The sequence below is a fragment of the Pseudomonas sp. FSL L8-0168 genome (assembly GCF_037976155.1).
Classification (GTDB): domain Bacteria; phylum Pseudomonadota; class Gammaproteobacteria; order Pseudomonadales; family Pseudomonadaceae; genus Aquipseudomonas; species Aquipseudomonas paracarnis.
In genome coordinates, this window is the sequence record NZ_CP150262.1 from 5,829,292 (window position 1) to 6,059,977 (window position 230,686).

Annotated in this window: 185 protein-coding genes, 2 tRNA genes, 1 pseudogene and 1 riboswitch (2 of these 189 running past the window's edge); of the genes and pseudogenes, 98 read left to right on the forward strand and 90 right to left on the reverse strand. The window is 61.4% G+C overall.

From position 1 onward, the window contains the following. From MHH62_RS26720 to MHH62_RS26775, 12 genes are all read right to left on the reverse strand, one after another. Positions 1–1,942 carry the 5' portion of an MMPL family transporter gene (locus MHH62_RS26720; protein ID WP_014716595.1) on the reverse strand. The gene continues 389 nt to the left of window position 1, outside the view, so the window shows 1,942 of its 2,331 coding nt (coding positions 1–1,942); the start codon lies at positions 1,940–1,942; the stop codon falls past the left edge of the window. Further along, entirely contained in the window at positions 1,914–2,564 is a 651-nt protein-coding gene (locus tag MHH62_RS26725) for an outer membrane lipoprotein carrier protein LolA (RefSeq protein WP_020301665.1), read from the reverse strand. The genes MHH62_RS26720 and MHH62_RS26725 overlap by 29 nt, the downstream gene beginning before the upstream one ends. A 29-nt stretch (positions 2,565–2,593) precedes the next feature. Then, positions 2,594–3,019 (reverse strand): acyl-CoA thioesterase, encoded by a 426-nt coding sequence (locus MHH62_RS26730; protein ID WP_003187940.1) that lies wholly within the window; start codon positions 3,017–3,019, stop codon positions 2,594–2,596. Then, positions 3,012–4,553, reverse strand: a complete 1,542-nt coding sequence (locus tag MHH62_RS26735; RefSeq protein ID WP_020301664.1) for an aromatic amino acid ammonia-lyase — start codon at positions 4,551–4,553, stop codon at positions 3,012–3,014. The genes MHH62_RS26730 and MHH62_RS26735 overlap by 8 nt, the downstream gene beginning before the upstream one ends. Beyond that, positions 4,537–5,472: a glycosyl transferase gene (locus MHH62_RS26740; protein ID WP_014716599.1), complete on the reverse strand. Its 936-nt coding sequence runs from the start codon at positions 5,470–5,472 to the stop codon at positions 4,537–4,539. The genes MHH62_RS26735 and MHH62_RS26740 overlap by 17 nt, the downstream gene beginning before the upstream one ends. Beyond that, positions 5,469–6,203, reverse strand: coding sequence for a glycosyltransferase family 2 protein (locus MHH62_RS26745; protein WP_014716600.1), 735 nt, complete (start codon positions 6,201–6,203; stop codon positions 5,469–5,471). Before MHH62_RS26745 ends, MHH62_RS26740 begins: the two co-directional genes overlap by 4 nt. A gap of 149 nt (positions 6,204–6,352) precedes the next feature. Next, entirely contained in the window at positions 6,353–8,023 is a 1,671-nt protein-coding gene (locus MHH62_RS26750; RefSeq protein WP_106111097.1) for an acyl-CoA synthetase family protein, read from the reverse strand. Beyond that, a complete protein-coding gene (locus MHH62_RS26755) occupies positions 8,020–8,565 on the reverse strand; it encodes a hypothetical protein (protein WP_336826780.1) in 546 nt (181 codons plus the stop codon). Before MHH62_RS26755 ends, MHH62_RS26750 begins: the two co-directional genes overlap by 4 nt. Further along, positions 8,562–8,816: an acyl carrier protein gene (locus tag MHH62_RS26760; RefSeq protein WP_003187949.1), complete on the reverse strand. Its 255-nt coding sequence runs from the start codon at positions 8,814–8,816 to the stop codon at positions 8,562–8,564. The genes MHH62_RS26755 and MHH62_RS26760 overlap by 4 nt, the downstream gene beginning before the upstream one ends. A 9-nt stretch (positions 8,817–8,825) precedes the next feature. Next, complete coding sequence (locus tag MHH62_RS26765) at positions 8,826–9,095, reverse strand: phosphopantetheine-binding protein (RefSeq protein ID WP_032904077.1); 270 nt, start codon at positions 9,093–9,095, stop codon at positions 8,826–8,828. Next, a complete protein-coding gene (locus tag MHH62_RS26770; RefSeq protein WP_133634080.1) occupies positions 9,073–9,885 on the reverse strand; it encodes a lysophospholipid acyltransferase family protein in 813 nt (270 codons plus the stop codon). Before MHH62_RS26770 ends, MHH62_RS26765 begins: the two co-directional genes overlap by 23 nt. Beyond that, entirely contained in the window at positions 9,861–10,580 is a 720-nt protein-coding gene (locus tag MHH62_RS26775; protein WP_014716605.1) for a beta-ketoacyl synthase chain length factor, read from the reverse strand. The genes MHH62_RS26770 and MHH62_RS26775 overlap by 25 nt, the downstream gene beginning before the upstream one ends. A 316-nt stretch (positions 10,581–10,896) precedes the next feature. On the opposite strand from MHH62_RS26775, the gene MHH62_RS26780 reads away from it, so the two are divergent. Further along, positions 10,897–11,667 (forward strand): ParA family protein, encoded by a 771-nt coding sequence (locus tag MHH62_RS26780; protein ID WP_020301660.1) that lies wholly within the window; start codon positions 10,897–10,899, stop codon positions 11,665–11,667. 485 nt (positions 11,668–12,152) lie between these two features. Beyond that, positions 12,153–12,371, forward strand: a complete 219-nt coding sequence (locus tag MHH62_RS26785) for a DUF6124 family protein (protein WP_014716607.1) — start codon at positions 12,153–12,155, stop codon at positions 12,369–12,371. Between the two features lie 132 nt (positions 12,372–12,503). Here MHH62_RS26785 and trxC read toward each other — a convergent pair whose 3' ends face one another. Continuing rightward, entirely contained in the window at positions 12,504–12,938 is a 435-nt protein-coding gene (gene trxC, locus MHH62_RS26790) for a thioredoxin TrxC (protein WP_339232158.1), read from the reverse strand. Positions 12,939–13,155: 217 nt separating this feature from the next. Here trxC and MHH62_RS26795 point away from each other — a divergent pair, with 217 nt between their 5' ends. Next, a complete protein-coding gene (locus MHH62_RS26795; RefSeq protein ID WP_003187960.1) occupies positions 13,156–13,452 on the forward strand; it encodes a type II toxin-antitoxin system HigB family toxin in 297 nt (98 codons plus the stop codon). Beyond that, positions 13,449–13,850 carry a transcriptional regulator gene (locus tag MHH62_RS26800; RefSeq protein WP_019818320.1) on the forward strand — a complete coding sequence of 134 codons (402 nt, stop codon included), beginning with the start codon at positions 13,449–13,451 and terminating at the stop codon, positions 13,848–13,850. The genes MHH62_RS26795 and MHH62_RS26800 overlap by 4 nt, the downstream gene beginning before the upstream one ends. A 4-nt stretch (positions 13,851–13,854) precedes the next feature. Here the strand turns inward: MHH62_RS26800 and MHH62_RS26805 are convergent, their stop codons facing one another. The 4 genes from MHH62_RS26805 to MHH62_RS26820 all read right to left on the reverse strand — a co-directional run bounded on the left by MHH62_RS26805 (position 13,855) and on the right by MHH62_RS26820 (position 22,409). After that, a complete protein-coding gene (locus MHH62_RS26805; protein WP_020301658.1) occupies positions 13,855–15,318 on the reverse strand; it encodes a YdiU family protein in 1,464 nt (487 codons plus the stop codon). A 48-nt stretch (positions 15,319–15,366) separates the two neighbouring features. Continuing rightward, entirely contained in the window at positions 15,367–18,750 is a 3,384-nt protein-coding gene (gene mscK, locus MHH62_RS26810) for a mechanosensitive channel MscK (RefSeq protein ID WP_014716611.1), read from the reverse strand. A gap of 49 nt (positions 18,751–18,799) precedes the next feature. Next, positions 18,800–20,542: a potassium/proton antiporter gene (locus MHH62_RS26815; protein ID WP_014716612.1), complete on the reverse strand. Its 1,743-nt coding sequence runs from the start codon at positions 20,540–20,542 to the stop codon at positions 18,800–18,802. 241 nt (positions 20,543–20,783) lie between these two features. Beyond that, positions 20,784–22,409 (reverse strand): methyl-accepting chemotaxis protein, encoded by a 1,626-nt coding sequence (locus MHH62_RS26820; RefSeq protein ID WP_032904071.1) that lies wholly within the window; start codon positions 22,407–22,409, stop codon positions 20,784–20,786. 277 nt (positions 22,410–22,686) lie between these two features. Between MHH62_RS26820 and MHH62_RS26825 the strand changes: the two genes are divergently transcribed. Both MHH62_RS26825 and MHH62_RS26830 read left to right on the forward strand, forming a co-directional pair. Next, positions 22,687–22,917, forward strand: a complete 231-nt coding sequence (locus tag MHH62_RS26825) for a hypothetical protein (protein ID WP_003187970.1) — start codon at positions 22,687–22,689, stop codon at positions 22,915–22,917. After that, a complete protein-coding gene (locus tag MHH62_RS26830) occupies positions 22,914–23,207 on the forward strand; it encodes a cell division protein ZapA (protein WP_003187971.1) in 294 nt (97 codons plus the stop codon). The genes MHH62_RS26825 and MHH62_RS26830 overlap by 4 nt, the downstream gene beginning before the upstream one ends. A gap of 3 nt (positions 23,208–23,210) precedes the next feature. Here the strand turns inward: MHH62_RS26830 and MHH62_RS26835 are convergent, their stop codons facing one another. Together MHH62_RS26835 and putA are read right to left on the reverse strand one after the other, a co-directional pair. Beyond that, on the reverse strand, positions 23,211–25,013 hold the full coding sequence (locus MHH62_RS26835; protein WP_103451922.1) for an acyl-CoA dehydrogenase: 1,803 nt from the start codon (positions 25,011–25,013) through the stop codon (positions 23,211–23,213). Between the two features lie 241 nt (positions 25,014–25,254). Next, a complete protein-coding gene (putA, locus tag MHH62_RS26840) occupies positions 25,255–29,208 on the reverse strand; it encodes a trifunctional transcriptional regulator/proline dehydrogenase/L-glutamate gamma-semialdehyde dehydrogenase (RefSeq protein WP_339232159.1) in 3,954 nt (1,317 codons plus the stop codon). A gap of 461 nt (positions 29,209–29,669) precedes the next feature. Here putA and putP point away from each other — a divergent pair, with 461 nt between their 5' ends. The 4 genes from putP (at position 29,670) to rlmJ (ending at position 35,051) form a co-directional block, all read left to right on the forward strand. After that, complete coding sequence (putP, locus tag MHH62_RS26845) at positions 29,670–31,154, forward strand: sodium/proline symporter PutP (RefSeq protein ID WP_014716616.1); 1,485 nt, start codon at positions 29,670–29,672, stop codon at positions 31,152–31,154. Positions 31,155–31,370: 216 nt separating this feature from the next. Next, positions 31,371–33,392: a type VI secretion system tip protein TssI/VgrG gene (tssI, locus tag MHH62_RS26850; RefSeq protein WP_198833508.1), complete on the forward strand. Its 2,022-nt coding sequence runs from the start codon at positions 31,371–31,373 to the stop codon at positions 33,390–33,392. Continuing rightward, complete coding sequence (locus MHH62_RS26855; RefSeq protein ID WP_130175239.1) at positions 33,392–34,117, forward strand: DUF4123 domain-containing protein; 726 nt, start codon at positions 33,392–33,394, stop codon at positions 34,115–34,117. Before tssI ends, MHH62_RS26855 begins: the two co-directional genes overlap by 1 nt. 97 nt (positions 34,118–34,214) lie before the next feature. Beyond that, positions 34,215–35,051 carry a 23S rRNA (adenine(2030)-N(6))-methyltransferase RlmJ gene (gene rlmJ / locus MHH62_RS26860; protein ID WP_014716619.1) on the forward strand — a complete coding sequence of 279 codons (837 nt, stop codon included), beginning with the start codon at positions 34,215–34,217 and terminating at the stop codon, positions 35,049–35,051. Positions 35,052–35,188: 137 nt separating this feature from the next. Here the strand turns inward: rlmJ and msrA are convergent, their stop codons facing one another. From msrA to aceE, 4 genes are all read right to left on the reverse strand, one after another. Further along, entirely contained in the window at positions 35,189–35,836 is a 648-nt protein-coding gene (msrA, locus tag MHH62_RS26865; RefSeq protein WP_014716620.1) for a peptide-methionine (S)-S-oxide reductase MsrA, read from the reverse strand. 72 nt (positions 35,837–35,908) lie between these two features. After that, a complete protein-coding gene (locus tag MHH62_RS26870) occupies positions 35,909–38,602 on the reverse strand; it encodes an EAL domain-containing protein (protein WP_020301653.1) in 2,694 nt (897 codons plus the stop codon). 416 nt (positions 38,603–39,018) lie between these two features. Then, positions 39,019–40,665 (reverse strand): dihydrolipoyllysine-residue acetyltransferase, encoded by a 1,647-nt coding sequence (gene aceF, locus MHH62_RS26875; RefSeq protein ID WP_014716622.1) that lies wholly within the window; start codon positions 40,663–40,665, stop codon positions 39,019–39,021. Between the two features lie 11 nt (positions 40,666–40,676). After that, positions 40,677–43,322, reverse strand: a complete 2,646-nt coding sequence (aceE, locus tag MHH62_RS26880; RefSeq protein ID WP_014716623.1) for a pyruvate dehydrogenase (acetyl-transferring), homodimeric type — start codon at positions 43,320–43,322, stop codon at positions 40,677–40,679. A gap of 383 nt (positions 43,323–43,705) precedes the next feature. Here aceE and glnE point away from each other — a divergent pair, with 383 nt between their 5' ends. The 8 genes from glnE (at position 43,706) to MHH62_RS26920 (ending at position 53,825) form a co-directional block, all read left to right on the forward strand. After that, entirely contained in the window at positions 43,706–46,645 is a 2,940-nt protein-coding gene (gene glnE / locus MHH62_RS26885) for a bifunctional [glutamate--ammonia ligase]-adenylyl-L-tyrosine phosphorylase/[glutamate--ammonia-ligase] adenylyltransferase (RefSeq protein ID WP_103452303.1), read from the forward strand. A gap of 221 nt (positions 46,646–46,866) precedes the next feature. Then, positions 46,867–47,901, forward strand: coding sequence for a lipopolysaccharide heptosyltransferase II (gene waaF / locus MHH62_RS26890; protein WP_339232160.1), 1,035 nt, complete (start codon positions 46,867–46,869; stop codon positions 47,899–47,901). A 1-nt stretch (position 47,902) separates the two neighbouring features. Further along, positions 47,903–48,964, forward strand: a complete 1,062-nt coding sequence (gene waaC, locus MHH62_RS26895; protein ID WP_014716626.1) for a lipopolysaccharide heptosyltransferase I — start codon at positions 47,903–47,905, stop codon at positions 48,962–48,964. Further along, a complete protein-coding gene (locus MHH62_RS26900) occupies positions 48,964–50,088 on the forward strand; it encodes a glycosyltransferase family 4 protein (protein ID WP_014716627.1) in 1,125 nt (374 codons plus the stop codon). Before waaC ends, MHH62_RS26900 begins: the two co-directional genes overlap by 1 nt. After that, the gene (gene rfaP / locus MHH62_RS26905) at positions 50,085–50,891 is read left to right on the forward strand and encodes a lipopolysaccharide core heptose(I) kinase RfaP (RefSeq protein ID WP_014716628.1); all 807 of its coding nucleotides are present in this window, start codon (positions 50,085–50,087) and stop codon (positions 50,889–50,891) included. The genes MHH62_RS26900 and rfaP overlap by 4 nt, the downstream gene beginning before the upstream one ends. After that, positions 50,891–51,625: a lipopolysaccharide kinase InaA family protein gene (locus MHH62_RS26910; RefSeq protein WP_003187993.1), complete on the forward strand. Its 735-nt coding sequence runs from the start codon at positions 50,891–50,893 to the stop codon at positions 51,623–51,625. The genes rfaP and MHH62_RS26910 overlap by 1 nt, the downstream gene beginning before the upstream one ends. Then, complete coding sequence (locus MHH62_RS26915) at positions 51,622–52,374, forward strand: lipopolysaccharide kinase InaA family protein (protein ID WP_339232161.1); 753 nt, start codon at positions 51,622–51,624, stop codon at positions 52,372–52,374. Before MHH62_RS26910 ends, MHH62_RS26915 begins: the two co-directional genes overlap by 4 nt. After that, positions 52,374–53,825 carry a lipopolysaccharide kinase InaA family protein gene (locus MHH62_RS26920; protein WP_275967985.1) on the forward strand — a complete coding sequence of 484 codons (1,452 nt, stop codon included), beginning with the start codon at positions 52,374–52,376 and terminating at the stop codon, positions 53,823–53,825. The genes MHH62_RS26915 and MHH62_RS26920 overlap by 1 nt, the downstream gene beginning before the upstream one ends. Before the next feature lie 98 nt (positions 53,826–53,923). On the opposite strand, the gene MHH62_RS26925 is transcribed toward MHH62_RS26920, so the two are convergent. Continuing rightward, complete coding sequence (locus tag MHH62_RS26925) at positions 53,924–56,011, reverse strand: TonB-dependent receptor (protein ID WP_032904061.1); 2,088 nt, start codon at positions 56,009–56,011, stop codon at positions 53,924–53,926. 189 nt (positions 56,012–56,200) lie between these two features. Here MHH62_RS26925 and MHH62_RS26930 point away from each other — a divergent pair, with 189 nt between their 5' ends. The 7 genes from MHH62_RS26930 (at position 56,201) to MHH62_RS26960 (ending at position 63,255) form a co-directional block, all read left to right on the forward strand. After that, entirely contained in the window at positions 56,201–56,527 is a 327-nt protein-coding gene (locus MHH62_RS26930) for a YceK/YidQ family lipoprotein (protein WP_020301647.1), read from the forward strand. 56 nt (positions 56,528–56,583) lie between these two features. After that, positions 56,584–56,940: a YceK/YidQ family lipoprotein gene (locus tag MHH62_RS26935; protein ID WP_014716633.1), complete on the forward strand. Its 357-nt coding sequence runs from the start codon at positions 56,584–56,586 to the stop codon at positions 56,938–56,940. Positions 56,941–57,082: 142 nt separating this feature from the next. Further along, complete coding sequence (locus MHH62_RS26940) at positions 57,083–58,840, forward strand: carbamoyltransferase (protein WP_014716634.1); 1,758 nt, start codon at positions 57,083–57,085, stop codon at positions 58,838–58,840. Continuing rightward, positions 58,841–59,737, forward strand: a complete 897-nt coding sequence (locus tag MHH62_RS26945; RefSeq protein WP_014716635.1) for a GNAT family N-acetyltransferase — start codon at positions 58,841–58,843, stop codon at positions 59,735–59,737. Next, positions 59,734–61,140: a PIG-L family deacetylase gene (locus MHH62_RS26950; protein ID WP_339232162.1), complete on the forward strand. Its 1,407-nt coding sequence runs from the start codon at positions 59,734–59,736 to the stop codon at positions 61,138–61,140. Before MHH62_RS26945 ends, MHH62_RS26950 begins: the two co-directional genes overlap by 4 nt. 85 nt (positions 61,141–61,225) lie before the next feature. Next, on the forward strand, positions 61,226–62,374 hold the full coding sequence (locus MHH62_RS26955; RefSeq protein ID WP_014716637.1) for a glycosyltransferase family 4 protein: 1,149 nt from the start codon (positions 61,226–61,228) through the stop codon (positions 62,372–62,374). After that, positions 62,371–63,255: a glycosyltransferase gene (locus MHH62_RS26960; RefSeq protein WP_019818309.1), complete on the forward strand. Its 885-nt coding sequence runs from the start codon at positions 62,371–62,373 to the stop codon at positions 63,253–63,255. Before MHH62_RS26955 ends, MHH62_RS26960 begins: the two co-directional genes overlap by 4 nt. A 48-nt stretch (positions 63,256–63,303) precedes the next feature. Here the strand turns inward: MHH62_RS26960 and MHH62_RS26965 are convergent, their stop codons facing one another. After that, the gene (locus MHH62_RS26965; RefSeq protein ID WP_201913775.1) at positions 63,304–65,145 is read right to left on the reverse strand and encodes a bifunctional O-antigen ligase/aminoglycoside phosphotransferase family protein; all 1,842 of its coding nucleotides are present in this window, start codon (positions 65,143–65,145) and stop codon (positions 63,304–63,306) included. Between the two features lie 158 nt (positions 65,146–65,303). On the opposite strand from MHH62_RS26965, the gene msbA reads away from it, so the two are divergent. Both msbA and hldE read left to right on the forward strand, forming a co-directional pair. Next, positions 65,304–67,109 carry a lipid A export permease/ATP-binding protein MsbA gene (gene msbA / locus MHH62_RS26970; protein WP_014716640.1) on the forward strand — a complete coding sequence of 602 codons (1,806 nt, stop codon included), beginning with the start codon at positions 65,304–65,306 and terminating at the stop codon, positions 67,107–67,109. Positions 67,110–67,266: 157 nt separating this feature from the next. Then, on the forward strand, positions 67,267–68,691 hold the full coding sequence (gene hldE / locus MHH62_RS26975; protein WP_038448616.1) for a bifunctional D-glycero-beta-D-manno-heptose-7-phosphate kinase/D-glycero-beta-D-manno-heptose 1-phosphate adenylyltransferase HldE: 1,425 nt from the start codon (positions 67,267–67,269) through the stop codon (positions 68,689–68,691). Positions 68,692–68,718: 27 nt separating this feature from the next. Here the strand turns inward: hldE and MHH62_RS26980 are convergent, their stop codons facing one another. From MHH62_RS26980 to MHH62_RS26995, 4 genes are read right to left on the reverse strand one after another with little or no spacing between them, the layout of a single operon-like run. Then, the gene (locus MHH62_RS26980; RefSeq protein WP_003188010.1) at positions 68,719–69,678 is read right to left on the reverse strand and encodes a hypothetical protein; all 960 of its coding nucleotides are present in this window, start codon (positions 69,676–69,678) and stop codon (positions 68,719–68,721) included. 41 nt (positions 69,679–69,719) lie between these two features. Further along, positions 69,720–70,532 (reverse strand): aldo/keto reductase, encoded by an 813-nt coding sequence (locus tag MHH62_RS26985; protein ID WP_060767941.1) that lies wholly within the window; start codon positions 70,530–70,532, stop codon positions 69,720–69,722. Next, positions 70,529–71,704 (reverse strand): FAD-dependent oxidoreductase, encoded by a 1,176-nt coding sequence (locus tag MHH62_RS26990; RefSeq protein WP_073451901.1) that lies wholly within the window; start codon positions 71,702–71,704, stop codon positions 70,529–70,531. The genes MHH62_RS26985 and MHH62_RS26990 overlap by 4 nt, the downstream gene beginning before the upstream one ends. Before the next feature lie 55 nt (positions 71,705–71,759). Beyond that, complete coding sequence (locus tag MHH62_RS26995) at positions 71,760–72,095, reverse strand: multidrug efflux SMR transporter (RefSeq protein WP_003188013.1); 336 nt, start codon at positions 72,093–72,095, stop codon at positions 71,760–71,762. Between the two features lie 103 nt (positions 72,096–72,198). Between MHH62_RS26995 and MHH62_RS27000 the strand changes: the two genes are divergently transcribed. Together MHH62_RS27000 and waaA are read left to right on the forward strand one after the other, a co-directional pair. Continuing rightward, positions 72,199–73,089: a LysR family transcriptional regulator gene (locus tag MHH62_RS27000; protein WP_014716644.1), complete on the forward strand. Its 891-nt coding sequence runs from the start codon at positions 72,199–72,201 to the stop codon at positions 73,087–73,089. A 23-nt stretch (positions 73,090–73,112) separates the two neighbouring features. Continuing rightward, positions 73,113–74,390, forward strand: a complete 1,278-nt coding sequence (gene waaA, locus MHH62_RS27005; RefSeq protein WP_014716645.1) for a lipid IV(A) 3-deoxy-D-manno-octulosonic acid transferase — start codon at positions 73,113–73,115, stop codon at positions 74,388–74,390. A gap of 103 nt (positions 74,391–74,493) precedes the next feature. On the opposite strand, the gene MHH62_RS27010 is transcribed toward waaA, so the two are convergent. Then, positions 74,494–75,933 carry a TolC family outer membrane protein gene (locus tag MHH62_RS27010; protein ID WP_014716646.1) on the reverse strand — a complete coding sequence of 480 codons (1,440 nt, stop codon included), beginning with the start codon at positions 75,931–75,933 and terminating at the stop codon, positions 74,494–74,496. Between the two features lie 196 nt (positions 75,934–76,129). After that, positions 76,130–76,235: riboswitch (TPP riboswitch) on the forward strand. 149 nt (positions 76,236–76,384) lie between these two features. On the opposite strand from MHH62_RS27010, the gene thiC reads away from it, so the two are divergent. Beyond that, entirely contained in the window at positions 76,385–78,274 is a 1,890-nt protein-coding gene (thiC, locus tag MHH62_RS27015; protein WP_014716647.1) for a phosphomethylpyrimidine synthase ThiC, read from the forward strand. Between the two features lie 167 nt (positions 78,275–78,441). Here the strand turns inward: thiC and MHH62_RS27020 are convergent, their stop codons facing one another. Next, the gene (locus MHH62_RS27020; protein WP_014716648.1) at positions 78,442–79,188 is read right to left on the reverse strand and encodes an RsiV family protein; all 747 of its coding nucleotides are present in this window, start codon (positions 79,186–79,188) and stop codon (positions 78,442–78,444) included. 193 nt (positions 79,189–79,381) lie between these two features. Here MHH62_RS27020 and MHH62_RS27025 point away from each other — a divergent pair, with 193 nt between their 5' ends. From MHH62_RS27025 to MHH62_RS27060, 8 genes are all read left to right on the forward strand, one after another. Further along, positions 79,382–79,999 carry an NUDIX domain-containing protein gene (locus MHH62_RS27025; protein ID WP_032893869.1) on the forward strand — a complete coding sequence of 206 codons (618 nt, stop codon included), beginning with the start codon at positions 79,382–79,384 and terminating at the stop codon, positions 79,997–79,999. Further along, a complete protein-coding gene (locus tag MHH62_RS27030) occupies positions 79,990–80,439 on the forward strand; it encodes a DUF1249 domain-containing protein (RefSeq protein WP_003188022.1) in 450 nt (149 codons plus the stop codon). The genes MHH62_RS27025 and MHH62_RS27030 overlap by 10 nt, the downstream gene beginning before the upstream one ends. Before the next feature lie 97 nt (positions 80,440–80,536). After that, positions 80,537–81,349, forward strand: coding sequence for a 3',5'-cyclic-AMP phosphodiesterase (gene cpdA / locus MHH62_RS27035; RefSeq protein WP_072434855.1), 813 nt, complete (start codon positions 80,537–80,539; stop codon positions 81,347–81,349). Positions 81,350–81,527: 178 nt separating this feature from the next. After that, positions 81,528–82,136 carry a YqiA/YcfP family alpha/beta fold hydrolase gene (locus MHH62_RS27040; protein WP_014716651.1) on the forward strand — a complete coding sequence of 203 codons (609 nt, stop codon included), beginning with the start codon at positions 81,528–81,530 and terminating at the stop codon, positions 82,134–82,136. 46 nt (positions 82,137–82,182) lie between these two features. Continuing rightward, a complete protein-coding gene (gene parE / locus MHH62_RS27045; RefSeq protein WP_003188026.1) occupies positions 82,183–84,087 on the forward strand; it encodes a DNA topoisomerase IV subunit B in 1,905 nt (634 codons plus the stop codon). Continuing rightward, positions 84,087–85,082, forward strand: a complete 996-nt coding sequence (locus MHH62_RS27050; RefSeq protein WP_020301637.1) for an esterase-like activity of phytase family protein — start codon at positions 84,087–84,089, stop codon at positions 85,080–85,082. The genes parE and MHH62_RS27050 overlap by 1 nt, the downstream gene beginning before the upstream one ends. Positions 85,083–85,152: 70 nt before the next feature. Beyond that, a complete protein-coding gene (gene parC, locus MHH62_RS27055) occupies positions 85,153–87,417 on the forward strand; it encodes a DNA topoisomerase IV subunit A (RefSeq protein WP_020301636.1) in 2,265 nt (754 codons plus the stop codon). A gap of 173 nt (positions 87,418–87,590) precedes the next feature. Next, complete coding sequence (locus MHH62_RS27060) at positions 87,591–88,304, forward strand: ABC-type transport auxiliary lipoprotein family protein (protein WP_032873461.1); 714 nt, start codon at positions 87,591–87,593, stop codon at positions 88,302–88,304. 220 nt (positions 88,305–88,524) lie between these two features. On the opposite strand, the gene MHH62_RS27065 is transcribed toward MHH62_RS27060, so the two are convergent. Then, a complete protein-coding gene (locus MHH62_RS27065) occupies positions 88,525–90,057 on the reverse strand; it encodes a HAMP domain-containing protein (RefSeq protein ID WP_014716655.1) in 1,533 nt (510 codons plus the stop codon). A gap of 133 nt (positions 90,058–90,190) precedes the next feature. On the opposite strand from MHH62_RS27065, the gene serB reads away from it, so the two are divergent. Continuing rightward, positions 90,191–91,405 (forward strand): phosphoserine phosphatase SerB, encoded by a 1,215-nt coding sequence (gene serB / locus MHH62_RS27070; protein ID WP_003188034.1) that lies wholly within the window; start codon positions 90,191–90,193, stop codon positions 91,403–91,405. Positions 91,406–91,539: 134 nt separating this feature from the next. On the opposite strand, the gene asd is transcribed toward serB, so the two are convergent. From asd to MHH62_RS27085, 3 genes are read right to left on the reverse strand one after another with little or no spacing between them, the layout of a single operon-like run. Further along, complete coding sequence (asd, locus tag MHH62_RS27075; RefSeq protein ID WP_102666004.1) at positions 91,540–92,400, reverse strand: archaetidylserine decarboxylase; 861 nt, start codon at positions 92,398–92,400, stop codon at positions 91,540–91,542. Positions 92,401–92,415: 15 nt separating this feature from the next. Next, positions 92,416–93,231 (reverse strand): rhodanese-like domain-containing protein, encoded by an 816-nt coding sequence (locus MHH62_RS27080; protein ID WP_339232165.1) that lies wholly within the window; start codon positions 93,229–93,231, stop codon positions 92,416–92,418. 57 nt (positions 93,232–93,288) lie between these two features. Then, a complete protein-coding gene (locus MHH62_RS27085) occupies positions 93,289–94,824 on the reverse strand; it encodes an HDOD domain-containing protein (RefSeq protein WP_339232167.1) in 1,536 nt (511 codons plus the stop codon). A 166-nt stretch (positions 94,825–94,990) separates the two neighbouring features. Here MHH62_RS27085 and motA point away from each other — a divergent pair, with 166 nt between their 5' ends. Continuing rightward, positions 94,991–95,842 carry a flagellar motor stator protein MotA gene (motA, locus tag MHH62_RS27090; protein WP_003188041.1) on the forward strand — a complete coding sequence of 284 codons (852 nt, stop codon included), beginning with the start codon at positions 94,991–94,993 and terminating at the stop codon, positions 95,840–95,842. A gap of 3 nt (positions 95,843–95,845) precedes the next feature. After that, positions 95,846–96,865 (forward strand): flagellar motor protein MotB, encoded by a 1,020-nt coding sequence (motB, locus tag MHH62_RS27095; protein WP_014716660.1) that lies wholly within the window; start codon positions 95,846–95,848, stop codon positions 96,863–96,865. Between the two features lie 58 nt (positions 96,866–96,923). On the opposite strand, the gene MHH62_RS27100 is transcribed toward motB, so the two are convergent. Both MHH62_RS27100 and rsgA read right to left on the reverse strand, forming a co-directional pair. After that, positions 96,924–97,319 carry a type II toxin-antitoxin system PemK/MazF family toxin gene (locus tag MHH62_RS27100; RefSeq protein ID WP_014716661.1) on the reverse strand — a complete coding sequence of 132 codons (396 nt, stop codon included), beginning with the start codon at positions 97,317–97,319 and terminating at the stop codon, positions 96,924–96,926. A 286-nt stretch (positions 97,320–97,605) separates the two neighbouring features. Next, positions 97,606–98,637, reverse strand: coding sequence for a small ribosomal subunit biogenesis GTPase RsgA (gene rsgA / locus MHH62_RS27105; protein ID WP_003188044.1), 1,032 nt, complete (start codon positions 98,635–98,637; stop codon positions 97,606–97,608). A 108-nt stretch (positions 98,638–98,745) separates the two neighbouring features. Here rsgA and orn point away from each other — a divergent pair, with 108 nt between their 5' ends. Continuing rightward, positions 98,746–99,288: an oligoribonuclease gene (orn, locus tag MHH62_RS27110; RefSeq protein ID WP_003171343.1), complete on the forward strand. Its 543-nt coding sequence runs from the start codon at positions 98,746–98,748 to the stop codon at positions 99,286–99,288. Between the two features lie 182 nt (positions 99,289–99,470). Then, positions 99,471–100,088, forward strand: a complete 618-nt coding sequence (locus MHH62_RS27115; RefSeq protein WP_169913170.1) for a trimeric intracellular cation channel family protein — start codon at positions 99,471–99,473, stop codon at positions 100,086–100,088. On the opposite strand, the gene queG is transcribed toward MHH62_RS27115, so the two are convergent. After that, on the reverse strand, positions 100,085–101,149 hold the full coding sequence (queG, locus tag MHH62_RS27120; protein ID WP_020301632.1) for a tRNA epoxyqueuosine(34) reductase QueG: 1,065 nt from the start codon (positions 101,147–101,149) through the stop codon (positions 100,085–100,087). The genes MHH62_RS27115 and queG overlap by 4 nt on opposite strands. A 63-nt stretch (positions 101,150–101,212) precedes the next feature. Between queG and MHH62_RS27125 the strand changes: the two genes are divergently transcribed. From MHH62_RS27125 to MHH62_RS27180, 12 genes are all read left to right on the forward strand, one after another. Then, on the forward strand, positions 101,213–102,073 hold the full coding sequence (locus MHH62_RS27125) for an NAD(P)H-hydrate dehydratase (protein WP_339232168.1): 861 nt from the start codon (positions 101,213–101,215) through the stop codon (positions 102,071–102,073). Beyond that, a complete protein-coding gene (gene tsaE / locus MHH62_RS27130; RefSeq protein ID WP_014716665.1) occupies positions 102,061–102,531 on the forward strand; it encodes a tRNA (adenosine(37)-N6)-threonylcarbamoyltransferase complex ATPase subunit type 1 TsaE in 471 nt (156 codons plus the stop codon). Before MHH62_RS27125 ends, tsaE begins: the two co-directional genes overlap by 13 nt. Positions 102,532–102,546: 15 nt before the next feature. After that, entirely contained in the window at positions 102,547–103,968 is a 1,422-nt protein-coding gene (locus tag MHH62_RS27135) for an N-acetylmuramoyl-L-alanine amidase (protein ID WP_003188054.1), read from the forward strand. A 14-nt stretch (positions 103,969–103,982) separates the two neighbouring features. Then, positions 103,983–105,884 carry a DNA mismatch repair endonuclease MutL gene (mutL, locus tag MHH62_RS27140; protein WP_166406390.1) on the forward strand — a complete coding sequence of 634 codons (1,902 nt, stop codon included), beginning with the start codon at positions 103,983–103,985 and terminating at the stop codon, positions 105,882–105,884. Then, positions 105,884–106,855, forward strand: a complete 972-nt coding sequence (gene miaA, locus MHH62_RS27145; protein WP_032904044.1) for a tRNA (adenosine(37)-N6)-dimethylallyltransferase MiaA — start codon at positions 105,884–105,886, stop codon at positions 106,853–106,855. Before mutL ends, miaA begins: the two co-directional genes overlap by 1 nt. A 94-nt stretch (positions 106,856–106,949) precedes the next feature. Beyond that, positions 106,950–107,210 carry an RNA chaperone Hfq gene (gene hfq / locus MHH62_RS27150; RefSeq protein WP_003188059.1) on the forward strand — a complete coding sequence of 87 codons (261 nt, stop codon included), beginning with the start codon at positions 106,950–106,952 and terminating at the stop codon, positions 107,208–107,210. Positions 107,211–107,222: 12 nt separating this feature from the next. Then, positions 107,223–108,524, forward strand: coding sequence for a ribosome rescue GTPase HflX (gene hflX, locus MHH62_RS27155; protein ID WP_003188061.1), 1,302 nt, complete (start codon positions 107,223–107,225; stop codon positions 108,522–108,524). A gap of 96 nt (positions 108,525–108,620) precedes the next feature. Further along, entirely contained in the window at positions 108,621–109,796 is a 1,176-nt protein-coding gene (hflK, locus tag MHH62_RS27160) for an FtsH protease activity modulator HflK (RefSeq protein ID WP_003188062.1), read from the forward strand. Further along, positions 109,796–110,662, forward strand: coding sequence for a protease modulator HflC (gene hflC, locus MHH62_RS27165; RefSeq protein WP_003188064.1), 867 nt, complete (start codon positions 109,796–109,798; stop codon positions 110,660–110,662). The genes hflK and hflC overlap by 1 nt, the downstream gene beginning before the upstream one ends. 293 nt (positions 110,663–110,955) lie before the next feature. Continuing rightward, the gene (locus tag MHH62_RS27170; protein WP_014716668.1) at positions 110,956–112,143 is read left to right on the forward strand and encodes an ATP phosphoribosyltransferase regulatory subunit; all 1,188 of its coding nucleotides are present in this window, start codon (positions 110,956–110,958) and stop codon (positions 112,141–112,143) included. Between the two features lie 54 nt (positions 112,144–112,197). Continuing rightward, positions 112,198–113,487: an adenylosuccinate synthase gene (locus tag MHH62_RS27175; RefSeq protein WP_003188067.1), complete on the forward strand. Its 1,290-nt coding sequence runs from the start codon at positions 112,198–112,200 to the stop codon at positions 113,485–113,487. A gap of 139 nt (positions 113,488–113,626) precedes the next feature. Then, positions 113,627–115,561: a methyl-accepting chemotaxis protein gene (locus MHH62_RS27180; protein WP_014716670.1), complete on the forward strand. Its 1,935-nt coding sequence runs from the start codon at positions 113,627–113,629 to the stop codon at positions 115,559–115,561. Between the two features lie 107 nt (positions 115,562–115,668). On the opposite strand, the gene MHH62_RS27185 is transcribed toward MHH62_RS27180, so the two are convergent. From MHH62_RS27185 to MHH62_RS27200, 4 genes are all read right to left on the reverse strand, one after another. Next, complete coding sequence (locus MHH62_RS27185) at positions 115,669–117,222, reverse strand: iron ABC transporter permease (protein WP_020301627.1); 1,554 nt, start codon at positions 117,220–117,222, stop codon at positions 115,669–115,671. Beyond that, positions 117,222–118,247, reverse strand: coding sequence for an extracellular solute-binding protein (locus MHH62_RS27190; protein WP_339232170.1), 1,026 nt, complete (start codon positions 118,245–118,247; stop codon positions 117,222–117,224). Before MHH62_RS27190 ends, MHH62_RS27185 begins: the two co-directional genes overlap by 1 nt. A 144-nt stretch (positions 118,248–118,391) precedes the next feature. After that, a tRNA-Leu gene (locus tag MHH62_RS27195) sits at positions 118,392–118,478 on the reverse strand. A gap of 154 nt (positions 118,479–118,632) precedes the next feature. Then, a tRNA-Leu gene (locus MHH62_RS27200) sits at positions 118,633–118,719 on the reverse strand. 224 nt (positions 118,720–118,943) lie between these two features. On the opposite strand from MHH62_RS27200, the gene rnr reads away from it, so the two are divergent. The 15 genes and pseudogenes from rnr (at position 118,944) to MHH62_RS27275 (ending at position 138,854) form a co-directional block, all read left to right on the forward strand. Continuing rightward, entirely contained in the window at positions 118,944–121,571 is a 2,628-nt protein-coding gene (gene rnr, locus MHH62_RS27205; protein ID WP_339232172.1) for a ribonuclease R, read from the forward strand. Next, positions 121,568–122,329, forward strand: a complete 762-nt coding sequence (gene rlmB / locus MHH62_RS27210) for a 23S rRNA (guanosine(2251)-2'-O)-methyltransferase RlmB (protein ID WP_003188074.1) — start codon at positions 121,568–121,570, stop codon at positions 122,327–122,329. Before rnr ends, rlmB begins: the two co-directional genes overlap by 4 nt. A gap of 294 nt (positions 122,330–122,623) precedes the next feature. After that, positions 122,624–123,043 (forward strand): 30S ribosomal protein S6, encoded by a 420-nt coding sequence (gene rpsF / locus MHH62_RS27215; RefSeq protein ID WP_003188075.1) that lies wholly within the window; start codon positions 122,624–122,626, stop codon positions 123,041–123,043. 29 nt (positions 123,044–123,072) lie between these two features. After that, positions 123,073–123,303 (forward strand): 30S ribosomal protein S18, encoded by a 231-nt coding sequence (gene rpsR / locus MHH62_RS27220; protein WP_002551829.1) that lies wholly within the window; start codon positions 123,073–123,075, stop codon positions 123,301–123,303. Positions 123,304–123,339: 36 nt separating this feature from the next. Continuing rightward, positions 123,340–124,233 carry a hypothetical protein gene (locus MHH62_RS27225; protein ID WP_019818302.1) on the forward strand — a complete coding sequence of 298 codons (894 nt, stop codon included), beginning with the start codon at positions 123,340–123,342 and terminating at the stop codon, positions 124,231–124,233. 18 nt (positions 124,234–124,251) lie between these two features. Beyond that, a complete protein-coding gene (rplI, locus tag MHH62_RS27230; protein ID WP_003171376.1) occupies positions 124,252–124,698 on the forward strand; it encodes a 50S ribosomal protein L9 in 447 nt (148 codons plus the stop codon). A 110-nt stretch (positions 124,699–124,808) separates the two neighbouring features. Beyond that, positions 124,809–126,206, forward strand: a complete 1,398-nt coding sequence (dnaB, locus tag MHH62_RS27235) for a replicative DNA helicase (RefSeq protein WP_003188079.1) — start codon at positions 124,809–124,811, stop codon at positions 126,204–126,206. A gap of 184 nt (positions 126,207–126,390) precedes the next feature. Beyond that, positions 126,391–128,694 carry a YgiQ family radical SAM protein gene (locus tag MHH62_RS27240; protein ID WP_339232174.1) on the forward strand — a complete coding sequence of 768 codons (2,304 nt, stop codon included), beginning with the start codon at positions 126,391–126,393 and terminating at the stop codon, positions 128,692–128,694. A 201-nt stretch (positions 128,695–128,895) separates the two neighbouring features. Beyond that, positions 128,896–129,828 (forward strand): hypothetical protein, encoded by a 933-nt coding sequence (locus MHH62_RS27245; RefSeq protein WP_019818300.1) that lies wholly within the window; start codon positions 128,896–128,898, stop codon positions 129,826–129,828. After that, entirely contained in the window at positions 129,825–130,274 is a 450-nt protein-coding gene (locus MHH62_RS27250) for a hypothetical protein (RefSeq protein ID WP_014716677.1), read from the forward strand. Before MHH62_RS27245 ends, MHH62_RS27250 begins: the two co-directional genes overlap by 4 nt. Positions 130,275–130,439: 165 nt before the next feature. Continuing rightward, positions 130,440–131,360, forward strand: a pseudogene (locus tag MHH62_RS27255) (NAD synthetase). After that, positions 131,357–131,806 (forward strand): hypothetical protein, encoded by a 450-nt coding sequence (locus tag MHH62_RS27260; RefSeq protein WP_020301625.1) that lies wholly within the window; start codon positions 131,357–131,359, stop codon positions 131,804–131,806. Before MHH62_RS27255 ends, MHH62_RS27260 begins: the two are co-directional and overlap by 4 nt. 187 nt (positions 131,807–131,993) lie before the next feature. After that, positions 131,994–135,284: a transglutaminase family protein gene (locus tag MHH62_RS27265; RefSeq protein ID WP_020301624.1), complete on the forward strand. Its 3,291-nt coding sequence runs from the start codon at positions 131,994–131,996 to the stop codon at positions 135,282–135,284. A gap of 193 nt (positions 135,285–135,477) precedes the next feature. Further along, positions 135,478–137,964 carry a circularly permuted type 2 ATP-grasp protein gene (locus tag MHH62_RS27270; RefSeq protein WP_339232175.1) on the forward strand — a complete coding sequence of 829 codons (2,487 nt, stop codon included), beginning with the start codon at positions 135,478–135,480 and terminating at the stop codon, positions 137,962–137,964. Further along, entirely contained in the window at positions 137,964–138,854 is an 891-nt protein-coding gene (locus tag MHH62_RS27275) for a transglutaminase family protein (RefSeq protein WP_020301622.1), read from the forward strand. Before MHH62_RS27270 ends, MHH62_RS27275 begins: the two co-directional genes overlap by 1 nt. Positions 138,855–138,985: 131 nt before the next feature. On the opposite strand, the gene MHH62_RS27280 is transcribed toward MHH62_RS27275, so the two are convergent. Next, positions 138,986–139,168: a hypothetical protein gene (locus MHH62_RS27280; protein WP_038448658.1), complete on the reverse strand. Its 183-nt coding sequence runs from the start codon at positions 139,166–139,168 to the stop codon at positions 138,986–138,988. 333 nt (positions 139,169–139,501) lie between these two features. Between MHH62_RS27280 and azu the strand changes: the two genes are divergently transcribed. Beyond that, on the forward strand, positions 139,502–139,948 hold the full coding sequence (gene azu / locus MHH62_RS27285; RefSeq protein ID WP_014716684.1) for an azurin: 447 nt from the start codon (positions 139,502–139,504) through the stop codon (positions 139,946–139,948). 136 nt (positions 139,949–140,084) lie between these two features. Here azu and nadE read toward each other — a convergent pair whose 3' ends face one another. From nadE to MHH62_RS27300, 3 genes are all read right to left on the reverse strand, one after another. After that, positions 140,085–140,912 (reverse strand): ammonia-dependent NAD(+) synthetase, encoded by an 828-nt coding sequence (gene nadE / locus MHH62_RS27290; protein ID WP_014716685.1) that lies wholly within the window; start codon positions 140,910–140,912, stop codon positions 140,085–140,087. A gap of 3 nt (positions 140,913–140,915) precedes the next feature. Further along, on the reverse strand, positions 140,916–142,130 hold the full coding sequence (pncB, locus tag MHH62_RS27295) for a nicotinate phosphoribosyltransferase (RefSeq protein ID WP_003188094.1): 1,215 nt from the start codon (positions 142,128–142,130) through the stop codon (positions 140,916–140,918). A gap of 207 nt (positions 142,131–142,337) precedes the next feature. Further along, on the reverse strand, positions 142,338–143,228 hold the full coding sequence (locus tag MHH62_RS27300) for a LysR family transcriptional regulator (protein ID WP_014716686.1): 891 nt from the start codon (positions 143,226–143,228) through the stop codon (positions 142,338–142,340). Positions 143,229–143,381: 153 nt separating this feature from the next. On the opposite strand from MHH62_RS27300, the gene MHH62_RS27305 reads away from it, so the two are divergent. From MHH62_RS27305 to MHH62_RS27345, 9 genes are all read left to right on the forward strand, one after another. Beyond that, positions 143,382–144,872 carry an aldehyde dehydrogenase family protein gene (locus tag MHH62_RS27305; protein WP_003188096.1) on the forward strand — a complete coding sequence of 497 codons (1,491 nt, stop codon included), beginning with the start codon at positions 143,382–143,384 and terminating at the stop codon, positions 144,870–144,872. 144 nt (positions 144,873–145,016) lie between these two features. Beyond that, positions 145,017–146,300: an FAD-binding oxidoreductase gene (locus MHH62_RS27310; RefSeq protein ID WP_201913755.1), complete on the forward strand. Its 1,284-nt coding sequence runs from the start codon at positions 145,017–145,019 to the stop codon at positions 146,298–146,300. 374 nt (positions 146,301–146,674) lie between these two features. Continuing rightward, on the forward strand, positions 146,675–147,811 hold the full coding sequence (locus MHH62_RS27315) for a branched-chain amino acid ABC transporter substrate-binding protein (RefSeq protein ID WP_005784282.1): 1,137 nt from the start codon (positions 146,675–146,677) through the stop codon (positions 147,809–147,811). Positions 147,812–148,030: 219 nt separating this feature from the next. Beyond that, on the forward strand, positions 148,031–148,945 hold the full coding sequence (locus tag MHH62_RS27320; RefSeq protein WP_003188099.1) for a branched-chain amino acid ABC transporter permease: 915 nt from the start codon (positions 148,031–148,033) through the stop codon (positions 148,943–148,945). A 2-nt stretch (positions 148,946–148,947) separates the two neighbouring features. Beyond that, a complete protein-coding gene (livM, locus tag MHH62_RS27325; protein ID WP_014716688.1) occupies positions 148,948–150,225 on the forward strand; it encodes a high-affinity branched-chain amino acid ABC transporter permease LivM in 1,278 nt (425 codons plus the stop codon). Next, a complete protein-coding gene (locus MHH62_RS27330; RefSeq protein ID WP_003188102.1) occupies positions 150,222–151,097 on the forward strand; it encodes an ATP-binding cassette domain-containing protein in 876 nt (291 codons plus the stop codon). Before livM ends, MHH62_RS27330 begins: the two co-directional genes overlap by 4 nt. Next, on the forward strand, positions 151,094–151,810 hold the full coding sequence (locus MHH62_RS27335) for an ABC transporter ATP-binding protein (RefSeq protein WP_003188103.1): 717 nt from the start codon (positions 151,094–151,096) through the stop codon (positions 151,808–151,810). The genes MHH62_RS27330 and MHH62_RS27335 overlap by 4 nt, the downstream gene beginning before the upstream one ends. Before the next feature lie 822 nt (positions 151,811–152,632). Further along, a complete protein-coding gene (locus tag MHH62_RS27340; RefSeq protein WP_014716689.1) occupies positions 152,633–153,400 on the forward strand; it encodes an SDR family oxidoreductase in 768 nt (255 codons plus the stop codon). A 180-nt stretch (positions 153,401–153,580) separates the two neighbouring features. Beyond that, entirely contained in the window at positions 153,581–154,486 is a 906-nt protein-coding gene (locus MHH62_RS27345) for a cation diffusion facilitator family transporter (RefSeq protein ID WP_014716690.1), read from the forward strand. A 108-nt stretch (positions 154,487–154,594) separates the two neighbouring features. Here MHH62_RS27345 and MHH62_RS27350 read toward each other — a convergent pair whose 3' ends face one another. From MHH62_RS27350 to ureE, 5 genes are all read right to left on the reverse strand, one after another. Next, on the reverse strand, positions 154,595–155,704 hold the full coding sequence (locus tag MHH62_RS27350; protein ID WP_073453158.1) for an AGE family epimerase/isomerase: 1,110 nt from the start codon (positions 155,702–155,704) through the stop codon (positions 154,595–154,597). Positions 155,705–155,880: 176 nt separating this feature from the next. Next, positions 155,881–156,453 carry a HupE/UreJ family protein gene (locus tag MHH62_RS27355; RefSeq protein WP_014716692.1) on the reverse strand — a complete coding sequence of 191 codons (573 nt, stop codon included), beginning with the start codon at positions 156,451–156,453 and terminating at the stop codon, positions 155,881–155,883. A 22-nt stretch (positions 156,454–156,475) separates the two neighbouring features. Then, positions 156,476–157,090 carry an urease accessory protein UreG gene (gene ureG / locus MHH62_RS27360; RefSeq protein ID WP_014716693.1) on the reverse strand — a complete coding sequence of 205 codons (615 nt, stop codon included), beginning with the start codon at positions 157,088–157,090 and terminating at the stop codon, positions 156,476–156,478. A gap of 14 nt (positions 157,091–157,104) precedes the next feature. Next, positions 157,105–157,779: an urease accessory protein UreF gene (locus tag MHH62_RS27365; RefSeq protein WP_060767961.1), complete on the reverse strand. Its 675-nt coding sequence runs from the start codon at positions 157,777–157,779 to the stop codon at positions 157,105–157,107. Next, on the reverse strand, positions 157,776–158,276 hold the full coding sequence (ureE, locus tag MHH62_RS27370) for an urease accessory protein UreE (protein WP_060767962.1): 501 nt from the start codon (positions 158,274–158,276) through the stop codon (positions 157,776–157,778). Before ureE ends, MHH62_RS27365 begins: the two co-directional genes overlap by 4 nt. Positions 158,277–158,615: 339 nt before the next feature. Here ureE and MHH62_RS27375 point away from each other — a divergent pair, with 339 nt between their 5' ends. Further along, entirely contained in the window at positions 158,616–159,122 is a 507-nt protein-coding gene (locus MHH62_RS27375; RefSeq protein ID WP_014716696.1) for a C40 family peptidase, read from the forward strand. A gap of 5 nt (positions 159,123–159,127) precedes the next feature. On the opposite strand, the gene MHH62_RS27380 is transcribed toward MHH62_RS27375, so the two are convergent. After that, positions 159,128–159,760, reverse strand: a complete 633-nt coding sequence (locus MHH62_RS27380) for a TetR family transcriptional regulator (RefSeq protein ID WP_003188114.1) — start codon at positions 159,758–159,760, stop codon at positions 159,128–159,130. 151 nt (positions 159,761–159,911) lie between these two features. Next, entirely contained in the window at positions 159,912–160,232 is a 321-nt protein-coding gene (locus MHH62_RS27385) for a hypothetical protein (RefSeq protein ID WP_003188116.1), read from the reverse strand. Positions 160,233–160,589: 357 nt separating this feature from the next. Here MHH62_RS27385 and MHH62_RS27390 point away from each other — a divergent pair, with 357 nt between their 5' ends. Beyond that, complete coding sequence (locus MHH62_RS27390; RefSeq protein ID WP_339232178.1) at positions 160,590–162,656, forward strand: AsmA family protein; 2,067 nt, start codon at positions 160,590–160,592, stop codon at positions 162,654–162,656. A 113-nt stretch (positions 162,657–162,769) separates the two neighbouring features. Here MHH62_RS27390 and MHH62_RS27395 read toward each other — a convergent pair whose 3' ends face one another. Further along, positions 162,770–163,300, reverse strand: coding sequence for a ferritin-like domain-containing protein (locus tag MHH62_RS27395; RefSeq protein WP_014716698.1), 531 nt, complete (start codon positions 163,298–163,300; stop codon positions 162,770–162,772). Between the two features lie 97 nt (positions 163,301–163,397). Then, positions 163,398–164,288: a DMT family transporter gene (locus MHH62_RS27400; protein WP_032904034.1), complete on the reverse strand. Its 891-nt coding sequence runs from the start codon at positions 164,286–164,288 to the stop codon at positions 163,398–163,400. A 98-nt stretch (positions 164,289–164,386) separates the two neighbouring features. Here MHH62_RS27400 and MHH62_RS27405 point away from each other — a divergent pair, with 98 nt between their 5' ends. From MHH62_RS27405 to MHH62_RS27415, 3 genes are all read left to right on the forward strand, one after another. After that, positions 164,387–165,175: a helix-turn-helix transcriptional regulator gene (locus tag MHH62_RS27405; protein WP_003188122.1), complete on the forward strand. Its 789-nt coding sequence runs from the start codon at positions 164,387–164,389 to the stop codon at positions 165,173–165,175. A gap of 71 nt (positions 165,176–165,246) precedes the next feature. Then, a complete protein-coding gene (locus MHH62_RS27410) occupies positions 165,247–165,546 on the forward strand; it encodes a PsiF family protein (protein ID WP_014716700.1) in 300 nt (99 codons plus the stop codon). 194 nt (positions 165,547–165,740) lie between these two features. Next, positions 165,741–166,754 carry an AI-2E family transporter gene (locus tag MHH62_RS27415; protein WP_003188124.1) on the forward strand — a complete coding sequence of 338 codons (1,014 nt, stop codon included), beginning with the start codon at positions 165,741–165,743 and terminating at the stop codon, positions 166,752–166,754. A gap of 184 nt (positions 166,755–166,938) precedes the next feature. On the opposite strand, the gene MHH62_RS27420 is transcribed toward MHH62_RS27415, so the two are convergent. Continuing rightward, on the reverse strand, positions 166,939–168,207 hold the full coding sequence (locus MHH62_RS27420; protein ID WP_014716701.1) for an Hsp70 family protein: 1,269 nt from the start codon (positions 168,205–168,207) through the stop codon (positions 166,939–166,941). 168 nt (positions 168,208–168,375) lie between these two features. Here MHH62_RS27420 and MHH62_RS27425 point away from each other — a divergent pair, with 168 nt between their 5' ends. The 3 genes from MHH62_RS27425 (at position 168,376) to MHH62_RS27435 (ending at position 181,735) form a co-directional block, all read left to right on the forward strand. After that, positions 168,376–175,311, forward strand: coding sequence for a DUF6543 domain-containing protein (locus MHH62_RS27425; protein ID WP_339232180.1), 6,936 nt, complete (start codon positions 168,376–168,378; stop codon positions 175,309–175,311). Between the two features lie 230 nt (positions 175,312–175,541). Next, positions 175,542–176,480, forward strand: coding sequence for a DnaJ C-terminal domain-containing protein (locus MHH62_RS27430; protein ID WP_014716703.1), 939 nt, complete (start codon positions 175,542–175,544; stop codon positions 176,478–176,480). 83 nt (positions 176,481–176,563) lie between these two features. Then, positions 176,564–181,735: a DUF6543 domain-containing protein gene (locus MHH62_RS27435; protein ID WP_339232181.1), complete on the forward strand. Its 5,172-nt coding sequence runs from the start codon at positions 176,564–176,566 to the stop codon at positions 181,733–181,735. Here the strand turns inward: MHH62_RS27435 and ureC are convergent. The 20 genes from ureC to cbiE form a co-directional block, all read right to left on the reverse strand. Next, on the reverse strand, positions 181,732–183,432 hold the full coding sequence (gene ureC / locus MHH62_RS27440) for an urease subunit alpha (protein ID WP_020301612.1): 1,701 nt from the start codon (positions 183,430–183,432) through the stop codon (positions 181,732–181,734). The genes MHH62_RS27435 and ureC overlap by 4 nt on opposite strands. A 111-nt stretch (positions 183,433–183,543) precedes the next feature. Beyond that, on the reverse strand, positions 183,544–183,849 hold the full coding sequence (locus MHH62_RS27445; RefSeq protein WP_003188134.1) for an urease subunit beta: 306 nt from the start codon (positions 183,847–183,849) through the stop codon (positions 183,544–183,546). Next, entirely contained in the window at positions 183,846–184,379 is a 534-nt protein-coding gene (locus MHH62_RS27450) for a GNAT family N-acetyltransferase (RefSeq protein ID WP_020301611.1), read from the reverse strand. Before MHH62_RS27450 ends, MHH62_RS27445 begins: the two co-directional genes overlap by 4 nt. Positions 184,380–184,384: 5 nt before the next feature. Continuing rightward, positions 184,385–184,897, reverse strand: coding sequence for a GNAT family N-acetyltransferase (locus MHH62_RS27455; protein ID WP_198833758.1), 513 nt, complete (start codon positions 184,895–184,897; stop codon positions 184,385–184,387). Between the two features lie 9 nt (positions 184,898–184,906). Next, a complete protein-coding gene (ureA, locus tag MHH62_RS27460; protein ID WP_003171437.1) occupies positions 184,907–185,209 on the reverse strand; it encodes an urease subunit gamma in 303 nt (100 codons plus the stop codon). A 92-nt stretch (positions 185,210–185,301) separates the two neighbouring features. Further along, entirely contained in the window at positions 185,302–186,141 is an 840-nt protein-coding gene (locus MHH62_RS27465; RefSeq protein WP_014716708.1) for an urease accessory protein UreD, read from the reverse strand. 30 nt (positions 186,142–186,171) lie between these two features. After that, entirely contained in the window at positions 186,172–186,870 is a 699-nt protein-coding gene (gene urtE / locus MHH62_RS27470; protein ID WP_034134779.1) for an urea ABC transporter ATP-binding subunit UrtE, read from the reverse strand. Between the two features lie 140 nt (positions 186,871–187,010). Next, a complete protein-coding gene (gene urtD, locus MHH62_RS27475; protein ID WP_014716710.1) occupies positions 187,011–187,844 on the reverse strand; it encodes an urea ABC transporter ATP-binding protein UrtD in 834 nt (277 codons plus the stop codon). Continuing rightward, positions 187,841–188,908, reverse strand: coding sequence for an urea ABC transporter permease subunit UrtC (gene urtC / locus MHH62_RS27480; protein ID WP_020301610.1), 1,068 nt, complete (start codon positions 188,906–188,908; stop codon positions 187,841–187,843). Before urtC ends, urtD begins: the two co-directional genes overlap by 4 nt. Further along, entirely contained in the window at positions 188,908–190,410 is a 1,503-nt protein-coding gene (urtB, locus tag MHH62_RS27485; protein WP_020301609.1) for an urea ABC transporter permease subunit UrtB, read from the reverse strand. The genes urtC and urtB overlap by 1 nt, the downstream gene beginning before the upstream one ends. 164 nt (positions 190,411–190,574) lie before the next feature. Further along, on the reverse strand, positions 190,575–191,840 hold the full coding sequence (gene urtA / locus MHH62_RS27490; protein WP_003188149.1) for an urea ABC transporter substrate-binding protein: 1,266 nt from the start codon (positions 191,838–191,840) through the stop codon (positions 190,575–190,577). Between the two features lie 194 nt (positions 191,841–192,034). Beyond that, positions 192,035–193,396, reverse strand: coding sequence for a PepSY domain-containing protein (locus MHH62_RS27495; RefSeq protein WP_014716714.1), 1,362 nt, complete (start codon positions 193,394–193,396; stop codon positions 192,035–192,037). A 118-nt stretch (positions 193,397–193,514) separates the two neighbouring features. Further along, positions 193,515–195,575 carry a TonB-dependent copper receptor gene (locus MHH62_RS27500; protein WP_020301607.1) on the reverse strand — a complete coding sequence of 687 codons (2,061 nt, stop codon included), beginning with the start codon at positions 195,573–195,575 and terminating at the stop codon, positions 193,515–193,517. Between the two features lie 93 nt (positions 195,576–195,668). After that, positions 195,669–196,070 (reverse strand): DUF2946 domain-containing protein, encoded by a 402-nt coding sequence (locus tag MHH62_RS27505; RefSeq protein ID WP_032873444.1) that lies wholly within the window; start codon positions 196,068–196,070, stop codon positions 195,669–195,671. A 10-nt stretch (positions 196,071–196,080) separates the two neighbouring features. Continuing rightward, entirely contained in the window at positions 196,081–196,563 is a 483-nt protein-coding gene (locus MHH62_RS27510) for a copper chaperone PCu(A)C (protein WP_339232184.1), read from the reverse strand. A gap of 47 nt (positions 196,564–196,610) precedes the next feature. Continuing rightward, positions 196,611–197,003, reverse strand: a complete 393-nt coding sequence (locus MHH62_RS27515; protein ID WP_003188156.1) for a DUF2946 domain-containing protein — start codon at positions 197,001–197,003, stop codon at positions 196,611–196,613. Positions 197,004–197,471: 468 nt separating this feature from the next. Continuing rightward, entirely contained in the window at positions 197,472–197,795 is a 324-nt protein-coding gene (locus MHH62_RS27520; RefSeq protein ID WP_014716718.1) for a transcriptional regulator, read from the reverse strand. Between the two features lie 5 nt (positions 197,796–197,800). After that, positions 197,801–198,133 (reverse strand): type II toxin-antitoxin system RelE/ParE family toxin, encoded by a 333-nt coding sequence (locus tag MHH62_RS27525; RefSeq protein ID WP_019818285.1) that lies wholly within the window; start codon positions 198,131–198,133, stop codon positions 197,801–197,803. A gap of 56 nt (positions 198,134–198,189) precedes the next feature. Then, a complete protein-coding gene (locus MHH62_RS27530) occupies positions 198,190–198,915 on the reverse strand; it encodes a cobalt-precorrin-6A reductase (RefSeq protein WP_198833761.1) in 726 nt (241 codons plus the stop codon). Next, entirely contained in the window at positions 198,912–200,117 is a 1,206-nt protein-coding gene (gene cbiE / locus MHH62_RS27535) for a precorrin-6y C5,15-methyltransferase (decarboxylating) subunit CbiE (RefSeq protein WP_103451345.1), read from the reverse strand. Before cbiE ends, MHH62_RS27530 begins: the two co-directional genes overlap by 4 nt. Positions 200,118–200,155: 38 nt before the next feature. Between cbiE and cobG the strand changes: the two genes are divergently transcribed. From cobG to MHH62_RS27560, 5 genes are all read left to right on the forward strand, one after another. Next, positions 200,156–201,502 carry a precorrin-3B synthase gene (gene cobG / locus MHH62_RS27540; RefSeq protein WP_014716721.1) on the forward strand — a complete coding sequence of 449 codons (1,347 nt, stop codon included), beginning with the start codon at positions 200,156–200,158 and terminating at the stop codon, positions 201,500–201,502. Next, positions 201,495–202,121: a precorrin-8X methylmutase gene (locus MHH62_RS27545; RefSeq protein WP_014716722.1), complete on the forward strand. Its 627-nt coding sequence runs from the start codon at positions 201,495–201,497 to the stop codon at positions 202,119–202,121. The genes cobG and MHH62_RS27545 overlap by 8 nt, the downstream gene beginning before the upstream one ends. After that, the gene (locus MHH62_RS27550) at positions 202,121–202,852 is read left to right on the forward strand and encodes a precorrin-2 C(20)-methyltransferase (RefSeq protein WP_019818281.1); all 732 of its coding nucleotides are present in this window, start codon (positions 202,121–202,123) and stop codon (positions 202,850–202,852) included. Before MHH62_RS27545 ends, MHH62_RS27550 begins: the two co-directional genes overlap by 1 nt. Then, positions 202,852–204,489: a precorrin-3B C(17)-methyltransferase gene (gene cobJ, locus MHH62_RS27555; protein WP_020301602.1), complete on the forward strand. Its 1,638-nt coding sequence runs from the start codon at positions 202,852–202,854 to the stop codon at positions 204,487–204,489. The genes MHH62_RS27550 and cobJ overlap by 1 nt, the downstream gene beginning before the upstream one ends. Positions 204,490–204,725: 236 nt before the next feature. Continuing rightward, positions 204,726–205,505: a hypothetical protein gene (locus tag MHH62_RS27560; RefSeq protein WP_339232187.1), complete on the forward strand. Its 780-nt coding sequence runs from the start codon at positions 204,726–204,728 to the stop codon at positions 205,503–205,505. Here MHH62_RS27560 and MHH62_RS27565 read toward each other — a convergent pair. The 13 genes from MHH62_RS27565 to MHH62_RS27625 form a co-directional block, all read right to left on the reverse strand. After that, entirely contained in the window at positions 205,502–206,098 is a 597-nt protein-coding gene (locus MHH62_RS27565) for a MarC family protein (RefSeq protein WP_003171467.1), read from the reverse strand. The genes MHH62_RS27560 and MHH62_RS27565 overlap by 4 nt on opposite strands. Positions 206,099–206,298: 200 nt before the next feature. After that, complete coding sequence (locus tag MHH62_RS27570) at positions 206,299–209,073, reverse strand: hybrid sensor histidine kinase/response regulator (RefSeq protein ID WP_019818278.1); 2,775 nt, start codon at positions 209,071–209,073, stop codon at positions 206,299–206,301. Between the two features lie 116 nt (positions 209,074–209,189). Next, the gene (gene purD, locus MHH62_RS27575) at positions 209,190–210,482 is read right to left on the reverse strand and encodes a phosphoribosylamine--glycine ligase (RefSeq protein WP_014716727.1); all 1,293 of its coding nucleotides are present in this window, start codon (positions 210,480–210,482) and stop codon (positions 209,190–209,192) included. 125 nt (positions 210,483–210,607) lie between these two features. Continuing rightward, a complete protein-coding gene (purH, locus tag MHH62_RS27580; RefSeq protein WP_014716728.1) occupies positions 210,608–212,215 on the reverse strand; it encodes a bifunctional phosphoribosylaminoimidazolecarboxamide formyltransferase/IMP cyclohydrolase in 1,608 nt (535 codons plus the stop codon). Between the two features lie 82 nt (positions 212,216–212,297). Further along, positions 212,298–212,618 carry a DNA-binding transcriptional regulator Fis gene (gene fis / locus MHH62_RS27585; protein ID WP_002555375.1) on the reverse strand — a complete coding sequence of 107 codons (321 nt, stop codon included), beginning with the start codon at positions 212,616–212,618 and terminating at the stop codon, positions 212,298–212,300. Further along, complete coding sequence (dusB, locus tag MHH62_RS27590; protein ID WP_339232189.1) at positions 212,615–213,628, reverse strand: tRNA dihydrouridine synthase DusB; 1,014 nt, start codon at positions 213,626–213,628, stop codon at positions 212,615–212,617. The genes fis and dusB overlap by 4 nt, the downstream gene beginning before the upstream one ends. A gap of 185 nt (positions 213,629–213,813) precedes the next feature. Continuing rightward, positions 213,814–215,073, reverse strand: coding sequence for a DUF3426 domain-containing protein (locus MHH62_RS27595; protein ID WP_020301600.1), 1,260 nt, complete (start codon positions 215,071–215,073; stop codon positions 213,814–213,816). Between the two features lie 30 nt (positions 215,074–215,103). Beyond that, complete coding sequence (gene prmA / locus MHH62_RS27600) at positions 215,104–215,982, reverse strand: 50S ribosomal protein L11 methyltransferase (protein ID WP_014716730.1); 879 nt, start codon at positions 215,980–215,982, stop codon at positions 215,104–215,106. 186 nt (positions 215,983–216,168) lie between these two features. Next, positions 216,169–217,530, reverse strand: a complete 1,362-nt coding sequence (gene accC / locus MHH62_RS27605; protein WP_003188188.1) for an acetyl-CoA carboxylase biotin carboxylase subunit — start codon at positions 217,528–217,530, stop codon at positions 216,169–216,171. A gap of 17 nt (positions 217,531–217,547) precedes the next feature. After that, positions 217,548–218,012, reverse strand: coding sequence for an acetyl-CoA carboxylase biotin carboxyl carrier protein (gene accB, locus MHH62_RS27610; protein ID WP_014716731.1), 465 nt, complete (start codon positions 218,010–218,012; stop codon positions 217,548–217,550). A 24-nt stretch (positions 218,013–218,036) separates the two neighbouring features. Continuing rightward, the gene (aroQ, locus tag MHH62_RS27615) at positions 218,037–218,492 is read right to left on the reverse strand and encodes a type II 3-dehydroquinate dehydratase (RefSeq protein ID WP_014716732.1); all 456 of its coding nucleotides are present in this window, start codon (positions 218,490–218,492) and stop codon (positions 218,037–218,039) included. A gap of 296 nt (positions 218,493–218,788) precedes the next feature. Beyond that, positions 218,789–220,750 carry a methyl-accepting chemotaxis protein gene (locus MHH62_RS27620; protein WP_339232191.1) on the reverse strand — a complete coding sequence of 654 codons (1,962 nt, stop codon included), beginning with the start codon at positions 220,748–220,750 and terminating at the stop codon, positions 218,789–218,791. A 53-nt stretch (positions 220,751–220,803) separates the two neighbouring features. Continuing rightward, on the reverse strand, positions 220,804–222,474 hold the full coding sequence (locus tag MHH62_RS27625; RefSeq protein ID WP_019818274.1) for a PleD family two-component system response regulator: 1,671 nt from the start codon (positions 222,472–222,474) through the stop codon (positions 220,804–220,806). Positions 222,475–222,772: 298 nt separating this feature from the next. Here MHH62_RS27625 and MHH62_RS27630 point away from each other — a divergent pair, with 298 nt between their 5' ends. The 4 genes from MHH62_RS27630 to speA all read left to right on the forward strand — a co-directional run bounded on the left by MHH62_RS27630 (position 222,773) and on the right by speA (position 226,989). Then, the gene (locus MHH62_RS27630) at positions 222,773–223,840 is read left to right on the forward strand and encodes a DUF2333 family protein (protein ID WP_003188197.1); all 1,068 of its coding nucleotides are present in this window, start codon (positions 222,773–222,775) and stop codon (positions 223,838–223,840) included. Positions 223,841–223,842: 2 nt separating this feature from the next. Further along, complete coding sequence (locus MHH62_RS27635) at positions 223,843–224,379, forward strand: NUDIX hydrolase (protein ID WP_014716735.1); 537 nt, start codon at positions 223,843–223,845, stop codon at positions 224,377–224,379. Positions 224,380–224,561: 182 nt separating this feature from the next. Further along, positions 224,562–224,933 carry a translation initiation factor Sui1 gene (locus MHH62_RS27640; protein ID WP_003188201.1) on the forward strand — a complete coding sequence of 124 codons (372 nt, stop codon included), beginning with the start codon at positions 224,562–224,564 and terminating at the stop codon, positions 224,931–224,933. Positions 224,934–225,075: 142 nt separating this feature from the next. Beyond that, on the forward strand, positions 225,076–226,989 hold the full coding sequence (gene speA / locus MHH62_RS27645; protein WP_003188203.1) for an arginine decarboxylase: 1,914 nt from the start codon (positions 225,076–225,078) through the stop codon (positions 226,987–226,989). A 112-nt stretch (positions 226,990–227,101) separates the two neighbouring features. Here speA and MHH62_RS27650 read toward each other — a convergent pair whose 3' ends face one another. Further along, complete coding sequence (locus MHH62_RS27650; protein ID WP_339232192.1) at positions 227,102–228,445, reverse strand: MATE family efflux transporter; 1,344 nt, start codon at positions 228,443–228,445, stop codon at positions 227,102–227,104. Positions 228,446–228,752: 307 nt separating this feature from the next. On the opposite strand from MHH62_RS27650, the gene MHH62_RS27655 reads away from it, so the two are divergent. Further along, positions 228,753–230,686: the 5' portion of an alpha-2-macroglobulin gene (locus MHH62_RS27655; RefSeq protein WP_130175382.1), read on the forward strand. Its footprint extends 2,962 nt past the window's final position; only the first 1,934 of its 4,896 coding nucleotides appear in the window; it begins with the start codon at positions 228,753–228,755; the stop codon falls past the right edge of the window.

Below are 230,686 nucleotides of genomic sequence, written 5' to 3' on the forward strand. Positions count from 1 at the left end.
ACAGCAACTTCAATTCGGCAGCGCTGATCTGCGTGTCGGCAAATACGCGGTTCAAGTCGCCCAGGCGGTCGACCAGTTGCACACCGGGCAAGTCCAGCGCCTGCACCCGCAGCAGCGCCGGGTTGTTCAAGCCTTGCAGGCTGACCATGGCCGCTACGCCACCGTCCACCGGGCCCAGCCACAGCGTGCGCCACGGCTCGGCCAGCGGGCCTTGCAGTGCGGCGTCGATGTCTGCGGTAGGCAGCGCCTGCAATTGCGCCACTTCGGCTTGCAGGGCACTGAGGGGCACGCCGAGGTCCAGTAGCGGTTGCCAGTGTAGCGCCAGGTTGTTCAGCGCCTCGCGCAACTGTTGTTGTTCTGCGGGGAGGTTGACCAGTTGATTGAGCGCCAGGTAGCCCTGAAGCTTGTCCATCTGCACCAACTGGTCCAAGCGTTTGCCCAGGGCGGCCTGGCGTTCCAGCAACTGCTGCTGATTGTCCGCCCGCACCAGGAAAAACTGGCTGGTGGGCTGGAACCCGGTGATGCGCGCCACGGCCTGGGCTTCCTGCAGCAACTGCGGCGGCGCACCGATCCATTGGCGGATATCGTTTTTAGTGTTCAGTTGCCAGAGGCCCGCCGCGCAGAACAGCAGCACCCCCACCAGCAGTACCGAACTGGGCACGCGTTTGAGCAAGGCCGTGCGCAGCTGCCATAGGCTTTGGGCGACACGCAGCGGCCATTGCGCCGGGCGCAGTTCCACGCCCTTGAGCAGCGCGGGCAACAGGCACACGGCACACAAATAGGCACCGACCAAACCGGCAGCCGAAAACACCGCAATCTGGGTCAGCGCCGGGAACGGCGTCCAGGCCAGCGCCAGGTAGCCGATAGCGCTGGTGGCCAGGCTCAGGCTCAGCCCTGGCAGGGTCAGGCGCAACGCCGGCCAACTGCGCCACGGCTGCAGGCTCCAGCTTTTGGACAGGTAGTGCAGTGGGTAATCCACCGCCACGCCGATCAGGCTGGAACCCAGCACCAGGGTCATCACATGCATATGCCCAAACAGCGCCACACATGCCACCGCGCCAAACAGCATGCCCACCAGTACCGGCACGAACGCCAGCAGCACCCGCCAGCGTCGGAACGCCAGCAGCAGCAATAACAGGATGCCCAGGGTGGCGCCGCCGCCGACCCAGGTCATTTCCCGCGTGGCCTGCTGTTGCCCGTTGGCCGCATAGAGCAAACCGCTGGCGGCGAGCAGTTGCGCGCCGTGTGCGCTGGCTTGCTCGCGGCTGGCCTTCAGCAAGTCCGCCACTTGCAGCGGCAGCTTCATGTCGAAGGCGTTGCCGGTAGTGCGCGCTCGCAGTAGCACCCAACTCTTGCCGTCGGCATCGGCGATCAAGGCGCCGCTGCCGATGTCCATTTGCACCGCACCGTGTTGCGGCTGGCTGTTCTGGATGCGCCCGGTCAGGCCGAGCCAATCGTCCTGGCTTGACACCAGGCTGAAGCCGGTGAAGGGGTCGAACAGCGATTGCACGCGTTGCTGGATGAACGCCTCAGGCTGCTGGATCAGTTGTTCGCGGTCCTTGGACGAGAGCATCGACAAACGCCCACGCAGCAGTTGTTCGCGCAACGCTGGCAAGTCGGCTTGCAGGTTCCACTGCACCTTTTCAAACAGGCCGCTGGCCTGCCAACGCTCACCCAGTTGCTGCGCCACGGCCACCGCTTGCTGGCGGTCGGCATGCCCCACCAGTACCAGCATTTCGCGGTTGAGCGGCTCTTGCATGCGCTGTTCGGCTTGCAGTTCCAAGGCGTCCGGCGTGCTGCCGGGCACCAGTTCCATCAGGTTGGCCGACAACGGCGCGCCATCACGCCACTGCCAGCCTGCCAGGGCCAGCACGGCCACCAGCAAGGTCAGGAACAGGCGCGGCAGCAGGCGCTCACTGGGCAAAGTCGTGTTGCTCCGCATTGCTCAACGGCTGGTCGGCGGTATTGTCCTGCATGCGCAACAGCGTGCTGTCGCCTTGGGTTTCCAGCAGTTCAATGGTGCGCACCAGTGCGCCGCCGTCGATATTGATCTGGGTGAAGACTTGCTTGAGCAGCAGTGAGCGTGGGGTCAGCGTGAGCTTCCATTGTTGGGCCTCGCCTTGCAGTTGCAGGTCGAAGTCGCGCTGCAGGCCACTGCTGTCGCCCTGCAGTACTGCCAGGAACAAACGATTCTGTTCGGCGCCGGCACTCTTGTTTGGCAGTAGTTGCCAGCCATTGGCATCGCGGCGGGCAATGCCCTGGGCTGTAATGCGGTAGTCCTGTTGCAGCGGGGTTTTCAACAGCCACAGCAGGCCGTGATCCTTGGCGAGCACGAAGGTGCCTTTGCTCACCAGTGGCTGGGGCAGGGCACGCAGGTGTTTTTCCTGGATGAAGTTGCCGTGGATCACGGAGGGTTTGGCAAGCTGATCGCTCAACTGCTGGAGGTCGAAGGCGTGGGCGCTGAAGCTCAGCAACAACGCGATCAATGTGGGAGCGGGCTTGCCCGCGAAGAACCTGAGGGCGCTGCGCAGCGTCAGGCGACCTGCGTTATCGTTAACGTCCATCGCGGGCAAGCCCGCTCCCACAGGGGATCTCATTTCAAGGCTCTCTCTACGGCGTCGGTGAAGACTTTGGGCGAGGCCAGCTGCATTTCGCGGCTGGCGATTTCCACCGCTACTTGCACGGTGCTGGCGCGGGTCAAGCGTTCGCCGCTGGCCAGGTCGGTAATCAGGTAGTTCACCTTCAAACGGTTCTCCCATTCCACCAGGCTGGCGCGCACATTGATGGTCTGGCCGAAGGTCGCGCCGCGTACATAGCGTAGCTGCATGTCGATCACTGGCCAGGCGTAGCCGGCTTCGAGCATCGCCGTGTAGTTATGGCCGATCTTGTCCAGCAACGCACAGCGCGCCACTTCCAGGTACTTCACGTAGTGCCCGTGCCACACCACGTTCATGGTGTCGATGTCGAAAAACGGCACGAGGATTTCAGTGTCGCTGTGCAACACGCCGGGGCTACGCATGCAGCCTCCAGTGTTGCGCGGCGATGCGTTGCAGGCACAGGCGCAGTTCGCCTTCCAAGGCGCGGTCTTCGATGACCGGCGCAAAATCCTGGGCCAGTTCCGCGTGCATCGCGGCCAGTGCCGGTGGCAGTGGGCGGGCATCCTCGGCCTGGGCGCGCAGCCACACGCCCTGGTTGGCGGCGAGCAGGGTCGCGGCGGCCACCTGTTCGGTCAACTCCAGCACGCGGATCGCATCGCGGGCAGCGATGGTGCCCATGCTCACCTTGTCCTGGTTGTGGCACTCGGTAGAGCGTGAGAACACGCTGGCCGGCATGGTGTTTTTCAGCGCTTCGGCGGTCCAGGCGCTGGTGCCGATCTGCACGGCCTTGAAGCCATGGTTGATCATCGCGCGATCAGCCGGGGCGCCCGACAGGTTGCTCGGCAGGCCATGGTTGTAGCGCACATCCACCAACAGTGCGAGCTGGCGGTCGAGCAGGTCGGCAACGTTGGCGACCAGGGTCTTGAGGCTGTCCATGGCGAAGGCGATATGCCCGCCGTAGAAGTGCCCGCCATGCAGTACGCGTTCTTCTTCAGCGTCGATGATCGGGTTGTCGTTGGCGCTGTTGAGCTCGATTTCGATGAACGAGCGCAGCCAGCTCAAGCTATCGGCCAGCACGCCGAGTACGTGGGGTGCGCAGCGCAGCGAATAGCGATCCTGCAAGCGATGCAGCGGTGCGGTCGGTGCATCGATCGCCAGGTCGTGGCGCAGCCACGCAGCCACTTGCATCTGCCCTGGGTGCGGCTTGGCGGCGAAGAGGCGCTCGTCGAAGTGTTCCGGGTTGCCTTGCAGCGCCACCACATTGAGCGCGGTGATGCGCGTCGCCAGGTGCAGCAGGTAGTCGGCGCGGGCAAAGGCCAGGCAGGCCAGGCCAGTCATCACGGCGGTGCCGTTCATCAGTGCCAGGGCTTCCTTGGGGCGCAGGACCAACGGCTCCCAGCCCAGCTCGCGGTGAACGTCGGCCGCCGGACGGCGTTCACCACGGAATAGCACCTCGCGCTCGCCGGACAAGGTCGCGGCCACGTAGGACAGCGGCGTCAAATCACCACTGGCACCCACCGAGCCTTCTTCCGGGATCAGTGGCAGCACATCGTGTTCGAGGAAGGCGTGCAAGCGCTCCAGCAGCTCCACGCGTACGCCCGATACGCCATGGCACAGCGACTGCAAACGCGCCGCCAGCACGGCACGGGTGGCTTGGGCGTCGAGCAACGTGCCCAGGCCGCAACCGTGAAAGGTGTACAGATGACGCGGCAAGGCTTCGACGTGCTCCAGCGGCACCGCCACTACGCAGGAGTCGCCGTAGCCGGTGGTCACGCCGTAGATCACGCCTTCCTTGTCCAGCAGCGAGTCGAGGAACTGCGCGCCCTTGGCGATGCGTTGGCGGTACGCGGCATCGTCCTGCAGGCGAGTGGGTACCTGGCGGTTGGCCAGGGCCAGCACGTCTTCGATGCGCAGGGGGCGTTCACCAAAGGTGATGGGCTCAAGAGGCGTCGTCATCGGTCTTCCAGAAAGGGTAAAAGTTGAACCATTGTTGGGGCGCTTGCAGGCAGAACTGGCCCAAGCGTGCGGCGTAGCGGGCGGTCCACAGGGCGATGACCTGCTCGCGGGTACTGCGCTTCCACTCGATCAAATCGGCAAAGGGCTCGATAGTCAGGCGATAGCGGCCCTGGTGCTTAAGACACATCAGCAGATTGACCGGGCACTTGAGCAAGCCCGCCAGCAGCCATGGGCCTTGGGGAAATGCCGCCGTATGGCCGAGGAAGTCCACGCGCACCGTACGCCCGCCGTGCAGCGGGATGCGGTCGCCGGCAATCGCCAGCCACTCGCCATCGTCCAGGCGCTGGCTGAGCAGCAGCATGGTGGCCGGGTCCAGTTCGCTCACCTGAATCAGGCGCAAATGGGTCGCGCCGGCCTCGCCCAGCAGGCGGTTGAAACGCTCGGCGTGCTTGGTGTGCACCAGCACATTCATGGTGACCTGCTCACCAATCTCCGCGAGGGCGCGGCACACTTCCAGGTTACCCAGGTGCGCACCCACCAACATCTGCCCGCGCTCGCCACGCAGTTGACTGCGCAACTGCGCCGGGTCGTTGATCTCGATTTGCTCCAGGCGCAGCTTGCCGTTCCACACGTCCAGCTTGTCCAGCAGCGAATCGGCGAAGGCCATGAACTGGGCAAAGACGGTGCGGTGGCTCGGCAGCAAGTCATCGCGCCCGCTCCATTGCGCCAGCCGCTGCTGGTATTGCCACGCGCTGTGGCGTGCGGTGCGGCCGAACAGGAAGAAGTAAAAGACGATGCTGTAGAGCAACGGGCTCAATAGGCGACGGCCGAGGACTTTGACCGCGACCGCGGTGAATTTCATCAGCCAGAAGCTGCCGCGTTCCTCGCGGTCGGCCCAATGTTTGGTGCTGTCGTTCATGCTTGCCACCGTCGCCACAGGATCATCGGCGCACGCACGAGCATGCCGAAGAACAACCGTGTGTGCATGGCGCTGATGCGCAGGTTGTCACGCAACAAGCGAAAGTGCGACAGGCCGTCGGCGGGGTAGTGCACCTGGGTGGGCAGCCAGCGCATAGGCTGGTTGCGCCAGGCCAGGCGTACCAGGATGTCCGAGTCGAAATCCATGTGCGTGCCGATGTAGGCCGAGTCCATCAGCGCCAGGGTCGGCGCCAGCGGGTACACGCGAAAGCCGCACATCGAGTCGCGAATCTCAAGCGACAGGGTATTGATCCACACCCACACGTGGGTCAGGTAACGTGCGTACAGGCGACCCTTGGGCACGCTGTCGTCGTATTCGGGGTAGCCGCAGATAACGGCGTCGGGATGCTGGCGTGAGGTGTGGATAAAGGTCTCGACTTCGCGCAGGTCGTGCTGACCATCGGCGTCCACTTGCAGGGCGTGGGTGTAGCCCAGGCGCGCTGCCTCGCGAAAGCCGGCCATCACGGCGGCGCCCTTGCCCTGGTTGCTGGGCAGGGTCAGCAGGGTGACGTTGTCCAGCGTCGCCAGGTGCGCCAGCACGGCTGCGCAGGCGGCGCTGCTGCCATCGTCCACCAAGAGGCAGGGCAGGCCGCTTTTCAGCACACTGTGGACCACGGCCGGCACGGCGGCTTCGTGGTTGTACACCGGGATTAAAGCGCAGGGGTTATGCATGATGGGGGGCAACCGATACACCGCGCCGCCTGCATCGCAGGCAAGCCAGCTCCCACATTGGATTTGCTGTGCACACAAGATTGTTGGCCGACACTGATCCAGTGTGGGAGCGGGTTTGCCCGCGATTGAGCACGAAGTGCTCACCCGGCTTATGCATGCGCGGCCTCCAGCACGATCCGCCCGCTTGAGCACGCCGCAACCCCATTGCGATAGGCGAAGTACAGTTTGCTACGCTCCCGATCAAAGCGCAGGTGCAGTTCGATGTGATCGCCCGGGCGCACCAGTTGCTGGAACTTGAGCACTTCCATGCCGGCGAACCGGGTTGGCAGGTCGAGCAATTGCTGGCCCAGGTTGAACGCCCATTCCACCTGCACCACCCCCGGCAATACTGGGGTGACCGGGAAGTGCCCGCTGAAATAGGCCAGGTCCGGTGGGATGCTCAGTTGCAAGGTCCATTCACCTTCGGTTTCGACTTGCGCCAACACCTCTGGGCCCTTGGGGCGAGGCGCCAGCAACAAGGCTTCGACATCGGCCTGAGGCAGCTTGCCCTGGCTGTTCAGCGGCAGTTGGCGCAGCAAGCGCCAGCGGCGCGGCAAGGCCAGGGCCTCGCAATGTTGGCTCAAGTGCTGGCGCAAGGTTTGGGTGAGCGTGCGGCGGCCCTGGTTGCGCAGGGCATGCAAGCCATCGCTGCTGAGCACCACCAGCGCGCCGAGGGAGGCGCGGTTTTCCTGCACCACGCCCAAGCGGGTTTCGGCGACCCACGGGTGGGTCATCAACGCCTGTTCGAGCATCGGCAGGGAGATGCGTTTCTCTTCCAGCTTGACGATACGGTCCAGGCGGCCCAGCAACTCAAAACGGCCATCGGCATGGATGCGTGCAGCGTCGGCAGTCTGTTCGATGTGCCCTTCGGGCAGGTATTTTGATGCGATACGCAGAGCGCCGTCGGCATCCTGGCTCAGTTGTACATCGGCAAACGGCTGCCAGGGTTGCGCACCCTGGCGCCAGGCGATGCCGCCGGTTTCCGAGCTGCCGAGGATTTCCGTCGGCCATTGCTGTAAACGGTCGTAGAGGCTGCCGGCAGCTTCAATCGGCAATGCACCGCCGGAGGAAAACACTCGCGCAACCTGGCTCAGTGCCGGCCAGTCGAGGTTGTCGCCCATGCGCTTGAGCAACGCCGGGCTGGCCACCCAGGCAAATTGCCGGTGCTCTCGGCTGGCGCGCTGCATGTCTTCGGGGAACGCCAGTTGTTTGCGCACAAAGGTGCGACCTGCGCACAGCGGCCACAGCACGCGAAACAGCAAGCCGTAGATATGCTGGGTGGCGACACTGCCGATGATGCAGGCGTCCTTGAGGTCTTTGCCCCACAGGGCCTCCAGCGCCTCTACTTCATTGGCCAACTGGCGCAGGGACTTGTCGATGCGCTTGGGCTCGCCGCTGGAGCCGGAGGTGCACAGGCTCAGTTGGCAAGTGTCCAGGTCGAGGGCGGCGGCGCTCAAGGGCACTTGATACAGCGCGTCCAGGTCGCTGGCTTCGACCAGCCAGGCATCCACGGCAGTGGCCCAGCGTTGGCGCGTCTGGGGTTGCAGGTCGGCGGGCAGCAGCACGCTCGCGCCTGCGCGCCAGGCGCCCAGCAGCGCAATCGCCAGCAGCCCGGCGTCTTCCAGGTGCACGGCCAGGCGCCGGATACCCCGGGCTTGCAGGCCCGCCGCCAGGCTCAGCGACTGCTCCCACAGTTGCGCGTGGTTCATGAGGGGCTCGGTGGTCACCCCGCGATCTTGCAGTGGCTCAAGCAGCAAATGCTCAAGTTTCAACCCTTTCATACGCGGCCTCGAACCCTTTGTCGTACCAGCCATTCCACGGCAAACAACAGCCCCATCAGCCCGTAGGCGATCAGGCCGTTGTACAACGTCCACCAGCTCAGCGGCGCCCACAGGGTGAGCGCGGCGGCGAGCAGGCCATTACAGAGAAAAAACACACTCCACACCAGGGTGACCCGGCGGGTATACACCACCCCGTGGGGCGGCAGGTGCGGGTCGGTCATGCGTGCCAGGCGCTCGACCATCGGCGGGCCGTATTTCAGGCTCAGGCCGAACAGCGCCAGCATGAACCCGCTGACCAGGCTCGGGTACCAGCGCAGCCACTGCGGGTTATCGAACCATGCCAGTGCCAGGCAAAACACGATCACCACCACCGCCATCCAACGGCTGCCCGGGCGCCGCGCAGCGGTGAGCGCGCGCAACAGCCACAGGCTGCCCAGCAGCAAGCCGAACTGCCAGGGTGCAAAATGCTCGGTGCCGTAATACACGGCGAAGGGGTACAGCAGCCCCGCCAATAACAGGCCAAGGCCGATCAGCCGGCTCATGCGGCGGGCTGGACCAGACGGTACACCGCCTCTACCACGTCGTTCACCGTGCGTACCGCCTTGAACTCTTCGGCGGCGATTTTCTTGCCGGTCTGGCGCTTGATGTGGTCGATCAGGTCCACGGCGTCGATGCTGTCGATTTCCAGGTCCTGGTACAGGTTGGCGTCGAGGGTGACGCGTTCCGGGGGCAGTTCAAACAGTTCCACCAAGGCGTCGCGCAGGGTGTTGAAGATATCGTCACGAGTTTGCATGGTACGGTCTCAAGCTGCCTGTCGGGCCGTGACGAACGCCGCAAGGCTGGCCACGTTGGTGAAGTGATTGCGGGTGTCCTTGGCGTCGGCATCGATTTTGATGCCGTATTTTTTCTGGATCGCCAGGCCCAATTCCAGCGCATCGACCGAATCCAGGCCCAGGCCTTCGCCAAACAGGGTCTGGTCGCTGCCAATATCGTCGACGCTGATGTCTTCCAGGCCCAGGGCCTCGATGATCAGCGTCTTTATGTCGTGCTCAAGGCGGTGTTGGTCGCTCATCTTCGGCGAGCTCCTTAATGAAATAGTGATGCAGGTGATCGTTGAGCTTGCGTGAAGCCTGGGGCGCGGCGCCGAGCGCGGCGAACGCCTGTGGTTCTATATCGGCCCCCACGCGCAAACTGAAGTGAAATCGACGGTGGGGGATGCGATACCAGGGTTCGGCCTTGGTCAGGGTGGTGGGGCTGACCTTGATCACCACTGGCGTGATGATTGTCGCACCACGCAGCGCAATGGCCGCACCGCCGCGATGAAAGGCCGGCGCCGCGCCCGGCGTGGTGCGGGTGCCTTCGGGAAAGATGATCAGCGTCTGGCCGGCGCGCAGGGCGTCGGCTGCGGCATCGAGCATGTCGGCACTGCCGTCATTGCTGATATAGCCGGCATCGCGCACCGGGCTGCGGGTGAACGGGTTCTGGAACAGGCTCTGCTTGACCACGCAGTTGGTCTGGCGCATCAGGCCGATCAGGAACACCACGTCGATCAGCGACGGGTGGTTGGCGACGATCATCTGGCCAGGGCGGCCAAGCTTTTCGGCACCCTCGACGCGGTACGTGAGAATGCCCAGGCCCTTCATCAGGCGAATGAAAAACCAGAACAGGCAACTGATGGTGTGGCGTGCGCGCCGTTGATGCTGGCTGGCGTCGCCCGGCAGGCAACTGAGCAACGGAAATACCAGCAAACGCAGGCACAGCCCGCCGATGCCAAACAGGCAAAAGCTGAGGGCCGTGGCGAACAGGCGCCAATAATAGGCCTGCCGTGGCTTGTGGGTCAGGGCTTGCGTTGCCAGTTCCATACTCGGTTCTTCCAGGCATGTTGGCAGGCGCCCTGTTCGGTCAGCAGGGTGCGCAGCAGGTTCAGGGCGTGGGGCCACTGGGTTTGAGTGAGTTGGACAGTGCCGGTGGTGAGTTCCAGTTGCCACTCGTCGCCCGGCGTGAGCAACAGGCCGAGGGCGTAGGGGAAGGGCACATCCCTAATCCAGCTGGCGTAGGCGTGGGGCGGTTGTTCTTCGGTGATCACCAGCAATACGGCGGCGGCGCCTTCGTTGAGCAATGCGGCGGCTTCGAGCAGGCCGTGTTCGAGGCCATCGCCGGCGGCGGCGAGGGCGGTCATCTCGCTGGTTTCATTGCGCAGGATCGACCACAGGCCAATCACCGCGTTATGCACCGACAGGCTGAACTGAGTGGGCGACAGCGGCTGCTCGTTGGCCAGGTCACTGAGGATGTCCAGGGTGCGCGGGGTTTCGCCGTGGCGGGAAATAAACACCAGTGGCAGGTCTTCAAGGCCCTCGGCCAGCGGCCAGCCGACGCTGAACGCCATGCGCGCCAGCCGGCTCAGACGGCGGCGCTGCATGGCTGGCAAAAATGACACATCGGGGGACGCTTCGCTGACAGGCGGCAACACCGGGTCCCGGCACCAGGCGTACCAGTCGTCCGCACTCGCAAGGCCAGGAGCCCAGGCGCGCCATTGGGCGATGTTGAAGTTGATCACTGAGAAGTTATCCCGCCCCTGCGGGCTTCCATGTGCGGCCAATGGCCCCGGATTCCGGGACAGGGAGCAATGGCCGTATGGCGCGCATTATCCCGGTGCTGTGGGGTTCTAGCAAATAGTGGTGAAAGTTTGTTCACTAATGATCACAAATAAGTTGGAAGAATTTGCAGATTATCGGCGATCAAAGGCCGGACTCGATCGTTACGCGGTTTCCATTCATTTGTGAGCCAGACAGCGCGCAAGGATGAACGAGGTAGCTAACCGGCGCTTTTGCGCTCTACACTCGGGGGATTCATTGATACACGGAGGTTTTTCCATGCGGCGCGTGGTGTTCAATCAAAAAGGCGGTGTGGGCAAGTCCAGCATCGCCTGCAACCTGGCGGCGGTCAGCGCCAGCGAAGGTTATCGAACCCTGTTGGTGGACCTCGATGCACAGGCCAACTCAACCCAGTACCTCACCGGGCTGACGGGTGACGACATCCCCATGGGGATCGCGGATTTTTTCAAGCAGACGCTGTCTTCCGGGCCGTTTTCGAAGAAGAACAAGGTAGATATCTACGAAACGCCGTTCGACAACCTGCACGTGATCACCGCCACCGCCGAGCTGGCAGACCTGCAGCCCAAGCTCGAAGCCAAGCACAAAATCAACAAGCTGCGAAAGCTGCTGGATGAGCTGAGCGAGGATTACGACCGGATTTACCTGGATACGCCTCCGGCCTTGAACTTCTATGCGGTTTCGGCGCTGATTGCCGCTGATCGGGTGCTGATCCCCTTCGATTGCGACAGCTTCTCGCGCCAGGCGTTGTATGGCCTGCTAGCAGAGATCGAAGAATTGAAGGACGACCATAACGAAGGCCTGGAAGTGGAAGGCATCGTGGTCAACCAGTTCCAGGCCCGGGCGAGCCTGCCGCAGCAGATTCTCGATGAGTTGATTGCCGAAGGGCTGCCGGTACTGCCGGTGTACCTGGCCAGCTCCGTGCGTATGCGTGAGTCGCACCAGGAGAGCAAGCCGCTGATTCATCTGGACCCACGGCATAAGCTGACGCAGCAGTTTGTGGAGTTGCATAACTTACTTGAGAACGCCTGACCCCACAGGCAACACCGAACACTGTGGGAGCCGGGCTTGCCCGCGATGAGGGCGGCACATTGAGTCAATGTGTCGCTTGGAACACCGTTATCGCAGGCAAGCCAGCTCCCACAGTTTGGATTGCATGCCGGCAGGTCAGTTGGATTTGTCCCACCAGGTATGTAGGAAGGGTCTGGCAATTGGGCTTGTGCCTTGTAACCTTGCCTACAGCTACGCCAGAATCCGCCGGCTTGTGCGTCTGGATGGGCGTCTCTAAGGTTTGCCGGTCGCTGAATGTTCAGTGATCGGGTTTAGTAGCCCGACCGACCAAAGCATGTGCACCTGCTCCAAAAGCATGGCGTTTATCGCCTATCTGATGGTGGCTGTGCGCAGGGCACCTTCGGGTGCGCCGGTCTTTGCTTTGTTCCCCGGTCTACTAACCTGCGTACAGCTTCCACCCTTCGTTTAGTAGCGAAACGGTAGTGGCCCTATCAGGGAACAAATGCATGTCTATCCGTCTTTTCAATGTTTCACCCAACCTCCCCACCGAAACCCTCGTACTCAACAGCTACGAAACCTTCTCCTCGGTGCGCACCTTGCTGCTCAACCTGTCCAACGACCTCACCGGCGAACACCGCGACGTAGCGCTGGCCATCCACCAGTTAAGCGAACTGGGCGTCATGCTGGTCAGCCAGATGATGGACCGCGAAGCCCCGCTGACCTAACGCATGAAATGCATCTAATGTGGGAGCTGGCTTGCCTGCGATGGCATCACCTCGGTGTACCAGGCAGACCGAGTCGCCTGCATCGCAGGCAAGCCAGCTCCCACATTGACCGAGTTGATGGAGGGGGGATGTTTACACCCCCTGGCTACGCAACCAACTCATCAACTGCGGCAACGGAAATGCCCCACTCTGGCGCGCCACTTCGCGGCCGTTCTTGAACAGTATCAAACTGGGAATCGAGCGAATCCCCAACTGCGCCGACAGCTGCTGGTTAGCCTCGCTGTCCAGCTTCGCCAGCCGGCACTTGCCTTCCAACTGCCCGGCGGCCTGTTCGAATACCGGCGCAAACGACTTGCACGGCCCGCACCAGTCGGCCCACACATCGACCAGCAGCGGCAGGTCGCCCTTGATCTGGTTGGCATAGTCACCCTGTTTCAAATCAAAGGGTTTGTTCAGCAACACCGACTGCTTGCAGCGCCCGCACTTGGGCGCATCACCCAGGCGTTCGCCGGGGATGCGGTTGAGTCCGTTGCAATGTGGGCAGGGGATGACAAGAGGTTCGGACATCAGGGGCTCCTGGGGTTTGGCCAGTTGGGTATTTGGTGTCGAGACAGAGGTTTATCAAGGATATAGATACTTATTCGCTCACATTTTCGTCCTCGCCAGCGTGAACGGTGTGGCTAGGCTTTTTGTTGGGCGCCACCGGTCTGTTTGCGGCTATAGCAAATTGCGATAGTTCGAATTCAGGTTTAACCTTCATAGCAAGATGCGATAAGGACGTTGCATGCGAGTCATCAGTGAAAGCAGGATCTGGGAAGCAAAAGGAAAATGGCCGCGCTCTGCAACGGCTCTGGATCAGTGGTATCGCGTGATCAAGCGCAACGCCCCCAAGGACTTTGCCGCAATGAAAGCCATGTTTCCCGCCACCGACAAGGTAGGTGAATTTCACGTATTTGATATTGGCGGTAACAAGCTGAGGTTGATTGCGTCGGTGCAGTATCGAATGCAGCGCGTTTACATCAAACACCTGCTTGACCACCGTGATTATGAGAAAAACAAATGGAAGGAAAAAATCAGATGAGCGCACTTATGCGAGTGGCGGCAGAGCACTGGCAGTTCGTTTCGCCTGTGCTGCGCAAGCCGGAAAACGAGGCAGACTACGACGCATTGGTATGCGGTTTGGATGAGCTATTGAGCTTGGTGGGTGAAGACGAGGACAGCCCGCTGATGAGCCTGGTCGACATTCTGAGCGACTGGATCGAAGCTTATGATCGTGAGCATCGCCCAATGCCCGTCGCCAGCGGGGTCGATGTGCTGCGCTACATGATGCGCGAGCACAATCTTACCCAGAGTGACCTTCCTGGCGTTGGGGCGCAATCGGTTGTCTCGCAGATACTGAGCGGAAAACGCCAGCTCAACGTGCGCCAGATTCGTTGGCTTGCCGAGCGTTTCGGGGTGTCAGTGGAGACCTTTATCTAAGAGGTCAAGACGAACAACTAATCTCCAAATGCTTGCCCCAATCCGGCGGTCGTTGCGCGTACTGCTCCATCCCCGCTTGTTCCTCAAACGGTCTGGTCAGCACGTCATGCAGCCGCCGCACTTCGCTGTAGTCGCCTGATTCGGCGGCGGCGATGGCGTTTTGGGCCAGGTAGTTGCGCAGGATATATAGCGGGTTGACCGCGTGCATGCGCTCACGGCGCTGTTCCTGGGTGTAATCCCCGTCCCGCGCCACGCGGGCCTTGTACTGCTCGGCCCAGGCGTCGAACCCGGCCAGGTCGACAAAGTCATCACGTAGCCGCGCCACGGCCAGAGCAGCGGGTTCATCGCCCAGGTGGCGCAAGAACAGCGTGTAGTCCACGCCGCTGTTCTGCATCAGCTTGAGCAAGCGCTCCACCAACTGCTGGTCGGCGTCTTCGGCGGTGGTCAGGCCCAGGCGGCGGCGCATCAAGTCCAGGTAGTGCGCCTGGTACAGCGGCAGGTACAGGCCGAGGGCTTCTTTCAGTGCGTCAACGCTGATAAACGGCGTGAGCGCCTGGGCCAAGGCGCTGAGGTTCCATTGCCCGATCGGCACCTGGTTGCTGAAGGAGTAGCGGCCTTCATGATCGGAATGGTTGCAGATGAAGTGCGCGTCAAAATCATCGAGAAACGCGAAGGGCCCGAAGTCGAAGGTAATGCCCAGGATCGACATGTTGTCGGTGTTCATCACGCCGTGGCAAAAACCATAAGCCTGCCACTTGGCGATCATTTCGGCGTTGCGCTCGACGATCTCGCGGAACATCGCCAGGTAAGGCTCGGGTTGCTCGCGGCATTCGGGGTAGTGCAGGTTCAGCACGTGCTCGGCCAGTTCGGCCTGTTGCTCAGGCTTCTTGGTGTAATAGAAATATTCGAAGTGCCCGAAGCGAATATGGCTGTGGGCCAGGCGTAAAACCATCGCCCCGCGTTCCTGTTTCTCCCGCCATACCGGCGTGCTGGAGCCGATCACGCACAGGGCGCGGCTGGTGGGGATGCCCAGCGCATGCAGGGCTTCGGAGGCGAGGAATTCACGAATCGAAGAGCGCAACACCGCCCGCCCGTCGCCCATGCGCGAGTAAGGCGTCATCCCGGCGCCCTTGAGGTGCAAATCCCAATGCTCGCCGGCCTCGTTATAGACCTCGCCCAGCAGCAACCCGCGGCCATCGCCCAGTTGCGGCGTGTAGCCGCCGAATTGATGCCCGGAATACACCATCGCCCGTGGCTCGGCTTCGGCCCACAGTTTGTGGCCGCCAAACAGTTCGGCAAACACGGAGGTTTCGGCCACGGCCGGGTCGAGGTCGAGCAGCGCCATGGCGGCCTTGCTCGCTACCACCAGGCGCGGTTCGTCCAGGGGTTCGGGCAGAACGTGGGTTGAGAACGCATCGCCCAGGCGTGCGAAGCGATTGTCGAAGGTCAGTTCGTCGAGGGCTTTCACCGGCCATCTCCAGCAGAATGTCCGAGCATTCTGCTGGGGATAGGGCATTTAGTCGAGTTTGCTGGGTGGCGGCTCCGGCGCATCCACCACTTTGCCCGCAGGTGGCTCTGGGGCGTCGGGCTGGTCGACGGGCTGCACGATGGTCTTGCGCTCATCCTCGGCCGGCACCAGTTTGTATTCCTGGCCGTGGAGGTTTTTCAGGTAGATCTCCATCTGCCGGAACGAGATGTTGATGTGCTGTTTCTTGAACTCACGGTTGATAAAGCGGTTGACCTCGTCGAGCACCGGGTTGCGGTCGCCCAGGTCGCGCACGTGCATGCGCAGCTCGTGGTCCAGTGTGCTTTCGCCGAAGTTGAGGAAGTACACATGGGGTTCCGGTTCTTTCAGGACCCGAGGGTTTTCCCGAGCGGCTTTCAGTAACAGTTCCTTCACCAGGTCGAGGTCGGAGCCGTAGTCCACGCCGAGTTTGAGGGTCACCCGAGTGATGGTGTCGGTCAGCGACCAGTTGATCAACTGCCCGGTAATGAAGGTCTTGTTGGGGACAATGATGTCTTTATTGTCGAAGTCGGTAATGGTGGTGGCACGAATACGGATCTTGCTCACCGTACCCGACAGGTTGCCGATGGTAATGGTGTCGCCGATGCGCACCGGGCGTTCGAACAAAATCATGATGCCGGAGATGAAGTTGGCGAAGATCTCCTGCATGCCGAAACCCAGGCCCACCGACAGCGCGGCCACCAGCCATTGCAGCTTGTCCCAACTCACACCGAGGGTGGAAAGGGTGGTGACAAAACCCACGCCGGCAATGATGTAGGACAGCAAGGTGGTGGTGGCGTAGGCACTGCCTTGGGCCAGGTCGAGCTTGGACAGCACCAGCACTTCCAGCAGGCCGGGCAGGTTGCGCGCCAGAGCGAAGGTGATACCGATGATAATCGACGCCCCCAGCAGGTCGCCGATGCTGATGGGCACCATGCTGATATTCGCACCGGTACCGCTGGTGTATTCGTACAGCGTGACGTTGTCCAGGTAGGAAAATACCGAGATCAGGTCCGACCACACCCAATACAACGCCGCGATAAAGCCGCCGAGCAGGGCCAGGCGGATCAGGCGCATGGACTGTTCGTTGACCTGCTCGATGTCCAGGGTCGGCTCTTCGATCACCGCTTCGCCGTCACCGGCCTCCTTGGCTGCCTGGCGTTTGGCCAGGGCGCGGGCGTAGGCCAGGCGCCGTGCGGCAACACCCAGGCCGCGCACGAAGGTGGCTTCGATCACCAGCCAGAACATCAGCAGGTACAGGGTGTTGATCAGCCGGTCACTGAGTTTCAGCGCGGTGTAGTAATAGCCAAAGCACACGGCAATAAACAGCGCGATGGGCAGGGCGGTGAACACCACGCCGATTGCTTTGCGAAACAACGAGGCCTTTTCATGGGTTGGGCTGTTCAGCAGCAGGCGGCCCAGCAGCCAGGCCATCAGCCCGTAGCAGGTCAGCACCACGGCGATACCCAACACGTCGTCAGCCAGCGCGGCCGGTTGATGTTCGGCAATTGCGACCACGGCCACCAACGCCAGTACCACCAGCCCGAGCTTGCGTATCCAGCCTTGCAGGAATTCGACCTGCGGCCTCTCCCAGCGAAAGTGCAGCTCCGCCACGCCGCCCGGCGCGAGGATGCGGTAGGCGGTGTAGAACACCAGCCAGGCTTGGGCGATCTGCAGCAAGGCCGCGCCCAGGTTGGCGTTTTGCCCGCGGGCGTCGATCTGCAACGCGTAGCCGCACAGCGCCAGGCCCAGGGCCACGGGCATCGCCAGCAGGATGTTGATCAGGATGGCCTGCGGCGTATGCCACTGGCTGTCGCGCTTGAAGTGGCCGATGTCCTGGTGAACCTTTTTCAGGCGCACATACAGCGCATTGCGCCGCCACAGCAGCGCGCCGATCAGCAACAGCAACGGCAGGAACAGCAGCGGGCGTTGGGTCAGGCCGTCATACAGCTCGCTGACGCTGGACGCCCAGGGCAGGGTGGTGACCTGTTTGCTCAGATGCGCCGGTACGGTTTCCAGCCATTCGGTGTCCAGCGGCTTGTTGCTGGGGATCCAGAACATTTGCTCGTCGAGCGTGGCGCGCAGGGTGCTGGCGGTGCTAAGCAGTTGTTTCTGGTTCAGTTGCAGGGTGATGGACTCGTTGAGCAGTGCGCTCAGTTCGCGGCTCAGGCGTTCCAGCAGGTCGCTGCGGGTGATCGCCACTTCCAGCAGGGTGCGGCGCAGTTGCGGGGTGACTTCATCTGGCGGCTGGTTGGCCAGCAGGTTGTCCACATAGGCGCTGGGGGAGGTGATCAGCTCTCGCTGTTGGTTGACCTCGAACTGGTACAGGCGAATGTTGGCGATGTCGTCGGCCAGGTCTTTGTCCACGGTCAGACGCGGCAGGGCCTGCTTTTGTTTATAGAGAATCTTGGACAGCAGCAGGCTGCCCTTGAGCACGTTGATCTGCTCGTCCAGGGCCGAATCGCTTTGGGTCACGGTGTCCAGTTGCTGCTTGGTCTGCAGGTTTTTCTGGGTCAGGTCGTTGAGGCGGTCGGTGCTTTTGAGCAGGTAGTCGGACAGCTTCAGGTTGTCTGCGCTTTCCTTGGCCAGGATGCTGCTGCCGCCGGCTTTCTGCGCTTCGATGGACTGTTGGGTCACCGTCTGCTGGGACTGGGCCAAGCGTTTCTGGTTGATCAGGGTTTGCAGGTCCTGGATTTCCTGCTCCAGGCGTGCGGTTTTTTCCTGGATCAGGTCATGCTGGCTGTTGCCCAAATCTTGCAGCTGGCTGTTGCCGGCCAATTCCTGGCGGCGCAGGGGAATCAAGGCATTCAGGGCCGCCAGTTCGGCGTTGAGCTGGTTGCGCTGATCGCTGCTGAGGGGCTTGCCGTTGTCTTTGCCAAGCTTGAGCGTCGCGTTGATTTGCTGGATGCGCGTCTGGCTGCTGCTGATTTCGGTCTGAGCGCGCTCGGGGCGGGTCTGGGCGGCGATGGTCAGGCTGTTGGCGTCGGCCAGTTCTTTTTGCAGGTCGCCTTGCTGGGTGCTGCGTTGCACCAATAACTGCTCAAGCTGCGGCACCGGCAGGCTGGCGTAGCGTTGGGCCACCGGAATGATTTTGGTGGCCTTGAGGCGCGCCAGCTCACGCTGGTTCTCATTGGTCTGGCGCGGGGCCTCTTCCAGCTGGCGCTTGAGGTCGGCCAGGCGCTGCTCGTAGTCCTGCTGATTGCCCAGGTAGGTCAGGGTCTGTTGCAGGGTCGCCTGCAGCGCCTTCATGTCGGCGTCAGGCAGCTTGCGGTCGGGCAGTTTATCCAGGCTTTGCTGGACGGCTTCGGCGCTGGGCGGGTCGGCGGCGTATACGCTGCCAACACAAAGGGTCAGGCCCAGCAGGGCAGTGGCGAGAAAAGTACGCAGGGTTGGCATAGAGACCGGTCTTGCAAAGTGAAGAATCGGGGCGTCGTTGTCCCGCAGTTTAGAGGAAGAGTCCGGGGCCCGGGCGACTTCCTTCGGGGAATCTGACGCCGACTTTGCCAATCTTGTTCCCGTCCATGACGGCGACGGTCCAGATGGTGTTGTTCCACTCCACCTGGTCGCCGACTACCGGTGCACCGCCCACCTTCTGGGTGATGAAACGGCTCAGCGGCATGTCCGGGTCGATACCCTCAAGCTTGAGCCCGTACAAGGCGGAAACCGCGCCCAGCTGGGCGTCGCCTTCGAGGACGAAGTCGCCGAAGAAGCGCAAATCGAGGCCCCGTTGCGGTGCCTGGCTGAACAGTTTGCCCAGAGCCGGCAGGTTGTGTTCGTGGCCGATCACACAGAGCAAATCGTCGACTTCCAGCACCGTACTACCCGACGGATGGAGCAGTTGCTGGCCACGAAACAGCGCGGCGATGCGCGTGCCTTCGGGCATTTTCAGCTCGCGCAGGGCCGCGCCGATGCACCATTTCTCGGCGCCGAGGCGGTAGACGAACAGCTCCCACTCGCTGGTGACGTGCACTTCCAGGGCCGCGCGGGAGATCGGTGCCGGGTCTGGCGGTACGGTGACTTTGAGCAACTTGGCCACCCACGGCAGGCTGGTGCCCTGCACCAACAGCGAGACCAGCACGATAAAGAACGCCAGGTTGAAGTACAGCTGTGCATGGGGCAGACCGGCCATCAGCGGGAACACCGCGAGGATGATCGGTACCGCGCCGCGCAGGCCGACCCAGGCGATAAAGGCCTTTTCGCGCCCGTGGAACGCTTTGAATGGCAGCAGGCCAACCATCACCGACAGCGGCCGGGCAAACAGGATCATCCACAGCGCCAGGCCCAGGGCGGGCAGGGCGATGGGCAGCAAATCGTGAGGCGTGACCAGCAGGCCCAGCACCAAGAACATCCCGATCTGCGCCAGCCAAGCCATGCCGTCGAGCATATGCAAAATGCCATGGCGGCTGCGCACCGGGCGGTTGCCGATCACCAGCCCGCACAGGTACACGGCGAGGAAGCCGCTGCCGTGCAGGGCGTTGGTCAGGGCAAACACGAACAGGCCGCCGGCGATCACCAGGATCGGGTACAGGCCGTTGGCCAGGTTGATGCGGTTGACCAGTTGCAACATCAGCCAGCCGCCACCCAGGCCTACCAGGCCACCGATGCCGAATTCGCGGATCAGGTGCGTGAGCAGGCTCCAGTGCAGGCCGGTCTGGCCGCTGGCGAGCATGTCGATCAGGGTGACGGTGAGGAACACCGCCATCGGATCGTTACTGCCCGATTCGATTTCCAGGCTGGCGCTGACCCGCTCGTTGAGGCCCTTGCCGCCCAGCAGTGAGAACACCGCCGCGGCGTCCGTGGAGCCGACAATGGCACCAATCAGCAGGCCCTGGATGATATTGAGGTCGAACAGCCAGGCCGCAGCCATGCCGGTGAGGCCGGTGGTAATCAACACCCCCACCGTGGCCAGGGACAATGCCGGCCACAGCGCCACGCGGAAACTCGCCACCCGGGTGCGCAAACCGCCGTCGAGCAGGATCACGGCGAGGGCGAGGTTGCCCACCAGGTAGGCGGTCGGGTAGTTATCGAAAATGATGCCACCGCCATCGACCCCGGCGGTCATGCCCACGGCCAGGATAATCACCAGGATGGGGATCCCCAGGCGTGACGAAAGCGAACTCACCAGAATGCTCGCAGTCACCAGCAACGCGCCGATCAAGAACAGGCTGTTGATGGTCGTCGCATTCAAAGGCAGTACTCCAGGGCAGGGGAAGACAGGACGCAAACTGACCATGCAGTCTGCGTGCCAGGGATTCTAACCTGTTGAATTGCTGCGCTGTCAAAAAGCTTTTGTGGCTGCGCATCGATCAAATGTGGGAGCTGGCTTGCCTGCGATTGCGGTGTGCCAGGCGCCAGGGGCGTTAGCTGATAGATTGCTATCGCAGGCAAGCCAGCTCCCACAGGGTATGCGGTGTGAGCAAAGGCTTATTTCAGAGGCGGAACCTTCCGACCATCCCGTTCAGGTCCACCGCCAACCGCGACAATTCGCCGCTCGCCGCACTGGTCTGGCTGGCGCCGGTGGCCGATTGCACCGACAGGTCACGGATATTCACCAGGTTGCGGTCCACTTCCCGCGCCACCTGGGCCTGTTCTTCCGCCGCGCTGGCGATCACCAGGTTGCGCTCGTTGATCTCCACAATCGCCGTGTTGATGGTGTCCAGCGACAGGCCCGCGCCTCGGGCAATGTTGAGTGTCGATTCGGCCCGCTCGGTGCTGTTACGCATCGAATCCACTGCATGTTCGGTACCCGTCTGGATACTGCCGATCATGCGTTCGATCTCGCTGGTGGACTGCTGGGTGCGATGGGCAAGGGCCCGTACTTCATCGGCCACCACGGCGAAACCACGTCCGGCTTCGCCGGCGCGCGCAGCTTCAATCGCTGCGTTCAGGGCCAGCAGGTTGGTCTGGTCAGCCAGGCCACGGATCACGTCCAGCACTTTGCCGATATCCCGCGATTCATTGGCCAGATCGCCAATCAGGGACGCTGTGGCCTGCACATCGGTACTCATGCGTTCGATGGCGCTAACGGTTTCCTGCACCAGGTCGCGGCCGTCGCCGGCAGAGGTGGTGGCGTTGCGCGAGGCTTCGGAGGTGCTCACCGCGTTGCGTGCGACTTCTTCCACCGCGCTGGTCATCTCGTTGACGGCAGTGGCGGCCTGTTCGATTTCGTTATTCTGCTGGGTCAGGCCACGGGCGCTTTCGTCGGTGACCGCATTCAGCTCTTCAGCGGCAGACGCCAGCTGGGTAGCGGAGCCGGCGATACGTTGCAGGGTGTCGCGCAGTTTGTGTTGCATCTTGGCCATGGCCGCGAGCAGGCGTCCGGCTTCGTCGTTGCCGTCCACGGTGATCGGGCGCGTCAGATTGCCTTCGGCCACTTCTTCGGCGGCTTCTAGCGCCTGTGCGATGGGCAGGGTGATGCTGCGTGTCAGCAGCCAGGCGAACAGCAAGGTCAGCGCCGTGGCAACCACCAGCAGGCCTACTACCAGGTCAAAGGCCATGTCGTATTGGTCTTTGGCGCGCTGGTTGGTGGCGTTGGCGTCGTCGTTATTGATATCCAGCAAGCGGGTCAAGACCGCATTGACCTGCTCGGAGTTGTCCAGCAACTCGGTGTTGAGCAGGCTGCGCAGCTCGTTGACCTGATTGGCGCGAGACAGGCTCTTCATGCGCTCTTCAATCTGGCGGTACTGACCCAGCAAGCGCACGTACTCGTTGTAAGCGTTGCGCTCTTCGGTGCTGGTGATCAGTTTTTCGTAGATGTCCTGGGCTGTGCGAATCTGCTGATTGCGCAGTTCGAAGGCTTCCAGGGTCTTTTGCTGTACATCTGGCTCGCGGTTGGTCAGCAAGCGGTACGACAGCACGCGCAGGCGCAGGGTCAGTTGGGTGAATTCATCCAGGGCGCGAATGCTGGGCACGCTGGCCGAGGTGATGTCTTCGGTGGCTGCACGAATTTTGCTCATCTGGTTCAGGGCGAACACACCGAGCAACAACATCAAGGCGCCAATAAACGCGAAGCCAAGGAAGGCCCTCGGGGCGATATTCATATTACGAAGAGACATGCTGGAGTCCTGGGGGAGGCGCTATCCATGCGGCCATGAGACGAGGTGTGCCCGCCTTATCGGCCCTGCGACTAAAGTCTTAAGGGGGCGCGCGCTTTTGTCGCATCGGACCAGGGGTTGGGTGAGTTCAGGAACCAGATCGGGTAAATGCAGTCACTAAGGCTCGAAAGTGCGGCCCGGCCTTGCAACATCGGGCTGCGCGGCCGGGGATAACCCTGGCATCCGAGGTGAATTTTCTTTATCGTCACCGCCCTTTTTAAACGCCCGAGAAATCAAAATGTTAGAAGCATCCCTCAGCCAATTGGAACAACTGGTCAGCGACCTCGTACAGCAGAATCAAGAACTGCTGGGCAGCAACGAATCCCTCAAGGCCGAGCTGGCCCGCGCCAAGGACGAAAACGACAGCCTGCAACTGAACCTGATGGAACAGGAAGAAAAGCACGGCGCCACCGCCGCCCGCATCCAGGCGCTGGTTGAGCGTGTAAGTGCAGGGCCTGTCAGCGCATGAGTGAGGGCATAAAGGTCGTTTCGATTCTCGGAGAGGATTACTCGATCAAGGCACCGGCCGGCGAAGATCAGACCCTGATGCATGCCGTGACCATGCTCAAGGCCTCCCTGGCGGTTACCAAGAAAAAGTACCCGACCCTGATCGGTGACAAGCTATTGGTACTGGCCGCGCTGAACCTGTGCGCCGAGCAGATTGAAATGCAACAGGCGCACCAGCAGGAACTCGACCGTTACCAAGAGCAAGTCAGCGCCACGGTCGATGTGATTTCCAAGGTGATCGGTCAGCCCTGAGGGCTAGAACCATTCCTCTTGCATGCCCAGGCACGTATCGTCGCGTGCCTCCAGAATCGCCAGTTCATGATGGCAGCTCGGTACTTCCCAGGTCAGGAAGTACCGGGCGGCCTGGAGCTTGCCCTTGTAGAAGGCGGCATCGGCCACGTCACCCTTGGCCAGCCCTTCTTCGGCGCGGACTGCCTGTTCCAGCCAGCGCCAGCCAATCACCGTGTGCCCGAACACTTTCAAGTACAGCGCCGAGTTCGCCAGGCTGCTGTTGACCTTGCCTTGGGCGAGATCGGTCAGCAGGCCAATCGTGACGCTTTGCAGCCGGTTTACCAGTTGCTCCAGAGGCTCTCGCAGTGCCGTGAGTGAAGCGTGCTTTTGCGCCCGGGCTCCGGTTTCGGCGATCAGGCGAATCAACTGCTTTAAACCGGCGCCGCCGTTCTGCGCCAATTTGCGCCCGAGCAGGTCCAGGGACTGGATGCCGTGGGTGCCTTCATGGATGGGGTTCAGGCGGTTGTCGCGGTAGTACTGCTCCACCGGGTATTCGCGGGTGTAGCCGTGGCCGCCGAGAATCTGGATCGCCAGCTCGTTGGCCTTGAGGCAGAACTCCGACGGCCAGGATTTGACGATGGGCGTGAGCAGGTCGAGCAGTTCGTGGGCTTGCTTGCGCTCGGTGTCGGTTTGCAGGGTGGTGGTGTCGTCGAATAGCCGCGCCGCGTAGAGTCCGAGGTCAAAGGCGCCTTCCACATAGGCTTTCTGGGTCAGTAGCATGCGCTTGATGTCGGCGTGCTGGATGATCGCCACCGGTGCGGTGCTCGGGTCTTTACTATCAGGCAGGCGCCCCTGGGGCCGTTCGCGGGCGTAGTCCAGGGAGTAGAGGTAGCCGGCGTAACCGAGCATCACCGCGCCCATGCCCACGCCGATGCGTGCCTCGTTCATCATCTGGAACATGCAGCTCAGCCCCTGGTGCGGCTTGCCCACCAGATAGCCGACACAGTTGCCGTTATCGCCAAAGTTAAGCGCCGTGGACGTGGTGCCGCGCCAGCCCATCTTGTGGAACAGCCCTGCCAGCAGCACATCGTTGCGAGCGCCCAGGCTGCCGTCCTCGTTGACCAGGAACTTGGGCACGATAAACAGCGAAATGCCCTTCACGCCTGCGGGAGCGTCCGGCAATTTTGCCAGCACCATATGCACGATGTTTTCCGACAGCGAATGGTCGCCACCGGAGATAAAGATCTTGTTGCCCTTGAGCCGATAACTGCCGTCAGCCGCGGGTTCTGCACGGGTACGAATGTCCGACAGGGAAGAACCGGCATGGGGCTCGGTCAGGGCCATGGTGCCGAAGAAGCGCCCGTCGATCATTGGCTGCAGGAAGCGTTGTTTCTGCTCCTCGGTGCCGAAGCTTTCGATCAGGTTGGCGGCGCCCATGGTCAGGAACGGGTAGGACGTCGAGGCGGCGTTGGCCGATTGGAAGTGCGCGAAACAGGCCTGGGACAACAGGGTCGGCAGTTGCATGCCACCTGCTTCAAAGCTACGTGCTGCGTTGAGGAAGCCGGCCTCCAGGAAGGCGTCTACGGCGGGTTTGACTTCCGGGATCAGGATCGCTTGGCCGTTCTCATAACGCGGTTCGTTTTCGTCGTTCTTGCGGTTGTGGGGGGCGAAGTACTTTTCGGCGATGCTGCGCGCCGTGCTGATTGCAGCGTCGAAAGTTTCGCGGTTGTGCTCGGCAAACCGCTCACGCTGGGTCAGGCCCTCGGCATCGAGGACTTCGTACAGCTCGAAAGCCAGATTGCGGGAACTGAGTAGCGTCTCGGACATGGCGGATTACCTTTGAAGGAATTGGCCTGAGTCTAAGTGCGGGAATGGAGGGTGGGTAGCAAGATTGATCTAAGTGATAGAGGGGCAGAACGCTGGCGAGGCATCGAGATCGTTCCCACGCTCTGCGTGGGAGCGCCTCTTTTGACGCTCCGCGTCACGCTTCTGGACGCAGAGCGTCCTTAAGCTGCATTCCCACGCGGAGCGTGGGAACGATCAGCCGCGATCAGCCGCGGTGTGTCAGTTAGCCGATGGTCATCAGGCTGGCGTTACCACCCGCCGCGGCGGTGTTTACGCTCAACGCACGCTCGATCACCAGACGCTCCAGCGCAATCGCCGTTTCGCCTTGCGACAGGCCATGCACCCCGACAATCGCCCCACCGCGCTGCGCCACTTGCTGGCACACCGCACGCAGTTGGTCGGAATCACCGTGATGCAGCACGGCGTCAAACACCACGTCGTCCTTGGTCCAGTCAGCCACGCGCTTGATCTTCGCCTGAATCTCTTTAGGCAGACGTGGGAACAAGGCCTTGGTCAGCTCGGTTTCCGGCCATACCGCCGAACCACCGACGGCCAATACCGCCGCCAGTTGGGTCAGCAGGTCGCCTTCCACTTCGGCCAGGCACAGTACGTGCTCGCGCGGCAGGATGGCGTAGCTGTTGCGCTCGCCGGTCGGGCCGGCCAGTTGGCGGGTGATACCGCTTTGCGACTGGGCGGCGAATTGCGTGCACAGGGCGCTCAGTTCACTGAACTTATTGCCGTCGGCCCAGGTTTTCAGGGCGGTCAGCGATTGGCTCATGGCATCACGCAGGCGCACATCCGGCGCGGCCAACTTGTCGCCGCGTACGAAGGATTGCTCGATTGCATCGGTAGGACGAGTCGACAACAAGCGGTACAGGTACAGCGGGCCACCGGCTTTCGGGCCAGTGCCCGACAGGCCTTCGCCGCCGAACGGCTGCACGCCGACCACGGCGCCAACAATGTTGCGGTTGACGTAGACGTTACCGGCATTGACGTTGTCGATCACCTTGGCGATGGTCTCGTCGATGCGCGTGTGCACGCCCAGGGTCAGGCCGTAGCCGGAAGCGTTGATCTGGCCGATGAGCTGGTCGATCTCTTTGCGCTTGTAGCGCACTACGTGCAGCACCGGGCCGAAGATCTCGCGTTGCAGTTCGTCGAAGCTTTCCAGCTCGATCAGGGTCGGCATCACGAAGGTGCCGCGCTTGATCTCTTCACCGTCGGCAATCGCCACTTGGTAAACGTTGCGGCCTTTGTCACGCATGGCCTGGATGTGTTTCTCGATACCGGCCTTGGCTTCGGCGTCGATCACCGGGCCGATGTCGACCGACAGGCGTTCCGGGTTACCCAGGCGGCATTCAGCCATGGCGCCCTTGAGCATTTCGACCACACGGTCTGCCGAATCTTCCTGCAGGCACAGTACGCGCAGGGCCGAACAACGTTGACCGGCGCTGTCGAAGGCCGACGATACGACGTCGATCACCACTTGTTCGGTCAGCGCCGAGGAATCGACGATCATCGCGTTCTGGCCACCGGTTTCGGCGATCAGCGGAATCGGGCGACCCTGGGCATCCAGGCGACCGGCGACATTGCGTTGCAGCAGGCGCGCCACTTCGGTGGAACCGGTGAACATCACGCCTTTGACGCGATCATCACCCACCAGACGGGCACCGACGCTTTCGCCCTGGCCTGGCAGCAATTGCAGCACACCTTCCGGAATACCGGCTTCAAGCAGAATATGTACGGCCTGGGCAGCCACCAGCGGCGTCTGCTCGGCAGGCTTGGCCAGCACCGGGTTACCGGCAGCCAGCGCTGCAGCTACCTGGCCGCTGAAGATGGCGAGCGGGAAGTTCCACGGGCTGATGCACACCACCGGGCCCAATGGGCGGTGGGCGTCATTGGTAAAGTCGTTGCGCGCCTGCACCGCGTAGTAACGCAGGAAGTCCACGGCTTCACGCACTTCGGCGATGGCGTTGGCGAAGGTCTTGCCGGCTTCACGGGCCAGCAGGCCCATCAGCGGCTGGATCTCGCCTTCCATCAGGTCGGCGGCGCGCTCCAGGATGGCAGCACGTTCGGCGGGCGGGGTGGCCTGCCAGATCGGCGCGGCGCTGATGGCGCACTGGATGGCGTTGTCGACGTCTTCGACGGTGGCTTCCTGTACCTGGCCGACCACATCACGCAGGTCGGACGGGTTCAGCACCGGTTGTGCCGCTTCATTGCTGGCGGCGCAACCGAGCATCGGTGCGGCTTTCCAGTTGTTGTGAGCAGTGGCGAGCAGGGCGCAGGACAACGAGGCCAGGCGATGTTCGTTGGCCAGGTCGATACCGGCCGAGTTGGCGCGGTCGCTGCCGTACAGGTCACGCGGCAAAGGGATGCGCGGGTGTGGCAGGCCGAAACCGCCTTCCTGGGTTGCCATTTGCTCGATGCTGGCCACCGGGTCGGCTACCAGTTCCTGGATCGAGATGGACTGGTCAGCGATGCGGTTGACGAACGAGGTGTTGGCGCCGTTTTCCAGCAGGCGGCGTACGAGGTAGGCCAGCAGCGTTTCGTGGGTACCGACCGGCGCGTACACACGGCACGGACGGTTCAACTTACCTTCGGAAACCTTGCCTACAACCTGTTCGTACAGCGGTTCACCCATGCCGTGCAGGCACTGGAACTCGTACTGGCCGGGGTAATAGTTCTGACCGGCGATGTGGTAGATAGCCGACAGGGTGTGGGCGTTGTGCGTGGCGAACTGCGGGTAGATGACTTCCGGCACCGACAGCAGTTTGCGCGCGCAGGCAATGTAGGAAACGTCGGTGTACACCTTACGGGTGTACACCGGGTAGCCTTCCAGGCCTTCGACCTGGGCGCGCTTGATTTCGCTGTCCCAGTACGCGCCTTTTACCAGGCGGATCATCAGGCGATGGCGGCTGCGGCGGGCCAGGTCGATGACGTAGTCGATCACATACGGGCAACGCTTCTGGTACGCCTGGATCACAAAGCCGATGCCGTTCCAGCCAGTCAATTGCGGCTCGAAGCACAGGCGTTCGAGCAGGTCCAGGGACAGCTCCAGGCGGTCGGCTTCTTCGGCGTCGATGTTCAGGCCGATGTCATACTGCTTGGCCAGCAAGGTCAGCGACAGCAGGCGCGGGTACAACTCGTCCATCACACGCTCGTACTGCGCACGGCTGTAGCGCGGGTGCAGGGCGGAGAGCTTGATGGAGATGCCCGGGCCTTCATAGATCCCACGGCCATGGGAGGCTTTGCCGATGGAATGAATGGCTTGTTCGTACGAGGCCAGGTACTTCTGGGCGTCGTGTTCGGTGAGGGCGGCTTCACCGAGCATGTCGTAGGAATAGCGGAAGCCCTTGGCTTCGAACTTGCTCGCATTGGCCAGGGCTTCGGCGATGGTTTCGCCGGTGACGAACTGCTCGCCCATCAGGCGCATGGCCATGTCGACGCCCTTGCGGATCATCGGCTCGCCGCTCTTGCCGATGATGCGGCTCAGGGACGAGGTCAGGCCCGCTTCGTTGTGGGTCGACACCAGCTTGCCAGTCAGCAGCAGGCCCCAGGTGGCGGCGTTGACGAACAGCGAAGGGCTGTTGCCCAGGTGTGGCTGCCAGTTGCCGGTGCTGATCTTGTCGCGGATCAGCGCATCGCGGGTGCCTTTGTCCGGGATACGCAGCAGCGCTTCGGCCAGGCACATCAGCGCCACGCCTTCCTGGGACGACAGGGAGAATTCTTGCAGCAGGCCCTGAACAATACCGGCACGGCCGCCGGCACTCTTCTGATTGCGCAGTTTTTCGGCAATGCTCGCGGCCAGCTTGTTGGTGGCTTCGGCCATCGGCGCCGGCAGGCGCGCCTGTTCGATCAGCATCGGCACCACTTCCGGCTCGGGGCGCCGGTAAGCGGCGGTGATTGCGGCACGCAATACCGATTGCGGCAGGATGCTCTCGGCGAACTCAAGGAAGCACTGGTGGGCGTGGTCGGCCTGGACCTCGCCTGCATCATCGGCCTCCTTGCTGCTCAAGCCATTGAGCTCGGACAGGGTTGCACCACCCTCGAGTTTCTCCAGGTAATTGAAAATCGCCTGCTTGATCAGCCAGTGCGGCGTACGATCAATGGAGGTCGCGGCGGCCTTCAGGCGTTCGCGGGTCGGGTCGTCGAGTTTGACCCCAAGGGTGGTCGTTGCCATTTTTTTATCCTCATGGGTGCCACTACCGAGTGGCATCTGCTGGCGGCAAGATTAGCTTTGCCCATCCCGAGGTGCAACCGGGTGCAACCCTTTTGTTGGTTAAATGTTCGACGCTTGATCGGAAAAAAATAAACAGGCGACCGAATCCGCTCCGCGCTGGTGCATTTGCTTCTGAGATCGGCTGTTCTTGCTCCGAAAAGGAGCAAAAAAAGCGCGTTTGTCCTAAAACATACTTGGGTGCAACTTAATCGGCAGAAACTGGTTGCACCTTATTTGCTTTGTTGAATAGCATTCGCGCACCAAGGTGCAACCAACCCTCAGGGTGGGTTCATCGGCTGGCGGCTTTCCTGGGGAAACGCCAGTCATAAATGCGCGGCATGCAGGTTCGTCTATCCGGTTATCCACGGGTGGCCGTCCCCATGACCGTCGCTACATAAAAACAAAGCCAGGGCGTCACTCCTATGAGCGTTAGCAATCCAACCCTGATCACGTTCGTGATCTACATCGCAGCAATGGTGCTGATCGGCCTGATGGCCTATCGCTCCACCAACAACCTTTCCGATTACATCCTGGGCGGTCGCAGCCTCGGTAGCGTGGTGACAGCCTTGTCCGCCGGTGCTTCCGACATGAGTGGCTGGCTGTTGATGGGCTTGCCGGGCGCGATCTACATGTCCGGTCTGTCGGAAAGCTGGATTGCCATCGGCCTGATCGTCGGTGCCTACCTCAACTGGTTGTTCGTGGCCGGCCGCCTGCGGGTGCAGACCGAACACAACGGCGACGCCCTGACCCTGCCGGATTACTTCTCCAGCCGCTTCGAAGATAAGAGCGGCCTGCTGCGGATCATCTCCGCCGTGGTGATCCTGGTGTTCTTCACCATCTACTGCGCCTCCGGCATCGTCGCCGGCGCCCGCCTGTTCGAAAGCACCTTCGGCATGTCCTACGAGACCGCGCTGTGGGCCGGTGCTGCAGCGACCATTGCCTACACCTTCATCGGTGGTTTCCTGGCAGTCAGTTGGACCGACACCGTACAAGCCACGCTGATGATCTTCGCGCTGATCCTTACGCCGATCATCGTGCTGCTGGCCACCGGCGGCGTAGACACCACCTTCCTGGCCATTGAAGCCAAGGACCCGACCAGCTTCGACATGCTGAAAAACACCACCTTCATCGGCGTTATTTCGCTGATGGGCTGGGGCCTGGGCTACTTCGGCCAACCGCACATCCTTGCGCGTTTCATGGCGGCGGACTCGGTGAAATCGATCGCCAAGGCGCGTCGTATTTCCATGACCTGGATGATCCTGTGCCTGGGCGGCACCGTGGCAGTGGGCTTCTTCGGTATCGCTTACTTCTCGGCACACCCGGAAGTAGCAGGCCCGGTGACTGAAAACCCAGAGCGTGTGTTTATCGAACTGGCCAAAATCCTGTTCAACCCATGGGTTGCCGGTGTGTTGCTGTCGGCCATTCTGGCGGCTGTGATGAGCACCCTGAGCTGCCAATTGCTGGTGTGCTCCAGCGCCCTGACCGAAGACTTCTACAAGGCGTTCCTGCGCAAGGGCGCGTCCCAGCGTGAACTGGTATGGGTCGGTCGCCTGATGGTGCTGGTCGTGGCCTTGATCGCCATCGCCATGGCAGCCAACCCGGAAAACCGCGTACTGGGCCTGGTCAGCTACGCCTGGGCCGGTTTCGGTGCAGCCTTCGGCCCTGTGGTACTGATCTCGGTAATCTGGAAACACATGACCCGCAACGGCGCGCTGGCCGGCATCCTGGTCGGCGCAATCACCGTGATCGTGTGGAAGCACTTCGAATTGCTGGGCCTGTACGAAATCATCCCAGGCTTCATCTTCGCCAGCCTGGCGATCTACTTCGTGAGCAAGATGGGCGCACCGACGGTGGGTATGGTCGAGCGTTTTGACGCGGCGGAAAAAGATTACAACTTGAACAAGTAATTCGCTGGGCGTTTAACGCCTGCTGAGCGAACAAGAAAGGCCCACGTCCGAAGGACGCTGGGCCTTTTTTTGCTGGGCTGATTGGTGCAATAGCCGCCGATGCCCGTGGATTCCAGCGGTGCTCACGTAGGACCTTACTTATTTGCCGAGGCAGCGCTCGGCCAGGCGAACGGCTGGTGCAGAATCGGCCGCCCACCCTTCGCAGAGAAACACCGGATGTTCGCTCCTGCCAACCAACCCGCATTTACCCTGGCCCTGGATGGGTCGCCCAGTGACTTCAAGGTGTTCGCGTTCAACGGCACCGAGGCCATCAGCCAGCCTTACCGGTTTGAACTTGAGCTGGTCTGCGAGCAACCGGATATCGATCTGGAGGGCTTGCTGCATCGCCAGGTGTACTTGGGCTTCGATGATCAGGGGCATGGCGTTCATGGCCTGGTGTATCGGGTAGCCCAGGGCGACTCGGGCCGGCGCTTGACGCGTTACCAACTCAGTCTTGCGCCGCATCTGGCGTACCTGGCGCACAGCAGCCATCAGCGTATTTTTCAGCATAAGACGGTGCCGCAGATTGTTGCTCAGGTGCTGGCCGGGCAGGGGATTCACAGTGATCGCTTTGAGTTCCGGTTGAGCGGTGATTACCCGGAGCGTGAATATTGCGTGCAGTTCGGCGAGAGCGACCTGGCGTTCATTCAGCGCCTGTGTGCCGAACTGGGGATTCACTATCACTTCCAGCATTCCCCCGAAGGGCATCTGCTGGTGTTTGGCGATGACCAGACGGTGTTTGCCCAGATGGATCAGCCTACGCCTTACCGGCCAGGTTCGGGAATGGTGGCCGATACCCCTGGGATCAAGCGCTTCACCTTGCAATTGGCGACCCGGACCACGGCGTTGAACCTGCGCGATTACGACTTTCGCAAACCCCATGTCGAGCTGGAAAGCGCAGCCGTCGATGAGTCTTTGCCCAAGCTTGAAGCGCAGCACTACCCCGGCAATTTTTCCGACCGAGCCCATGGCCGATACCTTGCCCAGCGTGGCTTGGAGCGGCACCGCAGCGACTACCGCAGTGCCCATGGCCAGGGCGATGAGCCGACATTGGCCAGTGGCCGGTTTTTGCAGTTGCGCGAGCACCCCCGCGAGGACTGGAATGATTTGTGGCTGGTGACGCAGGTGCGCCATGAAGGCAAACAGCCTCAGGTGCTGGAGGAGGCGGTTACCGAGGAAGAAGGTGGGGAGCTGCACCAGGGGTATCGCAACGCATTTGTGGCCGCGCCATGGGAGGCGGTGTTTCGTCCGCCCTTGCCAGAGCAGCCGCGCCCGACGGTGTCGGGGTATCAAAGCGCGGTGGTTACCGGCCCGGTTGACAGTGAGGTCCACTGTGACGAGTACGGCCGGGTCAAGGTGCAACTGGCCTGGGATCGTGTCGGTGAGCACAACGACCATTCCAGTTGCTGGCTGCGGGTAGCCAGCGGCTGGGCCCATGACCGTTATGGCGTGGTGCTGATCCCCCGGGTCGGTATGGAGGTGCTGGTGGGGTTCGTCAATGGCGACATGGACATGCCGCTGGTGGTGGGGTGCCTGCCCAACGCCGCCACGCCAGTGCCCCTCGACCTGCCCGCAGACAAGACCCGCAGTCTCTGGCGTAGCCAGAGCAGCCCTGGCGGTGGTGGCTACAACGAACTGCGTATCGAGGACCGCAAGGGCGCTGAGGAAATCTACCTGCGCGCCCAGCGGGACTGGACCCAGCATGTGTTGCACGACCAGCAGGTACAGGTCGATAACCAGCGTCGCGTGCAGGTGGGCGGCGAGTCGCGCCATGAGCTGCGGGGCGAAGAGCAGCGCATCACCCACGGCAACCGTTTGACGCAGCTCAAGCAGGATGACCATCTGGTGGTTGGCGGTTCGCAGCACATGCGTGCCGGGCAGACCATTGCGTTGGGGGCCGGACAAAACATCATTATTGATGCGGGTGCCAGCGTGACGATCCAGGCGGGTGGGCAGTCGATCACGTTGTCAGCGGGCGGGATATTCAGCAGTGTGCCGATCCAGCTCGGCAGCGCGCCTGCTCCGACACCTGCACCGTTGATGCCTGGATTGAACGAGACTTTATTGACCGTGGTTCCCGCGCCGTTAAGCCGCGCACAAGTGGTCAGCCTGAAACGCAGCGCGCCGTTCTGCGAAGAATGCGAGCGCTGCAAGAACGGCCAGTGTGACATCGGCGCCCATGCACGGAGTGCGTCCTGATGCCCGCGCCCTTGACGCCCAATGCCTGGCTGGCGCACTACCCGTTGCAGCCAGATGAACAGCTGTACGCCGTGCTGGGCAATGCCAGCGACGCCAAGCCGCTCGCCACCTGGCAAGGCACGGCTGCGGGGAAGATGCCGCGACCGATCTGGGTGGGCACGGCCTACGCTGACTGGGAGGAGGTCATGCCCTACGTTGGCGTCGTTGAGCCGAGCAGTGCTTTTCTCGATTGGATAGCCACCACCCAAGCGTCGGACTGGGGCTGGCTGGCGGTCTCATCCAGCCCGCTGGAGGTGGTGATCGCGCATTTGAAGGGGTTGACCCAGGTGTACCTGCCGGAAAGCCAGCCGGTGTTTTTGCGCTTCTGGGACGGCGCGCACCTTTTGCCGATGTTGCAGTCATTAGGCGACGAGGCGGCGCGCGTGTTGCCGGTGTTCCAGCGCTACCTGGTCAACGGCCAACCGCTGTCGGTGGCGCCCAAATCAGTCACTGCGGCCCCAACCAGTCCGTGGTGGCAGGTACCGGCATCGTTGCTGATGCATATGGCCCAGCAGTCACCGCAGGTGCTGGTCGACAACCTGTTGCAATGGCTCCAGGAACAGCGCCCTGACCTCTACACCGCGTTTACGCCAGCGACCTTGCAGCACAAGGTCGCCTACTTCGTACGCAGGCCGCAAGTCAGCCATGGCGCATTGGCTGATTACCTTGCCTCGCAACTCAGTTGAGCCCCTGGCAATAGCGTGACATCCGTGCCGCCTGCCGTGCGGCCCTGCACCTTTGCGTCGGTAGGAGGTAAACTTCGCCCCCTGCGCAGGAGCAACCATGAATTATCGTCACGCCTTTCACGCCGGCAACCACGCCGATGTCTTCAAACACCTGACCTTGACCCGCCTCATCGCCCTGATGTCGCGCAAGGAACAGCCGTTCGCCTACCTCGACACTCACGCAGGCATTGGCTTGTACGACTTGCAGGGCGACCAGGCCAACCGCACCGGTGAGTACCTGGAAGGCATAGCCCGCCTGTGGGGCGCAAGCGACCTGCCTCCGCTCACCGCCGACTACATGCGCGTGCTGCACGAGATGAACCCGGATGGCCAGTTGCGCTACTACCCGGGCTCGCCGGAACTGGCGCGCCGCCTCACACGGCCCCAGGACCGTGTGCTGCTCAATGAGAAGCACCCGGAAGATGGCGTGCTGCTCAAGGACAACATGAAGGGTGATCGCCGCGTCAAAGTGCATCTGGGCGAGGGCTGGCATGTGCCACGGGCCTTGCTGCCGGTGCCGGAAAAGCGCGGGCTGATGCTGATCGACCCGCCGTTTGAAAAACTCGACGAAATGCAGCGTTGCGCGGCGTCCCTCAAGGAAGCCGTCAGCCGTATGCGCCAGACGGTCGCGGCGATCTGGTACCCGGTGAAAGACCAGCGCATGTTGCGCCGTTTCTACCAGGACCTGGCCGGTACCGGTGCGCCGAAGCTGCTGCGTGTGGAGTTGCTGGTGCATCCGCTGGACACGCCCAACACCCTCACCGGCTCGGGCCTGGCGATTGCCAACCCGCCGTGGGGCCTGGAAGAGGAATTGCGTGAGTTGCTGCCATGGTTGTCCAAGCAACTGGGCCAGACCCAGGGTGGCTGGCAGATGGATTGGCTGATCGCCGAATAACCGATCTCAATCCAAACGCAGGACCCAATGTGGGAGCGGGCTTGCTCGCGAAAGCGGAGTGTCAGTCACTGAATTTGCTGACTGATATACCGCTTTCGCGAGCAAGCCCGCTCCCACATTTTGGTTTGTGTAGCTTCCTAGATCGGGCAGGTCACGCCAGTGCCGCCGATCCCACAGTAACCCTGGGGATTCTTCGCCAGGTACTGCTGGTGATACGCCTCGGCGAAGTACACCGTCGGGGCCTCTTCGATTTCCGTGGTGATCTCACCCAGGCCGGCCTTGCTCAGCTCTTGCTGATAAGCCTCGGCACTGGCTTTGGCCGCCGCCAATTGCTCCGGCGTGGTGGCGTAGATCACCGAGCGGTACTGGCTGCCGATGTCGTTGCCCTGGCGCATGCCCTGGGTCGGGTTGTGCAGTTCCCAGAACATCTTCAACAGGTCTTCGTATTTCACCTTGGCCTGGTCATACACCACCAGCACCACTTCGCTATGGCCGGTCAGGCCCGAGCAGACTTCTTCGTAAGTCGGGTTAGGCGTGAAGCCGCCGGCGTAGCCGACCACGGTGCTGACCACGCCGTCGCGTTGCCAGAACTTGCGTTCCGCGCCCCAGAAGCAGCCCAGGCCGAAGATCGCAAAGCCGACGTCATCCAGGAACGGGCCCAGCAGTGGGTTGCCGTTGACGAAGTGCGTCTCGGGCAACTTCATCGGGGTTTCACGACCAGGCAACGCTTGTTCTTGAGTAGGCAGCACGTTTTTGTTCACCAGAATTTCCGAGCGCAAGACCATGATCAGTCCTCTCGTCAGGTTGAGTAACAGTAAATTGTCAGACAGCCAGTGTGCCCGAGTGTTACAGCGCTGTCAGGCGATTGGCCCGCGCGGGTAGCGTTTAAGCCTCTGCATCAGCTCGGCACCCGGGATCGGGCGGTCGAACAGGTAGCCCTGGCCCACGTCGCAACGGTGCCGGCGCAGGAACGCCAACTGCTCAGCGGTTTCGATGCCTTCGGCCACGACCTTGAGTTTGAGGTTGTGGGCCATGGCGATCACCGCCGAGGTGATTTCCATGTCGTCCTGGTTGTCCGGGATTTCATGGATAAAGCTGCGATCAATCTTAATGATGTCGATGGGGAATTTTTTCAAGTAGCTCAGCGACGAGTAACCGGTACCGAAGTCGTCCATCGCCAGGGTCAGGCCAAAGCTCTTGAGCTGGTCCAGTTGCAGGCGCGTATCTTCGGTGGCTTCCAGCAGCAAGCCTTCGGTCAGCTCCAGCTCCAGCAGGTTGGCCGGCAGCTGTTCCTCCTTGAGGATGGTGGCAATCGAGGCCACCAGGTCCGGGTCGGAGAATTGCTTGGGCGACAGGTTGATGGCCACCTGCAAGTTGCCCAGGCCTGCGGCCGTCAATTGGCGGCTCATGCGGCAGGCCTGGCGCGCGATCCATTTACCGATGGGGATGATCAGCCCGGTTTCTTCAGCCACGCTGATGAACTGGTCGGGGCGGATCATGCCTTTTTCCGGGTGGTTCCAGCGCAACAGTGCTTCCATGCCCAGCAGGCGACCGCTGCGCAGGCATAGCTTGGGCTGGTAGAACACGTCCAGCTCGTTCTGGGTCAGGGCACGGCGCAGATTGTTTTCCACGAACAGCTTGTAGCTGGCCTCGGCATTCAGGGCTTCGGTGAACACCTGCACCTGGTGTTTACCGTTGGCCTTGGCCTTGTGCAGGGCCAGGCCGGCGTTGCGCATCAAGGTCTGTGGGTCGCGACCATGCAGCGGCGCACAGGCCAGGCCCACGGAGCCGGTGACGCTGATCAATTGGTTGTCGACGAACATCGGCTTGTCGAGGGTGGTCAGCAACTGGCTGGCCACCTGCTGGCCGGTCTCAAGGTCGGCGTCGTCCAACAGCACCGCGAATTCGTTGCTGGCAAAACGCGCCAGGCTGCCGCCGCTGCTCAAGCTGTTGCGCAGGCGGCGCGCCAGGCTGATCAGCAACTTGTCGCCGGTCTGGTGGCCGAGGCTGTCGTTGATGCGCTTGAAGTTGTCGATGTCCACCAACAGCAGGCTGATCGGGCTGTCGCTGTCGCGGGCAAAGCGCTCGTCGAGGTTGCGAATGAACGCGGGGCGATTGCCCAGGTTGGTCAGGTTGTCGGTGTAGGCCAGGCGTTCGATGCGCTGCTGCGCCAGCTTGGTCTGGGTGATGTCTTCGTAGATGCCGATGTAGTGGGTCAACTCGCGGTTGTCGCCATACACTTTGGAAATCGACAGCTGGCCCCAGTAGGGTTCCAGGTTCTTGCGGCGGCTCTTGAACTCGCCTTGCCAGCTGTTGCTTTTGGCCAGGGCCGAGGGCGCGTCGAACAGCAATTCGCTGAGGTTCTCCAGGGCTGGCAGTTGGGCCAGGCGATGGCCGTGGACTTCTTCGGCGCTGTACTGGGTGATCGCGGTGAAGCTGGGGTTGACGTACTCCACCACGCCGTCGCAATTGACCAGCAAGAACGCGTTGGCGCTTTGCTCTACCGCGCGCTGGAACAGGTGCAAGGCGCTGGTGGCAGTGCGGCGGTTGTGGTTGTTGATGACCTGGGCGAACTGGTCTGCCAACTCGCCGGCGAACGCGATTTCATCGGACTGCCAGGCGCGCGGGCTGCCACCTTGTTCCAGGCACAGCACGCCGACCACCTGGCCGTCGACACGGATGCTGGCGTCGAGCATCGCGTGGATGTCCTTGGCGCGCAGGCTTTCAGCCATTTCCCGGGTGCGTGGGTCGCGCATGGCGTGGGTGGCGTCGATGGCGCGGCTGGAGTGCAGGGCTTCCAGGTAATCCGGGAAGCCGCTGGCATCGATGGCTTCAGGCAGGTGGTGTTGTTGATCGGCGCGGTGATAGGCGGAGATCGGTACCAAGTGATGGCCTTCGAGGTTCCAGATGCTGGCGCAGTCGATCTGGTAAATGTCGCAGGCGCTGCGCGTGATCAGTTCAGCGGCTTCTTGCAGGGAGTTTGGCGTGGTGTAGCGTTGGCGCGCCAGCAGCAGGATCAGTTCTTGCTGGGCGCGCACTCGCTCCAGATGCTGCAACTGTTCCTGCTGTGCTCGCTGATTGAGCTCCAGGGCAATTTGCAGGCGGCTGTTCTGGTTTTCCAGGTCGACCGTCGGGGCGGGTGCGCTGTTCTCGCTGAACAGCCCCTCGACCACCATCAGGTAGCCGCGCACCAGGTGGCGGTTGTGTTGTTTGTAGGCCTCGCCCATTTCCAGCACGCTCAGCGGGCCGTCATGGGTGTGCAGGGTATAGCGCACCAGATAATGGGGGCTGTGGGCCAGTTGTTGCTGGATCGCATCGTGCAACTGGTAGCGCGCCTGGGGTTCCATCAGGCTGGCGTAGGGCGTGCCGATCAAGGCGCAGAGTTCAACCGCCGGCAGGCCGAACTGGCGTTCGCAATTGGGATCGAGGTAGAGCAGGGCCCAGCTTGCCTCATTAAGCCGCTCGAAACGCAGCATACCGAGGCGCGAAGGCACCGGTAATTGCGTCACTACCTCGGCCGCCATACGGGCGACATCGGGTTGGCTTTTCATGGGGAAACTCGCTTGGGAAAATGCGCACTGCGCTGGGCTCACGCCCTCTTGACTGTCGACTGCGGCAAGGTTGCATCATGCAGGACGCAGTGACAAGAGAGGATGAAGGCTAAGTGCTATAAGCCTGTTATCGGCCGCGCGAGGGATTTCTGTAATTGGGGTGATCGGTGGTGCGTTGACGCAGGTAGGGTGCTTGCGTGTGGCGAGCAAGCTTGCTTGCGCTGGGCTGCGCAGCGGCCCCAAAATCTTGGGAGCGCTTCGCACTCCAGCGGGAGCAAGCTCCCTCGCCACAGCAAGCTCGCTCCTACAAAATACAGGCAAAAAAAGCCCCGCCAAGTGGCGGGGTTGAGGTACGAGCGTGGCGCTCGGAAATCGGTGTGGCAGGGGCCTTCCCGGTAACAGGAAGGCCCTGCGACTTACAGCAGGATGGTGCGGATGTCGTTCAGCAACTGGCTCAGGCGCTGGGTGAAGCGCGCAGCCGCGGCGCCGTTGATCACGCGGTGATCGTAGGACAGCGACAGTGGCAGCATCAGCTTGGGTTGGAACGCTTTACCGTCCCACACAGGCTGGATGGTGGCCTTGGACACACCCAGGATCGCCACTTCCGGCGCGTTGACGATTGGCGTGAAGCCAGTACCGCCAATGTGGCCGAGGCTGGAGATGGTGAAGCAGGCGCCCTGCATGTCGTCCGGGGTGAGCTTCTTGTCGCGGGCCTTGGCAGCCAGCGCAGCCGCTTCGCCAGCGAGCTGCAGCAGGCTCTTCTGGTCGACGTTCTTGATGACCGGTACCAGCAGGCCATCCGGGGTGTCGACCGCAAAGCCGATGTGCACGTACTTCTTGCGAATGATCGCCTTGCCGCTTGGCGCCAGCGAGCTGTTGAAGTCCGGCAGTTCCTTGAGCAGGTGTGCACAGGCCTTGAGCAGCAGTGGCAGTACGGTCAGCTTCACGCCGGCCTTCTCGGCCACGGCTTTCTGCGCAACGCGGAACGCTTCCAGGTCGGTGATATCGGCCTGGTCGAATTGGGTCACGTGCGGGATGTTCAACCAGCTGGCATGCAGGCCTGCCGCGCCGATTTGCATCAGGCGGGTCATCGGCACTTCTTCGGTTTCGCCGAAGCGGCTGAAGTCCACGGTACGGATCGGCGGAATGCCCGAACCACCGGTAGCGCCGCCGGCAGCCGGAGCTTCCTTGGCTTTTTGCATCATGGTTTTGACGTAAACCTGCACGTCTTCCTTCAGCACACGGCCGTGCGGGCCGCTGGCTGCAACAGCGCTCAGCTCGACGCCGAATTCACGGGCCAACTGACGCACGGCTGGGCCGGCGTGAACCTTGGCACCGCTTGGCGCAGGTGCAGCCGCCGCAGGGGCTGGCGCAGCTTCGGCTTTTGCGGCCGGCGCAGGGGCAGCAGCGGCAGGTGCCGCTTCAGCCTTGGCCGCCGGAGCAGCAGCCGGTGCTGGTGCGGCGGCTGGCGCAGCACCTTGTACTTTGAGCTTGAGGATGAAGTCACCGGTGCCGACTTCGTCTTCCAGCTTGACCGCGATGCTTTCCACTACGCCGGCAGCCGGCGACGGGATCTCCATGGAGGCCTTGTCGGACTCCAGGGTGATCAGCGACTGGTCGGCTTCGACGGTGTCGCCGACCTTGACCAGCAGCTCGATGATCTTGGCCTTGCCCGACGAGCCGATGTCCGGGACGTGAATGTCCTGGACGGTCGCGGCGGCAGGTGCGGCGGCCGGGGCTGGAGCAGCCTCGGCAGCGGCAGGCTTTTCAGCAGCAGGTGCAGGTGCAGCGGCGGCCGGAGCCGCGGCCGCAGGGGCTGCATCAGCAGCGCCTTCGATTTCCAGTTCCAGCAGTTCGTCGCCTTCTTTCAGGCGGTCGCCCAGCTTCACTTTCAGGCTCTTGACCACGCCGGCCTTGGGAGCAGGGATTTCCATGCTCGCTTTGTCCGACTCCAGGGTCAGGATGCTCTGGTCGGCTTCGACGGTGTCGCCGACCTTCACAAACAGCTCGATTACTTCACCTTCACCGCTGCCGATGTCAGGTACGCGAATGAGTTCGCTCACAAAAAATCTCCTCAGCAGTCCAGTGGGTTGCGTTTTTCCGGGTTGATCCCGAACTTGACGATAGCGTCAGCCACCACCTTAGGTTCGATCTCACCACGGTCAGCCAAGGCTTCCAGGGCTGCCAACACCACGAAGTGACGGTCGACTTCGAAGAAGTGACGCAGCTTCTTGCGGCTGTCACTGCGGCCGAAACCATCGGTGCCCAGGACTTTGAATTCCTTGGACGGGACCCACTGGCGAATTTGTTCAGCAAACAGTTTCATGTAGTCGGTAGAGGCAATGACTGGACCCTTACGGCCGGCCAGGCACTCTTCGACGTAGCTCTTGGCTGGCTTCTGGCCAGGGTGCAGACGGTTGCTGCGCTCCACGGCCAGGCCGTCGCGGCGCAGTTCGTTGAAGCTGGTGACGCTCCATACGTCGGCACCGACGTTGAACTCGTCGCGCAGGATCTTCGCCGCTTCACGCACTTCACGCAGGATGGTGCCGGAGCCCATCAGCTGTACGTGGTGCGCCGCTTCCTTGGTGTCTTCTTCGAGCAGGTACATGCCCTTGATGATGCCTTCTTCCACACCGGCCGGCATGGCTGGCTGCTGGTAGGACTCGTTCATCACGGTGATGTAGTAGAAAACGTCCTGCTGCTCTTCGGTCATCTTCTTCATGCCGTCCTGGATGATCACCGCCAGCTCATAGCCGTAAGTTGGATCAAAGGTGCGGCAGTTCGGGATGGTGGCAGCCAGGATGTGGCTGTGACCGTCTTCGTGTTGCAGGCCTTCGCCGTTCAGCGTGGTGCGGCCGGCGGTACCGCCGATCAGGAAGCCACGGGTACGGCTGTCGCCTGCTGCCCAGGCCAGGTCGCCGATACGCTGGAAGCCGAACATCGAGTAGAAGATGTAGAACGGCAGCATTGGCTGGTTGTGGCTGGAGTACGAAGTACCGGCAGCGATGAAGGAGCTCATGGCGCCCGCTTCGTTGATGCCTTCTTCGAGGATCTGGCCCTTCTTGTCTTCCTTGTAGAACATCACCTGGTCTTTATCGACTGGCTCGTAGAGCTGGCCGACGGAGGAGTAGATGCCCAACTGACGGAACATGCCTTCCATACCGAAGGTACGGGCTTCGTCCGGGATGATCGGGACGATGCGCGGGCCGATGTCCTTGTCCTTGACCAATTGCGCGAGGATACGCACGAAGGCCATGGTGGTGGAGATTTCACGGTCGCCCGAGCCGTCAAGGATAGCCTTGAGGGTGCTCAGGTCTGGCGTCGGCACGCTGAAGCTGTTGGCGCGGCGCTGTGGCACGAAACCGCCCAGTGCAGTGCGGCGCTCGCTCAGGTAGCGGGCTTCGGCGCTGTTTGGCTCTGGCTTGAAGAACGGCAGGTTCTCCAGCTCTTCGTCCTTGACCGGGATGTCGAAGCGGTCGCGGAACAACTTCAGGCTGTCGACATCGACTTTCTTGGTGTTGTGCGCGGTGTTCTTCGCTTCGCCGGCACCGGTGCCATAACCCTTGATGGTCTTGGCCAGGATGACGGTCGGTTGTTCTTTGTGGTTGACCGCTTCGTGGTACGCCGCGTAGACCTTGTACGGGTCGTGGCCGCCACGGTTGAGCTTCCAGATCTCGTCGTCGGACAGGTCGGCAACCATCGCCTTGAGTTCAGGCGTGTTGAAGAAATGCTCGCGAACGAACGCGCCGTCTTTGGCTTTGTAGTTCTGGTACTCGCCGTCGATGACTTCGTCCATGCGACGCTGCAGGATACCGTCGACGTCCTTGGCCAGCAGTGGGTCCCAGAAGCGGCCCCAGATGACTTTGGTCACGTTCCACTGAGCACCGCGGAACACGCCTTCGAGTTCCTGGATGATCTTGCCATTGCCGCGAACCGGGCCGTCGAGGCGCTGCAGGTTGCAGTTGATGACGAAGATCAGGTTGTCGAGCTTCTCGCGGCCGGCCAGGGAAATGGCACCCAGGGATTCCGGCTCGTCGCACTCGCCATCGCCGAGGAAGCACCAGACTTTCTGCTTGCCTTCAGGGATGAAGCCACGGGCTTCCAGGTACTTCATGAAGCGTGCCTGGTAGATCGCCTGGATTGGGCCCAGACCCATGGAAACGGTCGGGAATTGCCAGAAATCAGGCATCAGCCAAGGGTGCGGGTAGGACGACAGGCCCTGACCGTCGACTTCCTGGCGGAAGTTGTTCATTTGTTCTTCGCTGATGCGACCTTCCATGAACGCACGGGCGTAGACGCCTGGCGAGGTGTGGCCCTGGAAGTAGATCAGGTCGCCGCCGTGTTCGTCGGTCGGGGCCTGGAAGAAGTAGTTGAAGCCGATGTCATACAGGGTTGCGCTGGAAGCGAAGCTGGAGATGTGACCGCCCAGGTCCGAATCTTTCAAGTTCGTGCGCATTACCATCGCCATGGCGTTCCAACGTACCAGCGAGCGAATGCGGCGTTCCATGAACAGGTCGCCAGGCATGCGTGCTTCGTGGGTAACGGGGATGGTGTTGCGGTATGGCGTAGTGATGGCGTAAGGCAGTTGCGAGCCGCTGCGGGTCGCGAGTTCGCCCATACGGGTCATCAGGTAGTGAGCACGGTCTTCGCCTTCTTTGTCGAGAACCGATTCCAGGGCGTCCAGCCATTCCTGGGTTTCGACGGGATCGAGGTCTTGCATGGCTTGCTCCAGGGCGGAAAGGCTACCAGAATCGGTTGCCTGAAGTTTGCGACTGGCCTTGTGGGCAGACGACATAAATTCTTGGATGGCCGAAGGTTGCTTCGGCGTCCTGTAGTTTTACTACAAATCGTCGGCCATTTCAGCCTTTCGAATGTATATACGAGTAGTAAAACTACACAAGACTGAGCGTATGGCTCGGTCTTGCTGGTGAGCATAATCGTTATTGTTGGTCTATTGCGAACAAGAAAAGGTGAAACTTTGATGTTGCCTGCCAAGATTAATTTAATTTCAGCTATTTCTAACCTTTGTTCGACAGTCCTTCACCGAGCATGGCTCTTGCCTTCACAACTACACGCCATTTACACGCCGATCAAGGATAGACCATGAGCCTTCCAACGCTGGCCGAACTGCCGGCCATTCTGTTGCCTTACGCCAGCCGGGCCGAACAGTCATTTCGTGACGCGGTGGCCGCGCTGGACGACGATCATGGCCTTTCTGCGTGGACGCCGCAACGGTGGGCCGACTTCGCTCGCGTGTGCGCCGCCAGTGATTTCGTCATTGAACAGAGTGTTCGTGACCCTTTGATGTTGCTTGAACTGGCGGCCTGGGGCGAGCTGGACCGCGGCTTTGCGCCCGGCGAGCTGTGCAGCCAGATAGCCGGTGCCGTGCAACAGGCCGAAACAGAAGATGAACTGGGCCGTGCGCTACGCCGCCAACGCACGCGCCAGCAGGTGCGCATCATCTGGCGCGACCTCACACGGCAGGCTGATCTGGTGCAAACCTGTCGCGATCTGTCCGACATGGCCGACGCCTGCATCGACCAGGCCTATCAATGGCTGTACCAGCGCCACTGCGCCCAGTTCGGCACGCCGACCGGCGCACGCAGCGGCGAGGCACAGCACATGGTCATCCTCGGCATGGGCAAGCTCGGTGCAGTGGAGCTGAACCTGTCGTCGGATATCGACTTGATCTTCGCTTATCCCGAAGGTGGTGAAACGGTGGGCGTGAAGCGCGCCCTGGATAATCAGGAGTTCTTTATTCGCCTGGGTCAAAAACTGATCAAGGCCCTGGACCCGATGACCGTCGACGGTTTTGTCTTCCGCGTCGACATGCGCCTGCGTCCCTACGGTTCGGCCGGCGCCCTGGTGCTCAGCTTCAACGCGCTGGAGCAGTACTACCAGGACCAGGGCCGGGACTGGGAGCGCTACGCCATGATCAAGGCGCGGGTGGTGGCCGGGGACCAGGCGGCTGGCGCGCAACTGCTCGACATGCTGCGCCCGTTTGTCTATCGCCGTTATCTGGACTTCTCGGCCATCGAAGCGCTGCGCACCATGAAGCAACTGATCCAGCAGGAAGTGCGGCGCAAGGGCATGGCCGACAATATCAAGCTGGGCGCGGGCGGCATTCGTGAGGTGGAATTTATCGCCCAGGCATTCCAGCTGATCCATGGCGGCCGCGACCTCAGCCTGCAGCAACGCCCGCTGTTGAACGTGCTGGGCACGCTGGAAGGCCAGGGTTATTTGCCCGCAGCGGTGATCAGCGAGCTGCGCAGCGGTTACGAGTTCCTGCGCTACACCGAACATGCGATCCAGGCGATTGCCGACCGCCAGACGCAAATGCTGCCGGACAGCCCCGAAGACCAGGCACGCATTGCCTTTATGCTGGGCTTTAGTGACTGGGCCGCGTTCCATGAGCGCCTGATGTACTGGCGTGGCCGTGTGGACTGGCACTTTCGCCAAGTGATTGCCGACCCTGATGAAGAAGAGGGCGAAGAAAGCGAATTGGTGGTCGGCGGTGAATGGTTGCCACTGTGGGAGGAATCCCAGGATGACGATGCCGCGTGCCGCCAACTGAGTGAAGGCGGTTTCGCCGATGCCCCCAAGGCCCTCAAGGCCTTGGCCAACCTGCGCGCCAGCCCGCAGTTGCGCGCCATGCAGCGCCTGGGGCGTGAGCGCCTGGATGCGTTCATCCCACGCCTGCTGGCCCAGGCCGTTGAACATGCCAACCCAGACCTGGTGCTGGAGCGCGTGTTGCCGCTGGTGGAAGCCGTGGCCCGGCGTTCGGCCTACCTGGTGTTGCTGACCGAGAACCCCGACGCCCTGCGTCGCCTGCTGACATTGTGCGCAGCCAGCCCGTGGATCGCCGAACAGATCACCCGTTTCCCGCTGTTGCTGGATGAATTGCTCAACGAAGGCCGCTTGTTCAAGCCGCCGCTGGCGCCGGAACTGGCCGCTGAGTTGCGCGAGCGCCTCACGCGCATTCCCGAAGATGACCTTGAGCAGCAGATGGAGGCCTTGCGCCATTTCAAACTGGCGCACCGCCTGCGGGTGGCCGCTTCCGAAATCGCCGGCAGCCTGCCGTTGATGAAAGTCAGCGACTACCTCACCTGGCTGGCCGAAGCCATTCTTGAACAAGTGCTGGCCCTGGCCTGGCGCCAGACGGTCGCCCGCCACGGTTCGCCGCAGCGCCTGGACGGCACCCTGTGCGATCCTGGGTTCATCATTGTCGGTTATGGGAAAGTCGGCGGCATCGAACTGGGGCATGGTTCGGACCTGGACCTGGTGTTTATCCATGACGGCGACCCCCAGGCCGAGACGGACGGTGCCAAGCCGATCGATGGCGCGCAATTCTTTACACGCCTGGGCCAGCGCATCATTCACCTGCTGACCACCCAGACCAACTCCGGCCAGCTGTATGAAGTGGACATGCGCCTGCGACCTTCCGGCGCATCGGGCTTGTTGGTGAGTTCCCTGGGGGCGTTTGATCGCTATCAACAAAATGAAGCCTGGACCTGGGAACATCAGGCCCTGATCCGTGCGCGGGTACTGGTGGGCAGCCAGGATGTGGGCCAGGCGTTCGAGCAGGTACGGGCTAACGTGTTGGGGCGTGAGCGGGACTTGGAGAAGCTGCGCCAGGAGGTCAGCGAGATGCGTGCCAAGATGCGTGACAACCTGGGCACCAAGGCCACGACTGCCGGCAGGGGCGCCAATGCCTTCGAGGCCACGGCGCTGTTCGACCTCAAGCAGGACGCCGGAGGTATCGTCGATATTGAATTTATGGTGCAATACGCGGCTTTGGCGTGGTCTGCGCAACATCCATCGTTGCTGCGCTACACCGACAATATCCGCATTTTGGAGGGCCTGGAGCAGGTCGGGCTGATGCCCGCCGCCGATGCCCATTTGCTGCGTGAAGTGTACAAGGCTTATCGCTCAGCCGCGCACCGCCAGGCTTTGCAGAACGAGGCCGGTACGGTAGCCGGGGACCAGTTCGCCGACGAGCGGCGACAGGTGATGCGAATCTGGCAGGCGCTGGGCTTAAATTGAAACTCGACTGATTGGCGACGCCAATTTTCATATGGGATGCGGATTAAGGTGGGAGCCGGGCTTGCCCGCGATGCAGGCGCCTCGGTTTATCAGTGATGCCGAGGTGATGCGATCGCAGGCAAGCCAGCTCCCACATAAAGATGCTCCCTGGCGCACCGCGATCTACAGTTATTATCGAGGCGGGGAGGCATAGGCCTCCCCGCATCGTTTGTGGAAACTACATGAATATTCTGATCGTTGGGCCCAGTTGGGTCGGTGACATGGTGATGGCACAGACACTGTTTCAGTGCCTGCGCCTGCGCTATCCAGACTGCCAGATCGACGTGCTCGCCCCTGAGTGGAGCCGGCCGCTCCTCGAGCGCATGCCAGAGGTGCGTAAGGCCTTGAGCTTCCCGCTCGGCCACGGCGCCCTTGAGTTGGCGACCCGCCGACGTATCGGCAAGTCCATGGCGGGCCAGTACGACCAGGCGATCCTGCTGCCTAACTCGCTGAAGTCGGCGCTGGTGCCGTACTTTGCCGGTATCCCCAAGCGCACCGGCTGGCGCGGCGAGTTTCGCTATGTGCTGCTCAACGACGTGCGCACCCTGGATAAAGCCCGTTACCCGTTGATGATCGAACGCTTTATGGCTTTGGCCTACGAGCCGGGCACTGAACTGCCCAAGCCGTACCCGCGCCCCAGCTTGCAGATCGACCCGGTGACCCGCGACGCGGCGCTGGCCAAGTTCGGCCTGACCCTGGATCGGCCCGTATTGGCCTTGTGCCCGGGCGCCGAATTTGGCGAGTCCAAGCGCTGGCCGTCGGAGCATTACGCCAAAGTCGCCGAAACCAAGATCCGCGAAGGCTGGCAGGTGTGGTTGTTCGGCTCCAAGAACGATCATTCGGTGGGTGAAGACATTCGTCAGCGCCTGATTCCCGGTCTGCGTGAAGAGGCGGTGAACCTCAGTGGCGACACGTCCCTGGCCGAGGCCATCGACCTGTTGTCGTGCGCCGATTCGGTGGTGTCCAACGACTCCGGCCTGATGCATGTGGCGGCGGCGCTGAACCGTCCGCTGGTGGCCGTGTACGGCTCCACATCCCCAGGCTTCACTCCGCCGTTAGCCGACAAGGTCGAAGTGGTGCGCCTGGGCCTGGATTGCAGCCCGTGCTTTGACCGTACTTGCCGCTTCGGCCACTACAACTGCCTGCGCCAGTTGCTGCCCCAGCCGGTAACCGATGCCCTGCAGCGTTTGCAGGGCGACGTGGTCGAGGTTCATTGAGTTGCGGGTTCTGGTAATCAAGACCTCATCCCTGGGCGACGTGATCCATGCCTTGCCGGCCCTCACCGACGCAGCGCGGGCGATTCCCGGCATTCGGTTCGACTGGGTGGTGGAAGAAGGCTTTGCCGAAATCCCCACCTGGCACCCGGCGGTCGACAAGGTGATTCCGGTGGCGATTCGCCGCTGGCGCAAGAACCTCTGGCAAACCGTCAAGAGCGGTGAATGGCGGCGCTTCAAGCAGGCGGTGCAGTCGACCAAATATGACCTGGTGATCGACGCCCAGGGCTTGCTCAAAAGCGCCTGGCTGACGCGCTATGTGCGGGCGCCCATCGCTGGCTTCGACAAAGACTCTGCGCGTGAACCCCTGGCTGCGCGCTTTTATTCCCGGCGCCTGGCCGTGGCCCGTGGGCAGCATGCGGTGGAGCGCTTGCGCCAGCTGTTCGCCGTGGCCCTGGGCTACGACCTGCCCCAACGCCTGGGCGACTACGGCCTGAGCGTTGAAAAGCTGCTCGGCCTGCCGCCGAAAAAACCGTTCGTATTGCTGTTGCATGGCACCACTTGGGACACCAAGCACTGGCCCGAAGCCTATTGGCGCGAGCTGGCCGAACGCATGGGCCGCCTGGGCGTGGACGTAAAGCTGCCGTGGGGCAACGCCGCCGAAAAGGCGCGGGCCGAACGCCTGGCCCTCGGCCTGCCCAACACCGAAGTGTTGCCCAAGCTCAACCTGGCGGGCGTTGCCCGTGTCTTGGCGAGCGCCCGTGCCTGCGTGGCCGTCGACACCGGCCTTGGCCACTTGGCGGCGGCATTGGACGTGCCGACCATTTCCCTGTTTGGCCCCACCAACCCAGGCCTTACCGGTGCCTACGGCAAAGGCCAGATTCACTTGGCCAGCGACTGGCCGTGCGCGCCTTGCCTGCAAAAACAGTGCACTTATCAACCCACTGCCGACGACCTGCGGCGGTTCGACATCGCCCGCGAGTCGCCCCTGTGCTTCACGCGCTTGAACCCTGAGCGTGTTGCAAGCCGGCTGAGCACGTTGTTACTGGCCGAGGAGCAGCACTGATGCAACTGGCTTTTGTTCTGTACAAGTACTTCCCTTTCGGTGGCCTGCAGCGCGACTTCATGCGCATCGCCCTGGAATGCCAGCAGCGCGGCCACAGCATTCGGGTGTACACCCTGATCTGGGAAGGTGATATCCCGCCAGGCTTTGAGGTGCTGGTGGCGCCGGTCAAGGCCTTGGTCAACCACCGTCGCAACGAAAAGCTCTACGCCTGGATCCAGGCCGACCTGGCCAAGCGCCCAGTGGACCGCGTGGTGGGCTTCAACAAAATGCCGGGGCTGGACCTGTACTTTGCCGCCGACGGTGTGTTCGAGGACAAGGCCCAGACCCTGCGCAACCCGATGTATCGCTGGTTCGGGCGCTACAAGCACTTTGCCGAATACGAGCGCGCCGTGTTCGATAAAAACGCCAAGACGCAGATCATGGTGTTGTCTGAGCATCAGCAGCAGCTGTTTACCCAGTATTACGGCACCCAGGCCGAGCGTTTTCACCTGTTGCCACCGGGTATTGCCCGCGACCGCCGCGCCCCGCCGAACGCCGCCGAAATCCGCGCCGAGTTCCGCGCTGAATTTGGCTTGGCCGAGGATGATCTGCTGTTGGTGCAGATCGGTTCGGGGTTCAAGACCAAGGGCGTCGACCGCAGCCTCAAGGCGCTGGCCGCTCTGCCTTCGCGGCTGAAGAAACGCACCCGGCTATTTGTAATCGGCCAGGACGACCCCAAAGTATTCCAATTGCAGAGCGCGGCGCTGGGCCTGGGCGACCAGGTGCAGTTCTTCAAGGGCCGCAATGATATTCCGCGTTTCCTGCTGGGGGCGGACCTGTTGATTCACCCTGCGTACAACGAGGCGGCCGGCATGGTGCTGGTCGAAGCGGTGGTCGCCGGCCTCCCTGTACTGGTGAGCCAGGTGTGCGGCTATGCGTTCTACATCGACAAGGCCCAGAGCGGCCGGGTGTTGGACGAGCCGTTCGAGCAAACCCAGCTCAACCAGTATCTGGTCGATATGCTCGACGACCCACAAGCGCGTGCGACCTGGAGTCGCAATGGTCTGGCCTTCGCCGAGACGGCCGACCTCTTTAGCATGCCGCAGTACGCTGCGGACCTGATTCTGGCGGAGCCAAACCGATGAAGTTGATTCTAGCCGAACCCTTCAAGACCCTCTGGGCCGGACGCGATGCGTTCGCCGAGGTCGAGAAGCTGGAAGGCCAGGTGTTCCGCGAGCTGGCCGCTCGCCGTACGTTGCGTACGGTGGTCGAGGGCCAGCCTTATTTTGTGAAGATCCACCGTGGGATCGGCTGGGGCGAAATCCTCAAGAACCTGGTCACCGCCAAATTACCGGTGTTGGGCGCGGGCCAGGAGTGGGTGGCGATCCAGCGCTTGCAGGCGCTTGGCGTACCGACCATGACCGCCGTGGCGTTCGGTGAAAAAGGCAGCAACCCGGCCGACCAGCATTCGTTCATCATCACCCAGGAACTGACCCCCATCATCAGCCTGGAAGACCTGACCCTGGACTGGGTCAAGCAACCGCCCGTGCCGGCCATCAAGCATGCCTTGACCCTTGAGCTGGCGCGTACCGTGGGCGCGATGCACCGCGGCGGCGTCAACCACCGTGACTGCTACCTGTGCCATTTCCTGCTGCACACCGACCGGCCTATCAGCGTCGACAACCTCAAGCTGTCGGTGATCGACCTGCACCGTGCCCAGGTACGTGCGACGATCCCCGTGCGTTGGCGCAACAAAGACCTGGCCGGCCTGTATTACTCCGCGTTGGAGATCGGCTTGACCCAGCGCGACAAGCTGCGTTTTCTCAAGGCCTACTTCCAGCAGCCGCTGCGCCAGATCCTGGCAGAGCAAACCGCGCTGTTGTCTGCGCTGGAACGCATGGCAGCAAAGCTGTATGCGCGTAAACAGCGATATGGGGATGCGATCTGATGGCGGGTTGGAATCTGGAACCTGCCTACGCCGCCCTGGCGGATGACTTTGGAAGCCTGGACGCGGTGTTCGCCCTGCAAGGCGAGCGGCTGACCCGCGACCCGTTGTCGGAAGTGATCCGGGTGGAGCGTGGCGGGGTCAATTATTACGTCAAGCGCTACGTAGGTGCCGGCAAGGGCCTGCGTCGTTACCTGGGCAGGCCGCGGGTGAAGTCCGAATGGCAGAACCTCAAGCGCTTCGCCAAGTGGGGCATCCCTACCGCCGACGTGGTGGCCTGGGGCCTGGACCGTAAGGGCCTGGCCTATAACCGTGGCGCCATGATCACCCGCGAACTGCCCAAGACCGAAGATCTGTCGGTGCTGGCCGAGCGTCACGATGAGCGCCTCAAAGACCCCAGGTGGGTCGATGGCATCAGCCGCCAGCTCGCCGAATACACGCGCACCATGCACGATCACCGCTTCACCCATAACGACTTGAAGTGGCGCAATCTGCTGGTGGACGACCAACGCACCCTGTACCTGATCGACTGCCCCAACGGTGATTTCTGGCGCGGTTTCTGGCTCAAGTACCGCATCACCAAAGACCTGGCCTGCCTGGACAAAGTCGCCAAGTATCACTTGTCGGCCACCCAGCGCCTGCGCTTCTACCTGCAATATCGTCAGCGCGCGCACCTGACCGCGTCGGACAAACAGCGAATTCGCCATGTGGTGAAGTTTTTCGAGGGACGCGAATGAGTGACTTCCTGGCGGCCGAAGACCGCGCTCTGCTTGAGCGCAACGGCCTGGCGACCTTCGACGCGCTGTGGGCCAAGCAACTGGATGCAGTGGACGAGCCGAACACCAGCGGCGACGGTTGGAGCAGTGTGTATCGCCTGGAGCTTGAGGGGCAGGGTTACTACCTCAAGCGCCAGAGCAACTACCTCACGCGCACCTTGCACCGCCCGTTCGGCGAGCCGAGTTTTGCCCGCGAGTTTCGCAACATCAGCCTGTATCGAAAGCTCGGTATACCGGCCCTGCAAGCGGCGTTCTTCGGTGAACGCAAGGTCAAGGGCGAGCGCCTGGCGATGCTGCTCACCCGTGCGCTGGATGGCTGGAATGACCTGGACTCGTTGCTGGAGCAGTGGTCGCAATTGAGCGCAGCCCAGCACAGTGCGATCCTGTTGGCGTGCGGCAAGCTGGCGCGTCATCTGCACAGCGTCGGGCAAGTGCATGGCTGTTTTTACCCCAAGCATATTTTCCTGCAGCCTGCCGGTGAGGGTTATGCCGCGCAGTTGATCGACCTGGAGAAAACCCGCCCGCTGCTGTTTGGCTGGCGTGACCGGGTCAAGGACCTGGAACCGCTGCTGCGCCGCGCGCCGCAATGGTCGGACGCGCAGGTGCGCCAATTGCTGGCGGCGTACCTTGAGCAGCCCGAGGACGGTGCCCTGGTGTCCACTTGGCACCAGCGCCTGACCGCGCGCCGCAGCCACAAGGAGAACCGCTGATGCGTTTATCCGAGCTGAAATCGGCTGGGCGTACCCCCGGCCTGCCACTGACCCTCGACCTGGCGGATGCCGCCGGCCCTGGGCAATTGCAATTGCTGAGCCTTTTGCGGGTGTTGCCGGGGCAGCGCTATGTGGGCGCCGCCGTGTGGCGGGGTCGCCCGGTGTTGGCCAAGTTGTTGGTGGGCAACAAGGCGGCGCGGCATTTTCAGCGTGAGCTTACGGGGGTGCGCCTGTTGGCTGAGCAGGGCCTGACCACGCCGTTGCTGCTGGCCGATGGCTTGCAGGACGGCGAGGGCGGTTGGCTGCTGTTTGAATTTATCGAGGGGGCCCAAAGCCTGTCCGACGCTTGGCTCGCCGTCGAAAACCTGCCGCCGTTGGCGGACGAACAAACCGCTGTGCTCGCCGAAGCGCTGGGCGCGATTGCCCAGATGCATGCCAAGGGCCTGTGGCAAGAAGACCTGCACCTGGACAACCTGCTGCGCAAGGATGGCAAGCTGTATTTGATCGATGGCGCCGGTATTCGTGTCGAAGAGGCGGGCAAGCCGTTGTCGCGCAATCGAGTGCTGGAGAACCTCGGTGTGTTCTTCGCCCAACTGCCCAAGAACCTCGAGCCCTTTACCGAAGAGTTGCTGGTGTATTACTTGCTGGCCAACGGCGAACACGCCTTGCCAATGCAAGCCTTGGAAAAGCAGGTGCGTAAAGTCAGCGCCTGGCGTTTGAGAGACTACCTGGACAAGACCGGCCGCGAATGCACGCTGTTCAGCGTGGTGCGCGGCGCTTTTGGCTTGCGTGCGATCCGCCGCGAAGAAGAAGCCGCCATGGTGCCGGTGCTGGAGCAGGCCGATGCGTTGCTCGACCAGGGTCACCTGTACAAGACCGGTGGCGCGGCGAGCGTGGCCAAGGTCGACGTGGCTGGCCGGCCGCTGGTTATCAAACGCTACAACATCAAGGGCTTTGCCCATTGGCTCAAGCGCTTCTGGCGCCCGAGCCGCGCCTGGCACTCCTGGCGCGAAGGCAACCGCCTGGCCTTCCTGGGCTTCGCCACGCCCAAGCCGCTGGCGGTGCTGGAGAAACGGTTCCTGTGGTTGCGCAGCCGTGCCTACCTGGTCACCGAATACCTGCCTGGGCCAGACATCATCGAGCGCTTTGCGCCGTATGTTGAAAGCGGCGATGCGCCCGAGAGCGAATTGCAGGCGCTGGACCAGTTGTTTGCCGAGCTGATCCGCGAGCGTATCAGCCATGGGGATTTCAAGGGCCATAACCTGTTCTGGAGCGACGGGCGCTGGGCGATGATTGACCTGGATGCGATGTGCCAGCACGGTTCGCTGTCCAGCTTCGCCCCTGCGTATGCCAAAGACCGTGCGCGATTTATGCGTAACTGGCCGCAGGGCAGTGCGCTGTACCAGGTGATTGACCAGCGCTTGCCCAAAGAGGCGGGTGTCGGCAGTTAAATCTATCGCGGGCAAGCCCGCTCCCACACTTGATCTGTGAACGCGGTCAAAATGTGGGAGCGGGCTTGCCCGCGATGGCGCCCGTCCAGGCGCTGTATTCAGAACTGGTACTGCGCCCCAGCCCCCGCATACCAGGATCGTCCCGGCGCGGCTTCGTAATAGCGACCATTGCCGTCGCCCACAATTACCGACCCCACATACTGGCGATCCAGCAGGTTATCCAGGCGCAAGGTCTGGTGAAAGGTCCAGTGCTCTACCTTCTGCTCAAACCGTGCGCGCCAGTTGAAGACGCTGTAGGCCGGTGCGGCGTGTTGCTGGTTGGTGTCTTCTACGTAGACTTTGCTGCGGTACAGGCCCTCGATGGCGGTGCTGACCCAGTCCCGTGGTTTCCAGTTCAGTTCGGCGAACAGGGTAGTTTGTGGCACGCCGGGGAGGTAGTTGCCCTTGTCGATGGTGTTGGCGCCGCTGGCAAAGTCGCTGTCGTAGGTGGCGTGCAGGCGGGTGTAGGCGAGGCTGGTGCTCCAGTGCTCGCTCAGTTGGCTTTCAACGCCCAGTTCGAAGCCGCGGCGCAATGTGCGACCGGCGTTCTGGTAGCTGGTACGGCCGCCGATGGATTGCTGCACCACCAGTTCGTCCTCGGTGGTGATCTGGAAAACGGCGGCGTTGATCCGCGTGTTGTTCAGTTGCGCTTTCACACCCATTTCATATTGCGTACTTTCAGACGGCTTCAAGCCGAAGTTGAAGCCCTCGGCGTTGCCCGGTGCATAGGCCAGCTCGGCCTGGGTCGGGGTTTCAAAGCCTTTGCCTGCGCTGATGTAGCCATGCAGGTCGGGGGTGAACGCATACATCACGCTCATCGACGGTGTGTTTTTCTGGTAGGTCTTGTTGCCGCTGGCGTCGCCATTGCTGAGGAACTGGTCGTCAACGTCCATCTGCATCGTGCTGTGGCGTACGCCGGCTTGCAGGGTCCAGCGGTCGAGGGCCCAGTTGGCTTGGATATACGGGTCGAGGCTGCGAGCCGTGTCGATTTCGTCGCGGCGTAGTTGGCCTTTCACGCCCAGGGCATTGCCGCTGTAGTTCTGATAGCCATGGCGGCTGTCCTCGCTTTGGTCGAAGTCCAGGCCGGTAATGATCATCAGCTCGCCAGGCGCGCTTTCGATGGGCTGCATCCAGCGCACGCTGCCGCCGTAGAACTTTCGATCAAATTGCACCACGCCTCCGCCGCGTTCGTTGGCGGGCGTGCCCTTGGGGATCGACAGGTACTGAATCACACTACGGCGCCCAGTGTAGGCATTGACCTGCAAGGTGGCGCCACCGAAATACCGCTCGTAATTCATCCCCAATTGCTGATGATCGATACTTTTGCGCGTGTTGTAGTTCAGCGCATTGGCGCTTACCGAACGCGGGTCGGCCTTGTACGCCGCCCAGGTCTGCCCCAGTGGATCTTGCGTACCGTTCTGCTCCAGGCTGCTGTAGATCAGCGCCAGCTTGCTGTCGTCATCGGGCTGGAAATTGAGCTTGGCGAAGGTCTGGTCGCGGCGCGCGCTGCTGTGATCGCGGTAGCCGTTGGTGTCCATGCGCGAGGCGTCGAGCACAAACCCGGCGCCATTCGCCGCGCCCTCGGCGCTCAGGTGGTTCTTGTTCAGCCCGTCGCTGCCCACCAGGGTTTCGGCGCCGATGCGCGGCGGGCCCTCGCCGTCGCGGGAGAACATCTGGATCACGCCCCCGGCGTTGCTGCCATACAGCGTCGCCGCCGGGCCGCGCAGCACTTCGATGCGCTCGGCGGTGTCGAGGTTGAAGGTGGCGGCTTGACCCTGACCGTCCGGGGTACTGGCGGGAATGCCGTCGGCGACCAGCTTGATGCCGCGCACGCCGAATGCTGAACGGGCGCCGAAGCCTCGGGAAGAAATTTGCAGGTCCTGCGCATAGTTCTGGCGGTTCTGCACCACCAGGCCGGGCACGCGGGACAGGGCTTCGGAGGCGTTGATGCCGAGTTGGCCGTCACTGATCTGTTCGCGGCTGATGCCGTCCACGGAGTAGGGCAAATCAAACGTTGGGCTGGCGCTGCGCGAACCGGTGACCACGCTGGGGTCAAGTATCAGTGGCGAGTCCTCGCCTTGCGCTGTGGTGCTCAAGGCCAGCAGGCCAGGCAGCAAGAGGGAAAAGCGAGCGTGCGTTTTTTTCATGAGGCAGCCAGAGTCTCGGGCACGCATAGTGAAGGCGCGCAAAAAGTGCGCAAGTTTAAACAGTCAGGTAAGTTTTACCATTTCGGATTTTTCCCACGCAATGTGGCGGTGCTTCTCGCATGAATGAGCCAATCTCTCGGTGCTAGCGTGGCTGACCGTTTGCGAGGCTCGGATATGAAAAGAAAAAGAATGGCTGCGCTGGGTATAACTGTCGTTGCGCTGTTATTAAGCGGTTGTGGAACCGTTAATAGCGTCATGCGCAAAGAGGGCGACACGGCGCGTGAACTCAGGCTCGTAAAAACCTATTGCCAATCCATTCCCCGCGCTTACAGCGGCGTGGCGTTTGATTTCTGCATGCTGCACGCGGCCCCGGACCCCACCGGGTTCCTCATACCCTTCGTGCTCGTAGATATTGCGGTGTCCGCGGTTGCCGATACGGTGGTTTTGCCCTATACGATTTATCGACAATCGGCCGACGGTAATATCAGCATCTATTGGCGTCCAGGCCGTTCATAAGCCTATGGGTATAAAAGCACCTGCCCAGCCCATTTACTGGGCGAAAGGAGTAGTCCGTGAGTCGTGGTTTCAAAGTACTGCTGGTTTCAACCTTGTTAATGGCCTCCGGTTGCGGAACGATCAATACCGTCTTGCGTCCGGATGCCGTGGCCAGCCAGAATCTCAAGGAGTCGCGCAGTCACTGCGAAAACGTGCCGCGTATCTACAGTGGGGTGATCTACGGCTTTTGTACCCTCAATGGCGAGCCCGCACCGGACAAAAGCCTGAAGGACCAAAGCCTGCTGGATCGCCAAGGGAATGCCTTCCCGATCATCGCGATTGAATTTGTCGCCTCTGGTGTCATGGACACCCTGATGCTGCCTTACACGATCTACCGCCAGAACAAGGACGGCAGCATCGAGATCTTCCGCTAGCCCCTCTCGGCGCTTGCCGCTAACAGCTTCCCTCTGCTTTTAAGCTATAATCCCGCCCTTTAGCTGTTTCTCGCCCAGGCGAGAGGCACACTTTTTTCAGGCGCGATGCGCCTGCATGCAGACTAAAAGAGGCTAGACCCCAGTGGCATTGACGATTCTTGGCCTGTCCGGCGCCCTTAGCCATGATCCTTCCGCAGCCCTGTATATCGACGGCAAGCTGATTGCGGCCGCCGAAGAAGAGCGCTTCGTACGCGACAAACATGCAAAGAACCGCATGCCCTACGAGTCGGCGAAGTTCTGCCTGGAGCAGGCTGGCATCAAGCCTTCGGACGTTGACGTGGTGGCGATCCCGTTCGCCCCGATCAGCCTGTTCGGCGAGGCGCGCTGGCACTACGCCAAGCGTTACTGGTACGCCCCGGACCGCGCCCTCGACGCGATCTTGATGGGCAACCGTCGTTACAAACGCTATCGCAACAAGATCGTCTGGTGCCTGGAGCAACTGGGCTTCGATCCTAAGAAAATCAAGATCGAACCGGTTGAACACCACCTGGCTCACGCTTCCAGCGCCTACCACTGCTCGGGCTTCCAGGAAAAAACCGCGATCCTGGGCATCGATGGCAAGGGCGAGTACGCCACCACCTTCTTCGGCTACGGCGAAAACGGCAAGATCCACAAGATCAAGGAATTCTACGATCCGGACTCCCTCGGCGGCCTGTACGGCGCAATCACCGAGTTCCTCGGTTTCGAGATGCTCGACGGTGAGTTCAAGGTCATGGGCATGGCGCCGTACGGCGATGCCAGCAAGTACGATTTCTCGCGCCTGGCCTCCTTTGAAAACGGCGAGCTGGTGATCAACACCGACTACGCCAATGTCATCGGCCTGCGCCGCTACAAAGAGAAGGGCAAGGGTTTCTACTTCTCGCCGAAACTGATCGAGTGGCTGGGGCCGAAACGCGAAGGCGACATCGCCGACGAGCCGTACATCCACTACGCGGCCAGCATGCAGGCGCTGTTCGAGAAACTGGCCTTGCAGATGATCGACCACTACCTGGGCGACATCCTCAAGGACACCGGCAAGCTGGCCTTCGCCGGCGGCTGTGCGCTGAACGTCAAGCTGAACCAGAAGATCATTGCCCGTGACGACGTCAAAGAGCTGTTCGTACAGCCGGCTTCCGGCGATGCCGGCACCGCCGTCGGTGCGGCGGCCTACGTGTCCCATGCTCGTGGTGTACCGGTCGAGAAGATGGAACACGTCTACCTCGGCCCGTCCTACAGCAACGAAGACGTGATTGCCGCGTGCGCCAAGCACGAGAGCAAGCCGAACTGGCGCAAGATCGAGAACATGCCTAAGCGCATTGCCAAGATCATGGTCGACGGCAATCCGGTAGCCTGGTTCCAGGGCCGCATGGAGTTTGGCCCGCGTGCGTTGGGCGGTCGTTCGATCATCGGTTGCCCAAGTGCAACCGGCGTGGCGGATCGCATCAACCACCAGATCAAGTTCCGCGAGCGCTGGAGGCCTTTCTGCCCGTCGATGCTCGACACCGTGGCCCCACAGATGATCAAGGTCGATCACCCGGCGCCGTTCATGACCTTCACCTTTGAAGTCGCCGAAGAGTGGAAGACCCGTGTACCGGAAGTGGTGCACGAAGATGGTACTTCCCGTGCCCAGGTGCTCAAGCGCGAATACAACCCGCGCTACTACGACATGATGAAAGAGCTGGAAGTGCTGACCGGTAACGGCGTATCCCTGAACACCTCGCTCAACCGTCGTGGCGAAGCGATGATCTGCTCGCCGACCGACGCGCTGAACATGTTCTTCGGCTCGGACCTGCAGTACCTGATCATGGAAGACATCCTGGTGGTCAAGGACGGCGTGGACCCTTATGACGCCGTGGTTTAAATGCTGAACCGCTTCCAGGGCTGGCGTGAACGTGGCTGGGCGCCTGTCGAGGCCGAGGTTTACGCCCAGGCCTGGCAGCGTTACGGCGGCAGCGTGGCGACCCATCCCCAGGTGATCGAGCGGCTGGCCGGCCTGGCGCAGATACCCGTGCGCTACCTGGGCTGGGAGCAAGGGGGTGAGTTCAAGGGGGCGATCGCCACCTGGGGGCGCGACCTGGCGCTGTCCAAGGACGTGCTCAAGCGCAGCGGCAAGAAAGGCCTGTTTGACCTGGGCAACGCCGAGATCATCCTGCCGATTGCCGCCGATGCGCAGGTACCGTTACGGCACCGTGCGCGCTACCTCTCGGCGCTGAACGAGGGGCGCGTGAGCACCCTCAAGCCTCAGGCCGAGCAATTGGCCATGGCGCGTACGCCCGAAGACCTGTCGAAGAAGTTTCGCTATAACCAGCGGCGTGAACTGCGCCTGTTGGAAGAGGCGGGCGGCGTGGTACGGGCGGTCAGTGAGTTTTCCAGCGTAGAACTGGCGGCGATTTATTGCGACCTGTTCCAGCGTCGTTGGGGCTTCCCGGCGGCGGGCGCGGCGCGTCTGGCCGAGGTGCTGGAGTTGCTCAAGGAATTCCTGTTCGGCTCGGTGCTGTTTCTGAACGACGCGCCGATTGCAGTGCAATTGGTGTATCAGGTGCAGTCCAACGAGTGGTTCAGCGCCGAGTATGTCAACGGCGGCGTCGACCCTGAAACCCGTGCATTCAGCCCTGGCAGTGTGCTGAGTTTCCTCAATACCCAAAGTGCCTGGGAACAGGCGCGGGCGGCGAACAAGTCACTGCGCTTCTCCTTCGGGCGTTCCGACCGTGAATACAAGGAACGCTGGTGCAACCCGGTGCCGGTGTTCAGCGTATGAGCCGCAAACAGCAACTGCTCAAGCGCCATCGGCGTAACAAACGTATTGCGCTGCTGATCGGCGTGCTGGTGTTGGTCGCGACCGGCGTACTGGTTGCCTGGTGGTTGCCGGTGATCCTTGCGGTGCTGTTGTGGGCCGCCCATGAGGCCTGGTTTGCCGATCACCTGTTTTACTCGCCCAAAGACAGCTATGAGTACGCGTTCCCGGCCGGCAGCGAACAACCCGGCTTGCGCCTGGAGGCGGGCCGACTGTTGCTGGATGCGCCGTTGGCGGCGGAGGAAACCCTGATCGTCGGCATTGAGTTGAAAAGTACCTGGCTGGGGCGTTTCTTCGACCCTGCGGTAGACCTGTCGGGCCTGGCAAGCCCGGACCGGCAAACCTTCGAACGCGGCGTCGCTGGGCGGCGTTATCTGAACCTGACCGGCGCCGCCGAAGACTTGGCGGCGGGCAAGCTCCACTTGCGCGGGCGTTTTTGCCGGATCAAGGGGCAGCCGACGCTGTGGCGCTTTCGCCAGCCCGACTATCGCCAGCAACGTGTGATGGTGATCGCGCCCCATGCCGACGATGCCGAGCTGGCTGCGTTCAGCCTTTACAGCCAGGCGACTGAAAGCTGGATCGTCACGCTGACGGCCGGTGAAATCGAAGCCGAGCATTATCAGCACATGGGCCTGCCCAAGGCTGAAGCTGCGCGCCTCAAGGGCCGTTTGCGCGCCTGGGACAGCGTCGCCGTGCCCCGCTGGGCGGGCGTGCCCGAGGCGCAGTGCGTGCAATTGGGCTACTTTTGCATGCAGTTGCAAGCCATGCAGGTCGCGCCGGATCAGCCTCAAGCCTCGCGCGAAGCCGATTTGGCCGATACGCGGCTGTTTCGCCAGTTCAATGGTTTTGCCCTGCCTGGCGATGCTGATGGCGCGCCGACTTGGCACAACCTGATCGCCGATCTGCGGGCGCTGCTGCTCAAGGCGCGGCCCCAGGTCATCGTGTTGCCCACGCCGTTGCTGGACCCCCACGCCGACCATATCTGCGCCCATGCGGCAGTGCTGGAAGCCTTGCAGGGCCTGGCGTGGCAGCCCGACACATTGCTCGGCTACGCCAATCACCTGCATGATAACGACCGTTGGCCCATGGGCGATTCCGGCGCTGGCGTAGCATTGCCGCCGCGTTTCGATGGCGCTGTGGAGCTGGTGCCGTGCAGTTTCGCCCTCGCCTTGAGCCAGCAGCAGGACAAGGCCATGGCCCTGGGCATGATGCACGACCTGCAGCCGCCAGCGCCGTTCAAGCGTCGAGTGCGTAGGTGGTTGCAGCAACTGCTGGCGGGCCGTAGTCCATCGCCCTATGGCGAGAACGAATTCTTTCGCAAGGCCGTGCGCCGCCACGAGCTGTTGTGGGTCCTGAAGCAGGACTGAGAGCCGATTGAAGGCGGGCCGTTATGCGCCTGCCGCCCTTTTTACCGGGCTGCGTGCCCGTAGCCAGATCGCTGCATGGAGAGTTATGAAGCCTCGTTTCAAGGTTTTGCAGTTACAGCCGGACTACAACGTCAAGACCCATGACTTCGCGGACTTGGGTGAGCAAATCGTCAAATCCCTGCCGGCTGAGCGTTTCGAGGTGACCTCCGGATTTCTCAGTGGGCGCCCGCTGCCCGGCCAGCCCCTGAGCGTGGCCGAGCACTCCCACTATTTCGAGCTGCCGGAGAAGTCTCTCAAGGGTATTCGCTTTGGCGCCATGTGGCAGATCTACAAATACTGCCGTGAGCAGAAGTTCGACGTGGTCATCTGTAACCGGTTCAAGTCGGTGAACATGATGCTGTCGCTCAACCGCTGGTTGAAGATCCCGCTGTGCATCGGCATCTCCCACGGCTTTGGCGAGTACGCCCGTGGTTACCGTCGACGTCAGACCCAGCGCTGGGTCAGCCCGGCGTGGCGCTTTGTCGGTGTGTCCGAAGCGGTCAAGGACTACCTGGTAGACCTCAACTGCGGCTTCACCCGTGAGAACACCACCTACGTCACCAACGCGATCGACATTCCCCAGGCAGAGGCTTTGCAGCTGTCCCGTGAAGACGCACGCAAGGCCTTGGGCCTGCCCATGGATGCACGGATGATTGGTGCCCTGGGCCGCCTCGTGCCGATCAAGGGTCATACCCATCTGCTGCAAGCCTTCGCCACGCTCAAGGACAAATACCCTGAGGCGCAGGTGGGCATCATTGGTTCCGGCCGTGCCGAAGCCGACCTGCGCGCCGACATCGAGCGCCTGGGCCTGACCGGCCGTGCGCACTTGCTGGGTTTTCGCGAAGACGGCATGAAGTACGTGCGTGGCTTCGATATCTGGACCATGCCGTCGCTGTTCGAAGGTCTGGGCCTGGCCTTGCTGGAAGGCATGAGCGGCCATCTGCCGGTGATTGCCTCCAACGGCCCGGCGATGCTGCCGCTGGTGCAGGGCGCGGGCGGCTTGTCCCACGACCCGGGCAATGTCGAACAACTGGCTGCGGCCCTGGATACTTACCTGGCCTTGAGCGATGAACAATTGCGCGCCAAGGGGGAGGAGGTGTTCCGCTATCTGGAGGCCAACCACACCCTCGACGAGTTCAAGCACAAGTACCTGACCCTGATTGAAACCGGTTTGCGTGAAGTAGGTAGAGCATGAATCAGCCACAACCCCTGGTCTCGGTGATCATCGCTTCCTACAACCATGGCCAGTACATCGAGCAAAGTATTCTTAGTGTGCTGGGGCAGACCTACCCCAATATCGAGCTGTTGGTGGTCGACGACGGCTCCAAGGATGACAGCGTCGAACGCATCCAGCGCTTGCAGGCCGAGCACGGCTTTGATTTCCAGGTGCAGCAGAATCAAGGGCTCAGCGCCACCTTGAACGGTGCGATTGCTCGCGCCAAGGGCAGCCTGATCGCACCGTTCGGCTCGGATGACATCATGTTGCCGGACCGTATTGCCACCCAGGTGGCGTATATGGACGGCAAGCCGAAGGTGGGCATGTGTGCTGGCAATATCGAGCTGATCGACGGGGATGGCAACCTGCACCCGGAGAAGAAACAGCGTCGCGACGTGCCGTTTCGCTGTCTGGATTTCGACGACCTGTTCCTGGACCGCAAACCGTTTCCACCGGCGCCGACCATGCTGATACGTCGCGAAGTGCTGGAGGAGGTCGGTGGTTTCGACCCACAGATTCCCCTGGAAGACTTGCTGATCCAACTGAAGATCACGGCGGCGGGCTATACCATCGACGCCCTTGACGTGGTGATGGCCAAGTATCGCCAGCACGCTAACAACACGTACAAGAACCACCGCTACATGATCCAGAACATCCTCAAGACCTACGCGAAGTTCAGCGAGCACCCGGCCTATGACGCGGTTCGCTACAACTTCCTGAACTCGATGTTCCTCAAGACCGCCGACCGCGACCGCCCGTTGGCGCGGGAGATTCTCAAGCAGATCCCTATGAAGTTCTGGGGGCGCAAGACCTTGCGGGGGCTGGTGCGGTTGTATCTGGCGCCGCTCAAGAAGAGCTGAACCGGCACCGCACCCTGTAGGAGCGAGCAAGCTCGCTCCTACAGGTGTTTACAGGCTTTGGACCTGCTCGCGGATTTTCGCAGTGGCGGTTGGGCTTGCCACCGAGGCGTAACCTTTGAGCAGTTGTTCGAAGTGCGTTTCGAACAGCCAGCTGCGGTCCTGCGGATAACGCTGCATGTGGCGCAGGTTACGTTGGCGCAAGGCGTGACGCAGTGAAGACGGGTAGATGCGCAGGTCAGCCACGTCGATCAGGGCAAACTCACCGTCGTCCATCAACAACACGTTACCCAGGTGCAGCGAGCGGAAGTACACGCCGCGCTCGTGCAGTTGCGCCATGAACCGGCCAAAGCGCTCCACCAGTGACTCACGCAGACTGCTGTCCAGGCTTTGCAGCGCTTGGCGCAACGTCAGGCCGGGCAGTGGTGTGTAGGTCACGGCGCTGCTGGCATCGCTGAGGCGATAGAGCCCAAGGATGTGCGGCGTGGGAATGCCCAGGGTGCGCAGTTGCTCGCTGTTGCTGGCAAAGCGCTCGGAGTACGGGTTGAAACTGCCGGAGGTGTACCAGCGGCGTGGGCGGAACAGTTTGAGGAAACTGCCGTCCTCCAGGCGCAGGACTTTGGGCCCCAGGCCATCGGCTTCAATCACGTGGGCGTTGCTGCACAGCTGTTCAAACGCCGCGGGCTTGAGGTTCTGCACCTTCATGCGCAGCAGGCTGCGGTGGCGTTGGGCGAGGCTCAGGCCAGTGATAATTGCCAGGGGAATCCACAGCAGGAACCAGTGTTCCTTGGGGCGCGACAATATGCCGCCGCCTTCGGTCAGGCCTGCGCCGATGCCATAGGCCAGCAGGGACGATGCCAGGATGAACAGCGGCTGGGCGCGCTCCTTCAAACCTTTGTATAGGCCCCAGCCGAGCATGAAGGCCCAGGGGATAAAACCAATGATGCCGACGTAATAGAGCACGCCGAGGGCAAAGCTGTGGGGCTCGCGCAGTTGATAACCGTCCGCCAAGGTCAGGAACAACTCGGAGTCGTAACTATGGCCGATCCACGGGTGCTGGGCGATAAGCTGCAAAGACATGCTCCACAATTCCAAGCGGAACGAGCTGCCACGCATAATGATTGATTCAGGATAGAACAGCATCAGCCCGACGATGCCCAAGGCGGTGCCGGCGAGCAGTAGCATTGAGCGTCGATTGCGGCTGACAAAGCTCATCCAAAGTATGGCCAGCGTCAGCGCCACCAGCGGCGTGCGTGAGCCGGTCGCCAGCACCGCAGCGGTCATGATCGCCAGGGACGGTACGCTGAACCACAACACGTTGAGACGCTGGGTGGTCATGCAGACGTATAGCCAGTACACCGTGAAAAAGCCAAACAGGTGCGAGCTGAGCAGCGGGTTGTCGAGGGCGCCCAGACCACCGATCATGCGCATGCCAGGTTGATAGCCCTTGGCGAACGCCACCAGATTACCCAGGCTCACCACCAGCGCAATCACCGCAGCGCTGAAGAAGATCGGTTTGAACAATTCGTTACGGTAATGCAGCAGCAGACCGCAGCCACCAAACAGCATGAAGGTATTCAGCGGTCGCTTGAACAGGTCGGTATCGGAACTGGGCGCGGGGCTCCAGAGCAGACTGGTCAACGCCCAGGCGGAGAACGCCAGGAACGCGATCGCCAGGGGTTCGCGCAGCAGGTCCTTGAACTCCCGAGGACGCATGCACAACAGAAACAAGGTCGGTACGCTGAACAGGATGTAGACAATTCGGTGCAGTACATTGCGATTGCCGACAAAGAACAGTGCACTCAGGAGCAGCAACAAGCCAACAGGCAAAATCCATAGGACCAGGAAGTCGAAAACGCGATTTGAGCCATAGGTAAGGCGCTTGGAGTGCATACAGTAAAGCCATTCCAGAAAGAGAAAGCCGACCATCTTAAGCTAGTGGCTAAGTAATGTCGCCGGTAGGATCCAACCGGGCCGCGGCTTACGCCGGGTGCAAGTACAACAGAGAAGCTGTGCTAAAGTCAGCCTCCTTTTTCAAAACGCCGCGTGATATGACCGACTCCAGTCCGAGCGCAAGCCCTTCGAGCTTGAAAATATACTTCCGCCTGCTCAGTTACGTTAAGCCCTATATGGGCTTGTTCGCGTTGAGTATCCTTGGATTTCTGATTTTCGCGTCGACCCAACCGATGCTGGGTTACATCCTCAAGTACTTTGTCGACGGTCTTTCCAATCCGGAAGCTGTGCTGTTCCCGACCGTGCCCTTTTTGCGCGACCTGCAATTGCTGCAGGCGGTGCCGCTGCTGATCATCCTGATCGCGGCCTGGCAGGGCCTGGGTTCATTCCTGGGCAACTACCTGTTGGCCAAGGTCTCCCTGGGTTTGGTCCACGACCTGCGGGTGCAACTGTTCAACAACCTGCTGACGCTGCCCAACCGTTACTTCGATAACCACAACTCCGGGCACCTTATTTCCCGCATTACCTTCAACGTGACCATGGTCACGGGTGCCGCGACCGATGCCATCAAGGTGGTGATTCGCGAAGGCATGACGGTGATCTTCCTGTTCGCTTCTTTGCTGTACATGAACTGGCGCCTCACCTTGGTAATGATCGCGATCCTGCCGTTGATTGCCGTGATGGTCAGTACCGCCAGCAAGAAATTTCGCAAGCAGAGCAAGAAGATCCAGGTGGCCATGGGCGACGTGACCCACGTGGCCTCGGAGACCATCCAGGGCTACCGCGTGGTGCGCAGCTTCGGCGGCGAAGTCTACGAACAGAAGCGCTTTTTCAAGGCCAGCCAGAGCAACACCAACAAGCAACTGCGCATGACCCGCACCGGGGCGATCTACACCCCGGCGCTGCAATTGGTGATCTACTCCGCCATGGCCGTGCTGATGTTCCTGGTGCTGTACCTGCGTGGCGACGCCTCGGCGGGTGACATGGTGGCCTACATCACCCTGGCGGGCTTGCTGCCCAAGCCGATCCGCCAACTTTCGGAAGTCAGCTCGACCATCCAGAAAGGCGTGGCGGGCGCCGAAAGCATCTTCGAACAACTGGACGAGGACGTTGAGGTCGACCACGGCACTCTCGAACGCGACAAGGTCAGCGGTCGTCTGGAAGTGCGTCACCTGAACTTCACCTACCCTGGCACCGATCGCCATGTGCTCAAGGACATCAGCTTCACCGCCGAGCCTGGGCAGATGATTGCGCTGGTGGGGCGTTCGGGCAGTGGCAAGTCGACCCTGGCCAGCCTGATCCCGCGCTTCTACCACCATGAAAGCGGTGAAATTCTGCTCGATGGCATCGAGATCGAAGACTACAAGCTGCTCAACCTGCGCAAGCATATTGCCCAGGTCACCCAGCATGTGACCCTGTTCAGCGACACCGTGACCAACAACATTGCCTATGGCGACCTGGCCGGTGCGCCTCGCGCCGACGTCGAAGCGGCGGCGGCGGATGCCAATGCCAAGGACTTCATCGATCAGTTGCCCAAGGGCTTCGATACTCAGGTGGGTGAGAACGGTGTGCTGTTGTCGGGCGGCCAGCGCCAGCGCCTGGCGATTGCGCGCGCCTTGCTCAAGAATGCGCCGCTGCTGATTCTCGACGAGGCCACCTCCGCTCTCGACACCGAGTCCGAGCGGCATATTCAGGCGGCACTCGATAAGGTCATGCAAGGCCGCACGACTCTGGTGATCGCACACCGGCTGTCCACCATCGAGAAGGCTGACCTGATTCTGGTGATGGACGACGGGCGGATTGTCGAGCGTGGTACCCACGGCGAGTTGTTGGCGCAGAACGGCTATTACGCCCGCCTGCATGCCATGGGCCTGGATGCACCGGTGCAGGCTGATATCACCTGATCCACCCGGCATCACGGGGTAAATGAAATGTAGGAGCGAGCTTGCTCGCTCCTACAGAGAGCAAATCCCCTCCCACATTTGCCCTGCGGCGGTCGCAAGCCATCGCAAACCCTGTGCTAATATCGCGCCCCTGTTCATTTTGTATGTGGGTTGCTCCATGAAGTTGTCCATGCCGCGATTCAATCAAGCCGCTGTCTTGGTGGTCGGCGATGTCATGCTCGACCGTTACTGGCATGGTGGTACCTCACGGATTTCCCCTGAGGCTCCGGTACCGGTCGTCAAGGTCGAGCAAATCGAAGACCGCCCAGGTGGCGCTGCCAACGTCGCGCTCAATATTGCCGCCCTCGGCGCCCCGGCCTCCCTGGTGGGGGTGACCGGCGACGACGAAGCGGCCGAAAGCCTGGCCAACAGCCTGCAGGGCGCCGGCGTGCGTGCGTTGTTTCAGCGCATCGCCCATCAGCCGACCATCGTCAAGCTGCGGGTCATGAGCCGTCATCAGCAGTTGCTGCGTATCGATTTTGAAGAACCCTTCGCCACCGACGCTCTGGCCCTTGGCGACCAGGTCGAGGCACTGCTCGAAGGTATCAAGGTGCTGGTGTTGTCCGACTACGGCAAAGGCGCCTTGCAGAATCACCAGGTGTTGATCCAGGCCGCCAAGGCCCGCAACATTCCGGTGCTGGCCGATCCCAAGGGCAAGGACTTTTCGGTTTACCGAGGCGCCAGCCTGCTCACGCCCAACCTCAGTGAGTTCGAAACCATCGTCGGCGGTTGCGCTGATGAGCACGAACTGGTGAGCAAGGGCGCGGCGCTGATGGCCGATCTCGACTTGGGCGCCTTGCTGGTGACCCGTGGCGAGCACGGCATGACCCTGCTGCGTCCGGGCCATCCGGCGATGCACCTGCCAGCGCGTGCCCGTGAAGTGTTCGACGTCACCGGCGCCGGTGATACCGTGATTTCTACCCTGGCAGCCTCCATTGCTGCCGGTGAAGAACTGCCCCACGCCGTGGCCCTGGCCAACCTGGCGGCGGGCATTGTGGTGGGCAAGCTGGGTACCGCCGCCATCAGCGCACCGGAGTTGCGCCGTGCGATTCAGCGCTCGGAAGGCTCGGAGCGCGGTGTGCTAGGCCTGGAGCAATTGCTGCTGGCGATTGACGATGCCCGGGCTCACAACGAAAGCATTGTGTTCACCAACGGTTGCTTTGACATCCTGCACGCCGGGCATGTGACGTACCTGGAGCAGGCGAGTGCCCAAGGCGACCGTTTGATCGTCGCGGTCAACGATGACGCGTCGGTCAGCCGCTTGAAAGGCCCTGGCCGCCCGATCAACAGTGTTGACCGGCGCATGGCGGTACTCGCGGGCCTGGGTGCGGTGGACTGGGTGATCAGCTTCTCTGAAGGCACGCCGGAAAATCTGTTGGCCCAGGTCAAGCCCGACGTGCTGGTCAAGGGCGGTGACTACAGCGTCGACCAAGTGGTCGGTGCGGACATCGTCAGTGCCTACGGTGGCACGGTCAAAGTGCTGGGGTTGGTTGAAAACAGCTCCACCACCGCGATTGTCGAGAAGATCCGCAACAACGAGTGATACCCCGTGGGGCGAGCCTGCTCGCCCCTAGCTTTTCTTCGGCACGATCTTGCGCAGCATCTGCCGCGCCTTGCCGGTCAAGCGCTTGAGCTTGGAGTCTTTTTCCGGCTCTGCCAGGCCCTGCTGCCTGAGCCAGTCCTTCCAGCGAATGCGCTCATCGCGCACCAGCCAGCCTTCTTGCTGGGCAAAACTTTCCGCCAGATACAGGCCGCGCGTGCTGGCCGGGTACAGCTGATCCTTCTTGACGGTATACAACTCTGCAAGCGGCTCGCCGTCTTTGAGCGGCATCAAGTACAGGTCCGGACGCTGACGATCCAGGCGTGCCACCAGTTGGTCGCCCTCCAAACGCTCATCCACATGAAACAAACTGAGGGACTTGGCCTCCTTCGGCACTTCCAGGCGCAGGTCATAAATCAATTGCAGCGAGGCGGTCGGCAGGTGCACGTAGGCCCGTGGGCGCTCGATCAGTTGCATGGTGGCGCAGCGTACCGGGCGTGCGGCGCCGGACAAGGGGCTGAGCCGAAACGGTAGGGCTTCGCGGTAATGCAGGGCGGCGGAGTAGGGCGCCGGCAGCCAGGTGTCGTTGAAGCGCCCGCCGAGCCAGCCTTCGGGTGTTTCGAGCAGGCACTCTTCGGCAATTTCCTGGATGGCGGTGTGCAGCGGCAGGTTCAGTTCATGGGCCGGGACGTAGCCGGAGATCAGCTTGAGCACCACATCGCCACGGTCCTGGCGGCGTTGGCGCACCAGCACCCAGTAGTCCTTGTTTTGCCAGTGCAGGGTCAGGCGTACCGAGACGCCGAGGTTCGCCAGTTCCAGAGCGAAGCGTTCGGCATCTGGTACCTCGACCGGCTTGCGCCGTTGCAGGGTCTGGGCGAAGTTGAGCGGCATGCCGACGCTCTGGTAGCTCAGGCCTTCGGGGGTGGCTTCGACGTGCAGCGGCAGTGTCTTGAAGTTGCTGGGGTTCTTTCTTATGAGCGTACGCGGCATGTCGGCTCCTTCTTGCGACGGGGTCGGCCGCGTGGGCGGCATCAGAGTTGACGAATGACCCGGGCAGCAGTTGCTACGTTATGGGCCAGGTGCAGCGGATTAATGGTCCCGACAATAGCACTGGCGACGCCCGTTTGCGCGAACAACAAGGTGAAACTGGCCTGAATTGGATCCATTCCCGGTTCCAGGCATACGTGGCCGCTGGCCAGCGCCTTTTTCACCAGGATGCCCTTGCCGTGGGCGGCCGCATAGTCGATCACGGCCTTCTCAGCCTGTTCGTTGAGGTTGTAGGTGACCATCGCGCAGTCGCCCTGTTCCAGCGCTTTCACGCCGCCCTCGACGGTTTTGCCGGAGAAGCCGAAACCGCGAATCTTGCCGTCTTTCTTCAACTGCTCCAGGGTCTGGTAAACCTCGCAATCGTTGAGGATATGCAAGTCGTTGCCGTCGGAATGCACCAGCACCAGGTCGATAAAATCAGTTTCAAGTCGTTTCAGGCTGCGTTCGATCGACATTCGCGTATGGGCCGCGCTGAAATCGTGGTGGGACACGCCATTGGCAAACTCTTCGCCAACCTTGCTGACGATGACCCAGTCCTTGCGCTGGTCACGCAGCAGCGGCCCCAGGCGCTCTTCGCTCATGCCATAGGCCGGTGCGGTGTCGATCAGGTTGATGCCCAGCTCGCGGGCCTGGCGCAACAGCATGCGGGCCTCGTCGTCGCCAGGGATCTGAAAGCCGTTGGGGTATTTCACCCCTTGGTCGCGGCCCAACTTGACGGTGCCCAGGCCCAGGGGTGACACCAGCAGGCCGGTGCTGCCCAGGGGGCGATGCAGGTCGTGCAGGGTTGGCAGGCTCATGGCAACAGGTGCTCCCAGACGGGTTGGCCGATTGCCGGTGCTGGCAGCTCGGGCAGCGGGGTATTGGCGCCTGGGCGGATGCCGTCGCGCTCCAGAGCGTGCAGTACGCGGTCGGCGAAGTCCGGCGCCAGGGCCAGTTTGGTGGGCCAGCCGACCAGCAGGCGGCCGTCTTCGGCAAGGAACGCGTTATCGGGACGGCTCAGCCCCGATTGCAGCGGCTCGGCGCGATCCACCCGCAGGGTGGCCCACTGGGTCTGGCTCATGTCGATCCAGGGCAGCAGTTGCGCCAGCTCTTTCTGCGCGGTGGCGATCTGTTCTTGCGGCGTACGCGCCACGCCGTCAGCCTCGGCGATATCACCGCCCATGTACCACACCCAGTTGCCATCCGCGGCCGGGTGGGTGGTCACGGTGAGGCGCGGCTTGGTGCCGCCGCCCAGGCAGTGGGCGTACAGCGGCTTGAGGCCGGGGCCTTTGGCGATGATCATGTGCAGCGGACGTTTTTGCATGGCCGGCTGGCTATGGCCCAGGGCGGCGAGCAAGTCTGCCGTGCCGCCGCCAGCGCTCAGGACTATGCGCTGGGCGCGGATCTCACGGCCATCGACCTTCAAGCCCACCAGGGTGTCACCCTCCAGCAACGGTTCGATGTGCACACCTGCGAGCAGGCTGTCACCAGCCAGTTGCGCCAAGCGATTGATCAGGCTGGGCACGTCCACCACCAGCTCGGCCAGGCGGTAGACCTTGCCTTTGAAGCGACGGTCCTGCAGCGCCAGGGGCAGTTCGTCGCCCTTGACCTGATCGACGCGGCCACGCACGGCCTTGCTGGCGAAAAAGCTGGTGAGGTTGCCGGCAATCGTCCCGGGCGACCACAAGTAATGTGCCTGGGACAGCACGCGCACACCGGACAGGTCCAGCTCGCCGTTGCCGGCCAGGGCTTCACGCCAGCGGCGCGGCATATCGGCAATGGCTTCGGAGGCGCCGGTGAGGGCGCCATGCAGGGCGTATTTCGCACCGCCGTGGATGATGCCCTGGGACTTCAGGCTTTGCCCGCCGCCCAGGGTGGCGCTTTCCACCAGTACCGTGGAAAACCCCTGGCCGCGCAGGCGCGCATTGAGCCAGAGGCCGGCAACCCCGGCGCCGACAATCAGAACGTCGGTGGAAATAACGGATGGCATCGGCGACCTCAGTGTTCAAGACAAGAGGCGCAGTATACAGGCTGTTGAGTGGCGGTCAGTGTCCGGCGGTTTTCGAGAACAGCTGAATCACCACCACGCCCAGCACAATCAGGCCCATCCCCAGCATCGCCGGCACATCCAACTTCTGCCCGTAGATGAACAGCGCCGCGATGCTGACCATGACGATGCCCATCCCGGCCCATACCGCGTATGCCACGCCGACCGGCACGGTGCGCACCACCAGAGTCAGCATCCAGAACGCCACGCCGTAACCGACGATCACCAGCAACAACGGAATAGGGGTGCTCCAGCCTTTGATGGCTTTCATGGAAACGGTGGCGATCACTTCCGAGCAGATGGCGATGGCCAAGTAGTAGTAGGCGGCATTCATGGGGCAATCCTCGAGGTGATGCGCATTTGATAAGGTCGGCATTCTAGAGGTTCGCCAGATGGGGTAAAGTCATTACCTATCTGGAATTGAGATGGGTTGAGCCATGAGCGTGCAATGGGATCTGGAGCAGATGCGCCTGTTTGTCAGCGTCGCCGAGCAGCGCTCGTTTTCTGCCGTGGCGCGTGGGCAGCGCAAGGCGCAATCGGCGGTCAGCAGTGGTATTGCCCTGCTGGAGGCTGACTTGGGCGTTGTCCTGTTCGAACGTAGCAGCGGCCGGCAACCGCGCCTGACCGAGGCCGGCAGTGTGTTGTTGGAGGAAGCGCGTGAGGTGCTGCGCCAGTGTGAGCGCCTCACGGGCCGGGCGTTGTCGTTGACCCGCGGCGAGGAAGCCTGCCTGCGCCTGGCTCAGGATGAGGCGATGTTGTTCCAGCCTGTGCTCGACAGCCTGGAGGCGCTGGCCGTGCACTACCCGCTGCTGGAGGTGCAGTTGTCCAGCGCGGCCCAGGGCGATGTGGCGCGCAAGCTGGTGGAGCGCAAGGCGGACCTGGGGCTGTTGTTCTATCACGACCAGATTCCCGAAGCCCTGGAGCGAAGGGTGGTGGGCAGCGTGGAAATGGTCACGGTGTGCGGAGTCAATCACCCGTTGGCCAAGGAGCAGTACGTGACGTGCCAACACCTGGCCCAGTTTCGGCAGTTGCTGATGTCGACCCAGACCAGCGTCTACCCCGGCAGCGAGGCGGCCAGCCCCCTGGTGTGGCGCGCCGACAGCTTCTACGTATTGGCCGAATGGCTGATGAGTGGCCTGGGCTGGGCCTGGCTGCCTCGGCATATCGTGCAATACCCGACCTACCAGCAACAGATGGTCGAATTGGCCAGCGAGTGGACCCCGCCCGCCCTGGTGGTGGAACTGGTGTGGCGCCGCGACGAGCACCTTGGGCCTGCCGCGCGCTTCCTGGCCAAACGTTTTGCCGAGTGCTTGCAGGCGATCGACTGAAAAAGCCGATAAACTCCGCCGCCATGAATAGAACTCTCTACAGCTGTCTGTTTTACCTGGCGCTGCCGTTGGTGGCTTTACGCTTGTGGTTGCGTGCGCGCAAAGCGCCGGCCTATGCCAAGCGGGTGGGCGAGCGGTTTTCCTATGGCTTTCCGGTGATGCGGCCCGGCGGGATCTGGGTGCACGCGGTGTCGGTCGGCGAAAGCATTGCCGCCGCCCCGATGGTTCGCGGCTTGTTGGAGCGTTATCCACAGCTGCCGATTACCGTCACCTGCATGACGCCCACCGGTTCCGAGCGGATCCAGGCGTTGTTCGCCAACGAACCGCGCATCCAGCACTGCTATTTGCCGTACGACTTACCGTGCGCCGCCAAGCGTTTTCTCGACCGCGTGCAGCCTACGCTGGCGGTGATCATGGAAACCGAGCTGTGGCCCAACCATATCCACGCCTGTGCCCAGCGCGGTATCCCGGTGGCGCTGGCCAATGCACGGTTGTCGGCGCGTTCGGCCAAGGGGTACGCGCGATTTGCCAAGCTGACGGCGCCGATGCTGGCAGAAATGAGCCTGTTCGCCGTACAGACCGAGACCGAGGCCGAACGCTTGCGCAGCCTGGGTGCACGTCCTGAAACCGTGGAAGTGACCGGCTCGATCAAGTTCGACCTGAGCATCGACCCGCAGTTGACGGCCCGCGCCGCTGCCCTGCGTGAACAATGGGGCGCCAGCGAGCGTCCGGTCTGGATCGCCGCCAGTACCCACGAAGGTGAAGACGACGTGGTGCTGGCCGCTCATCGCCAGTTGCTGGCGAACTATCCCAATGCACTGCTGATTCTGGTGCCCCGTCATCAGGAGCGCTTTGGCCCTACGTTTGAGCGCTGCGTGCAGCAAGGGTTTGCCACCGTGCGTCGCTCCAGCGGCGAGCCGGTTACCGAGCACACCTCGGTGCTGCTCGGCGACACCATGGGCGAATTGCTGTTTCTTTACGCCCTGGCCGACAGCGCATTCGTCGGCGGCAGCCTGGTGCCGACCGGCGGGCACAACCCGCTGGAACCGGCGGCGCTGGGTAAACCGGTGATCATGGGCCCGCATGTCTTCAACTTCCTCGACATCACCGCGATGATGCGCGACGCCGGGGCTTTGCGAGAGGTGGACGATGCCGATGGGCTGGCCGAAGCGGTGCGACAGTTGTTTGAGTTGCCCCAGGACGCACGCAAGATGGCGCAGGCGGGGCTCAAGGTGATGCAGGCCAATCAGGGCGCGCTCAAGCGTTTACTGGACGGTTTGGACAAACTGATCAAACACTGACAACACCAACCCAATGTGGGAGCTGGCTTGCCTGCGATAGCATCACCTCGGTGTACCTGATGTACCGAGGTGTCTGCATCGCAGGCAAGCCAGCTCCCACATTTTAATAGCCGGGGCGGGCCTTGAGCTGTTCGGCAGCGGCTTTGGCCAGGTCCGGCGGCAGGAAGTCTTTGTCCGGGTTGTAGTCAGCCTTGAGATAGCGCGCCAGATCCTGCAAATCCCCCGGGTTGAGCGTGCCGGCCGCCTGCTTCAAGCGCAGGTTGTCGAGGATGTAGTCGTAGCGGCTGTTGTTGTAGTTGCGCACCGACGCGTACAGCTGGCGCTGTGAGTCCAGCACGTCGACGATGTTGCGCGTGCCCACCTGATAGCCGATTTCCGTGGCTTCCACTGCGCTCTGGTTGGAGATGATCGACTGGCGGCGCGCTTGCACCTGCTCCACATCGGTGTTGACTGCACGGTGCAGATTGCGGGTGTTTTCCACCACTTGGCGGCGCAGGCCTTCACGTTGTTGCTCGGTCTGGTCGAGGCGCGAATAGGATTCGCGCACTTGCGAGCTGGTAAGGCCGCCGCTATAGATCGGGATGTTCAAGCGCAGGCCGACGGTGCGTTGCGACACATCGCCACCGTACGGGATGGGCAACTGATTCGGGTTGCTGAAACCCAGGGCGTCGTTGTCGCCTTTTTCGTATTGCGCCACCGCATCGAGGGTCGGCAAATGGCCGGCCTTGCGCTGCCGAAGGGTTTCTTCGGCGGCGGTTACCGCGTAATTGCTGGCGAGCAGGTTGAGATTCTGGCGCCCGGCGGTTTCGACCCAGGCCTTGGCGTCGTTCGGCGCCGGCGGCAGCACCGGCAGCGTATGAACGATGCCCTGGATCGAATTGTATTGGCGGTTGGTCAGGGTGATCAGCGCTTCGAAAGCGTCGTCCACCTGACGCTGGGCCAGGATGCGGTTGGCCCGGGCAGTGTCGTAGCTGGCCTGGGATTGCAGCACATCGGTCTTGTCCGACAGGCCCACATCGAAGCGTTCGTTGGACTGGTCGAGCTGGCGCTTGAAGGCATTTTCTTCGGCTTTGGTCGACGCCAGGTTGTCCTGGGCACGCAGCACGGCGAAGTAGCTCTCGGCACTTTGCAAAATCAGGTTCTGCTCGGAGGCCGACAGTTGCAGCGAGGCTTGCTCGTTGACCGCTTGTGCGGCTTGCAGCTGGAACCAGCGGTCGGCGCGAAACAGCGGCTGGCTCAGGGTGGCGCGCCAGGAGTGGGCGTCACGGTTGGCCGTGGCGGCCGGTTGATCGATCTGGGTGCGCACGTTATTGCTGTCGGCACCGGCCGACAGATTCGGCAGCAAACCTGCGCGGGCCTGGGGCACCACTTCTTTTTGCGCGCCGTACTGCGCACGGGCAGCGGCCAGGTCGGCGTTGTTGTGCGCCGCTTCCTGATAGACGCTGACCAGGTCGGTGTTGGCGGACAAGGGCGCTTCAGCTGCCCAGACCAGTCCGTTGGTCGCACAAGACACGGCAACAGCCAGTGAGAGTTTGCGCAGCATGAGGCGATCCCTAATTTTAATATTACGACTATAATTTAGCGCTCAAGGCTAAGGCTGGCCATTCCTGGCGTCAAGCCTTGAAGCAGTGCCCGAGTGTAGTGGCCGGACCTGCGCACAACAATCCCACGATCGCGCCATTCATCACGCTGAATGCACCGCTATTGGCAATTTGCCCACGCCATGGTCTAGACTGGCCGCGTTCTTGTCGGGGTGCCTTGTTGGAAGGCTGAGATCGGTAAATACCGGATCCCGTTGAACCTGATCAGGTTAGCGCCTGCGTAGGGAACAAGATTTCTCGTCACCCGGCGAGTCCTCTTGTGCTTCGTCCGGGATGTTGTTCGACAATCGAACAGCCCTCGTGCGCCAAGCACAGCACTGGTTACAGTGCGTCCGTCCGTCACAGGTTCGCTCCGACAAAAATCCACCGCCTGGATAAGTTGGAGAGCCCGTGATGAGTACAAAACTAAAAAATACCGTGCACCTGAGTGAATCGGCCAAGGTCGACTCCGGCTCCGTGCAGCCGTTTACCCGCTCGCAGAAAATCTACGTGCAGGGCTCCCGCCCGGATATTCGCGTGCCGATGCGCGAGATCAGCCTGGACGTCACGCCCACCGATTTCGGCGGCGAAATCAACGCGCCGGTTACCGTCTACGACACCTCAGGCCCCTACACCGACCCGAATGTGATTATCGACGTGCGCAAAGGCCTGGCCGACGTGCGCTCGCCGTGGATCGAAGTACGCGACGACACCGAGCGCCTGCCCGGTCTCACATCGCACTTCGGCCAGCAGCGCTTGAGCGACGCCGAACTGACTGCCCTGCGTTTTGCCCATGTAAAGAACCCGCGCCGCGCCAAGGCCGGTGCCAACGTCACGCAAATGCATTACGCGCGCAAAGGCATCATCACGGCCGAGATGGAATACGTCGCCATCCGCGAAAACATGAAGCTTGAAGAAGCCCGTGCCAGTGGCTTGCTGGATCAGCAGCATGCCGGCCACAGCTTCGGCGCCAGCGTGCCGAAAATCATCACGCCTGAATTCGTACGCGAAGAAATCGCCCGGGGCCGCGCGATCATCCCGGCCAACATCAACCACACCGAGCTGGAACCGATGATCATCGGCCGTAACTTCCTGGTGAAGATCAACGGCAACATTGGCAACAGCGCCCTGGGTTCGTCCATCGAAGAGGAAGTGGCGAAGCTCACCTGGGGCATTCGCTGGGGCTCGGACACGGTGATGGACCTGTCCACCGGTAAACACATCCACGAAACCCGCGAGTGGATCATCCGCAACTCGCCAGTGCCAATCGGGACCGTGCCGATCTACCAGGCCCTGGAAAAAGTCGGGGGCGCCGCCGAAGACCTGACCTGGGAGCTGTTCCGCGACACCTTGATCGAACAGGCCGAGCAGGGCGTCGACTACTTCACCATCCACGCTGGGGTATTGCTGCGGTATGTGCCGCTGACTGCCAAGCGCGTGACCGGCATCGTCTCCCGTGGTGGTTCGATCATGGCCAAGTGGTGCCTGGCCCACCACAAAGAGAACTTCACCTACACGCATTTCGACGAAATCTGCGAAATCATGAAGGCCTATGACGTCAGCTTCTCCCTTGGCGATGGCTTGCGCCCGGGTTCGATTGCCGATGCCAACGACGCCGCGCAATTCGGCGAACTGGAAACCCTGGGCGAACTGACCAAGACCGCCTGGAAGCACGACGTGCAAACCATGATCGAAGGCCCCGGCCATGTGCCGATGCAGTTGATCAAGGAGAACATGGACAAGCAACTGGAGTGCTGCGACGAGGCGCCGTTCTACACCCTAGGCCCGCTGACCACCGACATTGCGCCCGGCTATGATCACATCACTTCGGGTATCGGCGCGGCAATGATCGGCTGGTTCGGTTGTGCCATGCTCTGCTACGTCACGCCCAAGGAGCACCTGGGCTTGCCGAACAAGGATGACGTGAAGACCGGGATCATTACCTACAAGATCGCGGCCCACGCGGCCGACCTCGCCAAAGGCCACCCCGGCGCGCAGATTCGCGATAACGCCTTGAGCAAGGCGCGCTTCGAGTTCCGCTGGGAAGACCAGTTCAACCTCGGCCTGGACCCGGATACCGCACGTTCATATCACGATGAAACCTTGCCGAAGGATTCGGCCAAGGTCGCGCATTTCTGTTCGATGTGCGGGCCTAAGTTCTGTTCGATGAAAATCACCCAGGAAGTGCGTGAGTACGCGGCCAACCAGCGCATCGATGCGGTGGATGTGGATGTGGCCAAGGGCTTGGCCGAGCAGGCTGAGCGGTTCAAGCAGGAAGGTAGCCAGCTCTACAAGAAGGTCTGATCCATAGGCGGCGGTGCCTGCACCGCCGTCATCGCGGGCAAGCCCGGCTCCCACAGTTGGCCTAAGTGGACACAGATTTTGTGTTCACAGCCGGTCCCCTGTGGGAGTCGGGCTTGCCCGCGATAGCGATCCGACAAACACCCACTCTCCCCTGCAATAACAACCGATCAGCGGCGTGCCGGCATCAGCTCAGGCTTGATCACGCCGGTGAGGCGCGTATAGGGCAGGGTGATTTCGATCAGCCCCTGTGCGTAAGGGGCGATGGTGCTGACGTTGTACTTGAGCACCACGCCGCCGCTGGTCAGGGCCACGTTCGGGGTTTTCTGAAACGGCCAGCTCTTCACGAACTCCGGATCGCGGTCCATCTTGGTGCTGATCAACCAGCTGTTGTGGGCGACTTTAGCGGTATTCCAGAACGCCTGCTCCTGGCCGGGCAGCAGCATGTCGGCCAGGGTCAGTTCCTTATGCAGAATCCGTGAATAGTTGATAAACCCGCGGCCTGGCTCGCCGTGGGCGACGCCGGTGTCCAGGTAGCTGGACACTTCAACGATCACCAGTCCGTCATGCTGGTCACGTACCTTGGCTTGCAAGTACATGCCGTGGCGGTCAGGCGACTCACGCAGGAAGGTGTTCCGGTAGGCGTTCAGGCTCGCCGGTACGCTGGCGCCAGGCGTGGTGCGGGTCATTTGCAGCAAACGCTGTTCCACCAGGCTGTCGAGTTGTGGCTCGGTGGGGAAATGCACGGTGTCGATGTTTACCAGCGGGCAGGCCGGGCTATCACAGCCGGGCTTGATCTGCTCCGATTTGTCGGTGGTAACGTCCAGCGGCTTGAGATAGGCAGGTTGGAACAGGCTCTGGCAAGCACCCAGGGTCAAGGCAATACAGGCCACGGAGGCGATTTTTAAAAGCGACATGTGTGTCCTTCGTAAATCGATGGAAAGCGAAAAGAGTAGCGCTTGGACTGCCAACGTGGCCGCCAGTTCGCCACTAAACTGATTGCAGTGAGTTTGACGCTCGCCGCCTCTCCCGGCAACCGCAAAGGGGCTGCATCAACGGGCGTCGGCGCGTTAGGATGGCGCCCATTGCACGAGCTTAACGAGGGACACCATGACGGACATCGCGAAGTCGACGCCGAACAAAATCGAGATTGTTCAGCGTGACAATGCCTATAAAGGCTTCTACAAGCTCGATCGCGTGCAACTGCGCCACGAAAAATTCGACGGCGGCATGAGCCGGGTGATCAACCGCGAGGTGTTCGTGCGTCACGACGCCGTATGCGTGCTGCCCTACGACCCGCTGCGCGATGAGGTGGTGCTGATCGAACAGTTCCGCGTCGGCGCCATGGGCCGCGCCGATAACCCCTGGCTGGTGGAGATGGTCGCCGGCCTGATTGACAAGGATGAGCAACCCGAGGAGGTTGCACACCGCGAGGCCGAGGAGGAAGCTGGGCTGACATTCTCCGCGCTGTGGCCGATCACCAAGTATTTCCCATCGCCGGGCGGCAGTACCGAATTTGTCCACCTGTACCTGGGCCGTTGCGACAGCTCGGGCGCGGGTGGCGTCCATGGATTGGAAGAAGAAGCAGAAGATATCCGCGTCACCGCCTGGGCCTTCGAAGATGCCTTGCAGGCAGTGCGCGATGGCAAGATTTCCAACGCAGCCAGCATTATCGCCCTGCAATGGCTTGCGCTTAATCGCGCGGAAGTGAGGGGGTTATGGCAGTAAAGGCACGGGAACGTTATCGAGTAGACCTGATCGGGCTGCAAGCGGCCTGCGAGGCCAACTATGCGCGGCTGATGCGCCTGCTCCCGGACATGCGCCACGCCCCCCAGGCGCGGCGCATTGCTGTCACCCATGGCGACCAGATGCTCGGCGTGCTGACCCTGGAAGTCATTCTCACCTGCCCGTACACCACCACCCTGCGGGTGCGCCAGGAACACAGCCTGCCGTGGTTGCCGGTGCCGCAACTGGAAGTACAGGTCTACCACGACGCCCGTATGGCCGAAGTGATAAGCGCCGAGCATGCGCGACGCTTTCGCAGCATCTATCCTTACCCGAATGTGTTCATGCACCAGCCCGATGAGAAAGCACAGCTCAATGTGTTCCTCGGTGAATGGCTCAGCCACTGCCTGGCCTTGGGCCATGAGTTTGAAGTGGTGCGGTAGAGGTGAACTGCGTCTGCTTCCTTGGGTTTCCTCTTTGTGTCCTGCCCCAGCATAATCGCGCCAAATGTCCATTCCTGTAGTTGCCAGGGAGAGCGCCTTGCCGAGCGTATCCGCCGTGAATCCTGATGCCGTGTTGCTGGTGCAGTTGTCCGACAGCCATCTGTTTGCCGACGCTGACGCCACGCTGCTGGGCATGAACACCCGTGAAAGCCTGCAGCGGGTGGTCGAGCTGGTGCGTGCGCAACAGCCGGCCATCGACCTGATACTGGCGACCGGCGACTTGTCCCAGGACGGCACGCTGGCGTCCTATCAACAGTTTCGCGATTTGACCGCTCCCCTTGGCGCCCCGGCGCGCTGGATTCCCGGCAACCACGACGAACCGCAGGTCATGGCCCAGGCTGCCATGCACAGTGATTTGCTCGAACCGGTGGTGGATATCGGCAACTGGCGTATCACCCTGCTGGATTCGGCGGTACCCGGGTCGGTGCCGGGTTACTTGCAAGACGAGCAACTGCAACGGCTGGCGCAGGCCTTGAGCGAAGCGCCGGATCGCCATCACCTGGTGTGTTTCCACCATCATCCGGTGCCCATCGGCAGTGCATGGATGGAGCCGATTGGCCTGCGCAACCCCGAGGCTCTGTTTGCCGTGCTTGAGCGCTTCCCGCAGACAAAGGCATTGCTTTGGGGCCATGTGCATCAGGAAATCGACGGCGAGCGCAACGGTGTGCGACTGCTGGCTTCGCCGTCCACCTGTATCCAGTTTGCGCCAGGGAGTGAGGATTTCCAGGTCAGCGAGCAGGCACCGGGTTATCGCTGGTTGCGCTTGCATGGCGACGGACGGTTGGAAACGGGGGTGGAGCGGGTCAAAGGCTTCGCTTTTACGGTCGATTACGGCAGCAACGGCTATTAAGGCCTGCAAACACTGATCAAAAGGTGGGAGCTGGCTTGCCTGCGATGACGGTGTACCTGGCGCTGGCTCGTTGACTCAATCGCCGCCATCGCAGGCAAGCCAGCTCCTACATTGGGTCCGCTTCTGCCTGCATTCCCTGTAAACTGCGCCTCTTTGGCCCCAGCACGGAGAGCCCGGCATGTCCGCTTCGATCCTGTATATCCACGGCTTCAACAGTGCGCCGGCTTCCAACAAGGCCAGCCAGTTGACCACCGTGATGGGCACCCTCGGCCTGTCCGACCAGTTACGCGTACCGGCGCTGCATCACCACCCTCGTCAGGCAATTCTTCAATTGGAGCAAGCGATTGCGCAACTGGGCCGGCCACTGCTGGTCGGCAGCTCGCTCGGCGGCTACTATGCAACCCATCTTGCCGAACGCCATGGTCTCAAGGCGTTGCTGGTCAACCCGGCGGTCAGTCCCCATCGGATGTTCGACGGTTACCTGGGCACCCAGAAGAACCTCTACACCGATGAGACCTGGGAGTTGACACAGGACCACGTCACGGCCTTGGCCGAGCTGGAAGTACCGGCGCCCCAGGATGCCGCGCGTTATCAGGTGTGGTTGCAGACCGGGGACGAAACCCTGGATTATCGCCTGGCCCAACAGTATTACCGGGCCTGCGCCTTGCGCATCCAGGCCGGTGGCGACCATGGTTACCAGGGGTTCGCCCAGCAATTGCCGGCACTGTTGTGCTTTGCCGGCATTGGCGCAGATCAGTTTCAATCCTTCGATTTTTCGTCACTGTAGAAAATCGCAGGTCACTTTTTAATCGAACGACTCACGACGAGACCCCATGGCCACTCCCAGCGCTAGCTCTTATAACGCCGACGCCATCGAAGTCCTCTCGGGCCTCGACCCGGTGCGCAAACGCCCCGGCATGTACACCGACACCAGTCGGCCGAACCACCTTGCCCAGGAAGTCATCGACAACAGCGTCGACGAAGCCTTGGCCGGGCACGCCAAGTCGGTGCAAGTCATCCTTCACGCCGACCATTCCCTGGAAGTGTCCGACGACGGTCGTGGCATGCCGGTGGACATTCACCCCGAAGAGGGTGTGCCGGGCGTCGAGCTGATCCTCACCAAACTGCATGCCGGCGGCAAGTTCTCCAACAAGAACTACCAGTTCTCTGGCGGTTTGCACGGCGTGGGTATTTCCGTGGTCAACGCGCTGTCGACCCTGGTGCGGGTCAAGGTCAAGCGCGATGGCAACGAGTACCAGATGACTTTCGCCGATGGCTACAAAGCCACCGACCTGGAAGTGATCGGCACCGTGGGCAAGCGCAACACCGGCACCAGCGTGTACTTTGCGCCGGACCCCAAGTATTTCGATTCGCCCAAATTCTCCATCAGCCGCCTCAAGCACGTGCTCAAGGCCAAGGCTGTGTTGTGCCCGGGGCTGCTGGTCAGCTTTGAAGACAAAGGTACCGGCGAGAAGGTCGAGTGGCACTACGAAGACGGCCTGCGCTCTTACCTGGAAGACTCGGTCAGCGACTTCGAACGCCTGCCCAACGAGCCGTTCTGCGGCAGCCTGTCGGGTAATAAAGAAGCGGTGGACTGGGCGCTGCTGTGGTTGCCCGAAGGTGGCGACAGCGTGCAGGAAAGCTACGTCAACCTGATCCCCACGGCCCAGGGCGGCACCCACGTCAACGGTTTGCGCCAAGGCTTGCTGGATGCCATGCGTGAGTTCTGCGAATACCGCAGCCTGTTGCCGCGCGGCGTCAAACTGGCGCCGGAAGACGTGTGGGAGCGCATCGCGTTCGTGCTGTCGATGAAGATGCAGGAACCGCAATTCTCCGGGCAGACCAAGGAGCGCCTGTCGTCCCGCGAGGCAGCGGCGTTTGTCTCTGGCGTGGTCAAGGACGCCTTCAGCCTGTGGCTCAACGAGCATCCGGAACTGGGCCTGGCCCTGGCGGAGCTGGCGATCAACAACGCCGGCCGGCGCTTGAAGGCGAGCAAAAAGGTCGAGCGCAAGCGCATCACCCAGGGCCCGGCACTGCCGGGCAAACTGGCCGATTGCGCCGGGCAAGACCCGATGCGTTCCGAGCTGTTCCTGGTGGAAGGTGACTCCGCCGGCGGTTCCGCCAAGCAAGCGCGGGACAAGGAGTTCCAGGCGATCCTGCCGTTGCGCGGCAAGATTCTCAACACCTGGGAAGTCGATGGCAGCGAAGTGCTCGCCAGCCAGGAAGTGCATAACATCGCGGTCGCCATCGGCGTCGATCCGGGCGCGGCAGACATGAGCCAGTTGCGCTACGGCAAGATCTGCATCCTCGCCGACGCCGACTCTGACGGCCTGCACATTGCTACCTTGCTGTGCGCGTTGTTCGTCCAGCATTTCCGCCCGTTGGTGGATGCCGGTCACGTCTACGTCGCCATGCCGCCGCTGTACCGCATCGACCTGGGCAAGGAAATTTTCTACGCCCTGGACGAAGCCGAGCGCGATGGCATCCTTGACCGCCTGGTGGCCGAGAAGAAACGCGGCAAGCCACAGGTCACGCGATTCAAGGGCCTGGGTGAAATGAACCCGCCGCAACTGCGCGAAACCACCATGGACCCGAACACCCGGCGCCTGGTGCAGTTGACCCTGGAAGACTTCGCCGCCACCTCGGAAATGATGGACATGCTGCTGGCGAAGAAACGCGCCGGCGACCGCAAGACCTGGCTTGAATCCAAAGGCAACCTGGCCGAGGTACTGGGCTGATGCGCACAGGCGTCGCCCTGGCGATCCTGATGTTGAGCGGGCTGGCGGTCACCCAGGTGGCCGCAGCCAGCGTGGCAGAGCTCAAACTGGTCTCGGAACACCCGGTTGACGGCATGCGCGGTGGGAACCTGTCGGGCCTGGCGTTGTGTGGCAACGAGCTGTGGACGGTTTCGGACCGCGATGACGACCAGATCTACCGCCTGGATACCCGTGCGCCGACCTGGAGCGCGCAAGCGCTGACGATCGACGTGCCGCCCGTGCCCGAGTCCGGCCTGCCTTGGGGCTTGCGTTCGCGCACCAAGGCCGCTTCGTTCATACGTGGTGGTGACCTGGACTTTGAAGGCATCAGTTGTGATGCCGCAGGCAACCGCTACATTGTCAGCGAAGCCCATGCCGCGGTGTTGCAGGTACCCGCAACGGGCGCACCCGAGTGGTTGAAAATCGCGCCGGGCATGGTGCGTGAAGCCAGGGCCAGTGGCATGTTGCTGCACTTTAATGCCTTGTTCGAAGGCCTGGCGGTAAACCCTGAAGGCAATCAGATCTGGCTGGCTGCCGAGCGCGAACGCCGTGGCCTGGTCTCGATCAAGCGTGGGCAGAGCGTATGGGATTGCGATGGCCGTTGTGTATTGTTGAGCGAGGCCGGCCAGGAAGTGCAACCGGCGCAGTTCCCCAACGCCAAGGCCGTGTCCAAGGACTTTGCTGACCTGTCGCTGTTCAACGGCAAGCTGTTTACCCTGGAGCGCAATGCGTTCCAGATCTGCCGGCGCGACCCGCTCACGGCCAAGGTTGAGCTGTGCTGGTCGTTTGCCGACGAAGCCCTGACGCCGCAGCGACGTTACCCACAGTCGTATGGCCTGGCTGAAGCCCTGTTGGTGGATGCCGACGGTGCCTGGGTCGGGATCGACAACAATTTCGGCCCGCGTGCCGATGGTGAAAAGCGTCCGATGGTCTATCGTTTTGCCGCTCCGGATGGTGGCTGGAGTGCCCAGCCATGAGTCGAGATTTTTTTGAATTGAATCAGCGCAGCGGCAGTTCCGCTGCGCCTTACCCCATGATGAGGCCCGCATGAGTGACATCCTCGCAGACAGCTTAGATGGCGTAGAACGCCGGTCGCTGGCTGAATTCACCGAAAATGCCTACCTCAACTACTCCATGTACGTGATCATGGACCGTGCCTTGCCGCATATCGGCGACGGCCTGAAGCCCGTGCAACGGCGCATCATCTACGCCATGAGTGAGTTGGGCCTGGACGCCGATTCCAAGCACAAGAAATCGGCGCGTACCGTCGGTGACGTGCTGGGTAAATTCCACCCCCACGGTGATTCGGCGTGCTATGAAGCCATGGTGCTGATGGCCCAGCCGTTCAGCTACCGCTATACCCTGGTGGACGGGCAGGGTAACTGGGGTGCACCGGATGACCCCAAATCCTTCGCCGCCATGCGTTACACCGAGGCGCGGCTGTCGCGTTATTCCGAAGTGCTGCTCAGCGAGCTGGGCCAGGGCACTGCCGACTGGGGGCCGAACTTTGACGGCACCCTCGACGAACCCCTGGTGTTGCCGGCGCGTTTGCCGAATATCCTGCTCAACGGCACCACCGGTATTGCGGTCGGCATGGCCACCGATGTGCCGCCGCACAACCTGCGCGAAGTCGCCACTGCCTGCGTGCGCTTGCTGGATGAGCCCAAAGCTACGGTCGAGCAGCTCTGCGAGCATATCCAGGGCCCGGATTACCCGACCGAAGCAGAAATCATCACGCCGCGCGCGGACCTGCTGAAGATGTACGAAACGGGCAAGGGCTCGGTGCGTATGCGCGCGGTGTACCACATCGAGGACGGCGACATTATTGTGACCGCGCTGCCGCACCAGGTATCGGGTGCCAAGGTGCTGGAGCAGATCGCCGCGTTGATGCAGGCCAAGCCGTCGAAATTGCCACAAGTGGCCGACCTGCGTGACGAGTCCGACCATGAGAACCCATGCCGCATCGTGATCATCCCGACCAACAGCCGGGTGGATCATGAAGTGCTGATGCAGCACTTGTTTGCCAGCACCGACCTGGAGTCCAGCTACCGGGTCAACGTCAATATCATCGGCCTGGACGGCAAGCCCCAGTTGAAGAACCTGCGCAATCTGCTGGTGGAATGGCTGGAATTCCGCGTGCAGACCGTGCGTCGCCGCCTGCAATTTCGCCTCGACAAGGTCGAGCGCCGCTTGCACCTGTTGGACGGCTTGCTGATCGCCTACCTCAACCTGGATGAAGTGATCCATATCATCCGTACCGCCGAGCATCCGAAGGCCGAGCTGATCGCGCGTTTCGAGCTGAGCGAAATCCAGGCGGACTACATCCTCGACACCCGCTTGCGCCAGTTGGCTCGCCTGGAAGAAATGAAGCTGCGCGACGAGCAGGATGCCCTGCTCAAGGAACAAGCCAAGCTGCAAGCCCTGCTGGGCAGCGAAGCCAAGCTCAAGAAGCTGGTGCGCAGCGAACTGATCAAAGACGCCGAAACCTATGGCGATGACCGTCGCTCGCCTATCGTCGAGCGCGCTGAAGCCAAGGCACTGACCGAAACCGAGCTGTTGCCCAACGAGAAAATTACCGTCGTTCTGTCGGAAAAGGGTTGGGTTCGCTCCGCCAAAGGGCATGATATTGACGCCACCGGCCTTTCGTACAAAGCCGGTGATGGCTTCAAGACCGCTGCCGCCGGGCGTTCCAATCAATTCGCGGTGTTTATCGACTCGACCGGGCGCAGTTATTCGGTGCCGGCCCACACCCTGCCGTCTGCACGGGGGCAGGGCGAGCCGTTGACCGGGCGCCTCACGCCGCCACCGGGGGCGAATTTCGAGTGCGTGCTGTTGCCGGACGATGATTCGCTGTATGTCATCGCCTCCGACGCCGGTTACGGTTTCGTGGTCAAGGGTGAAGACCTGCAGGCCAAGAACAAGGCGGGCAAGGCGCTGTTGAGCCTGCCGAACAATGCCAAGGTGATCCTGCCAAGGCCGGTGGAGGATCGGGAGAGTAACTGGCTGGCGTCGGTGACCACCGAAGGGCGCTTGCTGGTGTTCAAGATCAGCGACTTGCCGCAGCTGGGCAAGGGTAAAGGCAACAAGATCATCGGGATTCCCGGTGACCGGGTGGCCAGTCGCGAGGAGTATGTGACTGACATCGCCGTGGTCCCGGAAGGTTCTACCCTGGTGCTCCAGGCCGGCAAGCGCACGTTGTCATTGCGCCCTGACGACCTTGAACACTACAAGGGTGAGCGTGGCCGGCGAGGTAACAAACTGCCACGAGGCTTCCAGCGAGTGGATGCCTTGCTGGTCGAAACGCCGGTTTAAGCGGTACTAGAGGCCTCGATCTACGATTTAACGCGTAGATCGATGCTTTCGCGCTGGAGTCATGGCGCATATTCACGGATGATATGGCCTTTCCAGCGCCGGCGTGGCCGAGCGTGTTCAGGTTATTTTTAGTATTACATTGTGGTTCGCCTTGTGGCAGCCACTTGGATGGGATGATGACTGCTCCACGCCTTCCTCTATTTTTGATGCTCGCTGGCCTTTTGGGGTTGGCGGGTTGCAGCACACATCAACCGGTGTCGCTGTACCAGCTGGACAGCGGAAGTCCGGCTCAGCCAGCCCAAACCGCTGGCATGGCCGTATTGCTGGGGCCGGTAGTGGTTGCCGATTACCTGCAACGCGAAACCCTGCTTCAACGTCAGAACGACGGCAGCCTGCAAGGTTCCACAGATGGTCGTTGGGCCGGTAGCCTGTCGTCGGATATCAACCAGTTGATGTTGCGTCAGGTCGCCGGCCAGCTGGACAGCCAGCGTGTGGTCCTGGCACCGGGACCCTCCGGGTTTACCCCGGATGTACAGGTGTTGCTGACCATTACGCGGCTGGATTCCGGCAAGTCGCAACCGGCGATCCTGGATGCACAGTGGCGCCTGATCGACCGTCGCGGGCAGGTGCGGGACAACCGCATTGTGCATCTGCAGGAAGAGCACGCCGGCACCACTGCGTCCCAGGTCCAGGCCCAGGGTGTGCTGTTGCAGCACTTGGCACAGCAGTTGTCGGTGGCGCTCAAACCATTGGCCAACCAGCCGCCGATTGCCGAAGCGCAACCGCGTAAGCAGGCCCCCGCCCAGGCCAAGCCTGCGGCCCCGGAAAAACCGAAGATGCCGATGGCCACGCCGATTCGTACGGACTTGGAAGTGTTCAGATTCTGATCTGAATGGCGCACAAACAAAAGGCCCGCTGAATAAGCGGGCCTTTTTGTTGGGCTGCGATTTAAGCTGCACCACAACCCAAATGGGGGGGGCTTGTGTGTGAGCGGGCTTGCTCGAGAATCAGGTGTGTCAGGGGCGCATCAGCTGACTGACACGCCGCCTTCGCGAGCAAGCCCGCTCCCACATAAGCCCAGCTCCACAGTAGGTATAACGCTATGCCTCAGGGCTTACGGGTCTCATGCATCCGCGCCAACTGACGCTCCAGCATCGACGGATACGGCTCCATCAACCGCTCCACACAACTGGCCCCTTCAGGGCTGGCAATCGGGCGGATACGTGCGCGTTGGCGGATCAGCGTGTCCTCACTGATCTTGCGCTCCACCAGCAGCAGGTTACGGCTGTGCTGGGACAAGGCCAGGGCATCCTGGGCGATTTCGGTCAGCAGCAGGTCGATCTGGCTGATGCCAAACAGGTCGTCACCCACGGTTAGACCCAGCTGCAGTTGCAGGGTAATGCCGCTGTCGGCTACTTCGATCTGCAGGGCATGGCCCAGGGCGCGCAACAGCTCGCCGCAGCAGATGGCATTGGTCAGGTAGTCCTCGCCGCTGTCTTCGCTGTGGAACAGCATCAGCGTGCTGCCATCGTTCAGGGTGTGCAGTTCGCTCTGGTAGAGCGAAGCGGCCTGGTCGAGGCAGTCACGGTAGCGTTCGAGCAGTTCGGTCAGGCGGGCGCGGGGCAGGCGGCGCAGTTGCTCCTGGGCACCCAGTTGCACGGCGAGTACAGCACTGTGCTGTGGCTCGGCGTTCTTGACCGCAACCGGTTTGGGCGCAGCGACTGGGGCGGCTGCCGAGGTGTCGCGCAGGTCGGCGAACGGGTCTTCGTCGTCCAGCTCGTCTTCCTCGGCCTTGATCACATGGCGCGGCGCAGGCTTGAGGCCGGCCACCGGGGCGCTTTCGTCGAAGCCTGGGTCGCGCAGGTCGCGCACTTCAAACTCAGGCTCGTCGTTGTAGTCCTCGGTGTCGTCGTACTCAGGCTCGGGCTCGACTTCAGGCGCTTTCGGCTCCGGGGCAAAGCTGGTGTGGAGCTGGCGCGCGAGGTCGCCGATTTCGTCCTGGCGATCGGTGGCCGGGGTGTGTTCGTCGATATCTCGCAGCCAGATGCGCAGTTGCATCAACGGCGTGGAGATATGCCGACCAAGGCGCAGGCTCAAGGCCAGGGCCAAGGCCAGCAGGATCGCGCTCAGGATGCCCATGCTTTGCAGGCTGATGGTCATCGGCTGCTGGAACTGTTGCATATCAAGGCTGATACGCAGTTGGCCGGCCTTCACGTCCTGGAACGTGATATTGCTCTGATACAGGCCTTCGGCCTCACCGAGCAGGCCGTTTTTCGGGCGCTGCCCGGCCTCGGCCATGATCCGGTTGTCCACGCTATAGATGGCGGCGTGGGCCACCAGCGGGTTCTTGGTCAGGTTGTTGAGCAATACGTTGAGGCTGAGGATGTCGTTGGACACCAGCAACTCAGTCGCCGAAGTGGCAGTCTGGGTTGTCAGGCTCGCGCCCAGGGCGTCAGCTTGCTCGTGCATGGCCTGCTTGAACTGCAAACCCATCACGCAGGCGTAGATCACCAGGGCCAGAGCGACCAGGATCACGTTATGGCTGGCGATGCGCAATGCAATCGGTACACGGCGATGGCGCAGTGCCCGGAAGATCAGCAGGAAGAAGTTATCGGTTTTTACTGGCGTGGGCCGGTTCACTTGCGCTCGGCTCTTGGTCCGTGAAGTTGACGCGCAGTATAGCGACAGGCCCCTGGCCGGCAAAGCGCTGCCTGTGCCCGATGGTCACTGAAAGTGGGTAGAATGCGGTTTTTTTCCAGCCTGGGGGTGCGCTTTGCGCGAAATTGTCCTGATCAACATCACGGGTGAAGACCGACCGGGTCTCACTGCAGCCATTACCGGCGTCCTGGCCCAGGGTGGTGTGAACATTCTCGACATCGGCCAGGCAGTGATCCACGACACCTTGTCGTTCGGCATCCTGGTGGAGATACCCAGCACCGAACAGGCCTCCTCGGTACTCAAGGACATCCTGTTTACGGCGTATAAGCTCGATCAACAGGTACGTTTCACCCCGGTGTCCGAAGCTGACTACCAGCACTGGGTCGAAGGCCAGGGTAAAAAACGCCATATCGTCACCCTGTTGACCCGCAAGGTAACGGCTGAGCAACTGCAGCGCGTCAGTTCGATCACCGCGCAATACGGATTGAATATCGACCATATTGACCGTCTGTCGGGTCGCATGCCATTGGACACCCCGGCTGACAAAGGCAAGGGCTGCATCGAGTTCTCCGTGCGCGGTGAACCGGCTGACGCGCAAGCGCTGCGCGCCGACTTCCTGAGCGTGGCCCAGGAACTGAATGTCGATATCGCCTTCCAAGAAGACTCCCTGTTCCGTCGCAACCGCCGCTTGGCGGTGTTCGACATGGACTCCACCTTGATCGAAGCCGAAGTCATCGATGAGCTGGCCAAGGCGGCCGGTGTGGGCGAGCAAGTTTCTGAGATTACCGAGCGCGCGATGGCCGGCGAGCTGGATTTTCGTGCCAGCTTCAAGGAGCGTCTTGCGCTGCTCAAGGGCCTGGACGTGGGCGTGTTGGACTCGATCGGCGCGTCGCTGCGCCTGACTGAAGGCGCCGAAACCCTGTTCGCCGAACTCAAGCGACTGGGCTACAAGACCGCCATCCTGTCCGGCGGCTTCACGTACTTCGCCAAGCAGTTGCAGGCCAAGCTGGGCATTGACTATGTATTCGCCAACGAGCTGGAAGTGGTGGATGGCAAAGTGACTGGCGTCGCGGTGGAGCCGATTGTCGACGCCCAGCGCAAGGCCGACCTGCTCAAGGAATTGGCCCATAAGGAAGGCTTGCGCCTGGAGCAGACCATTGCGGTCGGCGACGGCGCCAATGACTTGCCGATGCTGGCGATTGCCGGGTTGGGCGTAGCGTTCCGTGCCAAACCGTTGGTCAAGCAATCGGCCAAGCAGGCGATTTCGACACTGGGGCTGGATGGCGTGCTGTATCTGCTGGGCTTGCGTGACCGCGACGGTCAGCTATAAGCCGATCTCACTGTCACTGATCGTTCCCACGCTCTGCGTGGGAACGCCTCCAGTGACGCTCTGCGTCACGCTTTGGGCGCAGAGCGCCTCGGGCTGCATTCCCACGCGGAGCGTGGGAACGATCAACTGCAATATCAGGCTTTAGCGGCGGCGATACCCTGGCCCATCTGCACCGGCGTACCCGCTGCCAGTTCTTCAGCCCACTTCACCTGGTCCGGCCCGAACAGCACGATGGCAGTGGAGCCCAGTTTGAAACGACCCAGTTCCGCACCCTTGTCCAGATGAATCGGCGCGCGGGCCGCTTCGTCGTAGCGGAAGGTTTTCAGCTCGCGTTTCGGCGGCGTTACCAAACCGGCCCACACGGTTTCAATCGACGCAACGATCATCGCACCTACCAACACCACGGCCATCGGGCCGCGTTCGGTGTCGAACAAGCAGACAACGCGCTCGTTACGGGCGAACAGTTCCGGCACGTTTTCGGCGGTGGTCTGGTTGACCGAGAAAATCCGCCCTGGCACATACACCATCTCGCGCAGGGTACCGGCCAGTGGCATGTGCACCCGGTGGTAGTCCTTGGGCGACAGGTAAATTGTCGCGAACTCGCCGCCCATGAACGGCGCAGCCATTGCGGCATCGCCACCGAGCAGTTCCAGCACGCTGAAGCTGTGGCCCTTGGCCTGGAAGATACGGCCATGTTCGATCGGGCCTAGCTGGCTGACCGCGCCATCGGCAGGACTCAACACTGCACCTGGGGTTGGATCCAACGGGCGGGCGCCGTCTTTCAGCGCGCGGGTGAAGAAGGCGTTGAAGTGCTCATAGGCGCTCAGGTCTTCCACCAGGGCCTGGGACATGTCCACCTGGTAGCGCTTGGCGAACCAGGCAGTGAAGGCGTTCTTGAACCAGCGCACGCGGCACTCGGCGATGCAACCAGCCAGGCGCGACAGCAAGTGGTGCGGCAGCAAGTACTGGCTGAGGATAAACAACTGCTTTTTCATAACTGTCCTTAAACCTTAAATCTCAACGGGGGTGTCGGGGTGGTTGCCCCATTCGCCCCAGGAACCGGCATAACCTTTGACTCGCGGATAACCGAGCGCCTTGGCCACCAGGTAGGTGAAGCCAGAGCGGTGGTGAGTCTGGCAGTGGGTGATGATTTCTTTGTCTTTGGTCAGCCCGAGGTCTTCGAGGATTTGCGGCATGTCACGGCGGATACGCAGGTTGCGCGTCTTGTCCATGCCGGCAGTCCATTCGAAGTTCACCGCGCCGGGAATGTGGCCGCCCTTGGCTGCGAGCACTTTCTCGCCGGAATACTCCAGCGGGCCACGAGCGTCCCAGATCCCCAGGTCGGCCGCGCCGAGGCGGCTTTGCAGGTATTCGCGGGTGGCTGTGGGGCCGTCGTGCAGCGTAAGGCTGACCGGGCCGCCGGCTGCTGGGGGCACATCGGTGGAAAGCGGGTGCCCTTCCTCCAGCCAAGCCAGCAGGCCGCCGTCGAGGTAGTGATATTTCTGGTGGCCGATCACGTCGAGCATCCAGATAAAACGCCCGGCCCAACCGCCGCCTTCGTCGTCGTAGACCACATAGGTGGCGTCCGGGGTGTGGCCCAGTTCGCCGAACAGTTTTTCCAGGTCGGCCTTGCTTGGTAGCAGGCCGGGTGCCGGTGGCTGTCCCAGTTGGGTGCGCTTGGGGTCAACGAAATGCGCGCCGGGGATATGCCCTTCGGCGTAGCGGGCGACACTGGTGAGGTCTACCAGTATCAAGAGCTTGGAATCGAGGCGACCCAACAGGTCGGCGGATTCGATCACCAGCGGCAAGCCAGAGAAGTCAGGCATGTGAGGTCTCCTGGGCACAAATGTTGGCGATAAAGGCCGGTGATTGTAGCGCAAGCATCAGGCGCTGCGGTTGGTAAAGCTGTGCAGGGCTTTCTCGATGCATTGGGCGGTTTTGCCGAACGCCTGCACGGTGGTTTCCGAGAACGGCCCGCCGCCCTGGTCCGCCACGATCAGCATGACCACACGGCCGTTGCAGCTCAGTGAGCGCAGTAGCAGATGCTCGCCAATAAACAGACGACGCAGGATCGGTGGCAGCAATGCGGAAAACTGCGCATGGTTGTCGGGGTTCAGGCGTACCTGGGCGGACTTTTCCAGCAGGCGTTGCAGCAGTGTGCTGTTCACCACATCCAGGCTCAGGTGAGCCGCGTCCTTGGGCAGGCCGTCGGCCTGGTGTACACGCAAGGTGCTCAAGGCGCGATCTGCCATGAATATCAGTACCCGCTGCATGCCACTGGCGACCAGGGCTTCCTTGGCGCAAGTGGTCAGGTGCATGGCGTTGGCAAAGCGGCTCGGCTCCACCAGCAACTCGGTGCAGCGCGTGCGCCACACGGCCAAGGCTTCGGCCGTGGGCGGTGGTGCAGGCAGCAAGCCGCGATGGACTTTGTGCACATGCCACGGCCAGATCAGCGACAGCGCCGGGTGCCAGAGATCGGGCATCAAGGTGGTGCGAGCGCTGGTCACCGCTTGCTGGTGGGCTTGCTGTTGCACATCGCTCAATGGCGTTTGCAGGTACAGCGACGTCAGGTATTGCCAGCGCTCTGTGTGCGGGCAGGTCCAGGATTCCTGGGCCGACATCGCCAGGCCATTGGCCAGCAATACGGTATTGGCCGGCTGGTTCAGCCAGCGTCGCAGGTTGGGCTCGGCATCGAGCAATTGCTGGTGACGCAGGGCATCGTCTTGACGGGCAATGTGCAGCGCCTTGACCAGCAGGCGTTGCTCGGCCAACAGCAACTTGTAGCCCTGTGAAACCCAGATCGGCAGGTGCCAGGCTTCGGTCAGGCCCAGGCACAGGTCGAGCAAGCGCACGCCGAACAGCTGTTGCTCGACCTGGCGTGCCGATTGGCCTTTATGGATCACCCGCAACTCCCACTCTTCCAAAAGCTTGGGGTAGGCGACGGCCATCGGCCACAGTGGCGACAAAAACAGCAGGCTGCCCCAGTGGATGTCCTGCCACAACCGCGCCAGGCGACTGCCGAACAAACCGTTAGCTTGCTGGGATGCGTGCTGGCTGATTAGCAACAGTTGACGCAAGGCCACGGGGATTTCCCGGGCGGGTACCGAAGGCAGGCGCGCCAACAGCTCTTCGGCACGTTTGAGGCCAAGACGGTTAAGTGCGACTTCAAGGTTTTCCGCAGGTTCGGCCAGGCTGCCGTGGGCTTGGCTGTTGGCTTCGCGCATCACACTCAGCACCAGGGCCGGACTGTTTTGCATCAACTCAGCAATATCTCGCAATGAACTGCGGCTATCGCGAATAGCTTTGCACACGCGTTCGTGGCTGGCCTGGGGCACGGGCAGCAGCACGTCGTCCAGGCACTTGATCCAAGCGGCGAGGGTAGTGGGGCGGTTTGTTGGGGTTGTCGTTTCAATTGCCATGATTGGGGCGCGATCATCACTTGCGTTCAACACGCCCGGAACGGGCCGAATTGGCTTTTCGCCTTAACGGGCTATAGTCTGGCGCAGTTTTGCCGATAAGTAGAACAAGAGTTTTCTGCTGCACCCAATATGTCCATGAACCCGACGGCGCAAGTACCCCTCTCCTATGGCTAAAATTATCGGCATCATTGTCGTCATCGCAAGTGTGCTCGGAGGGTACGTCCTCTCCCACGGTAAAATCGCCGCACTGATCCAGCCTTTCGAAGTGCTGATTATCGGCGGTGCAGCGTTCGGCGCATTTTTGCAGGCCAACCCAGGCTATATGACCATGCACGTGGTCAAGAAGTCCCTGGGCATGTTCAGCTCGCGCTTCTCCCACACGTTTTATCTGGAAGTGCTGGGGCTGATCTACGAGATCCTCAACAAAAGCCGCCGCGAAGGCATGATGGCGATCGAAGGCGATATCGAAGACGCCGCGGCCAGCCCGATTTTTGCCAAGTACCCGGCCGTGCTCAAAGACGAGCGCATGACCGCGTATATCTGTGATTACCTGCGCATCATGTCCTCCGGCAACATGGCGCCCCACGAGCTGGAAGGCCTGTTCGACATGGAGTTGTTCAGCCTCAAGGAAGAGCTGGAGCATCCTTCCCACGCCGTGACCGGCATCGCCGACGGCATGCCCGGTTTCGGTATTGTCGCGGCGGTACTGGGTATCGTGGTGACCATGGCGTCCCTGGGCGAAGGCGATCAGGCGGCCATCGGCATGCACGTAGGTGCGGCGCTGGTGGGGACCTTCTTCGGTATTCTCGCCGCCTATGGTTTCTTCGGCCCGCTCGCCACCTCACTGGCCCACGATGCCAAGGAAGAGATCAACCTCTACGAAGCGATCAAGGCGTGCCTGGTGGCATCGGCGTCGGGCATGCCGCCGTCGTTGGCCGTGGAGTTCGGGCGCAAGGTGTTGTACCCGAAACACCGCCCAAGTTTCTCCGAGCTGGAACAAGCGGTTCGCGGTCGCTAAGCCATGGAAAACAACCAGCCGATCATCATCAAGCGCGTCAAGCGCTTCGCTGCGGGGCACCATGGCGGCGCCTGGAAAATCGCCTTCGCCGACTTTGCCACGGCGATGATGGCGTTCTTCCTGGTGTTGTGGCTGATGTCCACCGCTACGCCAGAACAGAAAATCGCCATCGCCGGCTACTTCAAGGACCCGATTGGCTTTTCGGAAAGCGGTACGCCGTTTGTCATTGACCTGGGCGGCTCGCCGGAACTGGCGCCCGAGCGCACCATCAACCCGGAAGTGCAAACTGAATCGCCTCAGGAAAAAATCCCGATCGAGCGCGACACTGTCGAATCCATGGCCGAGCAGGTCGAACAGGAGCGACTGGAACTGTTGCTGCAGGAATTGCAGAACAAGGTTGAAGAAAACCCACAGTTGCTGAAGTTCAAGGACCAGATTTCCTTCGAGATCACCCCCGAGGGGCTGCGCATCCAGATTACCGATGCCGCCAACCGGCCGATGTTCGACTCGGGCAGTGCGCGCTTGAAGCCGTACTTTGAAGACATCCTGCTGGCCATGGCTGACACCATCAAGGCGGTGCCCAACAAGATCAGCATCAGCGGGCACACCGACGCCAAACCCTACGCGGGCCAGGGTGATTTCGGCAACTGGGAGCTCTCGGCCAACCGCGCCAATGCTGCCCGGCGTGCGCTAGTGGCCGGCAGCTACCCGGACCCGCAAGTGGCGCGGGTGGTGGGCTTTGCCTCCTCGCAGCTGTTTGATCCCAAAGACCCGTACAACCCGGTCAACCGCCGTATCGACATCGTGGTGCTGACCAAAAAAGCCCAGCGTGCGATTGAAGGCGATCAACCACCGCTACCGGCACCGACCCAGGGCGACGGTGCGCCAGGCGAAGTGCCGGCCGACCCGAACGCGCTGCCTCCGGAGCAGGAACCGCTGCCAGCCCATGAGCTGCGCCAGAAGCTGAACCTGTTTGATGACGGGGGCGTCAAGGATCCTACGGCGCCTGCACCGGGGTCATAGTTGATCTAAGCGCTGGAAACGTAAACGCCCCGATCATTCGGGGCGTTTTCATGTGTGTTCAAAGTGGGAGGTACGCTTTGACACCACTGACTACGCCTCGCATGTCGTCGGCGCACAGGCGTGGGACGAAGTACTCTCGACCTTTGGAGCGAGTCTTTCTATGCAACTTGTCGAGGCGCTCAAAGCTGACGGTATAAATCATGTCGCACTTCACCCATAGCTCTTTATAGCCATCGGATTGAAGTGGATTGGTGCGTAGCAAATGGTGCCAGTCGTATTGGGTCGCTGGTGCAGTAGACGAGATTGGCACCACGGTGCAGAGCTTGCGACTGTGGGTCGCGGTAGGAGATATCACTACGACTTTGCGGATCTTCAGCATTTCCGGGGCGACAAAGCCTCGGGTGAAGTCACACAGCAAAACGTCGCCTTGTTTGGGGTGATAGTAGAGAGCCAAATGTTAATTCCCCGCAAAAAGCAAAGCCGCCCGAAGGCGGCTTCATTCGACACGCAGCGGAGCTTGCTTCGCCCCTTCTGCGCCGCTGGATCAACTCCGAAAAGGATCCAGACTCCTGCCAGCTTTCGCTGGTGACGGAGCAATTATGAGCATCAGGAAATCCGAATACAAGCTGGCATGTGCGTATCAGCCACCCAGTTGACTCGAATTCTTGATGCCTGCTCCTGTTAAATCAATGGGCTAGGGCTTTCAGCCCGCTGGTTTATGTGTATCAAGAAATTGACCGTCAATAGCTGCTCTCAGGCAAGCTCGCAATAATCGACCGATAGCTGTTCATCCGCTGCTGCTGCACGCGCCCATCTTCCAGTGCCTTGAGCAACGCACAACCCGGCTCGCGGTCGTGTTTGCAGTCGCGGAAGCGGCAGGTGCCGATCAGGTCGTTGAACTCGATGAAGCCCGCTTCCACATCGCTGCGGCTGACGTGGCCCAAGCCGAATTCACGGATACCCGGTGAGTCAATCAACTCGCCGCCGCCCGGGAAGTGGAACAACCGCGCGGTGGTGGTGGTGTGGGTGCCCTGGCCGGACAGTTCCGACAGCGGGCCCACGCGGGTTTCGACTTCAGGCAACAGGCTGTTGACCAGCGACGACTTGCCCACGCCTGACTGGCCGACGAACACGCTGATCCGCCCGTCCAACTGCTGTTGCAGTTGTTCCATGCCGTTGCCGTGGTGAGCCGACACTTCCAGCACCGGGTAGCCCAGGGTGCGGTAGACCGCCAGCAACGCATTGAGCGCCGGGGCGTTTTGCTCGTCGATCAGGTCGAATTTGTTCAGCAGCAGCAACGGGCGGATGCCAGCATGCTCGGCCGCGACCAAGTAGCGGTCGATCAGGTTGGCATGGGGCTCGGGCAGTGGCGCGAACACGATCACGATCATGTCGACGTTGGCCGCCACCGGCTTGAGCTGCCCACGGCTGTCGGGGCGGCGCAGCTCGGTACTGCGCGGCAACTGGGCGACGATGACGCCGATGCCCTGGTTGCCGGCACGCCACACCACCTTGTCGCCGGTGACCAGTGCGGGCAGGTTGGCGCGCAAGTGGCAACGGAACACCTGGCCCGCGAGTTCGCCTTCGAGCGCCTCGACTTCGACCTGCACACCAAAGTGCGCGATCACCAAGCCGGTTTGTTCGGGCCCCAGGTCGCCGCCCTCGAGCGCTTCCACGGCGGAGGATTCACGTTTGGCGGCGCGGGCGGCGCGTTCACCTTGAATCTTTTCGATGCGCCAGTTTTGGCGACGGTTGAGCTGGCGTTTGGCCATTGGTGTTCCGTGTCGATAATGCAAAAGTTGGGTAAAACGGTCGCGAGTCTAGCACGCCCCCGCCTGCTAAACTGCCCGGCTACGCCAAGGTGCCAAGAGAATCAAGCCATGCAAAACCCACAGAACCTGATTTGGATCGATCTGGAAATGACCGGTCTGAACCCCGACACCGACGTCATCATCGAGATGGCGACCATTGTCACCGACAGCAACCTCAACACCTTGGCCGAAGGCCCGGTGATCGCCATCCACCACAGCGACGCCGTACTCGCCACCATGGACGAGTGGAACACCCGCACCCACGGTAACTCCGGGCTGACCCAGCGCGTGCGCGACAGCCGCATCAGCATGGCCGAAGCCGAGGCCGAAACCATCGCCTTCCTGGAAAAATGGGTGCCCAAGGGCAAATCGCCGATCTGCGGCAACAGCATCTGCCAGGACCGTCGCTTCCTTTATACGCACATGAAGGGGCTGGAAAGTTATTTCCACTACCGCAACCTGGACGTGTCGACCTTGAAGGAACTGGCTGCGCGTTGGGCGCCGGAAGTCAAAGACAGCTTCCATAAAGGCAGCACGCACCTGGCGCTGGATGATATTCGCGAGTCGATTGCCGAGTTGCAGCATTACCGCAAGCATTTCATCAAGGCTTGATTCTACGGCGCCAGTGAAGGTGCCATCGCAGGCAAGCCAGCTCCCACATTTGGCTGCATTCGTAAATTCAAAGTGTGGGAGCTGGCTTGCCTGCGATACAGGCGACGCGGTTTATCGCCAAGTGCCCCCTTTTGGTGCCCTCGGCAAATGATTAGACTGCCGGCCTCTCTGTCAGGATCGCCATCATGTTGCTGATGCTCTACCTCGTCGCCATCACCGCCGAAGCCATGACTGGCGCCCTGTCCGCGGGGCGGCGTGGCATGGACTGGTTTGGCGTGGTGCTGATCGCTTGCGTGACAGCCCTGGGCGGCGGTTCGGTGCGCGATGTGTTGCTCGGCCACTACCCGCTGACCTGGGTCAAACACCCGGAGTACCTGGTGCTGACCTCCGTTGCGGCATTGGTGACGATCTTTATCGCGCCGTTGATGCGCCACCTGCGCTCGCTGTTCCTGGCGCTGGATGCGGTGGGGTTGGTGGCCTTCACCCTGATCGGCTGCATGACCGCCCTGGAAATGGGTCACGGTATGTTGGTGGCGTCGGTCAGCGGGGTCATCACCGGGGTATTCGGCGGCATCCTGCGGGATATCTTCTGTAACGACATCCCGCTGATCTTCCGCCGCGAGCTGTATGCCAGCGTGTCGTTCCTGGCTGCCTGGTTCTACTTGCTGTGCCTGTACCTGGAGCTGCCCAGCGAGCAAGCGATTCTGCTGACGCTGTTCAGTGGCTTCCTGTTACGCCTGCTGGCGATCCGGTTTCACTGGGAAATGCCCAAGTTCGTCTACAACGACGATGTGCACTAGCGCGCAGCGTGTTGCTCCAGCGCCCATTCCACGTGTTCGCGTACCAACTCCGACGGGTAGTCCCGCCGCGCCTTCAAGGCTTCCAGCACTGGAATGCTGGAGGGCGCATTACCCAGGCCCACCGCCAGGTTGCGCAACCAGCGCTCGTAACCGGCGCGGCGCAGGGGCGAGCCCTCGGTGCTGCTGAGGAATTTATCCTCGTCCCACATAAACAATTCGGCCAGTTCTGCGTTATCCAGATTGTGCCGTGGCTTGAAATCGCTTTCGGCGGTAGGTCGAGCGAAACGATTCCACGGGCAAACGATCTGACAGTCATCGCAGCCAAATACCCGGTTGCCGATCAGTGGGCGCAGATCTTCGGGGATGGCACTCTTGAGTTCGATGGTCAGGTACGAAATGCAGCGTCGCGCGTCCAGCACGTAAGGGCCAACGAAGGCGTTGGTGGGGCAGATGTCCAGGCACGCCGTGCAGCGGCCGCAGTGTTCTGTGGCGTGGGGTAGGTCTACCGGCAACGGTAGATCGACAAACAGTTCGCTCAGGAAGAAATAACTGCCGGCCTTGCGGTTGAGAACCAGGGTGTTTTTACCGATCCAGCCCAGGCCCGCTTGCTCGGCAATGGCTTTTTCCAGGACGGGCGCGCTGTCGACAAAGGCGCGAAAGCCGAACGGCCCGATCTGCGCCTGGATGCGGTCGGCCAGTTGCTGCACGCGCTTGCGGATCAGCTTGTGGTAGTCGCGGCCCAGGGCGTAGCGCGATATATAGGCTTTTTCCGGCTGGGCCAGTAGTTGCGCCATCTGGGTGTCGCCGGGCAGGTAGTCCATGCGCAGTGACACCACGCGCAAGGTGCCGGGCACCAGCTCGTCGGGGTGGGAGCGTTTGCTGCCGTGGGCGCCCATGTATTCCATCTCGCCGTGGTAACCCGCGTCGAGCCAGCGTTGCAGGTGCTGTTCATGCTCAGCCAGGTCGAGGCCGCTGATGCCGACTTGCTGAAAGCCCAGCTCGCGACCCCAGTCTTTGATCGATTGGGCGAGGGCGGGCAGATCGGAGGTAATAGCAGGCATGAGACACGGGAAACCACAGGTTAGATGCGTATAATTCTGCCAGACATCGGAGCTTGAAGACGCATGCCTCAGACAAAACACCCAATTACCGACGTTCAGCTGTTGTTGCCCGGCCATTTGCCGCAACTGGCTGCGCGTTCCCCGGACGCCCATAAGGGCCAATTCGGCCACCTGCTGGTCATCGGTGGTGACCGTGGCGTTGGCGGCGCGGCGTTGCTGAGCAGCGAAAGCGCCTTGCGCAGCGGCGCCGGCATGGTCTCGCTGGCGACGCGGCCGGAACACGTACCGGCCGCTCTGGCTCGGCTGCCGGAGGTCATGGCCGTCGGCGTGAGCTCGGCCAACCAGTTGATGGGCCTGCTGGAAAAAATCTCGGTGATCGTCATTGGCCCAGGCCTGGGCGATGCCGCCTGGGGCAAGAGCCTGTTGTCGGTCGCGGCCAATGCCAGCCAGCCGCAGGTGTGGGATGCCGATGCGCTCAATCAACTGGCCACTGGCAGCGTCGAGCTGCCGGCCAACTGTGTAATTACCCCTCATCCGGGCGAAGCTGCGCGTTTGTTGGGGCTCTCGACAGCCGAGGTTCAGGCTGATCGCCTTAAGGTGGCGCGCGCGTTGAGCCAAAGATTCAATGCCGTGACTATCCTCAAGGGTGCAGGCAGTTTGATTGCCAGCCCGGATGGGCGTGTGTCGCGGTGTGATCAAGGCCACCCGGCGATGGCAACAGCTGGGCTCGGTGATGTTTTGGCCGGTCTGGTCGGGGCACTATTGGCTCAGGGTATGCCCGCGTACGAAGCGAGCTGCCTGGCCGTGTGGTTGCACGCGACCGCCGGAGACCGCCAGGGCAGTTTTGGTCGCGGCTTGGCCGCCAGCGACCTGATGCCCGCCATTCGTCAATTGCTGGAGGAGCAGTCGCCGTGCCTGAAGTAATTCTTTTCCTGGCAGATGAAGAGGCCATGGTCGCGTTGGGTCAGCGTATTTCGCAGGTCACGCAAGGGGCCGGGTTGATCTTTCTCGAGGGCGACCTGGGCGCAGGCAAAACCACATTGTCCCGGGGGATTATTCGCGGCCTTGGCCATACCGGCGCGGTAAAAAGCCCGACCTTCACGTTGGTCGAGCCTTACGAGATCGGCGACGTGCGTGCTTTCCACTTCGACCTCTATCGCCTGGTCGATCCGGAAGAGTTGGAGTTCATGGGCATCCGTGATTACTTCGACGATGATGCGCTGTGCCTGATCGAGTGGCCAAATAAAGGCACAGGCTTTTTGCCAAAGCCGGACCTGACCATTACCATTACGCCGCATGAGCACGGACGTCAGCTGAAGTTGTTGCCCCAGAGCCCACGCGCTGAGTCGTGGTGTGCTGCTCTGGCATTGGAATTCAAATAATTGGTGGGGTTAGGTATGCGCTTTCGCGCGTTGGTTGCTGTCGTGGGGGTGTTGCTTGCGGCAATGACTGTCAATGCTCTGGCTGCTTCACAGGTGAAAAGTGTTCGCCTGTGGCGAGCGCCGGATAACACGCGACTGGTGTTCGACCTGTCTGGCCCGGTCCAGCACAGCGTCTTTACCTTGACGGCGCCTGATCGCCTGGTGATCGATATCAACGGTGCCAGCCTGGCCGCGCCGCTGAAAGTCTCCACCGCCAACACGCCCATTACCGCCATGCGCTCGGCCCAGCGTACGCCGACCGACCTGCGTGTGGTCATCGACCTGAAAAAGGCCGTAACCCCCAAAAGCTTCTCCCTGGCCCCCAACGCCCAGTACGGCAACCGCCTGGTGGTCGACCTGTTCGACAACCCCGCCGACGCCGCACCGCCGCCTGCGCCAACGCCGAGCGTGGCGACGGTGCCTGCGGTGCCGGTCAACCCTTCGCAACCCCAGGTCAAGCTGCCACCACCGCCGCCTGCCCCTGCAGGCAAGCGCGACATTATCGTGGTGATCGACGCCGGCCATGGTGGCGAAGACCCTGGGGCTTCCGGCTCCCGCGGCCAGCATGAGAAAGACGTGGTGCTCGCCATCGCCCGTGAACTGCAGCGCCAGGTCAACGGCATGAAAGGCTACCGCGCCGAGCTGACCCGTACCGGTGACTACTTCATTCCGTTGCGTGGCCGTACCGAAATTGCCCGTAAGAAGGGCGCTGACCTGTTCGTGTCCATTCACGCCGACGCCGCGCCTTCAACCGCTGCCTTTGGCGCCTCGGTATTTGCCCTGTCGGATCGCGGCGCTACCTCCGAGACTGCGCGCTGGCTGGCCGACAGTGAAAACCGTTCCGACTTGATCGGCGGGGCCGGCAACGTCTCCCTTGATGACAAGGACAAGATGCTCGCAGGCGTACTGCTCGACCTGTCGATGACCGCCTCGCTGACCTCCAGCCTCAACGTGGGCCAGAAAGTCCTGAGCAATATCGGCCGCGTGACCTCGCTGCACAAGCAGCGCGTAGAACAAGCCGGGTTCATGGTGTTGAAATCGCCGGATATCCCGTCGATCCTGGTGGAAACCGGGTTTATCTCCAACGCCAACGAAGCGTCGAAACTGGCCAGCGCCAGCCACCAGCAAGCGCTGGCGCGCTCCATCAGCGCCGGTGTGCGCCAGTTCTTCCAGCAGAACCCGCCGCCGGGCACCTATATCGCCTGGCTGCGCGACTCCGGCAAAATCGCCCAGGGCCCGCGTGACCATCGTGTGCAGCCCGGTGATACCGTCGCCATGCTGGCGGTCCGTTTCCAGGTCACGCCTGCAGCCTTGCGCAGCGCCAATAACCTGAAAACCGACGAGTTGAAGATCGGCCAGGTGTTGACCATCCCCGGCACCTCATTGGCGGCGCAGTGATGAGCGAATCCACCTTGAACAGCGGCTCGCGCATTGAATTGCTCAGCCCGCGCCTTGCCAACCAGATCGCTGCGGGTGAGGTGGTTGAGCGCCCGGCGTCGGTAATCAAGGAGTTGCTGGAAAACAGCATCGACTCCGGCGCCAAACGCATTGATGTCGATGTGGAGCAGGGCGGCGTCAAGCTGCTGCGGGTACGTGACGATGGCAGTGGCATCTCTTCGGATGACCTGCCCCTGGCCCTGGCCCGTCACGCCACCAGCAAAATCCGCGACCTGGAAGACCTGGAGCGGGTCATGAGCCTGGGCTTTCGTGGTGAGGCCCTGGCCTCCATCAGCTCCGTGGCCCGCCTGACCCTGACCTCCCGCACCCGCAGCGCCGAGCAGGCCTGGCAGGTGGAAACCGAAGGCCGCGACATGGCGCCTCGGGTCCAGCCGGCGGCGCACCCGGTGGGTACCTCAGTGGAAGTGCGCGACCTGTTTTTCAATACCCCGGCGCGGCGCAAATTCCTCAAGGCCGAGAAAACCGAATTCGATCACCTGCAAGAAGTCATCAAGCGCCTGGCCCTGGCCCGTTTCGACGTGGCCTTTCACCTGCGCCACAATGGCAAGACCATCCTCAGCCTGCACGAAGCCAACGACGACGCCGCGCGTGCTCGGCGGGTGGCAGCGGTGTGTGGCAGCGGGTTCCTGGAACAGGCGCTGCCGATTGAGATCGAGCGCAATGGCTTGAGGTTGTGGGGCTGGGTCGGGTTGCCGACGTTCTCCCGCAGCCAGGCCGACTTGCAGTATTTTTTTGTGAACGGCCGGGCGGTCCGCGACAAACTGGTGGCCCATGCGGTACGCCAGGCTTATCGCGATGTGCTGTTCAACGGGCGACACCCGACCTTTGTACTGTTCTTTGAGGTTGACCCTTCGGTGGTCGACGTCAATGTGCACCCGACCAAGCATGAGGTGCGCTTCCGTGACGGGCGCATGGTGCATGACTTCCTGTATGGCACGCTGCACCGTGCCCTGGGTGATGTGCGCCCGGATGATCAATTGTCGGCGCCGATCGTCACCGCGGTGGTGCGCCCGAGCGGTCCCGAGGCCGGTGAGTTCGGGCCGCAAGGTGAAATGAGCCTGGCGGCCAACCTGCTGCAATCGCCGCAGGCGCAGCCAGCCTACACGGCGCCGAATTCGGGTGCCGGTGCGGGTTATCAGTACCAATACACACCGCGCCCGCAATCGACGGCGCCGGTGGCCGAAGCCCAGGCGGCGTACCGTGAGTTTTTCGCGCCGTTGCCGGGTGCCGAGCCGGGTGCTGCTGTGGCGTTGCCCGAAGGCGGCGGTGATATTCCGCCGCTGGGCTATGCCCTGGCGCAGCTCAAAGGCATTTATATCCTCGCCGAAAACGCCCATGGCCTGGTGCTGGTGGACATGCACGCTGCCCATGAACGGATCATGTACGAGCGCCTGAAGATCGCCATGGCCAGCGAAGGCCTCAGCGGCCAGCCGCTGCTGGTGCCCGAATCCCTGGCGGTGAGCCAGCGTGAAGCCGACTGCGCAGAAGAACATCACAGTGTGTTCCAGAAGCTGGGCTTCGAACTGCAACGCCTGGGCCCGGAAACCCTGGCGATCCGCCAGATTCCCGCGCTGCTCAAGCAGGCCGAGGCCAACCGCCTGGTGGCCGACGTACTGGCAGACCTGATGGAGTACGGCACCAGTGACCGTATCCAGGCGCATATCAACGAATTGCTCGGCACCATGGCCTGCCACGGCGCCATCCGCGCCAACCGCCGCCTGGCCCTGCCGGAAATGAACGGCCTGCTGCGCGACATGGAAAACACCGAGCGCAGCGGCCAATGCAACCATGGCCGACCGACCTGGACCCAGATGGGCCTGGATGATCTGGACAAACTGTTCTTGCGCGGCCGCTGATGAGTGCCTTGCCCCCCGCCATTTTCCTGATGGGCCCCACGGCCGCCGGCAAGACCGACCTGGCCATCGAGCTGACCAAGGTGCTGCCCTGCGAGTTGATCAGCGTCGACTCTGCCCTGGTTTACCGGGACATGGATATCGGTACGGCCAAGCCGTCGAAGGCGCTGTTGGCCCAGTATCCGCACAAGTTGATCGACATCATCGATCCGGCGCAGAGCTATTCGGCGGCGGATTTTCGCACCGACGCCCTGGCGGCCATGGCCGAGATCACCGCGCGCGGCAATATCCCGCTGCTGGTGGGCGGCACCATGCTCTACTACAAGGCGTTGCAGGAAGGCCTGGCCGATATGCCGCCTGCCGATACCCAGGTGCGCGCCGAACTTGAAGAAGAGGCTGCGCGCCTTGGCTGGCAGGCCCTTCATGATCAGTTGGCGGCGGTAGATCCGGTGTCTGCGGCACGTATTCACCCCAATGACCCCCAGCGGCTCACACGCGCCCTGGAAGTCTGGCGCGTCAGTGGCCAGACCATGACTGAACATCGGCTGAAACAAAGTGCGCAAAGTACTGATGCAGGCGCATCTGGACAGTCACAATTGCCCTATACTGTGGCGAATCTGGCCATCGCTCCGGCAGATCGTCAGGTGCTGCATGAACGAATTGCACAAAGATTCACAATTATGTTGGAACAGGGGTTTGTGGACGAGGTCGTAGCACTGCGTTCAAGAGGTGACCTGCATGCAGGGCTGCCTTCGATACGTGCTGTAGGCTACCGCCAAGTCTGGGATCATCTGGATGGCAAGCTGACGTCAGCCGAAATGCAGGAGCGCGGCATCATCGCCACGCGCCAGTTGGCGAAGCGCCAGTTCACCTGGCTGCGCAGCTGGAGCGATTTGCACTGGTTGGACAGCCTGGACAGCGACAATCTGTCACGCGCCTTGAAATACTTGGGAACGGTCTCCATATTGAGCTGAGTCCTTGCAATTGCCGTCTATCCTTGGGGGTGTGACGGCCATAAGCTATCTATTTTCCGATTTTTTATTATTGATCCTTAAAGGAGTGCGGCACATGTCAAAAGGGCATTCGCTACAAGACCCTTACTTGAATACTTTACGTAAAGAGAAAGTTGGGGTTTCCATCTATCTGGTCAACGGCATCAAGCTGCAAGGTACGATCGAGTCGTTCGACCAATTCGTTATCCTGCTGAAAAACACCGTCAGCCAGATGGTTTACAAGCACGCTATCTCGACAGTCGTTCCAGTTCGTCCAATCCGTCTGCCTAGCGCAGCCGGTGATGAACAGGGTGACGCTGAGCCAGGTAACGCCTGATAGGAGTCTCCTTTGTTCTTTGAGCGCCACGGTGGTGGTGAGCGAGTAATCCTCGTTCACTTGGATGGACAGGACCCTGAGGCGCGCGAAGATCCGCAGGAGTTTCAGGAGTTGGCAAATTCGGCCGGCGCCGAGACCGTTGCGTTTTTTAACGTACCGCGTCATCGGCCAACCGCCAAATACCTGATTGGCAGCGGCAAGGTCGAGGAACTGCGCGACCTGGTTCATGCCGAAGAAGCCGATCTGGTGATCTTCAATCACACCCTCACGCCCAGTCAGGAACGTAACCTCGAACGTGTTTTCGAGTGTCGCGTGATCGACCGTACCGGCCTGATTCTCGACATTTTCGCCCAGCGCGCCCGTACCCATGAAGGCAAGCTCCAGGTCGAACTGGCCCAGCTTGATCACATGAGCACCCGCCTGGTTCGCGGCTGGACTCACCTTGAGCGTCAGGGTGGCGGTATCGGCATGCGTGGCCCGGGTGAAACCCAGTTGGAAACCGACCGGCGTCTGCTGCGGGTTCGCCTGCGCCAGATCAAGGGCCGCCTGGAAAAAGTGCGCAGCCAGCGCGAGCAGTCGCGACGTGGCCGTTCCCGTGCGGATATCCCTACGGTGTCGTTGGTGGGCTACACCAACGCCGGCAAATCCACGCTGTTCAATAACGTGACCAAGTCGGATGTGTACGCGGCCGACCAACTGTTCGCCACCCTCGACCCGACCCTGCGGCGTCTGGACATCGACGACCTGGGGCCGATTGTGCTGGCCGATACCGTGGGTTTCATTCGTCACCTGCCCCACAAGCTCGTCGAGGCATTTCGGTCTACGCTCGAAGAGTCGAGCAATTCCGACTTGCTGTTGCACGTGATCGATGCGGCCGAACCGGATCGCATGTTGCAGATTGAACAGGTCATGGTGGTGCTGGGCGAGATTGGTGCCCAGGACTTGCCGATCCTCGAGGTCTATAACAAACTCGATTTGCTTGAAGGCGTTGAGCCACAGATCCAGCGCGACGAGAACGGCAAGCCCCAGCGGGTCTGGTTGTCGGCGCGAGATGGCAGTGGCTTGGAGTTGCTGGAACAAGCCATTGCCGAATTGCTCGGCAGCGATTTGTTCGTCGGCACCTTGCGCTTGCCGCAGCGTTTTGCTCGACTGCGTGCACAGTTTTTCGAGTTGGGCGCTGTACAGAAAGAAGAACACGACGAAGAAGGTGTCAGCTTGCTGGCCGTTCGATTGCCACGCTCGGAACTCAATCGGCTGGTCAGCCGAGAGGGTGTTGTACCGGCAGAGTTTATCGAACAACACACTTTGCAATAAAAGCCTGAGAAAGCGGTTGTGCCGCAGTAGCAGGCATTCTGTAGCATTGGTCGGCGCGCCGTGGGTGCGTCTTTGCTTTATCAGATGGAGAGCGCTATGGCTTGGAATGAGCCGGGTGGCAACTCGAATAATCAGGATCCTTGGGGTGGTAAGCGCCGCAATAACGGCGACCGCAAGGGGCCACCGGATCTCGACGAGGCCTTCCGAAAGCTGCAGGAAAGCCTGAATGGGTTGTTCGGTGGTGGAAAAAAACGTGGTGGTGACGACGGCGGTCGCACAAGCAAGGGCGGTGGCTATGGCCTGCTGGGCCTGGGTCTTGTCGTGCTCGCGGCCGTATGGCTGTACAGCGCGGTCTACGTGGTGGACGAGCAGGAGCAAGCCGTGGTGCTGCGCTTCGGCAAGTACTACGAGACTGTCGGGCCAGGCCTGAACATCTATTTCCCGCCGATCGACAAGAAGTACATGGAGAACGTGACGCGTGAGCGTGCGTACACCAAGCAGGGCCAGATGCTGACCGAAGACGAGAACATCGTCGAAGTGCCGCTGACCGTGCAGTACAAGATCAGCAACCTGCAAGACTTCGTGCTGAACGTTGATCAGCCGGAAATCAGCCTGCAACACGCAACCGAAAGTGCCCTGCGCCACGTGGTGGGTTCCACCGCCATGGATCAGGTGCTGACCGAAGGTCGTGAGTTGATGGCCAGCGAAATCAAGGAGCGTCTGCAACGGTTCCTCGATACCTATCGCACTGGTATTACCGTCACTCAGGTGAACGTACAGAGCGCAGCGGCACCGCGTGAAGTGCAGGAAGCCTTTGACGACGTGATCCGTGCCCGTGAAGACGAGCAGCGTTCGCGCAACCAGGCTGAAACCTATGCCAACGGCGTTGTGCCGGAAGCCCGTGGTCAGGCCCAGCGCATCCTTGAAGATGCCAACGGTTACCGCGATGAAGTGGTCTCCCGCGCCAAGGGTGAGGCAGATCGTTTCACCAAGCTGGTCGCCGAGTACCGCAAGGCTCCTGAAGTGACCCGCGAGCGTCTGTACCTGGACACCATGCAGGAAGTCTTCAGCAACACCAGCAAGGTTCTCGTGACCGGCAGCAAAGGTGGGCAGAACAACCTGCTGTACCTGCCGCTGGACAAGATGATCGAAGGTGGTCGTAGCGGCGCCAGTGCACCGTCCACCGGTTCGAATGCCGCTGCCAACGAAGCGAGTGCCCGTGCGGCCGCTGACTTGCTGCAACAGCAAACACGTACCAGGGAGAGCCGTTGATGAGCAATAAATCGCTGACCGCCCTGATTGTGGGCGTCGTCGTGGTCATCGCTGCCTGGAACTGCTTCTACATCGTCGCTCAGACCGAGCGTGCGGTGCTGCTGCAATTCGGTCGCGTGGTCCAGGCGGATGTCCAGCCGGGCCTGCATGTGAAAGTCCCCTACGTCAACCAGGTGCGCAAGTTCGACGCCCGCCTGATGACCCTGGATGCACCGACACAGCGCTTCCTGACCCTGGAAAAGAAAGCCGTGATGGTTGACGCCTACGCCAAGTGGCGCGTCAAGGATGCCGAGCGCTTCTACACCGCGACTTCCGGCCTCAAGCAGATTGCCGACGAGCGTTTGTCCCGTCGTCTGGAATCGGGGCTGCGTGACCAGTTTGGTAAGCGCACCCTGCACGAGGTGGTATCCGGTGAGCGTGATGCGCTGATGGCTGACATCACCCGTTCGCTGAACACCATGGCGGAAAAAGAGCTGGGTATTGAAGTGGTCGACGTTCGCGTCAAGGCCATTGACCTGCCCAAGGAAGTGAACCGCAGCGTGTTCGAGCGTATGAGCACCGAGCGTGAGCGTGAAGCGCGTGAGCACCGCGCCAAGGGTAACGAGTTGGCTGAAGGTATCCGTGCCGATGCCGACCGTCAGCGTCGTGTACTGCTGGCAGAAGCCTACCGTGAGTCTGAAGAGGCGCGTGGTGATGGCGATGCTCAAGCCGCGGCGATTTACGCCAAGGCCTATGGCCAGGATCAGGAGTTCTACGCGTTCTACCGTAGCCTGCGTGCCTACCGTGAAAGCTTCGCGAACAAAACCGACGTACTGGTGCTGGACCCAAGCAGCGACTTCTTCCGCTACCTGGAAAAGTCCAAGTAACCAGCCCGTGATTCTGTAAGGCGCACTCCGTCGGGCGGCTAAAATGCCTGGCGGGGTGATCCTTTCAGAAAACGGGTGTATGATGCGGCAGCCGGGAAATTCCCGGCTTTTTTGCGTCTGCATGTTTGATTCGGCAGGCGTGACAGGTTTTTCGAGGAAAGTGCCCGACGAGGCCGTTTGCAGGCCGTTCGTCACGTCGCTCTTGCGCGTGGTTTATGCAAGGGGCGGGTATTTTCTGCTTCACTCAAGGCTCGGCCGAGGGCTGGCCGCCCGGATCAAAGGGGAATGGCGTAATGGCAACGGTAGACCGCTGGCTGCTGCCAGATGGCATCGAAGAAGTACTGCCACCAGAAGCTGCGCGCATTGAAGTAGCGCGTCGCCAGGTGTTGGATCTGTTCCAGAGCTGGGGTTACGAGTTTGTCGTGACTCCCCATATCGAGTACCTGGAATCCCTGCTGACCGGCGCGGGCCAGGACCTGGATCTGCGCACCTTCAAGGTCATCGACCCGCAATCGGGCCGACAAATGGGGTTCCGTGCCGACATCACGCCGCAAGTGGCGCGCATCGATGCGCACACCCTGCGTCGCGAAGGCCCGAGCCGCCTGTGCTACGCCGGCAGCGTACTGCATGCCCAGCCACGTGCGTTGTCGTCCTCCCGTAGCCCGATCCAGTTGGGCGCCGAGTTGTACGGCGATGCCAGCCCGAGCAGCGATGTTGAAGTGATCAGCCTGATGCTGGCCATGCTGCAACTGGCGGATGTGCCGGATGTGCACATGGACCTGGGCCACGTCGGTATCTACCGTGGCCTGGCGCGCGCTGCCGGGTTGTCCGGTGAAGTGGAGCAACAGTTGTTCGATGCCCTGCAGCGCAAGGCGATCGATGAAGTGATCGCCCTCACCGAGGGTGTGCCTGCTGAGCTGGCTGGCATGCTGCGCGCGCTGGTAGACCTGTGCGGCGGCCGTGAAGTGCTGGTGGCTGCGCGTGAGCGCCTGGCCAATGCGCCGGCACCGGTATTGGCGGCACTGGATGATGTGCTGGCGATTGCCGAGCGCTTGTCGGCACGGTTCCCGCAGCTGCCGCTGTATTTTGATCTGGGTGAATTGCGCGGCTACCACTACCACACCGGTGTGGTGTTCGCGGTGTTCGTTCCGGGTGTTGGCCAGGCCATCGCCCAAGGTGGTCGCTATGACGATATCGGCGCCGACTTCGGTCGTGCGCGTCCGGCCACTGGTTTTTCCACCGATTTGAAAACCCTGGTGACCCTGGGGCGTGCTGAGGTCGAGCTGCCGTCTGGTGGCATCTGGATGCCCGACAGTACGGACGCAGCGCTCTGGCAGCAGGTTTGCCAGTTACGCCGTGAGGGTCAGCGTGTAGTCCAGGCCTTGCCTGGGCAGCCATTGGCCGCCGCCCGTGAAGCGGACTGCGACCGGCAATTGATTCAGCAGAACGGGCTTTGGCAAGTATCGCCACTGGCTTCTTGAGTTTTCCTGCCGGCCATCGCCGGCACCAAGTTTGCGCGAATGAGGACAAGTGTTATGGGTAAGAATGTCGTAGTCCTGGGCACCCAATGGGGTGATGAGGGCAAAGGCAAGATCGTTGATCTGCTGACCGAACATGCTGCCGCCGTAGTGCGCTACCAAGGTGGCCACAACGCTGGCCACACCCTGGTCATCGATGGCGAAAAAACCGTCTTGCACCTGATCCCGTCGGGTGTCCTGCGCGAAGGCGTGCAGTGCCTGATCGGCAATGGCGTGGTGGTCGCACCTGACGCCCTGCTGCGCGAGATCACCAAGCTGGAAGAGAAAGGCGTACCGGTGCGCGAGCGCCTGCGTATCAGCCCGTCCTGCCCGCTGATCCTGTCCTTCCACGTTGCGCTGGACCAGGCCCGTGAAAAGGCGCGTGGCGAGCTGAAGATCGGCACCACCGGTCGCGGCATCGGCCCGGCCTACGAAGACAAGGTCGCACGTCGTGGCCTGCGTGTGGGCGACCTGCTCAACATGCCGCGCTTTGAAGACAAACTGCGTGAACTGGTGGATTACCACAACTTCATGCTGGTGGGTTACTACAAAGAGCCGGCCATCGAGTTTGAAAAGACCCTGGCCGAGTGCAAGGAATACGCTGAGCTGCTCAAGCCGCTGATGCTCGACGTGACGGCCGAGCTGCACGACCTGCGTCGCGCTGGCAAGGACATCATGTTCGAAGGTGCCCAGGGTTCGTTGCTGGACATCGACCACGGTACCTACCCGTACGTGACCAGCTCCAACACCACCGCTGGCGGCGTTGCGACCGGTTCTGGCGTTGGCCCGATGTTCCTGGATTACATCCTGGGCATCACCAAGGCCTACACCACTCGCGTAGGTTCGGGCCCGTTCCCGACTGAGCTGTTCGACGACGTCGGTGCGCACCTGGCCAAGCAAGGTCACGAATTCGGCGCCACCACTGGCCGTGCTCGTCGTTGCGGCTGGTTCGATGCCGTTATCCTGCGTCGCGCTATCGATGTGAACAGCATCTCGGGCATCTGCCTGACCAAGCTGGACGTACTCGACGGCCTGGAAACCATCAACATCTGCACCGGCTACAAAGATGCTGAAGGTAACGACGTTGCTCCGACCGATGCTGACAGCTACGTGGGCCTGCAGCCTGTGTACGAAGAAGTGCCGGGCTGGACTGAATCGACCGTGGGCGCCAAGACCCTGGAAGAGCTGCCAGCCAACGCTCGTGCTTACATCAAGCGCGTCGAAGCGCTGATTGGTGCACCGATCGACATTATTTCGACCGGCCCGGACCGCAACGAGACCATCGTTCTGCGTCACCCGTTCGCGTAATAAGCTGTTGATGTAAAAAGCAAAGGGCTCCTTCGGGAGCCCTTTGTCGTTTCTGCCTGGCAAACGGCACGACCCTTGCTGTGTTTCCCTCTTTCGAGGTGCTATCAAATTAGTGGCACCCGTGGTGGAGGGATTTCCAGTGTCTGCCGTTCTCTCGTTGTTACAAAGCCGTCTGTTGCGGCCGGTGTTCGTTACCCTTGGTATCGCTCTTTTGGTGCAAGTGCTGGTGGCCGTCGCGCTGACGCGGAGCACGGTGACGGCGCTGGAAGCCGATTTGGGCAATCGTCTGGGCATAGATAGCCAGAAGTTGTCTGGCGAACTGGCCCAGGCTGGCAAGGAAGTCACGTCCAGCCTGGACAGCCTCTCCGCCAGCACGCGCCAGCGCCTCACAGCCGGGCTTTCCACGCGCTTGCAGGAAGAGCAAAAGCAGTTGCGTGCGACGCTGGAAAAAGACCTGCAGGACTCCGCCAACGACATGGCGCAACTGCTGGCCTCGGTCGCGCCCCGTGCCATGTGGGACAGTGACGTGCCGACCCTTTCTGAGTTTGCCCGCCGGGCCCAGCGCAACCCCAATGTGCTGTTTGTGGTATATGACGACGCCGCAGGCGAGCACCTGACCCGATACCTGAACCGCGAAAACCCGATCAACCAGGCCCTGCTGGCAAAGGGCGCAGGGGAACGTGCCCTGGACAAGGTGCTGGACGCGGCCAAGACAGACCCCTCCGTGTATTACGTCGAAGCCTCCATCAGCCCCAACGGTGTGGAAATCGGCAAGGTGCGCATGGGCGTGTCGACCGCGACGGTTGAAGCCGACCTGCAAGCCTTGGATAAGCGCTTTGCCGCGCTGATCGCCAGCGGTGATCAGCTGGTGGGTGACAGCCTCAAGGGAGCCGCTGCTGACAGCGCCAACGCCATGGGCGCCCGGCTGCAATCGGCGCAAGCCACTGCCACGCAAATGACGGCCAACACGGCCGCCGCTGTGCAAGACGCGGCGGGCACCCTGCGCTGGCGTATCGGCATGGGTCTGGCGCTGGTGGGGCTTGGGGTCTTGCTGCTGATCGCTATTGTGCTGGGCCGGCGCGTGGTCAATCGTCTGAAGCTGCTGATTGCCGCGATGGATGACCTGGCGGCCGGCGAAGGCGACCTCACCAAGCGCGTGCAGATCAACAGCAAGGATGAAATCGGTGATATGGCCTCGGCGGTCAATCGCTTTGTGGATAAGTTGCAGCCCATCGTGCGGGAGGCAGGCGACGTGGCCCAGCGTACTGGTGTGGAAATCGGCGCCATGACGTTGCGCAATGCTGGCGCCGATGCGGCGGCGGGCTTGCAGCGTGATGAAGTGGCCGAGAGTTTGCGCGCTTTGTCGCAAATGGCCGATGAGGCCCAGGCCGAAAGCCACGCCATGCAGGCGGCCCTGCAGCAGGTGGTGGATATTCGCCAGGCCACGGATGAAAACTCACGGACCTCGGCCGAAGTTGGCAGCTTGATCGAGGCGTTGGCGGGGCAGGTGCAGGCCGGTTCCCAGGTGATCGAACGGCTGGCGCAGCAAAGCGAACAAATTGAAGTGGTGTTGACCGTGATTCACGGTATCGCCGAGCAAACCAACCTGCTCGCTCTCAACGCGGCCATCGAAGCGGCACGGGCTGGCGAGACTGGGCGCGGCTTTGCGGTGGTGGCCGATGAAGTGCGTGCGCTGGCCAGCAAGACTCAAAGCTCCACTGGCGATATCCAGGCGCATATTGTTGCGTTGCAGCAGGGCGCGCGTGAGGCCGTAGAAACCATCGGCAAGGCGGGGCGCCAGGCCAGTGAGGGCTTGCTGGTGCTGCGCGATAGCGTGCGCTTGCAGCAGACGGTGCAGGCTTCTGTGGAGCAGGTGCATGCGGCGATTGGCCTGGCGACGCGCGCGGCCGAGCATCAAGCCCAGGGCGCGCATGCGGTGCGTGGGCGCGTCGAGGTGATTCATGCCCAGGCCGAGCGTGCGGCGCAAGCGGTGGTGGAGACGACGGCCAGTGGCAAGGTGTTGGATGGGTTGGCGGCGCAGTTGAAGGCGAGTTTGGGGCAGTTCAGGGCGTGAGGTTGTCTGGACTGGCCTCATCGCAGGCAAGCCAGCTCCCACATTCAACTGCATTCCAAAGTTGGAACTCGGTCACTGTGGGGGCTGGCTTGCCTGCGATAGCTGTTTCAGCGACTCAGATACATCCGAGTCGTGAGCAGATACACCGGCAACCCCGACACCACTATCAACAACGCCGCATACGGCGCCGCCGCCGCAAATTCCACATTCGAGGTATGTGCCCAGACGGCCGTCGCCAAGGTATTCAACCCGGTCGGGCTGAGCAGCAACGTCGCCGTCAATTCCTTCATCGCATCCAGGAACACCAAGGCAAACGCCGCCCCCAGCGCCGGAAAGATGATTGGCAACGTCACCCGGCAAAACGCACTGAAGGACGATGCGCCTAACGTGCGCGCAGCCTCTTCCAGCTGTGGCGCCGCCTTGTTCAGTGCTGTACGAATCGGCGCCTGTGCCAACGGCAAAAACAGCAGCGCATAAGCAATCAGCAATAACGCAGAGGTCTGGTACAGCGCGGGGATGTAATGCAGGGCGAAATACACCAGGGTCAGCGCAATCACCAGGCCGGGCAGGGCATGCAGTAGATACGGCAAGCGTTCGGCCCAGAGTGCCAACTGTCCTTTGTAGCGCACCACCAGCAGCCCAACCGGCACTGCCAGTACCAGGCACAGTGCGGCGCCGCCCAGGGAGAGCGCCAGGGATGACAGCAGCGCCTCGCTGATCTCGGCCATCGGAAACGCCGCTGACGAACCGACGGCCAACCAATAGCCGAGCATGCCCAGCGGGATGCCGCTGCCGATGATCGCCAATGCCAGGCAATACACCTGGCCCAATGGCGCCCACTTGCCGAGTCGAACCTGCTCGGCGTGCCGCGCCGCGCCCTGGCCGATGCGCACATGCCGGCCTTTGCCGCGTACGCGCAGCTCCAGCCACAGCAGGGTCAGGCACATCACCAGCAGCACTGCCGAGAGCATTGCCGCATTGGCATTGCTGAATTCCAGTTCGAACTGCTGGTAGATCGCGGTGGTGAAGGTCTGCAACCCGATAATCGACAGCGCGCCGAATTCCACCAGCATGTGCAGTGCGATCAATAGTGAGCCGGCCAGCAGCGATGGCCACAGCAGCGGGAGTGTGATGCGAAAGAACACGCCCCAGCGGTTGAGCCCCAGCGTGCGGGCCGATTCTTCCAGGGAGGGGTCTAGATTGCGCAGTGTTGCCGCCACCGGCAAAAACACCAGCGGGTATTTGGACAGGCTCATCACCAGGATCGCGCCACCGAGCCCCTCGAACTGAGCGCTCAGCGACACCCAGGTAAAGCTGCTGACAAACGCCGGCACCGCAAACGGCAGGCACAGGATCACGCCCCAGATGCGCCGTCCTGGCAGGTTGCTGCGTTCCAGTAGCCAGGCCAGGGACAGGCCGATCACGCCGCAGGTCAGGGTCACGCCGACCATCAATGCCAGCGTGTTGCGCAGCAGCCCGAACACATAAGGTCGCCACAGTAGATGCACCGCCTCCGTCCAGCCCGCCTGCCAGGCTTTGAGCCCGACATAGGCGAGCGGCAACAGGCTCAGGCCAACCAGCAATAGCACAGGCAGCAGCAGCCAGATTGACGGGCGTTTGCGACGGGGGGTGAACCCCGTGACGGAAAGCGATGGGTTCATCAGTTCAGGCCAACGTCACGTTCCAGCTCCAGGGCTTCTTCGGCGTTACCCAGGTCTGCGGGGGTGACCTTTGGTGGCTGCAGCTCGCTAAATGGCTTGAGGCCGCGGTTCGATTCCATGCCCTTGCGCAGCGGGTACTCGGCCGACGTGTTGGTGATCACGCGCTGGCCCTCTTCGCTGGCCATGAATGCCAGCAATTGCTGAGCTTCTTTGGGATGCTTGCTGGATTTGAGTGCGGCAGCGGAGGACACGGTGATCAGGCCGCCAGCATCACCATCGGTGAAGTAATGCAGCTGGGAATCCAGGTTGGTTTTTTCCTTTTTCAGGGCGAACCAGTAGTAGTTGTTTACCAGCACGGTGGCCACTTCGCCGTTTTCCACGGCCTTGAGGGCGACCATATTGTTGCTGTACACCTTGCCGAAGGCGCGCAGGCCGGTCAGCCATTCTTCCGCGGCTTCGCGACCGTGCAGCTTGATGATTGCCACGGCTTGTTCCTGGAACGCGCCGCTGGTGGGCACGAAACCGACCTTGCCTTGCCATTCGGGGCCGGCGAAATCCAGTACCGATTTGGGCAAGTCTTTTTCCGCAATCAATTTGGGGTTGAAGGCTACGACGCGGGTGCGTGCGGTCACGCCCATCCAGTTGCCGTTTTTGCCCACGTAATCCTTGGGCAGGACATCGAGGGTGCTGGCATCGATTTTTGCCAACAGGCCTTGCTCGCCGAGTTTGTTCAGGGGCGGTGATTCTTCGGTGTAGATGACGTCGGCAGGGGAGCGCTCACCTTCTTCGACGACTTGGCTGGCCAACTGGTTGCTGCTGCCTTTGCGCACGTTGACGTGGATGCCGGTCTTGGCTTCGAAGGCCTTGGCGAGTTCATCGCCGACTTCTTTGTGTTGGCCGTTGTATAAGGTCAGGGAGACCTTGTCGGCAGAATGGGCGGCGGGCGAGAGCAGGGTCAGGCTGAGTAGGGTGAGGGTCAGGCCGCGCAGAAGGGATGTCTTGAGTCGGTTGTCACGGATCATCATCCGAAGTGTTCCTCGCTTATATGCAACAAATCATTGCAAGGATAAACGATAAATCTTCTCAAGTGCGGATGAGGGGGAAATCACTGGGGAAGTTTTCAAACCCCGGAAACGAAAAAACCCGCTTTCGCGGGTTTGATCTGAATTTGGTGCCCAGGAGAAGACTCGAACTTCCACGACCTTGCGATCACCAGCACCTGAAGCTGGCGTGTCTACCAATTTCACCACCTGGGCATTATCTAACAACGTTGCCGCTGTTGATGGGGCGAACTATACGGCGGGGTTTTTAATCTGTAAACCCCTGATTCGAAAAATATAAATCAATTTTTCCGTTAAAAATCAAAGGTCTGAAACGAAAAAACCCGCTTTCGCGGGTTTGATCTGAATTTGGTGCCCAGGAGAAGACTCGAACTTCCACGACCTTGCGATCACCAGCACCTGAAGCTGGCGTGTCTACCAATTTCACCACCTGGGCAGCATCAACAACGTTGCCGTCGTCGATGGCGCGCACTATACGGAGCGATATTTGAGCTGTAAACCCCTGCCATGAAAAAAGCCTGGAAAATTTCACCAGCGGTCGTGCAAGGTGCGTGGCGGGGGTCGTAAAGGTCTTTTAAACGCTTGTTGATACCTGAAATTTCCCGTTTCAATACGCGTATGCCAAACTAACCCACATATAGACAAGGTGAAAACTCTCTAATGGCCGATTGGCAGTCCCTCGATCCCGAGGCCGCTCGTGAAGCGGAAAAATATGAAAACCCTATTCCTAGCCGCGAACTGATCCTGGCGCACCTCGCCGATCGTGGTTCGCCTGCTAGCCGCGAGCAGTTGGTCGAAGAATTCGGTCTGACCACCGAAGACCAGCTCGAAGCCCTGCGCCGCCGTTTGCGTGCGATGGAGCGCGATGCTCAATTGATCTACACCCGTCGTGGCACTTACGCGCCGGTAGACAAGCTCGACCTGATCCTGGGCCGCATTGCCGGCCACCGCGACGGCTTTGGCTTCCTGATACCGGACGATGGCAGCGACGACCTGTTCATGAGCCCGGCGCAAATGCGTCTGGTGTTCGATGGCGACCGTGCCCTGGCGCGGGTTTCTGGCCTCGACCGCCGTGGTCGTCGTGAAGGCGTGATCGTCGAAGTGGTGTCCCGTGCCCACGAATCTATCGTCGGCCGTTACTTTGAAGAAGGCGGCATCGGCTTCGTTGTGCCGGATAACCCCAAGGTCCAGCAGGAAGTGCTGATCACCCCGGGCCGCAATGGCGCCGCCAAGGTCGGCCAGTTCGTCGAGGTGAAAATCACCCACTGGCCTACTGCGCGCTTCCAGCCCCAGGGCGATATCGTGGAGGTGGTCGGCAACTATATGGCGCCGGGCATGGAAATCGACGTTGCCTTGCGCACCTACGATATTCCTCACGTCTGGCCTGATGCCGTGCTCAAGGAAGCCGCCAAGCTCAAGCCGGAAGTCGAAGAGAAAGACAAAGAAAAACGTATCGACCTGCGCCATCTGCCGTTCGTCACTATTGACGGCGAAGATGCCCGCGACTTCGACGATGCGGTCTACTGCGAAGCCAAGCCTGGCAAGCTGCGCCTGTTCTCCGGCGGTTGGAAGTTGTACGTCGCGATTGCCGACGTCTCCAGTTACGTGAAGATCGGTTCGGCCCTGGATAACGAAGCCCAGGTGCGCGGCAACTCCGTGTACTTCCCAGAGCGCGTGATCCCGATGCTGCCTGAGCAGCTGTCCAACGGCCTGTGCTCCCTGAACCCGAAAGTCGACCGTTTGGCCATGGTGTGCGAGATGACCATCTCCAAAACCGGCGAAATGACCGACTACCAGTTCTACGAAGCGGTGATCCACTCCCAGGCGCGTCTGACCTACAACAAGGTCAGCACCATCCTGGAAACGCCGAAGACCAGCGAAGCCAAGGCTCTGCGTACCGAGTACGCTGGCGTGGTGCCGCACCTCAAGCAGCTGTACTCGCTGTACAAGGTGTTGCTGGGTGCCCGTCATACCCGTGGCGCGATCGATTTCGAAACCCAGGAAACCCGGATTGTCTTCGGCTCCGAGCGCAAGATTGCGGCGATCACCCCGACCACCCGTAACGACGCGCACAAGCTGATCGAGGAGTGCATGCTGGCGGCCAACGTGGCCACTGCCGAGTTCCTCAAGAAGCACGAAATTCCTGCGTTGTACCGTGTGCACGACGGCCCGCCGCCGGAGCGCCTGGAAAAACTTCGCGCCTTCCTCGGCGAGCTCGGCCTGTCCCTGCACAAAGGCAAGGATGGTCCTACGCCGAAGGATTACCAGGCCCTGCTGGCCAGCATCAAGGACCGTCCGGATTACCACGTGATCCAGACCGTGATGCTGCGATCCCTGAGCCAGGCGGTGTACAGCGCCGATAACCAGGGCCACTTCGGCCTGAATTACGAAGCGTACACCCACTTCACTTCGCCGATTCGCCGCTACCCGGACTTGCTCACGCACCGGGCGATCCGCAGCGTGATCCATTCCAAGCAGAACACCCCGCACGTCAAGCGCGCCGGTGCCATGACCATTCCGAAAGCACGGATCTATCCGTACGACGAAGCGGCCCTGGAACAGCTGGGTGAGCAGTGCTCCATGAGCGAGCGCCGCGCCGACGAAGCCACCCGCGACGTGGTGAACTGGCTCAAGTGCGAGTTCATGAAGGATCGCGTGGGCGAATCGTTCCCGGGTGTGATCACCGCCGTGACCGGCTTTGGCCTGTTCGTCGAGCTGACCGACATCTACGTCGAGGGCCTGGTGCACGTCACCGCCTTGCCGGGTGATTACTACCACTTCGATCCTGTGCATCACCGCCTGGCGGGCGAGCGCACCGGTCGCAGCTTCCGTCTGGGCGATACCGTTGAAGTGCAGGTCATGCGTGTCGACCTCGACGAGCGCAAGATCGACTTCGGCATGCCTGACAAGCCGGCAGAGCCTGCGGGTCGTAAAAAACGTGGTGAAACCACAGCGCCTGCGTCCAAAGGCAAAGCGACCGCTGCAAAAACCACGGCCGAGCCTGCACCTGCCAAGGCCGGTCGTCGTTCTTCTGCCAAGGACAAGGCCCCTGAAGCCTACCGCCCAAGCGACGCTGCGGCGAAAAACGCCGAGCTGCGCAAGAGCCGCGAGTTGAAGCAGCAGTTGCTCAACGAAGCCAAAAGCGGTGGTAAAGCGGCGTCTGGGGGAAAGTCTCACGGGGCGGAAAAGCCGTCGAGCAAGCCAAGTAAACACCGTAAAGGCCCGCCAAAAGCGGGTTCGGCTCCCGCAAAAAGCGGCGGGTCGCGCAAACCTAAGGCCAAGTCATGAGTCTGGAAAAAATCTACGGCGTGCACGCCGTAGAAGCACTGCTGCGTCACCATCCCAAGCGCGTCAAGCAGGTGTGGTTGGCCGAAGGTCGCAGCGAGCCGCGCGTACAGGCGCTGGTCGAGTTGGCTACGCAGAATAAGGTTGCCATCGGCCAGGCCGAGCGTCGTGAAATGGACGTGTGGGTCGAAGGCGTTCACCAAGGTGTGGTGGCTGACGTCAGTCCGAGCCAGGTGTGGGGCGAGGCGATGCTCGACGAGCTGCTCGACCGTACCGAAGGTGCACCGTTGCTCTTGGTGCTGGACGGCGTGACCGACCCGCACAACCTCGGCGCCTGCCTACGTTCGGCGGATGCTGCCGGTGCGCTGGCGGTGATCGTGCCCAAGGACAAGTCCGCGACCCTGACGCCGGTGGTGCGCAAGGTCGCCTGCGGTGCGGCGGAAGTGATTCCGCTGGTGGCCGTGACCAACCTTGCGCGTACTCTGGAGAAGCTCCAGCAGCGCGGCCTGTGGGTCGTGGGCACGGCGGGGGAGGCTGAGGTCAGCATTTATGACCAGGACCTCACTGGCCCGACCATCTTGATCATGGGCGCCGAAGGCAAGGGCATGCGTCGCCTTACCCGTGAGCATTGCGATTACCTGGTGCACCTGCCGATGGCCGGTAGCGTCAGCAGCCTCAATGTGTCGGTGGCGACGGGCGTGTGCCTGTTTGAAGCCCAACGTCAGCGTGGCGCGAAAGCCAAGGCCAAGCCCAAGAAGTGATCAAAATGTGGGAGCGGGCTTGCCCGCGATGACGGAGCGTCAGGTGGCAGAGATGTTGCCGGTGCCATGGTCATCGCAGGCAAGCCCGCTCCCACATTGGTTCTGTGGTGTTTATTCAGGATTGTTCAAATAATCACCAATTGCCTTGCGCCGCTTCTCCCCCTTCTCTACAATTGCGCCCCTTGCCTTCCTGGCAGGCACCGATGTGCCTCCCCTGCGGCAAGATCCATAAGTGTCATTCACTCCTTGTCTGACCGTTTTTGAGCGGCAGGCTACAACCCGTAAGGAGCATTCATGCGTCATTACGAAATCATCTTTTTGGTCCACCCGGATCAAAGCGAGCAAGTCGGCGGCATGGTTGAGCGTTACACCAAGCTGATCGAAGAAGACGGCGGCAAAATCCACCGTCTGGAAGATTGGGGCCGTCGTCAACTGGCCTACGCAATCAACAATGTTCACAAGGCTCACTACGTGATGCTGAACGTTGAGTGCACTGGCAAGGCCCTGGCCGAGCTGGAAGACAACTTCCGCTACAACGATGCAGTGATCCGTAACCTGGTCATCCGTCGCGAAGAAGCCGTTACCGGCCAATCCGAGATGCTCAAGGCTGAAGAAAACCGCAGTGAGCGCCGTGAGCGTCGCGATCGTCCTGAGCACGAAGGCGCTGAAAGCGCTGAAGGCGAAGAGAACGACAGCGATAACGCTGACGAGTAATCCACGGACCTTATTAAGGAGCCTATCAAATGGCACGTTTCTTCCGTCGTCGTAAATTCTGCCGCTTCACCGCTGAAGACGTGAAAGAGATCGATTACAAAGATCTCAACACTCTGAAAGCCTACGTATCCGAGACCGGCAAAATCGTTCCAAGCCGTATCACCGGTACCAAAGCACGTTATCAGCGTCAGCTGGCCACCGCTATCAAGCGCGCCCGCTTCCTGGCCCTGCTGGCCTACACCGACAGCCACGGCCGCTGAGACCGGGCAGTCGACAAGTAGTAAGGGATTGAATGCATGCGCGCCTTAGCTGAGTTCATCATGCGCGGTCGCGTGCAGGCCACTCTGGTAGTGGCTGGATGTGCGGCATTGCCGTTGCTTTATTGGTTGGGTGCTGCCGCAGGTTGCCTTGTGCTGCTGCGGCGCGGTTTGAAGGACGCCCTTGGCGTTCTTGCCCTGGGTTTGTTGCCGGCCTTGATCTGGTGGCTGCAAATGGGTGATCCACGGGTACTTCTGGTACTGCTGGGGTCATCGAGCCTTGCGTTGGTTTTGCGCGCAAGTGAGTCCTGGGTCCGTACGCTGCTGGTCAGCGTGGCATTGGGGTTGGTGTACTCAGTGATGCTTGGCGCGGCTTTCCGCCCGCAGATCGAGGCGCTGGCGCAGGAGATCGTCAAGATCCTGCCGTTGGCCCTCGGGGATCTCTACCAGCAGTTGTCGGTAGATGAGCGAGCGCGGTTTGCGTCACTGATTGCCCCGGTCCTGACTGGCCTGATTGCGGCTTTGTTGCAGGTCGTCAGCGTGCTGAGCCTGATTCTTGGGCGTTATTGGCAGGCGTTGTTGTACAACCCGGGTGGTTTTGGTCGCGAGTTTCGCAGTATCAGAATCCCAGCGGGGCCGGCGATGTTGCTGCTGGCGTGCATGGTTGTCGGGCCGAACTTCGGCCCACAGATGGCCTTGCTGGCGCCGATTTGCAGCGTACCGCTGGTGTTTGCCGGGCTGGCCCTGATTCATGGGCTGGTTGCGCGAAAGCGCCTGGCCAGGTTCTGGCTGGTGGGGTTGTACGTCACGCTGTTGCTGTTCATGCAGCTGATCTATCCGTTACTCGTGGTCTTGGCCATTGTTGACAGCCTGATTGATTTTCGCGGTCGTCTGGCGTCGAAAGACGCCGATAACGCGAACGGTGAAGGTTAAAAGTTAGAGGATTTTCACATGCAACTGATCCTTCTGGAAAAAGTCGCCAACCTGGGCAACCTGGGCGACAAAGTGAACGTTAAGGCCGGCTACGGTCGTAACTACCTGCTGCCATACGGCAAAGCCACCGCTGCAACCGCTGCCAACCTGGCTGCGTTTGAAGAGCGTCGTGCTGAGCTGGAAAAAGCCGCAGCAGACAAAAAAGCGTCGGCCGAAACTCGCGCTGCCCAACTGGCTGAGCTGGAAGTGACTATCACTGCCACCGCTGGTGACGAAGGCAAGCTGTTCGGTTCGATCGGCACCCACGACATCGCTGATGCACTGACCGCCTCCGGCGTTGAAGTGCAGAAGAGCGAAGTTCGTCTGCCGAACGGCACCATCCGCAACGTAGGCGAATTCGACGTAGCCGTGCACCTGCACGCCGAAGTTGAAGCCACCGTACGCGTTGTCGTGGTAGCAGCTTAAGTCGCACCTAACTGACTGGCACCTCGCGTGCCAGCCGGTTAACATCGGGCACGATCCTGTTTACAGGTCGTGCCTTTTGTTTTTCTACACACCCCAAATTCCAAGTGGCCATGAACGAAATCTCCGCTCCTGAGCAATACGATCTGCAAACCGCTGCCCTGAAGGTGCCGCCGCATTCCATCGAGGCCGAACAGGCCGTGCTCGGTGGCTTGATGCTGGACAACAACGCCTGGGAACGCGTGCTGGATCAAGTCTCGGACGGTGACTTCTATCGTCATGACCACCGCCTGATCTTCCGCGCCATCGCCAAGCTGGCCGACCAGAACTCACCGATCGACGTGGTAACCCTGGCCGAGCAGTTGGACAAGGAAGGCCAGACCTCCCAAGTGGGTGGCCTGGGCTACCTCGGTGAGCTGGCGAAAAACACGCCGTCCGTCGCCAACATCAAGGCCTATGCCCAGATCGTCCGCGAGCGCGCCACCCTGCGCCAGTTGATCGGCATCAGCACTGAAATCGCCGACAGCGCCTTCAACCCCGAAGGCCGCACTGCTGCCGAGATCCTTGACGAAGCCGAGCGGCAGATCTTCCAGATTGCAGAAGCACGGCCCAAGACCGGCGGCCCGGTCAGCGTCAACGACCTGTTGACCAAAGCCATCGACCGCATCGACACCCTGTTCAACACCGACGCGGCTATTACCGGTATTTCCACCGGCTACACCGACCTCGACGAAAAGACCAGCGGCCTGCAGCCGTCCGACTTGATCATCGTCGCCGGCCGTCCGTCGATGGGTAAGACCACCTTTGCGATGAACCTGGTGGAAAACGCCGTTCTGCGCAGCGACAAGGCGGTGCTGGTGTACTCCCTCGAGATGCCAGGTGAATCGCTGATCATGCGTATGCTCTCGTCTCTTGGCCGTATCGACCAGACCAAGGTGCGTTCCGGTCAACTTGAGGATGACGACTGGCCGCGCCTGACCTCGGCGGTCAACCTGCTCAACGACCGCAAGCTGTTTATCGATGACACCGCCGGTATCAGCCCGTCCGAAATGCGCGCGCGTACCCGGCGCCTGGTGCGTGAGCATGGCGACATCGCCCTGATCATGATCGACTACCTGCAGTTGATGCAGATCCCCGGTTCCAGTGGTGACAACCGTACCAACGAGATTTCTGAAATCTCTCGTTCCTTGAAGGCGCTGGCCAAGGAATTCAACTGCCCGGTGGTAGCGTTGTCCCAGCTCAACCGCTCCCTGGAGCAACGTCCCAACAAGCGTCCGGTGAACTCCGACTTGCGGGAATCCGGAGCGATCGAGCAGGACGCCGACGTGATCATGTTCGTGTACCGCGACGAGGTGTACCACCCCGAGACGGAACACAAGGGCATTGCCGAAATCATCATCGGCAAACAGCGGAACGGCCCGATCGGGTTTATCCGGTTGGCGTTCATCGGCAAGTACACGCGTTTCGAGAACCTGGCGCCGGGTAGCTACAACTTCGACGACGACGAGTAGTTTCAAGCACCTGTAAGGGCCTCATCGCAGGCAAGCCAGCTCCCACATGTGGAATGCGCTCTCCTGTGGGAGCTGGCTTGCCTGCGATGGGGTCACCACAATTCCGACTACTACCGTCGGAATTGGTCAAAATTTGTGCTATATTCCGCGCCCGCGATTTTTCATCTTCACACCGGTCACCGTCATGCAAACAGCCAAGCCGTTATTTGACTATCCCAAGTACTGGGCCGAATGTTTCGGTCCTGCGCCATTCCTGCCGATGAGCAGGGAGGAGATGGATCAGCTTGGCTGGGATTCGTGCGACATCATCATCGTCACCGGTGATGCCTATGTTGACCACCCATCGTTCGGCATGGCGATCATCGGCCGGCTGCTGGAGTCCCAGGGCTTTCGCGTCGGGATCATTGCGCAGCCGAACTGGCAGTCCAAAGACGACTTCATGAAGCTCGGCGAGCCGAACCTGTTCTTCGGCGTCGCGGCCGGCAACATGGACTCGATGATCAACCGCTACACCGCCGACAAGAAAATCCGCTCCGACGACGCCTACACCCCCGGCGGCATGGCTGGCAAACGCCCCGACCGTGCAAGCCTGGTGTACAGCCAGCGTTGCAAGGAAGCCTACAAGAATGTACCGATCGTACTCGGCGGCATCGAAGCTTCCCTGCGCCGCATCGCCCACTACGACTACTGGCAAGACCGCGTGCGCAACTCGATCCTGATCGACGCCACCGCCGATATCCTGCTGTACGGCAACGCCGAGCGGGCCATCGTCGAAGTTGCCCAGCGCTTGTCGTGGGGCCACAAGATCGAAGACATCACCGATGTGCGCGGTACTGCGTTCATTCGCCGTGACACGCCGGCGGGCTGGTACGAAGTGGACTCCACGCGCATCGACCGTCCGGGCAAGATCGACAAGATCATCAACCCGTATGTGAATACCCAAGACACCCAGGCCTGCGCCATCGAGCAGGAAAAAGGTCCAGTCGACGATCCGGAAGAAGCCAAGGTTGTGCAGATCCTCGCCAGCCCGCGTATGACCCGTGACAAGACCGTGATCCGCCTGCCATCGGTGGAAAAGGTCCGCGGCGACGCGGTGCTCTATGCCCACGCCAACCGCGTGTTGCACCTGGAAACCAACCCAGGCAACGCCCGTGCCTTGGTGCAGAAACACGGAGAAGTGGACGTGTGGTTCAACCCGCCGCCCATTCCCATGACTACCGAAGAAATGGACTACGTGTTTGGCATGCCTTATGCCCGCGTACCGCACCCGGCGTATGGCAAGGAGAAGATTCCGGCCTACGACATGATCCGTTTCTCGGTGAACATCATGCGTGGCTGCTTCGGCGGCTGCACCTTCTGCTCGATCACCGAGCACGAAGGCCGCATCATCCAGAACCGTTCCGAAGAGTCGATCATTCGCGAAATCGAAGAGATCCGCGACAAAGTGCCGGGCTTCACCGGCGTGATCTCCGACCTCGGCGGCCCGACGGCGAATATGTACCGCATCGCCTGCAAAAGCCCGGAAATCGAATCCGCGTGCCGCAAGCCATCGTGCGTGTTCCCTGGCATCTGCCCGAACCTGAACACCGACCACTCGTCGTTGATCCAGCTGTACCGCAGTGCCCGTGCGTTGCCGGGTGTGAAGAAGATCCTGATCGCTTCCGGCCTGCGCTACGACCTGGCCGTCGAGTCGCCGGAGTACGTCAAAGAGCTGGTCACCCACCACGTCGGTGGCTACCTCAAGATCGCCCCGGAACATACCGAGGAAGGTCCGCTCAACCAGATGATGAAGCCGGGCATTGGCAGCTATGACAAGTTCAAGCGCATGTTCGAGAAGTACACCAAGGAAGCGGGCAAGGAGCAGTACCTGATCCCGTACTTCATCGCCGCCCACCCCGGCACCACCGATGAAGACATGATGAACCTGGCCCTGTGGCTCAAGGGCAATGGCTTCCGTGCCGACCAGGTGCAGGCGTTCTACCCGTCGCCGATGGCCACCGCCACCGCGATGTACCACTCGGGCAAAAACCCGCTGCGCAAGGTCACCTACAAGAGCGACGCGGTGACCATCGTCAAGAGCGAGGAGCAGCGCCGCCTGCACAAGGCGTTCCTGCGTTACCACGACCCGAAGGGCTGGCCGATGCTGCGTGAAGCATTGACCCGCATGGGCCGTGCCGACCTGATCGGGTCGGGCAAGGACCAACTGATCCCGCTGCAACAGCCGTCCACCGACAGCTACCAGAGCGCCCGGCGCAAGAACTCGACGCCGGCCGGCAGCCATAAGGTCGCCAAGGAAACCACCACCAAGATCCTCACCCAGCACACCGGCCTGCCACCCCGTGGCAGCGACGGCAGCAACCCGTGGGACAAGCGCGAGCAAGCCAAGGCTGCGGCCCAGGCGCGCAATAAGCAGGCGGCCAAAGAGCGCAGCGATGCGGCCAAGGGCAAGGGCGGCAAGCCTACGCGCAAGCCGGTTGTGCCGCGTTGATCGACGCCTGAAATGCAAAACGCCAGCCTCGTGCTGGCGTTTTGCTTTCTGGTCGGAGGTGAGGCTGTTTGGTAAGGTGGCGCCCATTAGATTGCTGTCGCAGGCAAGCCAGTTCCCACACTTGGAACGCATTCCCCTGTGGGAGCTGGCTTGCCTGCGATGAGGCCGGTCTGGGCACTCTCAATTTCAAGGAAGAACACTATGGGCAACCCCTTGCTCAACATCGGCATGGACTCCAACCGCTCCCAATTCATGGCGCGCCAGCGCATTGAGAGCCAGATCAACCTGCCGCGGCTGTTCGCCGTCATTGACGCGGACCCCAGCATCGTCGGCGCTGGCGTGGTGTACATCGACGCCGACTTCAACGTGATCACCCTGCGCGAATTCAAGCCCATCTGCAGCATCAAACCCAAGCGCGTCATTTTGCGCGAGGCGCAGAAGTACATCTCGCCGGCGCAGTTCGTCGAGCAGGTGAAGACCGACCCCCGTGAAGGGCGACTCCAGAAGGAGGCCTTTGATATGGGGCTTTCCTGTGGGGCGGCGGTGATCGGTTGGATCGTGGTGTTCAGTGGCAGCGTCGCCGTACCCTTCACCGCCGGCGCCAGTGCTTTTGTGGTGGGTATTGGTGTCACAGCGGCGCTGGCCAGCAGTGCTCAGTGCGGGTTTGGCGTGGCCCGTACCTATAACGAGATCCTTGACCCGCAAGCCAACGACCGCATGGACGACGCCCAGTGGTATGGCGCGGTGTCACCGATTCTCGATGCCGCGTCGTTGGTCGGGATCGGAACGGGAGCCTTCACCACATTAAGGCTACTCAAGGCCAAAAAAGCCGCTGCGTTGGGCAAGAGCTGGTATGAATTGCTCAAGGGCTTGAATCGCCAGGAGCGCAAGAAGTTGACCCAGGAATTGCTTAGTCTCAAAGACCCAAGCCTGACCCCCAAGTTGCTCAAGTTGCAGCAGCGCGCCGGCACGTTGCCCAAGCGCTACAGCTCCACGGAAATTCGTCATGCCACGCTCACCCAGCTCAAGGACGCCTTGGGCGGCATGTTGGGTATCTGGGGCAGCTATCGAACCGGTCACGTTGGCTCGGCATCGACGCTTGCCATTGGCCTGTATGAGGAACTGACGGAATGAAGGGGTTTCCCGATAGGCGCAGTTTCCTTGCGCGTTATTTTCCGGTGTTCATGGGCACCATCTTCATGGCGATTTTCTCTGGTTCGGTGGCTGTCTCCACGGCGGGCGTGACCTATTTGCGCGGTGTTGAGCCGGCGCTCAAGGCCAACTACTCCGGGGCTGCAATCCTGGTGCTGGTGGCAGTGTTGGTGTTTGGCAATGTGATGATTGCACGCGGGTATCCCTGGGCGACCCGGCTGGTGGCGGGCTACCTGGTGTGTTGCCTGCTGTTCGTGTTGCCGATGATTCAATACGGCCTCAATACCCTGGTGTACGGCTCGGCGGTGCTGTTTCCGCTGCTGGGCTTGCTGCTGCTCAACAGTAAGCGCCATCGTGAAATGCGCCAGCGGTTACTCGAAATACGTCACCTGCGTCGGGCGGTGATTGCGCAACGCAAGGCCCGTTGATTAGGTAGGTTTATTGGCGGTAGGTGGCCTGTTTGTTAGGGTGGCGCCCATCAGATTGCTATCGCAGGCAAGCCAGCTCCACAGGGGAATGCATTTCAAGTGTGGGAGCTGGCTTGCCTGCGATGAGGCCGGTCTGGGCACTTTCAATGTCAAGGAAGAACACTTATGGGCAACTCCTTGTTCAACATCGGCATGGATTCCAACCGCTCTCAATTTATGGCGCGCCAGCGCATCGAGAGCCTGATCAATCTGCCACGGCTGTTTGCGGCCATCGATGCTGACCCCGGCGTTGTCGGTGCTGGCGTGGTGTATATCGATGCCGATTTTAATATCGTCACTCTGCGCGAATTCAAGCCCATCTGCAGCATCAAGCCAAAGCGTGTCATCCTGCGCGAGGCGCAGAAATACATCGCGCCGACACAATTCGCTGATCACGTAGTAAACAATCCACGGGAATCCAGGCTGATCGGCGAGGCCGTAAATACCGGAATCTCTTGCCTGGGTGCTGTCATCAGTTGGGCTGCGATTGCCAGCGGTACTATTCTGGTTCCTTTCAGTGCCGGCGCGAGCTCAGTCATTGTGGTGGTGGGGTATGCGGCCGCAGGCGCGAGTTCGCTCCAGTGCTTCAATGGCATTGCCCGAACGACCCTTGAGGTGGCCAAGCCTTAGGTAAACGATTGGCTCGACAGTGAAGGCTGGTACCAGAATGCATCCATTGTGCTGGACGCGGTATCGTTGGCCGGTGTGGGCGCTTCAGCCCTGACGACGGTCAAGCTGGTCAAGGTCGCTAAGGCATCGACGGGCAAGAGCCTGCGGGAAGTGCTACGCGGCTTGAACCGTCAGGAGAGGACCAAGCTGACCAAGGAACTACTGAGCATCAATGATCCCAGCCTGACCTCGAAGATGCTCAAGCTCAGGCAGGCATCGGGTGAGCTCTCCAAGCGTTTCACCCCGACGCAACTCAAGCAAAGCACCAGTACTCAGATCAAAGATATCCTGGGAGCGACCGTCGGGTTCGGAGGCAGCGCCTACTCTGGGAACGTCAATACCATTGCGATAGGCTTGTACGAGGAAATAAACGAATGAGTGAGCTGATGACGCTGCGCGACTTCTTCAGGCGTCACTTCTTGACGTTTCTGGGCGGCGTATTTGCTGCGTACTTTTCGCTGGCACTTGCAGTGGCGCTGGCTTTCGTTACCTATTTTCGTGATGCGCCCCTTGCTCAAGTCGGGCTCAAGATCCTGGTCGCAGGTGCATTGCTTATCTTGTTGACGGTCCATAGCAACTTTATGATCCTGCGGGGCAAACCTTCATGGGCATGGGTGATGGTCGCCATCTACGCTGCCTGTCTGTTGTTTGTGCTCCCCATGATTCAGTACAACCCACACAGGGTTCTCTATAGCCTGTCGCTGATTTTCCCGCTGTTCGGCCTGCTGGTGCTCAACAGCAGCGGGCAGCGAGAGATGCGGGCAAAACTTGTGCAAATCCGTCAACTGCGCCAAGCCCTGAATACCAGGCGTACTACGCCTTAACTGGGTAGATTCACCACCTGCACTCAGCCCGGCGCTACAAATGTGTGCAGCGCCTGCACCATAGCCGCAACGTTGGCGCTGTTTTGGTGCTGTACTGCACCGGGCCTGACGTTTTAGTGCAATGACTGCTGCTGTGGCATAAGTCTTGCGCGCGTTGTGCTTATGCCCTGGCTCGCAGGAGGCCGCCGTGTCGATTCATGTCGCGTTGCACCACGTTACGCATTACCGCTACGACCGTGCAGTTGAACTCGGCCCGCAGATCGTGCGGCTACGCCCGGCGGCCCATAGCCGTACGCGGATACTGTCCTACGCGTTGAAGGTGTTGCCCGAGCAGCATTTCATCAACTGGCAGCAAGACCCCCAGGGCAATTACCTGGCGCGCCTGGTGTTCCCGGAAAAGACTGACGAGTTGCGCATTGAAGTCGACCTGGTCGCCGAGATGGCGGTGTTCAATCCGTTCGATTTTTTCCTGGAGCCCTACGCCGAAAATATCCCGTTCAGCTACGCCGCCGATGAGCAGCGCGAGCTGGCGCCGTATCTGGAAACCTTGCCGCTGACGCCAAGGTTGGCTGCGTACCTGGCCGGTATCGACCGCACGCCGCTGCCTGCTGTGGATTTCCTGGTCGGCCTCAACCAGCGCCTGGCCGCCGATATCGGTTACCTGATTCGCATGGAACCGGGCGTGCAAACTCCGGAATTTACCCTGGAAAACGCATCCGGCTCTTGCCGCGACTCGGCCTGGTTGTTGGTGCAATTGCTGCGCAACCTCGGATTGGCGGCGCGATTTGTCTCTGGTTATCTGATTCAACTGACCGCCGACGTCAAAGCCCTCGACGGCCCGTCCGGTACCGAGGTGGACTTCACCGACCTGCACGCCTGGTGTGAAGTGTATTTGCCCGGCGCTGGCTGGATTGGCCTGGATGCCACGTCCGGGTTGTTCGCCGGTGAAGGGCATATCCCCTTGGCCTGTAGCCCCGATCCATCGTCCGCCGCGCCCATCAGCGGGTTGGTGGAGCCGTGCGAATGCGAGTTCACCCATGAGATGTCGGTGGAGCGCATCTGGGAAGCGCCACGGGTGACCAAGCCCTACACCGAAGAACAATGGTTGGCGATCCAGGCTCTGGGCCGGCAGATCGACGGCGACCTGCTCAAGGACGACGTACGCCTGACCATGGGCGGCGAGCCGACCTTCGTCTCTATCGACGACCCAGACGGCGCCGAATGGAACACCGCAGCCCTGGGCCCGGACAAGCGTCGCCTGTCCGCCGAGCTGTTCCAGCGCCTGCGCCAGCACTATGCGCCCAAGGGCCTGGTGCATTTCGGCCAAGGCAAGTGGTACCCCGGGGAGCAATTACCACGTTGGTCGCTCAACTGTTATTGGCGCCGCGATGGCGTGCCGATCTGGCACAACAGCGCGCTGATCGCCGATGAGCAAGAGGACTACGGCGCCGATGGGGTGATGGCCGGGCGTTTCCTGGCCAGCGTCGCCGAACGCCTAAAACTGCCGGCGCGCTTTGTGTTCCCGGCGTTCGAAGACAATTTCTACTACCTGTGGCGCGAAGGGGCGCTGCCCCAGAACGTCACTGCCCAAGACCCGCGCCTGAGCGACGACCTGGAGCGTGAGCGCCTGCGCAAAGTCTTCAGCCAGGGCCTGGATAAAATCATCGGCCAAGTGCTGCCGCTGGCACGCACGGCGGCCAATGACCGCTGGCAGAGTGGGCGTTGGTACCTGCGCGACAACCATTGCCGCCTGGTGCCGGGGGATTCGCCGCTGGGCTATCGTCTGCCGCTCGCTTCGCAGCCCTGGGTGACGGCGGCGGAGTATCCGTTTGTGCATCCGACCGACCCTAACCAGGATCAGCCGGAGCTGCCGACCAGCGCCCAGTTGCAAAACCATGGCGAGCCCGCGCCGGGTGATGAGCGTGTGCCCAAGGTCGACGAGTCCGCCGACTGGCTGACCCGTACCGCGCTGTGCGCCGAAGCACGGGGAGGGCGCCTCTACCTGTTTATGCCGCCGCTGGAGCGCGTCGAGGATTACCTGGAGCTGGTGGCTGCCATTGAGGCCACCGCCGAAGAGCTGCATTGCCCGGTACTGCTGGAAGGCTACGAGCCGCCAGCGGATACGCGCCTGAGCAATTTCCGCGTCACGCCAGATCCCGGTGTCATTGAGGTCAACGTACAGCCATCCGCCACCTGGGACGAGTTGGTGGAACGCACCGAATTCCTCTACGAAGAGGCACGGCAAACCCGCCTGACCACCGAGAAGTTCATGATCGACGGGCGCCATACCGGCACCGGTGGCGGTAACCACTTCGTACTCGGCGGCGCGACGCCCAAGGATTCGCCCTTCCTGCGCCGACCGGACCTGCTGCGCAGCCTGATCAGCTACTGGCATAACCACCCGTCGTTGTCCTATTTGTTCTCCGGCCTGTTTATCGGCCCCACCTCCCAGGCACCCCGGGTGGATGAGGCGCGCAACGATGCGCTGTATGAACTGGAAATCGCCTTCGCGCAGATGCCGGCACCGGGCGAGGAGTGCCCGCCATGGTTGGTGGATCGCCTGTTGCGCAACCTGCTGATCGACGTGACGGGCAATACCCATCGCGCCGAATTCTGTATCGACAAACTCTACTCACCCGACGGCGCCACGGGCCGACTGGGCCTGCTGGAACTGCGCGCCTTTGAAATGCCGCCCCATGCGCGCATGAGCCTGACCCAGCAGTTGTTGCTGCGGGCGCTGGTCGCGCGGTTCTGGCGCGAGCCCTATGCGCCGTCGAAGCTGGCGCGCTGGGGCACAGAACTGCATGACCGTTTCCTGTTGCCGCACTTTATCGAGCAGGACTTTGCCGACGTGATCGTCGAGCTGAACGCGGCTGGTTACCCGCTGCGTGCCGAATGGTTCGCGGCGCATCTGGAGTTTCGTTTCCCCAAGGTGGGCGACTACGCCGTCAGCGGTATCGAACTGGAACTGCGCCAGGCCTTGGAGCCTTGGCATGTGCTGGGCGAGGAGGGCGCAGTGGGTGGCACGGTGCGCTATGTGGATTCGTCCCTGGAGCGCCTGCAAGTGAAGTTGAGCGGGTTGCCGCCGCAACGTTACCTGCTGACCTGCAATGGCGTGCCGGTGCCGCTGCAACCGACCGGCCGCGTCGGTGAGTTCGTGGCGGGGGTGCGTTATCGCGCCTGGCAACCGGCCAACTGCCTGCAACCGACCATCCCCGTGCATGCGCCGCTGGTATTTGACCTGCTCGACACCTGGATGCAGCGTTCGTTGGGCGGCTGCCAATACCATGTGGCGCACCCGGGCGGGCGCAATTACGACAGCCTGCCGGTGAATGCCAATGAGGCGGAGAGCCGGCGCATGGCGCGGTTTTTCCGCTTGGGGCATAGCCCGGGCAAGCTTGTGGTGCCGACTGTAACGGTAAACGATGAGTTGCCAATGACCCTGGATTTGCGGCGTTTCACAAAAAATAAGGAATGAACATGATCCAAGTGTGGGAGGGCTTTTGTGGCGAGGGAGCTTGCTCCCGCTGGGGTGCGAAGCGCCCCCAATAGCAGGCGACTGCTGCGCAGTCGAGCGGGAGCAAGCTCCCTCGCCACAACAAGCCAGCTCCCACATTGGATCGTAGTGAATTTGAGTTAACCTGACTTCCCTTGCCTCTGCCGAGCGTTCCATGTCCGACTTGCTCGACCGTTACCCGCTCACCGCGGGCACCTATCACGAACTGCTGGACGCCAGCGGCGCGTTGCGTGCCCATTGGCGGCGCTTGTTCGATCACCTGCAACGCAGCACGCCCGCACAACTGGCCCAGCGCCAGGCGTTGCTGACGCGCCAGATCCAGGAAAACGGCGTGACCTACAACGTCTACGCCGACCCCAAGGGCGCCGACCGCCCCTGGGAGCTGGACTTATTGCCCCATGTGCTGGCCGCTGACGAATGGCAGCAACTGTCGGCCGGCATCGCCCAGCGTGCGCGCCTGCTCAATGCGGTGCTGGCCGACCTGTATGGCCCGCAGCGCCTGATCAAGGAAGGCTTGCTGCCGGCCGAACTGGTGTTCGGGCATAACAATTTTCTGTGGCCGTGCCAGGGCATTCAGCCGCCTGACGGGGCGTTCCTGCATCTGTACGCAGTCGACCTGGCGCGCACGCCGGATGGCCGCTGGTGGGTCACCGCCGACCGCACCCAAGCCCCGTCGGGCGCCGGCTACGCCCTGGAAAACCGCACCATTGTGTCCCGCGCCTTCCCGGACCTGTACCGGGATATGCAGGTGCAGCACCTCACCGGTTTCTTTCGCACGCTGCAGGAAACCCTGGCGCGCCAGGCCCCTGGCGATGACCAGCCGCCACTGATCGTGCTGCTCACGCCGGGGCGTTTCAACGAAAGCTATTTCGAACACCTGTACCTGGCGCGTCAGCTCGGCTACCCCCTGGTAGAGGGCGGCGACCTCACCGTGCGTGACAGCACTGTGTTCCTGAAAACGCTCAGCGGCCTGCGCCGGGTGCACGCGATCATGCGTCGCCTCGACGATGATTTCTGCGACCCGCTGGAACTGCGCACTGACTCGGCGCTCGGCGTGCCGGGCCTGCTCGACGCCGTGCGTCAAGGCAACGTGCTGGTGGCCAATGCCTTGGGCAGTGGCGTGCTGGAGTCCCCGGGGCTGCTGGGCTTTTTGCCCAAGATCAACGAATTTTTGTTCGGTGAAACCTTGATCCTGCCGTCGATTGCCACCTGGTGGTGCGGCGAAGCGCCGGTGCTTGCCGAAGCCTTGGAAAAACTCCCGGAACTGCTGATCAAGCCGGCATTTCCCTCACAAAGTTTCGCTCCGGTGTTTGGTCGCGACCTTGACGACGAACAGCGCCAGGCCCTGGCCGAACGCATGCGTGCGCGGCCCTATGCCTATGTCGCCCAAGAGCTGGCGCAACTGTCTCAGGCGCCCGTATGGCACACCGTGGATGACCACCTGCAACACCGTGCCATTGGTATGCGTGTCTACGCCGTGGCCAGTGAAGACGGTTATCGGGTACTGCCTGGCGGCCTGACTCGCGTGGCGGCCGACGCCGATGCCGAGGTGGTGTCGATGCAGCGCGGCGGGGCGAGCAAGGACACCTGGGTGCTCGGTGAGCGCGCGCCGGGTGGCGAGCAATGGCGCGCCCAACGCACCATTGGCGCCTATGACCTGGTGCGCCGCGATCCCTATTTGCCCTCGCGCGTGGTGGAAAACCTGTTCTGGTTCGGTCGTTACTGCGAGCGCTGCGACGACAGTGCGCGCTGGCTGCGTATCGTACTGGCGCGGTATGTCGATGGCGACGATCCGCTGGCGTTGCAGGCCGCCGTCGAACTCGGCGAAAGCCTGCGCCTGTTGCCGGAGGAGGGCGAGCTGCCGGAGCGCCTGCTCGCCGCCTTGCTGGGTGATGACTGGCCTTCAAGCCTGCGCGCCAATTTGCAGCGCTTGCAGTGGGCGGCGTCCCAGGTGCGCGGCAAGTTGTCCAGGGAAAACTGGCAGGCCCTGGTGGAGCTGCAACGCGAAGCCATGGAACTGGAAAGCGACACTGCAGACTTTGGCGAGCTGCTCGACTTTCTCAACCGCCTGGTGATGTCCCTGGCGGCACTGTCCGGGTTTGCCCTGGACGACATGACCCGCGATGAGGGCTGGCGCTTCTTGATGATGGGCCGGCGTATCGAGCGTCTGCAGTTTCTGAGCAGCAGCCTAGCGGCGTTCCTGCGTGGCGTGGCCGTGTTCGATCAGGCCGGGCTGGAATGGTTGCTGGAGCTGGGCAACAGCAGCATCACCTACCGCTCGCGCTACCTGGCGGTGCCGCAGTTGATCCCGGTGCTCGACTTGCTGCTGCTCGACGAGCAGAACCCCCATGCGGTGCTGTTCCAGCTCAAGTTGGTGAGCCGCACCCTGCGCCGTCTCAATGATGATTTTGGCGTGCCCCGTGAAACCGGGCTGGTGCCTTTGGTCGAGTGCCTGGCGCGTTTTGACCTGGGCTGCCTGGAGGACGGCCTGTTTGGCGAAACCAGCGTGCGTGCCGCGCTGGACGGCCTGGCCGACTTGCTGCAAGCGGTGGCCGATGAAAGCGGGCAGGTGTCGGATCGCCTGGCGCTGCGCCATTTTGCCCACGTGGATGATGTCAGCCAGCAAACGGTTTCGGTGTAATGAGCGCGCGCTATCAGATTTTCCACGATACCCATTACCACTATGACAGCCCGGTGTCCCTGGCCCAGCAACTGGCGCACCTGTGGCCAAGGCCGTGCGCCTGGCAGAAGTGCACCTGGCAGCAGTTGGATATTAGCCCGGAACCCACCTCGCGCCGCGACGAACTGGACGTATTCGGCAACCCGATCACTCGCCTGGCGTTCGAACGGCCCCATGATGAATTGCTAGTGAACGCCGGGCTCACCGTGGAAGTGCTGGCACGACCCGCTCTGGACTTCCAGCGGTCGCCGCCCTGGGACCACACCCGCGACAGCCTGACCTACAGCAGCCAGGCCTTGAGCGCCGAGCTGATCGAAGCCTGCCGCTATCGCTTCGAGTCGCCCTATGTCCATCTGAAGAAAACCTTCGTCGAGTTCTCCGAAAGCTGCTTCCCGCCCGGCGAGCCTTTACTGCTGGGCACGCAGGCATTGATGGAGAAGATCTTCAGCGAATTTACCTTCGATGCCGAAGCCACCCAGGTCGCCACGCCGCTGGTTGAAGTGCTGGAGCGCCGTCGTGGCGTGTGCCAGGACTTCGCTCACCTGATGCTTGCCTGCCTGCGTTCCCGTGGCCTGGCGGCGCGCTATATCAGCGGCTACCTGCTCACCCAGCCACCGCCCGGCCAGCCACGGCTGATTGGCGCGGATGCTTCCCATGCGTGGGTTTCGGTGTTTTGCCCGGTATCAGGCTGGGTGGATTTTGACCCGACCAACAATGTGCAGCCGGCGCTGGAGCACATCACCCTGGCCTGGGGCCGGGACTTTTCTGATGTGTCGCCATTGCGGGGGGTGATTCTGGGGGGAGGCAGCCACGACCCGGAGGTGCGGGTGACGGTGATGCCGCTGGAATGAAAAACGATCATTCCCACGCTCTGCGTGGGAATGCCTGCTGTGACGCTCTGCGTCACCCTTGCGCTGGCTTCAAGCCTGGTGCGGGACGCGGAGCGTCCGGGGCTGCATTCCCACGCGGAGCGTGGGAACGATCATTCAGCTGGGTCTTTCAGGGTTTCGGTCTCGTCAGTTGCCGCTTCACCTTCGGCATCCGGGGTCAGCGCGCCGGCTTCTTCCTCTGCAGCGGCTTTCTTGCGTTGCAGCTTTTCCTCTTTCTTCTGTTCCTTGGCCAAGTCTCTCTGACGTTTGGCGAAGGAGTAATTAGGTTTGGCCATGGGCGATCCTCTAGGGTCGAAGGTGAGGGTGGGCGGCGCGCAGCTGCCTCGGGTCGTCATGGTAGCAGCTTCAGGGGGCCCTTTGCTTTCACTTACCGCAGGCGTAGGCAGCCAGAAGGCCGTTGAACAGGTGATTGAGGTGCATGGCATGAACTCCCGTGAGTGATGGGCCGATCATAATCAGGGTGCGGCAGTTTGGCTGGTTGATTGTGTTGATGAAGCTGATAGCCTAAAGTTGTATACAATCTGTTGATTCAGATCATAAGAACTCAAGCCTGATTGAGGCACCCTTACCGCAATCCGCGTTTTTAAAACCCTGCCTTGGAGATTCACATGTTTGCCAAACTCGTTGCTGTTTCCCTGCTGACTCTGGCGAGCGGCCAGTTGCTTGCTGCAGAGTGCAAGGTCACTGTCGACTCCACCGACCAAATGTCGTTCAACACCAAAGCGATTGAAATCGACAAGAGCTGCAAGCAGTTCACCGTTGAGCTGACTCACTCGGGTAACCTGCCCAAGAACGTGATGGGCCATAACTGGGTGCTGACTACCGAAGCCAATATGCAACCGGTGGCAACCGACGGCATGGCTGCGGGGATCGACAAGGATTACCTGAAAGCCGGTGATGAGCGCATCATCGCCCACACCAAGATCATCGGTGCCGGCGAGAAAGATTCGGTGACCTTCGACGTCTCCAAGCTGAAGGCCGATGAGAAATACAGCTTCTTCTGCTCGTTCCCAGGCCACATCTCGATGATGAAAGGTGCTGTGGTTCTGAAGTAAGACCGCGTTATCGTTCATCGCAGGCAAGCCAGCTCCCACATTCGACCGCATTCCCATGTTGGAATCCGGTCAAGTGTGGGAGCTGGCTTGCCTGCGATGGCGATGTGACAATCAATGCAAAACGATCAGGTTCACCTCAAGGCGCAAACGGCATCACCCGCTTGTGCTCAGTCTTGCGATAGGTCTCGCAGATAATCCTGAACGCCTCCTCACGCACCGGCTCACCCTGCAGGAACGCATCAATCTCGGCATAGGTCACGCCATGTGACGCCTCGTCCGGCTTGCCCGGCGAAAGGTCTTCCAGGTCGGCGGTCGGTACCTTCTCCACCAGCGATTCCGGCGCGCCAAAGTGACGGGCAATGGCCCGCACCTGATGCTTCACCAGCCCGCTCAACGGTGCCAGATCGCACGCGCCATCACCGAACTTGGTGTAGAAGCCCATCACCGCTTCCGCCGCATGGTCGGTGCCGATCACCAGCCCACCGGCCGCGCCGGCGATGGTGTACTGCGCCACCATACGCATGCGCGCCTTGGTGTTGCCCAGCACGAAGTCACGGGACGCCGCGGCCTTGCCTTCAAAGGCGGCCACTTCATTGGCCAGGGCTTTAACCGCCGGGCCGATGTTCACGGTGTGACGTTCATCCGGCTCGATAAAGTCCACCGAGGCCTGGGCGTCGTGCTCGTCGAACTGGGTTTCGTAGGGCAGGCGCACGGCGATAAAGCGGTACGCCTCATCGCCGGTGCTGGCGCGCAGTTCCTGCACCGCACGTTGGGCCAACAGGCCTGCGGTCAGGGAGTCGACACCACCACTGATGCCGAGCACCAGGGTCTTGAGCCCGGAATTGCGCAGGCAGTCCTGGATAAAGGCCACGCGCCGGGCAACCTCGGCTTCGAGTGCGGCCTGGTCCTTGAACGGGGCTTGCACCTTGAGCTGTTGTGCAATCTCACGCTGTACGGCTTGCATGATTCACTCCTTGCTGGATAGGGCAGGTACTTTGAAAACGTGACGCAAATAGGCGACAAAATTCGGGTCGGTGCAATGGGTCTTGCCCGCTTCATCGGAAATTTTTGCGACGGGCTGGCCATTGCAGGCGGTCATTTTAAGCACGATGCTCATCGGTTCCACCCCTGGAATATCACAGGTCAGGTTGGTGCCGATGCCAAAGCTCACATTAATGCGACCGCGCAACGCCCGGAATATTTCCAAGGCTTTGGGCAATGTCAGACTGTCGGAGAACACCAGGGTCTTGCTCATCGGTTCGATGCCCAGCTTGTGGTAGTGAGCGATGGCTTTTTCTGCCCACTGGATCGGATCACCGGAGTCATGGCGCAGGCCGTCGAACAGCTTGGCGAAGTACAAGTCGAAGTCGCCCAGGAACGCGTCGGTGGTGATGCAATCGGTGAGGGCGATACCCAACAGGCCACGGTACTCGCGCACCCAGCAATCAAGGGCGGCGATCTGGCTGTCGATCAGGCGTGGGCCGAGTTGCTGGTGGGCCATGATCCACTCGTGGGCCATGGTGCCCAGCGGCTTCATATCGAATTCGCGCGCCAGGTGCACGTTGCTGGTGCCGACAAAACGGCCAGGGAAATCGTGCTTGAGCACGCTGACCACTTCCTCTTGCACCCGGTAGGAAAAGCGCCGACGCGTGCCGAAGTCCGCCACTTGCAGCTCCGACAGCTCATCGCTGCTGGCGTTGGCGGTCAACCAGTCGAACTTGCGATACAGCTGCTCGCGGGCCTGCTCGAGGATCACGGTCTGGTAGCGGTAGCGGTTACGCACCTCGCTGACGATGGCCAGCATTGGCACTTCAAACAGGATCACATGCAGCCACGGTCCGCGCAGGCGGATAAACAACTCGCCGTTCTCGATGCCGGTTTGCACATACCGCAGGTTGAAGCGAAACAGCCCGAGGAAACGCAGAAAATCCGGCTTCATAAAGCTGATGCGTTCCAGGAACCCCAGTTGATCGGGGCTCAGGCTCAGCTCGGCGAGGCGCTCGATCTGGTAACGAATCTCCGCCAGGTAAGGGCGCAGGTCTTCACTGTTACGGCAACGAAACTCCCATTCAACTTCCACGTTCGGGTAGTTGTGCAGCACCGCCTGCATCATGGTCAGCTTGTAGAAGTCGGTGTCGAGCAGGTTCTGCACGATGCGATCGGCAAACACACTCTCGCTCATAACGGGAATCTCCAGACGGGTCGGCGGTGGAGGCCGGCCTTTACGCACAATTGAGGAAGGGGGTTAGTGGCGCATAGACTTGTGGGGTTTTGCCAGTGATTTTTTCAGTAAGGCCACTGGCGCCATCGCAGGCAAGCCAGCTCCCACATTTGAAGTGCATTCCAAACGGTGGGAGCAGGCTTGCCTGCGATGGCGATTCTCCAGGCGCTAAAGCACCTGCTCCATCATCCACTTCACAAACTCGCGCACCTTGGGCACCTCTGCCGAATGCTCAGGATACGCCAGGTAGTAAGCATCCTGGCTCGGCATCGCATGTTGCCAGGGGATCACCAACTTGCCCTCGGCCAATTCCTCCTCCACCAGAAAGCGCGGCAATAACGCCACGCCGCATCCCACCTGCGCCGCACGGATACACATATAAAACGTGTCGAACCGCGGGCCATGGTAGCTGTGCTCGGTATGGAAGCCCTGGCTGGCGAACCAGTCATGCCAGCCCTGGGGCCGCGAGGCGTTTTGCAGTAGCACCAGGTCGCTCAGTTGCGTGGGGTCGGTGAAAGGCTGGGCGGGCAGGCTGTCGGGCGAACACACCGGTACCAGCTCTTCACTGAACAGTTTCAGGCTCTCGGTGCCGGGACGTGCGCCCTGGCCGAAATAGAACGCCATGTCGGCCTTGCCTTGCAGTAACTCGTCCGGGTCCTGTTCGTTGCACAGGTCCAGGTGGATCTGCGGGTGGCGCAAACGCCAGCCTTTGAGGCGCGGCACCAGCCAGCGTGCTCCGAAGGTGTAGGGCGTGGACACGCGCAGCACTTCGGTTTCGCCCCCGTAGGAGCGCAGGTAGTGGGTGGACATTTCCACCTGGGTGAGGATCTTGCGCACTTCCACCAGGTACAGGTCGCCCGCCGGGGTCATCTGCAAGCGGCGGCGCACGCGGCGAAACAGCAGGTGTTGCAACAGTTCTTCCAGCTGCGCTACTTGTTTGCTCACCGCGCTTTGGGTGAGGTTCAGTTCCTCGGCGGCGCGGGTGAAGCTCAGGTGGCGGGTGGCCGCTTCGAAACACTGCAGGGCGGTGATCGAGGGCAAATGTCTTTTGTTCAGCACGGCATGCCTCTTTTTATTCTTTGCATGAATAAAGGGAATGATATCTCGCCTAATCGTCGTTTGTTGGCAAGTCTTGGGCCAGCTACAAATAGGGCCAGGATCGCCGTGCGTATTGCGGCGCGAATTTTTGTCTGCAGATTGAAGGAGTGACCCATGGTTGCCGCATTGCTTGATCGTCTCGGGGTAAACCCGGCGCTGTACCAGGCTGGAAAACAACCCGTGCATTCACCGATTGATGGCAGCCGTATCGGCAGTGTGCACTGGGAAGGCGCCGCCGAGGTGGAGCAACAGGTCAGTCGCGCCGAGCATGCATTCGAGGCCTGGCGCAAGGTGCCGGCGCCGCGACGTGGCGAGCTGGTGCGCCAGTTCGGCGACGTATTGCGCGAGTACAAGGCCGACCTGGGCGAACTCGTTTCCTGGGAAGCGGGCAAGATTACCCAGGAAGGCTTGGGTGAAGTGCAGGAAATGATCGACATCTGCGACTTCGCCGTCGGCCTGTCGCGCCAGTTGTACGGCTTGACCATCGCCTCCGAGCGCCCAGGCCACCATATGCGTGAAACCTGGCACCCGCTGGGCGTGGTCGGCGTGATCAGCGCCTTCAACTTCCCGGTGGCTGTGTGGGCGTGGAACACTGCGCTGGCCTTGGTGTGCGGCAACGCGGTGATCTGGAAACCGTCGGAAAAGACCCCGCTCACTGCACTGGCCTGCCAGGCCTTGTTCGAGCGCGTACTGAAAAAATTCGACGGTGCCCCCGAGTACCTCAGCCAAGTGATCATCGGCGGCCGTGACGCCGGCGCTGCGCTGGTGGATGACCCGCGCGTCGCCCTGATCAGCGCCACCGGCAGCACGCGTATGGGCCGTGAAGTGGCACCCAAAGTCGCCGCACGTTTCGCCCGCAGCATCCTTGAACTGGGCGGCAACAACGCGATGATTCTCGGCCCGAGCGCCGACTTGGACATGGCCGTGCGCGCCATCCTCTTCAGCGCGGTGGGCACCGCCGGCCAACGCTGCACCACCCTGCGCCGGCTGATCGCCCATGAGTCGGTCAAGGAAGAAATCGTCACCCGCCTCAAGGCCGCCTATTCCAAAGTGCGCATCGGCCACCCCCTGGAAGGCAACCTGATCGGCCCGCTGATCGACAAGCACAGTTTCGACAACATGCAGGACGCCCTTGAGCAAGCCTTGAGCGAAGGCGGCAAGGTGTTCGGCGGCAAGCGCCAACTGCAAGACACATTCCCCAACGCCTACTACGTATCGCCGGCCATCGTGGAAATGCCCGAGCAAAGCGACGTGGTGTGCAGCGAAACCTTCGCGCCGATTCTTTACGTGGTCGGCTACACCGACTTCGCCGAAGCCCTGCGCCTGAACAATGCCGTGCCACAAGGTTTGTCGTCCTGCATCTTCACTACCGACGTGCGTGAAGCCGAGCAGTTCATGTCGGCGGTGGGCAGTGACTGTGGCATTGCCAACGTCAACATCGGCCCGAGCGGCGCGGAGATCGGTGGCGCGTTCGGGGGTGAAAAAGAAACCGGCGGCGGGCGTGAATCGGGCTCGGATGCGTGGCGCGGGTATATGCGCCGGCAAACCAATACTGTGAACTACTCGCTGGAACTGCCGTTGGCACAAGGCATCACGTTCGACTGACCAGACTGATCGTTCCCACGCTCTGCGTGGGAACGCATTCTGTGACGCTCCGCGTCACGACAATGCGGACGCGGAGCGTCCAAGGCTACATTCCCACGCAGAGCGTGGGAACGAGCGGTGGTGAATTCATCCCGGAGTCAGGCAATGGCACTGCGCGAAACATGTTTATGGGAACACCTCACCCCAGGCCGTCCCGACCGAGCCGCGCTCAAGGGCGCGGTCAAGGTGGATGTGTGCGTGATCGGCGCCGGCATCACCGGTTTGTCGGCGGCCATTCATTTGCTGGAACAGGGTAAAAGCGTCGTCGTACTGGAGGCCCATCGCACCGGTCACGGTGGTTCGGGGCGCAACGTCGGGCTGGTCAACGCCGGCCTGTGGATTCCACCGGACGAGATCGAGGCCGGTTTCGGCACGGCGGTGGGCAGCCAGCTCAACCGCATGTTGGGTGCGGCGCCGTCCCTGGTGTTCAGCCTGATCGACAAGTACAACATCGACTGCCAATTGCGCCGTGAAGGCACCTTGCACATGGCGCACAACGCCCGTGGCGAGGCGGATTTGCGCAGCCGTGAGCAGCAGTGGAAACGCCGTGGCGCACCGGTTGAGTTACTCACCGGCCAGGCTTGCGAGCAAGCCACCGGTACTCGGAAAATCGCCGCCGCATTGCTGGATCGGCGCGCCGGCACCTTGAACCCCATGGCCTACACCACTGGGTTGGCGAATGCCGCCGCAGCGTTGGGCGGGCAGTTGTTCGATCATTCCCCGGTCACCCAGCTTGAACGCCAAGGCGCCGATTGGTCGGTGCAGACCGCCGAGGGCGCGGTGCAGGCCGCGCAGGTGGTGATCGCCTCCAACGCCTACACCGAAGGCGAATGGACTGAACTGCGGCGTAACTTCTTCCCCGGCTATTACTACCAGGTGGCGTCGGCGCCGCTGACCGATGACGCGGCCAAACAGATCCTCCCCGGCGGCCAGGGTTCGTGGGACACGCGCCAGGTCCTGAGCAGTATTCGCCGCGATGCCGACGGGCGCCTGTTGCTGGGCAGCCTGGGTAACGGCAACCAGAAGCCGGCGTGGTTCCTCAAGGCATGGGCCGATCGGGTGCAGCAACACTACTTCCCGTACCTCAAACCGGTGCAATGGGAATTCACCTGGACCGGCTGCATCGCGTTCACCCCCGACCACTTGATGCGCCTGTTCGAACCGGCCCCCGGCCTGGTGGCGGTTACCGGTTATAACGGGCGCGGGGTGACCACCGGCAGCGTAGTGGGCAAGGCGTTTGCCGACTACCTGTGTCACCAGGACCCCCAAGCCTTACCGATCCCTTTTGCCCCTATGCAACCTCTGGCCGCTGTGGGCCTGCGCAGTTGCCTGTATGAAGCCGGCTTCTCGCTCTATCACGCCGGGCAATGCCTGAGGATCGTGATCTGATCAGCGAAATACTCCTCAGAAGCCTGCGTTTTCTTAGCAGGCTACCCATCTGTATTGGTGCAAGTCGTAGCAATCACGCACTGTAAATGTGCAGTTCCGTTACGCACATTGTTACAGCTGTAGGAACTGTCGTTTATGCCTGTGGTTGCAGGTGCGACCTACCAGGGTTGTACTTTTTTGCAGTGCTGGTTGCACCCGTAGACGCTAGACGGTTGCACGTCCTGGCAAAAGGCGTCGAAACGCCTGTAATAACAATGACACCGTGTCTTTTTGAAGAATAAAAAAGTAATGGCACGCGGCTTGCTCTGAGCTTTCAGTGAAAAGTTTGAATGCAAGTTGTCGTGCCAAAAATCAAAAATATCGGAGCACCACTCATGTCCCAGACGTTTTACAAGAAAGGTTTTCTGGCCCTCGCCGTTGCTGCGGCGCTGGGTGTTTCTACGTTTGTTCAAGCTGATGTGAAAATTGGTGTGGCGGGCCCGATGACGGGTGCCAACGCCGCTTTCGGTGAGCAGTACATGAAGGGTGCCCAGGCGGCAGCCGACGTTATCAACAAGGCCGGCGGCATCAACGGCGAGCAGATCAAGCTGGTGGCGGGCGATGACGCCTGCGAACCCAAGCAGGCCGTGGCCGTGGCCAACCGCCTGGCCGACCAGGACAAAGTGATCGGTGTGGTCGGGCACTTCTGCTCCTCCAACACCATCCCGGCGTCTGAGGTTTACGACGAAGCGGGCATCATCGCCATCACCCCAGGCTCCACCAACCCACAAGTGACCGAACGCGGCCTGGGCGCCATGTTCCGTATGTGCGGGCGTGACGACCAGCAAGGCATCGTCGCCGGCGACTACATCGTCGACGTGCTCAAGGGCAAGAAAGTCGCGGTGATCAACGACAAGGACACCTACGGCAAAGGCCTGGCCGACGCCACCGCTGCGCAGTTGACCAAGCGCGGCGTCAAGCCGGTGCTGGAAGAGGGCCTGACCCGGGGCGAGAAAGACTTCAGCGCCCTGGTTACCAAGATCCGTTCCCTGGGCGCCGACGTCGTGTACTTCGGCGGCTTGCATCCGGAAGCCGGCCCACTGGTGCGCCAGATCCGCGAAGCGGGCCTCAAAGACGTCAAGTTCATGTCCGATGACGGCGTGGTCACCGACGAACTGGTAGCCACCGCCGGCGGCGCGCAGTACGTTGATGGCGTGTACATGACCTTCGGCGCCGACCCGCGCCTGCTGCCAGACAGCAAGACGGTCGTGGAAGAGTTCCGCAAGAACGGTACCGAGCCTGAAGGCTACACCCTGTACGCTTACGCCTCGATCCAGGCCCTGGCCGCCGGCTTCAACGGTGCCAAGTCCAACAAGGGCGAAGACGCTGCCAAGTGGCTCAAGGCCAACCCGGTTAAAACCGTCATGGGCGAAAAAGCCTGGGATGCCAAGGGCGACCTGAAAGTCTCTGACTACGTGGTTTACCAGTGGGACAAAGACGGCAAATACCATCAGTTGGAAAAGCAGAAGTAATAACGCGACGGCCTGAACACCTTGATCCCTGTGGGAGCCGGGCTTGCCCGCGATGACGGACTCAATGCCAACCCTGTGTTGAATGTGAAACCGCTATCGCAGGCAAGCCAGCTCCCACAGAGGGCCTGGTTGCCTGCTCTATTGCAACAAACCTGTCTTTTCCTCCAGAAGCGCCGCACACCCACCGGTGTGCAGGTGCTCACCGCGTGAGATTGCGTTATGGATGGTATTTTCCTGCAGCAACTGGTCAACGGCCTGACCCTCGGGTCGGTCTATGGCCTGATCGCCATCGGCTACACAATGGTCTATGGCATCATTGGCATGATCAACTTCGCCCACGGCGAGGTTTATATGATTTCCGCTTACCTCGCGGCGATCAGTCTGGCACTGCTGGCTTACTTCGGCATCGAATCCTTCCCGCTGCTCATTCTCGGTACCTTGATCTTCACCGTAGTCGTCACCGGCGTGTACGGTTGGGTGATTGAGCGTGTCGCCTACAAACCCCTGCGTAACTCCACCCGCCTGGCACCGCTGATCAGCGCCATCGGTATCTCGCTGATCCTGCAGAACTACGCGCAGATCGCCCAGGGCGCCAAGCAACAAGGCATTCCCACCCTGCTGGCCGGCGCCTGGCGCGTCGATATCGGCACCGGGTTCGTGCAACTGACCTACACCAAAGTGTTCATCCTCGTGGCGGCGTTCGCCGGCATGGCCTTGCTCACCTACATCATCAAATACACCAAGCTCGGCCGCATGTGCCGCGCCACCCAGCAAGACCGCAAGATGGCCTCGATCCTGGGCATCAACACCGACCGAGTGATCTCCTACGTGTTCGTCATCGGCGCAGCCATGGCTGCCCTGGCCGGCGTGCTGATCACCCTCAACTACGGCACCTTCGACTTCTATGCCGGCTTCATCATCGGCATCAAGGCGTTTACCGCGGCGGTCCTCGGCGGCATCGGCTCCCTGCCTGGGGCGATGCTGGGCGGGATCATCCTCGGTATCTCCGAGTCGCTGTTCTCGGGGTTGATCAACTCTGACTACAAAGACGTGTTCAGTTTCTCCCTGCTGGTGGTGATTCTGATTTTCCGTCCCCAGGGCCTGCTTGGTCGCCCACTTGTGGCGAAGGTGTAAACATGTCTGCTGCCAAATCCATTGATATCAAGAAAAGTGTGGTCGATACGGTCCTCGCGGGGCTGATTTCGCTGATCGTATTCGGCCCGATTGTCGGCGTGGTGCTCGACGGCTACAGCTTCAACCTGGAACCTGCGCGGGTTGCCGTGCTGGTCGCTATCGTGATGGCCGGGCGCTTTGCCTTGAGCCTATTCCTGCAAACTTCCAAGGGCGTGAAGATCCTGCAGGGGTTCGAGAGCAGCGGCTCCGGCGTGCACGTGCTGCCACCGGACTACAAGTCGCGGCTGCGCTGGATCATCCCGGCGTTGATCGTGATCGCCATCGTGTTCCCGATCTTTGCCAACAAGTACCTGCTCACCGTGGTGATCCTGGGGCTGATCTACGTATTGCTCGGCCTGGGGCTGAACATCGTGGTGGGCCTGGCGGGCCTGCTCGACCTGGGTTACGTGGCGTTCTATGCCATCGGTGCCTACGGCCTGGCGCTGGGTTATCAATACCTGGGCCTGGGCTTCTGGACGGTGCTGCCACTGGCGGCCATCGCGGCGGCGTTGGCGGGGTGCATACTCGGCTTCCCGGTGCTGCGAATGCACGGTGACTACCTGGCCATCGTGACCCTGGGTTTTGGTGAAATCATACGCCTGGTGCTCAACAACTGGCTGTCGTTCACCGGCGGCCCGAACGGGATGCCCGTGCCGTCACCGACCTTCCTGGGCCTGGAGTTCGGCAAGCGTGCGAAGGATGGCGGCATTCCGTTTCACGAGTTTTTCGGCATCGATTACAACCCCAACATCAAGTTCATGTTCATCTACATCGTGCTGTTTCTGGTGGTGCTGGCCGTGCTGTACATCAAGCATCGCCTGACGCGCATGCCGGTCGGTCGCGCCTGGGAAGCCCTGCGCGAAGATGAAATCGCCTGCCGTTCCATGGGCCTGAACCATGTGCTGGTCAAACTCTCGGCCTTCACCATCGGCGCGTCCACCGCCGGTTTGGCCGGGGTGTTCTTTGCCAGCTACCAGGGCTTCGTCAACCCATCGTCGTTTACCTTCTTCGAGTCGGCGTTGATCCTCGCCATCGTGGTGTTGGGCGGCATGGGCTCGACGGTCGGCGTGGTGATCGCAGCGTTCGTGTTGACCGTGGCGCCGGAACTGCTGCGTAGTTTTTCCGAGTACCGTGTGCTGCTGTTTGGGGTGTTGATGGTGGTGATGATGATCTGGCGACCGCGTGGCTTGATTCGGATTAGTCGTACCGGTGTGACGCCACGCAAGGGGGTAGCGCCATGAGCAAGGAAGTCGTGCTGTCTGTCGAACACCTGATGATGCACTTCGGGGGCATCAAGGCCCTCAGTGATGTGAGCCTACAGGTCAAACGCAACTCGATCTTCGCCCTGATCGGCCCCAACGGCGCCGGCAAGACCACGGTGTTCAACTGCCTCACCGGCTTTTACAAAGCCAGTGGCGGCAAGATCGAGCTCAACGTGCGGGGCAAGCAAACCAACGTCATTCAGTTGCTGGGTGAGCGCTTTGAGGCCACCGACTTTGTCTCGCCCAAAAGCTTCCTCAGCCGCGTGTACTACAAGATGTTCGGCGGCACCCATCTGGTGAACCGTGCCGGCCTGGCGCGCACTTTCCAGAACATTCGCCTGTTCAAGGAAATGTCGGTGCTGGAAAACCTGCTGGTGGCCCAGCACATGTGGGTCAACCGCAACATGCTTGCCGGCATCCTCAATACCAAAGGCTACCGCAAGGCCGAAAGCGATGCGCTGGACTGCGCATTCTACTGGCTGGAAGTAGTCGACCTGGTGGACTGCGCCAACCGTCTGGCCGGCGAGCTCTCCTACGGCCAGCAGCGCCGCCTGGAAATCGCCCGCGCCATGTGCACGCGGCCGCAGATCATCTGCCTGGACGAACCGGCAGCGGGCCTCAATCCACAGGAAACCGAAGCCCTCAGCGCGATGATTCGCCTGCTGCGCGACGAACACGACCTTACGGTGGTGCTGATCGAACACGACATGGGCATGGTGATGAGTATTTCCGACCACATTGTGGTGCTGGACCACGGCAACGTGATCGCCGAAGGCGGCCCGGATGCGATCCGCAACGACCCGAAAGTGATCGCCGCCTACCTGGGCGCGGATGAAGAGGAGTTGGTATGAGTGCACCTATCCTCGAAATGAAGGACCTGGACGTGTTCTACGGCCCGATCCAGGCCCTGAAAAAAGTCTCGCTGCACATCAACGAAGGCGAAACCGTCAGCCTGATCGGCTCCAATGGCGCGGGTAAGTCCACGTTACTGATGTCGATCTTCGGTCAGCCTCGGGCCGAGTCGGGGCAGATCCTCTACAACGGCGTCGACATTACCCACAAATCGTCCCACTACATCGCTTCCAACGGCATTGCGCAGTCGCCGGAAGGGCGGCGGGTGTTCCCCGACATGACCGTCGAGGAAAACCTGCTGATGGGCACTATCCCCATTGGCGACAAGTTCGCCAGCGAGGACATGCAACGCATGTTCGAGCTGTTCCCCAGGCTCAAGGAGCGGCGCAACCAGCGGGCGATGACCATGTCCGGTGGTGAGCAACAAATGCTCGCCATCGCCCGTGCGCTGATGAGCCGGCCCAAGCTGTTGCTGCTCGATGAGCCAAGCCTGGGGTTGGCGCCGATTGTGGTGAAGCAGATCTTTTCCACCCTGCGCGAGCTGGCGTCCACCGGTATGACCATCTTCCTGGTGGAGCAGAACGCCAACCATGCGCTGCGCCTGTCGGACCGAGCGTATGTGATGGTCAATGGTGAGATTCGCCTGACCGGCACCGGCAAGGAGTTGCTGGTGAACGAGGACGTGCGCAACGCCTACCTGGGCGGCCACTGACCTAAGATCCAGGCGCATCAACCCTGTGGGAACCGGGCCTTATGTGGGAGCCGGGCTTGCCCGCGACAGCATCACCTCGGTTTAGCTGACATACCGAGGTGGCCGCATCGCAGGCAAGTTAGCTCCCACCCAAAGCCGGTTCCCACATTTGTTTTTGCGATGTCCACAAGCGCTCAACCAAATTGTGGAAAACAAATCCAGCCCACCTCAAAAGCGCGACATATAGTCGCCGCAAATCCCTGTTTTGTCACAGTTTTGACTTGTCCCCATCCACTGTGGAACCGGCTGTGGGTAACGTGGGAGTAGCTGGCTGAAAGCCTTTAACCACGTGGCTTGTAGCGTGTTGGTTGTTTTTCGATCAGTGTGTTTTTCGCGACCGTCTCAAGGGTTTGTCAACCTGTTTAAAGACACAGGTATATGAACGAAATAAGTCGTTCCGGCCTGTGGATAAGTCTGTGATTAAACTCTGGAAAGACGCGCGCAGGGGCCGCAATGACTGGCCTGGAGCCATCGTTGTGTTTTTCAGCATTTGTCGCCGGCTACATAGGCGCTTGCCCAGGTCAAGCAAAAAACTTTATAAAACCGCCTGCAACCCTTGTACACAGTGGCTTTGAGCCGTTTGCACTTGCCCCCAAAGACTGTGGGCGCAGTTGTGGATAACCTGCGCGCATATGGCTGCAAGCTACGGTTTATAAGGCTTTGCGTCGCTTGATTAAAAAGTGATCAGTCAAGCATGCGCGTGTGTGCACAGCGGTTGCCGCAAACGCGGCGTAAGGGCATTCTGCTGGCTGTTTTTTTCCCGATGCCCGCAAGGAGAACACCATGTCCGACACGCTGTTTATCACTGGCGCTACTTCAGGTTTCGGCGAAGCCTGTGCCCGTCGTTTTGCCGAGGCCGGCTGGAAACTGGTGCTCACCGGTCGTCGTGCCGAGCGCTTGAATGCCTTGGTCCAAGAGCTTTCCAAGCAGACCGAAGTGCATGGCCTGGTGGTGGATGTGCGCGACCGCAAAGGCATGGAGGAGGCCATCGCCAACCTGCCGCCGTCGTTCGCCACGCTGCGCGGCCTGATCAACAACGCCGGCCTGGCCGTGGGCACCGACCCTGCGCCCAAGTGCGACCTCGACGATTGGGAAACCATGGTCGATACCAACATCAAGGGCCTGCTGACCACCACCAACCTGCTGTTGCCGCGCCTGATTGCCCATGGCCGCGGGGCCGGGATCATCAACCTGGGCTCCATCGCCGGTAACTACCCGTACCCGGGCAGCCATGTGTATGGCGGTTCCAAGGCGTTCGTGAAGCAGTTTTCGTTGAACCTGCGCTGCGACCTGCAAGGCACCGGCGTGCGCGTGACCAATATCGAGCCGGGCTTGTGTGAAAGCGAGTTCTCCCTGGTGCGCTTCGGCGGTGACCAGGCGCGTTATGACGCCACCTACGCAGGTGCCGAGCCGATCCAGCCGCAGGACATTGCCGATACGATTTTCTGGGTGATGAACACCCCGGCGCACGTGAACATCAACCGCCTGGAGTTGATGCCGGTGAGCCAGACCTGGGCTGGGTTTGCGATTGAGCGTGGGGCCAAAGGCTAAGACCGCGTCGCTGCCATCGCAGGCAAGCCAGCTCCCACATTTGACGGTATTCACACATCCAAATGTGGGAGGGGGCTTGCCTGCGATGGCGGCAAATCGGCCAAAATGCGGCATAAGGTACACTGCCCGCCTGAAAACCCCACCGCACCCAGCGGTTTAAAGGTTTTGACAGGAGGCAATGTGAGTAACCGAGGTGAGCAGGCACTGCTCAAACAATCGACTATCCTGATGTTCGCAGTCGCGATCGCCGGGATTGTCACGGGTGTGATATCCGGCGCCCAATCCATTCTGTTCGACGGCTTTTTCTCGCTGATCGCCACCGCCATCAAGGTGCTGATGCTGATCACGGCCAAGCTGATCGCCAAGAAAAGCAACGAGCGTTTCCAGTTCGGCTATTGGCACCTGGAGCCAATGGTGCTGTTGATCGAAGGCAGTTTCCTGCTGCTGATCGCCATCTACGCGTTCCTCAATGGCGTGTTCGGCATTATCAATGGCGGGCGCGAAATCGAGTTGGGGCTGGTGATCATTTATGCGGCGGTGTTTACCGTCGTGGAGTTCGCCTACTTCTTCTATGTGCGCTACCGCAATCGCACACTCAAATCGTCATTGATCCAGTTCGACAACATCAGTTGGCTGGTGGACGCGATGCTGTCGGTGGGCTTGCTGATCAGCTTCCTGGCCGCACTGTTGCTCAAGTCCCAGGGCTATGGCGAGTGGGCGGTCTACGTGGACCCGTTGATTCTGATCCTGCTGGCCCTGAGCATGCTGGCGCCGGCATTCAAGATCCTGCGCCCGGCGCTGCGCGAAGTGTTGGGCATCGCGCCGGATCACTTGGACGACAAGGTTCGCGAAGTGATGGACGCGGCGCAGGCCAAGCATGGTTTCGACGACTATGTGTCCTATGTGCAGAAGCACGGGCGTGCGCGGTTTATCGAAATTCATGTGGTGCTGCCAGCGAATTACCCGGTGGATAACGTCGCGACTCTCGATGGGCTGCGGGAAGAGATATCCACAGGGCTTGGGGCGGCGGATGCGGCGCGGTGGTTGACGATCAGTTTTACCGGGGATCGCAAGTGGATTGCCTAAAGTCTGTTAGAGCGAGGTGAGGCTATCGCAGGCAAGCCAGCTCCCACATTTAAATGTGCGAACACTATCAACTGTGGGAGCTGGCTTGCCTGCGATGGGCCCAGCAGGTCAGCCCAGATGCTGGACCAAGCCCTGATAGCAAGTCGCCAAATGATAAGGCGTAGTCGAAGGCATATCCCGTCGGCTCACCTTACCCTCGGCATCCAGGCATTCATGCCAACCCTTGGCATGCAAAAAGCGCTGTTGCAGCGCCTGCAACTGACGCTGCAGCACCGCTTCACTGCCTGGCCGCAAGGTCAACGCCCGCAGGTACTCCGCCTGTGCCCAGATCCGTTGGGTACCGTCGCGCACCGTGCCATCCAGCGCAAGCATGCCGCTGACCGCCCCGCTTAACTTATCCACACCCTTTTGCTCGGCATAGGCAAATGCCCGTGTCAGCGAGCCATGCAGCGCGGTGCCGCGTAGCGCAGCTGAAGACTCGAGCAAAAAGAACCATTCGAACTGATGCCCCGGCTCAAACCAGTTATCCACAGCGCCCACAGGTTTTTCCATCATCACGCCGTGCTCGCGGTCGATGAAACGTTGCTGCATGGCCGTCGCCAGTGCCAGCAGGGCCGCTTGTACCTGGGCGTCCTCACGCACCGCGAGGGTGGCCAGGAAACCTTCGGCCAGGTGCATCAACGGGTTTTGCAACGGGCCGGAGTCGAGCGAGGCCCAGTTGCGCTCCAGTACGGCCTCGTACAAGCCGTCACCGGTGGCAAAACGTTGGGCGACGACTTCCAGGGCAGCGTTGAGCACCGATTCCACCAACGGCTCACGCATCTTGGCCCAGTAATGGGCGCAGGCAAAAATAATGAAGGCGTGGGTGTAGAGGTCTTTGCGCTTGTCCAGCGGCTGGCCGGCGGGGTCGATGCTATAGAACCAGCCACCGTGTTCGGCATCATGGAAGTGCCGTTGCAGGGAGCGAAACAGCGCTGCCGCACGTTCTTCGGCGAAAGCCGCGCCGGGTTCGCCGATCAGGCTGGCGAACAGGTACAGCTGCCGGGCGCAGGCCATGGCGCGATAGCGCTGGGGGGGCAGTGGCTGGTGGTCGGCGTCCAGGGCCTCAAAGGGCAGTGCCAGGTCGGCATTCCAGCCCGGGCCTTGCCAGAGAGGCACGATCAGGTCATGGAAGTGCGTGAGCACAGGCGTCAGGGAAGAGGGGGAAGCGATGGGCATTGGCTGGCGTCGTCACGGCAGGGGTGTAGGCGCGCATGGTAGCAGGCTGATCGTTCCCACGCTCTGCGTGGGAATGCATTTTATGACGCTCTGCGTCATGCTTTGGGACGCAGAGCGTCTTCGGCTGCGTTCCCACGCGGAGCGTGGGAACGAGAGGCCCTCAGCAGTGCCGCAAATCAGCCCGCCAGCAACCACACCCCAGTCGCCGCCGAAGCCGCCCCGGCCACTCGCACCAAGGGTGCAGCAGCAGCTGGCAAAAAGCGCACGACTGCATAACCGGCTGCATGCAACGCCGCGGTCGCCCCCACAAACCCAGCGGCATACGCCCAAGGGCTGGTCATATCCGGCAGTTCCAGGCCATGGGCCACGCCATGAAACAGCGCAAACAACGCCGTGGCGCCCACGGCCACGAACAGCGGCGGCCGCACCGCCAATGCTACCGCCAGGCCCAAGGCCAGCACCGAAGCAGCAATCCCGCTTTCCAGCGCCGGCAGTTGCAGCCCTTCAAAACCCAGCACGCCGCCGATCAGCATGGTGCCGACAAAGGTGCATGGCAGCGCCCAGCGCGCGGCGCCTTTTTGTTGGGCCGCCCAGAGGCCTACCGCAAGCATGGCCAGCAAGTGATCGAGGCCGCCCAGGGGATGGCTGATACCGGCCATCAGGCCATTGTCGCCATGGCCCGGATGGGCGAAGGCCAGGGCAGGCGCGAGCAGCAGCGCGGCGGCGGCGAAAAGTCTGTTGAGTCTCATGGACAGGTTCCTTATGGGTTGATCAGGCGGCGGTCAGCAGGCCCTGGCGTTCGATGAAGGCGACGATGTCATCCAGGCCGACCCCGGTTTTCTGGTTGCTGAACACAAAGGGTTTGCCGTTGCGCATGCGTTGAGTGTCGCTGTTCATCAGGTCCAGCGACGCGCCGACCAGCGGGGCCAGGTCGATTTTGTTGATCACCAGCAGGTCGGATTTGCAAATGCCAGGCCCGCCCTTGCGCGGCAGCTTGTCGCCCGCAGACACATCGATCACATAGATGGTCAGGTCCGACAGTTCCGGGCTGAAGGTGGCCGACAGGTTGTCGCCGCCGGACTCCACCAGAATCAGGTCCAGGCCCGGAAAACGACGGTTGAGTTGGTCCACGGCCTCCAGGTTGATCGAGGCATCTTCGCGAATCGCCGTGTGTGGGCAGCCGCCGGTTTCCACGCCGATGATGCGCTCCGGCGCCAGGGCCTGGTTGCGCACCAGGAAGTCGGCATCTTCACGGGTATAGATGTCGTTGGTCACCACCGCCAGGTTGTAGCGATCGCGCAGCGCCAGGCACAGGGCCAGGGTCAGGGCGGTCTTGCCCGAGCCTACCGGGCCGCCGATACCGACGCGCAGGGGTTGTGTGTTCATGTGCTTCTCCAGAATCAGGAACGGAACAGGCGGCTGTACTGGCGCTCGTGGGCCATGCACGCCAGGGACAGGCCAAAAGCAGCGCTGCCCAAATGGTTAGGGTTAATGCGCTCGGCATCCTGCTGGGCTTGTTGCAGCAGCGGCAGCAGTTCACTGGTTAGACGCTGGGCGGCTTGCTGGCCCAGTGGAAGGGTTTTCATCAGCACGGCCAATTGGTTTTCCAGCCAGCTCCACAGCCAGGCGGCGAGGGCGTCGTCGGCGTTGATGTGCCAGGCGCGCGCGGCCAAGGCCCAGCCAAGGGCCAGGTGCGGTTCGTCGCGTTGAGCGAGAAAGTCACGGGCGCTGTCGTCCAGTTCCGGCAAGCCGTTGAGCAACTGTTGCAGGGAGTAGCCCATCTGGCGGCTTTCCTGATACAGCTCCCAGCTCTCACGGCTGGCGCGATGCTCGTCGCACCACTGCGCCAGTTGTGCCCAGTCCTGCTCGATGGCTGCGCGGCAATGGGCGAGCAACAGCGGTGCTTCGAAACGCGCCAGGTTGAGCAGCAACTGGTCACTGATCCAGCGTCGGGCGCTCGCGGCATCCTGTACGCGGCCGTTGTCCACCGCCATTTCCAGGCCCTGGGAATAGCTGTAGCCGCCAATCGGCAATTGCGGACTGGCCAGGCGTAGAAGCGCCCAGGCTGGGTTCATAGACGTACGCCGAACTGATGCAGCTTGGGGGCGTAGTTGAAGTCTTCATCCCCATGGCGCGAATGATGATGGCCGCCGCCATAGGCGCCGTGCTCGGGTTGAAACGGCGCTTCGATGGTCTGTGCATCGGCACCCAGCTGTTCAAGCATGGCCTTGAGCACGTAGTCATCGAGCAGGCGCAGCCAACCGTCACCGACTTGCAGGGCTACATGGCGGTTGCCTAGGTGATAGGCGGCGCGAGTCAACTCGAACGCGTTGCGGCAGGTGACATGCAGCAGTTGTTCAGGGCGGGCGTACACCCGTACGACGCGTCCGTCTTCTGCCTGTAGGAATTCGCCATCGTGCAAGGGCGGCTGGCCCCGCTCCAAAAACAGGCCGACGTCTTCACCGTCGGCACTGAAACAGCGCAGGCGGCTTTTGCTGCGGGCTTCGTAATTGAGCAGCAACTCGGCGGCCCAGAGGGCTTGGGGGGCGATTCGGCGATGTATCACCAGCATCAGAGAGCTTCCAGCTGTGAGCGATGAAAGACCTAGAGCAAGGGGCTTGCCAATCACGGAATTGAGTCGGAATTCCCTGTAGTCAGGCAGGCATGCTGCTCAATAGGGCGTCAGATAATTCAGTGCGTGAATCAATTTGGTGCGTGGCGAGGTTTATAGCACCGGCGAAGGGCGTTTTGCGTTGATGGAGGCGCTTGTCTTGATGAAATTTCTTTCATCTTTTTCTCTGTAGGCAGTTTTTAGGATTTGTCCTACGAATCATGAGGATTTGGAGTTCATGAGATTACCTGAGGGTTCTTTAGGCTATGCGCCCTGTTTAATACCACCGCGACGTTCATCATGCTTCGATCAATTTTCTGTATATGCCTGGTCAGCCTGACCTTCTTTATTTCATCGGCATCGGCCAATTTTCAGCCCCGCGCCAGCTTCGGCTCGTCGCTGCAAAGCCTCAAGCCGGCTTCCATCGACGACGTGATCGACCGCGCCCATGAGTTGCTCGGTACGCCCTACAAGTGGGGCGGCACCTCGGCGGAGCAGGGCTTCGATTGCAGCAGCTTCCTGGTGTACCTGTTCAAGACCCAGGCCAATATCCAGATACCGCGCACCACCACGGCCATGCACCGTTCATCGGCGGCGACCATCAAGCGCAATGCGTTGAAGCCTGGGGATGCGGTGTTTTTCAAAGGCAACGGGCGCGGCCAGGTCAGCCATGTCGGGCTTTACATTGGCCACGGCAAATTCATTCATTCGCCGCGCACCGGCAAAACCATTCGTATCGATTCATTGAGCAATAGCTACTGGAACAAGCACTACACCACCGCCAAACGGTTCCACACGGCGGGTTGATTGCTTTATTCGGTGCTGCCCAGCCCTTGCCAATGCTTGAGGCCGATAAAGATAAAGCGCAGTTGCTGGGTGATTTTCGCTTGGGGCGTAAGGTGGGCCGGCAGGGCGTGGGCCGGTGGGTCGATGATATCGGGCAGGGTGGCGAACACGCTCTTGACGATCAGGTCGGCCATCACATGCAAACCTTCGGCATCCAAGTGCTGGAGTTTGGGCATCAGCGTCAGGTCGGCGGCCAGGTCGCGGGTGATGTCTTCGCGCAGGGCGGCGATGGCTTGGCGCACGGCCAGGCAGCCGCCGTACTGTTCGCGAGCCAGGAACAGGAACTGAGAGCGGTTAGCCGAAACCACATCGAGAAAGATGCGCACCGAGGCATCAATGATGCCGCCCATCACGAATTCGTTGTGGCGCACCAGGCGGATCGTGGCGCGAAAGGTCTGGCCGACCTCGCTGACCAGTACCAGCCCCAACTGGTCCATATCGGCGAAATGGCGATAGAAACCGGTGGGCACGATACCCGCCGTCTTGGCCACTTCACGCAGGCTCAGGCTGCCAAACCCACGGCCGCACTCCATCAGATGGCGGGCTGCGTCCATCAGGGCGAGGCGGGTCTGTTGCTTCTGTTCGGCGCGGGGCAGCATGAGCGGATGAGCTTTGTCGGCAAGTACAGCGACGCACTCTAGCAAAAGCGCTTTGCCGGCGTCGAACTTGGCAGGGGCGGGGCGTGACGCGGTCTATATAAAAGCAAAAGCCCGATCGGCAGATCGGGCTTTTTTCTGGGCCACCACAGGCTTAGCTCTGTGCTTGATGCAGTTCTTGCAGACGGTCGGCACCGCCTTCAGCAACGCCTTCGGTGTAGGCACGTTTGTTGGCTTGTTCAGCACCGCCTTCGACCAAACCTTTCTCTTGCAGACGGTTGTAGCCATTTTCAGCTACGGCGCCTTTGGCGTAATCACGGTTTTCGTCTTCTTGCGAACCGCTGCGAGCCACGGTTTGGCTGGTTTGCACGGCTTGGGCTTTGTTCTGTGGGGTGGCCTGTTCGGCAGCTGGCAGGGCAAAGGCGCTGGAAGCCAGGACAGATAACAGAACGGTAGCGAGTAATTGGCGTTTCATGATGGTTGCTCCTAGGGAGGGCGATAAAGTGGGTACAGGGCTAATGTTACCCTTGATAAGTCGATATAAAAGTTCATAAACACAATGGTAATAATCAACAGAATTGATTGTTCTCGCGGGAGGCTCTAGATCGAGCCTCTCAAGCCCGCGGCTTTGCACCGATGTGGGTATTTTCGACACGAACCTGGGTAACAATGGTGCGTCGTCGATGGGGAAAATTGTCTGGTTGATCAGGAAAATCGCTTTTTTCGGCTAAATCCGCCGTTGCGTTAAACCCCCAGGCACTTTGCCAGTCGTAGTCCTATAAGCTGTTTAAAAGACTGTTGCCCAGCCAGTCGTATTCAGGAGTCCTGTGCAATGACGCGCACTCGTAAAATTCTCGCTTGGAGCTGCGCCAGCTTCGTTCTGTTGATTGCCATCGTGGTACTGGTGTTGGTGTTCTTCGACTGGAACCGCATCAAGCCGCCCCTCAATGCCAAAGTCTCCGAAGAACTGCATCGTCCATTCGCCATTAACGGCAACCTCGCGGTGGTGTGGCAGCGTGAGCCCGATGAAGGCGGCTGGCGCGCCTGGGTGCCGTGGCCCCATGTGATTGCCGAAGACCTGACCCTGGGTAACCCCGATTGGTCGAAACAACCGCAGATGGTCACGCTCAAGAAGGTTGAGCTGCGCATTTCGCCCCTGGCCTTGCTGGTGCAGCGTGTGGTGATCCCCCGCATCGACCTCACCGAACCCAGTGCCCAGTTGCAGCGCCTGGCGGATGGCCGCGCCAACTGGACGTTCAAGTTCGACCCCAAGGACCCCAACGCCGAACCGTCCAACTGGGTGGTGGACATTGGCGCCATCGGCTTCGACAAAGGCCATGTGACCCTTGACGATCAAAGCCTCAAGACCCAGCTGGAGGTGATCATCGACCCGCTGGGCAAGCCGATCCCCTTCGGTGAAATCGTCGGCGACGCCGATGCCAAGAAGGCCCTGGAAAAAGGCTCGGCGCCCCAGGACTACGCGTTCGGCCTCAAGGTCAAAGGTCAATATCATGGTCAGAAGCTCGCGGGCACGGGCAAGATCGGTGGCTTGCTGGCCTTGCAGGACGCGGCCAAGCCGTTCCCGCTGCAAGCCCAGGTCAAGATCGCGGACACCAGCATCGCCCTGGCCGGCACCCTGACCGACCCGCTGAACCTCGGCGCCCTGGACCTGCGCCTGAAGCTTTCAGGCAGCAGTCTGGGCAACCTGTATCCGCTGACCGGCGTGACCCTGCCGGATTCGCCGGCCTATTCCACCGACGGCCACCTGATCGCCAAACTGCATGAAGCCAGCGGCGCCTCCTTTCGCTACGAGAACTTCAACGGCAAGATTGGCAACAGCGACATCCACGGCGACCTGGCCTATGTTGCCAGCCAGCCACGGCCCAAGCTCAGTGGCGCGCTGGTGTCCAACCAACTGCTGATGGATGACCTGGCGCCTTTGATTGGCGCGGACTCCAACGCCAAGCAAAAAGCCCGTGGCGGTGAAAGCAAGCAACCGGCGACCAAAGTGCTGCCGGTTGAGGAGTTCCGCACCGAGCGTTGGCGCGATATGGATGCCGATGTGGAGTTCACCGGCAAGCGTATCGTGCACAGTGCCGACTTGCCCTTTACCGACCTCTACACCCACCTGGTGCTCAACGACGGCCAACTGAGCCTTGAACCCCTGCGCTTTGGCGTGGCCGGTGGGAAGCTCGATGCGCAGATTCGCTTGAACGGCCGCACTACGCCGATGGAGGGCCGCGCCAAGCTGACGGCGCGCAACTTCAAGCTCAAGCAGTTGTTCCCGACTTTCGAACCGATGAAAACCAGCTTCGGTGAACTCAACGGCGATGCTGATATTACCGGGCGCGGTAACTCGGTGGCGGCACTGTTGGGCACATCCAACGGTGACCTGAAGATGCTCATCAACGATGGTGCCATCAGCCGAAGCCTGATGGAAATCGCCGGGCTCAACGTGGGCAACTACGTGGTCGGCCGCCTGTTCGGCGACGAAGAGGTAAAGATCAACTGCGCGGCGGCGGACTTCGGCATCAAGACGGGCCTGGCGACCACACGGTTGTTTGTGTTCGATACCGAGAACGCGATCATCTACATCGACGGCACCGCGAATATGGCCACCGAGCAACTGGACCTGACCATCACGCCGGAATCCAAGGGTTTTCGCCTGTTCTCCCTGCGTTCACCGCTTTACGTCAATGGACCTTTCATCAAGCCCAATGCTGGCGTGAAAGCCATTCCGTTGGCGCTACGTGGTGCAGGCATGGTCGCCCTGGGCGTGATCGCCGGGCCGGCCGCCGGCTTGCTCGCCTTGGTTGCCCCAAGCGGTGGCGAGCCCAATGAGTGCGCACCGTTGCTGCAACAGATGAAGGAAGGCAAGGCGCCCAAGACCGTGAAGTAATTGTGGGAGCGGGCTTGCCCGCGATAGCGGGGTATCAGTCAATGATTTATCAACTGATCCAACGCTATCGCGAGCAAGCCCGCTCCCACAGGGGGATGTTGCGGTGTTAGTTATTACAGATCCTGCAGAATATCCGCCATATCGTCCGCGTGTTCTTCTTCCTGAGCCAGGATGTCTTCGAAGATGCGGCGGGTAGTCGGGTCTTTGTCACCGATGTACTGGATGATCTCGCGGTAGCTGTCTACTGCGATCCGCTCGGCCACCAGGTCTTCGTAGACCATTTCCTTCAAGGTGTTACCCGCCACGTATTGCGCATGGGAGTTTTTCGACAGCAGGTCGGGGTTGAACTCCGGCTCGCCGCCCAGTTGCACGATACGCTCGGCCAGTTTGTCAGCGTGCTCGGCTTCCTGGGTCGCATGTTCCAGGAACTCATCGGCAGCCACGCTGGCCTTGAGGCCGTTGGCCATGAAGTAGTGACGCTTGTAGCGCAACACGCAGACCAGTTCAGTGGCCAGCGACTCGTTGAGCAGTCGGATGATTTCCTGACGGTCGGCGTCGTAGCCTTCGGTCACGGCACCGTTTTCGACGTTCTGGCGGGCGCGGCTGCGCAGGGTCGCAACGTCAGTCAGTTGTGCTTGAGTCATTTCAATCTCCTGGGGCTAATCCGGTTGTACGCCACGCTCTGCCGGCGTGATCGCTATTGGTTGTGAGTCCCGGGCCAGGCGAAAAGTTTTATCGGATTTAACAGGATGCGTCCTGAGGGCGTCTGACCGGTGTGGTCCAGCGCTCCGACAGGATCACTCCACCCAGGGTCAGCAAGCCACCCACCAGGTGATACCGCGCCAACTCTTCCTTCAGCACCACCGCCGCAATCAGCGCGGTAATCAGCGGCAGCAGGTTGAAGAACAACGTGGTACGGCTGGGCCCCAGGGTCTTGACCGAGTGCATCCACGCCAGCGGTGCCAGCATCGAAGCCAGCAGGCAGGCATATAGCACCAGCGGAATATTCGCCCAGCCCAAACCGGCCTTGGCCGAGAACAGATACAGCGGCAGCAGCACCATCACCGCGACCAGCACCTGCAAATACAGCAGCACCAACGGCGGCAGGCGCAGCTGCCATTTTTTCAGCAGGGTGCTGTAGACCGCATAAGCCAATGTTGCCACCAGCATCATGCCGTCGCCCAGGTTGACCCCATGTTGCAGCAACGCGCCCAGGCTGCCGGCCGACACCACCACGACCACGCCTGCGAACGACAGCACCGCGCCGGTCAGCGCACCGAAGGTCAGGCGTTGGCCAAGGCTGATGATCGCGGCGGTCAGCGCCATCAACGGCATCAGAGACAGGATGATGCCCATATTGGTGGCGCTGGTCAGCGTCGCGGCGTAATAGGCCAGGCTCTGATACACCGCCATGCCGAGCACGCCGAGGATAAAGATCTTGCCCAGGTTGGGACGGATCTGCGGCCAGTGGGCGACCACCGGTTTGAGCATGAACGGCGTGAACAGCAACGCAGCGAACAGCCAGCGGTAAAAGCCGATTTCAGCCGGGAAGATCGAGCCCACGGCCAATTTGTTGACCACGGTGTTGCCGGCCCAGATAAAGATAGCCAGCAGCGGATACGCGTATTGCATTGAAAAGAAACCCAGTGTGTTGACGAGGCAGGATTATCCTCTGTCTGGATCGAAGCCTATACTGCGATCCAGACAACTGAGCGTTGAATCCAGACAATATGTCCCGACACACCGTACGCCTGCCCGATTTCGCCCGCCTGCCAAGCCCGGTGTACTTTCGGTATTCCGATTTTGCCCCGGACACCGAATGCACCCCCCACCAGCACACATGGGGCTCGCTGGATTACTCGGCCAGCGGTGTGATGCGCATGGAAGTGGCGGGCAATCGCTTCATGTCGCCACCGCAATACGCCGTGTGGGTGCCGCCGCTTACCGAGCACAGCTCCTACAATGCCGAGGCGATTGTCTACCACTCCGTAGGGCTGGCGCCGCAGCTGTGCGAGCAGTTGCCGCAGCAGCCTTGCACCCTGGCGATCAGCGACATTCTCAAGGCGATCCTCAAGGATTTCGCCCTGCGCGATGTCAATGCACCGCGCACCGATGCCGATATCCGCCTGGCCCAGGTGCTGGTGGACCAGCTCAGGCAGGCGCCGGTCCACGACTGCTTCCTGCCCTACGCCCGCCACCCGGGATTGCTTGGGGTCTTGGAGGGCATGCAGGCAGAACCGGGAGACAACCGCCCTCTGGCGCAATGGGCCGAGCAGGTGCATGTGAGCGAGCGCACCCTGGCGCGCCAGTTTGTGCGCGAGCTGGGCATGAGCTTCGGCGAATGGCGCCAGCGCTTGCGCTACCTGGCGGCCATCGAAGCGCTGGACAGCGACCGCAGTGTGCAACACGTGGCGTTTGATCTGGGCTACAGCACCGCCTCAGCGTTTATCGCCATGTTCCAACGCCACGCCGGCTGCACGCCGGAGCAATATCGGCGGGCGAACATTCGTGGCCGGTGAAGTTGTAACAGGTTTTGACTACACTGCGCTGTAGGCCGTGCCCGTCGGCACGGTAACAGGGAGAAAACTCCATGAAGATGCTGCGTATTCCGTTGTTGATGATGGGCCTGCTGATGTGTGCCCAGGGTTTTGCCGCCACTGCCCAGCAAAACAAAATGACCACCTGCAATGCCGAGGCCACCACCAAGACGCTCAAGGGCGATGACCGTAAGGCCTTCATGAAGACCTGCCTGTCGGCACCTGCCGCCAACGACGCCAAGACCCTGACCCCGCAGCAGCAGAAGATGAAAGACTGCAATGCGTCGGCGAAAACCAAGGCGTTGACCGGTGATGCGCGCAAGACATTCATGAGCACCTGCCTCAAGGGCTGATCGCGAGTTCACGAATGCTGCAGAACCCCTGTGGGAGCTGGCTTGCCTGCCTCGGTATGACGGATACACCGAGGTGCCCGCATCGCAGGCAAGCCAGCCCCCACACTTGATCGTATTCACAACACCCGCTCTCGCTTGATTCTTCCAAGGCTGGCAGACTGCCCATCCTTCAACGCCGTTTGTTTTGAGGCTGTATGCCAACGTTTTCTCAGCGTCATGTGTTGTTGCTGTCCAGCTACATCATCATTTTCGGCGGGTTGCTGCTGGTACTGCCGCTGAAATTGCTACCCAGCCTGCTGGCCGGCCTGTTGGTCTATGAACTGGTCAACATGCTCACCCCTCAACTGCAACGCCTGATCGAAGGCCGGCGCGCGCGCTGGCTGGCGGTGGCCTTGCTGGGCACCTTGATCGTCAGCGTGTTGGCCTTGATCTTCGCCGGCGCCATCAGCTTCCTGCTCCACGAAGCGGAAAACCCCGGGGCTTCCCTGGACAAATTCATGGGCGTGGTCGACCGCGCGCGCGGGCAATTACCGCCGTCCATCGATGCTTACCTGCCCGCCAGCGCCGCGGAGTTTCGCGTGGCCATCGGTGATTGGCTAAGCAAGCACCTGAGCGAACTGCAACTGGTTGGCAAAGACGCCGCCCACATGTTCGTCACCTTGCTGATCGGCATGGTGCTGGGTGCGATCATCGCCTTGCAGCGCGTGCCCGACTTGACCAAGCGCAAACCCCTGGCCGCCGCGCTGTTCGACCGCCTGCACCTGTTGGTCCAGGCGTTTCGCAACATCGTCTTCGCCCAGATCAAGATCGCCGCGCTCAACACCGCCTTCACCGCGGTGTTCCTGGCAGTGGTGCTGCCGTTGTGTGGCATTCACCTGCCGTTGACCAAGACCCTGATCGTGCTGACCTTCCTGCTCGGTCTGCTGCCCGTGATCGGCAACCTGATCTCCAACACCCTGATCACCATCGTGGCGCTGTCGCTGTCGATCTGGGTGGCGGTGGCGGCGCTGGGGTATTTGATCGTGATCCACAAGGTCGAGTACTTCCTCAACGCGCGAATCGTCGGCGGGCAGATCAGTGCCAAGTCATGGGAATTGCTGTTGGCGATGCTGGTGTTTGAGGCAGCGTTCGGCCTGCCGGGGGTGGTGGCGGGGCCGATTTACTATGCCTATCTGAAAAGCGAGCTGAAGCTGGGTGGGATGGTTTAAGCCTTGTGCCGCCTGGGCTGACGCCATCGCGAGCAAGCCCGCTCCCACATTGAAATGCGATCACCTGTGGGAGCTGGCTTGCCTGCGATGACGGCCTGCCAGCCGAAGCCTATCTACCTGAAACCCCAACGATCCAACTATGTGGGCTTGCTCGCGAAGGGCGCGCCACGGTTTCAGCTAAAACTCAGCTGCCGTAACGCTTGCTCGCCTCAATCGCCAAACCACTGCCAATGCTGCCGAAGATATTACCTTCCACATGCCGCGCATTCGGCAGCATTGCCGAGATGCTGTGGCGCAGTGCCGGAATGCCGCTGGAACCACCGGTAAAGAACACCGTATCCACCTGGGCCACGCTCACCGAGGCGTCATTGAGCAACTGCGTGACACTGCCGCGCACGCGTTCGAGCAGGTTGTCGATGGACGATTCGAACAGCGCCCGGCTCAGGTCTACGCTCAGGCCCGCTTCGATGCGGTCCAGCGGCACGTGGCGGCTGTCTTGATGGGTGAGCTGGATCTTGGTTTCTTCCACTTCCATGGCAAGCCAGTGCCCAGCACGCTGTTCGATCAGCTTGAACAGGCGGTCGATGCCGCCGGTGTCTTCGATGTCGTAGCGCATGCTGCCCAGGGCCAGCTGGGATTTTTGCGAGTACACCGAGTTGATGGTGTGCCAGGTCGCCAGGTTCATGTGGTGGCTGGTGGGCATGTAGGCGCCGCTCTTCATGCGGCTGCCGTAGCCGAACAGCGGCATCATGCCAGCCAGCGAGAGTTGTTTGTCGAAGTCGGTGCCGCCGATGTGCACGCCGCCGGTGGCGAGGATGTCGCTCTGGCGGTTGTCGTTGTGACGACGATCCGGCGACAGGCGCACCAGGGAGAAGTCGGAGGTACCACCGCCGATATCGACGATCAACACCAGCTCTTCTTTCTCGATGGTGGACTCGTAGTCGAACGCCGCTGCAATCGGTTCGTACTGGAACGAGATGTCCTTGAAGCCGATCTTGCGCGCCACATCCACCAGGGTGTTTTCCGCTTCCTGGTCGGCCATCGGGTCGTCATCGACGAAGAATACCGGGCGGCCCAGTACCACTTCTTCGAATTCACGACCGGCGTTGGCTTCGGCGCGGCTCTTGAGCTGGCCGATAAACAGTGCCAGCAGGTCGGTGAAGGGCATGGCAGTGCCGAGCACGCTGGTGTCGTGCTTGATCAGCTTGGAACCCAGCAGGCTCTTGAGCGAGCGCATCAGGCGGCCTTCGTAGTTCTCCAGGTATTCGTGCAGCGCCAGGCGACCGTACACCGGGCGGCGTTCCTCGAAGTTGAAGAAGACCACTGACGGCAGGGTGATTTTTCCGTCCTCCAGCGCGATCAGCGTCTCCTCGCCGGGGCGGATCCAGCCGACGGTGGAGTTGGACGTGCCGAAGTCAATGCCGCAGGCACGGGCTGGAGATTCGTTTTTCATGTCTAACAGGTTCCGGTCAAAAAACGGCCGCGCAGTGTATGTCACTCGCGAGCGGATGCGTAGACCGGTGATCCGTAAATCAGTGCGTAATCGCGCTACATAGCTACGTCTTGAACCGGCGGGGGCTTGGTTAGGCTGCGGTTTTACTGCCCTCACGGACGAACTGCTATGCCTGATGCAACCTTCAATGCCGACCTGCGCGGCGTGCATTACGACTTTCTCAAACAACGCGTGCCGAACTGGTTCAAGGAAGGTACGCCGCAACGCCAGGAAGAACTGGGCAAGCACGAGATGGATATTCCTGCGTGGTACCTGGCCGCCACCCACACGGACAAAACCACCCTGGCGGCGCAGCATTCGCGCTTTCGTGAAACGCTTAATTCGATTGAGGCGCACCTGGGCCAGATTGAAGACGTCCTGACATTCGCCGAGCAACCGCTGAAAGATGCGATCAAAAACGAGTTCAATCTGGAGCTGGATGTACGCAATGTGTTCTTCGTGCGCAAGTATGGCTCCAAAGGCGCTCGCGATGACTTCTACGGTGCCTTTGTTTTCGAACAACAAAATGACGCATCGCTGACCTACACATACCGCGGCATTTCATTGCTGGAAGCCGCCCTGGCCAATTTCGAGGCCGATGAAGAACAGCCCTGCGCGTGCACCGATTGCCAACTGATCACCACCTTCAACCCGCAAAACCCCAACATCATTGCGAGCTTCGCGGCGGTCAATGCCCAAGCTGTAGCAATCGCCCCCCACGCGTTCGCCAAGCTCTGCCGCACTCTGGACCTGGGCGCGCTGTACCAGGCGCATATCAAGGCGGTGGTTGAACCTGCAGACGCCGGCGAGCGCCAGGCACTGCAGCAGCTACTCGAGGAGCACCAGCGCCAGCAGCTTGCAGTGTGCATCGAGATTGCCAGGCTGCAGTTGAACGGAGCGCTGAGTGCCGATGCCTATCGAATGCTCAAGCAGGTGGTGACCGGTTCTGATATCCCCAGGCTTGGTGGGAAACCGGTGACTTATGCCGCACTTAAAGTATTCGATAGCGTGTTGGTAGGGCCGCTTTTGATCGGGCCCGATCGTCAAAATACGAGCCGCTCCGAGCCGCTGGTGGTGTACATCCCCGGTGACCCCCAGCAGCCCGTCAAGGAATATGCGTCAAGTAGCGAGTTCATGGCTGACTTGCGCACACGCCTGCACAGCGCATCGTATCGACGCTTTTTCAGCCGCTTTGTGCCGGTGCGCGACCAAGGCGGTTTTTTCGCCCGGTTCAATCGGTTGTACCAGCCTGCCAACAACGGAAATGGCGGGGCAGACTATCCGCTGCGCACACCGTTAGCGCGGTTGCCGATGCAAGACTGGGTCGTTGCCGGTGACCTGTGGCAGCGCAGTCGCCAAGCACATATCAGCAAGATTTTGAGTGATGCACGTGCCGTGGCCGTGCCCACTGAAGATGAAGACCGCAAGGCTCGGCTCGAACGTTTGGAGAGCTTTTTCGACGCGGCTGTCAGCGTGTTCAACCTGGCCGCTTTTGTAGTGCCGGGGCTGGGGCCGATCATGCTCGCGGTGGGTGCTTCGCAAATGTGCTACGAAGTGTTCGAGGGCATTGAGGCCTACGAACAGGGCGAGCCGCGCCAGATGTGGGCGCATTTCGCTTCCGTGGCGCTGAACGTTGCCTTCATCGCCGCCGGTTCCAAGGTGTTGCCTGCCGTCAAATGGCAGAGTGCGGTGGATCATCTCAAACCGGTGACGCTGCCAACAGGCAAGCAGGTGCTGTGGAACCCTGATCTTGCGCCCTATGCATCGCCACTCAAACCCTTGCCCGAGGCCAAGCCCGATGCGTTGGGCCTGTACGAGCACGAAGGCCAACAGTTGGTGCCGTTCGACGACTCCCATTATCAGGTCAAGCAAGACCCACACACAGGTCAATACCGCATCCAGCATCCGAGCCGTCCCAATGCCTATGCGCCGGAACTGGAGCACAACCATAACGGGGTCTGGAGCCATGAACTGGAGCAACCGCTGACGTGGGACGAGCCCACGCTGCACAAGCGCCTGGGCCTCGTCGGACAGTCCGAACCGCTACGTATCAGCGGCGTCGAGACCGATGCGTTGCGCCAGACCATGGTCGATCATGAGCCGCTGCCGCTCTTGCTGGACGACACCCTCAAGCGCCTCGAACTGCACCGGCAGTTCAGCACCTTTGTCGAGCAAATCAAAAGCAGCGACCCGCTGGTGTACCTGAAAGCCGATCCTGTGCTGCAATTTGACATGCTCCAGCGCCGCGGTTTGCTGCCCGATAACGTACCGCTTAAAGTCATTGGCCCCACCGGCGATGTGCTGTGGGAAACCGCCGATGCGCCAACTTCAGTGCGCAAGCGTGTGATAGTGCTGACCGAAAGCACCGTGGCTCAGGGCCGCTTGCTCAGGGAGTTGCTGTACACCTTGCAGGGTGTCGACCCGCAGCTCAAGGAGTTCCCGGGTAGCCCCGATCAATCCCTGGACGTTCGCTGCGGCCAACTGCGCCAGTACCTCGGCGATGCCGTGCAGAGTCTCAAGGGGCCATTGCTGGAAGAACGCTACCGAGCGCTGAACCCCGCGCCCGATGCGGATGTACAACGTGTGCTGGACGCATTCCCGGCCTTGCCGACCCTGGCGGCCGAGCGGCTGTTGCAAGGGGCTGCGGCAAACGAACTGGAGGCCTTGCGCAGCAGCGGTCGCTTGCCTGAGCGATTGGCCGAGCAAGCGAAATGGTGTGCCCAGCAAACCCGTGTGGCGCGTGCCTACGAGGGCCTGCACCTTGACACTCAGACCGGACTCGACAGCCATCGCTTGGCCTTGCGCACCCTGGAAACGTTGCCAGGATGGCACCGAGGTTCGCGGCTGGAGTTACGCCAGTATTCCCCTGAGGGCACGGTGCTCGATGCCATCGGCTCACCCGATTTCCCGCACAAGCGAACCTTGGTGCTGCTGGAGAGCGGCGAATTCCAGGCTTCCATGCCCGGCGATTTCTACAGTGCCATCTGGGAGCAACTGGCGCTCGACGAGCGTCAGCGCCTGGGCCTGGGCAGCGCCGCTGAGCTCAAGCAGGCGATTCAGCGCAGCCCTTTACCACGCACGGAGCTGCTTACGGTGCTGGAGGCCAACCCACTGCGCAAACCGGAGTATGACCCGATGGTTCGTCTGTTGGGTGGCGGGCCGGGGTTTCGTCTGTTCAGGAAAATTGGCAACGCGTTGCGCACGGACAGAGGGCGTGTACGGCAGTTGTTTCCCAGCTTCAACGAGGAGCAAATCACCGCGTTTATCCAATCCTTGGGTGATGACGTGACTGGGGGACTAGCGCGGCGGGAGGAAGAGTTTCGGGCACTGAAAAAAACCTTGAAGGTGTGGTGGCGCGCCCAAGGGCCGCAAGCCATGAATGCCTACAGCGTTCAGACAGAGCTGGTCAATCAAGTCGTGCGTTGCTGGCGGCGGGAAACCGGGGCGTCACTGAAGCTGCATTACGGCAGGGGGGAACGGTTTGATTTGCCGCCAGTGAGTGCAGATTTCAGTCATGTGCAACACCTTGAGCTGTCCGACATCAGTTGGTCGAGCAACGCGGGCAAGTTTCTCGACAACTTCAGGCATCTGGAGGGTTTGAAGATCTTCAATGGCGACGTTGCCGAATTTGCGCCTGTGATCGGGGAAATGAAAAATCTGACTTCGTTGAGCATCACCTTCAGCGGGCTTCGATTGACACCGCACAGTGCGCACTTGTTAAGCCGGCTCAGCGCGCTTGAAAACCTGGACCTGATGCATAACCCGTTAGGTACATTGCCCGACTTCAGTGGTATGCCAAACCTCACGGAGTTGAACTTGCGCGGTACGCAGATTGACCGGTGGCCTTCTGGATTAACCAGCCTGACCGGATTAAAGCGTGTCGACCTGTCGAATAACCGACTGCAGGAGGTCCCCGCGCAACACTTGACGCCGCCGGCGGATCAGCTCGAAGCGGTCGTGCGCACGAATAACGTCACCATCGTGCATGGCAACCCCTTTGCGGCCGACTATTGGCAGAAGTTCGACCAGTATTGGAAGAACCTGACGCAGAACCATCCGCGGCTCCTGCGAGGCGCCCTTGAGGACGCCTTCGACAGCGCGAATCCAAGGCTTCGGGTTATGCAGAAACTATACCCGAACAACAGCGTGCAGTTTTCCAGAGGGATGATTTGGGCGTTGGGCGAGGCCTCCGAGGCAGAACTGGCGTCGCGTGAGCAGGCATTTGACACGCTGCTGCGTCAGTTGGAGGGCTGGCGGTTCTCCGGCGGCGGTGAGCGCCAGCGCTATGTGCGGGTTGGGCAACGTTCCACCGAGGTGGCGGCACTGAGTGATCGCGCAACGGCCCAGCAACGTATCTTGAGTTGCTGGCGCAGGGAAACCCCGCAGCAACTCACCCACGCGGGTGACCCCTTCGGTCTGGAGCTGGACCTCAGTGGCCTGAACCTGCCGAGCCTGCCTGATCTGGATGCGGATTTCAGCCATGTCGGTTCACTCAAATTGAGCAACATGAACCTCAATACGTCGCCTGAAGGTTTTCTCTCTGGCTTTCGAGGCGTGCGCTGGCTGGACCTGTCGAGTAACCGGTTGCGCGAATTGCCACCGGCGCTGGGGCAGATGCAGGGCTTGACCCGGCTGTCCCTGCAAAACAACCGGATACGCCTGCCCCCCGATTCTGCAGCGATGCTGTCGTCACGCACCACGCTCAGGGCGTTGCTGCTCAATTCAAACCCACTGGGTATCACGCCGGATTTCAGTCAAATGTCGGATCTGCGTTCATTGGGCATGGGGGCAACCGGCATTGATAGCTGGCCGACGGGCTTGGGTGGCCAACCAAGCCTGGATGCGGTGTACCTCAGAGCTAACAATATTTCCACATTGCCCGATTCGCTGATAGCCCCGCCGGACGAGCAACTGGCACAGACCCTGCGCGTCACCCGTGTGACCGATCTGGATTTGAACCCGTTGTCGGTCGAGACGCGACAACGCATAGTCGCTTACGGCAACCGGCTAAGTGCGGGAGAACGAGCCACTAACAGGCTGGTCGCCAGCGTCATGCGGGTGGCTGATCGTCCTGTGGTGTTGGCTGCCACTGATGCTCCGTTCCGGCGCTGGTCCACCGGGTTCTCCACGCAACAGGTTGCGCAGCGCAGACTTCAATGGGCCGCCCTGCAGGCCCTGCCCGGTGCGCAAGGTTTCTTCGAAGTGCTGCGTGACCTGGAAGTCGCACCAGCAGGCCATGCAGACTTGCAGCGGCGCGTGTGGGACGTGATCGATGGCATCACGCAAAACAGCGCCGAGTCCGAGCAGTTGCGCAAGGAAATGTTTGAATGGGCGGGCAGGGCGGCCTGTTGTGATCGCGCGGCCCTGACCTTCAGCAACCTTGAGATCCTGCTGATGACCCACAACGCCAGGACCCTCGCACTGGACGCGTCCCAGGGAGCGGCGCTGCTGAAACTGTCCAGAGGGTTGTTGCGCCTGGAGGAGCTGGAGAAGATCGCACTGCAAGATATCGATCAGCGTAGAACTGCGATCCGCAAGCGCGACGACTTGACCCCCGCTCAGCGCGAGGTGGAGTTCAGCCGCTTGGAAGAGGTGGAGATTCGGCTGGCGTATCGTCATGGCCTGAAGGATCGCCTTGAGTTGCCGGGCCAGCCGCAACAGCCACGGTTCGCCCGTCTGGGTAATGTCTCCTTGGAGATGCTTAATGATGCCTATCAGCGAGTCATCAGCCTCGATAACTCCGCACAGGAGTTTCAGGCCGTGCTTTCAAGGGACTTCTGGAAAGATTATGTGGCGAACAAATACCGCGCACGGTTTGAAGTACAGAACGAGCCCCATCACCAAAAAATGGATACTTTGCGGCGTGATTTCGAGGCTGGGACGTTATCGCGCGCAGCCTACGATGCCAAGGCCGAGGAGTTGCAGGCACAGTTTGCGATTGAAGAAGCGCAGTTGATTGAAACCTTGACCCGCGATGAAGTGGCGCAGGCGTTGGTACCCACGGCAACGCTTGAGGCGCTGGTGGAAAGCACCTCCGTGAACCTGCAACTTTCCCAGGCGCAAGCCATTGAATTCAATGGCAAGCAATATTTTGTCGCGAGCATGCCCGACGCGGGCGACGGTGAGTACTACGTGCTGTGGGTACAGGCGGTGGACAATCCGTTGCTGTTGACCAGCAGCGGTGTGATTGCCAAGCCTGATATCACCGGGGTCTGGAAGCGCCGGGGCCTGAGGGGCGGGATGGTACCGCAAGGTTCGGACGATGAATTTGTGGAGGCCTCGGAGTCCATGCCGGTGCGGCCATACACGGCGGGCGAACTCAGCTATATGCGCCGTGAAATCCATTTCACGGCCAATCCCAATCCGGCCGGCAGCTACGTCCGTGCCAACAACGGCAAGTATCCGCTGAGGGATTATCAGGGACGGCCTATTCGAATCAGGTCGCTGGAGAAGCAGGTGACCCAGGACTCGGGCGCCCACTACACCTCGGCGCAGATCAAGCCTTACATCCAGTTCGAGGGATATGAACAGGTCGGCGCGCGCTATGAAGCGCAACTGCAACTGCGCACGTTCACCGAACAAGACGTGAAAGTGCCGGGCGAGAAAGCGTTGATCGGCCAGTCGATGGTGGTGGCCAACCGCCGAATCGCCAAAGGCGAAATCGTCGGTGTGTACGGCGGTACCGTGCTGCCGTTCGGTATCTTCGGGCCTGGCGAACAGACCTATACCATGAAGGTGGGCAGCCAGAGGGTTGCCCACGGGAACACGCTGGTGGAAGAACCGATTCACTTGTCGGGTGACAACATCCTGTCGCGAATCAACACCCACTTTGAGTACGACACCAACGGCACACCCCTGCGCCAGGCGTTGGGAGGCTACAACGTTGAGACCGTGGCTTTCGACGTCGAGGCCGACATGTGGCTGGGCGTGGGGCCTGACGCGCAGATCAAGCGCAAGCTATTTTTACTCAATGCCATTTTCGCTACCGAAGATATCGCCGCTGGCACCGAGTTGCGTTTGGACTACCAGTACACCGAAGACATGATAAGAGGCCGATTTGCCTGATTCTTGCGTTGCGGGTAACGCGTCTGTCGTCGTAAATAGACGCGTCCTATCTTGAAAGTCCATGTTTTGCCCCAATCTTGTGGGCATATCCAGGCGGTACACAGCCATTGCATTGATGCCGTGTATCGCCATTTAACTTATGACGCGCCCTGACATCAATTCCCAGGCTGCCAGCCATGGCGTGCCGTGTGGCGGGCTGCGCGATATCGATAACGGATGGTGATGCCCCCATGGATTTCAAAGACTACTACAAGATTCTCGGTGTCGAGCCAACGGCTGACGACAAGGAGATCAAGTCGGCTTATCGCAAGCTGGCGCGTAAATATCACCCGGACGTGAGCAAGGAAAAGGATGCCGAAGCCAAGTTCAAGGACGCGTCCGAAGCCTATGAGGCACTGAAAAGTGCCGACAAGCGCGCCGAGTACGACGAGCTGCGTAAATACGGCCAGCATGGCCAGCCGTTCCAGGGGCCGCCGGGCTGGCAGAGCCGTGGCGGCTTTGGCGGTGGCCAGGACGCGGGCGACTTCTCGGATTTCTTCAGTTCGATCTTCGGCTCGCGCGGTGACGCTTTCGGTGGCGGCCAGCGCCGTCCCGCCGGGCGCAAGGGCCAGGATGTGGAGATGCAGTTGACGGTGTCGCTGGAAGAAACCCTGTCGACCGAGTCCAAGCAGATCAGCTTCCAGGTGCCCCAGTACGATGCCTCCGGCCGGCACGTCAGCAACACCGTCAAGAGCCTGAACGTGAAGATCCCGGCCGGTGTGGCCGATGGCGAGCGCATTCGCCTCAAGGCCCAGGGTGCGCCTGGCATTGGTGGTGGGGCCAATGGCGACTTGTACCTGATCATCAAGTTTGCACCACACGCCAAGTTCGAGGTGGATGGTGAAAACCTGATCATCAACCTGCCGCTGGCGCCGTGGGAGTTGGCGCTGGGTACGGAAGTCGCGGTGCCCACGCTGACCGGCAAGATTAATCTCAAGGTGCCCGCCGGCAGCCAGAACGGCCAGCGCATGCGCGCCAAGGGCCATGGCTTGCTGAACAAGGCCGGGCAGCGCGGTTATCTGTTCATCCAGCTCAAGGCTGTCATGCCCAAGGCGGCGGATGATGAGGTCAAGGCGTTGTGGGAGGCCCTGGCGCAAAAGGCTGCGTTCAATCCGCGCGAGCAGTTCTGAACAGATCATTGATTTAGTTAGCGCCAGCCGCAAAAACGGCGTGCCTAGGATGACAACCTCTTCCAAGAAAAGGTTGTCATCCCATGCCGGACTTTCAGGTCATCGACCCCGCCACCCCGCCTCCTGGTGAGCAGGGCCAGCATTACGAACTGATCAAGCAGGCGATCCCCACTTGCCTGGTCAACAGTTCGCCCTCCCGTCGCAAGGCCCTCAAGGACACGCCGCCGGCTATTCCCCGCTGGTATGACGCCGCTTCCCAGGCACGCAAAGATCAGCTCAAAGTGTTGCTGGACGCCCGTTGCGAGTCGCTCAACGAACTGGAGAAAACCTTCAGTCCCATACGCTCGGAGCAAGCGTTTGCCCAACCCTTGCTGGAAGCCGAGCTAAAGGCTATCGGCCACGAGCTGGACGTCAATCAAACCTGGTTGCGCCTGTATGTACCGGTCGAAGATGCCTTTGGCGTGAAGACCGGTGGCTTCAGGGTCAAAACGTTCTCCCTGCTGCACGCTGCCCTCGGCAACTTTGAGCAACGGGAGACTCGAGAGGGCTATTTCAACAGCGCCTCAGGTTTCATTACCCAACCGGACGTGCGCGATCATTTCGAGCGCCACACCACGACCCTGAAGATTCATGCGTTCACCCAGCTGTGCCGAGACCTGGACCTGGGCAAGCAGTACCAGGCTCACCTGCGGGCGCAATTGAAACCTGACGACGCCAAATCCCAAGCCGAACTGCGCGAACGTTATGTCCGGCATCAGAAAGCCGCCTTCAAGGCGGCGGCGTACCTGGCATTGCTCAAAGGCGACATTGGCGACAGCGACCACGCGCTGCTGATGCGGGTGGCGGCCGGGGAAAAAAACATCCGCAGCGACGATAAGCCCATCGGGTATCGCAGCCTGAGCCTGATGAACCTGCATGTGCGCGATTGCCTGGTCATCGACACTTGCGCCAAGCCTGGCTACACCTGCTGGGTCATCGTCTATATTCCCGATGACCCCGACCATCCCATCAAGCGTTATGAAAGCTTCAATGACTTTCGCAATGATTTGACCGAGCGCCTGAGCGCGAAAACCACCCAGCAAGCTGACCGCTCCCAAGGCTGGAAGGCTACGCCGAACCAGCATTTTTTTGCCCGGTTCGTTGCCGACAAAGACCGCGCCTACTACTACAAACGACTGACCGAACTGGTGCTGGACGCACCTCCCCAGCCGTTTGGTGCACAGGCCTTGCGATCGGAGTGGGGGCGCTTGCTGACTTCTCCGTCCTTTGCCACGCCTTCGACACTGGGCGAACCCCAGCCCTACGTGCGCGTACATGCCGCTGCCCCTGAATTCAACATTCGCGCCCACACCCTGACGGACCTATGGCAAGTTGCAGACCTGTGGACCTATCGCCTGGGCAGCCTGCGTACGCGGCTGTTCGAGAACGCCCGGCATCGTGCGGTGAGCACCTCCGATGTCGATGAGGCCTCGCGTTCACTGCGCGCTGCGCATTACCTGAGTATCGGCCTGTTCGGCCTGAACCTGGTGGCCATGGCGGTGCCGCCGCTGGGTGTGGTGATGGCTGTGGCGATGGCCGGGCAACTACTTTACGAAGTCATCGACGGTGTTATCGAGCTGAGCGAAGGCGACCGCGAAGCGGGCTGGGCGCACATCACCGACGTGGTGGAAAACCTGGCGGCGCTGGCGGTACAGGCAGCCGTGGTGCACTTCACCGTGTCGCCGTTTATCGAGCAGCTCAAGGCCGTTACCCTGCCCAGTGGCAAGACTCGGCTCTGGAAACCCGACTTGTCGGCCTATGAGCACACCGCGTCCCTCCCTTCAGTGGCGGCGGATGAGCAAGGCCTGCACCGGCACAACGGCCAGACCGTGCTGCCGTTGGAGGGCAAACGCTATGCCGTGCAACAAGACCCGCTGACCGAGCAATTCCGCATCCTCCATCCCACACGTGCCGAGGCCTATCAACCGATATTGAAGAGCAACAGCGCTGGCCTCTGGAACCATGAAGTGGAACGCCCGCACACCTGGGAAGGCGCCACGTTGATGCGGCGATTGGGCCCGGTGACGGAGGGCTTCAGCGATGCCGAGTTGGAGCAGGCGCGCAGCGTGGCGGCTGTGAGTGAGGACGTGCTGCGCCGCGTGCATGTGGAAGGCGAGGCGGTACCGGCGATCCTGCTCGACACCCTGCGCCAGTTCAGGGCGTATCGCGATGCGGTGAACGTCGCCGAGGGCATTCGCCAGGGCTCGCTCAGCAGCGCACTGTGCAGCTATGCCGCATCCCTGGCGGTGGAGTTGCCGGGATGGCCAGCGAGCAAGGCGATCGAGGCATTTGCCGGCACCGAGTTGAGCGGACCGTCGATCAAATACGGTAATCAGCAGGCCGCGGGGGCGGACACCGTGCAGGTCCACCGCGCCGATTTGATGAGCGGCCAGTTGCCCATACGCATTATCGAAGCGCTCAGCGAACCTCAGCGCGATGCTCTGGTGGGCAGTTACACCGCCCGCACACCCGAGGCGAGAACCGAGGCCCTGAGATTGAAACTCGAACAAAGGGCCATCGAGGTGCGCGAGCGGTTGATGAAGAGTATCTACGTCGAGCAGCAGCCACCCTCCGACACCGCGATTATGCTGATCCAGCGCGACTTCAGTGGCGTGCCGACGATTTTGGCGCGCGAAGTGCTGGTGGACGCGACGCCGAGCGAGCGCGACACGATGAACCGCGCCAAGCGCATTCCCCTGCGCCTCGCTGAAAAGGCGCGCCGGGCGCAGCAGCAAATGCGCCTGACCCTCGCGTATGAAGGCTTGTACCTCGACGCGTTGGCCGGCCCAGACACCGAAACCCTGGCCCTCCACACACTGCCGGCACTGCCCGGCTGGTCGGACAATTTGCGCCTGGAAGTTCGCGAAGGCCGGTTTGAAGGCCCATTGCGCGCCAGCTTCGGCCCCCTGGAGGCGAGTAGTCGCAAGGTGTTGGCACGCATGGAGGATGGGCGTTACCAAGCCTTCGATGAGCGCGGCCAGCACCTGCATGGGCTCAATGGTTTCTATGGTGCTTTGCAGCATGCGTTGACCGATGCCCATCGCAACGCGATTGGCGTGCCCCACGTCGGCCAGGGTGAGCAATTGAAGGGGTTGATCAAGCAGCATGCAATAGGCCGAGTACCGTTGCGCAAAGCCTTGGGCATGTCGCCGGAAAAACTGCCTTTTTTTCGACCGCCCAGCGTGTTGCCGGGTGAGCGTCGCGGCTATCCATTGAGCGGGCGGGGTGGCACTGAGTGGGAAAAAATCACGCGCGAGCGGGTCCGCAGCCTGTACCCGCAAATCACCCGGGACGAAATGCTCGCCCTGATCAACGAGCGCGGCGCGCTGGACCTGAGCTGGCTGCGTGCGTTGGAGCAAGAGTACAAGACCCTGCAGGCCACCTTGCACAACTGGTTGAGCACACCGCCCCAGGGCATGGAGGCGTTCGGTGACCAGCAACGCCAGGTGCTGAGGGCCAGGCGCAAGATTTATACGGCGCTGGATGACGCCTGGAGAAAGGTCGGCCCACGGCACTACGATCGAAATGGGCGCCTTTTGGGGCAGAAAATCGAATGGTTGGAAGACGACCTGGCACAGCAGCTCAGAACCTTGCCCGCACTGACTGCAAACTTCGACCATGTCAGCTACTTGGGCATTGTGGGAACCGAAGGCTCGCAGCTGACGGATGCGGATGTGCAGCCACTGCTCGCCAACTTTCGCGGTCTGCGTCGATTAGGGATCGAGGCTGCTCAACTGACAAGCGTGCCGTCAGCCATCGAACAGATGCCGCATTTGCAGCGGTTGCATTTGGGCGGCAACGATATTGTCCTGACGCCTGAAGACGTCCTGCGCTTGAAAGATCGGGTGCGTCTCAAGGAGTTGTTTTTGGACATGAACCCACTCGGCTTGCCACCCGATGTTGGGCGCATGCCGCGCTTACAGACCTTGCTGCTCAATGACACAAGCCTGGAGGAGTGGCCTGCCAGTGTGTTCCGTGTGCCCAGGCCGGAAAATTTCATTCTGGATATGCGGCAGAACCCGATAGCGCGGATTCCCGAGTTCGCGCCGGGCTCGGATAAGGCACTGATTGTGGCGAAAACCTTCCTCACCCGTGAAGAGCTGACGCCTGAACTGCTTGCTCAATTCAAGCGGTACATCGAGGCCGCTGGCCGGGATCCGGATCGCCAATTGCCGAAAAGGGGCGCGCTCGACAGCGAGCAGTGGAAAACCGGTTATTCGGCGCAGGAATGGCCCTCCAGGCAAGTGTTATGGGACATGCTTGAAGGCTCGTTTGGCTCTGAGGGCTTTTTCAATCTTCTTCGTGCCGTCAGGCACTCCGGGGACTCGACAGGCAGGGGCGGCGTATGGTTGCCGGAATTGACCGCCAAAGTCTGGCGCATGCTTGAGGCGATGGGCGAAGACGCCGAATTACGCGAGCACTTGTTCCTGATGGCCCGGGACCCAGCGGCCTGCGTGGACGCCGGGGCGCAGTTGTTCAATTCGATGGGCGTTGCCGTGCTGCATTGGTCAGCCTACTTCAGCGAGGATGTCGACGCCGTGCGCAGGGCCGTGTTCAACCTAGCCAGGAGGAAATGGCGCCTTGATGAGCTGGGGCGTATTGCCCATGCTCGCGTCGCCGAGTTGCAGGAGCAGGGCGCCAGGTTTCCCGAGTATGATGCCCAGGGCCTGCGCATTGAGCATTACGATGGCGCCGGTAATGTGATCGCCGATATCGACGAAGTCGAAATCTATCTGGCGTATACGGTGCCGCTGGCCACCCGGCTGGACTTGCCCTGGCAATCCAGAAGCATGATGTTTCGCGAGGACTATGTCACGGCGCCGATGGTGGAGGCGGCATTCCAGCGCGTACAGCTGCAGGATCAGGGCGCGCAGTTGCGTGACAATCTGCTGGAGCAGCCGATGTGGACTGACTTCCTGCAGCGTGCGCATCAAACTGATTACGCGCTGATTGCCGAAAAATTCGACGCCCTGATCGACTATGAGGCCGCGCAGGCACAATGGGCCGCCGCTGCCCACCTCCCCGAGAGAGCGAGGCAGGCCCTGCGTCAAACCATCAGCCAGACAGCCCGGCGCCTGGGCCGATCGGCTTCGGAAAGTGAACCGGGGCAACTGATGCCCCAGCAAGACTACGATGACACCTTTGGCCGCATCAATGCCGAGCTGATCACCTTGAACCAGACACTGACCGATCAAGCGATCAGCGCCATTCTCTAGAACAGGAAGTACCGCTGGGCCATCGGCAACACCTCGGCCGGTTCGCACCACAGCAACTGACCGTCAGCCTTGACCTGATAGGTTTGCGGGTCAACCTCGATATCCGGCAGGTAATCGTTGTGGATCAGGTCGGTTTTCTGCACATCGCGGCAACCCTTGACCACCGCGATCTGCTTCTTCAGGCCCAGGGCCTCGGGCAGTCCGGCCGCCTGCGCGGCCTGGCTGATAAACGTCAGGCTGGTGGCGTGCAGGGAGCTGCCGAAGCTGGCGAACATGGGGCGGTAATGCACCGGCTGCGGCGTCGGGATCGAGGCGTTGGCGTCGCCCATCAGGCTCGAAGCAATGGCGCCGCCCTTGAGGATCAGCGTGGGCTTGATGCCGAAAAAAGCCGGGCGCCACAGCACCAGGTCGGCCCATTTGCCGACTTCGATGGAGCCGACGATATGGCTGATGCCGTGGGTGATCGCCGGGTTGATGGTGTATTTGGCGATGTAGCGCTTGGCGCGGAAATTGTCGTTGCCGGGGCCGTCGCCGGGCAGCGGGCCACGCTGTTTTTTCATCTTGTCGGCGGTCTGCCAGGTGCGTGTGATCACCTCGCCGACGCGGCCCATAGCCTGGCTGTCGGAACTGATCATCGAGAACGCGCCGAGGTCGTGCAGGATGTCTTCGGCGGCGATGGTTTCGCGGCGGATGCGGCTTTCGGCGAAGGCCACGTCTTCGGCAATGCTCGGGTCCAGATGGTGACACACCATCAACATGTCCAGGTGTTCGTCGATGGTATTACGCGTGAACGGCCGCGTCGGGTTGGTGGAGCTGGGCAGCACATTGGGGAAACCGCAGGCCTTGATGATGTCCGGTGCATGGCCGCCACCGGCACCTTCGGTGTGGTAGGTGTGGATGGTGCGGCCCTTGAGCGCGGCGAGGGTGGTTTCGACAAAGCCCGACTCATTGAGGGTGTCACTGTGGATCGCCACCTGCACGTCGTAGGCATCGGCGACGCTCAGGCAGTTGTCGATGCTCGCCGGCGTGGTGCCCCAGTCTTCGTGCAGCTTCAAGCCGATCGCACCGGCCTTGACCTGCTCGATCAGCGGCTCGGGCAAACTGGCGTTGCCCTTGCCGGTAAAGCCAATGTTCATCGGGAACGAATCGCTGGCCTGCAGCATCCGCGCAAGGTGCCACGGGCCGGAGGTGCAGGTGGTGGCGTTGGTGCCGGTGGCCGGCCCCGTGCCGCCGCCGATCATGGTGGTGACGCCGCTGGTCAGGGCCTCTTCGATCTGCTGCGGGCAGATGAAGTGCACATGGGAGTCGATGCCGCCCGCCGTGAGGATCATGCCTTCCCCGGCGATCACTTCGGTGCTGGCGCCGATGGCCATGGTCACACCGGGCTGGATGTCCGGGTTGCCAGCCTTGCCGATAGCGTGGATGCGGCCGTTCTTGAGGCCCACGTCAGCCTTGACGATGCCCCAGTGGTCGATGATCAGCGCGTTGGTGATCAGCGTGTCGACCACTTCATGGGCGAGCAACTGGCTCTGGCCCTGGCCGTCACGGATCACCTTGCCGCCGCCGAATTTGACCTCTTCGCCGTAGACGGTGAAGTCCTGTTCCACTTCGACGAAGAGTTCGGTGTCGGCCAGGCGCACCTTGTCACCGACGGTGGGGCCGTACATGTCGGCGTAGGCTTGGCGGGTGATTTTCATGTGTGTGCCCTGAAGAATAGGTGTTGAATGTGAAATCGCTATCGCAGGCAAGCCAGCTCCCACAGGGGGTTGCATTTCAACTGTGGGAGCTGGCTTGCCTGCGATGAGGCCCTAAAGGTCGCCCATGACTCGCCCTGCAAACCCAAATACCCGCCGCCCACCACCCAAATCCACCAACTCCACCTCCCGACGCTGCCCCGGCTCAAACCGCACCGCCGTGCCCGCCGGAATATTCAGGCGCATGCCACGGCTGGCCGCTCGGTCGAATTCCAGCGCGTCATTGGTCTCGAAAAAGTGGTAATGCGAGCCCACCTGGATCGGCCGGTCGCCGCTGTTGGCCACGCCGAGGGTGAGGGTGCGGCGGCCGACATTCAGTTCGATCTCGCCAGGCTGGATCTGATATTCACCAGGAATCATGCAGGTTGCCCCAGGGTCTTGAAGTAGATGGCGGTCGGGCTGTAGCGCCCGTCCGGGCTTTGGCAATAGTCGGGCAGCTCACCGATTTTGGTGTAGCGCAGCGACTGGTAAAAGGCTTCGGCGCCGGAGCCGGCCTCGGTGTCCAGGTACAGCAGGCCACGCTTGTGCTGGCGCGCGGCGAGTTCCAGGGTATTCATCAATTGCTGGCCCAGGCCATGGCGACGGGCGCTGCTGTGCACCAGCAACTTTTGCACCTCGGCGCGGTTCAGACCGTTGGCTTTCTGGCACAACGCCAATTGCACGCTGGCGATCACCTGCTCGTCGCGCACCACCACCCACAGCAGCAGGCTGGTGTCCTCGACACCGGCTTGCACGCCGCTCAGGTAGTCCCGGGCCTGGGCCTCATCGAAGTCGGCCATGAAGCCCACCGACGCGCCGTGCTGCACCGCGTCCAGCAACAGCTCGATCAAGCCCCGGCGGTAGTGGGCAAAACTTTCCGCATTGACTCGACGCAGTTGTGCAGCGCTCATCGATGTCACTCCTTGGGCGGTTGTGCGCCCGGGTTCAAGGTCAGTTGCATAAAGGTCAGGTCCAGCCAGCGGCCGAACTTGATGCCCACTTGCGGCATTTGCCCGGTAGTCACGAAGCCCAGGCGCTCATGCAGGCGGATCGAGGCCAGGTTGCCGCTTTCGATGGCGGCGACCATGACGTGCTTGCCGCAGCTGCGGGCGCGCTCGATCAGGGCCTGCATCAGGTGTGGGCCGAGGCCTTTGCCACGCTGGTCATTGCGCACGTATACCGAGTGTTCGACGCTGTAGCGGAAGCCTTCGAAAGGGCGCCAGTCGCCGAATGAGGCGTAGCCGGTGACTTCGTCGTTGTCCACCGCCACCAGGATCGGGGATTGCTGCGCCTGGCGCGCACTGAACCAGGCCTGGCGGTTGGCCAGGTCCACCGGTTGCTCGTTCCAGATCGCCGTGGTGTTCAACACCGCGTCGTTGTAAATGGCGCGGATTGCCGGCAGGTCGTGTTCGGTTGCATCACGAATCATGGCTGCGCCTCAGGCAATGGGCTGGTGGACGGTGACCAGCTTGGTGCCGTCGGGGAACGTGGCTTCCACCTGGATATCCGGGATCATTTCCGGGATGCCTTCCATAACCTGTTCGCGGCTGAGCAGGGTGGTGCCGTAGTGCATCAGGTCGGCCACCGTGCGGCCATCGCGGGCGCCCTCCATCAGGGCGGCGGAGATATAGGCGATGGTCTCCGGGTAGTTGAGCTTCACTCCGCGTGCCAGGCGCCGTTCGGCGACCAGGCCTGCGGTGAAGATCAGCAGTTTGTCTTTTTCCCGTGGGGTCAGGTCCATGGTTCAGGGTCCTTCATAAAATTCATTCTTAAATACATAGAAGATCCCATGTGAAGCTGATTTATGTGGGAGCTGGCTCCACAATTTGATCTTCATGTGCTCCAGATTCTTGGTGATATCGCTTCCCTGCCGAGTACGGCCGGTCGCAAAAGCCGCCATAAATCAATCAACCACCCCCGCGCCAGCAGCGCTTCACTGGCCAGGCACCGCGCCACCAGCAAGCCGGGCAGTTGGGTCAGGTCACCGCGCACCGCGTGGGGCAGTGAGCGGCATTGTTCCAATAATTCAGGTTCGATCTCACCGGTCACCAACAATGTGGCAAACACCGGCTGCCCATCCAGCCCGATAGGCGAATCCAGCAACCCATCGGCGCCCACAATGCGCTGGCGCTCATGCCAGAGCAACTGGCCGTCGCGGCGAATGTCCAGGTGCGATTGAAAATGGCCCAGGTCGAACCGTTCGCCACTGGCCGGGCGCCCCAGGGCGACCACATCCCAATAGAACAACCGTGCATCGCCCAACAGCTCGATTCGCGTGGTGAGTTCGGCCTGGGCCGCGCTGAACACGATGGTTTCCTGAGGCAGCCATTCCAGGGTCGCGCCGGCTTCCACAGTCAGTTCAAGTTGCTGATACGCCGGGCCGCTGGCGCGGTACCACTTGGCGGCGCCGGGGCTGGTCAGTTGTGCCCAGGCACCCGTGCCCACATGGGCGCTGATGTCCAGGCGATCGCCACCGGCAATCCCGCCGGGTGGGTGCACGATGATGTGCTGGCACACCTCGGGGCCTTCGGCGTACAGGTGTTTTTGCACGCGCAGCGGGCCAAGGTGGCGGCGCAATACCGGGCGTGTGGTGTCTTTGACACGCGCGTAGCCGAGTTCCAGCTCGGCGTGCCAGCTGGGCGTGAACAGGGCAGGGGTAATGGGCAGGTTCATGGCGTGTGCTTATCGTTAGGAGGCTACAGATTAGATGGTTACCAGCCCACGCACACCCTCGCTTTCCATATTTTCACCACGGCCCTGCTGCACGATTTCGCCACGGGACATCACCAGGTACTGGTCAGCCAGTTCAGCGGCAAAGTCATAGAACTGCTCCACCAACAGGATCGCCATGTCGCCGCGCTCCGCGAGCTTCTTGATCACCGCGCCGATCTCCTTGATGACCGACGGCTGGATGCCTTCGGTGGGCTCATCGAGAATCAACAGGCGCGGGCGGCTCGCCAGGGCGCGGCCAATCGCCAACTGTTGTTGTTGGCCCCCGGATAAATCGCCGCCGCGGCGGTGCTTCATTTGCAGCAATACCGGGAACAGTTCGTAGATGAAGGCTGGCACCTCTTTGGCTTCGGCGCCGGGGAAGCGCGACAGCCCCATCAGCAGGTTTTCCTCCACGGTCAGCCGCGCAAAAATCTCGCGGCCCTGGGGCACGTAGGCGATGCCGGCATGTACGCGCTGGTGCGGCTTGAAGCCGGTGATGGCCTTGCCTTCCCAGTTCACCGCGCCTTCCTTGGCTGGCAGCAGACCCATCAGGCACTTGAGCAGGGTGGTCTTGCCCACGCCGTTACGCCCGAGCAGGCAGGTGACTTCGCCGACCTTCACGTCGAAGGACAGCCCGCGCAGAATATGGCTACCGCCGTAATACTGGTGCAGCTTGTCGACTTGCAGCATTCTCAAAACCTCCTCAATCCCCCTGCGGGAACCGGATCAACTGTGGGAGCTGGCTTGCCTGCGATGCAGGCGACCCGGTGTGTCAGGTAAACCGCTATCGCAGGCAAGCCAGCTCCCACATACAGCCGTTCGTGTCAGCGTTAGCGGCCGAGGTAAACCTCGATCACCCGCTCGTTTTCCTGCACCTGTTCCAGCGACCCTTCGGCCAGCACGCTGCCCTGGTGCAACACAGTCACATGGTCGGCAATCGAGCCGACAAACCCCATGTCGTGTTCCACCACCATCAACGAGTGCTTGCCGGCCAGGCGCTTGAACAGTTCGGCGGTGAACTCGGTCTCGGCGTCGGTCATGCCCGCCACTGGTTCATCGAGCAGCAACAGTTGCGGGTCTTGCATCAGCAACATGCCGATTTCCAGGAACTGCTTCTGGCCGTGGGACAGCAAACCGGCTGGGCGATGCACCGAGGCGGTGAGGCGGATGGTGTCGAGCACTTCCTCGATGCGGTCTTTTTGCTCGCCGTTGAGGCGCGCACGCAGGCTGGCCCACACCGACTTGTCGGTCTTCTGCGCCAGCTCCAGGTTTTCGAACACGCTGAGGGCTTCGAACACCGTGGGCTTCTGGAATTTGCGCCCGATGCCGGCCTGGGCGATCTGCACTTCGCTCATGCGCGTCAGGTCCAGGGTTTCGCCAAACCAGGCCTTGCCGTGGCTGGGCCGGGTCTTGCCGGTGATCACGTCCATCAGCGTGGTCTTGCCCGCGCCGTTGGGGCCGATGATGCAGCGCAATTCGCCAACGCCGATGTACAGGTTCAGGTCGTTGAGGGCCTTGAAACCGTCAAAGCTGACGCTGATATCTTCCAGGGTCAGAATGGTACCGTGGCGGGTGTTGAGCCCTTTGCCCGCGACCTGGCCGATGCCAATCGCATCGCGGCCGCTGCCTGCGTCGAAAATAGGTTCAAGCATGACGTTCCTCATTTCTTCAGCAGGCCGATAACGCCCTTGGGCAGGTACAGGGTGACGATAATGAACAGCGCCCCCAGGAAGAACAGCCAGTACTCGGGGAAGGCCACGGTGAACCAACTCTTCATGCCATTGACCACACCGGCGCCGAGCAGCGGCCCGATCAGCGTGCCACGCCCGCCCAGCGCTACCCACACGGCGGCTTCGATGGAGTTGGTTGGTGACATTTCGCTGGGGTTGATGATGCCCACTTGCGGCACATACAGCGCACCGGCAAGGCCGCACAACACTGCGCTCAACACCCACACGAACAGCTTGAAACCGCGTGGGTCGTAACCGCAGAACATCAGGCGATTCTCGGCATCGCGCAGGGCGGTGAGCACGCGCCCGAACTTGCTCTTCGCCAGGCGCCAGCCGATGTAGAGGCTGGCCACCAGCAACAACACCGTGGCGAAAAACAACACCGCCCGCGTGCCCGGTTCAGTGATGCCAAAACCTAAGATGCTGCGGAAGTTGGTAAAGCCGTTGTTGCCGCCGAACCCGGTCTCGTTGCGAAAGAACAACAGCATCCCCGCGAACGTCAGGGCCTGGGTCATGATCGAGAAATACACGCCCTTGATTCGCGAGCGGAAGGCGAAGAAACCGAACACCAACGCCAGCACCCCGGGGGCCAGTACCACCAGGCACAACGCCCACAGGAAGTGGTCGGTGCCGGCCCAGTACCAGGGCAATTCGGTCCAGGACAAAAAGGTCATGAACGCCGGCAACTCATCCCCGGACGCCTGGCGCATCAAGTACATGCCCATGGCGTAGCCGCCCAAGGCGAAGAACAAACCGTGGCCCAGGGACAACATCCCGGCGTAACCCCACACCAGGTCCAGCGCCAGGGCGACGATGGCGTAACAGAGAATCTTGCCCACCAGGGTCAAGGTGTAGGCCGACACATGCAGCGGGTTGTCGGCAGACAAGAGCGAGCACAGGGGCAACGCCAGCAGCAGGAGCAGGATGACTGCACCGACTGCAATCGTGACCTTGGGGCCGGCCTTTTGCGTGGCCGTAAGCATCAATGGCTGGTTCATCAGTCGATCACCCGTCCTTTCAGTGCGAAGAGTCCTTGCGGGCGTTTCTGGATAAACAGAATGATCAGCGCGAGGATCAGGATCTTGCCGAGCACGGCGCCGATCTGGGGTTCGAGGATCTTGTTGGCGATCCCCAGGCCAAAGGCGGCCATGACACTGCCGGCCAACTGGCCGACGCCGCCGAGCACCACCACCAGGAACGAGTCGATGATGTAGCTCTGGCCCAGGTCCGGGCCGACGTTGCCGATCTGGCTCAGCGCCACGCCGCCCAAACCTGCGATACCGGAGCCGAGGCCAAAGGCGAGCATGTCCACGCGCCCGGTGGGCACGCCGCAGCAGGCGGCCATGTTGCGGTTCTGGGTGACGGCGCGCACGTTCAGACCCAGGCGCGTCTTGTTCAGCAGCAGCCAGGTGAGCACCACCACGAACAGCGCGAAGGCAATGATGACGATGCGGTTGTACGGCAGCACCAGGTTGGGCAGTACCTGGATGCCGCCAGACAGCCAGGCCGGGTTCGACACTTCGACGTTCTGCGCGCCGAACACCAGGCGCACCAGCTGGATCAGCATCAGGCTGATGCCCCAGGTGGCGAGCAGGGTTTCCAGGGGGCGGCCATACAAGTGACGGATGACTGTGCGTTCCAGCGCCATGCCGATGGCCGCGGTGACAAAAAACGCCACCGGCAACGCGATCAACGGGTAGAACTCGATGGCCTGGGGCACATAGCGCTGCATCATCAACTGCACCACATAGGTGGAGTAGGCGCCGAGCATCAGCATCTCGCCGTGAGCCATGTTGATCACGCCGAGCAGGCCGAAGGTGATCGCCAGGCCCAGGGCCGCCAACAGCAGGATCGAGCCCAGGGACATGCCGCTGAACGCCTGGCCGAGGATTTCACCCATCATCAGTTTGCGTTTGACCTGGGCCAGGCTGGTTTCAGCGGCGGTGTGCACGGCGGCGTCGGCTTCCACGCCTGGCGCCAGCAGCGCTTCAAGGCGCGTGCGGGCCAGCGGGTCGCCGGTGCTGCCGAGCAAGCGCACGGCTGCCAGGCGCACCACCGGGTCGGGGTCGACCAATTGCAGGTTGGCCAGGGCCAGGCTCAGGGCGCTGTGCACCTGCTCATCCGTTTCGGCGGCGACCTGCTGGTCGAGGAATTTAAGTTGTGCAGGCACCGCGCTTTTTTGCAGGGTGCGCGCTGCGTCCAGGCGTACCTTGGGGTCGGCGGCGAGCAGTTGCTGGCTGGCTTGCACGTTATTGATCAAGCCGCGCAGGCGGTTGTTCAGGCGCACGGTCTTGGTTTCGCCGTTGAGCATGAGTTGACCTTGCTCAAGGGCGTCCACCAACTCGATACGCGTTGGGTCGGGGTGGGCGGCCCAGTCCTGCAGGAGTTTGGCTTGCTGCACCGGGTTGGCGGCAAGGAAGTCTTCGGCGTCGCTGGCGTGTGCGCCAAAGGGCAGCAACAGCAGCACGGCGAGGATGAGGCGGTGGAGGGCAGTGGGCATAGCAAAATGTCCTGATCATGCGGGGACAGTGTGGGAGCAGGCTGTGTGGGGGCTGGCTTGCCTGCGATGGCATCGCTGCGGTGTGTCAGGCACACCGAGTTGTTTGCATCGCAGGCAAGCCAGCGCCCACAGTGACCATGTTCCACATTCGAGCTGTGGGGGCGTTAGTTGCTCTTCACGGCATAGTCCGGCTTTTTGTCATTGCCCGGGATGTAGGGGCTCCACGGCTGTGCACGAATCGGCGCTTCGGTCTGCCACACCACCGAGAACTGCCCGTCGGCCTGGATCTCACCGATCATCACCGGCTTGTGCAGGTGGTGGTTGGTCTTGTCCATGGTCAGGGTGAAGCCCGACGGCGCGGCGAAGGTCTGGCCGCCCAGGGCTTCACGCACTTTGTCGACGTCGGTGGACTTGGCTTTTTCCGCCGCCTGCGCCCACATATGGATGCCCACATAGGTGGCTTCCATCGGGTCGTTGGTCACGGCTTTGTCGGCGCCCGGCAGGTTGTGTTTCTTGGCGTAGGCTTTCCAGTCGGCCACGAACTTCTGGTTCACCGGGTTTTCCACCGACTGGAAGTAGTTCCAGGCCGCGAGGTTGCCCACCAACGGCTTGGTGTCGATGCCACGCAGTTCTTCTTCACCCACCGAGAACGCCACCACCGGTACCTCGGTGGCTTTCAAGCCTTGGTTGGCCAGTTCTTTGTAGAACGGCACGTTGGAGTCGCCATTGACGGTGGAGACCACAGCCGTCTTGCCACCGGCGGAGAACTTCTTGATGTTGGCGACGATGGTCTGGTAATCGGCGTGGCCGAACGGGGTGTAGACCTCTTCGATGTCTTTATCCGCCACGCCTTTGGAATGCAGGAACGAGCGCAGGATCTTGTTGGTGGTGCGCGGGTACACATAGTCGGTGCCGAGCAGGAAGAAACGCTTGGCGCTGCCGCCTTCTTCGCTCATCAGGTATTCCACCGCCGGGATCGCCTGCTGGTTCGGCGCCGCACCGGTATAGAACACGTTGGGCGACATCTCTTCACCTTCGTACTGCACCGGGTAGAACAGCAAACCGTTGAGTTCTTCAAACACCGGCAACACCGATTTACGCGACACTGAGGTCCAGCAGCCGAACACCACGGCGACCTTGTCCTGGGTCAGCAGTTGGCGGCCTTTCTCGGCGAACAGCGGCCAGTTGGACGCTGGGTCTACCACCACCGGTTCGAGCATCTTGCCGTTCACCCCGCCTTTGGCGTTGATCTCGTCGATGGTCATCAGCGCCATGTCTTTGAGCGAGGTTTCGGAGATCGCCATGGTCCCGGACAACGAGTGCAGGATGCCGACCTTGATGGTCTCGGCGGCCTGGACGGTCCAGGTCAAACCCATGGCGGCAATGGATGCCGACAAAGTGAAAGCCTTGATCAAGCTGCGACGCTTCATGGTGCGATCTCCGTGTACCGATAATTGTTGTGGGGCAGATACACAGGGCTTTGCAAGGGCTGTGCCTGCTACGCCAGACACGGGTTTACCGGCGGGTTCGGGAGGTAAAGCCGCTCCGTGGCGCACCAGGTTGGCGCCACGGAGGCCGTTGGGTGCACGGCAGGCTTCAAAAGAGGGCGTTGGGCGACAATGCTTCAGGCGTTTGCGCTAATGCGTGACAGCAGCAAGCGATCCAGCGCCCACACCAGGACCAACGAAGCCCCTACCAACGGGAAAATGATCGCCAGCCCGAGCATGATCGCCATCGCGGTTTTCCACTTGGGCAGGTCGTGGCGCAGCGGCGGTACACCCAGTCCACCCTGGGGCCGGCGCTTCCACCAGATCACCACGCCGCTGACCGCACTGAGCAGAATCATCAGGCAGATCACCAGCACGATCAGTTGGTTGACCCAGCCGAACATCTTGCCTTCGTGCAGCATCACGCCGGTCTCGGTGGCGCGTGCGACCAGGTTGTAATGATCCCAGCGTACATCGGCCAGGACCTTGCCGGTGTACTGGTCCACGTGCAGGGTGGCGTCGTTGCGCGGGTCGTCGGCGAACACCGCGACGGTGAATACACCGGAGGCGGTGGTGGGGAAGGTAATGCTGTAGCCGGGCTCGACCTTGCGTGTGTTGGCCAGGTCGACCACCTGTTGCAGGCGCACCGTGGGTGCGGCCGGGCCTGCGTGCATTGCGCCGTGATTCATATGCTCGGCGTGGTCGCCGGACATTGGCATCGGCGTGTTTTCCAGGGCCCAGGGCACGGTTTGCTGGGTGGCCGTGTTGAGCACACGGGCCTGCTGGTCGGACTGCGGCACGCTGTTCCACATCGCGGCTGGGAAGGTGTTCCACAGGTCGGCGTATTGCTTGCCCCAGAAGCCGGTCCAGGTCATGCCGCTGAGCAACATCACCAGCAGGAACGCTGCGCCCCAGAAGCCGGCGACAGCGTGCAGGTCACGCCAGAACAAGCGGCCACGGCTGCCGATGCGCGGCCATAACACGCCGGCCGAGGACTTGCCCCGCGGCCACCACAGGTACAGGCCGGACACCACCAGCATCACGCCCCAGCCAGCGGCCAATTCGATCAGGCGATCGCCCACGGTGCCGATCATCAGTTCGCCGTGCAGGGCGCGGACGATGGCTTGCAGGTTGTTGTTTGCGTCTTGCTCACCGAGGACGGTGCCGCGATAGGGGTCGATGAACACCGTCACCTCGTGGGCATCGTTGCGCATCACGAACTGCGCGCTGCGAGTGGCGCCGGCAGGGGGCAGGTATTTGCTGATCGCGGCGTGGGGGTAGGCGGCCTGGGCGCGCTGCAGTTGCTCGTCGGCGCTCAGCGCATGTTCGGCGGCGGGCACGGTGAGCAGGTGGCCGTACATCAGCGGGTCGAGCTGGGGTTTGAACAGGTAGATGATGCCGGTGAGGGCCAGCAGCACCATGAAGGGGGCGACGAAGAGGCCGGCGTAGAAGTGCCAGCGCCAGGCCAGGTTGTAGAAGGAAATTTTTTGTGTGGTCATCGGCTGCTCCGCATAAGGCTTTTGATTTTTCTTGGTCTGTTACACCGTCATCGCAGGCAAGCCAGCTCCCACAGGGGACTGTATTGCACCTGTGGGAGCTGGCTTGCCTGCGATGCTTTTAGAAGCTCATGTCCACCTTGGTCCAGAGCGTACGCCCCGGCTCCTTGATGGCCTGCGGGTCGTTGGCTGGGTAACCGAAGCCTGCGTTACCGGCCAGGTTCAGATGCTCGGCGTAGGCCTTGCCAAACAAGTTGTCGACGCCGGTGCTGACCTTGAAGTGCTTGTTGATGCGGTAGGCCGCGTTCAGCGAGAACACGCCGAAGCCGCCACTCTTGTCGTAGTCCTTGCCGACCACGTTGCCTTTGTTCGGGTCGATACGGTGTTGCGCCGCGACCACCCTCCACAACGCACCAGCGCTCCAATCGTCTTCGCTGTAGGTCAGGCCCAGGCGCGTGTCCAGCGGTGGCATTTGTGGCAGGGCCTTGCCGTCGCTGCTGTTCTTGCCCCAGGCATAGGCGAGGCTGGCGTCGGCTTTCCAGTGTTGGCTCAGCTTGTACGCTGCGCCCACTTCGCCGCCCATGATGCGTGCGTCCACATTGCGCGCCTGGGAGGTGGTGCCCATCATGCCGGGCCTGTAGTCGAACAGGATGAAGTCGCGCACCTGGCCGACATAGCCCGACACCCAGGCTTCCAGGTCGGCGCTCTTGTACTGGGCACCGAAGTCGAGCTGGGTGGTTTTCTCGGGCTTCACGCCGTCGAAGGCATTCACCGAACCGGCCGCGCCGGTGTTGGGGGAAAACAGCTCCCAGTAATCCGGGAAACGTTCCGCGTGGCCCAGGCCGGCATACAGCGTGGTGGGGCTGTCCGCCAGGTCGTGCTCATAACGCACAAAGCCCGAGGGCAATGTATCGGCGCGGGTGTCGCCGGCGGTCGGGTTCGGGCGCGACATCATTCCCGAGCCGGTGCGTTGACGGAAGTCCTTGGCCGAGGCGCGGTCCAAGCGCGCGCCGGTGATCAGGCGATCGTTGTCGGCGGCGTACCAGGTCAGTTCGCCGAACACACCGTAGTTGTGGAAATTGGCGTCCTTGTTGCGCGGCAAATCCTTATACGTGTCGATGCCCATGCTGCTGCGCGCACGGTGTTCATTGGTCTGCGCATCCAGGCCGCTGATCAATTGCACATCCGCCCAGTGCCAGGTGGCCTTGATGCGTGCGCCAAGGGTGCGGCGGTCGACGTTGGACGCCATGGGGCCCGCCATCATGCCGGTGCCCGAAGGGACACGCAGGCTGTAGTTGTCCATCACATGATCGGCGTAGTTGTAGTAGACCTGGGCCTCGACCTTATCCAGCACCTCACCGATATTGGACTTTTCGAAACGCAGCCCCAGGCTTTCGCGCAGAAACTGAGAGCCGTCCATGCCGCGCCCGGCGTAGCGCGCCTCGCCGTCGCCACGCCCGGCGGTGAGTTCCAGCAGGGTGTCGGCGTCGGGCGTGAAACCCACGGCCACGTCACCGTTCCACTTGTCATAGCGCGAGGCGACGGTGTCGTTGTTGCCGTCCTTGTAATCGTCGGCATGGGCCTGGTTGCCGATCACCCGCACGTAGCCCAATGGCCCGCCGGCAGCGGCATCGATGACCTTGTCGAAACGCCCGTTGGAGCCGGCCAATACGCTGGCGTTGACCCGTGTGCCCAGCTCGCCGAACTGCTCCGGCTCACGCTCGAACAGGATGGTGCCGGCAGACGCGCCCGGGCCCCAGAGCACGGTTTGCGGGCCTTTGATCACGGTGAGCTTGTCGTAGGTTTCCGGCGAAATATACGAAGTTGGCGCATCCATACGGCCCGGGCAGGCGCCGAGCATCATGCCGCCGTTGGTGAGGATATTCAGGCGCGAGCCGAACATGCCGCGCAGCACCGGATCGCCATTGGTGCCGCCGTTGCGCACCAGGGCGAAGCCGGGGATGGTCTTGAGGTAGTCGCCGCCATCGCTGGCGGGCACCGGTTGGCGAGGGTCTTTGGGGTTGGTGACCACGGTCAGCGGTGAGCTAGGGGCGATCGCGGTGATGACGGTGGGGCTCAGCTCATGCTCGTCGGCGTGAGCGTGGGCAGCCAATAGTGCACCGCATAACGCGGTGAGCAGGGCAGTACTTCCCAAACGGGTGTCAGCAGAAAACCTGGACATGACAAATTCCATCAATCAATCGTAAACAACACGGCCAGCAGCCTGCGGCTGTCTGTCTAAAGTCGGCCGGGGTGAAGTAATGCTGTGAAGGGCTTACGAAACGATGGGCGGCGCACGGCTACGGGCGCCGGGGAAGATGCTCTGCCGGGCATGGCCCAGGCGCGTGGCGGGTGTGAGGGCGTTGGCGGGCGGCGGGGTGCCGAGGGCCACGAACGACACACTGCCGGGCAGGGCCGGGCAGCTGAATAGCAGGTCGCAATAGCCGCACTTGGCCCAGAGTGCGTGGTGTTCGGCTGGAGCTTGGGTGTGATGGGATTCACCGTGGTCGCTCGGCATATCCATGGGCATTTCCATGGACATACCGGCGTGATGATCCATCGGCATCGCCTGGGAAATCAGCGGACCGATAAAGATCATCAGCATGGCGAACAGGCTGATCCAACTGCCGCGCTTCACGCGGTAGTGGGGAGACAACCTGGCGCGAGGAGCGCCCATCGAGGTTGGCTTACTGAGCGTGCATATGCTCGTGGCCAGCCATCGGTGGCGCTTTGTGCACCGACACTTGCACCTCGACCTTGCCGGCTTTCTCGAAGGTGAGGGTCAGCGGGAATTGCTTGCCATCGGCGAGCAGGCTGCGGTCCTTGAGGCCCAGCAGCATGACGTGATAGGCCATTGGCGCGAAGGTCAGTTCACCCTTGGCTGGTACGGCCACGTTGGGCACCTGTTGCATCTTCATCAGGTCGCCTTGTATTACGTGCTCATGCAATTCGGCTTTCTCCGCCAAGGGCGTCTCGGCACTGAGCAGGCGATCTGCCGTCTCCCCAGTATTGTGAATCACAAAGTACGCCGCGACGGTGGGCGCATTCGGCGGCAATTCCTGGGACCAGGGATTGCTGACCTCCAAGTCGCCGGCCTTGTAGTCATCGGCATTGGCAGCACTGAACACCGGCAGCAGCAACGCGGCCAGAAGCAGGGAAGATTTAAGCATGGCAGTTCTCCAGAACGGTTCTAAACGCAGTTCACTTGCGAAGAAGCTCAGACCGTTGGAGAGGCGCGGGGGTTAAGGCTTGGCCATTGCTGGCGCGGGGTGGGATTGCGCAATAAGCGCGGCGGCAGGCTCTGCACCGCCTCGAAGCGCGTCACATACAACTGCGGCACATGCCCTGGCAACGCCACCAACGGCGCCGAACCCGAGCAACACCAGCAATGCTGCATAGCCGAGTGATCATCCGGCGGCGCCGGGATTTCCAGCTTGCCCAGGGCAATCGCCTTGAGGCTCGCGCCATTGGACGAACAGAACCCGCCCCACATCAGACGCTTGATCGGGTCATCCGTCTGCTGCATCGCACTGGCCAACGGCATGGCAAACGCATTGAACAGCACTGCAAGGCAGGCGATCCAGGCAATTGCAAAGCGTTGACGGGCCATGGCGGATAATCCGTAGGGTTAAACGATCAGGCGGGTATTTAGCCTGATCGGGGGGGATAAGTAAAAAGGGCGGGTGTGGTTTGGTGTCGCAGTGGTGGGTTTGAGGATAGACGAGAACGGCCGCTTGCCAATTTTGCAGAAGGGACGCAGCGTACCAGGCGGGCTGATCGTTCCCACGCTCTGCGTGGGAATGCCGCGTTGGACGCTCTGCGTCCGCTTTTAAAGCCGTGACGCGGAGCGTCACAGGATGCATTCCCACGCGGAGCGTGGGAACGATCAAGTCAGGTATAGGGCTTTTTCCAGCCAATGGTTGCGCAGTTGATTGAGCTAGCGCCTTGGCTGGCTGATCTACTACCGTCATTTGATAACGCAATTCCAAAGTGTGTGCGGGCTTGCTCGCAAAGCGGTGTGTCAGTCGCTGGATGTTTTGGCCGACACACTGCCTTCGCGAGCGAGCCCGCTCCCAAATTATGCAGCGGGTACGCCGTGGACCTGCATATCGACACCCAGGGCTTTTCTAATCACGGCAAAAATCGCCGCAAGGTTATCCATGCTGGGGTTGCCGCTGGCCGAAAGCATTCGGTGCAGGCTTTTGCTAGGTTTGGCGGTTTGTTTCGCAAGGCCTTCAAAGCCTACTGTGGCGTTGACTAAATCACGCAGGATCACGCGAGAGATTTCCGGCTCGCCATTGAGAAATAGCGTAGCGGCCTCGTCGAGAAGCGCTTGGGCGAATGCAGGGTCTCGCTGGGCACGTTCAGCGATGGTGTGTTTGTAGCTACGGGTAAGCGCCATGCTGGTCACCTCTTTTGTTTCAATTTCTTGTCACGCTGATACTCGTTAATCAGCGACTTTACGACCTTGATATCGCGCTTTTGACTGGACTTATCACCACCACCGAACAGGATGATTAATCGATGTCCTTCTCGTATCAAATAGATTCGCAAGCCGGGTCCCCAGTCGATACGGTATTCGCCTAGCCCATCGAACCACTTGATGTTGCTGGTGTTGCCTGTTTCAAGCCGAACTAAAGCGGTTGAAACTCGAGTTGCCGCTGGGACACTCAAGGATGAAAACCACTCATCGAACGGACTGGAATCGTTGTCGCGTTGGTATTCTTCGATCTCAATCATTAGCCGTCCTGAAGGTAACAAATAGGTTACTAATCAAGCAAGCGAGCGATCCTGACTCATCGAGTGAAGTTTGCCAACGCGCTGAGTGTTTCTTCAGACGACAGGAATTCCCTATCTACTTGAGCCAACATCGGCCGCTTCAACACCAACACCGGCACCCCACGCTCACGCGCCACTTCCAGCTTCGGCTCGGTGGCGGTGCTGCCGCTGTTCTTGCTGATCAGCACATCAATTCGCCGTTCTTCGAATAACGCCCGCTCGTCCTCGATGAGGAACGGCCCGCGTGCGCCGATCACTTCACAGCGCTTGTTGCCCGGATACACATCCAGCGCGCGCAAGGTCCAGAACTGCTCGGCGGGGATTTCGTCGAGGTGCTGCAAGGGTTCGCGACCCAAGGTGAACAGCGGGCGCTTGAAGGGTTTGAGCGCTTCGACCAGTTCGGCCCAGTCGGCGACCTCTCGCCAGTCATTCCCCGGCTGCGGCTGCCAGGCCGGGCGTCGCAATGCCCAGCAAGGTACGCCGCATGCCCTTGCAGCCTCGGCCGCGTTGCGGCTGATCTGCGCCGCATACGGGTGCGTAGCATCAAGGATCAGGCTGATGCGTTCGGCACGTACAAACTGCGCCAGGCCTTCACTACCGCCGTAGCCGCCGACCCGCACCTGGCAGGTGAGGTCGGTGGGTACGCGGCCCACGCCGGCCAGGCTGTAGACGTGTTCAGGCCCCAAGGTGCGGGCGATGGCCAGCGCTTCCGTGACGCCGCCCAGCAGCAGAATTCTTTTCATAGCGGCTTGATCACTTCCAGCAACGTGATCGGCAGCGCCTGGCGCCAGGTATCGAACTCGCCCAAGGGCTGCGCCTGGGCCACATGGATGCGGGTCAGTTCGCCGCCATGCTCGGCACGCCAGTTCATCAAGGTCATTTCGCTTTGCAGGGTCACGGCATTGGCAACCAGGCGGCCACCGGGGCGCAGGTGTTGCCAGCAGGTATCGAGCACGCCGTCGCGGGTGACGCCGCCGCCGATGAAGATGGCGTCTGGTGTTTCCAGGCCGCTTAACGCCTCCGGCGCCTTGCCGCGAATCAGTTGCAGACCGGGCACCCCGAGGGCGTCGCGGTTGTGTTCGATCAGGCCTTGGCGGCCGGTGTCGGCTTCAATCGCCAAGGCACGACAGCTGGGATGGGTGCGCATCCATTCAATACCGATGGAGCCACTGCCCGCGCCCACGTCCCATAACAGTTCGCCCGGCATGGGCGCGAGGCGGGCGAGGGTCATGGCGCGCACATCGCGCTTGGTCAGTTGGCCATCGTGTTTGAAGGCTGAGTCCGGCAAGCCGGCAAGACGCGACAGACGCGGTGCGTTCGCATCCGCCAGGCAGTCGATGGCGACCAGGTTCAAATCAGCAACCGCGGTGTGCTCCCACGCTTGCGCGTGCCCGTCGATACGCCGTTCAGCCGGGCCGCCCAGGTGTTCAAACACACTGATGCGGCTGGGGCCAAAACCGCGCTCGGTTAACAACGCAGCAATCAAGGCGGGACTGCTGCCGTCATTGCTCAATACCAACAAGCGCACGCCACTGGCCAAATGCGCGTTGATTGCCGCCAATGGCCGCGCCACTACCGACAATGTCACCACCTCCTGCAACGGCCAGCCCAAGCGCGCCGCCGTCAGGGATACCGACGAGGGCGCTGGCAAAATCGTCAACTCCTCAGCCGCCACTTGCCGGGCCAGGCTGGCGCCGACGCCATAGAACATCGGGTCGCCACTGGCCAATACGCACACAGGCTCTCCACGCCGCGACAACACCGGCTCCAGGGAAAACGGGCTCGGCCACAGCTGGCGCTCGCCACCAATACACTGCGGCAGCAGGTCCAACTGGCGCTGAGCACCTATAATCCGCGTGGCGCGCAGCAAGGCATGCCGGGCATTCCTGCCCAGGCCTTTGAAGCCGTCTTCACCGATGCCTACAACCGTCAGCCAGGGCGACATATCAATTCCTTGAACGACATCCGACGGGCAGGCTTTTCATGCCGCCGGACAAAGCAGGCATAATACCGCGCCTTTACCCGTCAACCGGTAGCCCCGTGAACCCAACGCCCGCTGTGAATACCTTGCGCCCCTCGGCTTGTCCGGGGTTGCTGCGTATTGTGCAGGCGTTGGACGGCGGCATTTGCCGAGTCAAATTGGCGGGCGGCGCGATCACTGCCGCCCAGGCCCACGCCGTGGCGGACGCGGCCCAGGCGTATGCGGGCGGGGTGATCGAGGCGACCAACCGCGCCAACCTGCAGATCCGCGGCATCGGCGCCGAGCAGGAGGCGTTGATCGCCCGGCTGCTGGCGGCGGGCCTGGGCCCCAGCAACGCGGGCGGTGACGACGTGCGCAACCTGATGCTCAGCCCCAGCGCCGGCATCGACCCGCAGATGCTGTTCGACACCCGCCCGCTGGCCGCACAGATCCTCGCCACTCTGGAGAACCATCCGCGTTTCCATGAATTGTCGGCCAAGTTCGCGGTGCAACTCGATGGTGGCGAGGACCTGGCGATGCTCGAACATCACCACGACCTGTGGTTATCGGCCTTCGTACGCCACGGCGAAACCCTGCTCGCGTTCGGCCTGGCCGGCTGTCCGGGCCTGGATGCGCCCCTGGCCGCCGTGCCATTGGGCCAAGGCCGTGACTTGGTAGTGGCTGTGCTGGAAGCCTTTCTGGACCTCGCCACCCCAGAGCAAACGCGTATGCGTCATTTGCCTGTGGATAACGTATTGAGCCATTTGCGCTTGCCGTTGCTGCCAGCCGACGGCTTCACACGCCCGCGCAGCGACGCGTCGCTCCAGGTGGGCACTTATCCACAAGTGCAAAAGAATCAGTTCTACGTCGCCGCCCTCGCGCCCTTGGGCCGCCTGGACCCGACGATGCTCAAGGGCGCCGCACAACTGGCCAGCGACTATGGGGACGGCACCTTGCGCTTCACCCCCTGGCAAGGTGTGCTGGTGCCCAACGTCGAAAAGCCTCACGCCGTGACCGAGCGCCTGGCGCAACTGGGCTTTATCTGCTCGCTCGGCCACCCGCTGGCGCGCATGATTGCCTGCACCGGTTCCAGCGGCTGCGCAAAAGGCCTAGCCGACACCAAGGCCGACGCCGTGCAACTGGCCGCTCTGCAATCGGGCGTTGAGGTGCATCTGTCCGGCTGCCCGCGCTCCTGTGCTGCCGCGCACACCGCGCCAGTCACCTTGCTGGCGGTGAGCCCCGGCCACTACGACCTCTATTTTCGCGATGCAGCCCAGCCTGGTTTTGGCCGGCTGCACGCGCGCACTCTTTCCATTGAAGCGGCGGGCGCCCTGTTGCGCGCTCGTCCACGGAGCAACACCGATGATTGATTACATCCGCGACGGTCAGGAGATCTATCGCAACTCCTTCGCCATTATTCGCGCGGAAGCCAAGTTGGACCGCATCCCGGCTGATTTGGAAAAACTCGCGGTGCGGGTGATTCATGCGTGCGGCATGGTCGAAGCCATCGACGGCCTGCAATTCTCCGAAGGCGCCGGCAAGGCCGGGCGTGACGCGTTGGCCGCTGGCGCGCCGATTCTGTGCGATGCGCGGATGGTCTCCGAAGGCGTGACTCGCACACGCCTGCCGGCCAATAACCAGGTGATCTGCACCCTGCGTGACGACAGCGTGCCGGAGCTGGCGCGGGAGCTGGGCAACACCCGTTCCGCCGCCGCCCTTGAGCTGTGGCGCCCGCACCTGGAGGGCAGCGTGGTGGTGATCGGCAACGCGCCGACCGCGTTGTTCTACCTGCTGGAAATGCTCGACGCCGGCGCGCCGAAACCGGCGTTGATCCTCGGTTTCCCGGTGGGTTTTGTCGGCGCCGCCGAATCCAAGGCCATGCTCGCCGCTGACAGCCGTGGGGTGCCGTTCGTGATCATGCAAGGTCGCCTGGGCGGCAGCGCCATGGCTGCCGCCGCCGTCAATGCCCTGGCCACGGAGGTCGAATAATGCAGGTGCGCGGACGTTTGCTTGGCCTGGGCGTAGGCCCCGGCGACCCGGAACTGATCACCGTCAAGGCTCTGCGCTTGCTACGCGAATCGCCGGTGGTGGCGTACTTCGTGGCCAAGGGCAAGAAGGGCAACGCCTTCGGCATCATCGAGGACCACCTGGTGCCGCAACAGACCCTGATGCCGCTGGTGTACCCGGTGACCACCGAAGTGCTGCCCGCGCCGCTGTCCTACGAGCAAGTGATCAGCGACTTCTACGACAACGCCAGCCTCGACGTGGCCGCGCACCTGGACGCGGGCCGCGACGTGGCGGTGATCTGCGAAGGTGACCCGTTTTTCTACGGCTCCTACATGTACCTGCATGACCGCCTGGCCGAGCGCTACGACGCCGAGGTGATTCCAGGCGTGTGCTCGATGCTCGGTGGTGCCTCGGTACTCGGCGCGCCGTTGGTGTATCGCAACCAGAGCTTGTCGGTGCTCTCGGGCGTGTTGCCCCACGAGGATCTCAAGCGCCGCTTGGCGGACGCCGATGCCGCAGTGATCATGAAGCTGGGGCGCAACTTTCCGAAAGTGCGCCAGGTGTTGGAAGAACTGGGTCTGGCCGAGCGGGCGTTGTACGTGGAACGCGCGACCATGGCCAACCAGAAGATCGTGCCGCTGGATCAGGTGGAGCCGATGTCGTCGCCGTATTTCTCACTGATCATCGTGCCCGGTGAACGGTGGCAAGGTTGATGACCCCGGCGATTGTGATTCTGGGCCAGGGCAGCCTGGCGACTGCGCGCAAGCTTCAGCAGGTTTACCCCGGCGCGTTGATCCACGGTTTGGCCACACGGGTTGAAGGTGCAGACCGCACCTACAGCGAATTCGGCGCGACCTTGCGTCAGCTTTATCAGCAGGGCACGCCACTGATTGCCCTGTGCGCCGCGGGCATTGTGATCCGCACCCTGGCGCCGTTGCTGCTGGAAAAGGGCGAAGAGCCCGCCGTGCTGGCCGTGGCCGAAGACGGCAGCGCGGTGGTGCCGTTGCTCGGTGGCCTGGGTGGCGTGAACCTGATGGCGCGCGACATTGGCGCAGCACTCGGCGTGTCTGCCGCCATCACCACCAGCGGCGAGTTGCGTTTTGGCACCTGCCTGCTCAACCCGCCAGCGGGCTATCAACTGGCCGACATCGAGTTGGGCAAACGCTTTGTCTCCGACCTTCTGGCCGGCGAAAGCGTGCGCATCGAAGGCGCGGCGCCATGGCTGGAGGAGGCTAACCTGCCTCAGGATCAACAAGCGCGCCTGGCGATTCATGTAGGCAGTGCCGAGCGCACACCGGCAGCCAACGAGTTGCTGATTTACCCGCAGAATGTCTACGTCACCTGCCGGCCGGGTGCGCAGTTGGCCGAGCGTGTGCGCACGGCGTTGCAGGAGGCGGGCGTGGCCGTGCAATCCCTGGCCTGCCTGCTGGCCAGCGACCTGCAGATGGCTGACGCGTCCTTGCATGAGGCCGCGTCGGCCTTGGGTGTACCGTTGCGCTTTGCCGCGCTGACACCCGTTGCGGACATCAGTATTACCGTGGCCGAGCAGCCCTTGGACCTGTCACAGGTTGGGCGCCCGCGCGGGCGGCTGGCGGTGATTGGCCTGGGCCCCGGCGCCGCAGAACTGATGGTGCCGGCGGTGAAGGCGGAACTGGCGCGTTGCACCGATGTGCTGGGCTATGAAACCTACGTGCGCATGGCCGGGCCGTTCCGTGACGATCAAGTGCAACACTGCACCGACAACCGCGAAGAAATGCAGCGCGCCCGCCACGCCTTCGAGCTAGCTGCGCAAGGCCGCTCGGTGGTGGTGGTGTCCTCTGGTGACCCGGGTGTATTCGCCATGGCCGCGGCGGTGATCGAGGCGCTGCACGAGTCCAGCGAGCCGGCCTGGCATCAGGTCGACCTGGAAATCCTGCCAGGGGTCTCCGCCTCGCTGGCCACCGCCGCCCAGGCAGGCGCGCCGCTGGGGCATGACTTCTGTGTGATGTCGCTGTCGGATAACCTCAAGCCTTGGTCTATCATCGAAAAACGCCTGGACCTGGCTTCCCAGGCCGACCTGGCCTTGGCGTTCTACAACCCGATCTCGCGGTCGCGGCCTTGGCAACTGGGGCGCGCCCTGGAAATCGTCGCGCTGCATCGCACGCCACAGACGCCAGTGGTGCTGGGCCGTGACATCGGCCGCCCAGGCCAGACACTGCGCGTCACCACCTTGGGGCAACTGACGCCCGAGCAGGTGGACATGCGCACCATGGTACTGATCGGTTCATCCACCACTTGTGTGTTCCCGCGTGCGGGTGGCGGCGAGTGGGTGTACACGCCACGTTGGTATGGCAACAAACCCAACTCCTGAAACAGCCCCGTTGGCTGCCGGAAAGCTCCGAATATCCCAGGGATTCCCCTGGCGTTGTTCGGAGCTTTTTCTTTTTTATGCGATGAAAACCGCACGCCTGCCCGCCGCGCCTTGTCATTGCTGGACGCTGGTTTTGGGCGGGGCAGGCCAAGGGATGTTTGTCGCATGGAAACCCCGCCGCTCCCTGGACTAGTGTGGAAGCAAGCCCCATGTGGGGTGCTTGTGGAGAACAGAAAATGGAGCGACGTCACAAAAGGATCAACAGCAAAAAAAGGCGCAAGTTGATTGCCGCCTACAAGTTACCGGGCGCACCTGCCAGGCAGGCCACGGCAGTGTTGGATAGCGAGGATGATTGCAATGCGGCCGTGGTCAACAACGGCGTGATTTCGTTTGCCGAAGGCTTGTCGGCGTTGAATCGGGAATACGTGCGCAAAAGCTATCTGCTGGCCAGCAGTTATGTGAGCGATGTGCTGAACGTCCAGCGAGGCAGCGAGGCGTGGTACGAGGAATTTATCAAGGTGATGGTCAGCCTGGGGTGGCTGCCGCTGCGCAGTCGCTTTGAGCGAGTCTCGCGTGCGGGCAAGGGCCTGACGGTGCAACTGGCGGCGCTGAATATCATCGCCTCGATGCTGACGTCGACGGCGCTGTCCGGGCCACTGCTCAGCGCATTGCCAAAGCTGGCTGCCGATGCGCTGGACGCACTGAAGCGCCAGCCAGCATCTTTCGAGCTGTTCAAGCGCAATTGCGCAGTGCGTGAGGGCGGCGATTTCGGCCTGGCCTCCTGCGTTGAAACAGACGGCGAGTTGATCATGGTGCTGGTGACCTACAGCACCCATGGTGTGGATAAACAGGTGGGCCTGCCCTTCCTGGAGTGGGACAGCTCCTCGTTCGAGGCCTTCAGCGGGCAGACTTGCCTGGTGCTCAATACCTCGATGGTCAACGAGAAAACCATCAAATTGATGCGCGAAAGCGCCGGTGACAAAGTGGAAATGGCTATCGCCAAATACCGGATCTAGGGCACCAGGTAGCCGCGTACCCCGGTAAAAATGATTTGCGCGGCCAGGGCGCAGACGAACAGGCCCATCAACCGGCTGACAATCTGCAAGCCCTGGTCGCCGAGAATGCGTTCGATACGGTTGGACAGGTACAGCACCACGCCCACCGTCAGGCTGGCCAGGGCAATACTGAGGATGGCGGTGAGCTTATCGTCCCAGTGCGGTTGGCTGACGCCCATCACCAGTAAGGCGCCAATGGTGCCGGGGCCGACGGTGAGCGGGATGGTCAGCGGCACGATGGTCACGTCCTGCTGCACGTTGTCGGTCTGCACCGCCGACTTGCCCTGAGCCATGCCTAATGCGGAGATAAACAACACGCTGCCGGCGCCGATACGGAACGCATCCACGGTAATGCCGAACACGCTGAAAATTACCCGACCGAACAGGTAGAGCAACACGCTCGATACCAGGGTGGCCAGTGCAACTTTCCACGCCAGGCGCCGACGCTCCTTGCTGGAGTAGCCACGGGTCAGGCTGATAAAGCAGGACAGCACAAAGAACGGGCTGTAGAGCACCAGCATCTTCAGGTAAACGCTGAACAACACATGGAGCATGGGGGCGGCTCGCGGGCGGGGAAAGTGTGGAGGAGTCTATCCGACACAGATCAAATGTGGGAGCTGGCTGATCGTTCCCGCGCTCTGCTGATCGTTCCCATGCTCTGCGTGGGAATGCATCCAGTGACGCTCTGCGTCGCGTTCAAGCAGGACGCGGAGCTTACCGGGCGGCGTTGCCACGCGGAGCGTGGGAACGATCATCAGGAAAGGGTGCTGTGCTCAGGGCGCTGTTGGCGCTGCGCCACCCAGTAGTCCACCAGCTCGCGCAGTTGCGACAGTTCCACCGGCTTGGCCATATGCCCGTCCATGCCCGCCTGGCGTGCGCGTTCTTTGTGTTCCGACAGGATATGCGCGGTAAGCGCCACCACCGGCGTGCGCACGCGTTGATGGCTGATTTCCCACGCCCGCAGTTGCTGCGTGGCGGAGAAACCATCGAGGATCGGCATCTCACAGTCCATCAATACCAGGTCATAACGCTGGGCTTTCATTGCCTGCAGCGCTTCTTCGCCGTTGCTGGCGGTGTCCGGGTTGAGGTTGAGCTTGCCGAGCATGCCGCGAATCACTTTGGTGGAGATGCTGTTGTCTTCGGCTACCAGGATGCGGAAATCGCTGGGCACGGTAATGGCTGCCGGTGCGCTGGGGGCCGGGCGTGCAACGAGGGCGCCTTTGCTGCGCTGGGTCAGCTCATCGGCCAGGGTGGTCTTGAGGGTATAACCCGCTACTGGCTTGGCGAGAATGCGCTTGATCCCACAGTTGCGCGCAATGATCTTGCTCGGCGCGTTACTGATGCCGGTGAGCATGATCAGCAGTATGTCGTGGTTCAGGCTCGGATCTTCCTTGATCTTCGCCGCCAGTTGCATGCCGGTCATGCCGGGCATGTTCTGGTCCAGCAGCACCACGTCGAAGTAATCACGCAGGTGCGCTTTGGTACGCAGCAGCGCCAGGGCCTCCTTGCCCGAAGGCGCGGCGCTGACGTTCAGGCCCCAGGCCGTGCACTGCTGAACCAGCACTTTGCGGCAGGTGTCGTTATCGTCCACCACCAGTACGCGGGCGTCCTTGAGCGGGCCGTCGAGGTCGCTGGTCGGATGCTCCAGGCGTTCCGGGTCCAGGGGCAGGGTCAGCCACAGGGTGCTGCCCTGGTGACTGCCGCTTTTGATGCCGAACTCGCCGTTCATCAACAGGATCAATTGGCGGGCAATGACCAGGCCCAGGTGGCCGCTCAAACGCGTCGCCGAGAGGAAGTTCTTGCTGTGCAGTTCGCTGTGCAGCAGGGCGTCGCGTTCGGCGGCTTCCATAGGCACGCCGCTGTCTTGCACGGCAATGCGCAGGCGTGGCTTGGGGCTGCGCTCATCCAGGGCGACGACGATCAGCACTTCGCCTTCATCGGTTTTGTGCAGGGCGTTTTCCAAAAGGCTCAGCAGCGCCTGGCGCAGCCGCGTCGGATCACCGCTGATCACCCGTGGCACCTGAGGCTGGATAAAGCTGATCAGCTCGACATTCTGCTGCTCGGCCTTGGCGCGGAAGATGCTCAGGCAGTCGTCGATCAATGCATTGAGGTCGAACTGCACATCATCCAGTTCGATCTGACCGGATTCGAGCTTGGAAATGTCGAGAATTTCGTTGATCAGGGTGAGCAACTCGTTACCGGCGCTGTGGATGGTCTGCACATAGTCGCGTTGCTTCACCGACAACGGCGTGCCCAGCAGTAACTCGGTCATGCCCAGCACACCGTTCATGGGCGTGCGGATTTCGTGGCTGATCTTCGCCAGGAACTCGGCCTTGGCGGCGATTTCGGCGTTGCTGGCCGCCAGGTCGCGGCTCAGGCTGAAGCGGGTTTCGACAATGGCGCGCTGGCGCTCGCCGAGGGCCAGGCTCATCAGCAGGCCGCTGAGGCAGATAAAGCTCAGCAGGGTGACGATCAGGCCTTGTGGCGCCACCAGGGTGAGGCCGAGCAGGGCGGGCAGGATGATCAGCGTGCCGATGTTGAACACCACCATGGCCGCCACGAACAAGCGCGCCGGGCGGTAGCCTTTTTGCCAATGATAGGCCGAGACGAACAGCATGCTCAGGCCCGCCAGCGCGACCAGGGCATAGGTGATGATGTTCAGCGGCAAGGTGTTGACGAACAACAACAGCAAGCCGCACAGGACGATCAGCAGGATGTCCGCCATCAACACTTTGTTCAGCGGATGCGGGCCCAGTGGCATGAAAAAGCGGTAGGCAAACATCAACCCGCAGGGTGCGGTCAGCAGTAGGGCCAGGTAGGCGCCGGGGGTCTGGATCGCGTGCCAGTTCGGCAGCCACGGCCCCACCAGGTTGAGCAGTAGCGCCAGGCTGAGCATCAACAGGAATTCGCACGCGGCCAGCCACAGGCTACTGCGCGAGCGGTGGTAGGCGAAGCGCGTGAGGTTGTGCAGGATCAGCATCGACAGCACGCCGAACAGCAGACCGTAGATCAATGTCTGGTTCTGGTTGGCAGCGGCCAGCACCGCCGGTTCCAGGGTGATGTAAGGGCGCAGTTCGTGTTCCGAGACCAGGCGCAAATACACCTCCAGGGGCCGCGGGCTCTGGGGCATCGGTAACATGAAGTCACTGCTGGGCAACGGGCGCTCAGCCTGGGGTTGGCGAGTGCCGGTGATTTGCTGCTCCACCAGGGTGTCGCCGTCCAGTACATACAGGCTCAGGCTGGACAGGTCCGGGGCAAACACCCGCAGCACTTGTTCGTGCTTGCCGGGTTGCAGCCTGAAGCGCACCCACAACGCACCGTCCGGCTGCGCGGCAGTGATCCGGTCCAGTTCGATGGGGCTGAATTGATTGGTATAGCGGGCGGAACGGATGTCGCTCAGTTGCAGGTCGGCCTGTTCATCAAGCAATACCGCCCAGCCACTGCCTTGTGCGGCGGCCTGGGCCGGTAGCAAGCAGAGCAGGGTCAGTAGACTGATTGTGAAACCTATGGCGATCCTGAGCCAGCGCACGGCGAAATCCCTTCGGTAGGTGGATGCACGGGTTAACTATGCGCGGGGCGACAGGGTACGGCAAGGGCCAAAGGCCCTTACCTAACCGAACGGATAGCTACTGCAAGTGTAGCTGCTCAGTTGTTCTCACCACGTTCGCGGGCAATGGCACGGTAGCCAATGTCGGTGCGGTAGAAGCAGCCTTTCCAGTCGATTTTCGCCGCCAGTTTGTAGGCCTGTTGTTGCGCGGCATCGACACTGGCACCCATCGCGGTGGCGCACAATACGCGGCCACCGGCGGTTACAACTTTGCCGTCCTTGAGCGCGGTGCCCGCATGGAACACCTTGCCTTCCAGCGCAGCGGCGGCGTCGAGGCCTTCGATCACATCGCCCTTGGCGTAGTCGGCAGGGTAGCCACCGGCCGCCAGCACAATCCCAACACTAGGACGTGGGTCCCACTGCGCTTCGACCTTGTCCAGGGCCTGGGCGAGGGCGGCTTCCACCAGCAGCACCAGGCTCGATTGCAGGCGCAGCATCACCGGTTGGGTTTCCGGATCGCCGAAGCGGCAGTTGAACTCGATGACTTTGGGGTTACCTGCTTTGTCGATCATCAGGCCGGCATAGAGGAAACCGGTGTATACGTTGCCTTCATCCGCCATGCCGCGCACGGTTGGCCAGATCACCAGGTCCATGACGCGCTGGTGCACGTCGGCGGTTACGACGGGTGCCGGGGAGTAGGCACCCATGCCGCCGGTGTTCGGGCCGCTGTCGCCGTTGCCGACGCGCTTGTGGTCCTGGCTGGTGGCCATCGGCAATACGTTCTTGCCGTCGACCATCACGATAAAGCTGGCTTCTTCGCCATCGAGGAATTCCTCGATGACCACCCGCGAGCCGGCGTCACCAAAGGCATTGCCGGCGAGCATGTCGCGCACGGCGTCTTCGGCTTCCTGCAGGGTCATGGCGACGATCACGCCTTTACCGGCAGCCAGGCCATCGGCCTTGATCACGATCGGTGCACCTTTCTCACGCAGGTAAGCCAGGGCCGGCTCGATCTCGGTGAAGTTCTGGTAGTCGGCCGTGGGGATCTTGTGGCGAGCCAGGAAGTCCTTGGTGAAGGCTTTCGAGCCTTCCAGCTGGGCGGCGCCCGCGGTAGGCCCGAAGCAGTCCAGGCCACGGCTGCGAAACAGATCGACGACGCCTGCCACCAGTGGCACTTCCGGGCCGACGATGGTCAGGGAAACATTCTTCTCGGCAAAATCTGCCAGTTGCTCCAGGGCCAGCACGTCGATGGCGACGTTTTCGCACTTGGCTTCGATGGCGGTGCCGGCGTTGCCGGGGGCCACGAAGACTTTCTGCACGCGTGGGTCCTGGGCTACTTTCCAGGCCAGGGCGTGTTCACGGCCACCGCTGCCAATGATCAAAACATTCATTTCAAAAACCTCGTTAGGATGATCGTTCCCACGCTCTGCGTGGGAATGCCTCTACGGACGCTCTGCGTCCGAGGGACGCGGAGCGTCCCTGGCTGCGTTCCCACGCGGAGCGTGGGAACGATCAATCAGTGGCGGAAGTGGCGCATGCCGGTGAAGACCATCGCAATGCCAGCTTCATCAGCGGCGGCGATGACTTCTGCATCACGCATCGAACCGCCCGGTTGGATCACGGCGGTCACGCCGGCTTTTGCAGCGTTGTCCAGGCCGTCACGGAACGGGAAGAATGCATCGGAAGCCATCACCGAACCCACCACCTGCAAACCGGCGTGCTCAGCCTTGATCGCGGCGATACGCGCCGAGTTCACGCGACTCATCTGACCAGCGCCGACACCGATGGTCTGGCGGTTCTTGGCGTAGACGATGGCGTTGGACTTGACGTATTTGGCCACTTTCCAGGCGAAGATCAGGTCGTTGATCTCTTGCTCGGTCGGCGCGCGCTTGGTCACGACTTTCAGGTCCTGGCTGCCGATCATGCCGATGTCGCGGCTCTGTACCAGCAGGCCGCCATTGACGCGCTTGTAGTCCCAGGCCGCGGCGCGGTCTGCCGACCACTCGCCACAGGCCAGCAGGCGCACGTTGGCTTTGGCGGCGACGATGGCGCGGGCTTCTTCGCTGACGCTTGGGGCGATGATCACTTCGACGAACTGGCGCTCGACGATGGCCTTGGCGGTCTCGGCATCCAGTTCGCGGTTGAAGGCAATGATGCCGCCGAATGCGGATTCGGTGTCGGTGGCGTAGGCCAGTTCGTACGCCTGGCGGATACCGCCTTCAGCGTCCGGGCTGACGGCCACGCCGCACGGGTTGGCGTGCTTGACGATCACGCAGGCCGGTTTGACGAAGCTCTTCACGCATTCCAGCGCGGCGTCGGTATCGGCCACGTTGTTGTAGGAAAGTTCTTTGCCTTGCAGTTGGGTCGCGGTGGCAATGCCCACTTCGGCAGGCTTGGCTTCCACGTAGAACGCCGCGCTCTGGTGCGGGTTCTCACCGTAGCGCATTTCCTGGGCCTTGATGAACTGGCTGTTGAAGGTGCGCGGGAACTGGCTGCGGCCTTCGGTGCTGAGGGTGTCAGCCGCCTGGTTCACGGTGCCCATGTAGTTGGCGATCATGCCGTCGTAGGCGGCGGTGTGTTCGAACGCCTTGAGCATCAGGTCGAAGCGCTGGGCGTAGGTCAGGCCACCGGCCTTGAGGTTTTCCAGGACGTTGGCGTAGTCACTGGCGTTGACCACGATGGCCACGTCTTTGTGGTTCTTGGCCGCCGAGCGCACCATGGTCGGGCCGCCGATATCGATGTTTTCGATGGCGGTCGGCAGGTCGCAGCCTGGCTTGTTGATGGTGGCTTCGAACGGGTAGAGGTTAACGGCCACCAGGTCGATCGGCTTGATGCCGTGCTCGGTCATGATGGCGTCGTCGATGCCGCGACGGCCAAGGATGCCGCCGTGGATTTTCGGGTGCAGGGTCTTGACGCGACCGTCCATCATTTCTGCGAAACCGGTGTAGTCCGCGACTTCCACTGCGGCCACGCCGTTGTCCTGCAGCAGTTTGAAGGTCCCGCCCGTGGAGAGGATTTCCACACCCAGGGCTTCCAGCTCCCGGGCAAATTCAAGGATCCCGGTCTTGTCGGAAACACTGATCAAGGCACGGCGGATCGGCAGGCGGGTGGTCTGGTCGGTCATCTCAATTTCCATCAAAAGCAAAGGAAGTCAGCAAAAAAGGCGACCGGTTTTACGCGGGCGCCTTTCTGGTTTGATTGAATGCTTACAGCAAATCGTACTGCTTGAGCTTTTTGCGCAAGGTGCCACGGTTGAGGCCCAGCAGCTCACTGGCTTTGGTCTGGTTGCCCTTGACGTAGTTCATCACGCTTTCGAGCAAGGGCGCCTCGACTTCGGAGAGCACCAGGTTGTACACATCCGTGACGGAAGCGCCCTCAAGGTGGGCGAAATAATTGTGCAGCGCCTTCTCGACACTCCCGCGAAGGGTCTGGCCTTCTTCGCTAGGCGTGTTGAGGTGCTGTTTCAAATTGACGTTGTCGCTCACGGGTGTTGTTCCACTCACTAAAGTCTCGGTCATCATCGTCATGCGGCCACCCCTTCTCCATCCCCTGTTCCCAGGCTCTTGTCGCGTCCGGCGAAGAACTCACGAACGGTGGCGACCTGTGCCTGCGTTTCATCCAAACGATTGAACTGAGCGCGGAATTCCTTGGCGCCCGGCAAGGTGGCGAGATACCAGCCGACATGCTTGCGAGCAATGCGTACTCCCATCACGTCCCCATAGAAGGTGTGCAGGGCGGCCAGATGCTCTAGCAGAATACGTTCCACCTCGACCAACTCTGGTGCCGGCAAGACTTCACCAGTACGCAGGAAATGCTCGATTTCACGAAAAATCCACGGCCGCCCCTGGGCGGCCCGGCCAATCAACAAACCATCGGCACCGGTCGCGTGCAGCACGCGCCGGGCTTTCTCGGCACTGTCGATGTCGCCATTGGCAAAGACGGGCATCGACACGGCCTGCTTGATCGCGGCAATGGTGTCGTACTCGGCTTCACCGGTGTAAAGGTCGGCGCGGGTGCGGCCATGCACCGCCAGCGCTGCAATACCAGCCTGTTCAGCGATCTTCGCCACCGTCAGGCCATTCTTGTTGTCCCGGTCCCAACCGGTACGAATCTTCAGGGTCACCGGTACATCTACTGCGCCGACAACGGCCTGCAGGATCTCGGCGACCAACTGCTCATCTTTCAACAGCGCGGAACCGGCGGCCTTGTTGCAGACCTTTTTGGCCGGGCAGCCCATGTTGATATCGATGATCTGTGCACCCAGCTCCACATTGGCCCGGGCTGCATCCGCCAGCATCTGCGCATCGCCACCGGCGATCTGCACCGAGCGTGGCTCGGGATCACCTTCGTGGATCATGCGCATCCGCGACTTGCGGGTGTTCCACAAACTCATGTCGCTGGTAACCATTTCAGAGACTACTAGACCCGCGCCCAAACGCTTGCACAGCTGACGAAAGGGCTGGTCGGTGACACCCGCCATCGGGGCGAGGATCAAGCCGTTCTGCAATGTGTATGGGCCGATGCGTACCGCCGACATAGGACTTCCCTGTTGTGGGGCCGGATCATTAGAGTTCGAAAAAGGGTTGGCATGATACCCGCTCTCGATGACGGGTTAAAGGCTGAATTGGATAAAATCTGAACAGTTATTTTTTTATCGCCATCGGTTTGGTTGACGATGGCCAAGTCAATAATCCGCCGTCAAACCTCGGTGGGCGCGCCGTTTCACTCGGGTGAATGGAAGCTCAGGCTGTAATTCACGGCTTTGTTGCCGGGGTCCAGGATATCCAGGGAGATGTGGATCGGCGTCTGCGAGGGCATTTCGCTCACGCCGGCCAACTCGCCGCTCAGGTATTCGGCGGGCTTGAAGCGACGACTGGCAATCAGGCCGCCGTTCAAGTCCGCAAAGCGCAGCTCCAGCAGTGGGAAGGGCTGGGAGAAGGTCGCGCGGTTATAGAGGATGGCATCTACCACCAGTGCCCCGGCGAACTCGGGGTGGCTGCGCACCACCAGGTTGCTGCTCTTGATATGGGTAATGTCGACCCGCGATGGCACGGTGCACCCCAGTTTCGGGCATAGCGTCTGGAACCACGGGCGATAGGCGTCCTGGCGGGCCAGGTCGTCGAACTGGTAGGCGATGTACTGGCCGGCCAGGCCGGCGGCGGCGAGTACGACCAACAATATCCAGAGCAGACGGCGACCCCAGCCTGACGGACGCTTCTGCGCATACAGGTGCAGGGGGTCGTCTTCCAGGTCCTGGAGCAACTCATCGTGTACACCGGCCTCCGTTCGCGCGCGCTTGCGTCGCGCGAACGCGCGGTCTTCGGGTTCAGGCTCATCGTGCTCGTCGCGGGTGGGTGTCAGCGGCGGGTCGAGGTCGTCATCCACGGTAGTGGCGTGCAGAGCTGGTTCGTCATCGAGTTCGTCGACGTGGGCCGACATGGACGGTTCGGTGCGCTGTTTGGACGCAGGTGCCTTAACCGGCTCGGGCTCTTCTTCTGGTGCCTGTGCACGCTCTTCGGGTGGCTCACTGAACAGGCTGGCCGCCCATTTTTCTTCCTCGGCCTTGACCGTGTCGCGGCTGGCACTGAAGGACTCTTCCTTTTGCCGACGGTCGGCGCCTGGCTGGCGACGTTCTGCGCCCACTGCCTGGGTGTGCTGGATCTCGCGACGTTCCAGCCTGGCCAGTTCCTTGTCCAGGTTATCCAGGTCCAGCTCTTCGGCCGTCCACTGCTTCTGGCTGATGGCCCGCGATGGCTCGGGAGGCATTTCGACAGTCGGTTCGGCGGCCGGCTCGGCGGTGGTCGGCACTTCAGGCTCCGGCGCAGACGCCTGGGCCCGTTGCTCCAGCAACTGGCGAGCGGCGTTGAATACTTGCAGGCACGAGCCGCAACGCACCACGCCGCGAGCCACGCTCAGCTGAGCGTGGTTGACGCGAAAACGCGATTGGCAATGTGGGCACTGGGTGACGAAACTGTCGGTCATGCGGCCATCCGATTCAGGCAAGCGCTCATTCTAGCGCCGACGACCGCTGATGCGTACCCAGCCATCACGGTTGGCGATCGGGTCCAGCTCGAAGTCCTTGGCGTAGGCCGCAGCCACGTCTTCACCTTGCTCGGCGAGGATGCCCGACAGCGCCAGGCGCCCGCCCGGCTTGACCAGGCTCGACAGTTGCGGCGCCAGCGACACCAGTGGCCCGGCGAGGATATTGGCGACCAGTACGTCGGCCTGAACCTGGGGAAGGTCCTCAGGCAGGTAGAGTGGGAATTTGCCTTCGGCAATGTTGTTGCGCCCGGCGTTATCGCGGGAGGCTTCCAGGGCCTGCACGTCGATATCGGTGCCCACGGCCTCCTTGGCGCCCAGCAGCAGGGCGGCGATGGCCAGGATCCCCGAGCCGCAGCCGAAGTCCAGTACGTTGCTGTCGGTCAGGTCCTGGCCGTCCAGCCATTCCAGGCACAGGGCGGTGGTCGGGTGCGTGCCGGTACCGAACGCAAGGCCCGGGTCCAGCAGCAGGTTGACGGCGTTTGGCTCAGGAGCAGCGTGCCAGCTTGGCACGATCCACAAGCGCTGGCCGAAGCGCATGGGCTGGAAGTTATCCATCCAGCTGCGTTCCCAGTCCTGGTCTTCGATGACTTCGCTGTGATGCTCGGGTAGCGGGCTGCCGGTGAGCAGTTCCATATGGGCCAGAACGGCAGCGGCGTCGGTGCCGTCTTCGAACAGGGCCAGCAAGTGGGTGTGGGACCACAGCGGCGTGGTATTGAGTTCCGGCTCGAAGATCGGCTGGTCTTCGGCGTCCATGAAGGTCACCGACACGGCACCCACTTCGAGGAACGCGTCTTCGTAGGTTTCGGCTTGTTCTGGGCTGATGGCGAGACGGACTTGCAGCCAAGGCATGGCGGGCACCTTTGAAAAAAAATGAATGTGCGGCGGGCAGGCCGCGAAAGCGCGCAAGTTTACGCGAGAGCAAGCCAGAAGACGACTGCGCCGACGATCGTTCCCACGCGGAGCGTGGGAACGATCGGGGGTCGGTGGCCCATAAACAACAAAACCGCCCGAAGGCGGCTTTGTTGGGTGGAGCACTTACTGGTTGGCCAGCTTGTGTTCCAGGTAATGAATGTTCACACCACCTTCGCAGAAGCCTTCATCACGAACCAGATCCCGATGCAGCGGGATGTTGGTCTTGATGCCGTCGACCACGATTTCGTCCAGGGCGTTGCGCATACGGGCCATGGCCTCGTCGCGAGTGGCGCCCCAGGTGATCAGCTTGCCGATCAGCGAGTCGTAGTTGGACGGAACCTTGTAGCCGCTGTACAGGTGCGAATCCACACGTACGCCGTTGCCGCCGGGCGCGTGGAAATGCTTGACCAGGCCAGGGCTTGGGATAAAGGTTTTCGGGTCTTCGGCGTTGATGCGGCACTCCAGCGAGTGGCCGTGCATCTTCACGTCGTCCTGGGTGAACGACAGCACGTTACCGGCGGCGATGCTCAGCATCTCCTTGACGATGTCGATACCGGTGACCATCTCCGATACCGGGTGCTCTACCTGCACACGAGTGTTCATCTCGATGAAGTAGAAACGGCCGTTCTCGTAGAGGAACTCGAAGGTGCCGGCACCACGGTAGTTGATATCGATGCAAGCCTTGACGCAGCGTGCCAGGACTTCCTGACGCGCCTTTTCATCCAGGCCCGGAGCCGGAGCTTCTTCCAGGACTTTCTGGTGGCGACGTTGCAGCGAGCAATCGCGGTCGCCCAGGTGGATAGCGTGGCCCTGGCCATCGGACAGTACCTGGACTTCCACGTGACGTGGGTTGGTCAGGTACTTCTCCAGGTAGACCATCGGGTTGCCGAACCAGGCGCCCGCTTCGGAGCGGGTCTGCTTGGCGGCTTCGATCAGGTCTTCTTCCTTGTGCACCACGCGCATGCCGCGACCACCACCGCCACCGGCGGCCTTGATGATCACCGGGTAGCCGACTTCGCGACCAATGCGCAGAGCGGTTTCCTCGTCTTCAGGCAGTGGGCCGTCGGAGCCTGGAACGGTGGGCACGCCGGCCGCGATCATGGCGTCCTTGGCCGAGACCTTGTCGCCCATCAGGCGAATGGTTTCGGCTTTCGGGCCGATGAAGGCAAACCCGGATTTTTCCACCTGTTCGGCGAAATCGGCGTTTTCCGCGAGGAAGCCGTAGCCGGGGTGGATGCCATCGGCGCCGGTCACTTCTGCCGCAGCGATGATGTTCGAGACTTTCAGGTACGAGTTCGTGGCCAGTGGCGGGCCGATGCAGATGCTTTCGTCCGCCAGCTTCACGTGCATCAATTCGGTATCGGCCGTCGAGTAAACAGCGACGGTCTTGATGCCCTCTTCCTTACAGGCGCGCAGGATACGCAGCGCGATCTCGCCGCGGTTGGCGATCAGGACTTTTTGCAGTTTCTTCGCAGGTTTCAACATCGAAGGCGCTCCGCGGTTCAAACGATGGTGAACAGCGGCTGGTCGTACTCAACCGGCTGACCGTTTTCTACCAGGATGGATTCGATGACGCCGGCTTTTTCCGCGGTGATGTGGTTCATCATTTTCATCGCTTCAACGATGCAGATGGTGTCACCCACTTTCACGGTTTTGCCCACTTCAACGAAGGCTGGCGAGGTCGGTGCCGGGGTGCGGTAGAACGTACCGACCATTGGCGACTTGACCACGAAGCCGTTCAGCGCAGGCGCGGCTGGGGCGGCAGGTGCAGTGGCGGCGGCAGGCGCGGCAGCTGGAGCTGCAGCGGCTGGAGCCGGTGCTTGCATCTGTGGCGCGTAGAACTGTTGGGCCGGGGTCTTGCTGTGACGGCTGATCCGTACGGACTCTTCGCCTTCCTTGATTTCCAGCTCGTCGATACCGGATTCTTCCAGCAGTTCGATCAGTTTCTTAACTTTACGGATATCCATGAATCATCAACTCCCAAGGGTCGGTCAGGGGCGTTTAGCCTGTTCTTCAATGTGTTCCAGGGCGGCCTCCAGGGCCAGTCGGTAACCGCTGGCGCCAAGGCCGCAGATCACTCCTACCGCTACGTCGGAGAAGTAAGAGTGATGGCGGAAAGCTTCGCGTTTGTGCACGTTCGATAAATGCACTTCGATGAATGGGATGCTCACCGCCAGCAGCGCGTCACGTAATGCAACGCTTGTATGCGTAAAAGCGGCGGGGTTGATCAGAATAAAGTCCACGCCTTCGCCACGCGCGGCGTGGATGCGATCAATCAATTCATACTCGGCATTGCTTTGCAGGTAGAGCAAATGGTGGCCGGCTTCACGTGCCCGTCGTTCCAGGTCGAGGTTGATCTGATCGAGGGTTACTGCCCCGTAGACGCCCGGTTCGCGGGTGCCAAGCAGGTTCAGGTTGGGTCCGTGAAGAACCAGTAAGGTCGCCATTGGCTGTTCCTTGTTATTGGTGTGGGTACGTCAGAACCCGGCGACTATGCCGCAAAGCCTTTGTGACTGTCCAGTTCTATGCAGTAGCCGGCACGATTAGCGAGGATTGCGCAAAATTTGTGACTGTGGTCTTAGATCCAGTCATCGCTAATACGGCACTGAGATCGCTGGAGACTCATTGTGGGAGCGGGCTTGCTCGCGAATGCGGTGGATCAGCTAAAGATGCATTGACTGACACACCGCATTCGCGAGCAAGCCCGCTCCCACATTTGGTCCACACCGGTCGGGATATCGGGTCAGACGCGGAAGGCTTGCACGGCGGTAGTCAGTTGCCCGCCCAGTACCAGCAGGTGTTCGCCCTGGCTACGGCCCTGGCCAATGCGCAGTAAATTATCCTCACCCAATTGATGTATCCGTTCACTGTTGTCGCGAATCTCGCTCACGGCTCCACTTTGCTGCGCGGTCACATCGGCAATGCGTACGGCGGTATCCGAGATGGTCTGGATCGCGCCGACGATTTCATCCAGCGCGCCATCCGCCGCCTGGGCCTGCTGGGCGGTGGCTTCGGCGTGTTCGACCTGGGCGCGCATGCCTTCTACCGACTGGTGCGCGGCAGTTTGCAGGCCGGCGATCAGGCCCTGGATTTCGGCAGTGGCACCGGCGGTACGCTGGGCCAGGGAACGCACTTCGTCGGCTACCACGGCGAAACCACGTCCGGCCTCACCGGCGCGGGCGGCTTCGATGGCGGCGTTGAGCGCAAGCAGGTTGGTCTGGTCGGCAATCGAGCGAATCACCGTGAGCACGCCGCCGATGGTGGCGGACTCTTCGGCAAGTTTCTCGATCATCTGCGCGTTTTGCTGCACTTCGCCCACCAGCGCATGCAGCCCGGTGAGGCTCAGGCCGATCACACGCTGGCCTTGCTCCACGGCCTGGCCCGCACTGCGGCTGGCGCCGGCCGCCTGGCTGGCATCCCCGGCAACTTGCTGGATGGTGGCTTCCAACTCACCCAGGGAATCACGGATTTGCGCGGTGTCGCCGGCCTGGCGTTCGGCGCCGTCGTGCAGGCCGCTGCTCAGTTCGGCCAGGGCGCGGCTGCTGCCCGCCACTTCTTCGGCATTGCCGCGGATGGTGCTTACCAAATCCACCAGGTAGGCGCGCAGGCGGTTGAGGGCGGCCTCGATATCGTGCAGTTCACGGTTGGTCTTGCCCAGGGCAATCGGTTGGCTGAAGTCGCCTTCGGCCCAGGTCGACAAGGCGGGTGCCAGGTTGGTCAGTACGCGCGCCAGGCGGCGTTGCAGGGTGTCGATCAGCAATGCGATCAGCAGGATCAGGCCAGTCATCACGCCCTGCATCACGCGTACTTCGCCCTGGATCCTGGCATGTTGCGCGCGCACCACGGGTTCCAGGCCGGCGATGGCTTGTTGCACGTTAGTGATTTTAAGGTGGGTGCTGGCGGCGAGATCGGCGCGTTGCTGGATCTGTTCACGGGTGCGCTGCAGCTCGGCGGGGTAGCGGGTCAGCAGGCTGTTGAGTTCGCGCTTGAGGTCGACGCCGGTGTCCTGAGCTTCGGTTTTTTCGGTGTTTTCCAGCCCCATCAGCGCGGAAAAATCATCGGTGTTGGATTCAGCGCTGGCCTTTATTCCCAATAGGGGCAGTTGCGCGAGCAGGTCGGCCTGGGTTCGCAGGTTAGTCACCTCCCGCTCGACATCAGCAGCCAACTCGGCGCGCCCGCTGCTGACCAGCTTGTCGCGGGCCAGGGACAGTTTGCCCAAATGTTGCGAGGCGGCGAGCAGCGGCGACATATAGCGCGCAGCCTCCGCGGAATTGACGCCGCTGGCGTACTGGCTCAGTTGTTCCAGGTTTGCGCCCAGTTCACGTTCGGCTTGCAGCAACAGCGCTTGCGGGTCGCCAGCCAATTTACCGGCGGCCAACAGGTCAGTCTTGCTGAAGGTCTCCAACTCCACGAGGCTGGGTCGCAGGCTTTGCGCCAATTCGGGCGGCAGTTCGCCCAGTTGCAGCTGCAGGCTTTCCAGGCTCTGGGTGGCACTGCTCAGGCGCAGGGCATCGCCGCTGGCCAAGTAGTCCTCGATGTTACGGGCAGCCTGGTTTTGAAAGATCTGGGACAACCCCAGATAGCGCTCCATCAACAAGTACGGGCGCTCCAGTGCCCGTTGCGACCACCACAGCGTCGCGCCGAGGGCCAGGCACACGGCCACCAGCAGAAGGGTATTGAGATTGGTCAGCAGCTTCAGGCGCATGCGGGGTTTCAACCGACGGCAAGAGATAAGCGCCTGAATTTATTGCGTTTGTATTACAGCGTTATGACCGAATCGGTGGATTCTGGTGAAAAGATGGCACTTTGCTTTGATGTGCGAGCGGCTTGCACGCGGTTGCGTCCGGCGTCCTTGGCGCGGTAGAGCGCTTCGTCAGCCTGAGCGGCCATCATCAGGCTGTCGGAATCGTCGCACAGCTCCACCAGGCCGGCGCTGAAGGTGCACCACAAATCCTGCGGTTGGGCGGGGTAGTGGATTTCTGCAAAGCGCCGGCGAATGTCGTCTAGCACCTTGCAGGCCGATTCCAGGTCGGTGTCGGGCATCACGATGGCGAACTCTTCACCGCCGTAGCGGCCGATGTAATCGGTCTTGCGCAAACGCTGCTTGAGAAACAGTGCCAGGCTCTTGATCACCCGGTCGCCCATGGGGTGGCCGTGGCTGTCATTGACGCGCTTGAAGTGGTCGATATCGAGCATGGCAAAGCTAAGAGGCTTGTTCTCGCGGCGGGCGCGGAAGCTGCAATCTTCGAGCAGTTGCAGGATATGCGTGTGGTTGTACAGCCCGGTGAGGCTGTCGCGCACCATCCGTGCCTTCAAGTTGCGCGCACGCGACGCCCGGTTGCGCACAGTGGTGATCAGGTGACGCGGCTTGATCGGTTTAGTGAGGAAATCGTCACCGCCCTCGCTCATCGCATCCAGCTGCTTATCCAGGTCGTCCTCAGCCGACAGGTAGATGATCGGCACGCTGACGTAGCGGTCGTTGTGGCGAATCACCTTGGCCAGTTCAGTGCCGGTACAGGCAGGCATATACATGTCGAGGATGATCAGGTCGGGCTGGAAATCCGCCAGCTCGGCCATGGCCTGGATCGGTTCGATCAAGGTGCGGGTGATAATCCCGGCACTGTTGAGCAGGCGTTCGGTGTGCAGCGCCTGGGCCCGCGAGTCGTCGATGATCAGCACTTTGTACGGTTCGTACTGGGCCGCGCAGGTCAGCACTTCGATCTTTTCCAGCAGGCTTGAGGCTTCCAGGGTGCCGGTCAGGAACTCTTCGCCACCGGCGCGCACGGCGGCCAGGCGCGTCGGGGTGTCGGTTTCGTGCAGGCTGAAAAACAACAGTGGCAGCTTGTGCTCCAGGCCCTCTTGGGCTTCTGCAGCGAGCTTCAGGCCCAGGCCTGTGCCGCAGAAGTCCACGTCCATCACGATCGCCGACGGCAAACGCTCTGCCATGGCCGCGCGAAAGGCGGCGACGCTGTCCAGGGCGTGGGCGCTCATGCCAAAGAATTCGAGCTGCTTGGCCAGGCGCTCGGCGCGGTCATGGTCGGCGAGCATCACATAGATCGGCTTGCGCATCGGCGGCAGGAAGGTTTGCTCAAGCTGGTCGCCCTGGCGCAGGCCGGTGCGGGACAGGCGTTGCATCAAGCGGTTGAGCTCGGTGATCAGTTGGCTGCTCAGGCGGCCACGGTTCTCGTCCACGGCTTGCAGGGACTCACTGATATGCCGTGCCAGTTGCGTGTGTTCGGGCTGTTCGAAGCGTTCGGCGAAGCGCTGCAGGCGCAGGTTGGCTTCGCTGAGTTCGGAAAAGTCGGCGTTCGACCACTCGCTGCGTTGCAGGCGCTGCCAGATCTCAAGAATTTGACGTGCCTGATGAATTACCCGCTGGGCAAAGTGCTGCTTGAGACGCTCGCGGCTGGGGTCTTCTGACTCGGTCATATCCTGACTACTGTGAGGGTGCATGCTGAGGTCGACTGATGGCTCTATGCTAGCACCTCTTTTCTGATAGATGAGTGTCATACGTCAATTAAGTCTGCATGCCAGAGATTCAGTTATTGACCGGCTGGTCGCCCAGCGTAAAAGGTGTGCATCCTTTATAGTCCAAGCGGCCCGGTGCGCCACTTTCGTGTAAAAGCCCCGCACCGATGGGCACGATGGGGTAGGGTTGTGGTCGGAATGTCTGAACGCACCCGGACAATTGACGTGCATGAACTCAAGTGATTGAAAGGATATCGCCATGCTGGACTGGAAAAACCGCGAAGGCAGTGCCAAAGGCCCCGCCCCTGAGCCCAAGTCGGCCAACCGCAGCTATTTTCGCAACCTGCTGATGAGCCGGGCGTTGCTCAGCATCATCGGCTTGTACCTGCTGGTCACCGGTGGCCTGGGTTGGTACTGGAGCCAGGAGCCGGCGCTGTTTCCGGTGCAGCAAAACGCCCAGCTTGCCGCCGAGAAGGAAGGCAAGCAGATGGTGGTGGGTTACACCACCGTTGAAACACTCAAGACCGTGGTCGGCACCTTGCTGAACAAGCCAGGCGGCTACATCTCCAACGACCGTTTCCCTCCGGGCTTGTGGATGGACAATATGCCGAGCTGGGAGTACGGCGTGCTGGTGCAGGTGCGTGACCTTACCCGCGCCCTGCGTAAAGACTTCGCCCGCTCCCAGTCGCAGTCGGCTGAAGACGCTGACTTGGCCAAGGCCGAGCCGCGCTTCAACTTCGATAACAAGAGCTGGGTGCTGCCTTCCAGTGAGTCGGAATATCAGGAAGGCATCAATTCCCTGAGCCGCTACGAAGCGCGCCTGTCTGACCCGAACCAGCGCGGCGCGCTGTTTTATGCGCGTGCCGACAACCTCAACAACTGGCTGGGTGATGTGGCCACCCGTTTGGGTTCGTTGTCCCAGCGTCTGTCCGCCAGCGTAGGCCGGGTCAAGTTGAACACTGCGCTGAAAACCGAGGCGCTGGCGCCGGGTGAAGTGCCGCAGGTTGATGAAGAAGTGGTGGAAACCCCATGGATGCAAATCGACAACGTGTTCTACGAAGCGCGCGGCCAGGCGTGGGCCCTGTCCCATCTGTTGCGTGCCATCGAAGTCGACTTTGCCGACGTACTGGCCAAGAAAAACGCCACCGTCAGCGTGCGCCAGATCATTCGTGAGCTAGAGGCCTCGCAGGAACCGGTATGGAGTCCTATGATTCTTAACGGCAGTGGCTTCGGCGTACTGGCGAACCATTCGCTGGTGATGGCCAACTACATTTCCCGGGCAAACGCTGCAGTGATCGACTTGCGTCAGCTCCTCAACCAGGGTTGATGATGGACGCTACTCAAAAGGAGGCCGCACACCGAGCGGCTTCCGATGCTGAACTGATCTGCTGGGTCGACGAGCAGGACCACCTGCTCGGCCACCTGGTCAGGTCCGACCTGCGCCAGCGCGGCTTGATTGGCCGCTGCACGTTTATCTTCCTGTTCAATTCCAAAGGCGAGTTGTGTGTGCACCGGCGCACGCTCAGCAAGGCGTTGTATCCAGGGTATTGGGATACGGCGGCGGGTGGGATGGTGGCCGAAGGTGAGAGTTATGCCGTTTCGGCAGCCCGCGAGCTGGAAGAGGAATTGGGCGTCAGCGGTGTGCCCTTGACCGAACATGACCATTTCTATTTTGAGGATGGCGACAGTCGGCTTTGGTGCAAATCCTACTCTGCCGTCTGGGACGGCCCCCTGCGCCTGCAGCCCGAGGAGGTCATGGAAGCGCGGTTTTTAAGCATCGAAATCATCCAGCAAGAGGCCGAACAAAAGCCCTACTGCCCGGACGCCCAGGAAGGCTTGCGGCGCTATCTGGCCTCGCGTCGCTAAAGTTGCAAAAAATGGCGCCATTTGGCTCTTAGCAAGTCGGCTTTTTGCCGTTACACTGCGCGCCTTTTCACCCGAACCACATTAGCGGTTCGGTAGCGCTGCCCCTGCCTGAGTGGGGCTTCGCGGTCGGTCACCGCCTTGTGCGGCGCCGATCAGTCTTCATCCTCCCAAGAGGATTGCCGGTGGCCAAAAAAGCCGCATCCTTCGCCGCCCTTGGTGGCCTGGTATTTTCCACCGACGCAGGTCGACACTGCCCGGACTGTCGTCAGCCCGTGGATTCGTGCACCTGCAAACAGACCCTGATCCCTGAAGGCGACGGTATTGCCCGCGTGCGTCGCGAGAGCAAAGGCCGTGGCGGCAAGACGGTGACCACCATCACCGGCGTGCCCCTGGCTGAAGAGGCCCTGAAGGAATTGGCCACTTCGCTGAAAAAGCGCTGTGGCACCGGTGGCGCGTTGAAAGACGGGGTTATCGAGATCCAGGGCGATCACGTCGAGTTGCTGTTGGCCGAGCTGATCAAGCTCGGGTACAAGGCCAAGAAGTCCGGCGGCTGAAAGCCTCTTCCCAACCTGTGGCTAAACTCTGTCCTGCCAGTGGGGTCTACTTCCCTTGCAGGCAAATCGTCATTTTCATTCTTTAGACTGCGCCAGCCTCCGCGAGAGGTGGCGCCTTCGCCTTCATTTATAGGGGACTTCGATGTCCGTACGACGCACACGCAAAGACGATGGCAGCCAATGGACAGTTGCGGACAGCCGCAGTGTTTACGGGATTCGCCATTGGGGGGCCGGGTATTTCGCGATCAATGAAGCCGGTCGCGTAGAAGTTCGTCCGAACGGCCCGAACAGCACGCCCGTCGACCTGTACGAGCAAGTCGATGAGCTGCGCAAAAGCGGCCTGTCGTTGCCGCTGTTGGTACGCTTCCCCGATATCCTGCAAGACCGCGTGCGCCAATTGACCGGTGCCTTCGATGCCAACATCGAACGCCTGGAATACCAGAGCAAGTACACCGCGCTGTACCCGATCAAGGTGAACCAGCAAGAAGCGGTGATCGAGAACATCATTGCCACCCAGAACGTCTCCATCGGCCTGGAAGCCGGCTCCAAGCCTGAGCTGCTGGCCGTGCTGGCCCTGGCGCCGAAGGGCGGCACCATCGTCTGCAACGGTTATAAAGACCGTGAGTTCATCCGCCTGGCGCTGATGGGCCAGAAGCTCGGCCACAACGTGTTCATCGTGATCGAGAAAGAGTCCGAGGTGGGGCTGGTGATCGAAGAGGCGGCGAGCCTCAAGGTCAAGCCGCAGGTGGGCCTGCGTGTGCGCCTGTCGTCCCTGGCATCGAGCAAGTGGGCGGACACCGGTGGCGAGAAATCCAAGTTCGGCTTATCCGCAGCGCAGCTGCTGTCAGTGGTCGAGCGCTTCCGCGCGGCCGGCCTGGACCAGGGCATCCGCCTGCTGCACTTCCACATGGGCTCGCAGATCGCCAACCTGGCCGACTACCAGCACGGGTTCAAGGAAGCCATTCGTTACTACGGCGAACTGCGCAACCTCGGCCTGCCGGTGGACCACATCGACGTCGGTGGTGGCCTGGGCGTGGACTACGACGGTACCCACTCGCGCAACGCCAGTTCGATCAACTACGACATGGACGACTACGCCGGCGTGGTAGTGGGCATGCTCAAGGAATTCTGCGACGCGCAGAGCCTGCCGCATCCGAACATCTTCTCCGAAAGCGGCCGTTCCCTGACCGCTCACCACGCCATGCTGGTGGTACAGGTCACTGACGTCGAGAAGCACAACGACGAAATCCCGACCATCGAAAACAAGGAAAGCCTGCCCGAAACCGTGCAATGGCTGGTGGACCTGCTGGGCCCGACCGACATCGAGATGGTCACCGAAACCTACTGGCGCGCCACCCACTACATGAGCGATGTGGCGGCCCAGTACGCCGACGGCAAGCTGACCCTGGCCGAAAAAGCCCTGGCCGAACAGTGCTACTTCGCGGTGTGCCGCCGCCTGCACAACTCGTTGAAAGCCCGCCAGCGCTCGCACCGCCAGGTGCTGGACGAACTCAATGACAAGCTGGCCGACAAGTACATCTGCAACTTCTCGGTATTCCAGAGCTTGCCGGATACCTGGGCCATCGGCCAGGTCCTGCCTATTCTGCCGCTGCACCGCCTCGACGAAGAGCCGCTGCGCCGCGCCGTGCTGCAAGACCTGACCTGCGACTCCGACGGCAAGATCAAGCAATACGTCGACGAGCAAAGCATCGAAACCAGCCTGCCGGTGCACGGCTTGAACGAAGGCGAGGACTACCTGCTGGGGATCTTCCTGGTCGGCGCCTATCAGGAAATCCTGGGCGACATGCACAACCTGTTCGGTGACACCGACTCGGTGAACATCTACCAGCGTGAAGACGGTTCGGTGTACAGCGCCGGGATCGAGACCCACGACACCATCGAAGACATGCTGCGCTATGTGCACTTGTCGCCGGAGGAGTTGATGACTCATTACCGGGACAAGTGCGCCAGTGCGAAGATCTCGGCCTCGGAGCGCACCCAGTTCCTGGATGCGTTGCGCCTGGGCCTGACCCGTTCTTCGTACCTGTCCTCGTAATAAAAATGTGGGAGCGGGCTTGCCCGCGATGGCGGAGTGTCAGGCAACCGTTAGGGGGCTGACCCACCGCCATCGCGGGCAAGCCCGCTCCCACATTTGGGTCTGCGTTCCTTCAGTTCCCGCCCAGCCACAGCCCTTGCCGATTCAAGTGCCAGGCAATTGCCCACAGCGTCAGGCTGCGCACCGCCATGAACAGCAGGAAGGTGATCCACAACCCGTGGTTACCCAAGCCCTGCAACGCCCAGGCAATCGGCAGTACCAGCAGCACCGTCAGCAACATCCCATTGCGCATCTCCCGCGCGCGCGTTGCGCCGATAAACAAGCCATCGAGCAAATAACTCCACACCGCAATCAACGGCAATACCGCAAGGTAGGGCAGGTAGATATCGGCGGTTTCGCGCACGCTGGGGATATCGGTTTGCATGGCGATAAATAGATGGCCGCCGAAGGTGAACAGCAGGGCGAAGCCGATGCTGGCGATCAGTGACCAACCGCAGGCCACGACTAATGAGCGACGCAACGCCTGCCGGTCACGGGCGCCGATGGCGTGGCCGCAGAGGGCTTCGACCGCGTGGGCCAAGCCATCCAATGCGTGAGCCGTCAGTAACAGGCCGTTAAGCAGCAGCGCATTGGCTGCCACGGTGGCATCGCCCAACCTTGCGCCTTGCACGGTGATCATGAAAAACAACGACTGCAACGCCAGGCTGCGGATGAAGATGTCGCGGTTGACCGCCAGCAACGGGCGCCAGCTTTGCCACAGTTTCAACGCGGCCCAGGCGATATGCCCCGGATAGGCGCGCAGGGCTTTTTGCGTGAGCGCCAGGCCGAGCAGGGCGCCGGTCCATTCCGCGATCACCGAGGCACGGGCGGAGCCGACCACGCCCCAGTCCAGGCCAATTACAAACCACAGGTTAAGCGCAATGTTGACCAGGTTGGTGGTCAGCAGAATCGCCAACGGCGCCCGCGCATTCTGAGTGCCGAGGAACCAGCCGACCAGCGCATAGCTGGCGAGGGCGGCTGGCAGACCGAACAGACGGGTGTGGAAAAACTCGCGGGTCAGTTGGTTCAGTTCTGGCGAAGGCTGCATCCATTCCAGGGCCAGATGGCTCAAGGGAATGCCCGCGGTGCCCAGCAGCATCGCCAGGCCCAGCGCCAGCAACAAGCCTTGCAACAGGATCTGCCGCAACGCCGCGCCATCGTTGCGCCCGGCGGCTTGGGCGGCGAAGCCGGTGGAGCCCATGCGCAGGAAGCCCATGGCCCAGGCGAGGAAGGTATACAGGCTGGCGCCGACAGCCACGGCGCCCAGTTGATGGGCGTGGGGCAGGTGGCCGATGACCATGCTGTCCACCAGGGCCACCAAGGGCACCGAGATATTCGACAGGATCATCGGCGCGGCCAGGGCCCAGACGCGGCGGTGGGTAGGGCGGTGGCGCCAGTCGGACAATAAGGTGGACATGCAGTCTCCTTCGGGGGAGCGGCATTGTACCCGGCCATCAGTTGTACAGCAGGCCCAATGTGGGAGCTGGCTTGCCTGCGATGACGGACTCTTTGCCAACTCATCCGGTGACTGACCCACCGCTATCGCAGGCAAGCCAGCTCCCACATTTTGATCTTGATCGCCAATGGTTGTGGGATTTGGCTTGGCTTCATGCCCCACCAAGAACCAACCGCCCCTCCGTCGGTCAATGTGACCGGTGCCGCAGCGGCTTGGTCGGCGCTGATATATAGTTCACCCCTCGGTTCCCTCTGACTATGAGTGCCCCATGCTTAACAAAGGACTGTTCCTGGCCTGCGCGCTGGCCCTGCTGAGCGCTTGCGATTCTTCCGATAAACCCGCTGCACCGCCTGCGCCCACTGTGGCGGCAGCGCCGAAGCCGGTGAAAGCTGCGGTGGACGTGGCAGCGTTGAAGCAACGCTATGCCGGGCGCGAGCTGAGCGTGGTGGACGTGTCCGAGGTGCAGTTGGACGGGGCCAGCACCTTGTCGGTGAGCTTTTCCATTCCTCTGGATCCGGATCAGAAGTTCGCCGACAAGCTGCACCTGGTAGACAGCAAGTCCGGCAAGGTCGATGGCGCCTGGGAACTGTCCGATAACCTGATGGAATTGCGCCTGCGCCACCTTGAGCCGCAGCGCAAGCTGGTGCTGACCGTGGACGCCGGGGTGAAGGCAGTCAACGGCAACACCCTCGCCGCCGAATACAGCGCCCGCCTGGAAACCCGCGACCTGCAAGCCACCGTCGGCTTCGCCAGCCGCGGCACCCTGTTGCCGACGCGCCTGGCCGAGGGCCTGCCGGTGATCGCGTTGAACGTCGACAAGATCGACGTGGAATTCTTCCGGATCAAACCCGAATCCCTGCCGTCATTCCTGGCGCAGTGGGGGCGTAATACCAGCCTGCAAAGCTATGAGTCCCGTGAACTGCTGCCAATGGCCGAGCTGGTCTACGGCGGGCGTTTCGACCTGAACCCGGCGCGCAATACCCGCGAAACCCTGCTGCTGCCGATTGCCGGCCTCAAGCAGTTGCAGCAGCCGGGCGTGTACCTGGCGGTGATGCGTGCTTCGGGCACCTATAACTATTCGCAACCGGCCACCCTGTTCACCTTGAGTGATATCGGTCTGTCGGTGCACCGCTATGCCAATCGCCTGGATGTGTTTACCCAGGCGTTGGAAGGCGGTAAGGCGCTCAACGGCGTCGAACTGGAAATCCTCGATGCCGAAGGCCGCGTGCTCGGCCAGGGCAAGACCGAAGACGGTGGCCACGCCGAGTTGCCACTGCCGAAAAAAGCCCAGGTGTTACTGGCCAAGCAGGGCGAGCAAACCAGCCTGCTGCGCCTGGACAGCGCCGCGCTGGACCTCGCCGAGTTCGATATCGGCGGGCAGCCCTCTCACCCGTTGCAGTTCTTTGTGTTCGGCCCGCGTGACCTGTATCGCCCCGGCGAAACCGTGCTGCTCAACGCGCTGTTGCGTGACAAGGATGGCAAGGCGGTAAAGCCGCAACCGGTCAGCGTCGAAGTACGGCGCCCGGATGAACAGGTGAGCCGCAAGTTCGTGTGGGAGGCCGACGCGTCCGGCCTGTATCAATACCCGTTGCAACTGGCCGGCGAGGCGCCGACCGGTCGCTGGCAGTTGGTATTCGACCTCGGTGACGGCAAGCCGCAACTGTATGAATTTCTCGTCGAAGACTTCCTGCCCGAACGCCTGGCGCTGGAACTCAAGGGCAGTGACACGGCGTTGAGCCCGGCGGATAACCCGGTCATCCAGGTCAACGGTCGTTACCTCTACGGCGCGCCCGCATCCGGTAACCGCGTCAGTGGCCAGGTGTACGTGCGCCCACTGCGTGAGGCGGTCAAATCCCTGCCGGGCTACCAGTTCGGTTCCGTGACGGAAGAAGAGCTGAGCCAGGATTTCGAGCTGGACGAAAGCGTACTCGACGCCAATGGCGAGCAAGCGCTGACCCTGGAAAGCAAGTGGGCCGAGGCCAAATCGCCGTTGCAACTGATCGTGCAAGCCAGCCTGCAAGAGTCCGGCGGGCGGCCGATTACCCGGCGCCTGGTGCAGCCGATCTGGCCGGCCGAGCAGTTGCCGGGCCTGCGTGGCCTGTTTGATGGCAAGGAAACCAACGGCGATGGCCCGGTGGAATTCGAAGTGCTGGTGGCCAACCAGGACGGTCAGAAACTGGCCGCACAAGACCTCAAGGTGCG

What these genes read in the sequence shown, in the direction of transcription:
- MHH62_RS26725 (WP_020301665.1), bottom strand. Translation starts at nt 2,564, where the DNA reads ATGGACGTTAACGATAACGCAGGTCGCCTGACGCTGCGCAGCGCCCTC.
- MHH62_RS26730 (WP_003187940.1), bottom strand. Translation starts at nt 3,019, where the DNA reads ATGCGTAGCCCCGGCGTGTTGCACAGCGACACTGAAATCCTCGTGCCG.
- MHH62_RS26735 (WP_020301664.1), bottom strand. Translation starts at nt 4,553, where the DNA reads ATGACGACGCCTCTTGAGCCCATCACCTTTGGTGAACGCCCCCTGCGC.
- MHH62_RS26740 (WP_014716599.1), bottom strand. Translation starts at nt 5,472, where the DNA reads ATGAACGACAGCACCAAACATTGGGCCGACCGCGAGGAACGCGGCAGC.
- MHH62_RS26745 (WP_014716600.1), bottom strand. Translation starts at nt 6,203, where the DNA reads ATGCATAACCCCTGCGCTTTAATCCCGGTGTACAACCACGAAGCCGCC.
- MHH62_RS26750 (WP_106111097.1), bottom strand. Translation starts at nt 8,023, where the DNA reads ATGAAAGGGTTGAAACTTGAGCATTTGCTGCTTGAGCCACTGCAAGAT.
- MHH62_RS26755 (WP_336826780.1), bottom strand. Translation starts at nt 8,565, where the DNA reads ATGAGCCGGCTGATCGGCCTTGGCCTGTTATTGGCGGGGCTGCTGTAC.
- MHH62_RS26760 (WP_003187949.1), bottom strand. Translation starts at nt 8,816, where the DNA reads ATGCAAACTCGTGACGATATCTTCAACACCCTGCGCGACGCCTTGGTG.
- MHH62_RS26765 (WP_032904077.1), bottom strand. Translation starts at nt 9,095, where the DNA reads ATGAGCGACCAACACCGCCTTGAGCACGACATAAAGACGCTGATCATC.
- MHH62_RS26770 (WP_133634080.1), bottom strand. Translation starts at nt 9,885, where the DNA reads ATGGAACTGGCAACGCAAGCCCTGACCCACAAGCCACGGCAGGCCTAT.
- MHH62_RS26780 (WP_020301660.1), top strand. Translation starts at nt 10,897, where the DNA reads ATGCGGCGCGTGGTGTTCAATCAAAAAGGCGGTGTGGGCAAGTCCAGC.
- MHH62_RS26785 (WP_014716607.1), top strand. Translation starts at nt 12,153, where the DNA reads ATGTCTATCCGTCTTTTCAATGTTTCACCCAACCTCCCCACCGAAACC.
- trxC (WP_339232158.1), bottom strand. Translation starts at nt 12,938, where the DNA reads ATGTCCGAACCTCTTGTCATCCCCTGCCCACATTGCAACGGACTCAAC.
- MHH62_RS26795 (WP_003187960.1), top strand. Translation starts at nt 13,156, where the DNA reads ATGCGAGTCATCAGTGAAAGCAGGATCTGGGAAGCAAAAGGAAAATGG.
- MHH62_RS26800 (WP_019818320.1), top strand. Translation starts at nt 13,449, where the DNA reads ATGAGCGCACTTATGCGAGTGGCGGCAGAGCACTGGCAGTTCGTTTCG.
- mscK (WP_014716611.1), bottom strand. Translation starts at nt 18,750, where the DNA reads ATGCCAACCCTGCGTACTTTTCTCGCCACTGCCCTGCTGGGCCTGACC.
- MHH62_RS26820 (WP_032904071.1), bottom strand. Translation starts at nt 22,409, where the DNA reads ATGTCTCTTCGTAATATGAATATCGCCCCGAGGGCCTTCCTTGGCTTC.
- MHH62_RS26825 (WP_003187970.1), top strand. Translation starts at nt 22,687, where the DNA reads ATGTTAGAAGCATCCCTCAGCCAATTGGAACAACTGGTCAGCGACCTC.
- MHH62_RS26830 (WP_003187971.1), top strand. Translation starts at nt 22,914, where the DNA reads ATGAGTGAGGGCATAAAGGTCGTTTCGATTCTCGGAGAGGATTACTCG.
- MHH62_RS26835 (WP_103451922.1), bottom strand. Translation starts at nt 25,013, where the DNA reads ATGTCCGAGACGCTACTCAGTTCCCGCAATCTGGCTTTCGAGCTGTAC.
- putA (WP_339232159.1), bottom strand. Translation starts at nt 29,208, where the DNA reads ATGGCAACGACCACCCTTGGGGTCAAACTCGACGACCCGACCCGCGAA.
- putP (WP_014716616.1), top strand. Translation starts at nt 29,670, where the DNA reads ATGAGCGTTAGCAATCCAACCCTGATCACGTTCGTGATCTACATCGCA.
- tssI (WP_198833508.1), top strand. Translation starts at nt 31,371, where the DNA reads ATGTTCGCTCCTGCCAACCAACCCGCATTTACCCTGGCCCTGGATGGG.
- MHH62_RS26855 (WP_130175239.1), top strand. Translation starts at nt 33,392, where the DNA reads ATGCCCGCGCCCTTGACGCCCAATGCCTGGCTGGCGCACTACCCGTTG.
- rlmJ (WP_014716619.1), top strand. Translation starts at nt 34,215, where the DNA reads ATGAATTATCGTCACGCCTTTCACGCCGGCAACCACGCCGATGTCTTC.
- msrA (WP_014716620.1), bottom strand. Translation starts at nt 35,836, where the DNA reads ATGGTCTTGCGCTCGGAAATTCTGGTGAACAAAAACGTGCTGCCTACT.
- MHH62_RS26870 (WP_020301653.1), bottom strand. Translation starts at nt 38,602, where the DNA reads ATGAAAAGCCAACCCGATGTCGCCCGTATGGCGGCCGAGGTAGTGACG.
- aceE (WP_014716623.1), bottom strand. Translation starts at nt 43,322, where the DNA reads ATGCAAGACCTCGATCCCGTCGAAACCCAGGAATGGCTGGACGCCCTG.
- glnE (WP_103452303.1), top strand. Translation starts at nt 43,706, where the DNA reads ATGAGCCTTCCAACGCTGGCCGAACTGCCGGCCATTCTGTTGCCTTAC.
- waaF (WP_339232160.1), top strand. Translation starts at nt 46,867, where the DNA reads ATGAATATTCTGATCGTTGGGCCCAGTTGGGTCGGTGACATGGTGATG.
- MHH62_RS26900 (WP_014716627.1), top strand. Translation starts at nt 48,964, where the DNA reads ATGCAACTGGCTTTTGTTCTGTACAAGTACTTCCCTTTCGGTGGCCTG.
- rfaP (WP_014716628.1), top strand. Translation starts at nt 50,085, where the DNA reads ATGAAGTTGATTCTAGCCGAACCCTTCAAGACCCTCTGGGCCGGACGC.
- MHH62_RS26910 (WP_003187993.1), top strand. Translation starts at nt 50,891, where the DNA reads ATGGCGGGTTGGAATCTGGAACCTGCCTACGCCGCCCTGGCGGATGAC.
- MHH62_RS26915 (WP_339232161.1), top strand. Translation starts at nt 51,622, where the DNA reads ATGAGTGACTTCCTGGCGGCCGAAGACCGCGCTCTGCTTGAGCGCAAC.
- MHH62_RS26920 (WP_275967985.1), top strand. Translation starts at nt 52,374, where the DNA reads ATGCGTTTATCCGAGCTGAAATCGGCTGGGCGTACCCCCGGCCTGCCA.
- MHH62_RS26925 (WP_032904061.1), bottom strand. Translation starts at nt 56,011, where the DNA reads ATGAAAAAAACGCACGCTCGCTTTTCCCTCTTGCTGCCTGGCCTGCTG.
- MHH62_RS26930 (WP_020301647.1), top strand. Translation starts at nt 56,201, where the DNA reads ATGGCTGCGCTGGGTATAACTGTCGTTGCGCTGTTATTAAGCGGTTGT.
- MHH62_RS26945 (WP_014716635.1), top strand. Translation starts at nt 58,841, where the DNA reads ATGCTGAACCGCTTCCAGGGCTGGCGTGAACGTGGCTGGGCGCCTGTC.
- MHH62_RS26950 (WP_339232162.1), top strand. Translation starts at nt 59,734, where the DNA reads ATGAGCCGCAAACAGCAACTGCTCAAGCGCCATCGGCGTAACAAACGT.
- MHH62_RS26955 (WP_014716637.1), top strand. Translation starts at nt 61,226, where the DNA reads ATGAAGCCTCGTTTCAAGGTTTTGCAGTTACAGCCGGACTACAACGTC.
- MHH62_RS26960 (WP_019818309.1), top strand. Translation starts at nt 62,371, where the DNA reads ATGAATCAGCCACAACCCCTGGTCTCGGTGATCATCGCTTCCTACAAC.
- MHH62_RS26965 (WP_201913775.1), bottom strand. Translation starts at nt 65,145, where the DNA reads ATGCACTCCAAGCGCCTTACCTATGGCTCAAATCGCGTTTTCGACTTC.
- msbA (WP_014716640.1), top strand. Translation starts at nt 65,304, where the DNA reads ATGACCGACTCCAGTCCGAGCGCAAGCCCTTCGAGCTTGAAAATATAC.
- hldE (WP_038448616.1), top strand. Translation starts at nt 67,267, where the DNA reads ATGAAGTTGTCCATGCCGCGATTCAATCAAGCCGCTGTCTTGGTGGTC.
- MHH62_RS26980 (WP_003188010.1), bottom strand. Translation starts at nt 69,678, where the DNA reads ATGCCGCGTACGCTCATAAGAAAGAACCCCAGCAACTTCAAGACACTG.
- MHH62_RS26985 (WP_060767941.1), bottom strand. Translation starts at nt 70,532, where the DNA reads ATGAGCCTGCCAACCCTGCACGACCTGCATCGCCCCCTGGGCAGCACC.
- MHH62_RS26990 (WP_073451901.1), bottom strand. Translation starts at nt 71,704, where the DNA reads ATGCCATCCGTTATTTCCACCGACGTTCTGATTGTCGGCGCCGGGGTT.
- MHH62_RS26995 (WP_003188013.1), bottom strand. Translation starts at nt 72,095, where the DNA reads ATGAATGCCGCCTACTACTACTTGGCCATCGCCATCTGCTCGGAAGTG.
- MHH62_RS27000 (WP_014716644.1), top strand. Translation starts at nt 72,199, where the DNA reads ATGAGCGTGCAATGGGATCTGGAGCAGATGCGCCTGTTTGTCAGCGTC.
- waaA (WP_014716645.1), top strand. Translation starts at nt 73,113, where the DNA reads ATGAATAGAACTCTCTACAGCTGTCTGTTTTACCTGGCGCTGCCGTTG.
- MHH62_RS27010 (WP_014716646.1), bottom strand. Translation starts at nt 75,933, where the DNA reads ATGCTGCGCAAACTCTCACTGGCTGTTGCCGTGTCTTGTGCGACCAAC.
- thiC (WP_014716647.1), top strand. Translation starts at nt 76,385, where the DNA reads ATGAGTACAAAACTAAAAAATACCGTGCACCTGAGTGAATCGGCCAAG.
- MHH62_RS27020 (WP_014716648.1), bottom strand. Translation starts at nt 79,188, where the DNA reads ATGTCGCTTTTAAAAATCGCCTCCGTGGCCTGTATTGCCTTGACCCTG.
- MHH62_RS27025 (WP_032893869.1), top strand. Translation starts at nt 79,382, where the DNA reads ATGACGGACATCGCGAAGTCGACGCCGAACAAAATCGAGATTGTTCAG.
- MHH62_RS27030 (WP_003188022.1), top strand. Translation starts at nt 79,990, where the DNA reads ATGGCAGTAAAGGCACGGGAACGTTATCGAGTAGACCTGATCGGGCTG.
- MHH62_RS27040 (WP_014716651.1), top strand. Translation starts at nt 81,528, where the DNA reads ATGTCCGCTTCGATCCTGTATATCCACGGCTTCAACAGTGCGCCGGCT.
- parE (WP_003188026.1), top strand. Translation starts at nt 82,183, where the DNA reads ATGGCCACTCCCAGCGCTAGCTCTTATAACGCCGACGCCATCGAAGTC.
- MHH62_RS27050 (WP_020301637.1), top strand. Translation starts at nt 84,087, where the DNA reads ATGCGCACAGGCGTCGCCCTGGCGATCCTGATGTTGAGCGGGCTGGCG.
- parC (WP_020301636.1), top strand. Translation starts at nt 85,153, where the DNA reads ATGAGTGACATCCTCGCAGACAGCTTAGATGGCGTAGAACGCCGGTCG.
- MHH62_RS27060 (WP_032873461.1), top strand. Translation starts at nt 87,591, where the DNA reads ATGATGACTGCTCCACGCCTTCCTCTATTTTTGATGCTCGCTGGCCTT.
- asd (WP_102666004.1), bottom strand. Translation starts at nt 92,400, where the DNA reads ATGAAAAAGCAGTTGTTTATCCTCAGCCAGTACTTGCTGCCGCACCAC.
- MHH62_RS27080 (WP_339232165.1), bottom strand. Translation starts at nt 93,231, where the DNA reads ATGCCTGACTTCTCTGGCTTGCCGCTGGTGATCGAATCCGCCGACCTG.
- MHH62_RS27085 (WP_339232167.1), bottom strand. Translation starts at nt 94,824, where the DNA reads ATGGCAATTGAAACGACAACCCCAACAAACCGCCCCACTACCCTCGCC.
- motA (WP_003188041.1), top strand. Translation starts at nt 94,991, where the DNA reads ATGGCTAAAATTATCGGCATCATTGTCGTCATCGCAAGTGTGCTCGGA.
- motB (WP_014716660.1), top strand. Translation starts at nt 95,846, where the DNA reads ATGGAAAACAACCAGCCGATCATCATCAAGCGCGTCAAGCGCTTCGCT.
- rsgA (WP_003188044.1), bottom strand. Translation starts at nt 98,637, where the DNA reads ATGGCCAAACGCCAGCTCAACCGTCGCCAAAACTGGCGCATCGAAAAG.
- orn (WP_003171343.1), top strand. Translation starts at nt 98,746, where the DNA reads ATGCAAAACCCACAGAACCTGATTTGGATCGATCTGGAAATGACCGGT.
- queG (WP_020301632.1), bottom strand. Translation starts at nt 101,149, where the DNA reads ATGCCTGCTATTACCTCCGATCTGCCCGCCCTCGCCCAATCGATCAAA.
- MHH62_RS27125 (WP_339232168.1), top strand. Translation starts at nt 101,213, where the DNA reads ATGCCTCAGACAAAACACCCAATTACCGACGTTCAGCTGTTGTTGCCC.
- MHH62_RS27135 (WP_003188054.1), top strand. Translation starts at nt 102,547, where the DNA reads ATGCGCTTTCGCGCGTTGGTTGCTGTCGTGGGGGTGTTGCTTGCGGCA.
- miaA (WP_032904044.1), top strand. Translation starts at nt 105,884, where the DNA reads ATGAGTGCCTTGCCCCCCGCCATTTTCCTGATGGGCCCCACGGCCGCC.
- hfq (WP_003188059.1), top strand. Translation starts at nt 106,950, where the DNA reads ATGTCAAAAGGGCATTCGCTACAAGACCCTTACTTGAATACTTTACGT.
- hflK (WP_003188062.1), top strand. Translation starts at nt 108,621, where the DNA reads ATGGCTTGGAATGAGCCGGGTGGCAACTCGAATAATCAGGATCCTTGG.
- hflC (WP_003188064.1), top strand. Translation starts at nt 109,796, where the DNA reads ATGAGCAATAAATCGCTGACCGCCCTGATTGTGGGCGTCGTCGTGGTC.
- MHH62_RS27170 (WP_014716668.1), top strand. Translation starts at nt 110,956, where the DNA reads ATGGCAACGGTAGACCGCTGGCTGCTGCCAGATGGCATCGAAGAAGTA.
- MHH62_RS27175 (WP_003188067.1), top strand. Translation starts at nt 112,198, where the DNA reads ATGGGTAAGAATGTCGTAGTCCTGGGCACCCAATGGGGTGATGAGGGC.
- MHH62_RS27185 (WP_020301627.1), bottom strand. Translation starts at nt 117,222, where the DNA reads ATGAACCCATCGCTTTCCGTCACGGGGTTCACCCCCCGTCGCAAACGC.
- MHH62_RS27190 (WP_339232170.1), bottom strand. Translation starts at nt 118,247, where the DNA reads ATGATGATCCGTGACAACCGACTCAAGACATCCCTTCTGCGCGGCCTG.
- rnr (WP_339232172.1), top strand. Translation starts at nt 118,944, where the DNA reads ATGGCCGATTGGCAGTCCCTCGATCCCGAGGCCGCTCGTGAAGCGGAA.
- rlmB (WP_003188074.1), top strand. Translation starts at nt 121,568, where the DNA reads ATGAGTCTGGAAAAAATCTACGGCGTGCACGCCGTAGAAGCACTGCTG.
- rpsF (WP_003188075.1), top strand. Translation starts at nt 122,624, where the DNA reads ATGCGTCATTACGAAATCATCTTTTTGGTCCACCCGGATCAAAGCGAG.
- rpsR (WP_002551829.1), top strand. Translation starts at nt 123,073, where the DNA reads ATGGCACGTTTCTTCCGTCGTCGTAAATTCTGCCGCTTCACCGCTGAA.
- MHH62_RS27225 (WP_019818302.1), top strand. Translation starts at nt 123,340, where the DNA reads ATGCGCGCCTTAGCTGAGTTCATCATGCGCGGTCGCGTGCAGGCCACT.
- rplI (WP_003171376.1), top strand. Translation starts at nt 124,252, where the DNA reads ATGCAACTGATCCTTCTGGAAAAAGTCGCCAACCTGGGCAACCTGGGC.
- dnaB (WP_003188079.1), top strand. Translation starts at nt 124,809, where the DNA reads ATGAACGAAATCTCCGCTCCTGAGCAATACGATCTGCAAACCGCTGCC.
- MHH62_RS27240 (WP_339232174.1), top strand. Translation starts at nt 126,391, where the DNA reads ATGCAAACAGCCAAGCCGTTATTTGACTATCCCAAGTACTGGGCCGAA.
- MHH62_RS27245 (WP_019818300.1), top strand. Translation starts at nt 128,896, where the DNA reads ATGGGCAACCCCTTGCTCAACATCGGCATGGACTCCAACCGCTCCCAA.
- MHH62_RS27250 (WP_014716677.1), top strand. Translation starts at nt 129,825, where the DNA reads ATGAAGGGGTTTCCCGATAGGCGCAGTTTCCTTGCGCGTTATTTTCCG.
- MHH62_RS27260 (WP_020301625.1), top strand. Translation starts at nt 131,357, where the DNA reads ATGAGTGAGCTGATGACGCTGCGCGACTTCTTCAGGCGTCACTTCTTG.
- MHH62_RS27270 (WP_339232175.1), top strand. Translation starts at nt 135,478, where the DNA reads ATGTCCGACTTGCTCGACCGTTACCCGCTCACCGCGGGCACCTATCAC.
- MHH62_RS27275 (WP_020301622.1), top strand. Translation starts at nt 137,964, where the DNA reads ATGAGCGCGCGCTATCAGATTTTCCACGATACCCATTACCACTATGAC.
- MHH62_RS27280 (WP_038448658.1), bottom strand. Translation starts at nt 139,168, where the DNA reads ATGGCCAAACCTAATTACTCCTTCGCCAAACGTCAGAGAGACTTGGCC.
- azu (WP_014716684.1), top strand. Translation starts at nt 139,502, where the DNA reads ATGTTTGCCAAACTCGTTGCTGTTTCCCTGCTGACTCTGGCGAGCGGC.
- nadE (WP_014716685.1), bottom strand. Translation starts at nt 140,912, where the DNA reads ATGCAAGCCGTACAGCGTGAGATTGCACAACAGCTCAAGGTGCAAGCC.
- pncB (WP_003188094.1), bottom strand. Translation starts at nt 142,130, where the DNA reads ATGAGCGAGAGTGTGTTTGCCGATCGCATCGTGCAGAACCTGCTCGAC.
- MHH62_RS27305 (WP_003188096.1), top strand. Translation starts at nt 143,382, where the DNA reads ATGGTTGCCGCATTGCTTGATCGTCTCGGGGTAAACCCGGCGCTGTAC.
- MHH62_RS27310 (WP_201913755.1), top strand. Translation starts at nt 145,017, where the DNA reads ATGGCACTGCGCGAAACATGTTTATGGGAACACCTCACCCCAGGCCGT.
- MHH62_RS27315 (WP_005784282.1), top strand. Translation starts at nt 146,675, where the DNA reads ATGTCCCAGACGTTTTACAAGAAAGGTTTTCTGGCCCTCGCCGTTGCT.
- MHH62_RS27320 (WP_003188099.1), top strand. Translation starts at nt 148,031, where the DNA reads ATGGATGGTATTTTCCTGCAGCAACTGGTCAACGGCCTGACCCTCGGG.
- livM (WP_014716688.1), top strand. Translation starts at nt 148,948, where the DNA reads ATGTCTGCTGCCAAATCCATTGATATCAAGAAAAGTGTGGTCGATACG.
- MHH62_RS27330 (WP_003188102.1), top strand. Translation starts at nt 150,222, where the DNA reads ATGAGCAAGGAAGTCGTGCTGTCTGTCGAACACCTGATGATGCACTTC.
- MHH62_RS27335 (WP_003188103.1), top strand. Translation starts at nt 151,094, where the DNA reads ATGAGTGCACCTATCCTCGAAATGAAGGACCTGGACGTGTTCTACGGC.
- MHH62_RS27340 (WP_014716689.1), top strand. Translation starts at nt 152,633, where the DNA reads ATGTCCGACACGCTGTTTATCACTGGCGCTACTTCAGGTTTCGGCGAA.
- MHH62_RS27350 (WP_073453158.1), bottom strand. Translation starts at nt 155,704, where the DNA reads ATGCCCATCGCTTCCCCCTCTTCCCTGACGCCTGTGCTCACGCACTTC.
- MHH62_RS27355 (WP_014716692.1), bottom strand. Translation starts at nt 156,453, where the DNA reads ATGAGACTCAACAGACTTTTCGCCGCCGCCGCGCTGCTGCTCGCGCCT.
- ureG (WP_014716693.1), bottom strand. Translation starts at nt 157,090, where the DNA reads ATGAACACACAACCCCTGCGCGTCGGTATCGGCGGCCCGGTAGGCTCG.
- MHH62_RS27365 (WP_060767961.1), bottom strand. Translation starts at nt 157,779, where the DNA reads ATGAACCCAGCCTGGGCGCTTCTACGCCTGGCCAGTCCGCAATTGCCG.
- ureE (WP_060767962.1), bottom strand. Translation starts at nt 158,276, where the DNA reads ATGCTGGTGATACATCGCCGAATCGCCCCCCAAGCCCTCTGGGCCGCC.
- MHH62_RS27375 (WP_014716696.1), top strand. Translation starts at nt 158,616, where the DNA reads ATGCTTCGATCAATTTTCTGTATATGCCTGGTCAGCCTGACCTTCTTT.
- MHH62_RS27380 (WP_003188114.1), bottom strand. Translation starts at nt 159,760, where the DNA reads ATGCTGCCCCGCGCCGAACAGAAGCAACAGACCCGCCTCGCCCTGATG.
- MHH62_RS27385 (WP_003188116.1), bottom strand. Translation starts at nt 160,232, where the DNA reads ATGAAACGCCAATTACTCGCTACCGTTCTGTTATCTGTCCTGGCTTCC.
- MHH62_RS27390 (WP_339232178.1), top strand. Translation starts at nt 160,590, where the DNA reads ATGACGCGCACTCGTAAAATTCTCGCTTGGAGCTGCGCCAGCTTCGTT.
- MHH62_RS27395 (WP_014716698.1), bottom strand. Translation starts at nt 163,300, where the DNA reads ATGACTCAAGCACAACTGACTGACGTTGCGACCCTGCGCAGCCGCGCC.
- MHH62_RS27400 (WP_032904034.1), bottom strand. Translation starts at nt 164,288, where the DNA reads ATGCAATACGCGTATCCGCTGCTGGCTATCTTTATCTGGGCCGGCAAC.
- MHH62_RS27405 (WP_003188122.1), top strand. Translation starts at nt 164,387, where the DNA reads ATGTCCCGACACACCGTACGCCTGCCCGATTTCGCCCGCCTGCCAAGC.
- MHH62_RS27410 (WP_014716700.1), top strand. Translation starts at nt 165,247, where the DNA reads ATGAAGATGCTGCGTATTCCGTTGTTGATGATGGGCCTGCTGATGTGT.
- MHH62_RS27415 (WP_003188124.1), top strand. Translation starts at nt 165,741, where the DNA reads ATGCCAACGTTTTCTCAGCGTCATGTGTTGTTGCTGTCCAGCTACATC.
- MHH62_RS27420 (WP_014716701.1), bottom strand. Translation starts at nt 168,207, where the DNA reads ATGAAAAACGAATCTCCAGCCCGTGCCTGCGGCATTGACTTCGGCACG.
- MHH62_RS27425 (WP_339232180.1), top strand. Translation starts at nt 168,376, where the DNA reads ATGCCTGATGCAACCTTCAATGCCGACCTGCGCGGCGTGCATTACGAC.
- MHH62_RS27430 (WP_014716703.1), top strand. Translation starts at nt 175,542, where the DNA reads ATGGATTTCAAAGACTACTACAAGATTCTCGGTGTCGAGCCAACGGCT.
- MHH62_RS27435 (WP_339232181.1), top strand. Translation starts at nt 176,564, where the DNA reads ATGCCGGACTTTCAGGTCATCGACCCCGCCACCCCGCCTCCTGGTGAG.
- ureC (WP_020301612.1), bottom strand. Translation starts at nt 183,432, where the DNA reads ATGAAAATCACCCGCCAAGCCTACGCCGACATGTACGGCCCCACCGTC.
- MHH62_RS27445 (WP_003188134.1), bottom strand. Translation starts at nt 183,849, where the DNA reads ATGATTCCTGGTGAATATCAGATCCAGCCTGGCGAGATCGAACTGAAT.
- MHH62_RS27450 (WP_020301611.1), bottom strand. Translation starts at nt 184,379, where the DNA reads ATGAGCGCTGCACAACTGCGTCGAGTCAATGCGGAAAGTTTTGCCCAC.
- MHH62_RS27455 (WP_198833758.1), bottom strand. Translation starts at nt 184,897, where the DNA reads ATGATTCGTGATGCAACCGAACACGACCTGCCGGCAATCCGCGCCATT.
- ureA (WP_003171437.1), bottom strand. Translation starts at nt 185,209, where the DNA reads ATGGACCTGACCCCACGGGAAAAAGACAAACTGCTGATCTTCACCGCA.
- MHH62_RS27465 (WP_014716708.1), bottom strand. Translation starts at nt 186,141, where the DNA reads ATGAACCTGCCCATTACCCCTGCCCTGTTCACGCCCAGCTGGCACGCC.
- urtE (WP_034134779.1), bottom strand. Translation starts at nt 186,870, where the DNA reads ATGCTGCAAGTCGACAAGCTGCACCAGTATTACGGCGGTAGCCATATT.
- urtD (WP_014716710.1), bottom strand. Translation starts at nt 187,844, where the DNA reads ATGAGGAACGTCATGCTTGAACCTATTTTCGACGCAGGCAGCGGCCGC.
- urtC (WP_020301610.1), bottom strand. Translation starts at nt 188,908, where the DNA reads ATGAACCAGCCATTGATGCTTACGGCCACGCAAAAGGCCGGCCCCAAG.
- urtB (WP_020301609.1), bottom strand. Translation starts at nt 190,410, where the DNA reads ATGCCCACTGCCCTCCACCGCCTCATCCTCGCCGTGCTGCTGTTGCTG.
- urtA (WP_003188149.1), bottom strand. Translation starts at nt 191,840, where the DNA reads ATGAAGCGTCGCAGCTTGATCAAGGCTTTCACTTTGTCGGCATCCATT.
- MHH62_RS27495 (WP_014716714.1), bottom strand. Translation starts at nt 193,396, where the DNA reads ATGACCACACAAAAAATTTCCTTCTACAACCTGGCCTGGCGCTGGCAC.
- MHH62_RS27500 (WP_020301607.1), bottom strand. Translation starts at nt 195,575, where the DNA reads ATGTCCAGGTTTTCTGCTGACACCCGTTTGGGAAGTACTGCCCTGCTC.
- MHH62_RS27505 (WP_032873444.1), bottom strand. Translation starts at nt 196,070, where the DNA reads ATGGGCGCTCCTCGCGCCAGGTTGTCTCCCCACTACCGCGTGAAGCGC.
- MHH62_RS27510 (WP_339232184.1), bottom strand. Translation starts at nt 196,563, where the DNA reads ATGCTTAAATCTTCCCTGCTTCTGGCCGCGTTGCTGCTGCCGGTGTTC.
- MHH62_RS27515 (WP_003188156.1), bottom strand. Translation starts at nt 197,003, where the DNA reads ATGGCCCGTCAACGCTTTGCAATTGCCTGGATCGCCTGCCTTGCAGTG.
- MHH62_RS27520 (WP_014716718.1), bottom strand. Translation starts at nt 197,795, where the DNA reads ATGGCGCTTACCCGTAGCTACAAACACACCATCGCTGAACGTGCCCAG.
- MHH62_RS27525 (WP_019818285.1), bottom strand. Translation starts at nt 198,133, where the DNA reads ATGATTGAGATCGAAGAATACCAACGCGACAACGATTCCAGTCCGTTC.
- MHH62_RS27530 (WP_198833761.1), bottom strand. Translation starts at nt 198,915, where the DNA reads ATGAAAAGAATTCTGCTGCTGGGCGGCGTCACGGAAGCGCTGGCCATC.
- cbiE (WP_103451345.1), bottom strand. Translation starts at nt 200,117, where the DNA reads ATGTCGCCCTGGCTGACGGTTGTAGGCATCGGTGAAGACGGCTTCAAA.
- cobG (WP_014716721.1), top strand. Translation starts at nt 200,156, where the DNA reads ATGCCGCCGGACAAAGCAGGCATAATACCGCGCCTTTACCCGTCAACC.
- MHH62_RS27545 (WP_014716722.1), top strand. Translation starts at nt 201,495, where the DNA reads ATGATTGATTACATCCGCGACGGTCAGGAGATCTATCGCAACTCCTTC.
- MHH62_RS27550 (WP_019818281.1), top strand. Translation starts at nt 202,121, where the DNA reads ATGCAGGTGCGCGGACGTTTGCTTGGCCTGGGCGTAGGCCCCGGCGAC.
- cobJ (WP_020301602.1), top strand. Translation starts at nt 202,852, where the DNA reads ATGACCCCGGCGATTGTGATTCTGGGCCAGGGCAGCCTGGCGACTGCG.
- MHH62_RS27560 (WP_339232187.1), top strand. Translation starts at nt 204,726, where the DNA reads ATGGAGCGACGTCACAAAAGGATCAACAGCAAAAAAAGGCGCAAGTTG.
- MHH62_RS27565 (WP_003171467.1), bottom strand. Translation starts at nt 206,098, where the DNA reads ATGCTCCATGTGTTGTTCAGCGTTTACCTGAAGATGCTGGTGCTCTAC.
- purD (WP_014716727.1), bottom strand. Translation starts at nt 210,482, where the DNA reads ATGAATGTTTTGATCATTGGCAGCGGTGGCCGTGAACACGCCCTGGCC.
- purH (WP_014716728.1), bottom strand. Translation starts at nt 212,215, where the DNA reads ATGACCGACCAGACCACCCGCCTGCCGATCCGCCGTGCCTTGATCAGT.
- fis (WP_002555375.1), bottom strand. Translation starts at nt 212,618, where the DNA reads ATGACGATGATGACCGAGACTTTAGTGAGTGGAACAACACCCGTGAGC.
- dusB (WP_339232189.1), bottom strand. Translation starts at nt 213,628, where the DNA reads ATGTCGGCGGTACGCATCGGCCCATACACATTGCAGAACGGCTTGATC.
- MHH62_RS27595 (WP_020301600.1), bottom strand. Translation starts at nt 215,073, where the DNA reads ATGACCGACAGTTTCGTCACCCAGTGCCCACATTGCCAATCGCGTTTT.
- prmA (WP_014716730.1), bottom strand. Translation starts at nt 215,982, where the DNA reads ATGCCTTGGCTGCAAGTCCGTCTCGCCATCAGCCCAGAACAAGCCGAA.
- accC (WP_003188188.1), bottom strand. Translation starts at nt 217,530, where the DNA reads ATGTTGAAACCTGCGAAGAAACTGCAAAAAGTCCTGATCGCCAACCGC.
- accB (WP_014716731.1), bottom strand. Translation starts at nt 218,012, where the DNA reads ATGGATATCCGTAAAGTTAAGAAACTGATCGAACTGCTGGAAGAATCC.
- aroQ (WP_014716732.1), bottom strand. Translation starts at nt 218,492, where the DNA reads ATGGCGACCTTACTGGTTCTTCACGGACCCAACCTGAACCTGCTTGGC.
- MHH62_RS27620 (WP_339232191.1), bottom strand. Translation starts at nt 220,750, where the DNA reads ATGCGCCTGAAGCTGCTGACCAATCTCAATACCCTTCTGCTGGTGGCC.
- MHH62_RS27625 (WP_019818274.1), bottom strand. Translation starts at nt 222,474, where the DNA reads ATGACCGAGTCAGAAGACCCCAGCCGCGAGCGTCTCAAGCAGCACTTT.
- MHH62_RS27630 (WP_003188197.1), top strand. Translation starts at nt 222,773, where the DNA reads ATGCTGGACTGGAAAAACCGCGAAGGCAGTGCCAAAGGCCCCGCCCCT.
- MHH62_RS27635 (WP_014716735.1), top strand. Translation starts at nt 223,843, where the DNA reads ATGGACGCTACTCAAAAGGAGGCCGCACACCGAGCGGCTTCCGATGCT.
- speA (WP_003188203.1), top strand. Translation starts at nt 225,076, where the DNA reads ATGTCCGTACGACGCACACGCAAAGACGATGGCAGCCAATGGACAGTT.
- MHH62_RS27650 (WP_339232192.1), bottom strand. Translation starts at nt 228,445, where the DNA reads ATGTCCACCTTATTGTCCGACTGGCGCCACCGCCCTACCCACCGCCGC.